This is a genomic window from Citrobacter sp. CtB7.12 (genome assembly GCF_001297795.1).
Taxonomy (GTDB): Bacteria; Pseudomonadota; Gammaproteobacteria; order Enterobacterales; family Enterobacteriaceae; genus Citrobacter_A; species Citrobacter_A amalonaticus.
On the sequence record NZ_LIFT01000008.1, the window covers coordinates 1 to 197,160 of the forward strand.

Annotated in this window: 170 protein-coding genes, 2 rRNA genes and 2 pseudogenes; 81 read left to right on the forward strand and 93 right to left on the reverse strand. The window is 53.5% G+C overall.

Annotated elements, in window-relative coordinates:
- From AOY24_RS11900 to AOY24_RS11920, 5 genes are all read left to right on the forward strand, one after another.
- A partial coding sequence (locus tag AOY24_RS11900) for a transposase (protein ID WP_152967199.1) occupies nt 1-343 on the forward strand: 343 nt, incomplete at its 5' end.
- Nucleotides 344-738: 395 nt separating this feature from the next.
- Nucleotides 739-3,711: a type I restriction endonuclease subunit R gene (locus AOY24_RS11905; protein ID WP_054176686.1), complete on the forward strand. Its 2,973-nt coding sequence runs from the start codon at nt 739-741 to the stop codon at nt 3,709-3,711.
- A gap of 7 nt (nt 3,712-3,718) precedes the next feature.
- The gene (locus AOY24_RS25270) at nt 3,719-4,945 is read left to right on the forward strand and encodes a restriction endonuclease subunit S (RefSeq protein ID WP_235507526.1); all 1,227 of its coding nucleotides are present in this window, start codon (nt 3,719-3,721) and stop codon (nt 4,943-4,945) included.
- Nucleotides 4,942-6,141 carry an AAA family ATPase gene (locus AOY24_RS11915; RefSeq protein ID WP_054176688.1) on the forward strand — a complete coding sequence of 400 codons (1,200 nt, stop codon included), beginning with the start codon at nt 4,942-4,944 and terminating at the stop codon, nt 6,139-6,141. Before AOY24_RS25270 ends, AOY24_RS11915 begins: the two co-directional genes overlap by 4 nt.
- Nucleotides 6,138-7,754, forward strand: coding sequence for a type I restriction-modification system subunit M (locus tag AOY24_RS11920; RefSeq protein ID WP_054176689.1), 1,617 nt, complete (start codon nt 6,138-6,140; stop codon nt 7,752-7,754). Before AOY24_RS11915 ends, AOY24_RS11920 begins: the two co-directional genes overlap by 4 nt.
- Nucleotides 7,755-7,871: 117 nt before the next feature.
- On the opposite strand, the gene AOY24_RS11925 is transcribed toward AOY24_RS11920, so the two are convergent.
- A complete protein-coding gene (locus tag AOY24_RS11925; RefSeq protein WP_054176690.1) occupies nt 7,872-9,014 on the reverse strand; it encodes a Fic family protein in 1,143 nt (380 codons plus the stop codon).
- 1,673 nt (nt 9,015-10,687) lie between these two features.
- Between AOY24_RS11925 and AOY24_RS11935 the strand changes: the two genes are divergently transcribed.
- The 6 genes from AOY24_RS11935 to AOY24_RS11960 all read left to right on the forward strand — a co-directional run bounded on the left by AOY24_RS11935 (nt 10,688) and on the right by AOY24_RS11960 (nt 16,767).
- On the forward strand, nt 10,688-11,227 hold the full coding sequence (locus tag AOY24_RS11935; RefSeq protein WP_044268420.1) for a fimbrial protein: 540 nt from the start codon (nt 10,688-10,690) through the stop codon (nt 11,225-11,227).
- A gap of 74 nt (nt 11,228-11,301) precedes the next feature.
- Nucleotides 11,302-11,985 carry a molecular chaperone gene (locus tag AOY24_RS11940; RefSeq protein WP_054176692.1) on the forward strand — a complete coding sequence of 228 codons (684 nt, stop codon included), beginning with the start codon at nt 11,302-11,304 and terminating at the stop codon, nt 11,983-11,985.
- A 44-nt stretch (nt 11,986-12,029) separates the two neighbouring features.
- Complete coding sequence (locus AOY24_RS11945; RefSeq protein WP_090050311.1) at nt 12,030-14,510, forward strand: fimbria/pilus outer membrane usher protein; 2,481 nt, start codon at nt 12,030-12,032, stop codon at nt 14,508-14,510.
- Between the two features lie 7 nt (nt 14,511-14,517).
- Nucleotides 14,518-15,510: a hypothetical protein gene (locus AOY24_RS11950; protein WP_152967200.1), complete on the forward strand. Its 993-nt coding sequence runs from the start codon at nt 14,518-14,520 to the stop codon at nt 15,508-15,510.
- 10 nt (nt 15,511-15,520) lie between these two features.
- Nucleotides 15,521-16,015, forward strand: coding sequence for a fimbrial protein (locus AOY24_RS11955; protein ID WP_044268433.1), 495 nt, complete (start codon nt 15,521-15,523; stop codon nt 16,013-16,015).
- A 137-nt stretch (nt 16,016-16,152) separates the two neighbouring features.
- Nucleotides 16,153-16,767 (forward strand): helix-turn-helix domain-containing protein, encoded by a 615-nt coding sequence (locus AOY24_RS11960; RefSeq protein ID WP_044268435.1) that lies wholly within the window; start codon nt 16,153-16,155, stop codon nt 16,765-16,767.
- Nucleotides 16,768-17,246: 479 nt separating this feature from the next.
- Here the strand turns inward: AOY24_RS11960 and AOY24_RS24555 are convergent, their stop codons facing one another.
- Together AOY24_RS24555 and AOY24_RS11970 are read right to left on the reverse strand one after the other, a co-directional pair.
- Complete coding sequence (locus tag AOY24_RS24555; RefSeq protein WP_125339196.1) at nt 17,247-17,597, reverse strand: DUF1778 domain-containing protein; 351 nt, start codon at nt 17,595-17,597, stop codon at nt 17,247-17,249.
- Between the two features lie 559 nt (nt 17,598-18,156).
- Entirely contained in the window at nt 18,157-18,522 is a 366-nt protein-coding gene (locus tag AOY24_RS11970) for a FaeA/PapI family transcriptional regulator (protein WP_044257268.1), read from the reverse strand.
- 168 nt (nt 18,523-18,690) lie between these two features.
- Here AOY24_RS11970 and AOY24_RS11975 point away from each other — a divergent pair, with 168 nt between their 5' ends.
- The 3 genes from AOY24_RS11975 to AOY24_RS11985 are packed head-to-tail and all read left to right on the forward strand — an operon-like array spanning nt 18,691 to nt 21,103.
- On the forward strand, nt 18,691-19,419 hold the full coding sequence (locus tag AOY24_RS11975) for a winged helix-turn-helix domain-containing protein (RefSeq protein ID WP_044268438.1): 729 nt from the start codon (nt 18,691-18,693) through the stop codon (nt 19,417-19,419).
- Nucleotides 19,412-19,879 carry a FidL-like protein gene (locus AOY24_RS11980; RefSeq protein ID WP_044257272.1) on the forward strand — a complete coding sequence of 156 codons (468 nt, stop codon included), beginning with the start codon at nt 19,412-19,414 and terminating at the stop codon, nt 19,877-19,879. The genes AOY24_RS11975 and AOY24_RS11980 overlap by 8 nt, the downstream gene beginning before the upstream one ends.
- Before the next feature lie 39 nt (nt 19,880-19,918).
- Nucleotides 19,919-21,103, forward strand: coding sequence for an HD-GYP domain-containing protein (locus tag AOY24_RS11985; protein WP_229745345.1), 1,185 nt, complete (start codon nt 19,919-19,921; stop codon nt 21,101-21,103).
- Between the two features lie 33 nt (nt 21,104-21,136).
- Here AOY24_RS11985 and AOY24_RS11990 read toward each other — a convergent pair whose 3' ends face one another.
- The 26 genes from AOY24_RS11990 to AOY24_RS12115 all read right to left on the reverse strand — a co-directional run bounded on the left by AOY24_RS11990 (nt 21,137) and on the right by AOY24_RS12115 (nt 46,588).
- Nucleotides 21,137-21,874, reverse strand: a complete 738-nt coding sequence (locus AOY24_RS11990; RefSeq protein WP_054176694.1) for an SDR family NAD(P)-dependent oxidoreductase — start codon at nt 21,872-21,874, stop codon at nt 21,137-21,139.
- 1 nt (nt 21,875) lies between these two features.
- Nucleotides 21,876-22,127 (reverse strand): acyl carrier protein, encoded by a 252-nt coding sequence (locus tag AOY24_RS11995; protein WP_044268444.1) that lies wholly within the window; start codon nt 22,125-22,127, stop codon nt 21,876-21,878.
- On the reverse strand, nt 22,114-22,920 hold the full coding sequence (locus AOY24_RS12000) for a MaoC/PaaZ C-terminal domain-containing protein (protein WP_054176695.1): 807 nt from the start codon (nt 22,918-22,920) through the stop codon (nt 22,114-22,116). Before AOY24_RS12000 ends, AOY24_RS11995 begins: the two co-directional genes overlap by 14 nt.
- Complete coding sequence (locus tag AOY24_RS12005) at nt 22,917-24,170, reverse strand: beta-ketoacyl synthase (protein ID WP_044257281.1); 1,254 nt, start codon at nt 24,168-24,170, stop codon at nt 22,917-22,919. The genes AOY24_RS12000 and AOY24_RS12005 overlap by 4 nt, the downstream gene beginning before the upstream one ends.
- Entirely contained in the window at nt 24,157-25,536 is a 1,380-nt protein-coding gene (locus AOY24_RS12010; RefSeq protein WP_054176696.1) for a TolC family protein, read from the reverse strand. Before AOY24_RS12010 ends, AOY24_RS12005 begins: the two co-directional genes overlap by 14 nt.
- Nucleotides 25,533-27,464: an ATP-binding cassette domain-containing protein gene (locus AOY24_RS12015; protein WP_054176697.1), complete on the reverse strand. Its 1,932-nt coding sequence runs from the start codon at nt 27,462-27,464 to the stop codon at nt 25,533-25,535. The genes AOY24_RS12010 and AOY24_RS12015 overlap by 4 nt, the downstream gene beginning before the upstream one ends.
- 3 nt (nt 27,465-27,467) lie before the next feature.
- Entirely contained in the window at nt 27,468-28,619 is a 1,152-nt protein-coding gene (locus tag AOY24_RS12020; protein WP_052443905.1) for an efflux RND transporter periplasmic adaptor subunit, read from the reverse strand.
- Nucleotides 28,616-30,724, reverse strand: coding sequence for a peptidase domain-containing ABC transporter (locus tag AOY24_RS12025; protein ID WP_054176698.1), 2,109 nt, complete (start codon nt 30,722-30,724; stop codon nt 28,616-28,618). The genes AOY24_RS12020 and AOY24_RS12025 overlap by 4 nt, the downstream gene beginning before the upstream one ends.
- An 8-nt stretch (nt 30,725-30,732) precedes the next feature.
- Entirely contained in the window at nt 30,733-31,683 is a 951-nt protein-coding gene (locus AOY24_RS12030; RefSeq protein ID WP_054176699.1) for an ABC transporter, read from the reverse strand.
- 5 nt (nt 31,684-31,688) lie between these two features.
- The gene (locus AOY24_RS12035) at nt 31,689-32,360 is read right to left on the reverse strand and encodes a DsbA family protein (RefSeq protein ID WP_044257291.1); all 672 of its coding nucleotides are present in this window, start codon (nt 32,358-32,360) and stop codon (nt 31,689-31,691) included.
- A 63-nt stretch (nt 32,361-32,423) separates the two neighbouring features.
- Nucleotides 32,424-32,621: a DUF4762 family protein gene (locus AOY24_RS12040; protein WP_044257294.1), complete on the reverse strand. Its 198-nt coding sequence runs from the start codon at nt 32,619-32,621 to the stop codon at nt 32,424-32,426.
- Between the two features lie 82 nt (nt 32,622-32,703).
- A complete protein-coding gene (locus AOY24_RS12045) occupies nt 32,704-33,372 on the reverse strand; it encodes a transcriptional regulator (RefSeq protein ID WP_054176700.1) in 669 nt (222 codons plus the stop codon).
- Between the two features lie 23 nt (nt 33,373-33,395).
- Nucleotides 33,396-33,944: a fimbrial protein gene (locus tag AOY24_RS12050; protein WP_054176701.1), complete on the reverse strand. Its 549-nt coding sequence runs from the start codon at nt 33,942-33,944 to the stop codon at nt 33,396-33,398.
- A gap of 9 nt (nt 33,945-33,953) precedes the next feature.
- The gene (locus AOY24_RS12055; protein ID WP_044257299.1) at nt 33,954-35,009 is read right to left on the reverse strand and encodes a fimbrial protein; all 1,056 of its coding nucleotides are present in this window, start codon (nt 35,007-35,009) and stop codon (nt 33,954-33,956) included.
- Complete coding sequence (locus AOY24_RS12060; RefSeq protein WP_052517371.1) at nt 35,009-35,632, reverse strand: fimbrial protein; 624 nt, start codon at nt 35,630-35,632, stop codon at nt 35,009-35,011. Before AOY24_RS12060 ends, AOY24_RS12055 begins: the two co-directional genes overlap by 1 nt.
- 17 nt (nt 35,633-35,649) lie before the next feature.
- Complete coding sequence (locus AOY24_RS12065; RefSeq protein ID WP_044264050.1) at nt 35,650-36,393, reverse strand: molecular chaperone; 744 nt, start codon at nt 36,391-36,393, stop codon at nt 35,650-35,652.
- 42 nt (nt 36,394-36,435) lie between these two features.
- Nucleotides 36,436-38,910, reverse strand: coding sequence for a fimbria/pilus outer membrane usher protein (locus AOY24_RS12070; RefSeq protein ID WP_044257386.1), 2,475 nt, complete (start codon nt 38,908-38,910; stop codon nt 36,436-36,438).
- Between the two features lie 63 nt (nt 38,911-38,973).
- Complete coding sequence (locus tag AOY24_RS12075) at nt 38,974-39,522, reverse strand: fimbrial protein (protein WP_052443907.1); 549 nt, start codon at nt 39,520-39,522, stop codon at nt 38,974-38,976.
- A gap of 68 nt (nt 39,523-39,590) precedes the next feature.
- Nucleotides 39,591-40,121 carry a fimbrial protein gene (locus AOY24_RS12080; RefSeq protein ID WP_042999110.1) on the reverse strand — a complete coding sequence of 177 codons (531 nt, stop codon included), beginning with the start codon at nt 40,119-40,121 and terminating at the stop codon, nt 39,591-39,593.
- Between the two features lie 423 nt (nt 40,122-40,544).
- Nucleotides 40,545-41,021, reverse strand: coding sequence for a type II toxin-antitoxin system YhaV family toxin (locus AOY24_RS12085; RefSeq protein ID WP_044327726.1), 477 nt, complete (start codon nt 41,019-41,021; stop codon nt 40,545-40,547).
- Nucleotides 41,022-41,025: 4 nt separating this feature from the next.
- Nucleotides 41,026-41,361, reverse strand: coding sequence for a type II toxin-antitoxin system PrlF family antitoxin (locus AOY24_RS12090; RefSeq protein WP_042999108.1), 336 nt, complete (start codon nt 41,359-41,361; stop codon nt 41,026-41,028).
- 214 nt (nt 41,362-41,575) lie between these two features.
- Nucleotides 41,576-42,112 (reverse strand): ferredoxin-type protein NapF, encoded by a 537-nt coding sequence (napF, locus tag AOY24_RS12095; RefSeq protein ID WP_042999107.1) that lies wholly within the window; start codon nt 42,110-42,112, stop codon nt 41,576-41,578.
- Nucleotides 42,109-42,705, reverse strand: coding sequence for a molecular chaperone (locus AOY24_RS12100; protein WP_054176702.1), 597 nt, complete (start codon nt 42,703-42,705; stop codon nt 42,109-42,111). The genes napF and AOY24_RS12100 overlap by 4 nt, the downstream gene beginning before the upstream one ends.
- Nucleotides 42,706-42,749: 44 nt before the next feature.
- Entirely contained in the window at nt 42,750-43,523 is a 774-nt protein-coding gene (locus AOY24_RS12105) for a DmsC/YnfH family molybdoenzyme membrane anchor subunit (RefSeq protein ID WP_054176703.1), read from the reverse strand.
- Entirely contained in the window at nt 43,516-44,142 is a 627-nt protein-coding gene (locus tag AOY24_RS12110) for a DMSO/selenate family reductase complex B subunit (RefSeq protein WP_042999104.1), read from the reverse strand. The genes AOY24_RS12105 and AOY24_RS12110 overlap by 8 nt, the downstream gene beginning before the upstream one ends.
- Before the next feature lie 13 nt (nt 44,143-44,155).
- On the reverse strand, nt 44,156-46,588 hold the full coding sequence (locus tag AOY24_RS12115; RefSeq protein WP_054176704.1) for a DMSO/selenate family reductase complex A subunit: 2,433 nt from the start codon (nt 46,586-46,588) through the stop codon (nt 44,156-44,158).
- 478 nt (nt 46,589-47,066) lie between these two features.
- Here AOY24_RS12115 and AOY24_RS12120 point away from each other — a divergent pair, with 478 nt between their 5' ends.
- The 12 genes from AOY24_RS12120 (at nt 47,067) to pmrB (ending at nt 63,523) form a co-directional block, all read left to right on the forward strand.
- Nucleotides 47,067-48,017 (forward strand): nickel/cobalt transporter, encoded by a 951-nt coding sequence (locus tag AOY24_RS12120; RefSeq protein ID WP_054176705.1) that lies wholly within the window; start codon nt 47,067-47,069, stop codon nt 48,015-48,017.
- Nucleotides 48,018-48,138: 121 nt separating this feature from the next.
- The gene (locus AOY24_RS12125) at nt 48,139-49,770 is read left to right on the forward strand and encodes a sensor histidine kinase (RefSeq protein ID WP_044264069.1); all 1,632 of its coding nucleotides are present in this window, start codon (nt 48,139-48,141) and stop codon (nt 49,768-49,770) included.
- Nucleotides 49,767-50,486, forward strand: a complete 720-nt coding sequence (gene dcuR / locus AOY24_RS12130; protein ID WP_042999101.1) for a two-component system response regulator DcuR — start codon at nt 49,767-49,769, stop codon at nt 50,484-50,486. Before AOY24_RS12125 ends, dcuR begins: the two co-directional genes overlap by 4 nt.
- Before the next feature lie 635 nt (nt 50,487-51,121).
- Nucleotides 51,122-52,462 (forward strand): anaerobic C4-dicarboxylate transporter DcuB, encoded by a 1,341-nt coding sequence (gene dcuB, locus AOY24_RS12135; protein WP_042999100.1) that lies wholly within the window; start codon nt 51,122-51,124, stop codon nt 52,460-52,462.
- A gap of 76 nt (nt 52,463-52,538) precedes the next feature.
- The gene (gene fumB, locus AOY24_RS12140; RefSeq protein ID WP_042999099.1) at nt 52,539-54,185 is read left to right on the forward strand and encodes a class I fumarate hydratase; all 1,647 of its coding nucleotides are present in this window, start codon (nt 52,539-52,541) and stop codon (nt 54,183-54,185) included.
- Nucleotides 54,186-54,329: 144 nt separating this feature from the next.
- Nucleotides 54,330-54,965 (forward strand): DUF2238 domain-containing protein, encoded by a 636-nt coding sequence (locus tag AOY24_RS12145; protein WP_042999098.1) that lies wholly within the window; start codon nt 54,330-54,332, stop codon nt 54,963-54,965.
- Between the two features lie 230 nt (nt 54,966-55,195).
- Complete coding sequence (adiA, locus tag AOY24_RS12150; RefSeq protein WP_152967201.1) at nt 55,196-57,463, forward strand: arginine decarboxylase; 2,268 nt, start codon at nt 55,196-55,198, stop codon at nt 57,461-57,463.
- Between the two features lie 333 nt (nt 57,464-57,796).
- Nucleotides 57,797-58,558: an AraC family transcriptional regulator gene (locus tag AOY24_RS12155; RefSeq protein ID WP_042999096.1), complete on the forward strand. Its 762-nt coding sequence runs from the start codon at nt 57,797-57,799 to the stop codon at nt 58,556-58,558.
- Nucleotides 58,559-58,686: 128 nt separating this feature from the next.
- Nucleotides 58,687-60,024 (forward strand): arginine/agmatine antiporter, encoded by a 1,338-nt coding sequence (adiC, locus tag AOY24_RS12160; RefSeq protein WP_042999095.1) that lies wholly within the window; start codon nt 58,687-58,689, stop codon nt 60,022-60,024.
- Nucleotides 60,025-60,122: 98 nt separating this feature from the next.
- On the forward strand, nt 60,123-61,766 hold the full coding sequence (eptA, locus tag AOY24_RS12165) for a phosphoethanolamine transferase EptA (protein WP_054176707.1): 1,644 nt from the start codon (nt 60,123-60,125) through the stop codon (nt 61,764-61,766).
- The gene (basR, locus tag AOY24_RS12170) at nt 61,763-62,437 is read left to right on the forward strand and encodes a two-component system response regulator BasR (protein ID WP_042999093.1); all 675 of its coding nucleotides are present in this window, start codon (nt 61,763-61,765) and stop codon (nt 62,435-62,437) included. Before eptA ends, basR begins: the two co-directional genes overlap by 4 nt.
- Nucleotides 62,438-63,523 carry a two-component system sensor histidine kinase PmrB gene (gene pmrB, locus AOY24_RS12175; RefSeq protein ID WP_042999092.1) on the forward strand — a complete coding sequence of 362 codons (1,086 nt, stop codon included), beginning with the start codon at nt 62,438-62,440 and terminating at the stop codon, nt 63,521-63,523. It abuts the gene before it with no gap.
- On the opposite strand, the gene pmrR is transcribed toward pmrB, so the two are convergent.
- Both pmrR and proP read right to left on the reverse strand, forming a co-directional pair.
- Complete coding sequence (gene pmrR, locus AOY24_RS12180) at nt 63,520-63,609, reverse strand: LpxT activity modulator PmrR (RefSeq protein ID WP_042999091.1); 90 nt, start codon at nt 63,607-63,609, stop codon at nt 63,520-63,522. The genes pmrB and pmrR overlap by 4 nt on opposite strands.
- 60 nt (nt 63,610-63,669) lie before the next feature.
- Entirely contained in the window at nt 63,670-65,172 is a 1,503-nt protein-coding gene (gene proP, locus AOY24_RS12185; RefSeq protein ID WP_042321219.1) for a glycine betaine/L-proline transporter ProP, read from the reverse strand.
- A 701-nt stretch (nt 65,173-65,873) separates the two neighbouring features.
- Between proP and kdgT the strand changes: the two genes are divergently transcribed.
- On the forward strand, nt 65,874-66,872 hold the full coding sequence (gene kdgT / locus AOY24_RS12190; RefSeq protein WP_042999090.1) for a 2-keto-3-deoxygluconate transporter: 999 nt from the start codon (nt 65,874-65,876) through the stop codon (nt 66,870-66,872).
- Nucleotides 66,873-66,889: 17 nt separating this feature from the next.
- Here kdgT and AOY24_RS12195 read toward each other — a convergent pair whose 3' ends face one another.
- Nucleotides 66,890-67,780, reverse strand: a complete 891-nt coding sequence (locus AOY24_RS12195; protein ID WP_054176708.1) for a diguanylate cyclase regulator RdcB family protein — start codon at nt 67,778-67,780, stop codon at nt 66,890-66,892.
- Nucleotides 67,777-70,131, reverse strand: a complete 2,355-nt coding sequence (crfC, locus tag AOY24_RS12200; RefSeq protein ID WP_042999088.1) for a clamp-binding protein CrfC — start codon at nt 70,129-70,131, stop codon at nt 67,777-67,779. The genes AOY24_RS12195 and crfC overlap by 4 nt, the downstream gene beginning before the upstream one ends.
- A 528-nt stretch (nt 70,132-70,659) precedes the next feature.
- Between crfC and AOY24_RS12205 the strand changes: the two genes are divergently transcribed.
- The 16 genes from AOY24_RS12205 (at nt 70,660) to phnP (ending at nt 82,618) form a co-directional block, all read left to right on the forward strand.
- Entirely contained in the window at nt 70,660-70,995 is a 336-nt protein-coding gene (locus AOY24_RS12205) for a zinc ribbon domain-containing protein YjdM (RefSeq protein WP_042999087.1), read from the forward strand.
- 81 nt (nt 70,996-71,076) lie between these two features.
- Nucleotides 71,077-71,523: a VOC family metalloprotein YjdN gene (yjdN, locus tag AOY24_RS12210; protein WP_054176709.1), complete on the forward strand. Its 447-nt coding sequence runs from the start codon at nt 71,077-71,079 to the stop codon at nt 71,521-71,523.
- A 132-nt stretch (nt 71,524-71,655) separates the two neighbouring features.
- A complete protein-coding gene (gene phnC, locus AOY24_RS12215) occupies nt 71,656-72,444 on the forward strand; it encodes a phosphonate ABC transporter ATP-binding protein (RefSeq protein ID WP_054176710.1) in 789 nt (262 codons plus the stop codon).
- Between the two features lie 148 nt (nt 72,445-72,592).
- Entirely contained in the window at nt 72,593-73,609 is a 1,017-nt protein-coding gene (gene phnD / locus AOY24_RS12220) for a phosphonate ABC transporter substrate-binding protein (RefSeq protein WP_042999084.1), read from the forward strand.
- A 97-nt stretch (nt 73,610-73,706) separates the two neighbouring features.
- Complete coding sequence (phnE, locus tag AOY24_RS12225) at nt 73,707-74,486, forward strand: phosphonate ABC transporter, permease protein PhnE (RefSeq protein ID WP_042999083.1); 780 nt, start codon at nt 73,707-73,709, stop codon at nt 74,484-74,486.
- A gap of 20 nt (nt 74,487-74,506) precedes the next feature.
- Nucleotides 74,507-75,232: a phosphonate metabolism transcriptional regulator PhnF gene (gene phnF, locus AOY24_RS12230; protein ID WP_044257327.1), complete on the forward strand. Its 726-nt coding sequence runs from the start codon at nt 74,507-74,509 to the stop codon at nt 75,230-75,232.
- Nucleotides 75,233-75,685 carry a phosphonate C-P lyase system protein PhnG gene (gene phnG / locus AOY24_RS12235; protein ID WP_042999081.1) on the forward strand — a complete coding sequence of 151 codons (453 nt, stop codon included), beginning with the start codon at nt 75,233-75,235 and terminating at the stop codon, nt 75,683-75,685.
- Nucleotides 75,682-76,266, forward strand: coding sequence for a phosphonate C-P lyase system protein PhnH (gene phnH, locus AOY24_RS12240; RefSeq protein WP_042999080.1), 585 nt, complete (start codon nt 75,682-75,684; stop codon nt 76,264-76,266). The genes phnG and phnH overlap by 4 nt, the downstream gene beginning before the upstream one ends.
- The gene (locus tag AOY24_RS12245; RefSeq protein WP_054176711.1) at nt 76,266-77,333 is read left to right on the forward strand and encodes a carbon-phosphorus lyase complex subunit PhnI; all 1,068 of its coding nucleotides are present in this window, start codon (nt 76,266-76,268) and stop codon (nt 77,331-77,333) included. The genes phnH and AOY24_RS12245 overlap by 1 nt, the downstream gene beginning before the upstream one ends.
- Nucleotides 77,334-77,379: 46 nt before the next feature.
- Nucleotides 77,380-78,171 (forward strand): alpha-D-ribose 1-methylphosphonate 5-phosphate C-P-lyase PhnJ, encoded by a 792-nt coding sequence (gene phnJ / locus AOY24_RS12250; RefSeq protein WP_230324168.1) that lies wholly within the window; start codon nt 77,380-77,382, stop codon nt 78,169-78,171.
- Nucleotides 78,168-78,926: a phosphonate C-P lyase system protein PhnK gene (gene phnK / locus AOY24_RS12255; protein ID WP_054176712.1), complete on the forward strand. Its 759-nt coding sequence runs from the start codon at nt 78,168-78,170 to the stop codon at nt 78,924-78,926. The genes phnJ and phnK overlap by 4 nt, the downstream gene beginning before the upstream one ends.
- A 72-nt stretch (nt 78,927-78,998) precedes the next feature.
- The gene (gene phnL, locus AOY24_RS12260) at nt 78,999-79,685 is read left to right on the forward strand and encodes a phosphonate C-P lyase system protein PhnL (protein ID WP_054176713.1); all 687 of its coding nucleotides are present in this window, start codon (nt 78,999-79,001) and stop codon (nt 79,683-79,685) included.
- Nucleotides 79,682-80,818 carry an alpha-D-ribose 1-methylphosphonate 5-triphosphate diphosphatase gene (gene phnM / locus AOY24_RS12265; RefSeq protein ID WP_054176714.1) on the forward strand — a complete coding sequence of 379 codons (1,137 nt, stop codon included), beginning with the start codon at nt 79,682-79,684 and terminating at the stop codon, nt 80,816-80,818. The genes phnL and phnM overlap by 4 nt, the downstream gene beginning before the upstream one ends.
- A gap of 2 nt (nt 80,819-80,820) precedes the next feature.
- Nucleotides 80,821-81,375 (forward strand): ribose 1,5-bisphosphokinase, encoded by a 555-nt coding sequence (phnN, locus tag AOY24_RS12270; RefSeq protein WP_042999074.1) that lies wholly within the window; start codon nt 80,821-80,823, stop codon nt 81,373-81,375.
- On the forward strand, nt 81,362-81,796 hold the full coding sequence (gene phnO, locus AOY24_RS12275) for an aminoalkylphosphonate N-acetyltransferase (RefSeq protein WP_054176715.1): 435 nt from the start codon (nt 81,362-81,364) through the stop codon (nt 81,794-81,796). Before phnN ends, phnO begins: the two co-directional genes overlap by 14 nt.
- Before the next feature lie 63 nt (nt 81,797-81,859).
- Complete coding sequence (gene phnP, locus AOY24_RS12280; RefSeq protein WP_054176716.1) at nt 81,860-82,618, forward strand: phosphonate metabolism protein PhnP; 759 nt, start codon at nt 81,860-81,862, stop codon at nt 82,616-82,618.
- On the opposite strand, the gene yjdP is transcribed toward phnP, so the two are convergent.
- On the reverse strand, nt 82,615-82,950 hold the full coding sequence (gene yjdP, locus AOY24_RS12285; RefSeq protein ID WP_042999071.1) for a DDRRRQL repeat protein YjdP: 336 nt from the start codon (nt 82,948-82,950) through the stop codon (nt 82,615-82,617). The genes phnP and yjdP overlap by 4 nt on opposite strands.
- 277 nt (nt 82,951-83,227) lie before the next feature.
- On the opposite strand from yjdP, the gene fdhF reads away from it, so the two are divergent.
- Both fdhF and yjcO read left to right on the forward strand, forming a co-directional pair.
- Nucleotides 83,228-85,375 carry a formate dehydrogenase subunit alpha gene (gene fdhF, locus AOY24_RS12295; RefSeq protein WP_080721659.1) on the forward strand — a complete coding sequence of 716 codons (2,148 nt, stop codon included), beginning with the start codon at nt 83,228-83,230 and terminating at the stop codon, nt 85,373-85,375.
- A gap of 103 nt (nt 85,376-85,478) precedes the next feature.
- Complete coding sequence (gene yjcO, locus AOY24_RS12300; protein ID WP_042999069.1) at nt 85,479-86,168, forward strand: Sel1 family TPR-like repeat protein YjcO; 690 nt, start codon at nt 85,479-85,481, stop codon at nt 86,166-86,168.
- Nucleotides 86,169-86,265: 97 nt separating this feature from the next.
- Here yjcO and gltP read toward each other — a convergent pair whose 3' ends face one another.
- The 8 genes and pseudogenes from gltP to nrfA form a co-directional block, all read right to left on the reverse strand.
- Entirely contained in the window at nt 86,266-87,576 is a 1,311-nt protein-coding gene (gene gltP / locus AOY24_RS12305) for a glutamate/aspartate:proton symporter GltP (RefSeq protein ID WP_042999068.1), read from the reverse strand.
- Nucleotides 87,577-87,973: 397 nt separating this feature from the next.
- Nucleotides 87,974-88,582 (reverse strand): heme lyase NrfEFG subunit NrfG, encoded by a 609-nt coding sequence (gene nrfG, locus AOY24_RS12310; protein WP_054176717.1) that lies wholly within the window; start codon nt 88,580-88,582, stop codon nt 87,974-87,976.
- Complete coding sequence (gene nrfF / locus AOY24_RS25650) at nt 88,569-89,033, reverse strand: heme lyase NrfEFG subunit NrfF (protein ID WP_369700154.1); 465 nt, start codon at nt 89,031-89,033, stop codon at nt 88,569-88,571. The genes nrfG and nrfF overlap by 14 nt, the downstream gene beginning before the upstream one ends.
- Nucleotides 89,015-90,786 (reverse strand): annotated as a pseudogene (locus AOY24_RS12320) (heme lyase CcmF/NrfE family subunit); the annotation flags it as partial. The gene nrfF and the pseudogene AOY24_RS12320, both read right to left, overlap by 19 nt.
- Nucleotides 90,787-90,812: 26 nt before the next feature.
- Nucleotides 90,813-91,769, reverse strand: a complete 957-nt coding sequence (gene nrfD, locus AOY24_RS12325) for a cytochrome c nitrite reductase subunit NrfD (protein WP_042999064.1) — start codon at nt 91,767-91,769, stop codon at nt 90,813-90,815.
- Nucleotides 91,766-92,437, reverse strand: coding sequence for a cytochrome c nitrite reductase Fe-S protein (gene nrfC, locus AOY24_RS12330; RefSeq protein ID WP_042999063.1), 672 nt, complete (start codon nt 92,435-92,437; stop codon nt 91,766-91,768). Before nrfC ends, nrfD begins: the two co-directional genes overlap by 4 nt.
- Complete coding sequence (gene nrfB, locus AOY24_RS12335) at nt 92,434-92,997, reverse strand: cytochrome c nitrite reductase pentaheme subunit (protein WP_042999062.1); 564 nt, start codon at nt 92,995-92,997, stop codon at nt 92,434-92,436. Before nrfB ends, nrfC begins: the two co-directional genes overlap by 4 nt.
- A gap of 44 nt (nt 92,998-93,041) precedes the next feature.
- Nucleotides 93,042-94,478, reverse strand: coding sequence for an ammonia-forming nitrite reductase cytochrome c552 subunit (gene nrfA, locus AOY24_RS12340; RefSeq protein ID WP_042999061.1), 1,437 nt, complete (start codon nt 94,476-94,478; stop codon nt 93,042-93,044).
- Between the two features lie 431 nt (nt 94,479-94,909).
- Between nrfA and acs the strand changes: the two genes are divergently transcribed.
- The 3 genes from acs to actP all read left to right on the forward strand — a co-directional run bounded on the left by acs (nt 94,910) and on the right by actP (nt 99,064).
- Entirely contained in the window at nt 94,910-96,868 is a 1,959-nt protein-coding gene (gene acs / locus AOY24_RS12345; protein WP_054176719.1) for an acetate--CoA ligase, read from the forward strand.
- Nucleotides 96,869-97,103: 235 nt separating this feature from the next.
- Complete coding sequence (locus AOY24_RS12350; protein ID WP_042999058.1) at nt 97,104-97,418, forward strand: DUF485 domain-containing protein; 315 nt, start codon at nt 97,104-97,106, stop codon at nt 97,416-97,418.
- On the forward strand, nt 97,415-99,064 hold the full coding sequence (actP, locus tag AOY24_RS12355; protein WP_044326718.1) for a cation/acetate symporter ActP: 1,650 nt from the start codon (nt 97,415-97,417) through the stop codon (nt 99,062-99,064). The genes AOY24_RS12350 and actP overlap by 4 nt, the downstream gene beginning before the upstream one ends.
- A gap of 42 nt (nt 99,065-99,106) precedes the next feature.
- Here the strand turns inward: actP and AOY24_RS12360 are convergent, their stop codons facing one another.
- Nucleotides 99,107-99,796 carry an LrgB family protein gene (locus tag AOY24_RS12360; RefSeq protein ID WP_044257358.1) on the reverse strand — a complete coding sequence of 230 codons (690 nt, stop codon included), beginning with the start codon at nt 99,794-99,796 and terminating at the stop codon, nt 99,107-99,109.
- Complete coding sequence (locus AOY24_RS12365) at nt 99,789-100,199, reverse strand: CidA/LrgA family protein (protein ID WP_042999055.1); 411 nt, start codon at nt 100,197-100,199, stop codon at nt 99,789-99,791. Before AOY24_RS12365 ends, AOY24_RS12360 begins: the two co-directional genes overlap by 8 nt.
- Nucleotides 100,200-100,302: 103 nt before the next feature.
- Here AOY24_RS12365 and AOY24_RS12370 point away from each other — a divergent pair, with 103 nt between their 5' ends.
- On the forward strand, nt 100,303-101,205 hold the full coding sequence (locus AOY24_RS12370) for a LysR family transcriptional regulator (RefSeq protein WP_054176720.1): 903 nt from the start codon (nt 100,303-100,305) through the stop codon (nt 101,203-101,205).
- Between the two features lie 369 nt (nt 101,206-101,574).
- Here AOY24_RS12370 and mgtU read toward each other — a convergent pair whose 3' ends face one another.
- The 4 genes from mgtU to AOY24_RS12380 form a co-directional block, all read right to left on the reverse strand.
- Nucleotides 101,575-101,661, reverse strand: coding sequence for a magnesium transporter protection protein MgtU (gene mgtU, locus AOY24_RS25545; protein ID WP_252997361.1), 87 nt, complete (start codon nt 101,659-101,661; stop codon nt 101,575-101,577).
- Nucleotides 101,662-101,673: 12 nt separating this feature from the next.
- Nucleotides 101,674-101,766, reverse strand: coding sequence for a protein MgtR (mgtR, locus tag AOY24_RS24945; RefSeq protein WP_094030729.1), 93 nt, complete (start codon nt 101,764-101,766; stop codon nt 101,674-101,676).
- An 18-nt stretch (nt 101,767-101,784) separates the two neighbouring features.
- Nucleotides 101,785-104,517: a magnesium-translocating P-type ATPase gene (mgtA, locus tag AOY24_RS12375; RefSeq protein ID WP_042999053.1), complete on the reverse strand. Its 2,733-nt coding sequence runs from the start codon at nt 104,515-104,517 to the stop codon at nt 101,785-101,787.
- Nucleotides 104,518-104,672: 155 nt separating this feature from the next.
- Nucleotides 104,673-105,368: an MgtC family protein gene (locus tag AOY24_RS12380; protein ID WP_042999052.1), complete on the reverse strand. Its 696-nt coding sequence runs from the start codon at nt 105,366-105,368 to the stop codon at nt 104,673-104,675.
- 107 nt (nt 105,369-105,475) lie between these two features.
- Between AOY24_RS12380 and AOY24_RS25185 the strand changes: the two genes are divergently transcribed.
- A complete protein-coding gene (locus AOY24_RS25185) occupies nt 105,476-105,613 on the forward strand; it encodes a hypothetical protein (protein ID WP_154294380.1) in 138 nt (45 codons plus the stop codon).
- Between the two features lie 491 nt (nt 105,614-106,104).
- Here AOY24_RS25185 and AOY24_RS12385 read toward each other — a convergent pair whose 3' ends face one another.
- From AOY24_RS12385 to soxR, 4 genes are all read right to left on the reverse strand, one after another.
- A complete protein-coding gene (locus AOY24_RS12385) occupies nt 106,105-107,751 on the reverse strand; it encodes a Na+/H+ antiporter (RefSeq protein WP_042999051.1) in 1,647 nt (548 codons plus the stop codon).
- 149 nt (nt 107,752-107,900) lie between these two features.
- The gene (gene ghxP / locus AOY24_RS12390) at nt 107,901-109,250 is read right to left on the reverse strand and encodes a guanine/hypoxanthine transporter GhxP (RefSeq protein ID WP_042321123.1); all 1,350 of its coding nucleotides are present in this window, start codon (nt 109,248-109,250) and stop codon (nt 107,901-107,903) included.
- Nucleotides 109,251-109,596: 346 nt separating this feature from the next.
- Nucleotides 109,597-110,265, reverse strand: a complete 669-nt coding sequence (locus AOY24_RS12395) for a glutathione S-transferase family protein (protein WP_054176721.1) — start codon at nt 110,263-110,265, stop codon at nt 109,597-109,599.
- Between the two features lie 254 nt (nt 110,266-110,519).
- A complete protein-coding gene (soxR, locus tag AOY24_RS12400) occupies nt 110,520-110,984 on the reverse strand; it encodes a redox-sensitive transcriptional activator SoxR (protein WP_042321119.1) in 465 nt (154 codons plus the stop codon).
- Nucleotides 110,985-111,070: 86 nt separating this feature from the next.
- On the opposite strand from soxR, the gene soxS reads away from it, so the two are divergent.
- On the forward strand, nt 111,071-111,394 hold the full coding sequence (gene soxS / locus AOY24_RS12405) for a superoxide response transcriptional regulator SoxS (RefSeq protein ID WP_042321117.1): 324 nt from the start codon (nt 111,071-111,073) through the stop codon (nt 111,392-111,394).
- Between the two features lie 2 nt (nt 111,395-111,396).
- Here soxS and AOY24_RS12410 read toward each other — a convergent pair whose 3' ends face one another.
- Nucleotides 111,397-112,983, reverse strand: a complete 1,587-nt coding sequence (locus tag AOY24_RS12410; RefSeq protein ID WP_042999049.1) for an EAL domain-containing protein — start codon at nt 112,981-112,983, stop codon at nt 111,397-111,399.
- A 596-nt stretch (nt 112,984-113,579) separates the two neighbouring features.
- On the opposite strand from AOY24_RS12410, the gene AOY24_RS12415 reads away from it, so the two are divergent.
- Together AOY24_RS12415 and AOY24_RS12420 are read left to right on the forward strand one after the other, a co-directional pair.
- The gene (locus AOY24_RS12415) at nt 113,580-113,861 is read left to right on the forward strand and encodes a YjcB family protein (protein ID WP_042999048.1); all 282 of its coding nucleotides are present in this window, start codon (nt 113,580-113,582) and stop codon (nt 113,859-113,861) included.
- A gap of 549 nt (nt 113,862-114,410) precedes the next feature.
- Complete coding sequence (locus AOY24_RS12420; RefSeq protein ID WP_369815269.1) at nt 114,411-117,128, forward strand: cation-transporting P-type ATPase; 2,718 nt, start codon at nt 114,411-114,413, stop codon at nt 117,126-117,128.
- Between the two features lie 65 nt (nt 117,129-117,193).
- Here the strand turns inward: AOY24_RS12420 and AOY24_RS12425 are convergent, their stop codons facing one another.
- The 3 genes and pseudogenes from AOY24_RS12425 to ssb1 all read right to left on the reverse strand — a co-directional run bounded on the left by AOY24_RS12425 (nt 117,194) and on the right by ssb1 (nt 118,909).
- Nucleotides 117,194-117,625 carry a universal stress protein gene (locus AOY24_RS12425; protein WP_042999046.1) on the reverse strand — a complete coding sequence of 144 codons (432 nt, stop codon included), beginning with the start codon at nt 117,623-117,625 and terminating at the stop codon, nt 117,194-117,196.
- 287 nt (nt 117,626-117,912) lie between these two features.
- A pseudogene (gene tnpA / locus AOY24_RS12430) lies at nt 117,913-118,212 on the reverse strand (IS200/IS605 family transposase); the annotation flags it as partial.
- Nucleotides 118,213-118,381: 169 nt separating this feature from the next.
- Nucleotides 118,382-118,909, reverse strand: a complete 528-nt coding sequence (ssb1, locus tag AOY24_RS12435) for a single-stranded DNA-binding protein SSB1 (protein WP_042999045.1) — start codon at nt 118,907-118,909, stop codon at nt 118,382-118,384.
- Between the two features lie 252 nt (nt 118,910-119,161).
- Here ssb1 and uvrA point away from each other — a divergent pair, with 252 nt between their 5' ends.
- Complete coding sequence (uvrA, locus tag AOY24_RS12440) at nt 119,162-121,984, forward strand: excinuclease ABC subunit UvrA (protein ID WP_042999044.1); 2,823 nt, start codon at nt 119,162-119,164, stop codon at nt 121,982-121,984.
- A gap of 41 nt (nt 121,985-122,025) precedes the next feature.
- On the opposite strand, the gene AOY24_RS12445 is transcribed toward uvrA, so the two are convergent.
- From AOY24_RS12445 to dnaB, 5 genes are all read right to left on the reverse strand, one after another.
- On the reverse strand, nt 122,026-122,382 hold the full coding sequence (locus AOY24_RS12445) for an MmcQ/YjbR family DNA-binding protein (RefSeq protein WP_042999043.1): 357 nt from the start codon (nt 122,380-122,382) through the stop codon (nt 122,026-122,028).
- A gap of 126 nt (nt 122,383-122,508) precedes the next feature.
- On the reverse strand, nt 122,509-123,222 hold the full coding sequence (gene aphA / locus AOY24_RS12450; RefSeq protein WP_042999042.1) for an acid phosphatase AphA: 714 nt from the start codon (nt 123,220-123,222) through the stop codon (nt 122,509-122,511).
- Nucleotides 123,223-123,395: 173 nt separating this feature from the next.
- On the reverse strand, nt 123,396-124,589 hold the full coding sequence (gene tyrB, locus AOY24_RS12455) for an aromatic amino acid transaminase (RefSeq protein WP_054176723.1): 1,194 nt from the start codon (nt 124,587-124,589) through the stop codon (nt 123,396-123,398).
- Nucleotides 124,590-124,719: 130 nt separating this feature from the next.
- Nucleotides 124,720-125,799 (reverse strand): alanine racemase, encoded by a 1,080-nt coding sequence (gene alr / locus AOY24_RS12460; RefSeq protein WP_054176724.1) that lies wholly within the window; start codon nt 125,797-125,799, stop codon nt 124,720-124,722.
- Nucleotides 125,800-125,894: 95 nt separating this feature from the next.
- Nucleotides 125,895-127,310: a replicative DNA helicase gene (gene dnaB, locus AOY24_RS12465; RefSeq protein ID WP_042321088.1), complete on the reverse strand. Its 1,416-nt coding sequence runs from the start codon at nt 127,308-127,310 to the stop codon at nt 125,895-125,897.
- 64 nt (nt 127,311-127,374) lie between these two features.
- Here dnaB and AOY24_RS12470 point away from each other — a divergent pair, with 64 nt between their 5' ends.
- On the forward strand, nt 127,375-128,358 hold the full coding sequence (locus AOY24_RS12470) for a quinone oxidoreductase (RefSeq protein ID WP_054176725.1): 984 nt from the start codon (nt 127,375-127,377) through the stop codon (nt 128,356-128,358).
- A gap of 179 nt (nt 128,359-128,537) precedes the next feature.
- Here AOY24_RS12470 and pspG read toward each other — a convergent pair whose 3' ends face one another.
- The 3 genes from pspG to traF all read right to left on the reverse strand — a co-directional run bounded on the left by pspG (nt 128,538) and on the right by traF (nt 131,304).
- Nucleotides 128,538-128,780 (reverse strand): envelope stress response protein PspG, encoded by a 243-nt coding sequence (gene pspG / locus AOY24_RS12475; protein WP_044257370.1) that lies wholly within the window; start codon nt 128,778-128,780, stop codon nt 128,538-128,540.
- Between the two features lie 133 nt (nt 128,781-128,913).
- Nucleotides 128,914-129,909: a tRNA dihydrouridine(20/20a) synthase DusA gene (dusA, locus tag AOY24_RS12480; protein ID WP_044264121.1), complete on the reverse strand. Its 996-nt coding sequence runs from the start codon at nt 129,907-129,909 to the stop codon at nt 128,914-128,916.
- Between the two features lie 84 nt (nt 129,910-129,993).
- A complete protein-coding gene (traF, locus tag AOY24_RS12485; RefSeq protein ID WP_054176726.1) occupies nt 129,994-131,304 on the reverse strand; it encodes a conjugal transfer protein TraF in 1,311 nt (436 codons plus the stop codon).
- 281 nt (nt 131,305-131,585) lie between these two features.
- Between traF and zur the strand changes: the two genes are divergently transcribed.
- Complete coding sequence (gene zur, locus AOY24_RS12490) at nt 131,586-132,101, forward strand: zinc uptake transcriptional repressor Zur (RefSeq protein ID WP_042321076.1); 516 nt, start codon at nt 131,586-131,588, stop codon at nt 132,099-132,101.
- A 77-nt stretch (nt 132,102-132,178) separates the two neighbouring features.
- Here zur and AOY24_RS12495 read toward each other — a convergent pair whose 3' ends face one another.
- The 4 genes from AOY24_RS12495 to AOY24_RS12510 form a co-directional block, all read right to left on the reverse strand.
- Complete coding sequence (locus AOY24_RS12495; RefSeq protein ID WP_043001802.1) at nt 132,179-132,388, reverse strand: CsbD family protein; 210 nt, start codon at nt 132,386-132,388, stop codon at nt 132,179-132,181.
- A 130-nt stretch (nt 132,389-132,518) separates the two neighbouring features.
- Nucleotides 132,519-133,844 (reverse strand): MATE family efflux transporter DinF, encoded by a 1,326-nt coding sequence (gene dinF, locus AOY24_RS12500; RefSeq protein ID WP_054176727.1) that lies wholly within the window; start codon nt 133,842-133,844, stop codon nt 132,519-132,521.
- An 85-nt stretch (nt 133,845-133,929) separates the two neighbouring features.
- Entirely contained in the window at nt 133,930-134,538 is a 609-nt protein-coding gene (lexA, locus tag AOY24_RS12505) for a transcriptional repressor LexA (protein ID WP_042321072.1), read from the reverse strand.
- Nucleotides 134,539-134,660: 122 nt separating this feature from the next.
- Nucleotides 134,661-135,029 (reverse strand): diacylglycerol kinase, encoded by a 369-nt coding sequence (locus tag AOY24_RS12510; RefSeq protein WP_042999034.1) that lies wholly within the window; start codon nt 135,027-135,029, stop codon nt 134,661-134,663.
- Between the two features lie 170 nt (nt 135,030-135,199).
- Here AOY24_RS12510 and plsB point away from each other — a divergent pair, with 170 nt between their 5' ends.
- Nucleotides 135,200-137,620, forward strand: a complete 2,421-nt coding sequence (gene plsB, locus AOY24_RS12515; RefSeq protein ID WP_042999033.1) for a glycerol-3-phosphate 1-O-acyltransferase PlsB — start codon at nt 135,200-135,202, stop codon at nt 137,618-137,620.
- 130 nt (nt 137,621-137,750) lie between these two features.
- On the opposite strand, the gene ubiA is transcribed toward plsB, so the two are convergent.
- The 5 genes from ubiA to malK form a co-directional block, all read right to left on the reverse strand.
- Nucleotides 137,751-138,623: a 4-hydroxybenzoate octaprenyltransferase gene (ubiA, locus tag AOY24_RS12520; RefSeq protein ID WP_044253361.1), complete on the reverse strand. Its 873-nt coding sequence runs from the start codon at nt 138,621-138,623 to the stop codon at nt 137,751-137,753.
- Between the two features lie 12 nt (nt 138,624-138,635).
- Nucleotides 138,636-139,133, reverse strand: coding sequence for a chorismate lyase (gene ubiC / locus AOY24_RS12525; RefSeq protein ID WP_042999031.1), 498 nt, complete (start codon nt 139,131-139,133; stop codon nt 138,636-138,638).
- 178 nt (nt 139,134-139,311) lie between these two features.
- Nucleotides 139,312-140,256 carry a maltose operon protein MalM gene (gene malM / locus AOY24_RS12530; RefSeq protein WP_054176728.1) on the reverse strand — a complete coding sequence of 315 codons (945 nt, stop codon included), beginning with the start codon at nt 140,254-140,256 and terminating at the stop codon, nt 139,312-139,314.
- A gap of 107 nt (nt 140,257-140,363) precedes the next feature.
- On the reverse strand, nt 140,364-141,689 hold the full coding sequence (locus tag AOY24_RS12535; protein WP_042999029.1) for a maltoporin: 1,326 nt from the start codon (nt 141,687-141,689) through the stop codon (nt 140,364-140,366).
- Between the two features lie 74 nt (nt 141,690-141,763).
- Nucleotides 141,764-142,873, reverse strand: coding sequence for a maltose/maltodextrin ABC transporter ATP-binding protein MalK (gene malK / locus AOY24_RS12540; RefSeq protein ID WP_042321056.1), 1,110 nt, complete (start codon nt 142,871-142,873; stop codon nt 141,764-141,766).
- A 369-nt stretch (nt 142,874-143,242) separates the two neighbouring features.
- Between malK and malE the strand changes: the two genes are divergently transcribed.
- The 3 genes from malE to malG all read left to right on the forward strand — a co-directional run bounded on the left by malE (nt 143,243) and on the right by malG (nt 147,051).
- Nucleotides 143,243-144,433, forward strand: a complete 1,191-nt coding sequence (gene malE / locus AOY24_RS12545) for a maltose/maltodextrin ABC transporter substrate-binding protein MalE (protein WP_042999028.1) — start codon at nt 143,243-143,245, stop codon at nt 144,431-144,433.
- Nucleotides 144,434-144,512: 79 nt separating this feature from the next.
- A complete protein-coding gene (gene malF, locus AOY24_RS12550; protein WP_044253367.1) occupies nt 144,513-146,057 on the forward strand; it encodes a maltose ABC transporter permease MalF in 1,545 nt (514 codons plus the stop codon).
- A 103-nt stretch (nt 146,058-146,160) separates the two neighbouring features.
- Nucleotides 146,161-147,051 (forward strand): maltose ABC transporter permease MalG, encoded by an 891-nt coding sequence (gene malG / locus AOY24_RS12555; RefSeq protein WP_044253369.1) that lies wholly within the window; start codon nt 146,161-146,163, stop codon nt 147,049-147,051.
- A gap of 92 nt (nt 147,052-147,143) precedes the next feature.
- Here the strand turns inward: malG and psiE are convergent, their stop codons facing one another.
- Nucleotides 147,144-147,554, reverse strand: coding sequence for a phosphate-starvation-inducible protein PsiE (psiE, locus tag AOY24_RS12560; RefSeq protein ID WP_042999025.1), 411 nt, complete (start codon nt 147,552-147,554; stop codon nt 147,144-147,146).
- Nucleotides 147,555-147,694: 140 nt separating this feature from the next.
- Here psiE and AOY24_RS12565 point away from each other — a divergent pair, with 140 nt between their 5' ends.
- Nucleotides 147,695-148,204: a GNAT family N-acetyltransferase gene (locus AOY24_RS12565; protein WP_054176729.1), complete on the forward strand. Its 510-nt coding sequence runs from the start codon at nt 147,695-147,697 to the stop codon at nt 148,202-148,204.
- 10 nt (nt 148,205-148,214) lie between these two features.
- Nucleotides 148,215-148,679: an acyltransferase gene (locus AOY24_RS12570; RefSeq protein ID WP_044264141.1), complete on the forward strand. Its 465-nt coding sequence runs from the start codon at nt 148,215-148,217 to the stop codon at nt 148,677-148,679.
- A gap of 12 nt (nt 148,680-148,691) precedes the next feature.
- Here the strand turns inward: AOY24_RS12570 and AOY24_RS12575 are convergent, their stop codons facing one another.
- The 5 genes from AOY24_RS12575 to pgi form a co-directional block, all read right to left on the reverse strand.
- Nucleotides 148,692-150,788, reverse strand: a complete 2,097-nt coding sequence (locus AOY24_RS12575) for a YjbH domain-containing protein (protein WP_044253375.1) — start codon at nt 150,786-150,788, stop codon at nt 148,692-148,694.
- Nucleotides 150,788-151,525, reverse strand: coding sequence for a capsule biosynthesis GfcC D2 domain-containing protein (locus AOY24_RS12580; RefSeq protein ID WP_044264146.1), 738 nt, complete (start codon nt 151,523-151,525; stop codon nt 150,788-150,790). The genes AOY24_RS12575 and AOY24_RS12580 overlap by 1 nt, the downstream gene beginning before the upstream one ends.
- Nucleotides 151,522-152,160, reverse strand: a complete 639-nt coding sequence (locus AOY24_RS12585) for a YjbF family lipoprotein (protein ID WP_042999020.1) — start codon at nt 152,158-152,160, stop codon at nt 151,522-151,524. The genes AOY24_RS12580 and AOY24_RS12585 overlap by 4 nt, the downstream gene beginning before the upstream one ends.
- A gap of 63 nt (nt 152,161-152,223) precedes the next feature.
- Complete coding sequence (yjbE, locus tag AOY24_RS12590; RefSeq protein ID WP_042321038.1) at nt 152,224-152,466, reverse strand: exopolysaccharide production protein YjbE; 243 nt, start codon at nt 152,464-152,466, stop codon at nt 152,224-152,226.
- A 404-nt stretch (nt 152,467-152,870) separates the two neighbouring features.
- Entirely contained in the window at nt 152,871-154,517 is a 1,647-nt protein-coding gene (gene pgi / locus AOY24_RS12595; RefSeq protein WP_042999019.1) for a glucose-6-phosphate isomerase, read from the reverse strand.
- A 293-nt stretch (nt 154,518-154,810) separates the two neighbouring features.
- Here pgi and lysC point away from each other — a divergent pair, with 293 nt between their 5' ends.
- Nucleotides 154,811-156,160 (forward strand): lysine-sensitive aspartokinase 3, encoded by a 1,350-nt coding sequence (lysC, locus tag AOY24_RS12600; protein ID WP_044326841.1) that lies wholly within the window; start codon nt 154,811-154,813, stop codon nt 156,158-156,160.
- Nucleotides 156,161-156,257: 97 nt separating this feature from the next.
- Here the strand turns inward: lysC and AOY24_RS12605 are convergent, their stop codons facing one another.
- Genes AOY24_RS12605 through AOY24_RS12615 form a run of 3 tightly spaced genes read right to left on the reverse strand, consistent with a single transcriptional unit; the run spans nt 156,258 to nt 159,409 of the window.
- On the reverse strand, nt 156,258-157,043 hold the full coding sequence (locus AOY24_RS12605; RefSeq protein WP_042999017.1) for a nucleotidyltransferase domain-containing protein: 786 nt from the start codon (nt 157,041-157,043) through the stop codon (nt 156,258-156,260).
- Nucleotides 157,044-157,049: 6 nt separating this feature from the next.
- Complete coding sequence (locus AOY24_RS12610; protein ID WP_042999016.1) at nt 157,050-158,276, reverse strand: RtcB family protein; 1,227 nt, start codon at nt 158,274-158,276, stop codon at nt 157,050-157,052.
- A gap of 5 nt (nt 158,277-158,281) precedes the next feature.
- Complete coding sequence (locus AOY24_RS12615; RefSeq protein ID WP_054176730.1) at nt 158,282-159,409, reverse strand: slipin family protein; 1,128 nt, start codon at nt 159,407-159,409, stop codon at nt 158,282-158,284.
- A 451-nt stretch (nt 159,410-159,860) separates the two neighbouring features.
- Here AOY24_RS12615 and rtcR point away from each other — a divergent pair, with 451 nt between their 5' ends.
- The 7 genes from rtcR to AOY24_RS12650 all read left to right on the forward strand — a co-directional run bounded on the left by rtcR (nt 159,861) and on the right by AOY24_RS12650 (nt 167,155).
- Complete coding sequence (gene rtcR / locus AOY24_RS12620) at nt 159,861-161,441, forward strand: RNA repair transcriptional activator RtcR (protein WP_054176731.1); 1,581 nt, start codon at nt 159,861-159,863, stop codon at nt 161,439-161,441.
- A 111-nt stretch (nt 161,442-161,552) separates the two neighbouring features.
- Nucleotides 161,553-162,491, forward strand: a complete 939-nt coding sequence (gene panS, locus AOY24_RS12625; RefSeq protein WP_044265250.1) for a ketopantoate/pantoate/pantothenate transporter PanS — start codon at nt 161,553-161,555, stop codon at nt 162,489-162,491.
- A 247-nt stretch (nt 162,492-162,738) separates the two neighbouring features.
- Nucleotides 162,739-164,325: a PTS sugar transporter gene (locus AOY24_RS12630; RefSeq protein ID WP_042999012.1), complete on the forward strand. Its 1,587-nt coding sequence runs from the start codon at nt 162,739-162,741 to the stop codon at nt 164,323-164,325.
- A gap of 27 nt (nt 164,326-164,352) precedes the next feature.
- Nucleotides 164,353-165,195, forward strand: a complete 843-nt coding sequence (locus AOY24_RS12635; RefSeq protein ID WP_044253395.1) for a histidine biosynthesis protein — start codon at nt 164,353-164,355, stop codon at nt 165,193-165,195.
- A 15-nt stretch (nt 165,196-165,210) separates the two neighbouring features.
- A complete protein-coding gene (locus AOY24_RS12640) occupies nt 165,211-166,074 on the forward strand; it encodes a Cof-type HAD-IIB family hydrolase (protein ID WP_054176732.1) in 864 nt (287 codons plus the stop codon).
- Nucleotides 166,061-166,819 (forward strand): DeoR/GlpR family DNA-binding transcription regulator, encoded by a 759-nt coding sequence (locus AOY24_RS12645; RefSeq protein ID WP_044328549.1) that lies wholly within the window; start codon nt 166,061-166,063, stop codon nt 166,817-166,819. The genes AOY24_RS12640 and AOY24_RS12645 overlap by 14 nt, the downstream gene beginning before the upstream one ends.
- A gap of 63 nt (nt 166,820-166,882) precedes the next feature.
- The gene (locus AOY24_RS12650; protein ID WP_042321003.1) at nt 166,883-167,155 is read left to right on the forward strand and encodes a DUF3811 domain-containing protein; all 273 of its coding nucleotides are present in this window, start codon (nt 166,883-166,885) and stop codon (nt 167,153-167,155) included.
- Here AOY24_RS12650 and rluF read toward each other — a convergent pair.
- Nucleotides 167,152-168,027: a 23S rRNA pseudouridine(2604) synthase RluF gene (rluF, locus tag AOY24_RS12655; protein WP_054176733.1), complete on the reverse strand. Its 876-nt coding sequence runs from the start codon at nt 168,025-168,027 to the stop codon at nt 167,152-167,154. The two genes, AOY24_RS12650 and rluF, sit on opposite strands and share 4 nt — an antisense overlap.
- Before the next feature lie 552 nt (nt 168,028-168,579).
- Between rluF and AOY24_RS12660 the strand changes: the two genes are divergently transcribed.
- The 8 genes from AOY24_RS12660 (at nt 168,580) to AOY24_RS12695 (ending at nt 175,299) form a co-directional block, all read left to right on the forward strand.
- Nucleotides 168,580-169,527, forward strand: a complete 948-nt coding sequence (locus AOY24_RS12660; RefSeq protein WP_044268586.1) for a sugar-binding transcriptional regulator — start codon at nt 168,580-168,582, stop codon at nt 169,525-169,527.
- Between the two features lie 70 nt (nt 169,528-169,597).
- The gene (locus AOY24_RS12665) at nt 169,598-170,404 is read left to right on the forward strand and encodes an SDR family oxidoreductase (RefSeq protein ID WP_054176734.1); all 807 of its coding nucleotides are present in this window, start codon (nt 169,598-169,600) and stop codon (nt 170,402-170,404) included.
- Nucleotides 170,405-170,413: 9 nt separating this feature from the next.
- Entirely contained in the window at nt 170,414-170,821 is a 408-nt protein-coding gene (locus tag AOY24_RS12670) for a mannose/fructose/sorbose PTS transporter subunit IIA (protein WP_054176735.1), read from the forward strand.
- Nucleotides 170,821-171,315 carry a mannose/fructose/sorbose PTS transporter subunit IIB gene (locus AOY24_RS12675; protein ID WP_042999004.1) on the forward strand — a complete coding sequence of 165 codons (495 nt, stop codon included), beginning with the start codon at nt 170,821-170,823 and terminating at the stop codon, nt 171,313-171,315. The genes AOY24_RS12670 and AOY24_RS12675 overlap by 1 nt, the downstream gene beginning before the upstream one ends.
- A 262-nt stretch (nt 171,316-171,577) precedes the next feature.
- Nucleotides 171,578-172,375 carry a PTS mannose/fructose/sorbose transporter subunit IIC gene (locus AOY24_RS12680; protein WP_042999003.1) on the forward strand — a complete coding sequence of 266 codons (798 nt, stop codon included), beginning with the start codon at nt 171,578-171,580 and terminating at the stop codon, nt 172,373-172,375.
- A gap of 11 nt (nt 172,376-172,386) precedes the next feature.
- Nucleotides 172,387-173,211: a PTS system mannose/fructose/sorbose family transporter subunit IID gene (locus AOY24_RS12685; RefSeq protein WP_054176736.1), complete on the forward strand. Its 825-nt coding sequence runs from the start codon at nt 172,387-172,389 to the stop codon at nt 173,209-173,211.
- Nucleotides 173,212-173,264: 53 nt separating this feature from the next.
- On the forward strand, nt 173,265-174,485 hold the full coding sequence (gene sorE / locus AOY24_RS12690) for an L-sorbose 1-phosphate reductase (RefSeq protein ID WP_044253408.1): 1,221 nt from the start codon (nt 173,265-173,267) through the stop codon (nt 174,483-174,485).
- A 1-nt stretch (nt 174,486) separates the two neighbouring features.
- Nucleotides 174,487-175,299 (forward strand): shikimate 5-dehydrogenase, encoded by an 813-nt coding sequence (locus AOY24_RS12695; RefSeq protein ID WP_054176737.1) that lies wholly within the window; start codon nt 174,487-174,489, stop codon nt 175,297-175,299.
- Between the two features lie 63 nt (nt 175,300-175,362).
- Here the strand turns inward: AOY24_RS12695 and AOY24_RS12700 are convergent, their stop codons facing one another.
- Nucleotides 175,363-178,053: an autotransporter outer membrane beta-barrel domain-containing protein gene (locus AOY24_RS12700; protein ID WP_235507527.1), complete on the reverse strand. Its 2,691-nt coding sequence runs from the start codon at nt 178,051-178,053 to the stop codon at nt 175,363-175,365.
- Between the two features lie 272 nt (nt 178,054-178,325).
- Nucleotides 178,326-178,871 (reverse strand): hypothetical protein, encoded by a 546-nt coding sequence (locus AOY24_RS12705; RefSeq protein ID WP_042998998.1) that lies wholly within the window; start codon nt 178,869-178,871, stop codon nt 178,326-178,328.
- 812 nt (nt 178,872-179,683) lie between these two features.
- Between AOY24_RS12705 and pepE the strand changes: the two genes are divergently transcribed.
- Nucleotides 179,684-180,373: a dipeptidase PepE gene (pepE, locus tag AOY24_RS12710; protein ID WP_054176739.1), complete on the forward strand. Its 690-nt coding sequence runs from the start codon at nt 179,684-179,686 to the stop codon at nt 180,371-180,373.
- Between the two features lie 93 nt (nt 180,374-180,466).
- Here pepE and AOY24_RS12715 read toward each other — a convergent pair whose 3' ends face one another.
- Nucleotides 180,467-182,098: a Na/Pi cotransporter family protein gene (locus AOY24_RS12715; RefSeq protein ID WP_042998996.1), complete on the reverse strand. Its 1,632-nt coding sequence runs from the start codon at nt 182,096-182,098 to the stop codon at nt 180,467-180,469.
- A 263-nt stretch (nt 182,099-182,361) separates the two neighbouring features.
- A complete protein-coding gene (metH, locus tag AOY24_RS12720) occupies nt 182,362-186,045 on the reverse strand; it encodes a methionine synthase (protein ID WP_054176740.1) in 3,684 nt (1,227 codons plus the stop codon).
- A gap of 193 nt (nt 186,046-186,238) precedes the next feature.
- Here metH and iclR point away from each other — a divergent pair, with 193 nt between their 5' ends.
- A complete protein-coding gene (gene iclR, locus AOY24_RS12725) occupies nt 186,239-187,063 on the forward strand; it encodes a glyoxylate bypass operon transcriptional repressor IclR (RefSeq protein ID WP_042320966.1) in 825 nt (274 codons plus the stop codon).
- Between the two features lie 51 nt (nt 187,064-187,114).
- Here iclR and aceK read toward each other — a convergent pair whose 3' ends face one another.
- The 4 genes from aceK to metA all read right to left on the reverse strand — a co-directional run bounded on the left by aceK (nt 187,115) and on the right by metA (nt 193,250).
- The gene (aceK, locus tag AOY24_RS12730; RefSeq protein WP_054176741.1) at nt 187,115-188,887 is read right to left on the reverse strand and encodes a bifunctional isocitrate dehydrogenase kinase/phosphatase; all 1,773 of its coding nucleotides are present in this window, start codon (nt 188,885-188,887) and stop codon (nt 187,115-187,117) included.
- Nucleotides 188,888-188,989: 102 nt separating this feature from the next.
- Nucleotides 188,990-190,294, reverse strand: a complete 1,305-nt coding sequence (gene aceA, locus AOY24_RS12735) for an isocitrate lyase (protein WP_043001801.1) — start codon at nt 190,292-190,294, stop codon at nt 188,990-188,992.
- Nucleotides 190,295-190,451: 157 nt separating this feature from the next.
- Nucleotides 190,452-192,053: a malate synthase A gene (gene aceB, locus AOY24_RS12740; RefSeq protein WP_042998992.1), complete on the reverse strand. Its 1,602-nt coding sequence runs from the start codon at nt 192,051-192,053 to the stop codon at nt 190,452-190,454.
- A 267-nt stretch (nt 192,054-192,320) separates the two neighbouring features.
- The gene (gene metA / locus AOY24_RS12745; protein WP_042998991.1) at nt 192,321-193,250 is read right to left on the reverse strand and encodes a homoserine O-succinyltransferase; all 930 of its coding nucleotides are present in this window, start codon (nt 193,248-193,250) and stop codon (nt 192,321-192,323) included.
- 156 nt (nt 193,251-193,406) lie between these two features.
- Between metA and AOY24_RS12750 the strand changes: the two genes are divergently transcribed.
- Nucleotides 193,407-193,856, forward strand: coding sequence for an acetyltransferase (locus tag AOY24_RS12750; protein WP_042998990.1), 450 nt, complete (start codon nt 193,407-193,409; stop codon nt 193,854-193,856).
- A gap of 164 nt (nt 193,857-194,020) precedes the next feature.
- Here AOY24_RS12750 and rrf read toward each other — a convergent pair.
- Nucleotides 194,021-194,136 (reverse strand): 5S ribosomal RNA (gene rrf / locus AOY24_RS12755).
- A 97-nt stretch (nt 194,137-194,233) separates the two neighbouring features.
- Nucleotides 194,234-197,140: ribosomal RNA gene (locus AOY24_RS12760) — 23S ribosomal RNA — on the reverse strand.
- Nucleotides 197,141-197,160 lie beyond the last annotated feature (20 nt).

The window sequence follows — 197,160 nt, forward strand, 5'->3', positions numbered from 1 at the left end:
GTGCCCGGAAAGTTCAGCGTTGGGTAAAGCGATCGCCTACGTGCTAAAACGGCGGGAGAGCCTCAGTCGGTTCCTGGAAGATGGCTCGTTGCCGCTGGACAACAATCGCTGTGAACGGGCCATCAGACCGGTGGTGATGGGACACACCAACTGGTTGTTCGCCGGTTCGGTTGCAGCAGGTGAGCGTGCAGCCAGAATCATGAGCTTGCTGGAAACCGCGAAAATGAATGGCCTTGACCCGCATGCCTGGCTGACGGACGTTCTGCATCGCCTGCCATCGTGGCATGAAGACAGGCTGCACGAGTTACTGCCGCTCCCGGAGTATCACTTCACAGAAAACTGAGTGCGGGTGCACTCCGCCCCCTCAGGTATAGCTTCAGTATGGCCTTCATCTCCATGTTCAACGGATACAATCCCTGCCTGGCTCCTGACCTAAATACGTTCTCAGTGGAACTCCGGGGTAAGTTCAGCTATCTGAAAAACTGACTCATTTACCCGTCAACGCCGGACACCGGGATAATGCAGGCACGATCATAATCAGACGTCAATATGAGATCACCGGAAGCATACGGTGCTTGTAAACGATACCGCGATTGAAGTACAACGGCAAGCCGTTAAGCGGATTAATCACTTTTATCCAGTAACCAGGCCGCTTATACTGTTTTCTTTACTCATGACCCTGATATTGCCAAAAATACAGGGAATTATGCAGAGCGTTGCGCCTATCAGGTTTGCCCCATGACAACAACAGAAAAGCAGATCGAACAGGATTTGATCGGCAAACTGACCGATCTGAAATATGTCCACCGTACCGATATCCGCGACAAAGCCTCGCTGGAACAGAACTTTCGCGCAAAGTTCGAGGAACTGAACCGTGTGCATCTGACCGACGGTGAATTTTCCCGCCTGCTGGAACAAACCGTCAGTCAGGACATCTTCACCGCCGCGACCCGGCTGCGCCAGCATAACAGCCTTGAACGCGACGACGGCACGCCATTGCACTACACGCTGGTCAATATCAAAGACTGGTGCAAAAACACCTTTGAATGCGTCAATCAGCTACGGATAAATACCGACAACAGCCACCACAGCTACGACGTGCTGCTGTTGATCAACGGTATTCCGGTGGTGCAGATTGAGCTAAAAGCACTGGCGATCAGCCCGCGCCGCGCCATGCAGCAGATTGTCGATTATAAAAACGATCCCGGTAACGGCTATAACCGCACCCTTCTCTGCTTCCTGCAACTGTTTATCGTCAGTAACCGCAGCGATACGTGGTATTTCGCCAATAACAACGATCGCCACTTCAGCTTTGACGCAGACGAGCGTTTTCTGCCGCTTTACCAGCTTGCCGATGAGAGCAACCGCAAGATCACCCAGCTTGACGCCTTTGCCGACAGATTCCTCGCCAAATGTACGCTGGGCGAAACCATCAGTCGCTACATGGTGCTGGTTGCCAGCGAACAAAAACTGCTGATGATGCGGCCTTATCAGATTTACGCCGTGCGGGCGATTGTCGACTGCATTCACCAGCGCCGGGGCAACGGCTATATCTGGCACACCACCGGCAGCGGCAAAACGCTGACCTCCTTTAAGGCTTCGACGCTGCTGAAAGATAACCCGGACATTGAAAAATGCCTGTTTGTCGTTGACCGTAAGGATCTCGACAGACAGACCCGCGAGGAGTTCAACAAGTTTCAGGCCGGGTGCGTGGAGGAAAACACCAATACCGAAGCGCTGGTTCGCCGCCTGCTGTCCGACGATTACGCGGATAAGGTGATCGTCACCACCATCCAGAAGCTCGGGTTGGCGCTGGACGGCAACAATAAGCGCAATTACAAGGCGCGGCTGGAATCGTTGCGCAATAAACGGATGGTGTTTATTTTCGACGAATGCCACCGCTCCCAGTTTGGCGACAACCATCAGGCGATTAAAGAATTCTTCCCCAACGCCCAGTTGTTTGGTTTTACCGGTACGCCCATCTTCCCGGAGAATGGCACGTATAAGCAGATTGACGGGCAGGAAAAATCCATTGTCACCACACAGGACGTGTTCCAGAAGCAGCTTCACGCCTATACCATCACCCACGCGATAGAAGATCGCAACGTGTTGCGCTTCCACATCGAGTATTACAAAGCGGAAGGTAAAAGTCGGCTGAAGCCCGGTGAAACGATGGCACAGGAGGCCGTGGTCAGGGCAATTCTGGATAAGCACGATGCGGCCACCGCCGGGCGAAAATTCAACGCGATCCTGGCGACGGCATCGATCAATCATGCCATTGAGTATCACCGTCTGTTTCAGGAGATTCAGGCACTGCGGGTAGCAGAAGACAGCTCGTTCACTCCACTGAATATCGCCTGCGTGTTCTCGCCGCCTGCCGAGGGTAATAAAGACGTACAGCAAATTCAGGAAGATTTGCCGCAGGAAAAAGCGGATAACGAAGAAGCGCCGGAAGAGAAAAAAGCGGCGCTGAAGGCGATCATTGCCGACTATAACACCAGCTACGGCATGAATTACGATATTAATAACTTCGATCTGTACTATCAGGACGTGCAGACGCGCATCAAGGCGCAGCAGTACCCGAATCAGGATTATCCCCACGCGCAGAAGATCGATGTGGTGATTGTGGTCGATATGCTGCTGACTGGTTTCGATTCCAAATTTCTCAATACGCTGTATGTCGATAAAAACCTGAAACATCACGGCCTGATTCAGGCGTTTTCCCGCACCAATCGCGTGCTGAACGATACCAAACCTTACGGTAAGGTGATGGATTTCCGCGAGCAGCAGGATGCGGTTAACGATGCTATCGCGCTGTTTTCCGGCGAGAAGAAGGAACATGCCAAAGAGATCTGGCTGGTCGATGCCGCGCCGGTAGTGATCGGCAAACTGGAGCAGGCGGTTGCTACGCTGGACAGCTTTATGAGCTCACAGGGACTGCCCTGCGCACCGGAAGAAGTGGCTAATCTGAAAGGGGACGAGGCCCGCAGTCAGTTTATTAACCTGTTCAAAGAGGTACAGCGGCTGAAAACCCAGCTCGATCAGTACACCGATCTGACGCCGGAGAATGTCGCCAGTATTGAACACGTGTTGCCGGAAGATACGTTACGCGCCTTCCGTGGCGTCTATCTGGACACCGCCCAGCGGCTGAAGGCACAGCAGGAGAAAAATGATGTCTCCATCGCCCGCGAGGTGCAGGAGCTGGACTTTGAGTTTGTGCTGTTTGCCTCGGCGGTGATCGATTACGACTACATTATGGGACTGCTGGCCCGTTACACCCAGAGCAAGCCCGACAAGCAGAAGATGACCCGCGAGCAGTTGATCGGCCTGATTTGCGCTGACGCCAAGTTTGTTGATGAGCGTGAAGAGATCACCGCCTATATCGATACGCTGAAGGCCGGTGAAGGGTTAAGTGAGGAAGAGATACGTCAGGGTTACGAGAATTTTAAAGCACAGAAGTTTACCCATGAACTGGCGGCAGTGGCAGAGCAACACGGGCTGGACAGCGCCGCGTTGCAGGCGTTCGTTGACGGAATTATGCAGCGGATGATTTTTGACGGCGAACAGTTGAGTGATTTGCTGGCTCCGCTGGATTTAGGCTGGAAGGCGAGAACGCAGAAGAGCCTTGAACTGATGGAAGATTTAGCGCCATTGCTGCATAAGTTGGCGCAGGGTAGAGAGATTTCGGGGCTAGCAGCGTATGAGCAGTGAGATGAAGATGAAAAAGGGTTATGTGCCAGAGCTACGGTTTCCTGAGTTTCAGAATGATGTGGGATGGGGTATTGCAACCGTTGGCTCTAAGGCAATAAAAGTTGGTAGTGGTATCACGCCAAAGGGTGGCGATAAAAACTATAAAAAATCAGGTCGTCCTTTTATTCGTAGCCAGAATATTGGCTGGGGGCACTTGATCCTTGATGATGTTGCTTTTATTGATGACGACACTCACTCGACGTTCTCTTCCACTGAAATCAAGGCTAATGATGTTCTGTTAAACATTACCGGCGCTTCTATTGGAAGAAGTACCGTTGCTGATAACAGTATTCAGGGCGGGAATGTAAACCAGCATGTCTGTATTATCCGCACCAAAAAATCCGAACTAAAACCCTATTTCCTTAACCAGTATCTTCTATCTTCTGATGGTCAAAAGCAGATAGACAGTTTTCAGGCTGGCGGAAACAGACAAGGGCTTAACTTTTCTCAAATACGTTCTTTTTCTTTTTTGTTGCCCTCTGTAAAAGAACAACAAAAAATTGCTGATTGTCTTTCTTCGCTTGATAACGTTATTTCATTACAAACGCAGAAAATTGATGTGCTACAACAGTATAAAAAAGGACTGATGCAGAAACTGTTTCCGGCTGAAGAGGAGATGGTGCCGGAGTTACGGTTTAGTGGGGTAAGCGATATAACTGCCTGGAATGAGGCAAATTTAAGTTCTATTTGTTATATGAAAGCCGGGAAGTTTATATCCGCTTCTGAAGTAAACACTCAATTTTCTGAAGAGTTGTATCCTTGCTATGGAGGAAATGGACTGCGCGGATTTACAAAATCGTTTTCACATAGCGGAAGTTTTTCTCTTATTGGTCGTCAAGGTGCATTATGTGGAAATGTCACTTTTGCCGAGGGTGAATTTTATGCGACAGAACATGCTGTTGTAGTTACAACTAAAAAGAAAATCAGCAATAAATGGCTTTTCTATTGTTTAAACTATTTAGATTTAAACCAGTATGCAACTGGTCAAGCCCAGCCGGGACTATCGGTTAATTTTCTGGAAAAAATAGCGGTCAATTATCCTGTAGAAGAAAAAGAACAAAAAAAAATCGCGGATATCCTTTCTTCTATTGATGAGTTAATCGCCGCCCAAACCCAAAAACTGGCTGCCCTAAAAACTCACAAAACTGGCTTGATGCAGCAGCTTTTCCCTTCAATGGATGAGGTTAATGCATGAGCGACAAACCTAAAATCTACAGTTACAAAACTATGGATCGTATTGTTACTCGTCTACGCGACGACCTGAAAAATACCGACTTTGTGCTGCTTTATGCCTATAACGGCACCGGCAAAACGCGACTGTCGATGGCCTTTAAAGACAAGGGAAAAAAGAAAACCCGTCGCCCGGCTAACGTTAACGACCACGTGATGCAGCCGCTGGTCATTGAAGAGGTGCAGGCCGATACCCTGTATTTCAACGCCTATACCGAAGACCTGTTCTATTGGGACAACGACTTGAACGGCGATACCGAGCGCGTGTTGCGCATCAATTCTGAGTCAAAATTCTTTGCCGGGCTGCGGGAACTGGCGCTGGAAGATAAGATTTTTGCTTATCTGGAACGCTACGCGAATTTTAATTTTCGCATCGATTATGAACAGTGGACCGTTACCTTCTATCGTGCTGATGCGACACACATTAAGGTGTCGCGCGGCGAAGAAAACATTTTTATCTGGTGCATCTATCTGGCGATTTGTGAACTGGTGATCGACGGCGACGAAGCAGGTCCGTATAGCTGGGTAAAATACCTGTATATCGACGATCCGATCTCCTCGCTGGATGACAATAACGCCATTGCCGTCGCCAGCGATCTGGCGAACCTGCTCCGTCGCGGAAGAGGTAAGCTGAAAACGGTGATCTCTTCACACCACGGCCTGTTTTTCAACGTGATGTGTAACGAGCTAAAAAAAACCAAACCCAAAACCTACTTCTTTTATTGTGAAAAAAGCGCAGGCACCTATTCGCTGCGTGCAACTGACGATACGCCGTTCTTTCACCACGTCGCCATGTTGAGTGAGTTACAGCAGGCGGTTGCGAGCAATAAAATCTATACGCATCATTTCAACATGCTGCGCAGCATTCTGGAAAAAACGTCAACCTTCTTTGGCTATAGCGATTTCTCTGACTGCATCCACGGCATAGAGGATGAAGTGCTGTACTCCCGCGCCCTTAACCTGTTAAGCCACGGTAAGCATTCGACCTACGAGCCCAGAGAGATGGTCGACGATAACCGAACCTTATTTAAAAATATCCTGAGCGCGTTTCTGGCAAAATATCAATTTGCGCTGCCGGAACTGCTGGCTGAAAAACCGCAGCCGCCTGCCGCACAACCGGAAATGCCCGTTGAACTTATTGAACCCGTGGATCAAGCATGACTGAACAAGACCAAAAACAGCTGGGCGACACGCTCTGGAACATCGCCGACACGCTGCGCGGCGCGATGAACGCCGATGACTTCCGCGATTATATGCTGTCGTTCCTGTTCCTGCGCTACCTGTCAGATAACTACGAAGCTGCCGCCAAAAAAGAGCTGGGGGCAGATTACCCGACGCCTGCACCTGTAAATAAAGAAGAGATCGCTGTACCGCTCAGCCACTGGTATCAGAGCAATCCCACAGATGTGAAAGAGTTCGAAGCGATGATGCGTCGCAGGGTACATTACGTTATTGAACCGAAATACCTCTGGGGCAGCATCGCTGAAATGGCCCGCACGCAGAATAAAGAATTACTGCGCACGCTTGATGCCGGTTTTGGCTATATTGAAACACAGTCTTTTGAAAGTACCTTTCAGGGTCTGTTCTCCGAGATTAACCTGACGTCCGACAAACTCGGTAAAACATACGAAGAACGGAATAACCGACTGTGCATTATTATTGGCGCAATCGCTAAAGGGATCGCGAAGTTTTCTACCAGCAGCGATATTCTGGGTGATGCCTACGAATATCTGATCGGCCAGTTTGCCGCCGGTTCCGGTAAAAAAGCGGGCGAATTCTACACGCCGCAGCAAATTTCCAGCATCCTGTCCGATATCGTTACGCTCGACAGTCAGGATCCAACCACGGGCAAGAAAAAACGCCTGGATAAAGTGTTCGACTTTGCCTGCGGCTCCGGCTCGCTGCTGCTTAACGTGCGCAATAAACTTGGCGCTCACGGTATCGGCAAGATTTACGGGCAGGAAAAGAACATCACCACCTACAACCTTGCGCGCATGAACATGCTGCTGCATGGCGTGAAGGATTCCGAGTTTGAGATTTTCCACGGCGATTCTCTTCTGAACGACTGGCCGATGCTCAAAGAGGCCAATCCGGCCAAAAAGATGCATTTTGATGCGGTGGTGGCTAACCCGCCCTTTAGCTATCGCTGGGAACCGAACGAAGTCATGGGCGAGGATTTCCGTTTCAAAAATTACGGACTTGCTCCCAAATCCGCCGCCGATTTCGCCTTCCTGTTGCACGGTTTCCATTTTCTCGCCCCGGAAGGCACGATGGCGATCGTCCTGCCGCACGGCGTTCTGTTTCGCGGCGGCGCAGAAGAGCGCATCCGGCGGAAACTGCTGGAAGACGGCAATATCGATACGGTGATTGGCCTGCCCGCCAACCTGTTTTTCTCAACCGGTATTCCGGTGTGTATTCTGGTGCTAAAAAAGTGCAAAAAGCCGGATGACGTGCTGTTTATCAACGCCAGTGAATACTTCGAGAAAGGTAAGCGACAGAACCGCCTGAATAAAGAGCATATCAGCAAGATTGTCGATACTTACCAGTTCCGCAAAGAGGAGGAACGCTATTCCCGCCGCGTGCCGCTGGAGGAAATAAAGGCTAATGACTACAACCTGAATATTTCCCGCTATATCAGCACCGCCGTGCCGGAGGAAAAAATCGATCTGGCGGCAGTCAATAGCCAGCTCGTAGAGTTAGAGCAGGAAATAGCTAAAGCGCGGGATACGCATAACGCCTTTCTCAAAGAGCTTGGCCTACCTCCGTTGCCCTGATATATGCCAATAAAACTGCCTCTGCGCTGACAGAGGCGGTTTGCCAATGGTTTATATTTTATCGCTAAAGTCGATTTTAAAACGACGTTAATACGAAAAGATAAACCAGATTGAGGATCACAAATCAGGAATAAACCCTTCTTCCCGCAGAACCTTAATCACCCCACGAATCAGATACGAGTTAGAAAACTTCGCCGTATAAGTACGCGCCCCTTCTTCTACTGGCTGGAGCAGTCCCCGTTCAATCAGCTTACCAAGCTGATAAGTCACCTGCGTCGGCTTCAGGTCAGGTAAAACGGCACGTAGATCGCCCGCTTTTATCGTCCCCAATTCAACAGAACGTTTCAGAACCTTCGATTCCAGCGAATTTATCAGCCCCCTCTCCGACGAAAAGTCGATAGCCGGATACAGGACCTTTTCGCTCAGGAAAGCGTGGTTTGTCAGTTGATCGACTTTCTTCAGTTCGGAGGAGATCCCCGCAAGCACATATAAACACCACTCTTCCAGCCCCTGCTCTGTTCCCTTATCGGCTAACGAAAGCATGGCGTAATAGCGTTCACGATCGTTACAGAATACCGCTGTCGGATTGAGAACCCGGCCACCTGCCTGAACATTAAAGCCATATTTGATAAGCAACGCGTAGGTCAGCAATCTGACGGTTCTGCCATTACCGTTGCCAAAAGGATGTATCCAGCCAAAGCGATGATGCACCAGAGCAATCTTCATCAGATCGTACTTTGGCTTATCGGCATGGTTAATAAAAGCGGTCAGTTCCGCCATATAATCAGGAACGCGGATGTGGTCCGGTGGTAAATGGTCAGACTGAGCAATGCTGACGTTATGTTGCCGATATGCGCCGGGCGTTCTGTCGCCTTCCTGTTGAAGTCCGGCGACCGCCAGACTATGCAACTCGCGGATAAAATATTCCGTTATGTCATCGCCATCATTCAGATATTCGTCAATGAACTCCATCGCCGCTTCAATGTTGTTAATTTCTTTAAGCTGGTCCGTCGAACTCTGCGTTCCTTCCACCTTGCTTTCAACATAGTCGGCAAGCGTGGTGTGGTTTCCCTCAATTCTTGCAGAGCCAAGACTCTCCAGCATGTGGAATACGGCCTTTAACTGCGCAAACAGGATCGGATGAACGTCGGTTTCCAGCCGTAGATGCCGGAGGATCTCCAGTTCCGTCAGCGTGTCGACCAGAGGGGAGTCAAAGCTGGGGTTCAGAAGTGAGAGTTCAAAGTGATTAAATTGAGCCATGATGTTTAGTTATCTCAACTACTGCATGATGGTATCTCAAAAGTATAGCAAAAATACCAATAGAATCTATCAATTAGAAAACATACCAATTTTAATTATCTCAAAAAATGTTGTTCCAACATATCAAATGTATGTTTGGAGGATGTTTAATGCGAAGGGGGATGGAGCTTTGCCTGCGTAATGCAGCATGGATTATTTAGCGCCGCTATGTGTGGAGTTCAGAGCGTTATATGTGGACCTTAAACTGTTATGTGTGGAGTTAGGTCCACACATAACGAAGCCCCCATTCGCAAAATGACGATTTTGCGTGACAGTCATCACAAAAGTAAAGCGATTTTTTATGGGGGCCTTAGTGGGGGCGCTGTTTACAAGAAATACCAACAAAACCAAAGACAAACAGCATGTTAATCGTGGATATGATTCCGAGTCCGGGCACCACTATTCTTAAGGCCTCGCTGAAAAGCGGGGCTTTTTTCTTTTCTGGCTACGGTAGATTTCTGGTCGTTGCAACACGTTATTTGTTTGCTGGATTTCACGCCATTTCTGCAAATGTTCTTTGCTGTCAAAGACATCCATACTCTCTGATAAGCCTGTAAACAAACCCGCTTTAGTTCCATGCATTTTTTGAATTCCCGGCCAAATCCTGCGCGAGCGCTATACGCTGACAGCGCAATAACGACTGGTTTTGCAGGTCGGGGGTTATAATAAATCGCTGAGTGATGACGATATTAATATTACTTTTCTTTGTGGCTTTTTTATACCATCTTGAGCTATAGAGTAATGTCGGGTGAAAATCGTAATCAAAAGATCTATCATGGGGAAAACGCAATAAAAAGAATAATGACCCATCCAGATTATCTGGACGCATATAAAGTTATATTTTGTTCTGCACTAACTCAAAATCAAACAGGATTAATGTAATAACTATACGTAAATTCAGATTATGACATTCAAGATTCTGTTTGAATATCATACCAATAAGATGCTTTTCTGGCTGAACTTCATGTTCCAACTCTCCAACTCATTGATAATAAAAGTCAGACTAATTTCCTGAAAGTGTGTTCGCTGGCGACAATATGTCCTATAACGCCCAGTATATATGTATTGTAGAGATAGTTTCTCTGAAATGAGAAAAAGCAGACCTGACAGTAATAACTGGGCGCTTCATTTTTTCCACACCATTTTTCGGACAGTTTCAGTCTACTGTCTGTAGCGACTTGCAGCAGCCATTGTAGCACACAATAAAACAAAAGTTTACTAAATAACCGATTTGCAGTGACGAACGTACAGTTTTCTGTAAGTAACCAAAGACTTCGCAAATAAAAATTAATACATCACATTTATGCGTTAGTATGGCTTAAGTATTGGTTGCTTAGAGACAAAAAACCTCGCTAACGAGGGGGGATTGCCCCTGTTGGTGCGGATTGCAGTTCGGTGCAATGACCATTGATGCATTGTTCAATGATATGATTTTATTGCGATTAGTCCTTTTTAGTATACGAAAAACCAATAAATAAAGTCCTATATAGGAGTAAAGAGACTAATTAGGACACATTTACTGTTCGGATTATAGCCACATCGAATTAATATTACTCCAGCTAACCTTCTGGGCTCAGTAAGGTGGTTTTAAAGGTTAATAAAAGACATGCGTCTAAGGATAGAAGGATTTAAAAATGAGTAATAAATTTTTTGCTGTTGCGGTTATGAGTATGTCCGTTGTTATGGGGATGTCTACAGCTCAGGCTAACAACGATGGTACTGTTAATTTTACCGGCGAAATTATAGGTACAGCCTGTACGGTTGATATCGGCGCAAATAACACAATGAATGTTGATCTCGGTAAAGTGAGTAAAACTGTTTTTACCGGAACGGGTACATACGCTTCAGCGACTGAGTTTGACTTAAAAGTGAAGGACTGTCCTGCAACTGGTATAAATGGCATTACCGTTAAGTTTGATGGTACTGCGTACGCTGGCGATAATAGTGTTCTTGCTCTTACCGAGGAAGACGGCGTTGCAACAGGCATTGCGATTGAGCTGTTAGATAAGAGTAAAAAAGCCGTTCCACTGTTTACCGATAGCGATTCATACGCTTTAGAGGCGGGTAAAACTGAGCTTACCATGCCGATGTATGCTCGTTATAAGCAGGTGGCCGCAGCTGTTACTGCCGGTCCGGCAAACTCCAGTGTTCAATTTACTCTTAACTACAACTAATTGGTGGAGTATTGACTAATTAGCACGTGGAGTAATTTTCACGTGCTATTTATAATATTATATAAGATATCATTATGAATCGTTCAATTATCTCTATCATAGCTATTTTAGGTGGCTATTTCCTGGCTTCCTCTGCTCATGCTGGGGTTGTTATAGGCGGTACTCGTATCATTTATGATGCGACAAAAAAAGATGCGTCCATTACTGTATCCAATCCTGACAATCATCCTTATTTGATTCAGACCTGGGTGGATAATGTAGAGAATGTCACAAAGGAAGTACCTTTTATTGTCACACCGCCCCTGTATCGACTGAATGCTGGCAAGAAAAGCATGATACGGATTGTCTATACAGAAAGTTCCTTGCCTGAAAATCAGGAATCAATGTTTTATTTCAATGTAAAAGCAATACCTTCATCATCGGAAACGTCCAGTAATGTGTTACAGGTTGTTGTTAAAAGTAAAATGAAATTGATTTACCGACCCAAAAAATTAAAAGGTATAGAGCCTGAAAGTTTTGCTGAAAATCTGCAATGGAATATCAGTGGGAATCAATTAAATGTAAAAAATCCATCTCCATTTTATATGAACTTTGGAGAGATTAAGCTCAATGGTAGCGCGATCAAATCAGCATCATATGTTGCACCAAACTCTAGCGCAAACTTTACGCTTCCTGGTCCAATGAAAAATGGCGCTATATCGTTTAAATTAATAAATGATTATGGCGGCCTGAGTAAAGAATTTAATTCCAAAATATAATAATGGACTATCTAATGAACTGCTTGCAAGGATCTAGCCCTCGAATGAAGAGGTTGGCATTGTTGGTTGCCTTAGTATCATTAGGTTATCCATTTAATGTTTTGCCTCGCGACCACTTCAATTCTGCGCTATTAGAAAATAATAGACCAGAGATCAAAGGGGTTGATTTGTCATCATTTGAAAATGGAATGCAACGCGCAGGGAAGTATCGCGTTGATATCATTTTGAATAATGATTTCTTTGCCTCAAAAGATATTAATTTTTCCAATGGCGAAGACGGGGAACTAACACCTTGCCTGAGCATGGACTTTCTAAAAAATTTAGGTGTCCTTGTCGCAAATTTTCCAGAACTAAAAGAAACTGATGGTTGTGTAAATTTTAAGGTCATATCTCAAGCTTCAGCTAACTATGATTTATCAAGCCAGGAATTGCAGTTGAGTATTCCTCAGGCTGCATTGTCTCAAAAGGTTCGCGGATTTGTAGACCCCTCATTATGGGATGAAGGTATTCCTGCCTTTTTATTGAATTACAGTATTTCTGGCGATGAGACGAAAAATGATGCCGGTGGCACAACGAACAGTCAGTATGCACGCATTCTGCCTGGAATAAATATCGGCCCATGGCGTTTCAGAAATTACAGTTCTATAAATCATGATGATGTCAATGGGACTCAGGTTGATAGCGTTTATACCTATGTTCAGCGTGATATAAAGTTTCTTAGTAGCCAATTGACGATGGGTGATAGCAACACCCCATCTGATATATTTGATAGTGTCGCATTTCGCGGGACGCAATTGGCAACAGATGAAGATATGAAACCTGATTCCTTGCGTGGATATGCCCCCGTTGTGCGTGGCATCGCGAAAAGTAATGCTCAGGTTATGATCAAGCAAAATGGATACATTATTTATCAAAGTTATGTTCCTGCGGGATCATTTGAAATTAACGATCTCTATCCGACAGGACAGGGGGGCGATCTGACTGTGACAGTGAAAGAGCAGGACGGGAGCACACAGGAATTTGTTGTTCCTTATGCATCTTTGCCCCTGTTGCAACGTGAAAAAAGCTTGAAATACAGTGTTACCGCTGGACAATACCGTCCATCTAATTCTGATGTAGAAAAAACACCGTTCGTGCAAGGGACTGCAATTTATGGTTTGCCGTGGGGAATAACTATATACGGTGGTGTGCAGAATGCGAAATATTATAATTCTCTTGCAATCGGCCTTGGGCGTAATTTAGGAATCATTGGTGCTATTTCAGTAGATGTTATTGCTGCAAAATCAGAACTAAATGACTCACGTAGTGAATCCGGACGCTCATTCCGTGTGCGTTACAGTAAGGATTTTGTCGATACAGGCACCAACTTTGCCATTGCCGGTTACCGCTACTCGACGGAAGGTTTTTATAATTTGCAAGAAGTGCTTGAATCATATGGCAATGAAGATGCAATGCCGAATCGCCGCCGTGACCGAGCTGAAATCAGCTTAACACAATCCTTGGGAGAGAATCTCGGCAGTATAACAGGCAACGCGGTACAAGAAAAATACTGGAATAATGATGAAAAACTTAAATCATATTCATTCAGTTATAATAATTCATTCTCAGGCGTTACTTATTCTATAGTCTATAGTTTAAACAAAAATACTACAGCCAATAACGGCGACGGAACGACGTATAACGAAAACTCATTGATGCTCAATGTTAATATCCCGTTGTCAAGATTTTTGCCTGATACATGGGCAAGTTATAACTTAAATAACAGCGAGCATGGTGGCGCGACACAGACTATAGGTCTTAGCGGTTCTGCACTGGAAGAAAATAACCTTACCTGGAATATGCAACAAACAAAAGACCGGGAAAGTTATTCTGGAAGCTTCATGGCCGATTACAGAGGCGCGTTGGCGGAAACAAATCTGGGTTATAACTATAGCCCGGACTCACAGCAAATAAATTACGGTATATCGGGTGGTGTGGTAATCCACAGTGGCGGTGTGACTTTATCTCAACCGCTGGGTGAAACTATTGCTATTGTTGAAGCGAAAGGAGCTAAGGGTGCTGGTATTTATAATCAGGCCGGTTCTGGAATTGATCGGTTTGGTTATGCGGTAATGAATAGCCTTAGTCCATATCGTAAAAATGATATTTCTCTCGATCCAGGCACTTTTTCGGATAATGTTGAAGTTGAAGATAATGGTGTTACCGTCACGCCAACCAAAGGTGCTGTTGTCAAAGCCAGGTTTAATTCTCATTATGGCTATAAGGCATTAGTAACTTTGAAAAATGGCTCAGGGTATGTGCCATTTGGCGCAATGGTAAATTTAGTCGGGGGCGATAATTCCGATGAACAGAGTTTTATTGTTGGGGATCTTGGGCAGGTTTATATCAGTGGTTTGAAAAGCGAAAAAGGAAGTTTGTTAGTGAGATGGGGCAATGATGCAAACAATAACTGCAAGTCTCATTACAATCTGGTCGGTCAACCTTCCGCCGGAAATATGTACAAGACAACTGCAACGTGTGAGTAATAACTACATGAATAATTTCAAATATTATCGACTACTACTTATCGTTTTCTCGTTCTTATTGCTGATAATGTCCAGAGAGGCTTTGGCCATTAAATGTGTCGATGCGGAAACACAGAGTCAGACTGCAACCCAGGCGGTAGGGTCTGTGGCGATACCTAAAACTGACCCTGATGGTAGTATGGCATGGCGTTCACCACTCTTTCATTTACAAATTCAATGCTGGTCAGATAACGGCGATAAAAATGAAGATGTCTATTTATACACTAACCCACTAAAATCGGCTGTCGGCACAGGTATACAGCTGGGGGTCGTGGTAAATGGCCAGGATTTTGACGATATAAGCCAGGGAAGCAAGTGGCATATACCGGGCTGGATGGTGAGCTGCCCGGGCGGTGGCACGTCATCTGAATGTAAAGCCAACCACAGTAGCTTTTATACAATCGATTATTATGTCAAGGTCAGGAAAAAGGGATCTGCATCAGGAACCTATCAGGGGAGTGATACATTCGCTGTTTTTCAGCTTGATGGCGTCGGTGGCTTGAACGTCAATGGTAACTATCGTTTTCAAATCACAGGATTGAAAAAAATTCGCTTTATAGGCTGCAGTGCAAATATAAATGTCACGCCAACAATTATCGATTTCGGTAATATCCTTTTGCCCGATACGACCTCGCCGGATCAATTTAAAGATAAAAAAGATTTTTCAATCACCGTTTCGCGTAGTTGTAACGACCCATTCAATCTGACGGCCCTTTATACCACCACTGAGGAAACTGATGGTGACAAAGTGAGATTTAATGGGATGTATCTGAAAATTTTTGATAAAACTCGCAACGGTTATGTCAATTTCTCTGATATGTTTCAATTGGTTGACTTTGCAAATCTGACTAATGTGCTCAGTGTTACGTTACCCTTTTCAGTAGAGCTTTATTTTGATGGCAGTGTACTTACGCCAGGGGAATATAGCCCAACTGTGACGGTATCAGTTTTTTATAACTAGCGGGAGCTATATGTTTATTTATAAATATTTGGTTGCTTTGCTGCTGCTGTGTTCTGCATACGTATATGCAGTAGGCTCATTCAACCTTAATTTCCATGTCAGGTTATATCAGAACGGTTGCACTGTTATTGGTGATAAAGATATCTATGTTGACTTTAGCGAAGTCGATGTGAAGCAGGTAAACTCAACACCTGCCCAGGAATTTAGTATCGATCTGAATTGTAATGTAGGGATGCCGAGTGTTTCCCTACAATTCGCTGGCGAAGCCGCAGGCACGAATAACCAATATATAAAAAACAATGGGACAGCTGCAAATGTCGCGGTAGAAATAAGAAGCAAAACTGATGATACTTTGATCAGTAACGGGCGTGTTTTAAGCCAGGTCGTTGATCCCGATACAGGCAGAGCATCGTTTCCGATGAAAGCAAAGATTGTACCTTTAGACGGGACGCTCAAATCAGGCACTCTGTCAGCGGTCGTTGAGTTTACCATTTTATATCCTTGATTAAAATATGCAAACCCGAATGCCTCTTGTCATATCAGCCAAGCGATAACGATGGAATCTTTTTTTTTATTACACTAAACTTGATATGAAAACATGGGAACCATGTTTATGACGCTATGTTTTTGACTGGAGTAAACATGAATACTTCGCCCGCTAATAATAACTATTCAAACCCACTTTTTGAGTTGATGATACGTCATGGTGAAAAGCGGTTGTATAATCGGGCACAGTTTGTTGTTGATGCAACGAATGATAAGAATATCTATTACGTCACCGAAGGAACCATCAATGTGTTTCGAAAAGGAGATAACATTGTTGTCGGAGTGATAAATGCCCCTTTCATGTTTGGTTTTGCTCTGATGTTTAACCCCATTGATATCGTTATTAAAGGGAGTGGGAAAACAGTAGCCTATGTGCTACCTAATGACAAAGTTCGAGCACTAATTAGTGAGCTTAATTTGTGGGAGTCTGTTGCTGAACTGCTTTCAAGACGTATTGGCTATTACTCTTATAGGGACAAATCCATACTAGGAAAAGATGCTTATGAACTCATCAGCAAACAACTACAGGAATTAATCAAGTACACGTTAGAACAGCGGGTTGGAATTGTAACGTCGACATTTATCATCGACCGCACTGGGCTGTCTCGCAGTCGAGTAATGTATATCCTCAAGCAGTTGAAAGCCGGTGGATATATAAAAATAATAAAGGGAGTGTTACTCGAAGTTAACTCTCTACCGAAGAAATTCTAGATATTTATCGTATTAAACGGAATGATCATGTGCAATGACTATTTCGATAAACTATTCAAACATCTGACCATTACAAATAAACCTTCTAATAAACGCACTGCGCACGATGTCACACTTTTGAAAAACGATAAACTTTTCACTGAATTTCTGGGTAATAACTTCAATGGGTGTAATGGACTCTCTCAGTATACGTCATAAACTTGTATCCCACAGATCCTAATAGTTTCTTCTACATGAATCACCTGCAATCCGGCATTACCCTCCAACGTTGGCCCGATTCCCAGAGAACGCAGAGATTGATCTCCCCTAACCCTTGCCAATACCACAACAGGGATCGTATCGATCGCATTACGGCGAAAGCGGCCAGATGGATGTTCGTCATCACCACGCTTGAGGCCAGCGAGTGGTAAACCATTACCTTCGAATCGCCGACGCAACAAATCAAAGTACGGGAGGCGCCGGTAACCTGATTTTCTCATTCACAGCAATTTCAACCGATTATCTATAAAATCCACACCGCAGCAGAACGGAGTACAAATATTACCGACGTGAGGCGGATCAGGTGCCTGATCCAGGCGAGTGCGAAATGCCTGATCGGTCTGCGGATCAGCCGTAATGATACGCTTCTCGATCAGCGCTTCTCCGACAGCAGTGCGGATTGCTTCCGGGATAAAATCAGTCTGGTTTTTGCCGCACACCTGCTCAGCGAGTTTTAATGCGCAGATTAAGGATTTCGTGTATCCCCGACAGACCGTCCGCGCCCGACAGGGTGTTGTCCTCCTCTGTAGCGATGGGCATAAAGTATTAAGCACGCGTAATGCTGATCTCATTAAGATAGAGATGCGATGATACCGTTTAATTTCGTGCCAGCTACCGAACGGTCTCACCTAAGCAACCAATCTCATGGTTAATACAGAGGTGATTGTCACCTTCCGTTTTATTTCAGGACAGAACAAAAAAAAACAAAAGAGAATATATCTACAACGGTATGCGCGGTTCCTCGTGAAAAAAAATGCTAACCATGATCGCTAGTGTGTACAAACTCATCAGGACACAGGCCGGATACCAGTAGAGTCAGATGCAATAATCTCTGGCAGGATATAAAGATCATTAACGAGAAATAGTTGCCCATTGAAACCAGATTTCAAGGGCAACTGATAAGCAAACCACTCAAAAATGTAATGCGGCTTAAAAAGTGCTTAGTGCTACGCTTGTACTTACTGGTAAATACGGATCAAGCGTCCACTCTGCACAAGTATAAACAAAATGGACAAAAGGCAATAGTGACAGCATGCGAACATTAATATTTTATTGGGATTTTTCCTAATGGTTCGCGAGATTATAACCAGTATTTTTCATATTATCAGGGCTATCTAATTGACTTTTCACTCATTGTTGCAAATGAAAATACCCCTTGTTAGAATGCCAATCAATATCTGTAGAGTCCTTTGACAAAAACCACTGATGGTGCTTTTGCATTTTATTTCTTATAACCTGGCCATATTTCTCCAGCGGAAGAAGTAAGTGTCTGACTTTATAAATTGAAATGCCACACAGATCGGCAAGTTCTCTGGTCGACAGGCCCTGAGTACTGTGATCTTTTAATAGATTGAGAATAAAAAATTGTTCCGGCCCCCTGATCATCGGCAGGTCACTTATTCCCATTTCCGCCGCTAACATCTGCAGATTGTCATGAGGTACGTTGTAGCCTGGATGTGCTGTACCCGGGTTATATGAACGCAGCGAGAGTTTCATTGCAGACTCCTGGATTTTGAAGGTGTTAGCAGTATGCGTTCACCTGATTCAACCAGCAACATTAGCTTGAAATGAACGCAAATACAGGATTTTTATCTAATATTCATGTCGTTTTATTGAGAGAAGACTGTATGTTAGAGGAAAGCAGGGTCTAGGGTGGAGATGAACATGAGGTTCGACATTGAGGGATTTATCACTTTTGACACAGAGGATGCGTCTCTCGTTAACCTGTTGACTGGGGATTGCGTTGAATTATCCCAAACCTCTACACGCTTGTTGGCTGAATTGCTCAATCATCAAGGCGATATCCTTTCGAGAAATGAAATCTTTCAGTCTGTTTTTGATAAATATGGCGCCAGAGCGTCAAATAGTAATCTAAATCAATATATCTCCACATTGCGCAGAAACCTGAGCGATCTGGGTATCGCAAAAGAAATCATTGTCACGGTTCCTCGTATTGGTTTCAAAATAGCGGAAGATGCCATTATCAATAACGATCGTGAGTATCGAACGCCATTCCTTGAAGAAAAGGAGCCGGAGGCTCCGCCAGTTGAACCACAGAAACGCTGTCTTAAGCGCTTTACCCGCATTATCGCTCTGGCAATTGCCTTCCTTCTGCTCATAATAAATCCAGGTTCATTCAGAGCCGACACCGATATACAAAAACTGGTTGAGGGTCAGTGCGTCATTTTTATGCCCTCCTCACTCTCATTACGAGAGGTGACAAAGAGCTTTGATTTTGTCCCACAACCATTCGATTGCTCAGAGCAAAAGGAGTTGTACGTTTACAAGCAACAGGTACAAGGAGACCTGGGTGATATTGTGCAATTGTTACTCATTAAATGTGATAAAGACAGCTGCATGAGTTTTTATTACAGAGAAAAAAATAATGCCTAAACAAGCCATTTTTCTTTTGATCGGTGTCGGCCTGTTATTGATCGGCGCGGTTTACTGTTTTACCCGGCCCCCGGTTTTCTCATGCGAGTCACAGTTTTCTGTTATCCAGAGTATCAACAGCGACAACATTCGCGCCGAAGGGCTAATTTTTGTCCACATGACGGATGATCAACTTCTTATCAATATTGACGGACTGCTCACACATAATGAAAAAAAGTATTTAATCTCGCGCACGCTCAAAATGAAATATGAAACATACAATGCCAATGCGCATCTGTATAAGATAATGAGTGTCAAAACCATACATGATAATACTGATAATGTTGATGATGAGATTGCTAATAGTTTGTTGTTTGGCAAAGGCCCTGACGACAAAATAATTTTCCTAAAAAAAGTCAATAATAATGTCATACTATTTGGTAACCACGTATTCCCGCAATATGGTTGCAAACGAGATTAATTAGCGTGGTTTTCTTTAACGAAGCACAGCGAAAGTTAAATGTCTCATTATATGAATATAAAATTAATAGAATCACTGGCTTGCATCTCAAAAATAATAGACATGATTAACCCCAGGCTTAACCTGCATCATGTCAGAACGGCATTCATCGCCTGGCACCTGGCCAGGGAATCGCGATTCACACCTGCACAGTGCAGGAAAACGCTGCTGGCGGCCCTGCTTCATGATATTGGAGGACTGAACGAGGAATCGCGCCTTCAACCCCTCAGCTATTACGATAATGAACTCAATAACCATGCGGCCGTCGGTGCTGAATTACTGGCGAGCGTTCCTTTACTGAATCCGTTAAGTTCGATTGTTCGCTATCACCACACCCACTGGGACAATGGAAAAGGCGACTACGTTAACGGTGAAAAAGTGCCCAGAGAGAGCCATGTCGTTTATCTGGCGGATCGTCTGGATGTTTTAATCGCCCTTTACCGTGCTAGCGATATATTATCGGCAAAAGAGGAAATTATTAATATCATTGTTGGCGGCGAACATATTTTATATAACCCCGAATTTATCAATGCTTTCAGAAAAGTAGCAAATTGCGAACACTTCTGGTTAAAAATTAAATCCACAGAGTTCGACGATTATATCCAGGACATCCCCCGCATCCATAACGACTCCATCTCTTTGCATAACTTTCGCGATATCGCCAACATGCTGGCGTTTATTATTGATGGGTTCAGCCAGAACGGCGTCCAGCACTCCCTGGTTGTCGGCCGTATCTCCGGTTACCTGGCTCGAGAAATGGGAATCCCCCCGGTCCAGTGCCTGAAAATCGAAATAGGTGGCTTGTTGCATAATCTGACGTCTCTGGCGCTGTGCGCCGCTCCGGCACATACCGGGGAAGATAATGCTATCTGGGGTGAACTCTATCCAATTGAAGCCATTCGGGATATTGCCCGCTGGTGTCAAATTCAAAAGACAGGGGTTGCACAAGCCACCCATCCTCTTGAAGTGAGGATTCTGAAGGCCAGCATCTGGCTGGCGTCGTTGCTGCAGGGCGTCACGCTGTCATCGGAATTTAAAGTACGCGTCGGGGAAACTGCAGAAATCGCCCCTGAACTGGCGGACATTGTGCGGCAAAATAGCGAGGTTTTACTGCAAATTTTTCAGGAGTCGGTCAAAGAGCGACGCGCCCTGGTCCAGAGAATTAACCAGCTAGGCCTGACCTGAACCGCGAGATGCTATTCTCGCGGTTCTTGCTTATCAGGCGGACAAACCACCATCCAGCACCAGCGTCTGACCGGTAAGATAGCTACTCCCTTCCCCGGTCAGAAACGCAACCGCGCGGGCGACGTCCTGCGTGCGTCCGAGGCGACGCAGAGGAATATTCTGCCGCATGGTTTTCAATCGGGCTTCCGGAATAGCCTGAACCATCTCACCTTCAATCAACCCCGGAGCCAGACAATTCACCCGAATGCCAAAACGCCCCACTTCTCGCGCCAGCGAATGCGTCAGGCCAATCATCGCCGCCTTGCTGGCGGCATAGGCCGTCTGTCCGCTGTTGCCTTTTATGGCCGTCACGGATGACATAAACACAATCGAGCCACTGCCCTGGGTCATCATGGCGGGCAGCAGGATGCGATTCCAGTTCACCACCGCGACCAGATTGTTTCCCAGCACCTCCTGCCAGTCTCGCGCGTTCTGATGGATGTGCAGCGCGTCATTGGTCATACCGGCGTTATGGATGATAGCGGCAGGCGCGCCATGCGCCTCGAGCAGAAACATGGCTAACTGCTCGACGCTGGCTTCATCGCTGCCGTCGCAGCGAATGCCCTTCACCCAGGTCGACGTACTCTGGCTTTGCGCGATGTCCAGCGTGCGGGCGATCCCGGCCTCGTTGCGACCGGTAAAGACAATGTTCCATTCAGGCAACAGGTGACTCACCAGCGCCTGGCCGATTCCCCGACTGCCGCCGGTGATGAGCATCCATTTCTTTGCCATATCAACCTGCCATTTCCTGCGCAATACGCTGGCTGAGTTCGCGAAGCGTCATGGTTGGATTTTTCATAAACATTTCAGGGTTGAGCGTGACGTTAAATTCACGCTTCGCCAGTACCATCAGTTCAACGTAGTCGAGGCTGTCCAGCTCCAGTTCAGGCAGCGTCGTCTCTGGTGTCAGCGCCTCCGGCGCCAGGTCTTTGGCGTCACAGATCATTTCACTGATTTTGTCGTAGATCATTTCATGCTGGCTCATTTGATTTTCCTTTTGTCAGCGCGCCGACTTTAAGCGTTACGGCATTGCTAATGTAGTGATGTTGATAACAGGTTCGCGCGGCGATTCGCACCACCACCGCGCCATTCGCAAGGTCGCCAACCACCAGGGCCGGCAAGGTGTCGATCTCTAGATGTTCCGGTAGCGACTCTGCTCGCCAGGGGGCCAGCAGATGACTGTCAAAAATGACTTCCTGATGGGTCTGTACAACAGGAAAGTGAGAAAACAGCGCATCCAGCGTCCGACACGTCGGCAGTATGTCGGCAATCGCCTGCTGGCGTAACAGCGCGGTATCCTGGAGAAGATGACGAAACAACAGGGCGTCGAGAAAATGCCATTGCTGAGCGTCGGGCAACAGCGGCAGAAACGTCCGGTGCAGCGCGGCCAGCGCCGACGAATCCAGAACCCGTTGGCTTTCGCCATCGACGAGTGACAGGTGGTTCTCCGGCGTGATCTGGCAAGAAAGGCAGGTCTCTTCGGCAGAAAACTCCCGCACCGACGCCGCAACCCGCTTAGTCGCATCGCGCGTCAGTCGATAGGCGGTATCCCGCCACAGCGGTCGACGCAGACGCACGGTACATTTCAGAAACGGGGCGTCGTCGACCGGCGGACTGATAAACCGCTTTACGTCCAGCAAGGCGCGCATGCCATGTACGCTGAGTCCGCTTCCGCCCCGCGCTTTCACCCACGCCTCGTCAAAGTGTACCGGGTTGTAATCGCCCGAAAACGCGGCCCAGCGCCGGGCATCCTGTTGACCATAATGAAGCGGCATCATACGTGCTTCTCCAGAATCAACGCCGCATTCGCGCCACCAAAGCCGAAGCTCAGGTTTAGCGTGCGACGGACATTGCCCGCACGATGGCCCTCAACCACATAATCCAGATCGCAGCATTCATCCGCTTGCTGGAAATTGGCCGTCGCGGGAATGATGCCGTTGGCGATAGCTTGCAGACAGACAATGCTCTCGAAGGTGCCCGCCGCGGAAATTAAGTGCCCGGAGTACGATTTCGTACTGGAAACCGGAATGGACCACACCGCGTCCCCCAGCGCCATTTTTAGCGACTGCGTTTCATTGATATCGTTCAGCGGCGTCGAGGTACCGTGCGCGTTGATGTAGTCGAGTTGCTCCGGTTCCAGCTCCGCCTGTTGCAGCGCATGGGTGATGGTTTGCACGCGGGCAAGACAGTCTTCCGCCGGCGAGGTGAAATCCCAGGCGTCAGAGAAGTTGGCGTAGCCGGTAATCTCGCCGAGGATCGTCGCGCCGCGTGCCAGTGCCCCTTCGCGCTCTTCCAGACACAGCACCGCCGCCCCTTCCGATAACACAAAACCGCTACGATGGGCGCTGAACGGACAGCTGGCGCGCTGCGGATCCGACGCCTCCTTACTCAGTGCGCCCAGCACGTCAATGTTCCACACCGCGCAGTGGCTGGTGAGAGATTCTCCGGCGCCGGCCAGCATCATCTTTGCCCTGCCGCTGCGGATCACCTCGTAAGCGTCGCCAATAGCGATCGTCCCCGTCGCGCAGGCGGCAACCACCGTATTCTGGTAACCATTGAGTCCCCAGAACTGGCTGCATGCTGCGGTGGTGACGCTGGGCATCGAGTAAAAACAGTTAAACGGTGAAGCGACGCCCGCGGCCGCAAACTCACTTTGTGCGTCGTAGCTTTCGTCCAGTCCTCCCCAGCCGGTTCCCATGATCACGCCGCAGTCGAGCGTGCAGTAGTATTCCTGCGGCGGCCTGACGCCAAAGGCCATCGTCATAGCCTGACGTGCCGCGCCAACGGTCAGCCGGGCAAAGCGTGGCAGCCGACGACGAATCACTGCAGGAACACCTGCCAGGCTCGGCTCGTTATCCACCAGCCCGAGAAAATGGGTGTTGATATTCTGCGCCGTTTTATCGACGTAGCGATAGCCCAGACGGTTATCCATCATCGCCTGCCAGCTCTCATCAGCCGTCGCGCCAAGTGGGGTCACGGCGCCATACCCGGTAACGACGACCCGCTTAAATTCATTATTCGGCTTCATGTTGCATCATCCTGTATTGCGTTTCGCCACCCCCTTGCGCCAGCCAGAGCTGCAACGTGGCGTAGAGGTAGTCGTATTGGGTTTGTGCGAGGGCGTTCTCTAACGTCAACAGATCGTCCTGCGCGTTCAACAACGTCTGAAAATCCACGGCGCCCGCGCGATAGCGGCTTTCCGTCAGGGTTAAACGCCGCTGACTGAGGATCAGCGACTGGTGAAGTCGTGCGCGCTGTTCATCAGCACTCAGGCGGTTTTCCATCGCCTCATCCACTTCGGCGAGCGCGGCGTAGGCCGTCGAGCGAAAGGCGATTGCCGCCTGTTTAACCGCAAGATCCGCTTGCTTCACGGTGAGTTGTTGGGTGTTCCACTGGATAAACGGCAGCGCCAGCGTGCCGCCAATCGTGCGGATCGGATCGCTGAACCATTGGCTGAAGATCTGACTGCCGGTATTCAGTGAGGCATCAAGCGAAAGTGCGGGATAAAACTGCAGCCTTGAGGCGTCGTAACCCGCAAGAGCCGCGCGCAGACGCGACTCCGCAGCCTGAATGTCCGGCCGTTGCGCAATCACCCGTAGCGGTGTTTTTTGCGCAATCGGCACCTGCTGGTTTGCATCCAGCGCGGGCGCTTCATCGGCATGCTGTTCTGCCGGTCTGTTGAGCAACAGCGCCAGCGCATTGCGCGTATTCTGACGTTGCTGAACCAGCGTTCGCCACTGATTCTCTCGTTCCAGCAGGGCCTGCTGCGCCTGCAACACATCGAGCTGGCCGACCTTCCCGGCGTTAAACCATGACGTCACCTGCTGCACGGTCTGTTGCGAAATCGCCAGACCGTCACGCTGATTGCGAATCTGCTGGTTATACAGTGCGATACGCCAGTACAACTGGGCGGTGGTGCCCATCGTGGTGAGTACCGTCGCATGATAATCCTGCTCGCTCGCCACCGCTTCCCACTCGCTTTGCTCACGGGCCCGCGCCAGTTTTCCCCACAGATCCAGTTCCCAGCCGATGGTGATGCCGCTGCTGTAGTTTTCCTGCGCGGATGTTCCCCGGCGTGTGTTTTTGCTGTTACTGGCAGAACCGCTGACCGCCACATCGGGGGTCATATTGGTGTCAGTTAACCCTGCCGCCACACGCGCCTGTTGCACGGTGATGGCCGCCGCCGCGAGATCGTTATTGCTTTCCAGCACCTGTTCAATCACCCGCGACAGTCGGGGATCGCCAAAACGTTGCCAGCCGTATTCCGACACCGTGTCGGTAGCAGGCCCCCATTGGGTGGGCAAAGACAACAGCGGACGCTGGTAGTCGCTGCGGGTCAGTGAGCCACAACCCGCGAGCAATAAAAGTGCGAGCAACACAAGCAGTCTTTTCATTCGCGAGCCAGCGCCTCGGTTGGGTTGAGGCGAGCCGCCCTGCGCGCCGGAAAATAGCCAAACGTCAGGCCGATCAGGGCAGAAAACCCACAGGCCATCAGCACCGGAAACGCAGTGAACACCATTGAGAACGCATCGGTCGCAAGGGCGAAAAGATGCCCCGCCACCCACGAACCGAACACGCCCAACAGGCCGCCGAGGGCGCAGATCATCACGGCCTCAATCAGAAACTGGTTCATGATGTCCGAGGGACGCGCCCCCACCGACAAGCGGATGCCGATTTCATGCGTCCGCTCTGTCACCGACACCAGCATGATGTTCATCACTCCGACGCCGCCCACCAGCAGGGAGATCGCCGCAATGGCGGTAATCAACAACGACATCGAGTCAGAGGTCTTTTGCAACGCATTCGCCAGCTGATCGTCGGTCTGGATAAAAAAGTCCTTCCGGCCATGTTCCCGCAGCAGATGACGTTCCGCCCGCAGCGCCGCCTCATGCGGTTCCAGCCGCGGTTGAAAACGCAGAATCAACGATTCCAGCGGCTTTTCGCCGGTGAGTCGCTGCTGTAATGACGTATGCGGAACCCAGGCGGTCATAAACCCGCCCACCACTTTCGGGCCGGGTCGTGTCGCCACGCCGATCACCCGCCACGGCGCGCCGCCAATCTGGACTATCTCGTCAAGCGGATTTTCGCCACCGGGAAACAGCGTATCGCGCCCGGTCTCATCGAGAATCAACAGCGGTTCGCCTTCCGCGACGTCGCGTGCGGTAAAGCCATTTCCCTGCACAAAGCGCAGCCCTTGCAGGGCAAAAAAGTCCTGTGACACGCCGGAGAGCATCATGGAGGAGTCGAGCCCTTTGCGAACCGCGAGCGTTGTGCTGCTGACCACCGGCGAGACGCCCATGATCCACGGCAACGCCTGTAAACTGCGCACATCGTCCATCGACAATGCGCGCTCCATATCCGGGCGCTTGCTGCCCCACCCTGTGCCGGGATGGATCTCCAGCGTGGTACTTCCCAGTTTGCCAATCTCGCTCATGATCGCCTGCCGTGCGCCTTCGCCTACCGCCATCGAAGACACCACCGACGCAATGCCGATGATGATCCCCAACATGGAGAGAAACGCGCGCATCCGGTGTCCGAGCAGCGAACGCCAGGCCATGCGGACCGCTTCATGAAGACGGCGGCCCAGCGAGGCGCGTCCGTTATCCTGCTCCGGCAGCGTAATCGGCCGACGAACGGCGGCGTGCTGAACGTCGCGAATAATTCGCCCGTCGCTGATCTCAATCATTCGCTGCGCCTGCCGGGCAACGTCGCGGTCGTGGGTGACGATGATGACCGTGTGCCCAGCCGCATGCAGCTGATGCAGCACGTCCATTAGCGCCTTGCCGCTGACGCTATCGAGTGCGCCGGTGGGCTCATCCGCGAGGATGATATGCGCACCGTTGATCAGCGCCCGGCAGATGCTCACGCGCTGCTGTTGCCCCCCCGAAAGCTGGGCGGGGCGGTGCTGGAGTCGGTTTTCCAGGCCAAGCTGACGTGCAAGACGCTGGGTGCGTGCATTGCGCTCTTGCGCTGACATCGCTGTGTACAGCGCGGGAATGGCGATGTTCTCTTCCGCCGTCAGATACGGCATCAGGTGATAGCGCTGAAATATAAACCCCAGATAACGACTGCGCAGATCGGCCAGGTGCAGGCTGTCGGCATCATGTACCGGCGTTCCGTTGATCAACACCTCGCCGGAAGAAGGTTTGTCCAGGCAACCGATGATGTTCATCAGCGTGGACTTCCCCGAACCCGAAGCGCCCACAATCGCCACCATCTCACCGCTGTGGAGGGTCAGTGAAATGTCGCTCAGCACCGCAAGCGTCTCGCTTCCCGCGCGGAATGTCCGGCAAACCTGGCGTAAGACGATAATCGGTTCCATCCGCTATCCTCGCACCGTGTCCTGCGCCAGCACCACGCGATCGCCGACCTGCAATCCCTCCAGCACTTCGGCGTATTGCCGGTCATTTATCCCAATGCGGATGGTGCGGGTGCGCGTTTTCCCGTTTTCAACGGTCGTGATGGTGTAACGCTCGGTATCCAGCGCCTGCCCGAGCGCCGCGACCGGCACGCGCAATACGTTTTTTGCTTCGGCAATCTGAATAAAGACCTGCGCCGTCATTGACGTTTTGAGCTCGCGCTCAGCGTTAGGCACTTCAAAGGTACCGGTGTAGTACACCGCCATCGCCTGTTGATTACCGCCCATGCCGTTCTCGCCGGGCGCTTCCAGCGCTTCCTGCGGCGCAGGCTGCACGAAGCCCATCGTACTGACGTAGCGTTTATCCGGATTGGCGATGACATAAAAGCGCAGCGGCTGACCGGGACGGATTTTTTGCACGTCGGCTTCGGAGATACGCGTTTGCACCTGCATGGTGTCGAGGTTCGCCAGCACCAGAATGGTCGGCGCCGTTTGCGAGGAGACGATGGTCTGCCCTTCCCGGGTGACGATACCCAGCACTTCGCCGTCGATGGGCGCCACAATGCGGGTATAGCTGAGATTGGCCTGCGCCGTTTTCACCGCCATCTCCGCCTGCACAATCTGCGCATCGCTCACGTCAATTTGCTGCACCTGCGCATCGTATTGCGCCTTCGCCTGCTCGTATTCACTGCGCACGGCAGAGCCGTCACGCAGCATCATGCGCTGGCGGTTCAGTTCCTGGCGATAACGTAACAGCGTCGCCTGCGCCGACAGCTTTTGCGCTTTAGCGCTGGCCAGTTGCGCGCGCGTGTTGTTGAGATCCGACTCCTGCAACGTGGGGTCAATTTCCGCCAGCAGTTGTCCTTTTTGCACCTTCTCGCCCTGGCGCACATACAGCTTGCGCAATTGTCCGTTGACCTGCGCACCAACGTTAACCTGCACCGCCGGTTTCAGAACCCCCGTCACCAGCACCACCTTTTCGATATCGCCCGTGCCAATGGTCTCCAGCGGTAAACTCTCCTGCGGCGAGGTCGAAGCCAGCGACGCCCAGGTGACACCGATCGCAACGGCCAGCGCTACTGCACCGCCGATCAGCAGCCAACGCGATTTCGGCGTCATACGTTGACCTCCAGCGGGCTGAGCGTGCCGTCGTTCAGTTGATAAACCCGCTGGAACCGCGACAGAATCGCGTCGCTGTGGGTGACCACAATCAGTGACTTACCGGCTTTCTGGCAATGAGCGTGAATCGTCTCCATGACAATGGCCGCGGTGTCGTCGTCAAGATTGGCGGTCGGTTCGTCAAGCAACAACACCGGACGCGAACTGTACAGCGCGCGCGCCAGCAATAACCGCTGACGCTGGCCGAGCGACAGCGCCGCATGGCTTTCGCGGATCAGGGCGTCGATACCGCCCGGTAATCCGCGTACCACCTCACCCAGCGCGAGGGATTCCAGCAATGCCTCAATCTGCCCACGGTCGCGTTCGCGGTAGTGCGCGTCGAACAACGTAATGTTTTCGCGAACCGAGGCGTTAAACAGAATATCCTCCTGACTTTGCAGGCAGACAAACTGCGCCAGTTGTTGCGAAGGGAGTGCCGTGTCTGCGGCATAACAGCCCCCCGCCTGCGGAGAAAACAGGCCGGCAATCAGACGGAGTAAAGTGCTCTTACCCGCACCAGATTCACCGACAATTGCAATCTGATCGCCCGCGCGTAGCGACAGCGAAACCGACGACAGCACCGGCCTGGCGGGATCGTAGCCATAGCACAACGACGCAAACGTCAGATCCGGCGCGGTATCGGTGGGAAGTTGCATCGCAAACGAAGCGGGCTTCGCCTCGTCTCGTGGCGCAAACAGCGCATGGGCGCGGGTGTCGATCACGTTCAATTGCGATTTCTGAATGATGGCGTAGAAGATCCGCGTGACGTAGGAGGTGAATATTTGCCGCAGGAAGCTATAGGCAAAAAAATCGCCCAGCGAGATCAGTTTGCTGTGCACCATCGGCAGAACCACCAGCATAAACACCACCATCTCCAGGCTTCCGGTGAGCTGATACAGCCCCTCTTTCACCTGCTGATAGACCTTCTGGCGTTGCAGACACGAAAACAGATCGCGACTGAAACCGGCGAATTGTCCCTGGCGCTGCCCTTCCAGTCCGGCGGTTTTGACGGTCAAAATGCCCTGAATAGTCTCCATGAAAAAATCATTCAGGGTGGCGCTTTTCAGCTGCAATTGCTGGGTGAACCAGCGGTCTCGGATCACCGCCCAGACGCTGATGATCCCCATTACCGTGACGCCGACGGCGGAGATCGCCGCCAGCACGGGCGCAATCCAGAACATGATCGCCAGCGCGATCGTACAGATCACCCAGTCGGAGCGCAGGCCATTATCCAGCTCAATCTTTTGCAACAGGCCAATCTGCCAGGCCGTGAAGCGGCTGAAGATCTCCCCCGGCGCCCGTTTTTCGAAAAAACGCAGTGGGTTGTGGAGCAGGCGGGAAAACCCCACACCGCTGTGAATCAGCACAAAGCGTTTGATAAAGCGTTCGCTAATCACCCGCACGCCCAGCGCCATCAGTGAGGAGGCGACAAACGCCAGGATAAACCAGCCGTAGGGAAAGTCGCTGCTGGCCACGCTGGAGAAGGCCTGGTTGATGGCGTTGCTCACCATCGTCGGCATCAGAAATAGCGTCAGCGAGACGAGGAAGGTCAGCAGCATCAGCCGATAGATCCCCGGCACCGCCGCAGTTTCCTGCATGCTCATCGCCCGCGGCGCGCTCTGCGCGGTTGTCGACAACGGCAAATCAGGGTCTGCGGCAACGGCCTGCTCAGGTTCGACAATCAGGGCATAGCCGCTGATCTCCTGCTTAAGCGCGGCAAACGGTAACCACTGCTCACCAATCGCCGGGTTCATCACGCACACGTGGTTGCCTTTGCGCCAGGCCAGCAGGACATAGTGACTTGCACCATAATGCAAAATGGCCGGCAGCGGCAGGTCGCTCAGCTCATCGTGCTCAAACAGAACCGGCGTCGTCGCAATACCCAGCCGCGCCAGAATGCTCATCAGCGTATCCAGTGAGGTTCCGTGGTCAGAGGCCGGAAACCACTCGCGCAATGTTGCCAGCGAAACAGGCTGCCCCTGCGTCTGTGCCAGCATTGCCACGCACGCCAGGCCGCACTCGTTGGTCTCTTCCTGAAAGATCAGATTCGGGATCGTGGTCGTCATTTTTATCATCAGTGATTAATAAAGAAGAGAGAATGGCTGTGCCAAAGGAGCCACTCCTGCGGATATTCGCGCAGCGTGGATTCAATAATGTCAGGCAGTTCGCGGGCGACATTCTGACTGCTCACCGGCGGACGAATATGAATGTGCAGACCGTTGTGGTAGCTGAGGTGATAAAACACCACCTGCGCCGTAATCACTCCGGAAAGGCGCACCACGCCATTGTGTAACTTCGCGCTGCGGCCGAATAAACGACACGGCAGTTTCGCCGCCAGCGCCCCTTCGGCCTGTAGGGTGTAGTCCGGCGAGATATCGGGAAAAATAATCATGTTCTGCCGTCCGGTAGCGACATCGGTGATGAGCTCCATCAGGCTGCCGGCCAGCGTTTTGTTCTGCTGATGGATGGAGCAATAGGAGAGGTCGATACCGCCCAGGGCACGGGCCTGCGCGTTGTAGAGTTCGGCGCTGGAAGAGACCACCACGCAGGCTTTACCCGGCGTGACGCAGGCACCGACCATCGCCGCCAGCACGTCCGACACCGTATGTAACGGCGCCAGAATGTAAGGAATGTTCTGCTGATGCAGCGGTGCGACTACGGCATCAAGTTCTGCCGCACAGGCACGGATCTGCTGGAGTAGCGCCGGGTTTTGTCCCCATGTTGCGGCCTCTTCCAGCAGGCGGCGACGCACCGCGATCCAGGCCGCGTTCACCCGGCCGGTTTGCCCGATCAGGCAGCGGGTGTTTTCGTTTGCCACCGCATTGCGTAAGCGATAAGAGCGCCCCAGCAACCGCAGCGCGCAGAGTCCTTTCGCCACGGTCAGTAATGCGGGCAGCGGTAGATAACGCACCATTTTTCGCAACAGAATCAGTGTTCCCTGAGAAAAATTACGCTTCGCGTCATACAGCCAACCCGCACTGTTTTTAAAACTAAATACGCTCCAGATAATAAAAAATCTGACCACCGCGGTTATTTATCCTCTTTCAGCAATTGCAGCATGCGCTGCGCAAATTGAGGAAATTCACTGTCCTGGGCGACCACGTAGCGTTTATTGATAATAAACATCGGCGTCGCGTTAATATCATAATGCGCGGTAATGGCCGCCATCGTGCTGAGACGGTTTTTAACCGCATCGCTCTGACGCAGAGTATTAAATTTATCCACATCAATATTGTTTTTGACCAGCCAGGCATTCAATGCCTTCTCATCGGTGAGGTCGACATTACGGGTAATAACGGCGTTATAGGCGCTGTCGCGAACGTTCTTTTCAATCCCCATCTCTTCCAGCGTGGCGAAAATCGGCGCGTAAGCAGCAAGACCGCTGTCTTCACTGGTAATATGAATCGCGGTAAATACACTACCCGGCGGCAGGGTCCGGGAAAACTCCGCCAGATTTTCTTCGTTAGCCGCACAATAATGGCAACCGTAAGACATCACCTCGATAATACTGCGCGCGTCTTTAATCGGACTCTGAGCAATTTGTTCTGTGCTGACTTCACGAAAAGCCTGTGTTTGTGAGTTATCCGTTGCAAAGGTATTAAAGACAAAAATGTGATAACAAAGCACCGTCATCAACGAAGAGATGACGATCAAACACAGCGAATAGCTGATAATAGTGATGCGTTTAAATTGGGTCGCCATAGTATTCTCGCAGCGGAAAAGATAAACCTGGAGGCGCGGGTACCTCCAGGTCATAGCCAATGATTAGCGGTTCGGAACCCCACCACACTTGCTGGCGTTCGCATCTTTCATTGACGTGGTCGTACCGTGCTTATCCGTGCAGGTTGTCAGTTCCTTACAGGAGGTCACACCACCAATAGTGACGTTCTGATACGTGGTTTCGCAGGTTTTACAGGTTCCGCCCACCACGTTTGCCACTTCGATCGCAGTTAATTTTTTCATCTCTGTTTTCCTTACTTAGGGTTTAATGGGGTGCAATCACTTGCACCGATCGCTCGGCAAATACCACTGCCGAAAAGACAGTTCACGGGTCACACGGCATAATTCCCTTGAACACCGTGAATAACGCAATGTTGTTTCTAATATTCAGTCGTTTCATTAAGTGCCGTTTGATATAGCTCAGGCGTCGGACATCAATATTCACTTCACCGGAAATTTGCGACAGCGATTTCCCTTTGAATATCTCTTCCATTAGCCACCATTCATTGCCGGAAATCGTATAATTCATTTCCCGGTGGTGCAGTCTTCTGCGGGTGTAATTCACTAATGAATAGCTAAAGCAGCATCCCTGGCGTCGTTGGTCCAATAATTCCTGAAAAAAAGGGGTGATATTGGCGAGATTCTCGCTTTTCAATAACCAGTGCGCGTTTGGCAACAGCGCATACAACGTGAAAAACAGCGGCATGTTGTGCTCGCTTAATAAAATGATCAGATTCTTGTTTTCACGCTGATAGAAATTATTCATGAGCTGCAGCGCGCGAATCCGCTCACGCGGCAGGCTGTCCAAATCGCAGAGGATCCACAGGCAGCAGTCATCATTCACGCGAGTCTGTAACTGCTTAATCAATTGCGTGTAATCATCCGTTAAGGAATATAAAACATCCGTTTTCTCCGCAAGCAAACTGGCAATCACTGTTTTGATTCCTTGCGAAAAAAAGAGATCTTTGTTGTAAAGAAAACACTGATACACCATGCCTCAATATCCTTTTGATGACGCTACTGATAGTTCAATGTGTAATTCGCTGTGGCGGTAAAAGGTCCGGTGGTAAGGGTGCCGTTTGCTAAGGCATCCGGTTCAGCCTCCACAAATGCCTGGAAGTTAAGCCGTAAAGTGGTGTCGCTGATCGCGGCCGGACGGGTCGCCACATTCAGGCGCACAGGCGTATCGTCTTCCTCCAGAAGACCGATCCCCACGCCACCCGCATTGCCCGGTGATGTGGCGCTGATCGCCAGTCGGTCCGCCAGATTGCCATTGGCAATACCGCTGAACGTCACCGTCACGGAATCAAAGACGCTCGGCGTGCAATCCTCTAATTTGATCGTGAACGGAACCGGCACTGTTTTTCCGTTGATATACAGTGATTTGGTCGATACTTTCCCGAAATCGACTGGCACCCGCTCTGAATCAGGCGCAATGCTGCACGGGTAGGCCATCACCACGCCGGTAAAACTGAGATCGCCACCCAGCAACTCCCCCAGCGCCCACACCGGGGCCGGAGCGAGCGTCGTCAATAAACCGGCAAAGACCATTGTTATGCGATGCATATTCCCTCCTTACTGGAATTCAGCCACAACCGTTGCAGATGCATGGAACTCACCTTCCGGAATGACGGAGGTGGTATATTTCGCCACCGGCGCGGCAGTCAGGTTCCAGTCGCCTTCGTTATTGGCAAACCCCGGCACGTTATAGAAGGTGTTGGGCGCCACCGGGTTGCCCTGACGATCGCGCAGCGCAATGCCCAGCTCGGAACGATCCGTTGTCCCCTGCGTACTCAGGTATTTACCATCGTCAAACGCAGGATTAGCCTGCTGGATCCCCAATTTGATATTCAGTGCCCCCTGGGCAAAACTGCCGCCCTCGCACTTCACATGAATCGGTACGTTTTTGCTGTAATTGATGCCATTCAGTCGGCTACCGATCCCCGGTATGTTGCCGAAGTCAACGACGATCGGCGTCCCCTGATTGACGATACATTTATCCGGCACGGTGATGACACCGGAAGCGATGGTGATGCGGGAAAGCGGCGTTTGCCCCATTGCGCCCGGCCCCAGGCGACCAAAGAGTTTTGCAATCTCAGATCCTTGCAGGTTCACCCCGTTGATAATCGGTTTGGTGATCATAAAGGTCACTTTCCCCTTTGCACCGGAGGTAAACTGGTTGTCAAGGATCGTGCTGGGCGGGTTACAGTAGTTCTGATTGGCGTCGTTTGAGATGTTATCAAACGGTACTGTTTTATAATCTTGCAGATTCCCGCCGATGTAGATCTCAATTTTAACGTCCATATAGTCATTCAGTTTGAGGTAACCCGGCGTCATTCCGGACTGCGTCAACGTCGCCTGAGACATGTAATACACCGGCTGATCCACCATTGACTGTGTACAGTACGCACGCCCCTGGAACATCCCTGCCAGATTAAACTCGTCAGTAATGGTCGCCCCTGCCTGGTTGGAGGTAATATCATGATTGCTGATATTAATCAGATAGTCATAGGTCCCATTCACCGGTTCAATTTCACCGTCCAGTGCGGACCACGCCGCGCCCGGTAAGCCGAGCGTGCTGAGTGCCAGTAAGACCGGCCATTTGCGGCGGAACAGGCCTGACAGTTTCATTACAAGTACTCCATCTTCAGGCGGACCAGGCTGCTAAAGTCACCCGCGCTCACATGCAACCCCGTGGATTCCAGCGCCGCCATAAAATTCAGTTCACTATCACCAGAGTTCACCAGCCAGGGCGCATGGGTCTGCCCGACATCCAGCGCATTCCCGTTTTTATCGAGCAGGCGCACGCCGGCTCCCTGGGTCGTACCGCTGGTGCGTAATAGCTGGCCGTTATTAAGATCGGATTCACCAACGAACGTCAGTTGCACCGCTTGCTCCCCGGTGCTGTAGGCACGCCAGTCATTCCCGGTGGTTCTGGACGCCAGACTCCCTCGCGACTGCGACGCCCCTTTCAGGCAGTCCTTCAGATACAATTTGAAGCGTACCGGCTCGCTGCGATCGCCCGCCTGGCGAAAATTCTGCGCGCTGATCTCGCCCATCTCGACATCCTGAATACGCCCTTGTGTCATCAGCACACAGGGAGAGGCAAACACGGTGCCGTGAAACCGGACAATGCCGCTATCTTCGCTGACATGTTCCTGAGCGCTATGCTGTGGCTGCGCGGGCACATCCGCCCCGCACTGAAACGCCACGCCCATCGCAAGGAGGGCCACCGTGAATAAAGGATTTTGCATTGTCAGGTTCCTCCTGGTTAGCCCTGCTGCGCCGGTGGAAGCGCTTTGCAGGTGTTGCCATCGCAACGAAACTTCAGCTCCGGGTGTCCGCCATAGTCGTTCACGTACATCATGGAAAACTGGCTGACATTTCCGTCCGTTACCGCAAACTGCTGGCTCGATTTGGGCGCGATCATGATCCCGGGGAATTGGGTGATCTTCTGTCCGGCCCCTTTGGACAACCCAAGGATCGTGACGTAGTAAGGCGTTGGATTCTGTACCGTCATCTGGTTGCCGTTTTTCTGGAACACCACCTGGTCCTGCCAGATTTCACTCCGGGTCTTCGGGATCACCGCCGCCGGGCGGTAAAACAGCTTGATGCGCGACTGCATGGCCAGTTGCAGCGTATTCGGTTTATCCGGCTTCGGCGGGATCTCCCGGACGTTGAGGTAGAACAGGCTTTCTCTGTCCTGCGGCAGCTTTTCGATCCCGGCGGTTTTGGTGACGCGCGCGATCCCTTTCTGCCCTCCGTTGATTCGCTGTAGCGGCGGTAACACAATCAGCGGCGAGGTAATCTTGTTGCCCTTTTCATCCTCGACCCACGACTGGGCGAGGAAGGGAATATCCGGGCTGGTATTGGACAGATTGGCGCTCGATGAGGCCTCTTTCTCCGTAATAATGACGCGGGTCCGATCCAGAGAGACCCCCGCCTGCGCGTAGCCGCCAATCATGCTCAGCGCCCACGCCGCCATCAGATATCCGCTATGTCTTTTCTTGCTCATTTTTGGCCTTTTATTACAGTGAGATAACTCGTTCTGTCGGGATTAACGACACGGCAGAAGCGTGTTCGCCGATCCGTTGTTTGCGCCTGGCGGGATCGTCACCTGACATTGCTGTTTACCGCCCCACATCACGTTCAGCGTTTCGTTCGCATTGACCCCCGCAAGCCAGGCTTGCCCGTCTTCCAGCACCATCGCGACGCTTACGCCATCGGTGTTGTAAATTTCCGCGCCGAATGGCGGGACGCTGCCATCCGTGAGGCGTAGCGTCCCCATCATCTTCATCCCCTTCGCCATACCGAAGGCCTGATAGCCAATCGCGCCTTCCGTCAGGGTTGTCGTGCTGATGGCTTTTGACGGTTCGATGTCGCTGTCCATCGCATCCACGTCCACGCGGGTGTCAAAACTGTTGTAGCTCACCACATCCGGCACCACGGCAATGCCATAGCCGTTAGTCCGCGACTTCTTGCCGTTAAGCGGCACGCCGCCAATGCCATTGGTATCCACCATAACGCGCGCCGTGTTGATCGTTGCGCCGCTGTTATGCATCGCGGCACCGTGGCGGGTTGCCGTGAAGCCACCGCGCAGTGTCGTGCTCAGCGCCATATACTGGCTCTGCTGATAACTGGCATTGGTATTGATTTCCGCCAGTTGCGAACGATGCTGGTAATAACCGTCAACGCTGGCGTTACCGCTCTGGCTGGCACCGGCACGAATACGCCACAAGTTGTTGTAATCACTGTTGTCGGTGTAGGACGCCATCGGACTGGTTTTGCCGTTGTTGGTCTGGATATCCAGACCCGCCCATTTGTTGTCGCCAATCGGCACCGACAGCGAGAAGGAGATCGAATCGTCTTTGCGCCCTTTGTAATCGGTACGGTAAGCGGAAAGGTTGGCGGTGATACCGTTGATGTCGCCAATGCGGAAGGCGCGCCCCACCGACATGCCGTAACGATCCTGGCTACGCTTATCCCAGTAGTTCTGGTGCGTCCAGGTCAGGAAGACGGTCGTCGCCTTCCCTGCTTCGCCAGCCCAGAAGGTTTTATTCCCGGTGATGGTATAGAGCTCTTTTTCGCGCCCGATGTGGTCGTATCCCTGATAGCGTTCATCGAGATACTGCGCCATTGTGCGGAAGTCTTCCTGCGAGAAGCGGTAGCCCGCAAAGGTAATGGAGCTGTTGTATTCGTCGAAGGTTTTTGCGTAGCTCAGCTTGTAAGAGGTTCCTTTCAGCCGGTTGCCGTCTGGCTCACGGCTCCACGACTCGGTGGCGTCAATGGAAATAGCGCCAAACGCATAGAGATCGCGCCCGATACCCAACGACGCCGCGGTGTACTCTTCACCTGAAGACTGTAAGCCGCCATACAGCGACCACGCGTTACTGACCCCCCATGAGAAATCGCCGGAAAGGAACGTTGGGCCCTGCATTTTATGGTTGTAACGGGACGGCGTACCGCCTGAGATGTTGTAACGAACGTAGCCCGGACGCGTGAGATACGGAATATTGGCGGTGTTCACCTGGAAAGTGGAGACCGAGCCGTCCTGTTCTTCGACGCGTACATCGAGCGTGCCACGCACTGAACTGCGCAAATCCTGAATGTTGAACGGCCCGGCGGGTACGGTCGTTTCATAGATGACGCGCCCACTCTGGCTGACGGTCACTTTGGCGTTGGTACGGGCGATACCATGAATTTCAGGGGCATAGCCCTGTAACGCCGGTGGCAGCATCCGCTCATCGCTGGCAAGGTTGACCCCGGTAAAACGCACGGTATCGAAAACCTGCGAATTCAGGTAGATCTCACCCAGCGTCAGTTTCGCCGCCATCATCGGCAAAGGACGGTAGGCGTAGATCTGATTCCAGTCGAAATCGAATTGATGGTTCTGGCTGTAATAGCTGGTCTGATATTCACCGCGCACACGCCAGCCGCCGATGTTCGCGCCCGCCTGGCCATAGCCTGAAACCGCGCTGTAGTTTTCCTGGCCGTTGAACTGGCGGGTGAGTTGCCCGTTGAGGCTGTAGTCAAACAGAAGACCCGCGATCCCTTCATCCCAGCGCTCAGGCGGCGTCCAGTTCGGATCGTTATACTTCATCCACGCCTGCGGCACGGTAATTTCAAGCACGCCGGCATAGTTGCTTAATTTCGCCCCTGGCAGACTTTGCAGGGAATAGCAGTTCTCATAGAGCTGGGTGACCTGCGCGCGGGCCTCATCTTTCAGCGCCAGTTTGTCCAGCAGGTCGCCGCTGATGCACGGCAACGTGCGCTTGCCTTCAGGAGCCTCGATATAACGAATTTTCTCCTGACCGACCGGCTGACCGTTAATACGGATATCCAACAAATAATCACCAGGCGTGACATAGTTGTCGGTTGCAAAACGCGACAGATCAATCTGCGTGCGCTCCGCTGCATCCAGGACATCGGTATTAAACTCAACGCTCTCCTCAGCACTGGTTGTCGCTGCATAGCAGCTATTCATTACCAGAAGAGCAATCATCGTTATAGGGGTTTTTATTTTTACCGACATGATTTTCATCCCGAATAAATCCGTTAAAAACGTCCTGCTTCCTGCCAGGTTATTGTTATGCTGTTAGTGGTAATCCATAAAAAACTGCGCAACGGCAGTAAACTCGCCCGCTTTTATATATTTTTGAACCGGTACCAGCGATGCGGAAAATTTTAAAACGTTATCGGTCTCGCTCAGTTCATATTCCTGAGAGGGTTGACCCAGCGTTAATATTTCACCCTGACTGTCACGTAGACGAATACCAAAGCCATCAGCGTCACCACTGACTAATAATGTGGTGGGATCGGATGCCGCCGCATTGCCCATAAAAGTGACCGAAGCATAAGGATAAAGTGAACCATCGTTGCCTCGTTTCACCACGGAACATCCTGTCAGGCGTATCAACACTGGCCGCGTAATATTGCCTTCATCATTACGATTAATCAGGCTGGCAGAAACATTACCAAACTCAACCTCTATATCCCGACTGTTCGGGTCAAGGCTGCATGCCGCCTCAATCAGTTCACCGCTCATGGCTAATTTACCCGGCGTGACGGTGGATGCTGAAACCGAAGCCGACCCGACCAGAGCGCAAAAATAGACGGCAATGAGGAGCGTATTGTTTATTTTCACTTTGTCCCTCCCTGGTCTACGGTGGAGAAAGTGCGGGAACACGCCCCGCACTCATCACTTCAGGTCAATTACTGGTACGCAATCTCGAAGTTCACGGTGGACTGGAAGGAACCAGCAGCCACGGTTGCGCTTGCGCTTTCTGCTTTCACATAGGCCACAAACGGAATGGTGTTGGTGCCATTAACCAGCTGGACAGGTGTTGTTGCAGTGCCCCACACCACATCCTGGCTGGCGCTGTCACGCAGGCCGATACCCGCACCAGACGCGGTGCCGGAAGTAAAGGCCGCCAGAGTGGCGTCAGTTGGGTTGGTGCTGGTCGGGGTGTAAGTCACTTCTGCAGTTTGCGCTACCGTGATGTCGCAGTGCTGCAGTTCGATGTTCTGGTGTACGTTTCCGGCGCGAGCACCGTTAGCCAGTGCAGAAACAGGAATCTGACCAAAATCAACGGTCACCGGGCTTGAACCTGGTGCCAGACCACAGGCGGTATTTACCAGTTCACCCTGGAATTCAATCACACCGTTCGTTGTGTCAGCTAAAACAGACATAGAACCCAGAGCGGCGCTGAACGCAACAGCCATAGCAACTTTATTCATTTTCATAACAATTTCCTGTTTGTACCAATATCCTGAGAAATAAAGAGTCATCACGTCGCATTCGTTATTTCGTCCTGCTGTAATCAACTCTTGGTTTTGTTCTGGAAATGTCCTGGCAATAATTAAAAATGCAATAATATTAATTACCACCACTCCTTTGAACTGATGAAAATGCTACCAAATCAAAATTTCCACACAAAGCACTACATTTGCTGTGGGATAGATACGCATTGTTAACTCGCAGGGAAAGGAAAGGTGGATTTATATCTCGCGAAGTGGTGTGATAAATCCGAAATACATGACGGGTTTTAGCGGATATAGAATTCAAAAGCGGAGAAGAGATTAGGATAATTCCCGATAATACCGGAAATAAAATAATGATTCAGTAAATTATTGGAATAGTTAAGGTGAAAGTATCAACAGTAGAGCTCAAAGATGTTCCTTCCCGTCGTTTTGACAAGCCTGAAGCAAACTTAGCCAGTCGTCGGGTGGATTCCCCTCATCGAGCATTTTCCCGAAAATCTTATAGGCATCGGTCTTGCTGCCGTAGGTGCGCAATGACCCTTCATCATTCACCCATGCGATGACAATGATCTTACTCTCGAGACTATAACGGAAAAATAAGCGATACCGTTCCACACCAAACTTCGCTCTCGACCAGTCTGTATAAGCTTTCCCTATACTGTCGCCAGGCCGGTAAACAGAAGCTCGGGGTTCGTGGGTAATGTTGGCAATGGATTTCAATAAATGCGCCAGCACCTTGGTCTCTTTCTTCTTCTGGAAAACAATGGGATCTGGAAACCTGTGCTTAAGGTCTTCAACACGTGCGACCAGCGCGTTGTATTGATCGATAAAACAGGGATGAGCGTAGATCGTCCACCCGTTCAGCCATGTGGGAAAATCCATTTTTTCAGTCTTCGTCGCTGATTTCATCATCAAGATTGACGTCGATACCATCAACCAGTTCATAGCCACGGGATAAATCCAGCTTCTTCAGCGTTTGTGGGTTATTCGCCACATCCTGTGATAAGAAGTCCAGGAATGATCGCATCACACCGTCCTCCGTTGCTTCACTGTATTTTGAAAGCAGTACTTCACCCGTGGAAAGCAATGTGTAATGAATACGATCACCACTGCGAAGATGTAAAGCGTCCCTGATCGACGCAGGGATAGTCGTTTGATGTCGTTCCGTCAATTTAGAATCCGCTTCAATGGCAATGTCTTCAGATCGAACATAGGCGAACATATTTATCCCTTTGAGTTACTGTGTACAAATTTTAAACGCATTGTAGGCTCGCCAGAAAAACAATGCAAACGCATTGCAATGTAGTTGCATTGTTAGCAAAGAACTCACGGAGCTGAACGTTACACTCAGAAACTCGCAATGACAAAGGATTCAAAGCCTATAAAGGAGGAAAAGATCAAAACGGGAAGCCGTCTCGCAAATTCGGGCGGAAGGATTATTTCAGACTGACGGCATCAACATGACACTGTACCCGGCATTCACCGCAGCCGGTACAACGCTCGCTGTCCAGCACAGGGATCCCCGTCGCGCCGAGGGTACAGGCCAGTTCGGGGCATGCCTCAACACACTGGTTACACGAGCGCACTGGATTAACGCAGGCAGCGCTGAACGTTGGCCGCAGGCCTGTATCAAAACGCGCCTGTACGCACAGCGCGTCACTCGGGCATGCGGCAATGCACGCCCCACAGCCATCGCAACTGGCATAATCAATAGCCAGTTGCGGGTAGCCGTCTTCGTGACGGGTCAGAATCCCCATCGGGCATGCATCGATACACTGGTTGCATCGGGTACATTGCGCGATGAACTGCGCATCAGGCACGGCTCCCGGCGGCAACGAATGCGCAAGTTGAGGCACCGATACCCCCTCCGGCGCAGTGTGCTTTGCCGCACTGACAAACGCGCGAAATAGCCCACGCCGACTGACGTGCCGATGCGTCATCAGCGCCTGATAATATTTCTCTGACTTGTTCATCCGAAGTACAGCCGTTTCACCGCAGGTTGTAGCGCGCGTTGCTGCTCCATCTCCTGCAGATAACACGCCGTTACGGCGGCAAGACGCGCATAGAACGGGCTCACCGCGCTGTCCTGCACGCGTTCCAGATAGCGATATCCCCACGGCAGCAGATGCACCGCGAATAATTGATTTACCGCCGCGTCTTTACCGGCCTCCAGCAGCGCACTACTGGCTAACAGCATCAGGCCAAACTGATCTTCGGGTTCGCTCTGGCGCGAGTCAAATGCCATTCCCTGCGACTGTAAAAACGCGCGGTATTCCGCGGTGGTATCGCCCATCAGCAGATTATCGCGCTCCAGCCAGACGGAACCCCATGGCGGCGCGGGCATATCCCCTTGCCCTTCGAACAGCACGGAAAATTGCCACGCCAGTTCTTCATCATCCGGCAGCGGCCAGTCAGCACACAGCCTGGCAATCTGCACCGGATCGCGCCACGGATACAGATCGGGCATCATGGGCAGACTGTCGAACAGCGCTTTCACCTCCGGTCGTCCGGGAGAGTAATAAAACAGTGCACCGAGGATCCTCGGTAATACAGCATCGGGGGTCATCTCTGGCTCCTCCTGAAAACAGAGCGGCCGAAGCCGCTCACAGGTTACATCGGTAACGTCCACAGATTGTAGAACGCAATCCTGCCCACTAGCTCAGCCACGATGACGACCACGGCGGTCATCGCCAGAACCGTGACACTGGACTTCAACCGCGCCCAGGTCACCACCCCAACAATGCCTAGCGCCAGCAGCGCCGCTTGTGCGGTAAACCAACTGGTTTGCGCCGCCGTTAACGCGTCGTCCGCACTCATCAGCGTCGACACATACCCCGGTCGCAGGCAGAAACTTACGAGTATCGCCAGTACGCTCATCAACAGGCCCAGACGCAGCCCGAACAGCCCGGCCAGAATGCCGCCGCCAATCAGCGGCGTCAGCACCATCATCACCGTCGTATACGAGGTGCGCCAGGTAACCACCGTCGGCAACTGGTAGATTTGCGGGATCGCCAGAATAAAGACCACGCCCACCACCGCCGCCAGCCATACCAGCGCTTTACACAGCGCAGTCGCGCCACGGTTAAGCAGCAGACCGAGAGAACCCAGCCCGCCAAGCGTGGCAAACACTGCCGACAGTACAATTTCGTTGCTCATCGGCGAATGACCCACGCGCAGCAGCATATTCAGCGCACGCAGCGGTTGTCCGACGTGGATTACCCCCAGCAGCACCCCAACCCCAAACAGACACATGACACAGAACAGGCCGATAGCCATCCGTCGCGCCTCGATCTGCCCCAGGGTGCCGCCAATCAGCAGCAGAATAAATGCCCCCACTGCGCTTTGGGTAAAGACGGTAAAAAAGACCAGCGGTAACTCATGCATGGCGCACCTCCCCCATGTTCATAATGGCCCCTTCCTTATCGCCCGTAGGTTTGGCCTTCGGATGCGGCTTAATGATGAGGTTAGGATGGGTAAACGACGCGGCGGGTAGCGGCGCAATTTCGTTCTCGCTACCGTATTTCGCGCGCAGTTCATCGATTGGGCCGAAATCCAGCGCTCGCTGTGGGCAAGAATCCACACAGATGGGGCGCAGATTCTGCTCCAGTCGGTCGAGACAGCCGTCGCATTTGCGCATGACTTTGGCCTTAGCATCAAACTGCGGCGCGCCATACGGGCAGCGCATCTCGCAATAGCGGCAGCCCACGCAGATACTGTCATCGACCAGCACCAGACCGTCTTCTTCACGCTTGTGCATCGCGCCGGTCGGGCAGCCTGATACGCAGACTGGCTCATCACAGTGGTTACAGGCGATAGAGAGGTAGTAGGTAAAGGTGTCGTTGTGCCAGCTTTCTCCTTCTTTCACCCAGCTTCCGCCGCCGTATTCATAGACCCGGCGGAATTTCGGGCCGACGTCCAGATCTTTATTATCCTTACAGCTGACCTGGCAGGTTTTACAGCCTGAGCAGCGCGAGGAGTCAACATAAAAGCCATACTGTTTCATTGCGGATCACTCCTTAAGCGCGTTTGATTTCAACCAGGTTGGTATGCTGCGGGTTCCCTTTCGCCAACGGCGACGGCAGATGACTGGTCAGGGTATTGATGCACCCGCCAACGTCCACACCGTTGCTATCCAGACGGGTCCACGCCCCCTGTGGCATCGCCACCACACCCGGCAGAATCCGCTGGGTCACCTTGCAGGGAATCGCCACCACGCCGCGATCGTTGAACACATGCACCAGATCGCCAGAGTTCAACTGGCGTGCGCTGGCATCTATTGGGTTGATCCACACTTCATCCGGTACCGCTTCATGCAGCATCAACACGTTGGTATAGGTTGAGTGGGTATGGCCTTTGGTGTGAAAACCGCTTAACTGCAGCGGATACTTCGCGGTCAGCGCTTTGTTCAGATGCGACTCTGTCACCGCGCAGAACTCCGGTACCGCCGGGATGCGATCGCCTTCCGGCAGCGTCCACGCTTTCGCGAGATCGGCCAGCGCCTGCGAGTAGATCTCAATCTTGCCGGACGGCGTGGTCAGCGGATTGGCCACGGCATCGGCACGGAAATCAGCAAACGCCAGGCTCTGTTTGTCGGTTGCGATGCGCTGGTCAACGACCCCCATCTCTTTCGCCACCGACCATTCCGGCAGGTACGGACGTTTCTCGCGGATCTGCTGATAGTGCATTTCTGCCCACTGCGCCTGTGTCCGCCCTTCGGTGTACTGCTCACGCAGCCCCAGATGCCCGGCGATATCAGCACAAATATCGTAGGTGCTACGTACTTCCCACATCGGCGTGACCGTTTTCTGCAAGGCGATCATGTAGTTGTGAGACCCCGTGGCATAGGAGCTGTCCACCAGATCTTCCGCTTCGAGATAGCTGGTTTCCGGCAGCAGGAGATCGGCGTACTTCGCGCTCGGCGTCATGTGGTTTTCAATGACGATAATGGTTTCGCACAAACTTTCATCCGCGAGAATTTTGCGCGTGCGGTTGGTTTCACCGTGCTGATTCAGCAGCGTGTTACCGGCCTGGTTGAAGAACAGCTTGATGCCGATTTTCAGTTTATCCGCCCCCTTCACCCCCATCGTGGTGGCCGTCATCATTTCCGGGCGTTGAATCGCATCCGTCCACAGATAGCACGGAATGGAGGTCTTGATCGGGTTGGTCAAAATCGGTAACAGCGGTACGCCATAAGGGGTGCCATAAGGCCAGTTACCGTTATTGGTACCCGGCAGGCCAAAGTGACCCGTCAGTGCGGGTAACGTCTGAATGGCGCGCACGGTTTGCTCGCCGTTAGCGTGACGCTGCGGCCCCCAGCCCTGACAAATGTAACAGGCACGAGCCGAAGCGATTTCGCGCGCCAGTTGGCGAATGCGCGTTGCCGGAAGCCCCGTGATCTCCGCCGCCCATTCCGGCGTTTTAGCGATACCGTCATCACCTTTACCGATCACGTAGTCTTTATAGCTGGCATTCGGCGCAGCGCCTTCAGGCAGCGTGCTGCTGTCATAGCCCACGCAGTACTTATTCACCTCGGCTTCATTGATCAACTGTTCGGTAATCAACGTATGGGCGATACCAGCCACCAACGCGGCATCGGTCGTCGGGCGAATCGGCAGCCACTCGGCATGCTCGGTAACTACCGAGTCGGTATAACGCGGATCGATAATAATCACCCGCGCTTTCGAGGCTTCCAGCGCACGACGTAACTCTTCCACCTGTCCGCCGCCAGACATGCGCGTTTCAGACAAATTCAGACCAAACAGCACCACCAGATCGGAATGCGCAATTTGCGTAAAGTGACTTCCGACATACACGCCGTGAGTATAGGGCGTTGCGGTGGCAATTTGCGCCGTGGAATAGGTGTTATGATAATTTAAATAGCCGCCGGTAAGATTTAGCAGACGTTTCCAGGCAGGCGTGCCCTGGGTATGATAATAAGCGCCCGACTGATAATTATAATAAATTGCCTCACGGCCATATTTTTCCGTCACGCGTTTTAATTCTGCAGCGATAAATGCTGTCGCTTCATCCCAGGAAATACGTTTGAATTTCCCTTCGCCACGTTTACCTACGCGTTTCATCGGATATTTAATCCGGTCCGGACTATATACCCGCCAGCGACTGGAACGACCGCGCAAACACGGACGAATCTGATGTTCGCCAAATACCGCGTCGTCTTTTGCATCCTCCGGTTCAATACGCACGATGCGGTCATCTTTAACGATCACTTTCAGCGGGCAACGGCTGCCACAGTTGACCAGGCAGGCACTGTGGCGAACGGTTTCGCCATTGCCGCCTTGCGCAGGAGCGTCGGTCGTTTCAGCCTGCGCGGTGGTAGAGAAAGGCAACGTAATCGCGTTACTGAGTGCAACAGCGGCACCTATTTTTGCGGTACCTGTCACCGCATCCCGTCGGGACAGCGTTGTGTTTAGCCACTTTTTTATTTCCATCTTTTTTTCTCACATTGCATCCATAGTTATTATTAATAAGTAATCATATAGGGCTAAACACGGCTGATGGTTGATTATGATCAAACGCGCTTTTATGGAAAAATAAAGTGGTAAAACCATGACACTCTTATCATTTTTTATCTGATAAAAAGCAGTGATTTAACTGAAGATGACATTTTTGTAAACATATAAGAGATAAAAACAGAACAACAGCATAATCATTGTATAGTTAATTATATTGCGCTTATATATTCCGTCAGGCAAGCGCAACAAAATTCTTATTTTTGGAACGTATGCCAAAAAGAGTATTCCTGGTCAAAATGAATATTCCTGGCGTTCAGGAACATATTACTTTTTATGCTAATTTAGCAATAATATGATTTTTTGTTATACAAAAAGAAGAAAGCCTTCTGCGTGAACTGAGTTCTTACCGTAAACGGGCTATACTGTTTCATCATCCCCATAGCCAGACTGAATCATGATCGTATCCGGACGCCATCCCTCTCTGCGCCTGTCGCTGGCAGGACTCCTGACGCTGACACTGTTTGGGATCGGCTATACCCTGCATCTGCACTGGGGGGCGTTTATTCAGTGGTGTCTGGCGACGCAAATCACCCTGCATCGCTATCTGGTGATGTATCTGCTGCAGTTGAATAATCATCAGTACAGCGGCGGTTTCTGGTTACTGACGGGGGCGTTTCTGTACGGCGTACTGCATGCCATCGGACCGGGACACGGAAAGTTCATCGTGACGACCTATCTGAGTACCAATAAGGAAAGCCTGCTGGCTGCTCGGGTCGTGCCTTTTATTGGCAGCCTGATGCAAGGAGTCAGTGCGATCCTGTTTGTGTTTATCCTCGCGATTGGCTTTAACCTGGCAGCCGGCGATTTAAGCACCAGCCGATGGTACGTTGAAAAAATCAGCGCTGCGCTGATCGCCGGATTCGGCGCGTTTCTCATTTATCAGGCACTTAAATCCATACGCCCGATAACCTTCACCCGATTTACTCCCTTGCATAGCCATGACGAGAAGTGCGGCTGCGGACATCAAGGCGTCGGGCAGACGCTGGTGGACGGTAACTGGAAAACCCGGCTGGGGGTGATTCTCGCCATCGGCGCCCGACCATGCAGCGGGGCAATCATGATCCTGCTGTTTTCCAATGCTCTCGGTATCGTCACCTGGGGCATTGCAGCGGTGATGACCATGTCCTTTGGCACTGCGCTGTCGATCATGGGACTGTCTCTGGCGGTACGTTATGCCCGAAATCAGACACTCACATGGTTCGGTACAGGACATCCCGCTCTGAAATGGCTTGCGCCTGCAGCGAAAATAGTCGGCGGTGTGGTGCTGATCCTGTTTGCCACAATTCTGTTCTTAACGGTGATCCCGATTAGCGCCAACGGCGATTATATTGCCGCAGGTTGCTGATCCGACCTGCGTAATAATGATCCGATAATGGGACACCTGCCCCAGTGAATTTCCCTGCCACCTTTGAATTACGCGTCCCAATAGGGATAATATCCACACGAACTGTGAACCCGGGACCACCATGAGACACTCCCTGCCTTGTCGCAAGCTACGTGAACGGCCGATGAAACTCGGTACGACGGTGATACTGATGGTCAGCGCCGTGTTGTTTTCTGTCTTGCTGGTCGTCCATCTGTTCTACTTCTCACAAATCAGCCACATGACGCGTGATGCGCTGGCAGACAAAGCGCTGGCCGTTGCCCGGACGCTGGCAGACTCGCCGGAGATCCGTGCGGGGTTGATGAAAAAACCCGAGGATAGCGGGATTCAGGCGATTGCCGAAGCGGTGCGCAAGCGAAACGATATGCTGTTCATTGTTGTCACCGACATGAAAAGCCTGCGTTATTCTCATCCGGAAGCCCAACGCATCGGGCAACCATTTAAGGGCGACGATATTTTGCTGGCGCTGGATGGCAAAGAGAATATCGCCATCAACCGGGGCTTTCTCGCCCAGGCGCTGCGCGTTTTCACCCCCATTTATGACGACAATCACCACCAGATTGGGGTGGTGGCAATCGGCCTGGAACTGAGTCGGGTGACCGAACAGATTAACGACAGTCGCGGCAGCATCCTCTGGTCCGTACTTTTTGGCGTGCTGGTTGGCCTGCTGGGAACATGGGTGCTGGTGAAAGTGCTCAAACGCATCCTGTTTGGCCTGGAACCGTATGAAATTTCTACCCTGTTTGAACAGCGCCAGGCGATGCTGCAATCAATCAAAGAGGGGGTCATCGCCGTTGACGACAAAGGCGAAGTGACGTTAATCAACGAGGCCGCCCAGGAGTTGCTGGATTACCGTAAGTCACAGGATGACCCCCAGTTTTCCACGCTCAGCCATGCATGGTCGCAGGTGGTGGATCTCAGCGAAGTGCTGCGCGACGGTACGTCGCACCGCGACGAAGAGATCAACATCAAAGATCGGTTGCTGCTCATTAATACCGTCCCGGTTCGCAGCGACGGCAAGATTATTGGCGCGATCTCCACCTTCAGGGACAAAACGGAAGTTCGCCAGTTGATGCAGCGACTGGATGGCATGGTGAACTATGCCGACTCACTCCGTGAACGATCCCACGAATTCATGAATAAATTACATGTGATTCTGGGATTGTTACATCTGAAGAGTTATAAGCAGCTTGAAGACTATATTATTAAGACGGCAAACAACTATCAGGAAGAGATCGGCTCACTGTTAGGCAAAATTAGATCGCCGGTCATTGCTGGCTTTTTACTTAGTAAGATTAATCGCACATCCGATTCAGGGCACAAACTGGTGATTAGCCATGACAGCCAGGTACCGGACAGCGGCAATGAAGATCAAATTGCGGTATTGATTACCGCGCTCGGAAATCTGATTGAAAACGCGATCGACGCGTTAGCACAGCAGTCAGGAGGTGAGATCAGCGTCTCCTTATACTATCGCAATGGTTGGCTACATTGTGAAGTCAGTGACGATGGTCCCGGCATTGAACCGCACCGCCTTGACGCTATTTTTGATAAAGGCGTCTCGTCTAAAGGAACTGAACGCGGCGTTGGTTTAGCGCTTGTTAAACAACAAGTTGAAAGTCTTGGTGGCAATATTTTTGTGGAATCCGAACCTGGCGTTTTCACACAATTTTTTGTACAAATACCCTGGGATGGGGAGAGGGCCAGCACATGATCAATGTCTTTATTATCGATGACGACGCCATGGTCGCGGAGTTAAATCGCCGCTATGTCGCACAGATCCCCGGTTTTCAGTGCTGCGGAACCGCCTCAACGCTGGAAAAAGCCAAAGAGGTTATTTTTAATAGCGATGTTCAGATTGACCTGATTCTGCTGGATATTTACATGCAGAAAGAGAACGGGCTGGACCTGCTCCCGCTTCTGCATGCCGCCGGCTGCAAAAGCGATGTCATTGTCATCTCTTCTGCCGCCGATGCCATGACGATCAAGGATTCGTTGCACTACGGCGTTGTAGATTACTTAATCAAGCCGTTTCAGGCCTCACGCTTTGAGGAAGCCCTCACCAGCTGGCTGCAAAAGAAAAGGGACATGGATAAGCACCAGTATTATGAGCAGTCAGAGCTGGACCAACTGATTCACGGCAATGCGTCCAGTGAGCAGGACACCCGCCGCCTGCCGAAAGGGTTGACGCCGCAGACGCTGCGCACGCTGTGTCAGTGGATCGATGCACATCAAGATTATGAGTTTTCAACCGATGAACTGGCAAATGCGGTGAATATCTCTCGCGTCTCCTGCCGCAAATATCTTATCTGGCTGGTCAACTGTCATATTCTGGTTACCAGCATCCATTATGGCGTTACGGGCAGGCCGGTTTACCGTTACCGTATTCAGGCAGAACATTATTCTTTACTTAAGCAATATTGTCAGTAGAAGATAAATCTTAACCTTGCATTATTTCGTTATATATTGGTAACAATTATTACAATAATGAAAAAATAAAAAGGTTAAGGTTACTTCCTGCAAATTCAGAAATTGTGCCAGATCAAATATAATTGCATCATTCCACATTTTTCAATGCGTTATTATTATCCGACACGCCATTGTTTTTAATTTCAAAAACGCTAACAAAAGTTAATAAAGTATTATCCCCTGCGCAGAGTGTGTATTTTTAATCACAAAGGAGTAGTCTGGAAATAACCGGACGGATTAACAAAAACGATAAACGGTAGCAACGGAGCTCATGCTACATCTTAAGGATAAGCACACTCTGTGAGCAGATGATATGTTCATGTTTTTCATAAAGATACAAAAAATAGCCCGAACCTGCCTCTGCTCTTCTTTTTCAACACTGCCCATCGCCAGAGAGTCGTGCTCTCTGAAAACAGCCTGAAAAAAACGATAAGAGTTTTCCTGTCCTTAGGAATAACGTTATTCGATGTTTAAAAACTAATCGCACTTTCAGACGAAACGAATATTAGCCAGGCTCTGCGCCCATTACACAAAAAACAGAACATGGCTGTGATCCATTTATCAAAATTGACTGGTTTTATCGCGAGGGTAAATAAATGCTATTTAGTATACAACTTCTCATAATATTAATATGTTTGTTTTATGGTGCCAGAAAGGGCGGTATCGCGCTGGGTTTGTTAGGCGGTATCGGCCTGGTCATTCTGGTGTTCGTTTTCCACCTCCAGCCGGGTAAACCACCGGTTGACGTCATGCTGGTGATCATCGCCGTGGTCGCGGCCTCAGCAACGCTACAGGCCTCAGGCGGTCTGGATGTGATGTTGCAGATCGCAGAGAAACTGCTGCGCCGCAACCCGAAATATGTCTCTATCGTTGCCCCGTTTGTGACCTGTACCCTGACTATCCTGTGCGGTACCGGCCACGTGGTCTACACGATTCTGCCCATCATTTACGACGTGGCGATTAAAAATAACATCCGCCCGGAACGTCCGATGGCCGCCAGCTCCATCGGCGCACAAATGGGGATCATTGCAAGTCCGGTATCGGTGGCGGTGGTTTCTCTGGTTGCCATGCTGGGTAATGTGACGTTTGAAGGCAAACACCTCGAATTCCTCGACCTGCTGGCGATCACTATCCCGTCCACGCTGATTGGTATTCTGGCTATCGGTATTTTCAGCTGGTTCCGTGGTAAAGATCTGGATAAAGATGAAGACTTCCAGAAATTCATCTCCGTACCGGAAAACCATCACTACGTGTATGGCGATACCGCTACGCTGCTGGACAAAAAACTGCCGAAAAGCAACTGGCTGGCGATGTGGATCTTCCTTGCCGCCATTGCTGTCGTCGCTATCCTGGGTGCCTTCTCTGAACTTCGCCCTTCATTCGGTGGCAAAGCGCTGTCGATGGTGCTGGTTATCCAGATGTTCATGCTGCTGACCGGCGCGTTGATTATTATCCTGACCAAAACCAATCCCGCTTCAATCTCTAAAAACGAAGTCTTCCGTTCAGGTATGATCGCGATTGTGGCGGTGTACGGTATCGCCTGGATGGCGGAAACCATGTTCGGCGCGCACATGACAGAAATCGAAGGTGTGCTGGGTAACATGGTGAAAGAGTATCCGTGGGCCTATGCGATTGTTCTGCTGCTGGTGTCTAAATTCGTTAACTCTCAAGCAGCGGCGCTGGCGGCTATCGTTCCGGTCGCGCTGGCGATTGGCGTTGACCCAGCCTACATCGTGGCGTCTGCCCCGGCGTGCTACGGCTACTACATTCTGCCGACCTATCCGAGCGATCTGGCCGCCATTCAGTTCGACCGTTCAGGAACCACCCGCATTGGTCGCTTCGTCATCAACCACAGCTTTATTCTCCCGGGTTTGATTGGCGTGAGCGTCTCCTGCGTCTTTGGCTGGATCTTTGCTGCCATGTACGGATTCCTGTAAAGGTCTCCCGCGTGCCGTCCGTCACCGGGCGGCACGTCACTTATGATATTAAAAGAAATCAATAGGCTGGAAGCACATGTCAAATAAAGCGTTCTTCTATCAGGCACCTTTCCCGATGGGGAAAGACGAAACAGAGTACTACCTGCTCACTTCCGATTATGTCAGCGTGAGTGAGTTTGAAGGTGAGTCCATACTGAAGGTTGAGCCGCAAGCCCTGACGCTGCTGGCGCAACAAGCCTTTCACGATGCCTCCTTCATGCTCCGCCCCGAACATCAGCAACAAGTCGCCTCCATTCTTCATGACCCCGAAGCCAGCGAAAACGATAAATACGTTGCCCTGCAATTCCTGAGAAACTCTGAAATCGCCGCCAAAGGCATTCTGCCGACCTGTCAGGATACCGGCACGGCCATTATCATGGGGAAAAAAGGCCAGCGTGTCTGGACTGGTGGCGGTGATGAAGCGGCGCTGTCAAAAGGGGTGTACAACACCTATATCGAAGACAATCTGCGCTATTCGCAAAACGCCGCGCTGGATATGTACAAAGAGGTGAATACCGGTACCAACCTGCCGGCACAGATCGACCTCTACACCGTCGATGGTGATGAGTATAAATTCCTGTGCGTAGCGAAAGGCGGCGGTTCCGCCAACAAAACTTACCTGTACCAGGAAACCAAAGCGCTGCTCACCCCGGGCAAGCTGAAAAACTTCCTCGTTGAGAAGATGCGGACGCTGGGAACAGCAGCCTGCCCGCCGTACCATATCGCCTTTGTGATTGGCGGCACTTCTGCAGAAAGCACGCTAAAAACCGTGAAGCTCGCCAGCACGCATTACTACGATGCGCTGCCGACCGAAGGCAACGAGCATGGTCAGGCGTTCCGTGATACACAACTGGAACAGGAACTGCTGGAAGAGGCACAAAAACTCGGTCTTGGCGCGCAGTTTGGCGGTAAATATTTCGCCCACGATATCCGCGTGATCCGCCTGCCGCGTCACGGTGCCTCCTGTCCGGTCGGCATGGGCGTTTCCTGCTCGGCGGATCGTAACATCAAAGCCAAAATCAACCGCGAAGGGATTTGGATCGAAAAACTGGAGCACAACCCAGGCCAGTACATCCCGGAAGCGTTGCGTCAGGCCGGTGAAGGCGAAGTGGTGAAAGTTGACCTCAACCGCCCGATGAAAGAGATCCTGGCACAGCTTTCGCAGTACCCGGTTTCCACCCGTCTGTCGCTGACCGGAACCATTATCGTCGGTCGTGATATTGCGCATGCGAAGCTGAAAGAACGTATCGACTCTGGCGAAGGGTTGCCGCAGTACATTAAAGATCACCCGATCTACTACGCCGGTCCGGCAAAAACACCGGCGGGCTATCCGTCAGGCTCATTAGGACCGACCACCGCAGGCCGAATGGACTCCTATGTTGATCTCCTGCAATCGCACGGCGGCAGCATGATCATGCTGGCAAAAGGCAATCGCAGCCAACAGGTGACCGATGCCTGCCATAAACACGGCGGCTTCTATCTGGGCAGCATTGGCGGCCCGGCAGCGGTCCTGGCGCAACAGAGTATCAAGCATCTGGAATGCGTTGAGTATCCGGAACTGGGTATGGAAGCGATCTGGAAAATTGAAGTGGAAGATTTCCCGGCGTTCATCCTGGTCGATGACAAAGGCAATGATTTCTTCCAGCAGATAGTGAACAAGCAGTGCGCTAACTGCACGAAATAACCTCTTCGGCCCGGCACCGGACTGCTCTCAACGTTTGAAGGCAGTCCGGTGATCCCCCCGGGCCACCTTTTCCCGTCATGGCTGGCATTGAATTTTCGACCACTTCGGTGAATAGTAGCCTTTTCCATCACTTGCGAAATCACCATGATCCGCACATTAAACCCCACCCTGCTGAATATCGGCGCACTGATCCTGACGCTTATCCTGATCTACACTGGCTTCTCGGCAGGTGAGAAAACCACCTGGCTGATGGAAGTTACGCCGGTCATTATTGTGATACCGCTGCTGCTGACAACCGCAAAGCGCTACCCGCTCACTCCTCTGCTTTATACCCTGATTTTTTTCCACGCCATCATCCTGATGGTGGGCGGTATGTACACCTATGCCAAAGTCCCTGTGGGCTTTGAAGTGCAGGAGTGGCTGGGCTTAAGCCGAAATCCGTATGACAAACTCGGCCATTTCTTCCAGGGCCTGGTTCCGGCACTGGTGGCGCGCGAAATTCTGCTACGCACAAAGAGTGTTCGCAGCGGTAAGATGCTGGCATTTCTGGTTTGCTGCGTGGCGCTGGCGATTAGTGCCACCTATGAGTTAATTGAATGGTGGGCCGCGCTGGCGATGGGACAGGGCGCGGACGATTTCCTTGGCACGCAGGGCGACCCGTGGGATACCCAGTCAGACATGTTCTGCGCGTTGCTGGGTTCATTGACTACGGTAACGTTGCTGGCGGGAGTGCATAGCCGTCAGTTGCAGCGCTATGGATTAACGCCCCCCGACGCATAACGTATTTATCTGCCGGAGGCATACACAGGCTCCGGCGATATCACTATCAGCTCAAAAAATAATTCAGCTGTCGATAAACCATCGCCAAAAACGGCTGGCAAATCACTTTAATCCATTGTTTATAAACAATTATTGATGGATCCCCGTCGTTTCGCGCCCTCTTTACACCTTTTTTAGTCAGGATAATACTTGCCCGCATCACAGATTCCTCCACAACCGGGTAAGAGATGATGAAAGTATTAATTGTTGAAAGTGAATTTCTGCATCAGGACACCTGGGTTGGCAAGGCCGTGGAACGTCTGGCAGACGCCTTAAGTCGGCAAAATGTTACCGTCATTAAGTCCACGTCTTTCGACGACGGCTACGCCATCCTGTCGGCAAACGAAGCCATTGATTGCCTGATGTTCAGCTATCAAATGGAACAGCCTGATGAACATCAAAATGTCAGAGAACTGATCGGTAAGCTTCATGAGCGCCAGCAAAATGTGCCGGTCTTTCTGTTAGGTGACAGAGAGAAAGCCACCGCCTCGCTGGACCGCGATATGCTGGAGCTTGTCGATGAGTTCGCCTGGATCCTCGAAGACACCGCTGACTTTATCGCGGGGCGCGCGGTCGCCGCCATGACCCGTTATCGTCAGCAACTGCTGCCGCCGCTGTTTAGTGCGCTGATGAAATATAGCGATATCCACGAATACTCCTGGGCTGCACCGGGCCACCAGGGTGGTGTGGGTTTTACCAAAACGCCTGCCGGCCGCTTCTATCATGATTATTACGGCGAAAACCTGTTCCGCAGCGACATGGGGATTGAACGTGCTTCGCTGGGTTCTCTGCTCGATCACACCGGGGCCTTTGGCGAAAGCGAAAAATATGCTGCACGGGTCTTTGGCGCAGACCGTTCCTGGTCCGTCGTGGTCGGGACATCCGGCTCCAACCGTACCATTATGCAGGCCTGTATGACCGATAACGATGTGGTGGTGCTGGACCGTAACTGCCATAAATCGATTGAACAGGGGTTGATCCTGACCGGGGCGAAACCGGTGTATATGGTGCCCAGCCGTAACCGCTACGGCATCATTGGCCCTATCTACCCACAGGAAATGCAGCCGGAAACCTTACAGAAAAAAATCAGCGAAAGCCCGCTGACCAAAGAGAAGACAGGACAAAAACCGTCTTATAGCGTGGTGACCAACTGTACCTACGATGGTGTCTGCTATAACGCGAAATCCGCACAGGCGTTACTGGCGCAAGCTACCGACCGCATTCACTTCGACGAAGCCTGGTACGGCTACGCCCGCTTTAACCCGATTTACGCCGACCACTATGCGATGCGCGGTGAACCGGGCGATCACAGTGGTCCTACCGTTTTTGCCACCCACTCTACGCACAAACTGCTGAACGCCCTCTCTCAGGCGTCTTACATCCATGTGCGTGAAGGTCGCGGCGCGGTGAATTTTTCCCGCTTCAATCAGGCGTACATGATGCATGCCACCACCTCGCCGTTGTATGCCATCTGCGCATCCAACGATGTGGCGGTGTCCATGATGGACGGCAACAGCGGCCTGTCGCTGACTCAGGAAGTGATCGACGAAGCCATCGACTTCCGCCAGGCCATGGCGCGTCTGTATAAAGAGTTCAGCGCCGACGGCGACTGGTTCTTCAAGCCGTGGAACAAAGAAGTGGTCACCGATCCGCAGACCGGGAAAACATTCGATTTTGCTGACGCACCGGCGAAACTGCTGGCAACAGACCAGAACTGCTGGGTGATGCGTCCGGGCGAATCCTGGCACGGCTTTAAAGACTTACCCGATAACTGGAGCATGCTTGACCCGATCAAGGTCAGCATTCTCGCACCGGGGATGGGTGACGACGGCGAACTGGAAGAGACGGGGGTGCCTGCCGCGCTGGTCACCGCCTGGCTTGGACATCACGGAATCGTGCCAACCCGCACCACCGATTTCCAGATCATGTTCCTGTTCTCGATGGGCATCACCCGTGGGAAATGGGGAACCCTGATTAACACCCTGTGCTCATTTAAACATCACTACGATGCCAACACCCCACTGGCGCAGGTCATGCCGGAACTGGTCGACGAACACCCTGAAACCTACGCCAATATGGGCATTCACGACTTGGGCGATCGGATGTTCGCCTGGCTGCGGGAAAACAACCCAGGCGCGAAACTCAACGCCGCCTATTCCGGCCTGCCGGTTGCCGCAATGACGCCGCGTGAAGCCTATAACGCTATCGTTAACGACAACATCGAAATGGTGGCCATTGATAAACTGCCGGGTCGCATTGCAGCAAACTCGGTGATCCCTTATCCGCCGGGAATTCCGATGCTGCTTTCCGGAGAGAACTTCGGTGATGAAAACAGTCCGCAGGTGGGCTATCTCCGCGCCCTGCAATCCTGGGATCACCACTTCCCTGGTTTCGAACATGAAACCGAAGGCACTGAAATCATTGATGGCGTCTATCACGTAATGTGCGTGAAAGCGTAAATCAATTCCGACGACTGCGTCATGACATGGCCACCCTGACGCAGCCTGGTTTAGGCCGTAGGGTTATGACGAGCGTTTCCTGAGTATTGCTGAGAAAAACTACCATTGTCATACCTTTTTGCGCGGGTGCTCCCCGCGCTTTTTTTATCCCTTATGCATGGTTTCCACCGCGTAAAAGTTTCTGTACATAGCAATTATCTGTCGCCTATTGTATTTCCAGACAAAACCATTATTTTAATGCGGACTTCATTCGTCATACAAATCGAAATATCTGCTTTATCTCTCCCCTTTGGCGAGAAAGGATATTTTATGTTCATATTCGGGAGTTAGGGTATGAGAATTTTCAGCAATAATCCTTGCATTGTCGTGTTAACCGAAAAAGACGTTTGGCTACGAGTAAACGGTAAAGAGGCTATCAATTTAAAAGCGAATCATATGGCACTCATCGCCTGTGAAAACAATATCATCGATATCTCATCGATTAATAACGCACTGGTCGCACATATTAGCCGAGATATAATTAAAGATTATCTTCGCTTTTTAAATAAAGATCTTTCAAATATTCCACTCTGGCAACGGAGTTCCTCACCGGTATTAACCGCTGAATGTGTGACCCCCGATGTCTTCCGGGTGGCAGCACAACACAGCATTGCGCATACCGACAGCCCTGGCGAAGAAGAACGTACACGCTGCCTGTTGTTCGCCGTGTTATCCCGCTTTCTCGACAGTAAGAAGTTTTTGTCCCTGCTGATGTTTATGTTGCGAAACCGCGTCAGCGACAGCGTTTACCATATTATCGAGAGTGACATTCATAAAGCGTGGAATCTTAATCAGGTCGCCCGTTGTCTGTGTCTGAGTCCGAGTTTGTTAAAGAAGAAACTCAAAAGCGAAAATACCAGCTACAGTCAAATCATCACCACTTGCCGCATGCGCTACGCCGTTAATCAACTTCTGATGGATGGCAAGAATATATCCCAGGTCTCCGAACTGTGTGGTTATAACAGTACATCTTACTTTATCTCTGTGTTCAAAGAGTATTATGGCATGACCCCGCTACATTATGTCAGCCAGTTTAAAGACCGTACGGCAGCGTGATTTTTGAGCATTTTGTAATGAGCTACGATAATATCAGCATTAGCGATAACCCACGTCGCACATAATTCAACCGACACCTGAAGGCGTATTATGAGACATCATTTATTGTTCCCTTCAGGAGATTAATTATGTCCTCGGATGCTGATGCTCACAAAGTGGGCTTAATCCCCGTCACCTTAATGGTGTCGGGGAATATCATGGGTTCAGGGGTTTTCCTGCTCCCTGCGAACCTGGCCGCCACCGGCGGGATTGCAATCTACGGATGGTTAGTCACGATTATCGGCGCGCTGGCGCTGTCGATGGTCTACGCAAAAATGTCGTCCTTAGATCCCAGTCCCGGCGGTTCTTACGCGTATGCTCGTCGTTGCTTTGGGCCGTTCCTCGGTTACCAGACCAACGTGCTGTACTGGCTGGCCTGCTGGATCGGTAACATCGCGATGGTGGTTATCGGCGTCGGTTACCTGAGCTACTTCTTCCCCATTCTGAAAGATCCGCTGGTGCTGACCCTGACCTGCGTCGTGGTGCTGTGGATCTTCGTTCTGCTCAATATTGTCGGTCCGAAAATGATCACCCGCGTTCAGGCCGTCGCCACCGTGCTGGCGCTGGTCCCCATCGTCGGTATCGCGGTGTTTGGCTGGTTCTGGTTCCGTGGCGAAACCTACATGGCGGCCTGGAACGTGAGCGGCATGAACACCTTCGGCGCGATTCAGAGCACCCTTAACGTCACCCTGTGGTCATTCATCGGGGTCGAGAGCGCCTCGGTAGCGGCAGGGGTGGTCAAAAACCCGAAACGCAATGTGCCGATTGCCACCATTGGCGGGGTGCTGATCGCGGCTGTGTGCTACGTGCTCTCCACCACCGCCATCATGGGGATGATCCCTAACGCCGCGCTGCGCGTCTCCGCTTCACCGTTCGGTGATGCGGCACGTATGGCGCTGGGTAACACCGCCGGCGCGATTGTCTCCTTCTGCGCGGCAGCAGGCTGTTTAGGTTCGCTGGGCGGCTGGACGCTGCTGGCCGGACAGACTGCAAAAGCCGCCGCCGATGACGGTCTGTTCCCACCGATTTTTGCCCGTGTAAATAAGGCGGGCACACCGGTTGCCGGGCTGATTATTGTCGGGATTCTGATGACTATCTTCCAGTTCAGCAGTATGTCGCCGAACGCCGCGAAAGAGTTTGGTCTCGTCTCTTCAGTGTCCGTCATCTTTACGCTGGTGCCCTATTTGTACACCTGTGCCGCGCTGCTGCTGCTCGGTCACGGACACTTCGGCAAAGCGCGTCCGCTCTATCTGCTGGTAACCTTTGTGGCCTTTATTTACTGCATCTGGGCAGTGGTGGGGTCCGGCGCGAAAGAGGTGATGTGGTCATTCGTGACCCTGATGATCATCACCGCGCTGTACGCCCTGAACTACAACCGGATCCACAAAAACCCCTTCCCACTGGATGCGCCGGTTAACCGCAGTTAATCCCCTCTTTTACACGATGAAGCCAACCTTAAGTTCTTAAGGTTGGCTTAACTTTACTTTGCGAGGATCTGCGCTAATTAGTCTACGGAAGCTCCACCATGTTAAAGCGCATTGTCAAAAGACCTCTTCTCAGCCTGCTGGCCTGGTTACTACTGGTTTCATTCTATTTGTCTGTTTGTCTGAACATCGCGTTCTACAAACAGGTTGTGCAGGATCTGCCGCTGGATTCCCTGCGTAACGTGCTGGTCTTCTTGTCGATGCCAGTGGTGGCGTTCAGCGTCATGAATATTGTCCTGACGCTGGCCTCTTTCCTGTGGCTGAACCGCCTGCTGGCCTGCCTGTTTATTCTGATGTCCGCGTCAGCGCAGTATTTCATCATGACTTACGGCATCATCATTGACCGCTCAATGATTGCCAATATGGTGGATACGACGCCTGCCGAAACGTTCGCCCTGATGACGCCGCGAATGGTGCTCACGCTCGGTCTTAGCGGCATTGTGGCGGCCATCGTTGCCTGCTGGATTAAAATCAAACCGACCACGCCTGTCCTGCGCAGCGTGCTGTATCGCGCTGCCAACGTGCTGGTATCCGTGTTATTGATCGTGCTGGTGGCGGCCTTTTTCTATAAAGATTACGCCTCACTGTTTCGCAACAATAAAGAACTGGTCAAAGCTCTCAGCCCGTCTAACGGCATTGTCGCCAGCTGGTCATGGTACTCCCATCAGCGCCTCGCGCACCTGCCGCTGGTACGCATCGGGGAAGACGCCCATCGTAATCCGGTGATGCAGCAAGAGAAGCGCAAAAATCTGACTATCCTGATCGTCGGTGAAACCTCACGTGGCGAAAACTACTCGCTCGGCGGCTACTCCCGCGAAACCAATCCGCTATTGGCAAAAGATAATGTGGTTTACTTCCCGCGCACCACGTCGTGTGGTACCGCCACGGCGGTCTCTGTACCATGCATGTTCTCTAACATGCCGCGTAAGCATTACGACGAAGAGCTGGCGCAGCATCAGGAAGGGATGCTCGATATTATCCAGCGCGCGGGCGTTAACGTACTGTGGAATGACAACGATGGCGGCTGTAAAGGCGCCTGCGACCGCGTGCCACATCAGAATATGACGGCGTTAAACCTGAAAGGGGAATGCATCGACGGCGAATGCTATGACGAAGTTCTGTTCCACGGTCTGGAAGAGTACATCAACAACCTGCAAGGTGACGGGGTGATTGTACTGCATACCATCGGCAGCCACGGCCCGACCTACTACAACCGCTACCCGCCGCAGTTCAGGAAATTTACCCCAACCTGCGATACCAATGAAATCCAGACCTGTTCACAGGAACAATTAGTGAACACGTACGATAATACCGTGCTGTATGTCGACTATATTGTTGATAAAACAATTAATCTTCTGAAAGCGCATCAGGATAAATTTACCACCAGCCTGGTGTATCTTTCCGACCACGGCGAGTCGCTGGGTGAAAACGGCGTTTATCTGCACGGCCTGCCGTATGCCATTGCGCCAGACTCCCAGAAGCATGTGCCGATGCTGCTGTGGCTGTCAGAGGATTATCAGCAGCGCTATCAGGTTGATGCCAGTTGCCTGCAAAAACAGGCGCGTACTCAGGATTACTCGCAGGACAATCTTTTCTCGACCATGCTGGGACTGACCGGCGTACAGACCACGCAATATCAGGCCGCAGATGATATTCTGCAGCCCTGCAGGAGAACCACGCAATGAAAATACTGATTGTTGAAGACGATACGCTGCTTTTGCAGGGCCTGATTCTGGCGGCACAAACCGAAGGGTACGCCTGCGATGGCGTGTCGACCGCCCGTGCGGCTGAGCAATGTCTGGAAACCGGTCATTACAGTCTGGTGGTGCTGGACCTCGGCCTGCCTGACGAAGATGGCCTGCATTTCCTTGCTCGCATCCGGCAGAAAAAATATACCCTGCCGGTGCTGATCCTTACTGCGCGGGACACGCTCGGCGATAAGATTTCCGGGCTGGACGTCGGGGCCGACGATTATCTGGTGAAACCTTTTGCGCTGGAAGAGCTGCACGCCCGGATCCGCGCGCTGCTGCGTCGTCACAATAACCAGGGCGAGAGTGAACTGGTCGTCGGCAACCTGACGCTGAACATGGGCCGTCGACAGGTGTGGAAAGAGGGAGAGGAGTTAATTCTTACCCCTAAAGAGTACGCGTTGCTGTCGCGTCTGATGCTGAAATCGGGAAGCCCGGTGCACCGGGAAATTCTCTATAACGACATCTATAACTGGGATAACGAACCGTCCACCAATACCCTGGAAGTGCATATCCATAACCTGCGCGATAAAGTGGGCAAATCCCGTATTCGTACCGTGCGCGGCTTTGGCTACATGCTGGTGGCGACCGCGACTGAGGAAAGCTAATTGAATCTGAAGCGTTTTCTACGCCAGCCCATGACCCTGCGTCGGCGGCTGATGATCACCATCGGCATGATTTTGCTGGTTTTCCAGCTCATCAGCACCTTCTGGCTCTGGCATGAAAGCACTGAGCAGATCCAGCTGTTTGAACAGGCGCTGCGGGATAACCGCAATAACGATCGCCACATCATGCATGAAATCCGCGAGGCGGTCGCCAGTCTGATCGTCCCCAGCCTGTTTATGGTGGGGTTAACGCTGTTCATCTGCTATCAGGCCGTTCGCCGCATTACCCGTCCGCTCGCCAACCTGCAACACGAATTAGAAACCCGCACGGCGGATAATCTCTCCCCTATCGACATTCACAGCTCAACGGTCGAAATTGAAGCGGTCGTTTCGGCGCTCAACCAGTTGGTCAATCGACTGACCACGACCATCGAAAACGAGCGTCTGTTTACCGCCGACGTGGCGCACGAACTGCGAACACCGCTATCGGGCGTCCGTTTGCATCTGGAACTGCTGTCAAAAGCGCATCACGTGGATGTCGCGCCGCTGCTGGGTCGTCTTGATCAAATGATGGACAGCGTCTCGCAGCTTTTACAACTCGCCCGCGTGGGTCAGTCTTTTTCATCGGGAAATTATCAGCATGTCAGATTGCTGGAAGATGTGATCCTGCCGTCTTACGATGAGCTGAGCACGATGCTGGAACAGCGCGAACAGACACTCCTGCTGCCTGACAGTCAGGACGATGCGGCTGTTCAGGGCGACGCGACGCTGCTGCGGATGCTGCTGCGTAATCTGGTGGAAAATGCCCATCGCTACAGTCCGGAAGGCACCACCATCGCCATTACGCTGAACGTTGATGACGAAGCAACAATGACAATGGCGGTAGAAGATGAAGGACCGGGGATCGATGAAAGCAAGTGCGGCGAACTCAGCAAAGCCTTCGTCCGCATGGACAGCCGTTACGGTGGAATCGGTCTGGGGTTAAGCATCGTCAGCCGCATTACGCAGCTGCACCACGGGCAGTTTTTCCTGCAAAATCGCAGTGGAACCACCGGAACCCGCGCCTCGGTGCTGTTGAAGAAGGTTTAGTAGGTTGAGACCCAAATGTACAGGAAGCTACTGACAATCAGTACGCTGAATACGGTCGTGACACTTTCATAAATACGCTGTTTCATCACACTCTCCTCCAGGGTATGGAAGAGAGTGTGCCAGTCAGAGATTAAGCAAACCTTAATTTACTCGTCAATTCGCGGATGCTGCTGCACCAGGCGCGTACGCTTCGCCTGCAGGTCCGCAATCTCCTGATCGATATCCTCAATTTTCTGCTCGATATTATCGTAGTGTTCACCGAGAATTTCTTTCGCTTCCTGAATATCCGAGGCGGCGGGCGTTGCCCCTTTCAGCGGCTGATTCGCGGTCTCTTTCATGGTGATACCGGTAATGAAACCAATCACCGCAATCACCATCAGGTAGTAAGCAGGCATCATCAGATTCTGCGAGCTTTCCACCAGCCAGGCCGCCAGCGTTGGCGTCAGACCGGCAATCAGTACCGAAATATTAAATGCCGCCGCCAGCGCACTGTAACGAATATGTGTCGGGAACATGGCTGGCAGTGAAGACGCCATGACCCCGGTGAAGCAGTTGAGGATCACCGCCAGCATCAGCAGACCGGCAAAAATCAGGCCGATAATATTACTGTTAATCAGAATAAAGGCCGGGATTGCCAGGGCAAACAGCGCGATGCTACCCATGATCACGAATGGACGACGACCAAAACGGTCACTCAGTAGTCCCATCACCGGCTGGACAAACAGCATCCCGATCATAATGGCGATGATAATCAGCACGCCGTGATCTTCAGAGTAATGCAGGTTATGCGACAGATAGCTCGGCATATAGGTCAACAGCATGTAGTAGGTGACGTTGGTAGCAATCACCAGGCCAATACAGGCCAACAGGCTGCGCCAGTGCTTAGTGGCGATCTCTTTAAAGGACACTTTTGGTCCGTCCTGCAAGCCTTCGCGGTCGCCCTGTTCCAGCTTATCGACGTGCTGCTGGAACGCCGGGGTCTCTTCCAGTGCATGACGCAGATAGAGTCCGATAATCCCTAACGGCAGGGCGATAAAGAACGGAATACGCCAGCCCCATTCCAGGAAGTTCTCTTCTCCGACCACCGTCGAGATCAGGACGACCACACCCGCCCCCAGCACGAACCCGGCAATGGAGCCGAAGTCCAGCCAGCTTCCCATAAAGCCGCGTTTACGGTCCGGGGAATATTCGGCCACAAAAATAGACGCGCCGGTGTACTCACCGCCGACGGAGAAGCCCTGCGCCATCTTACACAGCAGCAGCAGGATGGGTGCCCAAATGCCTATCGAGGCGTAGGACGGTATCAGACCGATACAGAAGGTACTGATCGACATAATCACGATGGTGATGGCAAGAATCTTCTGGCGACCATATTTATCGCCGAGCATACCGAAGAACAAACCACCGAGCGGACGAATCAGAAAGGGAACAGAGAAAGTAGCAAGGGCGGCAATCATCTGCACGCTGGGGTCAGCCCCCGGGAAGAACACTTTACCTAATGCGTAAGCAACAAAACCATAAACCCCAAAATCAAACCACTCCATCGCATTACCCAACGAAGCAGCGGTAATCGCCTTTCGCAATTTACCGTCATCGATAATCGTGACATCACGAAGCGTAATCGGTTTTACTTTTTTCCTTTTCAGCATAGCTGTCCTCGTAGACTAAGCCCTGTCTCGCGGCATATCGACTGCACTGGCGCACTGGGCGCAACGTCACCGTCGAGCGCGGGGTTGCTCAGACGCAACTCCTGTAACAAGCGTAGCAGGTTTACTTACACGGACTGGTTAAGGTCTGTACAACCGAACCTGTTGACGCCTGATTTGGGCGGTTAATGAGCTATCTACCCTACCAGTGTTTAAAATTGTGATCAACTTCACATATATGTTTAGGTTTCGTCAACGGAGGTAAATAAGGTGATCCTGAGTCTCTTTTTTTAAAGCACAGAGTTGTTCTTTTTTACGTTTTCGACCTCTATTTTGTTGTGCTTGCTTCATAAAAAGTCACTGCAGTTATTATTATTCTGCCAGGCAATTCCCTCTCATTTTTCACAACTTCTTTACGGTAATTTTAAATATTCAGATCGCGCGGGAATGTTTACATTGATTATGTGACAAAGATAACTAAAACAGCGTTTCGTTTTGATTGAATCAACATTCCAATGAATGCAAGATAATAGTCGTTGCAATACCACCGGGAAGCGAAAAACGCCGATACACGGTGCAATCGCTACGTAGAACATAAAGAGAATGTAGGTTTCCCTGCCTTCTTTTCAGATACAACCTTCTGAATTTTAATATTTTTTTGCCACCTTACCCGTATGTTCCACGGGCAAGAAGTGAGGACATTTATGAGAATTAAAGCCACCATTGAACGCATCCCTGGTGGGATGATGTTGATTCCATTGCTGCTGGGTGCGGTTGTAAATACCCTGGCACCGAATACCGGTGCTTATTTTGGTTCCTTTACAAAAGGCATGATTACCGGCACGGTACCGATTCTTGCTGTGTGGTTCTTCTGTATTGGTGCATCAATTGATTTACGCGCAACCGGTACGGTTCTGCGTAAATCCGGCACGCTGGTCATTACCAAAATTGCCGTAGCGTGGGTAGTGGCAATGATTGCCGCCTCGTTTATTCCGGATACCGGTATTCAGACCGGTTTCTTTGCCGGTCTTTCCGTACTGGCGATTGTTTCCGCGATGGATATGACCAACGGCGGTCTGTATGCCAGCCTGATGAACCAGTACGGTACGAAAGAAGAGTCCGGCGCATTCGTTCTGATGTCGCTGGAATCCGGTCCGCTGATGACAATGGTGATTCTGGGCGCTGCGGGTCTGGGCTCCTTTGAACCGCATCACTTTATCGGCGCAGTACTGCCGTTCCTGATCGGCTTCACGCTGGGCAACCTTGACCACGATCTGCGTGCGTTCTTCAGCAAAGCAACGCCGGTACTGATTCCGTTCTTCGGTTTTGCGCTGGGTAACACCATTAACCTGGGTGTGATTGTTGATACCGGTCTGTTGGGCATCCTGCTGGGTGTGGCGGTCATTGTCATCACCGGTATTCCACTGATTATTGCGGACCGTGTGATCGGTGGTGGTAATGGTACTGCAGGTGTCGCGGCGTCCTCTGCGGCAGGTGCCGCCGTTGCCAACCCGGTGATCATCGCGCAAATCAACCCGGCGTTTGAACCGGTTGCCGCCTCCGCGACGGCGCTGGTCGCTGCCAGCGTAGTGGTCACGGCGATTCTGGTGCCGATTATTACCGCGCTCTACGCCAAACGCTTCGCCAGGCTACCGGCTCCTGCTGGTGTGGAAGAAACGACAGCGGAATCCGCACACCACTAATCATCAGCCCTCTCCTCTCAAAACCTGAGGGGAGAGGGTGGAAACACCTCTTCAACCATCGCATCCACCAGTCGCTTTGCCGAACAGAGTCGCGGCATACCCAACGCAACCGGCTGCCAGCGCTGCGTCACAGACCAGCACACCGGATGTTTATCCGCCTCACACCAGTCTCCCAACCAACTCAGCATGTCGCTGTACTCAACTGAACCGGCGGTCGCGGTGGTACTCAACCACTGATGATAATAGTGACGCGTCGTCGGTGCGGCATTGATACTGTGGGCCAGATAGTTTGTCGCCATCGCCCGGAGATTATCTTTCAGCATCGCCGCCACGTCAGGATTCGCCAGACGACAGGCATCGCCAAACGGTCCCCAACGCAACTCTTCGAGCGCAATAAAACACCGCCCCGGCAGCGACCATCCTTCATACGCCCCCGCCAGCCATCGGGTAAATACCTGTTCACTGTGTTCCCCGGCCTGAACCGTGAGACCACGCTGGCTCAGCGCCTTCTCCTTCCAGGCACTGCGCTGGCTAAACCACTCGCTGAGGGTGGTAAGTTGCTGAACCAGTCCTGGGACGGACGGTCCGCGAGAGAGATCCGTCTGTTGAAGGACCTGCAGTCGCGCAGCGATCCGCGTCAGCGCCAGATGCCCCGGATCGAGCATACCCGCCAGCTTTTCCACCAGCTTCAGGCGCATCATCAGATGCTCGCTGAACATCCCGGCCATCGCCCACGCCCGCAACTGCGTCTGGGACAGAATCTCCTGCGTCAGGCGCTCGCGAAACTGCTGCTGTTGCAATGTGCCGTCAGCCCGTTTCGGTTCTTCTCCCTGAACCAGATCGACCATAAACTTCGGGTGGATACACTCCAGCGTCCGTCCGGGGCCTTCCAGTAACGCGTTTGTCATGTGTGTTCGGCCACAAAAAGGGTTTGAATGTCGTCACGGAGCAGGCGAGAGTCTTCATAAATCCAGGCGGTGGTGGCAATACTGTGCTGCAACTGCTGACTCAGACTCTGAACAGCTGATTCATTCTGCTGACGAACCAGCAAACTCTCGCGCAGGCTCTCCTGTAATCCCGCCAGGCACAATGAGAAATCGGCAAAAAACGTTGCCATACCTGCCGTAACTGAAACATCGACCTGCGCGGCTAAAGCTTTACGAATTTGTTGGCAGAAGTGGCTGACGTACTCCGCCAGACTCTGATGCAGCGCATTAATATCAATCAGATAGCGTGTCTTCGCTTCGACATAATCATTCCAGCCCCAGTTCGGCTGATTCAGCCAACGAGAGAAGGTTTCACGCACCCCGCTCACGCGAGGTTCGTCACTTTCGACGCGGTCCTGCTGGGCAATCGCCTCGCTGAATAACTGGCGCGTCGTGAAGTTAAACATGGAGGCGTGAAAGGCCGGAAAGCTGATTCGGGGGCGAAATCCCGCATGACTCAACTCCTCTTTCACCCGCATTTCGATAGGGCGCATCGCCTCATTCAGTGACCGGCTGAGCGTGGCTTCCAGTTGTTCAAAACGCATCGCCAGGTCGCGGCTGATGTTTTCCTGCGCCGCCAGCAGGACGCCCTCACAGGTGGAACGTAGTTTACTGAGGATCACCTGCGCCTGCGCTTCGTCATGCAGCACCAACACCTCTCCGTCAAGCTCCGCCTGCGGCAGCGGCGACCAGCTATCGCCACACGACAGTTTCAGGATCTGTTCACGGCTGAAAAAGGTCCCGATGTTGCGCAAGATCGTGGCCTGCTGCTGGTTGAGAAAGTCGTTGGCCGACGTCAGCGCCAGCCCGACCTCATGGCGGATCTCGTCGCTGACGCTGTCCTGGCTCACTTTCAGTTGCTGCATGTCCGCTTCCAGACGCATGATATTTTGCTGCAGCGTGTCAAAGGCCACCGTCAGACAGTGATAGCGGAAATCCAGATATTCGCGGGCGCTGTGGGCGTAATTCAGCAATTTATGCGAGGCGGAACGCAGCGCATACAGCGATGCATTGGCATAGGCGGCATGAATTAAGGTCTGAATCGGCTGTTCAAACAACGAATCTTCCCACAGCAAATCCGCCGCATGACGCAGGTGTTCGATATCATCCAGATCGGCGCTTCGCCAGCGCCGACCGAGCGCGGCTTCAGCAAAGTCCTGTACCCAGCGCTGCTCTTCGTGATCCGGGAGATGACCGTGGTTTGCCAGCTCATGGCGTGCCCGATTGGCCAGATAACCCCACATCGAGGAGACCGGATAAATCTGCGCCGGGTTAATACAACCCTTCATCAGGGTACCGGAAATCAACGCCCTCACCTGTTCTTCATCATCGCTGTTGCGATCTTTCTGGTCGAATTTATTCACCAACGCATACAACGGCACCGATTTTCCTACTGCGGCAATGGCCTGACGCACCTCTTCATCGGAAATCGATTTCAACTGCGTATAGTCCATCACCGCCAGAACGGCGGAGGCGCGAGCCAGTTGCTCATTGAGCATTTTTTGCAGATGCGGCTGCCCGGCTTCATTTGGCCCGGGTGTGTCCAGTAACGTCAGTTGACCCGGATAGTTCTCCAGCCCCGCCAGGTGCACAAACTCCACCTCAATCACCGGAATATGTTCAATCGCCGCATAGGCAGAAAAGGGAAAATCGACCTCCAGCGCTTTCGACAGGCGCACCAAATCGTTAAGGCTTTTCAGGCAGTGAAAGATCGGCTGTGCACCAAGATAATGGCGCTCAAACGCTTCCCCTCTTTCGATACGCTGCATGAGGCCGTTCATGTCTTTATCAATTTCCAGCACCTGCGTCAGATTCTGCCGATCGCAGGCGCGCATGCTCTCTTGCAGTGTCTTCATCAGCGCATCGATGGGCGCAACGTGGGAAAAATGCAGCACCGGTTCTTTCTGACCAGGCGTATGGCGAATGAGTGTCGGCAGCGCGGTCATTGGACGGTTGCGATTGGGCAGCACCTCCGTGCCGACAATGGCATTGATCGTTGTCGATTTTCCCGCTTTCATGGTGCCGACGATCGCCAGCACCATTTCCAGTCGCGAGATTTTTCGCAACTCATTGTTCAGCGTGGCCTGCTGGGCCTCGACACCCCGGGTACTGAAATGCATGGGCTGAACGTTGAGATCGTCCTCACTTTTTAATGATGAAGTGCTCTCCAGAGTGGCCGTTGGCATTTTTTTTACGGTCTTAAGATGCTCTAAAGAGAGCATCAGCAAGCGTTCCGCTTCCTGGCTCAATTCATATATTGTCTGTGTGTACATAAAAAATGTTTCCTTAACGCAAATTTTTATTTCTTTTATTTAGCCGTTTCGTTTATTAGTGAATTCTCGGCTTTAATAATTACGTATGGAAAAAAGAATTTATTAATTAATCTATTGATATCAATGAATTTATTATTTTAATTGCTTTTTTTTGAATAACACTCAGTGGCATAAGAAAGTAAAAAATCGTAGTTCAGATTTATAAAAACCCAGGCCAATTTTGGTTAATTTTACCTACCAGAAATAAGGGGCAAGGTGAGGTAAACGAACCCTAAGTAAAACTCGCTGAGCCAATTAGTTAGAATATTTCTCGTCACCTTATCTCAAATAACAAACGGTAGCAATTTCCCTTAAAAATAATAGCGCTTTTTTTCTGTCTGGCAGACAGGTTAGGTCACAGTACGGTATTTACCTTAAAAACAGAGTAGTCCCGACAACGTTAAGGATTTTGTGTATAATTGCGTCCTTTTTCGGCAATCTGCCATTTTTTGGGCGCTTTTGCCCTTGCTGACTTTTGAGGAAATCGACATGTCATTACCCCACTGCCCACAATGCAACTCCGAATACACTTACGAAGATAACGGCATGTACATCTGCCCGGAATGCGCCCATGAATGGAACGATGCAGAACCAGCGCATGACAGCGACGAACTGATCGTTAAAGATGCCAACGGCAATCTGCTGGCTGACGGCGACAGCGTCACCGTCGTGAAAGATCTGAAAGTCAAAGGCAGCTCTTCAATGCTGAAAATCGGCACGAAAGTAAAAAACATTCGTCTGGTGGAAGGCGACCACAACATCGATTGCAAAATTGATGGCTTTGGTCCGATGAAGCTGAAATCAGAATTCGTGAAAAAGAACTGATGTAAATTGCCCGGTGGCGCTTCGCTTACCGGGCCTGCGATAACTACACTTAACTGGCTTCTCTTACCTGAGGTAAAGATTATGTCGTTAAGTCCCTACATCTCTTTTGCCGGAAACTGTGCCGACGCCATCGCGTACTATCAAAAGACGCTGGGTGCAGAACTCCTTTATAAAATCAGCTTCGGTGAAATGCCCAAACCGGCGCAGGACAGCGAAGAGGGTTGCCCGTCCGGAATGACATTCCCCGATACCGCTATCGCTCATGCCAACGTGCGCATTGCCGATAGCGACATCATGATGAGCGATAGCATTCCCACAGGAAACGCTCACTATTCAGGTTTCACGCTGGTCCTCGACACGCAAAATGTCAACGAAGGGAAGCAATGGTTTGACAATCTCGCCGCAGAGGGTCAAATCGAAATGGACTGGCAAGAAACCTTCTGGGCGCATGGCTTTGGCAAAGTCAGCGATCGCTACGGCGTACCGTGGATGATCAACGTCGTCAAACAGCCCCAGCCAACCGAGTAACCTCACGGGAGGCATGCCTCCCGTTCTGTCATCAAACTCACCTTAACTCTTCATCGGCAGGTAACGTCCCCTTAACCCAAACGTCATATTGATCCGCCACGATAGGGCCACTTTTTTTAGAGAGGCCGCATCATGGAAACGATCATTCGCGTCGAAAAACTCTCCAAAACGTTCAATCAGCATCAGGCGCTGCATGCGGTTGATCTGAACATCTGTACCGGTGAAATGGTCGCTCTGCTGGGGCCGTCGGGTTCCGGCAAATCCACCCTTTTACGTCATCTGAGCGGTTTGATTACCGGCGATAAATCAGCAGGTAGCCGCGTCGAACTCCTCGGTCGCACCGTTCAACACGAAGGTCGACTGGCGCGCGATATCCGCAAAAGCCGCGCGCATACCGGTTACATCTTCCAACAATTCAATCTGGTGAATCGCCTGACGGTGCTGGAGAACGTGCTGATTGGCGCACTCGGCAGCACGCCGTTCTGGCGCACCTGTTTTAGCTGGTTTAGCGCAGCGCAGAAACAGCGCGCGCTCCAGGCACTGACCCGCGTCGGGATGGCGCACTTTGCGTACCAGCGCGTCTCTACGCTCTCCGGCGGTCAGCAGCAGCGCGTGGCCATTGCCCGGGCGCTGATGCAACAGGCCAAAGTGATCCTCGCCGACGAGCCGATTGCCTCACTGGACCCGGAATCCGCGCGCATCGTGATGGACACCCTGCGCGACATCAACCAGACCGACGGTATTACCGTCGTCGTCACGCTGCATCAGGTGGATTACGCCCTGCGCTACTGCGAACGGATTGTCGCGTTGCGTCAGGGACACGTTTTCTACGACGGCAGCAGCCAGCTCTTTGATAACGAAAGATTTGACCATCTCTACCGCAGCATGAACCGCGTCGAACAGAACGCGCAGGCTGCTTAATTCAAAAAGACCAGGCGTTATTGGCGCAGACAGACTGAAGGCGGCCAGCGCGGAAAAACGGAGCGTACACGTAGTACGTGAGGATGTTGAGCACTGCCCGAACTCAGGCTGGCAAGTGAAATAGCCTGGAACAACGTGAGGATAAAACATGAATTACAAGGCCGTTGCCGCGCTGGCGTTTACCAGCATGTTCAGCGTCAGTACTCTGCTCAGTCCCGCCTTTGCCGAAGAGCAGGAAAAAGCGCTGAACTTTGGCATTATTTCGACCGAATCACAGCAAAACCTGAAACCCCAATGGGACCCGTTCCTGAAGGATATGGAGAAGAAACTGGGCGTGAAAGTGAACGCTTTCTTCGCGCCGGACTACGCCGGGATCATCCAGGGTATGCGCTTTAATAAAGTCGACATCGCCTGGTACGGCAACCTGTCAGCAATGGAAGCCGTGGATCGCGCCAACGGCCAGGTCTTTGCCCAGACCGTCGCCGCCGATGGATCGCCGGGTTACTGGAGCGTGCTGATCGTCAACAAGGACAGTCCGATCAACAACCTCGACGATCTGATCGCCAAACGCAAAGATCTCACCTTTGGTAATGGCGATCCTAACTCTACCTCCGGCTATCTCGTCCCTGGCTATTACGTCTTCGCGAAAAACAATATCGCCGCCAGCGACTTCAAACGCACCGTCAACGCCGGCCATGAAACTAACGCCCTTGCGGTCGCCAACAAGCAGGTGGATGTCGCCACCAACAACACCGAGAACCTCGATAAGCTGAAAACGTCCGCGCCGGACAAGCTGAAAGCGCTGAAGGTTATCTGGAAGTCGCCGCTGATCCCAGGCGATCCGATCGTCTGGCGTAAGAACCTCTCTGAAGCCACCAAGGACAAGGTGTACGACTTCTTCATGAACTACGGCAAAACGCCGGAAGAAAAAACCGTACTGGAACGCCTGGGTTGGGCGCCGTTCCGCGCCTCCAGCGACCTGCAACTGGTGCCGATTCGCCAGCTCGCCCTGTTTAAAGAGATGCAGGGTGTGAAGGACAACAAAGGACTGAACGCTGAAGAGAAGACCAGCAAATCGTCTGCGATTAAAGCGCAACTGGACGATCTTGACCGTCTGACCGCGGCGCTGAGCGCCATGACCAGCGTCACCAAAGCGGTGCAGTAAACCTGACGCCCGCTGGCGCTTCGCTTACCGGACCTACAAACGTAGGCCGGATAAGGCGGAGCCGCCTTCCGCCAATAACGTACGCACGGAGCTAAACATGCAAACCATCACCGTTGCCCCGCCAAAGCGCAGTTGGTTCTCGCTCGTCAGTTGGGCCATTCTGCTCGCCGTGCTGGTCGTGTCGTGGAAAGGTGCCGAAATGGCCCCGCTCACGCTGATTCAGGATTCCGCCAACATGGCGACGTTTGCCGCCGACTTCTTTCCGCCGGACTTTAGCCAGTGGCAGGACTACCTCGGCGAAATGGCGGTGACCCTGCAAATCGCCGTCTGGGGAACCGCGCTGGCCGTGATCCTCTCCATTCCTTTCGGCCTGATGTGCGCCGACAACCTCGTGCCCTGGTGGATCTACCAGCCGATGCGCCGTCTGATGGATGCCTGCCGCGCCATTAACGAAATGGTGTTTGCGATGCTATTTGTGGTCGCTGTCGGCCTCGGTCCGTTTGCGGGCGTCATGGCGCTGTTTATCCATACCACCGGCGTGCTCTCCAAGCTGCTGTCCGAAGCGGTGGAAGCCATTGAACCCGGTCCGGTTGAAGGCATTCGCGCCACTGGCGCTAACAAAATTGAAGAAATTCTTTACGGTGTACTGCCCCAGGTGATGCCGCTGCTGATCTCCTACTCGCTGTACCGCTTTGAATCCAACGTCCGTTCAGCAACTGTCGTCGGGATGGTGGGCGCAGGCGGCATTGGCGTCACGTTGTGGGAGGCAATTCGCGGTTTCCAGTTCCAGCAAACCTGCGCCCTGATGGTGTTAATCATTGTGACCGTCAGCCTGCTGGATTTTCTCTCCCAGCGTTTACGTAAGCACTTTATCTGATTAGCGAGGCATTAATTGCTATGCACTTGTCTACACATCCGACCAGTTATCCGACGCGTTATCAGGAGATTGCCGCGAGACTTGAGCAGGAGCTACGTCAACATTACCGCTGCGGCGACTATCTGCCCGCCGAGCATCAGCTTGCCGCGCGTTATGAGGTTAATCGCCACACCCTGCGCCGCGCCATCGATCAGTTGGTGGAACGCGGCTGGGTCCAGCGTCGTCAGGGCGTCGGCGTACTGGTGCTGATGCGCCCGTTCGATTATCCGCTTAACGCCCAGGCACGCTTCAGTCAGAACCTGTTGGATCAGGGAAGTCATCCCACCAGCGAAAAACGGCTGGCGGTACTGCGCCCGGCCTCCCGTCACGTTGCCGATGCGCTCAGCGTGCAGGAAGGCGATAACGTCATCCACTTGCGCACCTTGCGGCGGGTAAACGGCATCGCCCTGTGTCTGATTGACCATTACTTTTCCGACCTGACCCTCTGGCCGCTGCTGCAGGGTTTTAACCACGGCTCGCTGCACGACTATTTGCGCGAACAGTCCGGCCTGACGCTCAAGCGCACCCAGACGCGCATCAGCGCCCGGCGTGCGCAGGCGAAAGAGAGCAAGGTGCTGGAAATCCCCAACATGGCGCCGCTGCTCTGCGTGCGCACCCTGAACCACCGTGAAGGCGAGGAACGTGCGATGGAGTATTCCGTCAGCCTGACCCGCGCCGACATGATCGAATTCACTATGGAGCACTGAATGCATTTCGATACCGCCACCCGCCAGCGCTGGATGCGCGCGCTGGCTTACAGCAAGGCCGATGCCCTGAATGCGCGACTCCAGGCGTTAACGCTGGCACCGGAATATGAACTGATTCGCCCCCCGGAATGCGGACTGATGCAAATTCAGGCGCGCATGGGCGGCACCGGCAACCGTTTCTTTGCCGGAGACACCACGCTGACCCGCGCGGTGGTTCGCCTGAAAAGCGGCACGCTGGGTTACAGCTACCTGCTGGGACGCAACAAACGCCACGCCGAGCAGTGCGCCGTTATCGACGCTTTACTGCAGGAACAGACACATTTCCAGAACCTGATGGAAACCTTAATTAGCCCGCTGGAAGCAGAACGCGATGCGGAAATCACCGCCCGTCGCGCCGAAGTCAACGCCAGCCGGGTCGACTTCTTTACGCTGGTGCGCGGAGATAACGAATGACCCTACAGACCGCCTTTACCCTGCCCGTCCAGGACGCCCAACAAAGCTTTCGCCGTCTGCTGAAAGCAATGAGCGAACCGGGGGTGATTGTAGCCTTACATCAATTGAAACACGGCTGGCAGCCGTTGAATCTGGCGACCACCAGCGTCCTGCTGACGTTAGTCGACGGCGATACGCCGGTGTGGCTGTCGCCTGCGATGAATAACGACATCGCCAGCCAGAACCTGCGTTTTCACACCAATGCTCCGATGGTCGAACAACCCCAACTGGCGGCCTATGCCGTAGCCGACGAGCGCATCAGCAGCGAACAGCTTAATGCGCTTTCTGCCGGTTCTGCGGTCGCGCCAGAAAACAGCGCCACGCTCATCGTACAGGTTTCCAGTCTGAGCGGTGGGCGGATGTTACGCCTGACCGGGGCTGGTATCGCCGAAGAGCGAATGATCGCACCGCAGTTACCAGACTGCCTGATCCACGAACTCACCGAACGTCCGCATCCGTTCCCGCTGGGCGTTGACCTCATCCTTACCTGCGGCGAACGGCTGCTGGCTATCCCGAGAACCACCCATGTGGAGGTGTGCTGATGTACGTAGCCGTCAAAGGGGGCGAGAAGGCGATAGCCAACGCCCATGCGTTACAGGAGCAGCGACGCCGGGGCGACGATACCGTTGCCGAACTGAGCGTGGCGCAGATCGAACAGCAGATGAATCTGGCTGTTGATCGCGTCATGACCGAAGGCGGTATTGCCGATCGCGAACTGGCGGCGCTGGCGCTCAAGCAGGCCAGCGGCGATAACGTCGAAGCCATCTTTCTGCTGCGCGCTTACCGCACCACGCTGGCAAAGCTGGCGGTAAGCGAACCGCTGAACAGTGGGGAAATGCGCCTGGAACGCCGTATCTCAGCAGTCTATAAGGATATTCCGGGCGGACAGCTGTTAGGACCAACCTACGACTACACCCATCGTCTGCTCGATTTTACGCTGCTGGCGAATGGCGAAACGCCGCCGCTGCGGACTGCAGAAAGTACGCAGGACGCCGCCCCGCACGTCTTTTCGCTGCTGGCGAATCAAGGGCTGGCGAAGCCCGAAGAAGATAACGGCGCCACGCCGGATGACATCACCCGCACGCCGCCGGTTTACCCCTGCTCCCGTGCGTCACGCCTGCAACAGCTGATGCGCGGCGATGAGGGCTATCTGCTGGCGCTGGCCTACTCCACCCAACGCGGCTATGGGCGCAATCACCCCTTCGCAGCCGAAATCCGTAGTGGCTACGTTGCGCTGGAAACGGTACCGGAAGAGCTGGGATTTGCGGTCAACGTCGGCGAACTGCTGATGACCGAATGTGAAATGGTCAACGGCTTTGTCGCCCCGGACAACGATGCGCCTCACTTTACCCGCGGCTACGGACTGGTGTTCGGCATGAGCGAACGCAAAGCGATGGCAATGGCGCTGGTGGACAGAGCCCTACAGGCACCCGACTACGATGAAACGGTCACAGGACCGGCGCAGGACGAAGAGTTCGTGCTGGCGCACGCGGATAACGTCGAGGCGGCGGGTTTTGTTTCGCACCTCAAGCTCCCCCACTACGTCGATTTCCAGGCCGAGCTGGAACTGCTCAAACGCCTGCAACAGGAGGCCGCCCGTGACCACTAACCTCTTCGGCTACAACTTTGCTTATCTGGATGAGCAAACCAAACGCATGATCCGTCGCGCGATCCTCAAAGCGGTGGCGATCCCCGGCTATCAGGTGCCATTCGGTGGCCGCGAAATGCCGATGCCTTACGGCTGGGGAACCGGTGGGATCCAGATTACCGCCAGCGTGATTGGTGAACCGGACGTGCTGAAGGTTATCGATCAGGGCGCAGATGACACCACCAACGCGGTATCGATCCGCAACTTCTTCAAACGCGTCACCGGAGTCAATACCACCGAGCGCACGGAAGACGCCACGTTAATCCAGACCCGTCACCGGATCCCGGAAACGCCGCTGACGGAAGATCAGATCCTGATCTTCCAGGTGCCGATCCCTGAACCGCTGCGTTTTATCGAACCTCGCGAAACGGAAACCCGCACTATGCATGCGCTGGAGGAGTACGGGATCATGCAGGTGAAGCTGTATGAAGATATCGCCCGCTTTGGCCATATCGCCACCACTTACGCCTACCCGGTGAAAGTCAACGGACGCTATGTGATGGACCCGTCGCCGATCCCGAAATTCGACAACCCGAAGATGGACATGATGCCCGCCCTTCAGTTATTTGGCGCGGGACGCGAAAAACGCATCTATGCCGTACCGCCGTATACCCGCGTGGAAAGTCTCGATTTCGACGATCATCCGTTCACCGTACAGACCTGGGATGAGCCCTGCGCCATCTGCGGTTCAACGCACAGTTATCTTGATGAAGTGGTGCTCGATGACACCGGCAAACGCATGTTTGTCTGCTCCGACACCGACTACTGCCGCCAACAGAGCGAGGCACTCAGCCAATGACGCAACCGTTGCTTTCGGTTAATAACCTGACCCATCTCTACGCGCCGGGCAAAGGCTTCAGCGATGTCTCCTTTGACCTGTGGCCTGGCGAAGTGCTGGGCATTGTCGGGGAGTCCGGTTCCGGCAAAACCACCCTGCTGAAATCCCTCTCCTCGCGCCTGACGCCGCAGTCGGGCGAGATTCAGTACCAGAACCGTTCACTGTACACCATGAGCGAAGCCGACCGCCGCCGCCTGTTGCGCACTGAATGGGGCGTGGTACATCAGCACCCTCTGGATGGCCTGCGTCGTCAGGTCTCGGCGGGCGGTAATATCGGCGAACGCCTGATGGCGACCGGCGCACGCCACTATGGCGAGATCCGCGCCACCGCCCAGCGCTGGCTGGAGGAGGTCGAAATTCCGGCCTCTCGTATCGACGATCTACCGACCACCTTTTCCGGCGGCATGCAGCAGCGTCTGCAGATCGCCCGCAACCTCGTCACTCACCCGAAGCTGGTATTTATGGATGAGCCGACCGGCGGTCTCGACGTCTCTGTCCAGGCGAAACTGTTGGATCTGCTGCGCGGGCTGGTGGTGGAACTGGATCTGGCGGTGGTGATTGTCACTCACGATTTAGGCGTGGCGCGCCTGTTGGCAGACCGTCTGCTGGTGATGAAACAGGGTCAGGTGGTGGAAAGTGGATTAACCGACCGCGTGCTCGACGATCCACATCATCCGTATACCCAGTTGCTGGTGTCGTCCGTATTGCAGAACTGATTTTTTGTTTTGCCGGATGGCGGCTACGCCTTATCCGGCAATCGAATGCACAAATGCTTAAAGAGGCTAAAAATGAACGCGATCCGCGTTGAAAACGTCAGTAAAACCTTTGTGCTCCACCAGCAAAACGGCGTGCGCCTGCCGGTGCTGCAAAATGCCTCGCTGGAAGTCAAAAACGGTGAATGTGTCGTTCTACATGGCCATTCCGGCAGCGGAAAATCGACGCTGCTGCGTTCGCTGTATGCCAATTATCTGCCCGACGAGGGGCATATTCACATTCGCCATCACGACGAATGGGTGGATCTGGTGCACGCTCCGGCGCGCAAAGTGCGGGAAGTCCGCCGCGCCACGATCGGTTGGGTGAGCCAGTTTCTGCGGGTGATCCCACGGATCTCCGCGCTGGACGTAGTAATGCAGCCGCTGCTGGATCTCGGCGTACCGCGCGAGGCGTGCGCCGCTAAAGCCGCAAGCCTGTTGACCCGTCTGAACGTGCCGGAACGCTTGTGGCACCTCGCCCCATCAACCTTTTCCGGCGGTGAACAACAGCGCGTGAACATCGCGCGCGGATTTATCGTCGATTATCCGATTCTGTTACTCGACGAACCGACCGCGTCGCTGGATGCCAGAAACAGTGCCGCCGTGGTGGCGCTGATTGAAGAGGCGAAAGCGCGCGGTGCGGCCATTGTCGGCATTTTTCACGATCAAACTGTGCGCGACCGCGTAGCGGATCGTTTGCACCTGATGGGAACAACACCATGATTATCAATAATGTAAAGCTGGTGCTGGAAGATGAAGTGGTGCAGGGATCGCTGGAAATGCAGAATGGCGTGATTCGCGCGTTTGCGCAAAGTCAGAGCCGTCTTCCGCAAGCGCTGGACGGAGAAGGCGGCTGGCTGCTGCCGGGGCTGATTGAGTTGCACACCGATAATCTCGACAAATTCTTTACCCCACGGCCGAAAGTGGACTGGCCCGCGCATTCCGCAATGAGCAGCCACGACGCGCTGATGGTCGCCAGCGGTATCACCACCGTGCTGGACGCGGTGGCGATTGGCGATGTCCGCGACGGCGGCGATCGTCTGGAAAACCTGGAGAAAATGATCAACGCCGTGGAGGAGACGCAAAAGCGTGGGGTGAACCGCGCCGAGCATCGCCTGCATCTGCGCTGCGAACTGCCGCACCACGCCACGCTGCCGCTGTTCGAGAAGCTGATCAGCCGCGAACCGGTCACGCTGGTTTCGCTGATGGATCACTCGCCGGGCCAGCGTCAGTTCGCCAACCGCGAGAAGTATCGTGAATATTATCAGGGTAAATATTCGCTGACCGATGAACAAATGACGCGTTACGAAGAGGAACAACTGGCCCTGGCGGCTCGCTGGTCGCAGCCCAACCGGACTGCCATCGCGCAACTGTGCCGCGAGCGCAACATTGCACTGGCAAGCCATGATGACGCCACCTCCGGGCATGTGCAGGAATCCCACCAGCTTGGCAGCGTGATCGCCGAATTTCCCACCACGTTCGAAGCCGCAGAAGCCTCACGCCAGCATGGCATGAACGTACTGATGGGCGCACCGAACATTGTGCGCGGTGGCTCTCATTCCGGCAACGTCGCGGCGCACACGCTGGCAGAATTGGGGTTGCTGGATATCCTCTCGTCAGATTACTACCCCGCCAGCCTGCTGGATGCCGCGTTTCGCGTCGCAGACGACGCGGCTAACCGTTTCACCCTGCCGCAGGCGATCCGCCTGGTGACCGCCAACCCGGCGCGGGCGCTCAGTCTCCGCGATCGCGGCGTGATCGCCGAAGGTAAGCGCGCCGATCTGGTACTGGCGCACCGTAAAGGCGATCACATCCACATTGACCACGTCTGGCGCCAGGGAAAGAGGGTGTTCTGAGTATGGGAAAACTGATCTGGCTGATGGGGCCGTCCGGCTCCGGGAAGGACAGTTTGCTGACCGCACTCCGTCAGCAAGAACATGCGCAACTCCTGGTGGCGCACCGTTATATTACTCGCGCGGCGAATGCCGGGAACGAAAATCATGTCGCCCTGAGCGAGCAAGAGTTTTTCACCCGCGCCGGGCATAACCTGCTGGCGCTAAGCTGGCATGCTAACGGCTTTTATTATGGCGTCGGCGTGGAGATCGATCTCTGGCTTAACGGCGGCTTCGACGTGGTGGTCAACGGCTCACGCGCGCATCTACCCCAGGCGCAGGCGCGCTACGGCACGGCGCTGCTCCCGGTCTGCTTGCAGGTCTCCCCTACGATTTTGCGCCAGCGCTTACAGGCGCGCGGGAGGGAAAGCGAACCCGAGATTGCCGCGCGTCTCGAACGCGCCGCCCGCTACGCCCCGTTTGGCTGCCATACGCTCAATAACGACGGCAGTTTGCACCAGTCCGTCGATTCGCTGTTAACGTTAATGGGACGCAAGGAGCCACGCCATGTCTGCCTGTGAACTTCGTCGCGCCACCGGACAAGACACCGAGGCCGTGTACGCGCTCATCTGCGAACTGAAGCAAGCCCAGTTTGATTACCCGACCTTTTGCGCCGGATTCACCGCCAATTTGCAGGATGACCGACTGCGTTATCAGCTGGCGCTGCTTGAGGGCCAGGCGGTTGGACTCATTGGCCTGCATCTGCAGTATCATTTACACCACGCCAACTGGATTGGCGAGATTCAGGAACTGGTGGTGATGCCGCAGGCGCGGGGTCTGAAAATCGGTAGCCAATTACTGGCATGGGCAGAACAGGAAGCCCGCGAGGCAGGCGCAGAGATGACAGAGCTGTCCACCAGCGTGAAGCGTCATGACGCCCACCGTTTTTATCAGCGCGAAGGCTACGAACAAAGTCATTTTCGCTTCACAAAAGCATTGTGAGGTACGTAGGCCGGATAAGCCGCTCGCGTCGCCATCCGGCACGATACGACAAGGGGAATCACGATGAGTCTGAGCATCACGCTAAGCGGCACCGGCGGTGCGCAAGGGGTACCCGTGTTTGGCTGCGATTGTGCAGCCTGTCGCCGCGCACGCCTGCAGGAACCGTATCGCCGACGTCCGTGTAGCGGCGTGATCAAATTCAACGATACGGTGACGCTGCTGGATGCGGGCATACCGCACCTGATGGACGACTGGCCGGCGGGCAGCTTTCGACAGTTTTTACTCACCCATTATCATATGGATCACGTACAGGGATTGTTTCCGCTACGCTGGGGCGTCGGGGCGTCCATCCCGGTGTACGGCCCGCCGGACGAACAGGGGTGCGACGATCTGTTTAAGCATCCCGGCATTCTCGACTTTAGCCACACCGTCGAGCCGTTTGTGGTGTTTGAGTTACAAGGATTGCAGGTCACACCGCTACCGCTGAATCACTCAAAGCTGACGTTGGGTTATCTTCTGGAGACAGCGCACAGCCGCGTGGCATGGCTGTCTGACACCGCCGGACTGCCCGATAAAACGCTCACCTTTCTGCTCAACAATCAGCCACAAGTTATCGTCATCGACTGTAGCCATCCGCCACGTCCCCAACCGCCGCGCAATCACTGTGATTTAAATACGGTCATTGCGCTTAATGAAGTGATTCGCTGCCCGCAGGTGATCCTCACGCATATCAGCCACGCGTTCGATGTCTGGCTGATGGATAACCCGCTCCCGGACGGATTTGAAGCAGGCTATGACGGGATGCAGGTTATGGTCGATTAACGCCCGTAATCCTCTTCCATTCGGCTTTCTTCATCTTCCAGTTGGCGGCGTTCACGATCGAGCTGGCGCTGACGTTCATCAAGCTGCCGTCTGCGATCCTCAAACTGACGCCGGCGATCATCATATTGTCTGCGGCGATCGTCGCTCATTTCGTTCTGCCACCTGTCGTCGCGCGAATCCTCGTAATCCCGCCCGCTATCGCTGTCAGGCTTATAAGCATCGTTGATCGCCTGCTGAATGTTGCCGATAGCATCATCAATGATATCGGCCTGTGCCGGCACGGTAGCCAGCGACAGCAGGCTGAATAAAAAGAGTGTCAGGGTGCGTTTCATAGAACCAGCCTCAAAAGGGGACGGTTTCTACGTTAGTTATCGCCCTGTGCGACGAGTAGCGGAGGAATCTCAATTTCGTATCGGGTTCCGTTACAGCCTCCGTCGGCACAACGCCAAATCGTCACGTCAAATATGACGACAGCCTGTTTTTCGTCAGGGTTTTGTCCAAAAATTATCCGTAATATCAGGGAAAGCCCCCAATTAAAATGTGGCATAAAAGATGCATACTCAGGTCGACAAGCGTGTATGCGCGATTTGATTAACTGGAGCGAGACCGATGAAAAAAGTCGTCACGGTTTGCCCGTATTGCGCATCAGGTTGCAAGATAAACCTGGTGGTCAATAACGGCAAAATCGTCCGGGCTGAGGCGGCGCAGGGGAAAACCAATCAGGGTACTCTGTGTCTGAAGGGCTATTACGGCTGGGATTTTATTAACGATACCCAGATCCTGACCCCGCGCCTGAAAACGCCTATGATTCGTCGCCAGCGTGGCGGCAAACTGGAATCAGTTTCCTGGGATGAAGCGCTGAATTATGTCGCCGAACGCCTGAGCGCCATCAAAGCGAAATACGGCCCTGATGCCATCCAGACGACCGGCTCGTCGCGCGGCACCGGGAATGAAACCAACTACATCATGCAAAAATTTGCGCGCGCCGTTATTGGTACCAATAACGTTGACTGCTGCGCTCGCGTCTGACACGGCCCATCGGTTGCAGGTCTGCACCAGTCGGTCGGTAACGGCGCAATGAGCAATGCCATTAACGAAATTGATAACACCGATTTAGTGTTTATCTTCGGTTACAACCCGGCGGATTCCCACCCGATTGTGGCGAATCACGTGATTAACGCTAAACGTAACGGGGCGAAAATTATCGTCTGCGATCCGCGCAAAATTGAAACCGCGCGCATTGCCGACATGCACATCGCTCTGCGAAACGGCTCGAATATCGCACTGTTGAACGCGATGGGCCATGTCATTATTGAAGAAAATCTGTACGACCAGGCGTTTGTCGCCTCCCGTACGGAAGGTTTTGAAGAGTACCGCAAGATTGTCGAAGGCTATACGCCGGAGTCCGTCGAGGAGATAACCGGCATTAGCGCGAGTGAAATTCGTCAGGCCGCGCGGATGTATGCCGGTGCGAAAAGCGCGACCATCCTGTGGGGCATGGGCGTCACCCAGTTCTATCAGGGTGTAGAAACCGTGCGTTCACTGACCAGCCTCGCGATGCTGACCGGCAACCTCGGTAAGCCCAGCGTGGGCGTTAACCCGGTACGTGGCCAGAACAACGTTCAGGGCGCGTGCGATATGGGTGCGCTGCCGGATACCTATCCGGGCTATCAGTATGTGAAAGATCCGGCTAACCGCGAGAAATTCGCCAAAGCCTGGGGCGTGGACAGCCTGCCTGCGCACACTGGCTATCGCATCAGCGAGCTGCCGCACCGTGCGGCGCATGGCGAAGTGCGTGCGGCGTACATTATGGGCGAAGATCCGTTGCAAACGGATGCGGAACTCTCCGCAGTGCGCAAAGGCTTTGAGGATCTGGAACTGGTCATTGTACAGGACATCTTTATGACCAAAACCGCATCGGCGGCAGATGTCATTTTACCGTCGACGTCGTGGGGCGAGCATGAAGGGGTCTTTACCGCTGCTGACCGTGGTTTCCAGCGCTTCTTTAAAGCCGTTGAGCCGAAGTGGGATCTGAAAACCGACTGGCAAATCATCAGTGAGATCGCCACCCGGATGGGGTATCCGATGCACTACAACAACACCCAGGAGATCTGGGATGAGTTGCGTCATCTGTGCCCGGATTTCTACGGGGCGACTTACGAGAAGATGGGCGAACTGGGCTACATCCAGTGGCCTTGCCGCGACACGTCAGACGCCGATCAGGGGACCTCATACCTCTTTAAAGAGAAGTTTGATACCCCGAACGGCATGGCACAGTTCTTCACCTGCGACTGGGTTGCGCCGATCGATAAACTCACCGACGAGTACCCGATGGTACTGTCGACGGTGCGTGAAGTCGGCCACTACTCCTGTCGTTCGATGACCGGAAACTGTGCGGCTCTGGCCGCGCTGGCCGACGAACCGGGCTATGCGCAAATCAACGCGGCCGATGCGGCGCGTCTGGGCATTGAAGATGAAGCACTGGTGTGGGTTCACTCACGTAAAGGCAAAATTATCACCCGCGCGCAGGTCAGCGAGCGCCCGAACAAAGGGGCTATCTATATGACCTACCAGTGGTGGATTGGTGCCTGTAACGAGCTGGTGACCGAGAACTTAAGCCCGATTACCAAAACGCCAGAGTACAAGTATTGCGCCGTGCGCGTGGAGCCGATTGCCAATCAGTCCGCCGCCGAGCAGTACGTGATTGATGAATACAACAAGCTGAAGGCTCGCCTGCGCGAAACCGCAATGGGCTAACCACAACGTTGATGCATCTCAACAGCCTCCACCCTGGAGGCTGTTTTTTTATCCATACGATCTCTTTATACTGTCCCTTCCGTACCCTAATTAAAACTTAATAATGAAACCACTTCTTGCATTGATGTTATTGATGACATTCTTTGCCCGTGCTGCCGATCCTGAGCCTGGAAGCCAGTATTTGCAGGCCGCAGAGGCAGGTGACAAACGCGCGCAATATTACCTTGCTGACAGCTGGTTTAGCTTCGGCGATTTAAGCAAAGCCGAATACTGGGCACAGAAATCCGCCGACAATGGCGATGCGGACGCCTGTGCGCTGCTGGCGCAGATTAAAATCACTAATCCGGTCAGTCTGGATTACCCGGAAGCAAAAATGCTGGCGGAGAAGGCCGCCCGGGCGGGCAGTAAAGCGGGCGAAATTACGCTGGCACGCATTCTGGTGAATACGCAGGCCGGTAAAACCGATTACCCCAAAGCCATCTCCCTGCTGCAAAACGCCTCTGAAAATCTGGAGAGTGATGTGGCCGTAGATGCACAAATGCTGCTCGGTTTGATTTACGCCAACGGTGTCGGGATTCAGGCTGATGATGATAAAGCGACCTGGTACTTCAAACGCAGTTCCGCCATCTCTCGCACCGGGTATTCCGAATACTGGGCGGGAATGATGTTTCTGAACGGCGAACAGGGCTTTATTGAGAAGAATAAACAGAAGGCGCTGCACTGGTTGAATCTGAGCTGTACCGAAGGTTTCGATACTGGCTGCGAAGAGTTTGACCGATTAACGAACGGCTGACTCAGATTACCTGATGGCGCTTTGCTTATCAGGCCTACAAGCGATGTTGACTCGTAGGCCGGATAAGGCACAGCGCCATCCGGCAGACCGTTTACCGTTACTGGGCAGTCTTATCGAATTTCCCCAGTACTTCGCGCTCATACGCCAGCGCTTTTTTGCGATCAAACTTGTGTTCCCATTTGGCAATCACCAGTACCGCCAGCGCATTCCCCACCACGTTCAGCGCCGTACGCGCCATGTCGAGAATACGGTCGACCCCGGCGATAAAGGCCAGGCCTTCCAGCGGGATGCCCACGCTACCAAGCGTTGCCAGCAGTACCACGAAGGAGACGCCCGGCACACCAGCAATCCCTTTCGATGTCACCATCAGCGTCAGCACCAGCACGATTTCCTGCCACAGCGACAGGTCGATACCGTACAACTGCGCGATGAAGATCGCCGCAATACTCTGGTACAGGGTCGAGCCATCGAGGTTAAACGAGTAGCCGGTCGGCACCACAAAACTGGTGATCGAGGCTGGCGCACCGTAGGCTTCCATCTTCTCGATAATTCGCGGCAGCACGCTTTCAGAGCTGGCGGTGGAGTACGCCAGAATCAATTCATCTTTCAGAATGCGGATCAGGATCCAGATACTCAGTCCGCAAATACGCGCGACGATACCCAGCACCACCAGCGCGAAGAACAGGATCGCGAAGTGAACCAACAGCACCAGCTTCGCCAACGGCCACAGCGAGGCAAAACCGAAGTTCGCCACGGTCACGGCGATCAGCGCGAATACCCCGACGGGTGCATAGCGCATGACCATGTGCGTCACTTTAAACATGGTTTCGGAAATGGAGCGGAACACCGTCACCAGCGGCTCACGATGTGTTGCCGGTAGCGAGGAAAGCCCCAGACCAAACAGCACCGAGAAGAAGATGATTGGCAGCATGTCGCCTTTCGCCATCGAAGCAACGATGTTTGTCGGGACCAGCGACAGAATGGTGCCCATCAGGCCATGCGCGTGGCTCTGCACCTCTGCCGTCGTGTTCTGGTATTTCGAAATGTCCACGGTCGCCAGTTGCGACATATCAATGCCGGAACCCGGCTGGAAGACGTTCGCCAGCGTAATCCCGAGGATAATGGCAATCGTCGTGATCACTTCGAAATAGAGAATGGTTTTCGCGCCGATACGTCCCAGTTGTTTCGCATCGCCGACACCGGCAATCCCGACAATCAGCGTGGAGATCACAATCGGCACGACGATCATTTTAATCAGATGGATAAAGATATCCCCTGCCGGAGAGAGCAGGTTTGCAATCAGCCACTCGCGGCTGTCGCTGTGATAATGCAGATAACTGCCGAGTAAAATGCCCAGCACCATGGCAATCAGGATCTGCCAGGCCAGACTGAGTTTAAAACTTTTCATAACGACGAACTTCCTCAATGGAACGCCACTCCTGTTCATCGCGCAGGAATGGATACATACTGAAAGGGTATGAATTGTGTTGCGTTGGTTAGTAGAGTTTTTTAACGCTATACCCTAAATAGTCCGAGTTGCAGGAAGCCAACACACCTGCAGCTTGAAGTATGACGGGTGTATAATCAGTACCATTTGCAGGGCATCTTGCGCAACCCTTTAAGAACAGGGCTTTTCGCTGAAATATTGCATAATAACGCGAATTTATCGGGTTTATATTGCATAACTATTTGTTATGGAAAGATTTTTAAATCTGCGTTTTTGAATTATAACCGTCATGAATTATTTTGGCGGAGAGGTTCATTTGCCTGTTTTTTAAACAGATAAATCGCGTAAAATCACAAATCTATTTCTGTCGGTTCTGTAATAACTTTGCCATATTTATCGAGTCTATCAGCTGCGCACGATTCACCCGCGGCGAATTCAAATCCAGGACTTTTTGCCACTGCAAAATCGCCTGTTTGTAATCCGCCTGCATAAATGCATCCGACGCCAGTAGCATCAGCGCAGTCACTTCCCCGGCATCCAGTGCCAGCGCCTTATCAATCATCTCGCGGGTCGCCGGCGTCATGTGCTGCCCGGCCTGGTAGTAGAGCACGGTCGCCAGCGCCGAATAGATCTCCGCATTCTCTCCACGGTTACGCAGCGCCTGATCATAAGCCAGCAGCGCATTATCGTAATCATTGCGCCACAGATAATACTCGCCGAGGAGCGCCCACTTTTCGCTGTCCTGGGGGTTGGCGCGAATCTGTTTTTGCAGGGCTATCAGTTGGGCCTCCGGCGTCGCGGTTTCTGCAAATTCATGCAGCGGATCGGCCAGTCGTCGTTGTTCGTCTCGCACGGCCTGCCATTTCGGCGACAGCAGATAGCCGCACAGACAGACGATGACCATCAGCACTGCCGCCAGAGTCAGTCGTCTGACAGGCATCGGGCGTGACGGTTCAGGTTGTCTCATCGTTGCCCCCTTTTCGCCTGCTGACGCGCCACAAAATCCCTCCAACCAGCAGCAACAGCAGGCACGGCAATGCCCACAGCAGCAGCGTCTGCCCGGTGAGCGGCGGGTTATAGCGGACAAAATCACCGTACCGCGCGGTCATCCAGGCGGTGATTTCAGCTTCATCTTTCCCTTCTGCCACCATCGTATAGACCTGGTGGCGCATGCTGACCGCAACCGGTGCATTGGATTCCAGCAAGTTTTGATTCTGGCACTGCGGACAGCGAAGCTGGCTGGCAATCGACAACGCCTTTTCCTGCTGCTGTGGGTTCTCAAAAGCCCAGGTATCAACCACCTGAGCGTGAGCGGAAAAGGAGATAACCAGCAGTAAGATAAACGCAATGATGGTGCCTGATGACGCTGCGCTTATCAGGCCTGCGCCGTGCTTAAACCATGCGCCGCCATCCGGCAATCCCCCCGACAAAAACCGCGGTTCATTACGCATCGCGCTTTCTCCCACGCCAGCCGCTGAGCAGCGCCCCGGCAATCATCAACAGCCCCCCGCCCCAAATCCAGCGCACGCCGCTTTGCACATACAGGCGCAGGGCATACCGCTCCTCGCCCGTTTTTTCACCCATCACCGCATACCAGTCATGAAGCAGATCCCAGTGAATGCCAGGTTCCATCATTTGCTGGCGACGGGCGGAATAAAAACGCCGCTCGGGCGTCAGGCTACCTATTCGTTTCTCGCCCTGCCACAGCGTAATAAGCGCCTTTTCGGTGGTGTAGTTCCCTTTCGCGGCCAGATCCAGCCGTTCAAAGCGGAAGGTGTAACCCGCCAGTTCAACCTGCTGACCTGGGCTCAGGTTAAGGCTTACCTCCTGACGACTGCCGCTGGAGAAGAGGATCCCCGCGGCAAAAACCAGCACACCTGCGTGCGCCAGCAGCGCCGGAAGCTGGCGGTGTACGGCCCTCTTCCGGCTTCTGACCATCGCTGTCACGATCACCACCAACATCAGCAAGCCAAACGGCAAGGTGGCGCGGTTAAAATAGGGCGCGCCAACGGAGAGTCGTCCCCAGCCCAGCAGGCCATAAATCATCGGGTAGAGCGTGCCAATCAGTACGATCAGCAGCACCGCGCAAAAGAGCAGCAGCGCTGCCAGAATCAGCATTTCGCGTGACCAGCCGCTCAGACGAACGGCCTGTTGGTTAGCCCGCGCGCGCCAGCCGTACAAGCCGAGCGCGGCCAGACTCAGAATGGCAAAGAGGGCAAACAGCGGCACGGCGCGCACATTATCCAGCGCAAAAGCGTGTACAGAAACGAGAATACCGGAACGGACAATCAGCGTGCCCAGCAAAGAGAGGATGAGCGTGACAATGGCCAGCAGTAGCGACCAGTGGCGAAAAATGCCGCGTTCACGCGATACATACAGGCTGTGCAGCAGCGCACTGGCAGAAAGCCAGGGTAATAAAGACGCGTTTTCCACCGGGTCCCAGAACCACCAGCCGCCCCACCCCAGTTCGCAATAGGCCCACCATGAACCGAGAATGATGCCAAGCGTCAGCGCACACCAACCGGGCAGCGCCCAGCGCCAGCACACCCAGGCGGTCAACGTCGTGAAATCACCGCGCAGCAACGACGCCAGCGCCACTCCGGCAGCGACCATCAGGCCGCCGTACCCCAGATACAGCAATGGCGGATGCAGGATCAGCCCCAGATGTTGCAGCATCGGGTTGAGATCGCGCCCTTCTATCGCTGGCGGAAAGATACGGACAAACGGATCGGACCAGAACACCACAAACAGCAGCAGCAATGCGGTGATCGCCGAGAGTACGCCGAGTGTGAACGGAAACAGAGGATCAGATTCGCGGCGATAGCGCCAGGCAAACAGCGCGCTCCAGCCGGACAGAAATAACACCCACAGCAGCAGAGATCCTTCGTGACCGCCCCACACCGCCGCCAGCTTGAGTCCCCACGACAACAGGCTGTGACTATGTTGGGCCACATAGATAACGGAGAAATCGCTGGTCAGAAAGCAGAACACCAGAATCAAGAAGGCGAGCAGCAGGCACGCAAATTGCGCCCAGACGCCCACGCTCGCCAGACGCATTACGCTCTGCCAGCGCTGGCGTTCACCTGCCAGTACGGCAAGCGGGGTCAATACGTTGACCCCGAGGCTGAATAACAGTGCCAGAAAACCGGCTTCAGGAAGGAGTACGTCCAGAAATCACCTTTCCCTCACAGCCATGCTTATGCAACCGTGAGCTGTCCAGCATAAAGAATGAAAAAGCGCAGTAACAGCACGCCCGTCAGGCTGGCACCACAGACCGCCAGCACACCATGAAACGTCGAACCGCGGTTGGCCCAGGGTTTCAGTAACATGGGAACGATCAGTCCCAGCCCCGCGACGCCGAGCCAGAACCACCAGGTCCAGAAGCCACCACCCAGTGCCGCCGACAGCGCGCGCATTTTGCCGTCATCGCCCAGAGCCAGCCCCACAAAGAAGGCGGCCAGCAGGAAGATCTCCAGCCACACCACCGGGGTTTCCACACGGTGAATAAAATGCGCCTCGGTACTGTGCGGATTACCACGCTGACGTAATGCCATCGCAATCAGCGCCACCGCCGCACCAGAGGAGATCCCGGAAAACAGGAACAGCACCGGCAGGATCGGGTTATTCAGGAACGGATACGATTTCAGCACCGAAAGCAGGAAACCGGTGTAGGCGCCCAGCAGCACCGCCAGTACCAACATTAGCGTTTCGAGTCCACGGTTGAACGGCGTTAACAGCGTCAACACTTTCTGCACCAGTCCAAGACGGGGGAACCAACGCTGTTGCAGAGCCATCACCTCTTTTTGAAAGATGATGGCCAGCCACAGAATCAGCACCACCATATAAAGCTGGAATAGCAGAACCCCCATCGACATCACCGACGTAAAGCTATAGTGGAACATCAGTTTCCAGAAGGTCCAGGGACGCGTCAGGTGGAAGATCAGAATCAGCAGGCCGAGAATAATCGCCCCCGGCCCCACGACCAGCGTGGTGCGCAGCAGCGTACTGTCCGCTCCACCCGCCTCCGGATGGTAACGGCGCAGCAGGATTGACAGCGTCACCAGTCCGGCAGAGATGCCGATCAGAAACAGATAGATGGCGATGGGCCAGTCCCACACCAGCGATTCAAAGTGGAAAGCAGATGCGTTTGTCATTGGCTCACCTCCCCATATTTAAAGGGAACGCGGTAGACCTTCGGTTTGGTACCCAGCGCCAGCTTGTAGCGATAGGTGGTTTTCTGCCGCAGCAGCCGGGAAATATCGCTGTCAGGATCGTCCAGATTACCAAACGTCAGCGCCTTCGTCGGGCAAGACTCGACGCAGGCAGGCAGTTTGCCCGCTTTCAGATTGGTTTTACGGCAAAAATCGCATTTATCCGCTGTTTTCGTGACCGGATGGATAAAGCGCACGCGGTACGGACACGCGGCGATGCAGTACTGACAGCCGACGCAGAGATCCGGGTTCACATCCACGATGCCATTCGCGGCATCGCGATACGACGCCCCGGTCGGGCAGACGTCAACGCACGGCGCGTGATCGCAGTGCTGGCACGAATGGCGGAAGAAGCGGTACTTCACATCCGGAAACGTGCCCAGCGGTTCGCTGCGAATGATGGTCAGTCGCGACACGCCTTCCGGCACGTTGTTGACTTCCCGACAGGCATCCATACAGGCGGTACAGCCGATGCATAATGATTCATCATGCACCATGCCGTATCGCACGCCGTTGATATTCAACGTTTTCGCCACCACGCGTCCTGCAGTACCGCTGACGGCCACCAGCGCGCCGACGCCGGTGATGAACTGGCGACGAGAGCAACTCATGGATGCTCCTTAAGCAAGGGCACAGACGCCGGATTAAAGTTCGGGTTGTTACGCTGATCGCTGTGGCAATCGACGCAAATCTTAACTCGTCCTTTATCGCTTAACGTCTGCATCGTGTCTTGCTTCGGATGCAGCGAATGACAACTGGCGCAGGCCACTTTAGTCACGTGGACATCGTGCGGCCAGAACGCTTTTTGCAACTGTTCAGGCAAGTGGCAGGACAGACAAACGCTGTTCTGCTGCTCCACGTTATACATCGGCTCGTTAAAGCGCATCACATCCTTCGCCCCTTCACGGTGCTGAGGCGATGGCTTGCCATGACAGTTAGTACAGGTGACCGGCAGTTTATTGTTCGGATTGGTTACGGACGCATGCTTACCATGCATCCCTTCGGTATCCGGCTTGTGACAGTCCAGACACGCGGCATCCGGGCTACGCTGTGGCGTCACCTCCCAGCGTTCCGATTCCTGCGGCGTTGGCGTGGCGGTTATTCCACTCAGGCTCCATAACAGACCTGACGCCAGCACCCCAGCAGTTAATAACGAACGTAATACGCTCATATTCACTCCGTTGAGTTATCCGCCCCTTGCGAGGCGGAATGGGGTTATTGGCTTAACAAACCGTTTTTACGCGCCTGTTCTTCCCACTGCGGGATCACCGTTTTGATAAAGTCCTGTTTATCGGCGTTAATCTGCTGCATGTTCAGACCAATGGCCGCCTGGGCTTTCTCTTTGGTGGAGATATCCGGAATTGCGATTTCATGGGTGATGCCTTTGGTTGCCAACAGACGCGCCAGCTTAGTCCGCGCATCGGCGGCTTTGTCCATCGCGATACCTAACATCCGCAGACCTTCTTCCGGGGCGTGCATATGGATACCGTGAGAGGCAATGGCCAGATCCCAGCGCCACTGCGCGTGACGGATATCGCTCAGAATCGGCTTCATTTCCGCTTCCGTTGCTCCCGCATCCCAGGCCGCTTTCGCTTCGAAGTGCGCACGAACCAGTTGATCTTCAACTTTGATTTTCAGCCCATTGATTGCCTTCTTACGCTCAGCGACCACGTTTTGCAGAGAGGCTTTGTCCTGGGTATGGCAGTTCGCACAGGTTTGCGGGAAGTTGTCGAACGGATTGCCAATCTTATGATCGGTATAGAGTTTTCCTTCGGCGTTCTGCACTTTCGGCATATGACAGTCAATACAGGTCACATTGTTTTTGCCGTGAATACCCACGCTCCAGGTTTCATATTCCGGATGCTGTGCTTTCAGCATCGGCGCTTTTGACAGCGAGTTGGTCCAGTCAGAGAAGGTAATGGCGTCATAGTATTTCTCCATGTCTTCGACTTTCATGCCGTCATCCCACGGGAACTTCACGGCTTTGTCTTTGCCGTCAAAATAATATTCAACGTGGCATTGCCCGCAAACCATCGACTGCTGGTCGAAACGACCGGCTTTATCGAATGGCTTACCGATGGTCTCCATCGCACGTTCCGCATACGGACGAGACAACGTCAGCTCAGGTTTACCTTTCGCAAAGTCAGGTGACGCCGTGTTATGGCAGTCGCCGCAGCCCAGGTTATTCACGATTTCCGGGCCGCCGCGCGCCCATTTGCCGTGGAAGTAGCCATCTTCACCGTCTTTCTGGATCAAACGCGCCACGTCCGGGCTTTTACAGCTCCAGCAGGCCATCGGCAATGGACCGTCTTCAGCGTTTTTTGGGGCACCGGTACGTAAGGTTTCACGCACGTCGGTCACCGCATAGGCGTGCCCACGCGGTTTGTTGTAATCACGGGAGAACGGATATCCCGCCCACAAGATCACCAGACGGGGATCTTCCGCTAACGCGTCTTCACGTTTTGATTGCTCTGAAGTCGCTTTCCATGAGAGGTATTGATCGGGATGCTGAGGGGCGAAGACTTCATTCTTCGCTTCAACGGTAACTGATTTTGCGGGTTCGGGCGTTTGCTCAGCATAAACCGCAGAAATGAAAAACAGCGGTACGATCAGGCTGAAGAAACGACGTGCGCGTAGTGTAATCCTTGCCATAGAGGTCTCATCCAGATTGCGCCATTGCGTTCAATGACGGTTCTTTTTTATTCTATCCATGACGATAACCACACACACCGCCATGACATTGCCCTAATCTAGATGTAACAAAAAACCACACTCAAAATGTTGTCTTTAATCAATTGTAAGTGTATGTAAAATACCACTTTAGAGTTAGTCAAGCCGTTTTTTCTCTACTCCTTTCCTCTTTTTCGACCTCGATCACCGTTCGTGAATAATTAACATAACCCTCTGTAACGGAAAGATTTTACCAACTTTTGTTGGTTTCCTTCAAAAAACGTATTGCCGTTAATTTGCACAATTCCTGTATTGCGTGATCTGTCGCGCAAAAGCTAAACAAAACTGTCAAAGCCCCTACATTTAACGTTTGTGAGACATATTATTAACATCCTACAAGGAGAACAAAAGCCATGAGCCAAATTCACAAACACGCTATTCCCGCAAACATTGCGGATCGTTGCCTGATAAATCCGGAGCAGTACGAAGCGAAGTATCAACAATCTATTAACGAGCCAGATACCTTCTGGGGCGAGCAGGGAAAAATTCTCGACTGGATCACGCCGTACCAGAAAGTGAAGAACACCTCTTTCGCGCCGGGCAATGTCTCCATTAAATGGTATGAGGACGGCACGCTGAACCTGGCGGCCAACTGTCTCGACCGCCACCTGCAGGAAAATGGCGAACGCACCGCCATCATCTGGGAAGGCGATGACGCCTCGCAGAGCAAACATATTAGCTATCGCGAACTGCATCGCGATGTCTGCCGTTTCGCCAATACGCTGCAGGATCTGGGGATTAAAAAAGGCGATGTGGTGGCGATCTATATGCCAATGGTGCCAGAGGCCGCCGTCGCGATGCTGGCCTGCGCCCGCATTGGTGCCATACATTCGGTGATCTTCGGCGGTTTCTCGCCGGAAGCGGTCGCCGGTCGCATCATTGATTCCAGTTCGAAGCTGGTGATTACCGCTGATGAAGGCGTGCGCGCTGGTCGCAGCATTCCGCTGAAGAAAAACGTCGACGATGCGCTGAAAAATCCGAACGTGAAAACCATCGAGCATGTGGTTGTACTCAAGCGCACCGGCGGCAACATCGAGTGGCAGGAAGGTCGCGACCTGTGGTGGAGCGATCTGATTGAAAAAGCCAGCCCTGAGCATCAACCCGCAGAGATGAACGCCGAAGATCCGCTGTTCATCCTCTATACCTCGGGCTCCACCGGTAAACCGAAGGGCGTGTTGCACACCACCGGCGGCTATCTGGTATATGCCGCAACGACCTTTAAATATGTGTTTGATTACCATCCGGGCGATATCTACTGGTGCACCGCCGATGTGGGTTGGGTTACCGGACATAGCTACCTGCTGTATGGGCCGCTGGCCTGCGGCGCTACCACGCTGATGTTTGAAGGCGTGCCGAACTGGCCGACGCCGGCGCGCATGAGCCAGGTGGTGGATAAGCATAAGGTCAATATTCTCTACACCGCGCCGACGGCGATCCGCGCCCTGATGGCGGAAGGCGATAAGGCGATTGAGAGCACTGACCGCTCATCGCTGCGCATTCTGGGATCGGTTGGCGAGCCGATCAACCCGGAAGCGTGGGAGTGGTACTGGAAAAAGATCGGTAACGAAAAATGCCCGGTGGTGGATACCTGGTGGCAGACCGAAACCGGTGGCTTCATGATCACCCCGCTGCCGGGCGCAACCGAACTGAAAGCGGGTTCCGCTACCCGCCCGTTCTTCGGCGTGCAGCCGGCGCTGGTGGATAACGAAGGCCATCCGCAGGAAGGGGCCACCGAAGGCAACCTGGTGATCACCGACTCCTGGCCTGGACAGGCGCGTACGCTGTTCGGCGATCATGAACGCTTTGAGCAAACCTACTTCTCAACCTTTAAAAACATGTACTTCAGCGGCGATGGCGCGCGTCGTGACGAAGACGGTTACTACTGGATCACCGGGCGCGTTGACGACGTGCTGAACGTCTCCGGTCACCGTCTGGGCACGGCGGAAATTGAATCCGCGCTGGTGGCGCATCCGAAGATTGCCGAAGCGGCGGTGGTCGGCATTCCGCATAACATCAAGGGCCAGGCGATTTATGCCTATGTGACGCTGAATCACGGCGAAGAGCCGTCGCCTGAACTGTACGCCGACGTGCGCAACTGGGTACGTAAAGAGATTGGCCCGCTGGCGACGCCAGACGTGCTGCACTGGACCGACTCACTGCCAAAAACCCGTTCCGGCAAAATCATGCGCCGTATTTTGCGCAAGATCGCGGCGGGCGATACCAGCAATCTGGGCGATACCTCGACGCTCGCCGATCCTGGCGTGGTAGAGAAGCTGCTCGAAGAGAAGCAGGCCATCGCGATGCCATCATAATAAAAAGATGCCGGATGGCGTTGCGCTGATCCGGCCTACGCCCCTACAAGTTCTGACCCTACCCTCTCTTCATTGGGAGGGGAAATATAAAAACCTCCCCAAAGGATTTCGTGCCACAGGAAGGCGGCAAGCGAGCACAACCCCGGTCACATCGTTCACTATGTGACTGGGGTGGGCAAGTGCGGCCAACGCATCTGTGGCATGAAAGACTCAGGGGGCCTCTGGAGACTCTGTGATGAATGACACCATTTATCAGCGGATAGAAGACAGTGCGCGTTTCAGGGAATTAGTTGAAAAAAGGCAACGGTTTGCCACGATACTGTCGATCATCATGCTGGTGGTCTATATCAGCTTTATTCTACTGATTGCTTTTGCGCCTGGCTGGCTGGGAACCCCGCTTCATGAGGGAACCAGCGTCACCCGGGGTATTCCGATTGGCGTGGGGGTGATTCTGATCTCTTTCGTTCTGACCGGCATCTACATCTGGCGAGCGAACGGCGAATTTGACCGTCTGAACAAGGCAGTACTGCACGAGGTTAACGCATTATGAAGAGAGTCCTGACGGCGCTTGCCGCCACACTACCCTTCGCGGCCAACGCGGCGGATGCCATTAGCGGTGCAGTACAACGCCAGCCAACCAACTGGCAGGCGATTGTCATGTTTCTGATTTTCGTTGTGTTTACGCTGGGTATTACGTACTGGGCCTCTAAACGCGTACGTTCACGCAGCGACTACTATACGGCGGGCGGAAATATCACCGGCTTCCAGAACGGACTGGCGATTGCGGGCGATTACATGTCGGCGGCGTCGTTCCTCGGGATCTCCGCACTGGTGTTTACCTCCGGCTATGACGGGTTGATCTACTCGCTGGGCTTCCTCGTCGGCTGGCCGATCATCCTGTTCCTGATCGCCGAGCGTCTGCGTAACCTCGGTCGCTATACCTTTGCCGATGTGGCCTCTTATCGCCTGAAGCAAGGCCCGATCCGTATTCTGTCGGCCTGCGGTTCGCTGGTGGTGGTTGCCCTTTATCTGATTGCACAGATGGTCGGTGCGGGCAAACTGATTGAACTGCTGTTCGGCCTGAACTACCACATTGCGGTGGTGCTGGTCGGCGTGCTGATGATGATGTACGTGCTGTTCGGCGGCATGCTGGCAACCACGTGGGTGCAGATCATCAAAGCCGTGCTGCTACTGTTCGGCGCCAGCTTTATGGCCTTTATGGTGATGAAGCACGTCGGCTTTAGCTTCAATAACCTGTTCACCGAAGCGATGGCGGTTCACCCGAAAGGCTCTGCGATTATGAGCCCAGGCGGGTTGGTGAAAGACCCAATCTCCGCGCTCTCACTGGGGCTCGGCCTGATGTTTGGTACGGCAGGCCTGCCGCACATCCTGATGCGTTTCTTCACGGTCAGCGATGCCCGCGAAGCGCGTAAGAGCGTGTTCTATGCCACCGGTTTTATGGGTTATTTCTACATCCTGACCTTCATCATCGGCTTTGGCGCCATCATGCTGGTCGGTGCCAATCCGGCGTATAAAGACGCGGCGGGCGCGTTGATTGGCGGGAACAACATGGCGGCGGTACATCTGGCGAATGCGGTGGGCGGTAACCTGTTCCTCGGCTTTATTTCCGCCGTGGCGTTCGCCACCATTCTGGCGGTCGTCGCTGGTCTGACGCTGGCGGGTGCATCTGCGGTTTCTCACGATCTGTATGCGAACGTGTTCCGTAAAGGGGCGACCGAACGTGAAGAGTTGCGGGTGTCGAAAATCACCGTACTGGTGCTGGGCGTGATTGCGATTATTCTCGGCGTGCTGTTCGAGAATCAGAACATCGCTTTCATGGTGGGTCTGGCGTTTGCTATCGCCGCGAGCTGCAACTTCCCGATCATCCTGCTTTCCATGTACTGGTCGAAGCTGACCACACGTGGCGCGATGATGGGCGGCTGGTTGGGTCTGCTGACGGCCGTCGTGCTGATGGTTCTTGGCCCCACCATTTGGGTACAAATCCTCGGCCACGAAAAAGCTATCTTCCCGTATGAATACCCGGCGCTGTTCTCCATTACCGTGGCATTCCTGGGGATCTGGTTCTTCTCTGCCACGGATAACTCGGCAGAAGGGAATCGCGAGCGTGAGCAGTTCCGTGCTCAGTTTATCCGTTCCCAGACGGGCTTCGGCGTCGAACAAGGCCGCGCCCACTAATCGACACGCTTTTCCCCGGTCACGCTGACCGGGGATCCATTCTCAGAACATCAGCCTTGCCACCAGCGGGGCGACCAGCACCATCACCACACCGGAAAGCATCATCACCAGGCTGGCAACCACGCCCTCCTGCTGGCCAAGCTCATACGAGCGCGCCGTTCCCGCGCCGTGCGACGCCGCGCCAAATCCTGCGCCTTTCGCCATCCCTTCACGAATCGACAGACGTAAAAACAGCGCATCCCCGACCGCCATGCCAAAGACGCCGGTTACCACCACGAACAGCGCCACTAAATCCGGCTGCCCACCCAATGGTTCAGCCGCCGCAAGGGCAAACGGCGTGGTCACCGAACGCACCGCCAGGCTGCGCTGAATTTCGTCCGGCAGGGTAAATAAGCGCGCCAGCCAGACGGAACTGGTCACCGCGACCACCGTTGCCGTCACCACGCCTGCGGTCAGTGACATCCAGTGACGTTTGATGATGGCGAAATTGTCGTAAACCGGCACGGCAAAGGCGATCGTTGCCGGGCCAAGCAGCCACAACAGCCAATGGGATTCACCGATATAGCTTTGCCAGGAGATATGCCCCAACACCAGCATCAACACCAGCAGCGCGGGCGTGAGGACCAGCGGCATCAACGGCAGCTTACGAAAACGACGGTACAGACGTTTATTGGCGAAATAGATAACCAGCGTAATCGCCAGGCAGAGCACGCTGAGCTGGAGATTAGTCACGGTTTAACCTGCTTATCTCATAGCGATAGACCTTATCCACCACCCATGCCGTGGCACCGAGCACCATTAGCGTACTGATCGCAATGACCGAAAAAATCCGCCAGCCGTCCACCAGCAGCAGATGGGCATAGTTCACCACCGCCACGACCGCCGGAACAAAAAACAGCAGCATCTCCGCCAGTAGCCAGCGCGCCCCGGCGCGAACCCAGCTCAGCGGCAGGATGCGACAGACAATCAGCGCCAGCATCAACACCATCCCCACCAGATTGGCCGGTAACGGCAGATGCAGCCAGGAGACAAGATATTGCGCAACGATAAACAAACCTGCATACAGCAGTACCTGAACCGGAACCTGAAGTCGTTGCAAAACGGCAGGCGTAACGCGGCTTATCGCCACAGCCATGAGGGAACATCCTGAAAAATAATAGGGAACGCCAGTATAGAGAGACCCCGCCGATGACTGAAATGAATTAAAATCATTACAGGCATAGTCGGAAGGAATACTCATGGATATCAGAACGCTGCGTTATTTTGTTGAAGTGGTGCGCCAACAGAGCTTCACCCGCGCAGCAGAGAAGCTCTTTGTCACCCAACCGACCATCAGCAAGATGTTGAAAAATCTGGAAGATGAACTGAACTGTACGCTTCTGATCCGCGACGGCCGCAAGCTATTGCTCACCGATACCGGTCGCGTGGTGTTTGAACGCGGGCTGGCGATTCTGGCCGAGTTTCGTCAACTGGAAGCCGAACTGGGCGACATCAACCATCTCAACAAAGGGCTGCTACGCCTTGGCATTCCGCCGATGGTCGGCATGCTGATGGCCGGACCGATCGGCCTGTTTCGCCAGCGTTACCCCGGCGTAGAGCTCAAGGTTTCCGAGTTTGGCGGGTTAACGGTGCAGCAGGCGGTGATGAATGGTGAACTGGACGTTGCGATGACCGCGCTACCCGTGGAAGAAGAAAGTGGTCTGGCGACGTTACCCATATTCAGCCACCCCCTGTGCGTACTGGTGCCACGTTCCGGTCAGTGGACCACCTGCCAGTCCGTATCGCCAGAAGCGCTGGCCGAGCATCCGCTGTTAATCTACAACGAAGATTTCGCCCTGAGCCGCCAGTTAATGCAGTTGTTCAGTGAGCATGACGTCAAGCCGCGTATCGCGGTACGCAGCGGACAGTGGGACTTTCTTGCGGCGATGGTGCAGGCGGGCGTGGGGATTGCCATTCTGCCGGAGCCCATCTGCGAACGGCTGGACAAAAATACGCTGCGCTGGATCCCGCTGGAAAGCGAGTTGCGCTGGCAGTTGGGGATGATTTGGCGCGAAGGGGTGTATCTCTCACACAGCGCCAAAGCGTGGTTATCGTGCTGCGAAGGTTTTTGGGCGGAGCAAGTGCCCTCAGTTGCCCGTTAAGCATCGCGCCATCGGTGGCCTGTGCGATATCGATTTGCGCAGAAGTGATGGTTTACCGCCATGCGGTGACAGATCTGAATGTTCAGGGAATGAAAACCCATGCGCGCAAGATCGGTCTGATGAGGTATATCCCGGCCTGACGCAGGTAAGATCCGCCTGCTATTCGCTGAATAGTACAAAAAACTGCCTTAAAATGCCGAAATGACCATCCTCTCGTAGTGCCGGTTTGTCTGCTGGCGTACCAATAAAAAATGGTCAAATTTCAACCACCACATTCCATGGCTGAAAAAATTCAATTTCCTGTACGTGAACAGTAGGCCGGGCATGACGTTAGCCGCTGCCCGGCAAACAGGCGAGACAAAAAGCCCCTTATCTAATCCAGATTGTCAGCAAAATAATGATGAATGCGATAATCACCACCCGGATAAAGACTTTATCCAGCGATCCTCTGCGCATCGCGCCCCCCTTTCAGAACAAGATTTGCCAGATTGCTAACAGCAGCACCAGCAGCCCCATCAGGAAAAATATCAGCGCGACGATAGTGTCCGGAGAACGGTTCATCTCAGCGCCTCCTTATCATCAGAACCACTGACCGAAACGTTTGATATAGAAACGCTTCATGCCCTGCGCCACCAGGCAATAGCTGAGCAGCGTCGCGACCAGCCACGGGAAGTAGCTTAGCGGCAGCGGCTCCAGCCCGACCATCGCTCCCACTGGCGAGAACGGAACGTAGATCCCGATCGCCATAATCACCGCGGTAGTGAGTAGCACCGGCAGCGTTGCCCGACTCTGAATAAACGGAATTTTCTGCGTTCTCAGCATATGCACGACCAGCGTTTGCGACAGCAGCCCTTCAATAAACCACCCGGACTGGAACAGCGCCTGGGCTTCGACGTTATTCGCCGCAAACACGTACCACATCAGCGCGAAGGTGGTGATATCAAAAATAGACGACGTCGGTCCAATCCACAGCATAAAACGGCCGATGTTCTTCGCATCCCACTTGCGCGGTTTGCGCAAAAATTCGTTGTCCATTTTGTCCCACGGCAGCGAGAGCTGAGAGAGATCGTACATCAGGTTCTGTATCAGCAGATGAATCGCCAGCATCGGCAGGAACGGAATAAACGCGCTGGCCACCAGTACCGAAAAGACGTTGCCGAAGTTAGAACTGGCGGTCATATTCAGATATTTAATGATGTTGCCGAAGGTCTCACGGCCTTTGATCACCCCTTCTTCCAGCACCATCAGATCCTTTTCCAGCAGGATGATATCCGATGCCTCTTTGGCGATATCTGCCGCGCTGTCGACCGAAATGCCTACATCCGCATCGCGCAGGGCCGGCGCATCATTGATGCCGTCGCCGAGAAAACCGACGGTGTGCCCGTTTTTCTGCAGCATTTTCAGGATGCGCGACTTCTGCAGCGGCGTCAGTTTGGCGAATACCGCGCGCTTTTCTACTTCGCGCTCCAGTTCATTATCCGTCATCGCTTCAATCTGGGCCCCGGTCAGGATGCCGTGGGCATCAATGCCCACTTCCAGGCAAATACGCGCCGTAACCACCGGATTATCGCCGGTCAGGACTTTCACCGCCACGCCGTTGTCGCGCAGCGCGGCAATGGCTTTTCCCGCGCTCTCTTTCGGCGGATCGAGGAAAGTCAACATCCCTTCAACCGTCAGTCCCTGCTCATCGGCGGTGCACAGCGGCGTGGTCAGAGCGGAGTCATCCAGCTTGCGAGTTGCGACCAGCAGCACGCGGAAGCCCTGGGCGTTATAATCCTTCGTTTTGGCTAACAGCAGATCGCGTCGGGTTTCATCCAGCGCCACAACGTTATCGCCTTCACGAAGATGCGTGGCGACCATCAGCATCTCTTCGACAGCGCCTTTGCAGATCAGACTTTTGTCACCGTGGCGAACATCTTCCACCGAAACCGATACCCGACGGCGTACAAAATCAAACGGCAGTTCATCCAGTTTGACAAAACGCTCTTTGGTCGCTGACGCAATCCTGCCCTCGCCAAAGCGCAGCACCGCCCGGTCCATCAGGTTGCGCGCCCCGCTCTGGCTACTGCTATTCAGCCAGGCCAGCGTCAGCACCCGGTCGCTCTCATGACCGCTGACATCAAGGTGATGCTCAAGAATGATATTGTCCTGAGTCAGCGTGCCGGTTTTATCGGTACACAGCACGTCCATCGCGCCAAAGTTCTGAATGGCATTCAGTCGCTTGACGATCACTTTGCGCCGCGACATGGCGATAGCGCCTTTCGCCAGGTTAGAGCTGACGATCATCGGCAGCATTTCCGGCGTCAGGCCAACCGCTACCGCCAGGGCAAACAGCGAGGCCTCAACCCAGTCACCTTTGCTGAAGCCGTTAATCAGCAGCACAATCGGTACCATCACCAGCATAAAGCGAATCAACAGCCAGCTGACGCTGTTTACCCCGCGGTCGAACGCCGTCTGGGTACGCGTGCCAACGATGGATTTCGCCAGCGAGCCAAACCAGGTACGGTTTCCGGTGGCCACCACCACCGCCTGCGCCCTGCCGCTGGTCACGTTAGTGCCCATCAGACAGATGTTGCCCATCTCCAGCAGGCTTTTATTTTTGTTCGGCTCAGGAAGCCTGTCACACCCTTTGCCGGAAACGCTGGCCAGAACATCATACTTCTCAACCGGCAGCGACTCGCCGCTGAGTATCGACTGACTAACAAACAGGTCCCGGGACTCCAGCAAACGGACGTCCGCCGGAACCAGATCCCCTGCTGCCAGGAAGATGATGTCACCGGGCACCAGCTCCTCAATGGCAATCTCCTCCTGCACCGACCCCAGATTCCCGGGACCGCGACGCAGCACGGTAGCCGTGGTGCGGACCATGGATTTCAGCGCCTGCGCCGCTTTGTTGGTACGAAACTCCTGCCAGAAACGCAATAACCCGCTCAGGCTAACCATCGTGACGATAATGATGATCCCGGTCAGATCGGTCTCTTCGCCGTTACGCAGCGGTAGCCAGTAATCGGTCACGAAGCTGACGGCGGCCAGCGCCATCAGGACATAGATAAACGGGTTATTGAATGCCTGCAAAAGCTGGATCAATGCTGGCGGCGCCTGCTCATGCGCCACTTCATTGCGGCCATATTCATCCAGTCGTTCAAGGGCATCTTCGTTGGTGAGCCCGTGGCGACTGCTGTTTAACCGCGCCAGCGTATGATCCGGGCTGTTAAATGCCTCGGTTTCAATGGCGAAGCTTTTTTTATGCTGCTTATCATTTTCTGACGCAGACCGGTTTATTTTCCGGTTTACTATTTTCATGTCAGTCATGATTAATCCTCAAATTTAAGACGTCGTTATCCCTGCATAAATGATTTATGCATAATTCATTTTTACGTTATTAAACGCTTATTACTTTAATTGCCTGGGAATATTCATCATTCCCTCCTTAGACAAATGATTGTCGGTGTAGAATAGCCGCGAGGTTAACTCCCCTCGACACACCAGCGGACTGACGTAATGTTTTCGTCCCCGCCAACTCTTGACATAATAAGGTCTCGCGCTTTGCGGCAGTCAGTATTACCCACCAGTTCGATGCGAATTTCTTTATGCCCTTGTTCTTTTGCTGCTGTTGACACCAGTCCCTGAAGGCTGAGCGTCATCTCTTTACTGATATTAAGCAATAGCTGACGAATCGCGTTTTCATATTCGCTTTGACAGACAATATTCAGAACGTAGCATTTCTCTTCTTCTGTCGCGCCGGGGATCTGATTAATTCTCTGCGCCGCTTCGCGCAGTAGAATATTGGCGCAGAGGATTATCAGCGTTGCCGCCGCCGCTTGCCAGAACTGGCCCAGTCCACACAGCACGCCAATCGCCGCAGAGCACCACAAGGTTGCAGCGGTATTCAGGCCGCGCACGTTCATGCCTTCACGCATGATGACGCCGGCACCGAGAAAACCAATTCCGGAAACCACCTGCGCGGCAATACGTCCAGGGCTGTCCGGAGAGGTTGAAATGGAGCTCAGAATAAAAACCGCCGCGCCGGTGGCGACCAGCGCGTTAGTGCGCAGGCCGGCCATACGCTGACGCCACTGTCTTTCAGCGCCAATCAGCGCACCCAATAGCATCGCAGCGAGTAAATTTGCGATATAAGGAAACATCAACATAGCTTCCTCCATTTATGTTGGAAGAATTAACTACGTGCTTTATTAAGCACACGACGAATTGTCGCCGGAAAGGCGATTAACGTCGCGTTGACGGTGGAGGGAATAATGTATTTTTAAACATGAACATGACGATTATCCTCGCAGCCATGCTGCGTTATTCTTTATGGGATGCAATCGTCTGGATGAGGAGATTGCTGCCCGCCGGTAGGCAAGCAGCGCAGAAAAAATTACGTCAGCTTGCCTTTATGTTTAAATAAGGGTGACTGTCCAACATATTTCTCCTGTGTGAATTTGTGCTCATTATAATCATTCAATTATTCGAGTAAAGTTAAAATCTCGCTTTAGTGACGATTTGTTTAGAATGACCTTAATGCGCAAAGCCCACCCCGGCGTGAACCGGGGTTAATTCACTAATCAAAGACGTCATTAATTATCGACGTCACGATCGCCGCAATCAGCACCTAATCCTGCCCTACCATGCACCAATCATAGCGGGATAGAACTAAGCAGCCTGAAGGCTGCAAATTTAAAATCTGCCGTCTCCCGGTCCTGTTGTTGCCATACACTACGCGGGATACGCATGACCTGACTACTTTTCTACAGACTGAAAATCAGTATGGCTCAGAATGACGTCGTTTCGCTCACCAGGCGATTCCAGGACATATCCGTCAGGGATTCGACGGTCCGCTGAATCTGCCGCCCGGGTCGATGCCCGGTAAGCGTAGCGCCACCGGGCAACATGACGGTGTTACTGATTTTCGATCAGTAACGCTTCCAGCAGGTCGAGATCGTGCAGCAGTTTTTGCAGCGTTTCATTGCTGATTTCACGCGTGGCGCGCAGGTGATACAGCTCCGCCCGCTCTGAACGCAGCGCCGCGAGACGGAAGCGGCGTTCCAGATTCTCTTCCTGGAGCGAACTCTCAACATCGTTACGCCCGTCGGCACGACGCCGCAGGTTACCGATGACGCGGGAACTCACCTCGGTCAGCAGCTGATTATCAATGTTCTCTTCGGTATCCGCCGCCAGACGCTCTTCCATCTTCTGAATGGCGACAATCGCCACCTCCGCCGTCGCCGCGCGGGCAATCCGCTCCTCTTTCAGTTGCTGAGAATGATCGGCCACTTCCAGATGTTGCAGCAGAATCGGCAGCATAATCACGCCGACAAACAGCGAGAACAGAATCACCCCAGCGGCCAGGAAGACCAGTTCGTAGCGCGCCGGGAAGACGTTGCCATCTGGCAGCAGCAGCGGGATAGACAGGACACCCGCGAGGGTGATAGCCCCGCGAACGCCCGCAAAGGAGGCGATCAAAATTTCCCGTGTCGTCCAGGAGCCAAACTCCATCGGTTTCTTTTTCAGGAAACGCATGCTGAAGTTTTTCATCGTCCACAGCCAGCCGAAACGCACCAGCATCAGCGCCACATAAATCAGAATGATATCGGTAAATAGCATCCAGATTTCCACGTTCGGATCGGCCTCCGCTGCCACCAGCGACGACTCGAGAATGCCCGGCAGTTGCAGGCCCAACAGCAAAAAGACCATGCCGTTAAACACAAACTCAAGCATCGCCCAGGTGCTGTTGGCGCGCAGACGCATCGCCAGCGGCGCACGGCGCATCACCCCGGAGCGGGTGATGGTCATCCCGGCGGCGACCGCCGCGAGGATCCCGGAGACGCCGATATGTTCTGCGATCAGGTACGATGCGAACGGCAGCAGGAACAGCAGGACGATTTGCGTCGCTGGCTCATCGCCGCCCCAGCGGCTGAGAAAGCGCAGCGAGCGACCGTACAGCCAACTGACCACAAAGCCCGCGAGGATACCGCCGATCGCCACCTTAAAGAACTCCACCGTCGCGCCGCCGACGGTAAACACCATCGTGCCCATCGCCACCGCAACGGCAAATTTCAAAGATACCAGACCGGAGGCGTCATTCATCAGCGCCTCACCTTGCAGGATACCCATGATTTTCTTCGGGATCCGCCCTTCACCGACAATACCGGAAAGCGCAACCGCATCGGTTGGCGACAGCACGGCAGCCAGCGCAAAGGCCGGAATCAACGGAATGCCCGGCACCAGCCAGTAAATCAGAAAACCAATCCCGACCACGGTGACCAGCACCAGCGCCAGCGCCAGACCGAAAATCTCTCGCCCATGTTCAAGAAATTCTCGCGTTGGCGTCTTCCAGCCATCCGCAAACAGCAGCGGCGGGATAAACAGGACCAGAAACAGTTCGGGGTCAAATTCTACGTGCAGACCAAACGTGGGCCACGCCAACAGCGCGCCAATAGCAATCTGCATGAGGGGTAAGGGGAGCTGGAAGGGCAATACGCGCGTAAATACCCCGGACAGCGAGACCACAAGGGTCATGATGAGTATTGTGAAGAAGATTTCCATGCGTTCCCTGTTTGCGATGTTTCTTATGTGTTTGAGAGGCGTCGTGCCTCAATTTTACCTTTCTCAGAGTATCGCAAAAGACAACGAGTGTGTGCTGAAAATAAAAACGGGCGGCAAACGCCACCCGTTTTTCGGAATCACTTTCGGAATCAAATGGCCCAGCCACCGGCATAGAACGCCACCAGCGCCACGGCGATCACTACGGTGCCGATGTTCAGCTTGCGCCATTCACCCGACACCACACGGCCAATCACCAGCGTGGCAAAACCAATCATGATGCCGGTCACGATGTTACAAGTCAGTACAATGAATACCGCCGTCACCAGACCCGCCATCGCATCGACAAAGTCAGCGAAATCGATTTTCGCCACGTTGCTCAGCATCAGCAGACCGACGTACATCAGCGCAGGCGCCGTGGCATACACCGGAACGAGGTAAGAGAGCGGGGAAAGGAACAAGATCAGCAGGAACAGCACGCCAACGGTAATGGCGGTCAGGCCAGTTTTACCCCCCGCCGCCGTACCGGCTGCCGACTCAATGTAGACTGCTGCCGGCGCCGCACCCACCAGACCGGAGAACACGCTGCTCAGGGAGTCTGTGGTCAGTGCTTTACCGCCGTCAATAATCTGCCCGTCTTTATCCAGCAGATTCGCCTGACCCGCCACGGCACGGATGGTGCCGGTGGCATCAAACACAGCGGTCATTACCAGCGCCAGAACGCTTGGCAGAACAACCGGGTTCAGCGCGCCCATGATATCCAGGCTGCCAATCAGTGATTTACCGGTTTCATCGCTCAGCGACGGCATGGCAAAAATGCCGGAGAATTTCACCGCCGGATCGAAAATCAGACCAACGACAGAAATGCCGATAATAGTCAGCAGAATGCCGCCCGGCACTTTCAGTTTCTCCAGACCGATAATTACCGCCAGACCCACCAGCGACATAATCACCGGGAAAGTAGCGAAGTGACCAAGCGCTACGGGCAGGCCATCCAGCGGGTTCTTGATAACCAGACCCACGCCGTTCGCCGCAATCAGCAGTAAAAACAGGCCAATACCGATGCCGGTACCGTGCGCGATGCCCTGCGGTAAATTGCGCAGGATCCAGCTACGGATCCCGGTGGCGGAGATAATGGTAAACAGCACCCCCATCAGGAATACCGCACCCAGTGCGACCGGAACGCTAATCTGCTGGCCCAGTACCAGACTGAACGCGGTGAAGGCGGTCAGCGAGATGGCGCAACCAATCGCCAGCGGCAGGTTGGCCCACAACCCCATGACAATAGAGCCCAGACCGGCTACCAGACAGGTCGCGACGAACACCGCCGCGGGCGGGAATCCGGCTTTACCCAGCATGCCAGGCACGACGATAACGGAGTACACCATCGCCAGAAACGTTGTTAAACCTGCCACCACTTCCTGACGGACAGTGCTTCCACGTTGTGAAATTTTAAACCAGGCGTCGAGCGAACCGCCGGTACGCGCTGAAGGCGTAGACATAGAAAACATCCCCTGAGAGTTTATTATTCGTTCTTATGCGTGGTGGACAATCCACTGCCAGCGCAACGTCAACTCCCTGTGCTCTGATCGCGACAAAGAGGGGTGTCGCAAAAAGCAAACGTTTAGCTCCGCGCATAAAAAAACGGGTTGTAAAAAAAGCAAACGATTATCCAGCGATCATACGAGGATTTTCAACTGAACTTTGCCGCTTTTTACTCATTTCTTGCACTAACGCTGAAGAAATCACCAACTGATGCGCAAACGTTATCGTCAATGCGCAATCCGGCAACATAGTTAGCCGGATCGCGTCGCAAATGCAGGAGGCAAGACGGTTAAAAAACCGCCATCAACCACCGGGAATGGCAAAAGGTCCTCCCTGCTGAATGGCACGTTGCCAGGCAGGACGCATTTCCACGCGTTTTTTCCACGCGCTGATATGGGGAAGATCGGCAATACCACCGCGCGCCAGTAGCGCAAAAAGAGGAAAACTCATCTGGATATCCGCCATGCTGAGATGGTCTCCGGCAAACCACGGACGCTCAGCGAGGTGCGCGTCAATAAAGCGCGCGTGGGTTTCCAGTTGCGGATTGAGATACGCTTTTTGTACGCCCTGCCCCAGCGCGCCGCCCAGCGTGCGCAAACCAAAAGGCATCGGCGGTTTCCCCAGACTGGTGAAGACCAGCTTCATTAACAGCAACGGCATCAGCGAACCCTCGGCGTAATGCAACCAGAAGCGATACTGGAGAACGGATTGTGCATCAGCCGGTTTAAACTTCCCTTCGCTGTCATAGGTGTCCTGCAAATAGTCGAGAATCGCCCCTGACTCCGCGAGGATCGCGCCGTTATCTTCCACTACGGGGGATTTCCCCAGCGGATGAATTTTCTTCAGTGCCGGCGGAGCGAGCATGTTCTTTTCACGCTGGTAACGCACAATCTGGTAAGGCAGCGATAGCTCCTCCAGCGCCCAGAGAATGCGCTGTGAGCGGGACTGGTTTAAATGATGCACCGTCAGCATGATGTTCTCCCGTCATTTCCTCATACTCACTCTAGTAAATTATGGGAGATGGCGAAAAAAATTCGCCTAAAAAGTCGCCAGATACACTGGCAAACGGGATAACGCGGCTTACACTTACAGTATCAACACAAACCGGAACCTCCACCACGTGCTCGAATGAGGGGTGTTGACGTCGGGGGAAACCCTCCCGTGAACCAGCGGGATAGAGAGAAAGACAAAGACCGGAAAACAAACTAAAGCGCCCTTGCGGCGCTTTAGTTTTGTTCATCTTCCAGCAGACGCGCGCCCGTACCCTCTTCGCCCAGTCGATCTCCGGGGTTACGTAACGGACAGTCTTTGCGCGACAAGCAGCCACAGCCGATGCAACCATCCAGCTCATCACGCAGCGCCACCAGCGTATGAATGCGACGGTCCAGCTCTTCGCGCCATTGCGAGGAGAGTTGCTTCCACTCTTTAGCGCTGAGGGTATGACCTTCCGGCAGCACGCCCAGCGCTTCACTGATAGTCGCCAGTGGGATACCGATCCGCTGAGCAATCTTGATAATCGCGACATAACGCAACACGTCACGCCGGTATCTGCGCTGATTGCCGCTGTTGCGGATACTGCTGATAAGCCCCTTACTTTCATAGAAATGCAATGCGGACACCGCCACGCCGCTACGCTTTGCCACTTCGCCCGGCGTGAGCATCGCTTTTATACGCGGTAATTTCTTTTCCATAAATCGCTTTACCTCAAGTTAACTTGAGGAATTATACTCGCCCGCAGACAAATAGACGAATCGAACACTGAGAAGGAGGCAGCAATATGTCCCATCAGCAAATTATTCAGACCCTTATTGAATGGATTGATGAACATATCGACCAACCGCTGAACATTGATGTGGTCGCGAAAAAATCAGGTTATTCAAAGTGGTATTTACAGAGGATGTTCCGCACAGTAATGCGCCAGACGTTGGGTGACTATATCCGTCAGCGCCGACTGCTGTTGGCCGCCGTTGAGCTGCGCAACACCGAGCGACCGATATTCGATATTGCGATGGATTTAGGTTATGTGTCGCAACAGACATTTTCCCGCGTGTTTCGCCGGGAATTTGATCGCACCCCCAGCGACTACCGCCACCGCCTGTAGTATTACTGCCCGCGCTGCATCAGGAGTGCGGGCGGTTGTTGCAGCCAGTGAATGAAGTCCTGCGGCGGCAGCGCCTTCGCAAAGTGCCACCCCTGACAGTACTGCACCCCGCGTTTAAGCAGCCAGCTCACCTGATCCGCCGTCTCCACGCCTTCTGCGATGGTTTTCAGACGCAGGCTTTGCGCCATCTCAATGATATGTTCCGCAATCAGATGGCTGGTACTGTTGGTGGTCAGCGTATCGATAAAGGACTTGTCGATCTTAAGAATATCAACGTTCAGGGAATAGAGGTTGTGCAGGTTAGAGTAGCCGGTGCCGAAATCATCAATCGCCACTTCATAGCCTGCCTGACGAAATGCCTGGATCACCGGCGTGGTTTTCGGCACATCGATAAATCCTCGCTCGGTCACTTCGACTTTTATTTGTTGCGCAAGCACGCCATGTTCGCGCGCTTTATCCGCGATCATGGCAATCAATCGTGAAGAGTGGAAATCTGATGCGGAAAGGTTGATAGAGATATACAACTGTGGGTTTGCAGCCAGAAACGTCCCCATATCACTGAACACTTCTTCCACCACGTAGTCGGTAATCTGCGCGATCATCCCCTCTTTTTCCGCCAGCGGGATAAACTCCGCCGGACTCATCACCTGATCTTTACAACCCGGCCAGCGCAGCAGCGCTTCCGCCCCCACGCATTTCTCGTTTTTGATATCAATGATCGGCTGATAGTGCAGGCAAAGCTGACGCTGTTTAAGCGCGCGCTGGAGCATGCGCCGCGGCGAGTAGTATTGCCGACGCGCCCGAGACCAGAACATTAATAGCAAAATACTGCTGATGACCGCCAACGGAAGCGCGATCAGCAATTGCTGATACAGATTCTGATAAAACCGCTGCATCGAGGTCGACACAATGACCGCTATGGGGCGTTTATCCGATTGGACGACGGTATAAAAACGGTCGTCCTGCCGGAATACAGACTGATTACGCTGGACCAGTGGCAACAGTTGAGCCGCCCAGGCCTGTTCGCTAAGGGAGAAAAAGGTGTTGGTTACCGTGTCATAGACCCCCCAGGCCAGCTCGGGGTCTTCGGACATCACTTCGCTATATGACAATGGATTGATCACGGCAACATAGTTTCCACGTTGCATATACGTCATTTTATAACCGGTGAAAAAAGGCGTATCGCGAAAGTAATAAATAGCGATATTGGGTTTTCGTTTATAGTTTGCCGTTGGCATAATATAGGGCGCTGACGGTGCCATTACCGTTGAGCATAAAAAACGATCGCCTTGCGCATAAATTAACTCGTTGATATACAGGCGCCCTCGGATAATATTCAACATTCGTTGTTGATGCGCCGGCGTACACGCTTGTCCCTGATACTGTTCAGCGGCATCGCGGGCTAAGTCTGCCTGTAAAACGACCAGTTCTGTTTTATCTAAAGCAAGATGAGCAAAAATGCTCAGTTGCTTACTGGTTTGGGACGTTGCTTGCAGGTGGGCAAACCATAGCGCCAGCATCACGGGGAGCAAAACCACCATGATTATCCCGAGGAACCTCAGCACCTTGCGTCGCACCCGATGATTCATTTCCGCCCTATATCCCTGCATTTCATATGCCTGTTATCATCAAGACAGGATGCTAAATTACACAGGTGGTTACGTTGCATGAATCTATCAATATTAGCAACAGACTTTTATTAGCAAAAGTCTGATATTGCAGGATGGTGATAATATTCGACCATAAAGCAAACCCGCAGTGACGATTAATTTTATTAAGGGTAATCCATTCAGCGAAAGGAGTCGTGTTTTATGAAAGTTTTGTTGGCTCATTCTCAAAATGAAATTAAGTTAAATTTCTTCGTCTGCTTATTTTTTGACAATACAAACAAGGTAAAGCCATTGCCTCTTTATTACGTCACGCTTTTCGGTTGCACCACGGTGAAAGTGTGTCGATCATTGAATCAATAACCATGTTTTTATTAAGGTTATAAAGCAGGCAAAAAAGAAGTCGACAGGCTGGCGAATGGTCGCCTAACCGTGATATAGTTCACAAATATTATGAAACAAAAACAATGTTTCATTCGGTGTTGATGTGAATGCCCATCGATAGCCAGAGTGCGCCACGCCTCCCGTGAAAACGCCGCGCTGTCCAGGGCACCTGCTATTCTCAGAGGAAATATTTCATGGCTACCCTAACCACTGGCGTGGTTCTTCTCCGCTGGCAGCTGCTGAGCGCTGTGCTCATGTTTCTCGCCAGCACATTGAATATTCGCTTTCGTCGCTCAGATTACATTGGTCTGGCAGTGATCAGCAGTGGGCTCGGGGTTGTCGCCGCCTGTTGGTTTGCGACGGGATTACTCGGCATCACCCTGATGGATCTCTCCGCCATCTGGAACAACATTGAATCCGTGATGGTTGAAGTAATGAGCCAGACGCCGCCGGAATGGCCGATGGTATTGACCTGATTTCACCTAAGCCTCCCTGACGGAGGCTTTTTTATTGTTTCCAGATAATCCCGTCGGTGTTTGTTGTGGACACACTCGATTCCCCTTCGATTTCAGCAAGCCCGCCTCGATTATTCGCTTATATGGCGCGGCCCGTTTATTCGGCAGGCTGCGCTTCATAATATATTTCCCCGTTGTCTCTGATTTCCCTAATGTCATTATTTTTCAGGATTTAAAAGTTATGTAAGGAAGACTGTTTTTATTATTCTCATCCCAGATATTTTACAAAGAAATAGGTTGAAATACCGCTAATTGCCGCCACAGCGATTGCAAACATAATCAATAAAATCAATCTCTTGGCATTGTATATTCCAAACATAAACACCTCCTTTCCTAAATTTACACTTCCATTTACCCTCATAAAAAACAAGGGAAAATATCATCTTCACTCAAAGATAAAATAATATTTACCGAAATACCATTGATTAATATCAAACATCTTAAGGCATTATTCAAATAGTATGCGCGTGTTTCAAAATATTAAAATTTTATTCTTTGAGGAAATTTACTTTGACCAGAATGCCGAACAGCAATCGTCTCCATTCTGCGCCATGCGCTGGAAAAAAGCCGTACCAGCTAACCATTGAGGAGGTTCTGAAAAATCAGCAGAGCCAACCTTCCGGGCTGACTCACAATGAGGCCAGCGCACGTCTTGCCAGAGATGGCCTTAACGCACTACCGGAAAAAGCGGGTAAACCCGCCTGGCTACGCTTTCTGGCCCATTTTCACGATGTTCTGATCTACGTCCTGATCGCCGCAGCGGCCCTCACCGCCGTAATGGGGCACTGGGTGGATACAGCCGTCATCCTCGGCGTCGCGGTGATCAACGCCCTGATTGGCCATATTCAGGAAAACAACGCGGAAAAATCGCTGAAAAGCATCCGCAACATGCTCTCTGCATCCGCTGTTGTGGTCCGTAACGGACAACATGAGACGGTCGCGACGACCGATCTGGTCGTCGGCGATATCGTGGTACTGCGTGCGGGTGACCGCATCCCCGCCGATCTTCGTGTCATGGAAGCCCATAACCTGCGGGTTGAAGAGGCTATCCTGACCGGTGAATCCACCGTTGTGGACAAAACGGCAGAGGCGCTGACTGGCGAACTGCCGCTGGGCGATCGCAAAAACCTGCTGTTCTCTGGCACCACCATCAGCGCCGGGGCGGGGCTTGGCGTGGTAATCGCCACCGGCGAGGCGACGGAACTGGGCCATATCAACCAGATGATGACGGAGATCGAAAAGCACCGTACGCCGCTACTGGTGCAGATGGATAAACTCGGTAAAGCGATTTTCGCCCTTATTCTCGCCATGATGCTCGGGCTGTTTATTTTCAGTCTGCTGCTGCGCGATATGCCGATGGGTGAACTGCTGCTTTCGTTAATTAGCCTGGCTGTCGCGGCCGTTCCGGAAGGTTTACCGGCGATTATCTCGATCATCCTGTCGCTGGGCGTACAGACCATGGCCCGCAAACGCGCCATCATCCGCAAACTGCCTACTGTTGAAACGTTGGGTGCCATGTCGGTGATTTGTTCCGACAAAACCGGCACGCTGACCATGAACGAGATGACGGTTAAAGCCATCATCACGGCGGATAAAAATTATCGCGTGCAGGGCAACAGCTACGAACCAACGGGCGAGATCCACGTCGAGGAAAACGACGCGCAGGCAGAGATTGCGCCTGGCAGCCTGCTTGAAAGCTATCTGCGTACTATTGATCTGTGCAACGACAGCCAGTTGATTCGCAATGAACAGGGGCACTGGGGAATTACCGGCGGACCAACGGAAGGGGCGCTGAAAGTGCTGGCCGCCAAGGCCATGCTGCCTGCCGTCGAGAGCGAACTGCGCAGTAAAATCCCGTTCGATTCCCAGTACAAATATATGGCGACGCACTATCGCATCGGCAACGACGAGCGCGTACTGGTGACCGGGGCACCGGATGTGCTGTTTAAACTCTGCCGGTTGCAACAAACCGCGAACGGCACGGAAGCCTTTACCCAGCCGCACTGGGAGGCCGAAATCGCCCGCTATGCCAAAGAAGGTTTGCGGATGGTGGCTGCCGCCTGGAAGCCTGCGCGTGCTGATGCCGATGCGCTGACCCATGACTGTCTGAGTGAGGGGCTCATTTTCCTCGGCATCGCCGGGATGATGGATCCGCCGCGCCCGGAAGCCATTGCGGCGATCGGTGCCTGCCAGCAAGCCGGGATCCGCGTCAAAATGATCACCGGCGATCACCCGCAAACCGCCATGAGCATTGGCGGCATGTTGGGTATCCATAACAGCACACATGCGGTGACGGGCTATGAACTCGAGCAGATGGATGAGGCTGAACTTGCCGAAGCGGCCGTCACCTACGATATCTTTGCCCGTACCAGCCCGGAGCATAAGCTGCGTCTGGTAAAAGCCCTGCAAGAAAAAGGTGAGATCGTCGGCATGACCGGGGATGGTGTCAACGACGCGCCGGCGCTAAAGCAGGCCGATGTAGGCATCGCGATGGGTATTAAAGGTACCGAAGTGACGAAAGAGGCCGCCGACATGGTGCTGACGGATGATAACTTCGCGACCATTGCCAGCGCGGTACAGGAAGGGCGCCGCGTCTACGACAACCTGAAGAAAACCATCCTGTTTATCATGCCCACTAACCTGGCGCAGGGTCTGCTGATCATCGTCGCGCTGCTGGCGGGTAATCTGATCCCGCTGACGCCAGTGCTGATCCTGTGGATGAACATGGCAACCTCCGCCACGCTGTCATTCGGTCTGGCGTTTGAAGCCGGTGAGCGCAACATCATGCGCCGCCCACCGCGCCAGAGTAATGAGAACGTGATGGATGGCTTTGCTATCTGGCGCGTAGGGTTTGTCGGTACGCTAATTGCCGCCTGTGCCTTTATGCTGGAAGCCTGGCTGCAGCCGCGCGGTCACAGCCCGGAATTCATCCGCACCGTCCTGTTGCAAACGCTGGTGACAGCGCAGTGGGTGTACATGCTCAACTGCCGCGTTTCCGATGGCTTCTCGCTGGGTCGCGGTCTGCTGATGAATAAAGGCATCTGGCTGGTCAGCGGTATTCTGTTACTGCTGCAGTTGGCGATTATCTACGTGCCGTTCCTGCAGATGTTGTTTGGTACTGAAGCTCTGCCGCTGCGCTACTGGGGAATTACCTTTGCCATCGGCATCGCGCTGTTCTTCATTGTTGAGATTGAGAAACCCCTCACCCGCAAATACCGCCGGAACTAACCGGCGGTATCCGGCAATAAAAAGGCCTCCCAAAACCGGAGGCCTTTTTCGTCTACGATGACGGATTAACGAACAACCATTACCGGCACCTTTGCGTAACGCAAAATATTAGCGGCTGCCGAGCCCAGCAGATGGGTGGCAATCCCCGGTTTGCGTGAGCCGATAATAATCATTTCGGCATTATGCGCCGCTGCCGCGTCATTCACCTCATCGCGAATATTGCCGTGTCGGACTTCAAAGCGAATCCTCTCCAGCGGCGTTTTGAATTTTCTCGCCAGCGCGAGCATTTTCTCTTGCGCATCGTTGGTCATGTACTCTTCGTACTTTTTGATATCCGAAGCAAAGCCGCGCATTGGCGACGCCTGCAGCTTAGGGAAAACGTGCAGCAGATGTAGCACGCCCTCTTCTTTATTGAGCATGTGATCGGCCCAGGCAATCGCTTTGTCAGAAAGGTCCATCGCCAGAATATCAACCGGCATTAAAATGGATTTGTTCATTCTAATTTCCTTATGTTCGCTGACAGGCTGATCGTGTTTCCCTGAAAAGCCCGGCAAGGTTCAGTCTTCATGGGTGAAAGTTGCGAACGCAGGATAACCGATAATAGCCATCACGATTTGATCACAGTCAGCTTATTTATCTTCCTGATAACTCTGTAGATTTATTTACGTAGCGTGAGAAAAACTGACAAAAAAATATCCTCCGGCATAGCCGGAGTTTTTTCTGATGCGCCGATAAGGCTCTGTTACTAGCCGCGCCCTAACAGGCGCATACGATCTGACATTTGCATCAGACTACTTTTCCCTTTCAGATACGCCATAAAGCCGTATACGCTCATTTTTGGTGGGATCTCCACAAGCATATGGATATGATCTGCACAGCATTCCGCTTCCAGGATTCGTACGTTTTTCCACTCACACAGCTTTCTTAAGATGCTGTCTACCGCCCTGCGTTTCTCTCCGTAGAACGCTTGTCTTCGGTATTTTGGCGCAAAAACTATATGATATTTACAGTTCCATCGGGTGTGCGCTAAGCTCTTTTCGTCCCTCTTGGGATCCCCTTTTGATTTCTTGTTTAACTTTTGCAGTTGCCAGACCGCAAGGGGTTTTAACAAATCAAAAGGGGTTTTAATAACTGTCTCAAAATTGAAAGCTTTCCGGAACCTCCAGCCTGGCTGGGGTTTTATGCGTACAAAAAAGCCCCGTCAGAAACGGGGCTTTTCTATTTTTATTTAGCACAGCGCTAAACTGGCTTGATCAGAACGGGATATCGTCGTCGAAATCCATTGGTGGTTCATTAGACGGTGCTGCCGGGGCAGACTGCTGCTGCGGGCGAGACTGCGCGCCGCCGCTGAACTGGTTGCCACCCTGTGGCTGCTGAGGTTGACCCCAACCACCCTGTTGCTGCTGACCGCCTGCCGGTGCGCCACCACCCTGACGACCACCCAGCATCTGCATGGTACCGCCAACGTTCACCACCACTTCCGTGGTGTACTTCTCGACGCCGGACTGATCGGTCCATTTACGGGTACGCAACTGACCTTCAATGTAAACCTGAGAACCTTTACGCAGATATTCACTGGCCACTTCTGCCAGTTTGCCGAACAGCACAACGCGGTGCCATTCCGTCTGCTCTTTCATTTCACCGGTCTGCTTGTCACGCCAGGATTCGGAAGTAGCCAGCGTGATGTTGGCAACTGCGCCACCATTCGGCATGTAGCGTACTTCCGGGTCCTGGCCCAGATTACCCACGAGAATAACCTTATTTACGCCTCTGCTGGCCATGATCGAGTCTCCTGAAAACGTTTCTTAATAAGTGTAAACGCGCGATTGTAGCATTACCAATAGCGAATTTACTATGTTGCGACGCGGATTCCGCGAAACAACCTCAGCCGGACATTGTTACACAAGACTCTGCGTTTTGCATTCCAATACTGTATATTCATTCAGGCTTTATTGTGTCATAATTAACCGTTTGTGATCGCCGGCGGCACCCTGCTGCGCCAGGCAAAAAAGCGTTTAATCCGGGAAAGGTGAATGGATAAGATCGAAGTTCGGGGCGCCCGCACCCATAATCTCAAAAACATCAACCTCGTCATCCCCCGCGACAAACTGATTGTCGTGACCGGGCTGTCGGGGTCAGGCAAATCCTCGCTCGCTTTCGACACCTTGTATGCCGAAGGGCAGCGTCGTTACGTTGAATCCCTTTCCGCCTATGCGCGTCAGTTTCTGTCGCTGATGGAAAAACCGGATGTCGACCACATTGAGGGGCTGTCGCCCGCCATCTCAATTGAACAGAAATCGACGTCCCATAACCCGCGCTCGACGGTCGGCACCATTACCGAAATCCACGACTATTTGCGTCTGCTGTTTGCCCGCGTTGGCGAACCGCGCTGTCCGGATCACGATGTCCCGCTGGCGGCGCAGACCGTCAGTCAGATGGTGGATAACGTCCTGTCGCAGCCGGAAGGCAAACGCCTGATGCTGCTGGCACCGGTGATTAAAGAGCGCAAGGGCGAGCACACCAAAACGCTGGAAAATCTGGCAAGCCAGGGTTATATCCGCGCCCGTATTGATGGCGAAGTGTGTGACCTTTCCGATCCGCCGAAGCTGGAACTGCAGAAGAAACACACTATTGAGGTGGTGATCGATCGTTTCAAAGTGCGTGACGATCTCAGCACCCGTCTGGCAGAGTCGTTTGAGACCGCGCTGGAGCTGTCCGGCGGGACGGCGGTGGTTGCCGATATGGACGACGAAAAAGCAGAAGAACTGCTCTTTTCCGCCAACTTCGCCTGCCCAATCTGCGGTTACAGCATGCGCGAACTGGAACCGCGCCTGTTCTCCTTTAACAACCCGGCGGGCGCCTGCCCGACCTGCGATGGGCTCGGCGTACAGCAATATTTCGACCCCGATCGCGTGATCCAGAACCCTGAGCTGTCGCTAGCGGGCGGGGCCATTCGCGGTTGGGATCGCCGGAACTTCTATTACTTCCAGATGCTGAAATCGCTGGCAGAACACTACAAGTTTGACGTTGAAGCCCCGTGGGCCAGCCTGAGCGCAAACGTACACAAAGTGGTGCTGTACGGTTCTGGTAAAGAGAGTATTGAATTCAAATACATGAACGATCGTGGCGATACCTCCGTGCGTCGCCATCCGTTTGAAGGCGTACTGCACAACATGGAACGCCGCTATAAAGAGACGGAATCCAGCGCCGTTCGTGAAGAGTTAGCCAAGTTCATCAGCAACCGTCCGTGCGCCAGTTGTGAAGGAACCCGTCTTAAGCGCGAAGCGCGCCACGTCTTCGTTGAAAATACACCGCTACCGACCATTTCCGACATGAGCATCGGACATGCGATGGACTTCTTCAACAATCTCAAACTCGCCGGTCAGCGGGCGAAGATTGCAGAGAAAATCCTCAAAGAGATTGGCGACCGCCTCAAGTTCCTGGTCAACGTTGGCCTCAACTATCTGACGCTGTCCCGTTCTGCGGAAACGCTCTCCGGCGGCGAAGCCCAGCGTATTCGACTGGCAAGTCAGATTGGCGCCGGTCTGGTCGGCGTGATGTACGTGCTGGATGAGCCGTCCATCGGCCTTCACCAGCGCGATAACGAACGTCTGCTGGGGACGCTGATCCACCTGCGCAATCTCGGCAATACCGTAATTGTGGTGGAGCACGATGAAGATGCGATTCGCGCCGCCGACCACGTGATTGATATCGGTCCGGGTGCCGGCGTCCACGGCGGCGAAGTGGTTGCCGAAGGTCCGCTGGAAGCGATTATGGCGGTGCCGGAGTCCCTGACCGGCCAGTACATGAGCGGCAAACGCAAGATTGAAGTGCCGAAACAGCGCGTTCCCGCAAACCCGGAGAAAGTGCTGAAACTGACCGGCGCGCGCGGCAACAACCTGAAAGACGTGACGTTAACGCTGCCGGTCGGCCTGTTCACCTGCATCACCGGCGTGTCCGGTTCCGGTAAGTCGACCCTGATTAACGATACGCTGTTCCCGATTGCACAGCGCCAGTTGAACGGTGCGACGATCGCCGAACCGGCGCCGTACCGCGATGTGCAGGGGCTGGAACATTTCGATAAGGTCATCGACATCGATCAGAGCCCGATTGGACGCACACCGCGTTCCAACCCGGCAACGTACACGGGCGTGTTTACGCCAGTACGTGAGCTGTTTGCTGGCGTACCGGAATCACGTTCACGCGGCTATACGCCGGGGCGTTTCAGTTTTAACGTTCGCGGCGGGCGTTGCGAAGCCTGTCAGGGCGATGGCGTAATTAAAGTCGAAATGCACTTCCTGCCAGATATTTACGTGCCGTGCGACCAGTGCAAAGGCAAGCGCTATAACCGCGAAACGCTGGAGATTAAGTACAAGGGCAAAACCATCCACGAAGTGCTGGATATGACTATCGAAGAAGCACGTGAATTCTTTGATGCCGTCCCGGCGCTGGCACGTAAGCTGCAAACCCTGATGGATGTCGGTTTGACCTACATTCGTCTCGGCCAGTCGGCGACAACGCTCTCCGGCGGTGAAGCCCAGCGTGTGAAGCTGGCGCGCGAACTGTCGAAACGCGGCACCGGCCAGACGCTCTATATTCTGGATGAACCGACTACGGGTCTGCATTTTGCCGATATCCAACAATTGCTGGACGTGCTCCATCAGTTACGCGATCAGGGCAATACCATCGTAGTGATTGAGCACAACCTGGACGTCATCAAAACGGCGGACTGGATCGTGGATCTCGGTCCAGAAGGCGGTAGCGGCGGTGGGGAAATCCTCGTCTCCGGTACGCCGGAAACCGTGGCGGAATGTGAAGCCTCACACACGGCCCGCTTCCTGAAACCGATGCTGTAAAAGACAAAACGCCGTTCATCTTTCACACTGAACGGCGTTTTTTACGGCTGTACCAGCAGCTTGCGTTTCTCTTCCGGCAGCGTATTCACCGCCTGTTGGTACGAAGCATCCACCAGATAATAAATTTGTGAATCCGGCAGCGAGCCGTCGAGGTAGACGGTGCTCCAGTGTGCCTTATTGAGATGTCGGCTCGGACGCACATCACTGTGCTGCTGGCGTAACAATTCCGCCAGTTCGGGGCTGGTTTTCAGAGATACCGCCGGGCGACCTTCCACCTCTTTCACCATGGCAAAGAGCACATCTTCAACTTTGATTTGTGTGGCTTTCCAGTCACTGTGCACACTCTGCTCCGCGCCGATTTTCGCCATGCAGTATTGCAGTAACTCCGAATTGGTCATCGTTAATCCCCTCGCAAGCGTAATACTCCACTGAAATGTCATCTATTCAGTGTGCAGCAAGACAGCAAAAGGTAAAAGCTGGCAGATCAATTTTGTTTAAAAAAACAGCAGACGCTCAGCCGCCGGTTAATACTCCGAATTTACGATCACCTCTTCACCATACGCACCAGCCTGCGGCAACGGTCTGTAGGTCGAGTTTGAGGCGCGCAGAATACGGATCCCACGGATGCCCGCATCACGCGCGGCGGTAATGTCGTTATCCGAGTCGCCATAGAACATGCGGATATTTTTATCCTGCAGCCACTGCGTTTTGGTGTTCTGACCCGGCTTGTCTCCGGCAAAAATCACCGGATTCATATTTGCCGCCGGAATGTGGAAGTTATCTGCCAGCGTTTTCGATACGGTCTCGGTTTTGGTCGGCGAACGACCGGTGATAAAAAAGATGCTGTCGCCACGACGGACGTGCATGTCGATCAACTGACGCGCGACCTCTTTTGGAATACTGAACTCATCCCAGCCGTTGTTCATTTTCTCCCAGAATGCCGGGTTCTTCAGATACGCCTCGCTGTCCGGGGACCAGGTTTTCTTTCCACGCCAGAAACCAGGACTGGAAAACAGCACAGTATCATCAATATCAAAACCGACGGCCATTGGCGGACGACCGGTCAGCGTGTTTTCGATCTGCGCCACGGAAACCCAGTGAACAGGAGCTTGTTCCGCGAGTTTCGCAACGTTAGTACCGGGATTTAATGGGGAAGGTGAAGAAGCCAGCGCGCTGGCAGGATGGTTCAACGTGAAAAGTAAGCAGATGGCGCTCAACGCCAGTGTGATCTTTCGCATATTTTTCCCTTTGAAGTCATTTAGTTATGATTTTATTAGTACGACTATTCGACAAACTCTCTGACCATAACCCCAGCGGCAGATGAAAGGAAGGATTTTCTGCGGTTTAACCCTGGAAAAAGAGGAGGATCACATATAGAAGGAAAAGGCCGGTTCAACCGGCCTGAGAGGAATTACATGACCGCAGCAAAGGCCTTCGCTACACGCTGCACATTCGCCACGTTCAGACCGGCCACGCACATACGCCCGCTGGCGATCAGATAGACGCCAAACTCGTCGCGCAGGCGATCGACCTGAGCCGCGCTTAGCCCGGTGTAGCTGAACATGCCGCGCTGTTGCAGCAAATAGTCGAAATTACGGCCCGGAATGGTGGCGGTTAGCACGTTCACCAGCTCCTGACGCATGGCCAGAATACGGGTTCGCATTGCCTCAACTTCCGCCAGCCAACTGGCTTTCAGCGCGTCATCGCCGAGCACCGTCGCGACCACCTGCGCCCCAAAGTTCGGCGGGCTGGAGTAATTACGACGTACGGTCGCCTTCAGTTGCCCCAGTACGCGGCCTGCGGTGGAGGCATCTTCACAGACGACAGAAAGCCCACCGACACGCTCGCCGTACAGAGAGAAGATTTTCGAGAATGAGTTGCTCACCAGAGCAGGCAGCCCGGCGCTGGCAATCGCGCGAATAGCATAAGCATCATCATCCATACCAGCGCCAAAGCCCTGATAAGCAATGTCGAGGAACGGGATCAGATCGCCCGCTTTCAGGATCTCAATCACCGCATCCCATTGCGCGTGCGTTAAATCCGCACCCGTCGGGTTATGGCAGCAAGGATGCAACAGGACGATACTGCGCGCAGGCAGCGTTTTCAGGGTCTCCAGCAGATCGTTGAAACGCACGCCGTTGGTGGCATTGTCGTACCAGGGATAGGTGCTGACGGTAAATCCAGCCCCTTCAAAAATCGCGATATGGTTTTCCCACGTCGGATCGCTGACCCACACGCCGGAATCCGGGAAATAGCGCTTGAGGAAATCGGCACCCACTTTCAGCGCGCCAGAGCCGCCCAATGTCTGGATCGTCGCCACACGCTGCTGCTGGAGAACCGGATGATCAGCCCCAAACAGCAATGGCGCGATAGTATGACGATAGGTATTCAACCCTTCCATCGGCAGATACAGCGAAGCGCCGTGCGGCTGCGCGTTAAGACGCGCTTCGGCTTCCGCCACCGCTTTCAACTGCGGGATAATCCCGTCTTCGTTGTAATACAGACCGATACTCAGATTCACTTTGTCACTACGCGGATCTTCTTTGAACCGCTCCATGAGCGACAGAATCGGGTCGCCGGCGTAGGCGTCAACTTTTTGAAACACGCGATGGTTCTCCAGGTTTACAGGCAGGGGTTAAGACACAATAAACCGGATGGAGAGGAAGATCGAGCGCCTGGTGGGAATATTGCCGGATAAGGCGTTTACACCGCCATCCGGCACTCCACACGCCCGCTTAATCGATATACTTCATTGCCACCCGTGAAGTCAGGCGGGTAATCAGCTCGTAAGCACTGACTTTAGTCATCGCCGCAATGCGTTCCACCGGGAGTCCCTCTCCCCATAAAATCACCGGGTCACCGGCCAGGTCTGTCGCCTGCGGCCCGAGATCAACGCAAATCATGTCCATCGCTACGCGACCCACAATCGGTACTTCGCGACCGTTCACCAACACCGGCGTACCGGATGGCGCAGCGCGCGGATAACCATCGCCATAGCCCATCGCCACGACGCCAAGACGTGTATCACGTTCGCTGATCCATGTTCCGCCATAGCCTACCGGCTCGCCCGCTTTATGCTCGCGCACGGCAATCAGGCTGGAAGTCAGCGACATGACCGGCTGGCAGCCAAAATCGGCCCCTGTGGACTGGTTTTCCAGCGGCGACACGCCGTAGAGAATAATGCCAGGACGAACCCAGTCAAAATGCGACTGCGGCCAGAGTAAAATCCCGCCGGAGGCGGCAATCGAGCGTTGACCCGCTTTGCCTTCACAAAAGGTATTGAACACATCAAGCTGCCGTTCGGTCGCTCCACATTCCGGCTCGTCCGCACGGGCAAAATGGCTGACGATATTAACTGGTTGGCGCACGTTTTTACATTGCGTCAGGCGCTGCCAGAAGGCGTCCGCTTCTTCAGGAAGCACGCCCAGACGATGCATGCCGGTGTCGAGTTTCATCCACACGGTCACCGGTTCATCCAGTTCGGCGGCTTCCAGCGCGGCCAGTTGTTCCTGGTTATGGACCGCCGTATGCAGGTGTTGTGCGGAAATGGTGGGCAGATCGGATGCCTCAAAAAAGCCTTCCAGCAGCAGGATGGGTTGCGTGATCCCCCCTGCTCGCAGACGTAAAGCTTCTTCGAGACGCGCCACACCAAAAGCGTCAGCATCGGGGAGCGTTCGCGCGGTCTCTAACAGACCGTGTCCGTAAGCGTTCGCTTTCACGACCGCAACCAGCTTGCTGGCAGGCGCCAGTTCACGCAGACGTTGCAGGTTGTGTCGCAGAGCGCGGCGGTTAATAACTACAGTTGCCGCTTGCATTGTCATTCCTTGCCTTAATAAAGAAATAATCTTCTCAATCATTTGCGTCACAGCAAGACGGTCAACGCCGCTGCGGCACAAAGGATGACGAGGATTTACTCGTCGTCGTACTGCGGTCCCGCATAATTATCGAAGCGCGACCATTGTCCGTTAAAGGTCAGTCGCACCGTCCCGATGGGGCCGTTACGCTGCTTACCAATGATGATTTCCGCAATCCCTTTCAGGTCGCTGTTCTCGTGATAAACCTCGTCACGATAGATAAACATGATCAAGTCGGCATCCTGTTCAATGGAGCCGGATTCACGCAGGTCGGAGTTGACCGGGCGCTTATCAGCACGTTGTTCCAGCGAGCGGTTAAGCTGCGACAGCGCCACGACCGGCACATGCAGTTCTTTTGCCAGCGCTTTCAGCGAGCGGGAAATTTCAGCAATCTCCAGCGTACGGTTGTCGGACAGCGACGGCACGCGCATCAATTGCAGGTAGTCGATCATAATCAGCCCGATACCGCCATGTTCGCGAGCGATACGGCGCGCGCGGGAGCGCACTTCCGTTGGCGTCAGACCGGAGGAGTCATCAATATAGATGTTACGTTTTTCCAGCAGAATGCCCATCGTGCCGGAAATGCGCGCCCAGTCCTCATCGTCCAGTTGGCCGGTACGAATACGGGTCTGATCCACGCGGGACAGCGAGGCCAGAGAACGCATCATAATCTGTTCAGAGGGCATCTCAAGACTGAAGATAAGAACCGGTTTATCCTGCAACATCGCCGCATTTTCGACGAGGTTCATCGCAAATGTGGTTTTACCCATTGACGGACGCGCCGCGACGATTATCAGATCCGAAGGCTGCAGGCCTGCGGTCTTTTTGTTGAGATCGTCATAGCCGGTGTTAACCCCCGTCACCCCGTCGTGCGGTTGCTGGAACAGTTGTTCGATACGCGCAACGGTCGCGTCGAGCACATCGGCAATGTTTTTCGGGCCTTCGTCTTTATTGGCGCGGCTTTCCGCGATTTTAAAGACGCGGGACTCGGCGAGATCGAGGAGATCCTCACTGGTGCGCCCCTGCGGATCAAAACCCGCATCCGCAATTTCATGGGCGACGGCAATCATGTCGCGCACCACCGCACGTTCGCGAACAATATCCGCATAGGCGCTGATGTTCGCGGCACTTGGCGTATTTTTGGAGAGTTCAGCCAGATACGCAAAACCGCCGACGCTGTCCAGTTGCCCTTGTCGCTCCAGCGATTCCGCAAGCGTAATCAGGTCTATCGGACTGCCGGTTTCCTGCAACCGCCCCATTTCTGTGAAGATGTGACGATGTGGACGGGTATAAAAATCTTCCGCTACCACGCGCTCGGCGACATCGTCCCAGCGCTCGTTATCCAGCATTAAACCGCCCAACACCGACTGTTCCGCTTCAATCGAGTGCGGCGGTACTTTCAGTCCGGCAACCTGTGGGTCGCGATCACGGACATCAGTCTGTTGTTTGTTGAAGGGTTTATTTCCTGCCATAGTGAATGGAGTTACCGAGATAAAAGTGAGTTGACGCTAATCTTCCGATGATACTGGAGAAATCATGGCAACACGAATTGAATTTCACAAGCATGGTGGCCCTGACGTGCTTCAGGCCGTGGACTTTACCCCTGCCGATCCCGCAGCGAACGAAATCCAGGTCGAAAACAAAGCGATCGGCATTAACTTTATTGATACCTATATCCGCAGTGGGCTCTATCCGCCCCCCGCGCTGCCCAGCGGTTTAGGGACCGAAGCAGCGGGCGTCGTCAGCAAAGTCGGCAGCGACGTCCGTCATATTAAAGCAGGCGATCGCGTGGTGTATGCGCAGTCCGCACTCGGCGCCTACAGTTCGGTCCACAACGTACCGGCCGATAAAGCCGCTATCCTGCCTGACGCCATCTCTTACGAGCAGGCTGCCGCTTCTTTCCTGAAGGGACTAACCGTTTTTTATCTGCTGCGCAAAACTTACGAAATCAAGCCCGACGAACCGTTCCTGTTCCATGCGGCCGCTGGCGGCGTAGGGCTGATTGCCTGTCAGTGGGCGAAAGCGCTGGGCGCGAAACTGATTGGCACCGTCGGCAGCGCGCAAAAGGCGCAGCGAGCGCTGGATGCCGGCGCATGGCAGGTGATTAACTATCGCGAAGAGAACATTGTCGAGCGGGTTAAAGAGATAACCGGCGGCAAAAAAGTCCGCGTGGTATATGACTCGGTCGGTAAGGATACCTGGGAAGCCTCACTGGACTGTCTGCAGCGTCGGGGGCTGATGGTCAGTTTTGGCAACGCGTCAGGCCCGGTGACCGGCGTGAACCTGGGGATTCTGAATCAGAAAGGTTCGCTATACGCCACGCGCCCTTCTCTTCAGGGCTACATCACCAACGCGGAAGAGTTGACCGAAGCCAGTAACGAACTGTTTTCGCTGATCGCCAGCGGCGTGATCAAAGTGGATGTGCCAGACCGTCAGAAATATCCACTGAAAGAGGCACGGCGCGCGCATGAAGTGCTGGAGAGTCGGGCAACGCAGGGTTCGAGTTTGCTGATCCCTTGATTCCCTTGCTCCTGAAAGAAATTGGGCTTCCCATTGGGAAGCCCTTTCTTTTTTAGTTCGGCTGTATGTAGGGTACAGCTCGATGAATCCGTTAGTCGCGCAATACTGACAGATTTGGTAGTCAATTCCTATTTGGTTCTGACGCCAAAGTTACAGGTTGTGACGCATCCCTCACATCTTTAGTAACGCCAACGGTTATTGCGCTGATATTGTGGGATTTTTGGCGACTTAATCGCTTTAATCACCCACACCACCGCAACAGCCAACAGCAGCCACGGCAAGAGTTTGATCATCAGTGCAAACATGCCGCCAAGGAACATCACGAAGGCGGCAACAACCAGCGCGGCCAGAATGCCCAATAGCGAGACGCCGGTGACCATCAGCATGATAAAGAAGCCAAGCACAAAAAGTAGTTCCAGCATGATGCTCTCCCATAATGAATTCCTGCCCAGACCATTACAAAAATCATGCCAAGCTTAATTTCTTGATTTTTCAGCAAAACGCCCCGCAAAACTTTGCAGGGCGTGGTGAAATTGACTACTTTTTAGTGAAAATCTAACGCTTATCGGCCACCAGCTTCAGCGCATGCTCCAGCACATTAACATCGGCACCGGCTTTATGGGCGTTTTCGCTCAGGTAGCGACGCCACTGGCGCGCCCCCGGGATCCCCTGAAACAGCCCCAGCATGTGGCGCGTAATATGACCAAGATACGTGCCCTTGCTCAGTTCACGTTCGATATAAGGATACATGGCCCGCACCACCGTAACCGGATCGGCATCAGCAGTTGAGGAGCCAAATATTTCGCGATCGACAGCGGCCAGAATGCCAGGGTTCTGATAGGCTTCGCGCCCGACCATCACGCCGTCCATATGTTCAAGATGCGCCTTCGCCTGTTCCAGCGACGTAATGCCGCCATTAATGGACATCGTCAGCTGCGGGAAATCGCGTTTCAGTTGATATACACGCGGATAATCCAGCGGCGGGATTTCACGGTTTTCCTTCGGACTTAACCCGGAGAGCCAGGCCTTACGGGCGTGGATGATGAACATCTCGCACTCACCGCGGCCAGACACCGTATTGATAAAATCGCAAAGAAATTCATAGCTATCCTGATCGTCAATACCAATGCGGGTTTTGACGGTCACCGGAATCGACACCACGTCACGCATCGCCTTCACGCAGTCTGCCACCAATTGTGCATTGCCCATCAGACAGGCGCCAAACATGCCATTTTGTACACGATCGGACGGACAGCCGACGTTGAGGTTGATCTCGTCGTAGCCGCGCGCTTCAGCCAGCTTCGCGCAGTGCGCCAACGCTGCCGGCTCGCTGCCGCCTAGCTGCAGAGCGACCGGATGCTCTTCTTCGCTGTATGCCAGATAATCTCCTTTGCCATGAATAATCGCCCCCGTCGTCACCATCTCGGTATAGAGCAGCGTCTGGCGAGACAATAAGCGCAGGAAGTAGCGGCAGTGTCTGTCCGTCCAGTCGAGCATAGGCGCGATGGAAAAACGGTGAGCGGGAAAGGCAGATTGTGATTCTGGTGACATGGTGTTTTTTTGAGCATCCTGTAAATTGGGGGCGCTACTATAGCACAGGCAAAACCGGAGACGTAATGTCTCCGGTTATCCCCATCAGAACGTCACGCTGACCTGCGCGCCTGCGCCCCAGGTTTCGTCCTCGCCATACAGTCCCATCAAGTCAAGATGTACGCGGTTGAACGGGGCAAACCCGACGCCGCCGGTAAAGACGTTGCTGTCGTTATCTTTCACGTCAGCACGATAACCGGCACGCACGGCCAGCCAGTCGAGCGGCCGGACTTCAGCACCAACACCGACATACTGTGAGTTTTCCTCGCTTTTGAAACCTTTGGTTTCGGTCAAATCACCGTCTGCACTCAGCGTCAGCAGCTCGTTTTGCCACGACACACCGGCGGTGACCAGCGGGCGAATCTGGTACGTGTCTTTGTAGTTTCGCGTTTCACCCGTCATGCCGTGGGTGATAGTGATCGATTTGGTATCCAGATCGCGTGAAATGAGGTTCTGCCCGCTTATCCCCACCGTCCAGTGTTCACCAAAGTCCGCCGCAATCCCGGCGTCGACGTTAAAACCAGTGTCATCATTACGATAACGACTACTGTTCCAGTCGCTGCTGTCGTAGTTATAGATAGAGGTGGTGTAATTGTAGAGCCAGGTTTTTTGCAGTTTTGGCGTAACGCCAATCGACACCGGCACATCGCCGAACGTAAACTGTCGGGCAACGGCGATACCATAATCTGAAACAATTGCCGCGCGTCCCGATGCCGTCGAGTTGAGGTGTTTGGTTATCTCATCTGAGCCTTCAATCGCCGCCTTCCCGGCTTCAACGAGCGCATAGGTATCGCTGCCCTCAATCCGGCGCAGATAGTCAATATCATCCTGATCAATGGATGAACTGACCCGTCCATGCGCATAGCCCTTCGCCACGAAAGCCAGGGAAAGCGTCTCATTGGGAATGCTCACCGCCAGTCCCGCCCCTGCATTGGCGCGTGCCGTTTTCCCTTTCAGGTATTCGAGTTCATCGGCAAGATCGCGTGCCGCGCCCTGAAACTGATTCAACACGCCGCGCGGGTTGAGCAAAACTTCCTGCGGCGTCAGATTATCAACCACCTCATCGTAGTAATCGATTTTGTCGCTGATCTCATCAATTTCATCCTGAAGATTATCTTTGTCGGTGATTTGTGCACCGACCGCCGGAAGAATCACGGTAACGCTGTCTTCAGGCTTCGCTTTCGCCAGCAACGCCGGGTTAATGAGAACCCCGCTACCATAATTTGCCGACGCCACTCCCGTTCCGCCCATCGCGTCGTTACGCGCTTCCGCCCAGGTATTCGCCGCGTTCGCCTGTTGGGAAACCAGGAACGAGACCGCAATTGCCACCACCGAAAAATTAAAATTTTTATTCACAGTAAACCTATTTTATTTGCAGGTGAAATAATGCCTCAGCCAGTATCAACGCGGCTGAGTAGGACTATTGCTGTGATAAAATGGGTGAAGATGACGCTATTCGCTCCATGCAGAACTTGCTGGAATGTTTTTATTATGTGGCAGACATCAATATGTATAGAAGAGAATGCGAAACAGGGAAAGATTAGCAGGCGATTTATCGTGCCGGCCTGGATCTCGGCGTTTCTCCCATAACATGATAAAGTGAGGGTTTTCTTACTTCACGCGATCCGAGGTGCCCAATGGAAAAGACCACAACGCAAGAGTTGCTGGCGCAAGCTGAAAAACTGTGCGCGCAACGCAATGTGCGCCTGACCCCACAGCGCCTCGAGGTGTTGCGTCTGATGAGCCTTCAGGAAGGCGCAATTAGCGCTTACGATCTGCTCGACCTGCTGCGAGAATCAGAACCGCAGGCCAAGCCGCCAACGGTTTATCGCGCACTTGATTTTCTGCTTGAACAAGGGTTTGTGCATAAGGTTGAATCCACCAACAGCTACGTGCTGTGTTACCTGTTCGATCAGCCAACTCATACTTCCGCGATGTTTATCTGCGACCGCTGTGGTGCGGTGAAAGAAGAGTGTGCGGAGGGCGTGGAAGACATTATGCATACGCTGGCGGCGAAGATGGGGTTTGCCCTGCGCCACAATGTGATTGAAGCACACGGATTATGCTCAGCCTGCGTGGAAGTGGAAGCCTGCCGTCACCCTGGCGAGTGTCAGCACGATCATTCGATTCAGGTTAAAAAGAAACCCCGTTAAGGAAGTGGGCGGCATGCTATGCCGCCCGAAGCAAACAGAGGGGCTTACATCCATGTACTCACGGGTATGAGGGTAGCTTACCAGCGATAGTCGTTGCGTTTTTCCCAGCTATCGACCTCTTTCTCCGCCTGGTCTTTCTCGTAACCATAACGTTCCTGAATCTTACCGACCAGTTGATCACGCTTACCTTCAATGACTGTCATATCGTCATCGGTCAGTTTGCCCCACTGCTCTTTCACTTTACCTTTAAATTGTTTCCAGTTACCGCCGGCTTCGTCTTTATTCATCATAAAGTCCTCTTTATTAGGCTGTGAATAGTGAGAGTAAACCGCCCAACTGCGTTCGTTTTCTGCTGGACGTGAGATTAAGTGTAGTCAGAGATTCTGGGTTCAATTCACTATTCAGAATCTTTAACCATCACGAAGCCGAAAACCAGGTCCCATTCCGCCAGTGGCGCCGCCAGATCCAGGCTAATGACAGTCCGCGCAGCGCCAGGAAAACCGCCAGCGCCAGCCACAAACTGTGATTCCCCAATACGGGGAGCGCCAGCAGGGTCAGCGCAAACCCGGCAGCCGCGACCGCCATACTGTTACGCATTTCAGCCGCCCGCGTTGCACCGATAAACATACCATCCAGCAGATAGCACCAGACGCCGACCAACGGCAAAATCACTTGCCAGAGCAGATAGCGATCGGCCAGTTGCTGGATTTGCGGAAGTGATGTCAGCAGCGCGACGATCTGTTCGCCCGCGAGCAGATAAACCACTGAGAACAGCAGTGCGACAATACCTGACTGACGGCACGCCGCGCGCCAGACCTCCAGCAACTGACTGCCATCGCGGGCGCCATAGGCCTGACCGGAATGCGCCTCCACGGCGTAGGCAAAGCCATCCAGCGCATAGGCCGTAAACGTCAGCAACGTCATCAACACGGCGTTAACGGCGATGATATCGCTACCCAGTCTGGCCCCCAGCACGGTAATGGCACCAAAACAGAGTTGCAGCAGCAGCGAACGCAGCATGATGTCGCGATTAAGCGCCAGAAGGCGACGAAAGTTTCCGCGCCAGGCCTGCCTGAGCATGACGAGAGAGACGCCCCGCAAGTGCAAGACCTTACGCACCATCAACAAACCGATCAGCAACGTCGCATATTCCGCAATCACCGTCGCCAGTGCGGCCCCCTGCACGTTCATATGCAGCCCCATTACCAGCCAGAGGTCGAGCACAATGTTCAGGATATTGCCGACAATCAGCAGGATCACCGGCGCACGCGCGTATTGCACGCCCAGTAACCAACCGAGCAGAACCAGATTCGCCAGTGACGCCGGCGCGCTCAGCCAGCGAATGGCCAGGAATCGCCTCGCCTGTTCCAGCACCGCTTCGCTGCCGCCAACAATGTGTAGCGCCAGGTCGATAATCGGCGTGCGGAAGATAGCAATCAATGTCCCTGCGCCCAAAGCCAGGATCAGAGGTTGCACCAGAGCCCTCGCCAGCGCCTGAGGATTTTTCGCGCCGAATGCCTGCGCCGTCAGCCCGGTAGTGCTCATCCGTAAGAAGAGCAGTAGCATAAACAGAAAGCTGGTTGCGGTTGCGCCTACTGCCACACCGCCGAGATAGACGGGGCTGTCCAGGTGACCAATGACCGCCGTATCCACCAGTCCCAGCAGCGGAACGGTGATATTGGAGAAAATCATCGGTAAGGCGAGGCGCCAGAGTGCTTTGTCAGCAGAAGCAAAAAAAGGCATGGAGACGAGCCTGAGAAGAGGTCATAACGAGAGTGGTGAGAGTGCCGGATAACGACGTAAACGCCTTATCCGGCCTACAGGAGTACTACAGCCATTCACCATTACGGATGACGCCAACGGCCAGTCCTTCGATGGTAAAATTCTGTTCGCGAAGGTCAACCAGGATTGGTTTAAATTCGCTGTTTTCGGGCAGCAGTTCAACTTTATTGCCCTGTTTTTTTAGGCGCTTGACCGTCACTTCATCGTCGATACGCGCTACAACCACCTGACCGTTACGCACGTCCTGGGTTTTGTGTACCGCCAGCAGATCGCCATCCATAATGCCGATGTCTTTCATCGACATTCCGCTGACGCGCAGCAGGAAATCGGCGTTCGGCTTAAACAAAGACGGATCGACCTGATAATGGCCTTCAATGTGCTGCTGCGCCAGCAGCGGCTCGCCCGCCGCAACGCGACCGATGAGCGGTAACCCTTCCTCTTCTTCCTGCAGCAGTCGAATGCCGCGAGAAGCACCGGAGACGATTTCAATCGCCCCTTTACGTGCCAGCGCCTTCAGGTGTTCTTCAGCCGCGTTTGGGGAACGGAACCCCAAACGCTGTGCGATCTCCGCACGCGTCGGTGGCATACCTGTCTGGCTGATGTGATCCCGAATGAGATCAAACACCTCTTGTTGCCTGGCCGTTAACGCTTTCATTCCGCCCCCTGGGTGTATATACAGTTATGCTGTGAGTATATACAGCTAAAGGTGATTTTGGAACCACAAACTACACATTCGACAGCAGATTTAGCCGGTTATGGAATCAGGGTCGAAAAACGTTAGCGAAAATGTGGCCACAACAGGAGTCCCCAGGTGATCAGCGCCACAATGATAGAAAGCAGTACCGCCGCCGACCCCATATCTTTTGCGCGACCAGAAAGTTCGTGATAATCAGAGCCGATACGGTCCACTACCGCCTCAATGGCGCTGTTCAGGATTTCAACAATCATGACCAGCATGACAGAGCCTATCAGCAGAACGCGCGTAATGGCATCCACGTCCAGCCAGCAGGCGATAGCCACGGCCAGCAGCGCCGCCACGCTTTCCTGACGGAACGCGGCCTCGTTAATCCACGCGGCGCGAAAACCTTTCCAGGAATAGCCTGCAGCTTTGATAATTCGGGTGAATCCAGTGGTATTATTAGCCATTAAAAGAACCTTTTTGCATTATTGGCGTCAATGACATTGTCTTGTTAACTCATGTAATTCGAGTTAGGGCAACGCGGCGCGAAGTATGACGGGATAGACCAGAAATTCACATGACTTTCTGATATCCTTGCAACGCAATTGCATTATTAACCAGAGGCTTTACATCGTTTATGTCCGGCTGGCCACGAATTTACTACAAAATCCTGAATTTACCATTAAGTGTACTGGTAAAAAGCAAGTCTATTCCGGCAGATCCTGCCCCGGAATTGGGACTCGATACCTCTCGCCCAATTATGTACGTTTTACCGTACAACTCCAAAGCAGACTTGCTGACGCTGCGCGCGCAATGTCTGGCGCACGATCTCCCCGACCCGTTAGAACCGCTGGAGATCGATGGCACACAGTTGCCGCGCTATGTGTTCATTCACGGCGGACCGCGTGTCTTCACCTATTACACGCCGAAAGAAGAATCCATCAAGCTGTTCCATAACTATCTCGACCTGCATCGCAGCAATCCGGATCTGGATGTGCAAATGGTGCCGGTGTCGGTGATGTTTGGACGTTCTCCGGGTCGTGAAAAGGGCGAGGTTAACCCGCCGCTGCGCATGCTTAACGGCATTCAGAAATTCTTTGCCGTCTCCTGGCTTGGCCGCGACAGCTTTGTCCGCTTCTCGCCTTCCGTCTCTCTGCGCCGAATGGCCGATGAGCACGGCACGGATAAAACCATTGCGCAGAAACTGGCTCGCGTGGCGCGTATGCACTTCGCCCGTCAGCGCCTTGCCGCGGTGGGGCCGCGTTTACCTGCGCGTCAGGATCTCTTCAACAAGCTGCTGGCCTCCAAAGCGATTGCCCGCGCGGTAGAAGACGAAGCGCGCAGCAAGAAAATCTCCCATGAAAAGGCGCAGCAAAACGCCATTGCGCTGATGGAAGAGATCGCCGCCAACTTCTCTTACGAGATGATTCGCCTGACCGACCGTATTCTGGGCTTCACCTGGAACCGGCTGTATCAGGGGATTAACGTTCACAACGCAGAACGCGTTCGCCAACTGGCGCACGACGGGCACGAAATTGTTTATGTTCCCTGCCACCGCAGCCACATGGACTACCTGCTGCTCTCCTACGTGCTCTATCACCAGGGGCTGGTGCCGCCGCACATCGCTGCAGGTATCAACCTGAACTTCTGGCCGGCAGGCCCGATCTTCCGCCGCCTGGGCGCGTTCTTTATTCGTCGTACCTTTAAGGGCAATAAGCTCTATTCCACGGTTTTCCGTGAGTATCTGGGCGAACTGTTCAGCCGCGGCTACTCGGTTGAATACTTTGTCGAAGGTGGTCGTTCCCGTACCGGCCGTTTGCTGGACCCAAAAACCGGCACGCTGTCGATGACCATCCAGGCGATGCTGCGCGGCGGCACCCGTCCGATCACTCTGGTGCCGATTTACATCGGTTACGAGCACGTGATGGAAGTGGGAACCTATGCCAAAGAGCTGCGCGGCGCGACCAAAGAGAAAGAGAGCCTGCCGCAGATGCTGCGTGGCCTGAGCAAGCTGCGTAATCTCGGTCAGGGCTACGTCAACTTTGGCGAGCCAATGCCATTGATGACCTACCTGAATCACCACGTGCCGGAGTGGCGCGAGTCTATCGATCCGATCGAAGCCGTGCGTCCAGCCTGGCTGACGCCGACGGTAAACGGGATTGCGGCGGAGCTGATGGTGCGTATTAACAATGCGGGTGCGGCGAACGCCATGAACCTGTGCTGCACCGCGCTATTAGCGTCTCGCCAGCGTTCGCTGACCCGCGAACAATTGACCGAGCAGCTCAACTGTTACCTGGATCTGATGCGCAACGTGCCGTATTCCTCTGATTCGACCGTGCCGTCTGTCAACGCCAGCGATCTTATCGATCACGCGTTGCAGATGAACAAATTCGAAGTCGAGAAGGATACCATTGGCGATATCATCATTCTGCCGCGCGAGCAGGCGGTGCTGATGACCTACTATCGCAATAACATCGCGCATATGCTGGTGCTACCGTCACTGATGGCGGCGATCGTCACCCAGCATCGTCATATTTCCCGCGAAGCGTTGCTGCAACACGTTGACGTGCTCTACCCGATGCTGAAAGCCGAGCTGTTCCTGCGCTGGGAGCGCGATGAGCTGGCAGACGTGATTGACGCGCTGACGGCTGAAATGCAGCGTCAGGGGCTGATTACCGTTCAGGATGATGAACTGCATATCAATCCGGCTCATTCCCGTACGCTGCAACTGCTGGCCGCGGGTGCGCGCGAAACGCTGCAGCGTTATGCCATCACCTTCTGGCTGCTGAGCGCTAACCCGTCGATCAACCGCGGGACGCTGGAGAAAGAAAGCCGCACCGTGGCGCAGCGTCTGTCCGTGCTGCACGGTATTAACGCGCCGGAATTCTTCGACAAGGCGGTGTTCAGCTCACTGGTGCTGACCCTGCGTGACGAGGGTTACATCAGCGATACCGGCGATGCGGAGCCGGGCGAAACGATGAAGGTGTATCAGATGTTGGCGGAACTCATCACGTCGGATGTACGCCTCACCATCGAGAGCGCGACGCAGAGCGAGTAAAGAAAAAGCCGGTCAAGATGACCGGCTTTTTTATGTTAGATTGCCGGATGGCGGCGTTCCGCCTGATCCGGCCTACATCGGCTTACGGTTTGGTAGGCCCGATAAGCGCAGCGCCAGCGGGCAAGATGCTTTATAAGTGCCAGTAGCTCATTGCCAGACCGATAAACAACACCAGCCCGACGTAGTTATTGTTCATGAATGCTTTAAAGCAGGCCTCGCGTTCGCGGTTGGCAATCAGTTTCTGTTGATAAACAAACAGCGCGCCCGCGACCAGCACAGACCAGTAATAACCCAGCCCCAGACCGTTCAGCCAGCCAATCAGCGCCATCAGCGCCAGCACCGCCACCTGCAAGATACCGATAATCAGCTTGTCATGTTCGCCAAACAGAATGGCCGTCGATTTAATGCCGATTTTCAGATCGTCATCGCGGTCAACCATCGCGTACTGCGTGTCGTAGGCCACCGCCCACAAGATATTGGCCAGGAACATCAGCCAGCAGCTCAAGGGTACCGACTCACTCACCGCCGCGAAGGCCATCGGGATCGACCAGCCAAACGCCGCCCCCAGCACCACCTGCGGCAGGTGGGTGTAGCGCTTCATAAACGGATAGACCCACGCCAGCGCCAGTGCTGCAACCGACAGCAATATGGTCATGGTGTTGAGCGTTAATACCAACAGAAAAGCGAGCAGTACCAGCACCACAAACAGCGTCCGGGCCTCTTTCTCCGTCACTGCGCCGCTAGGTAATGGGCGGTTCGCCGTGCGTTTTACGTGTCCGTCAAATTTTCGATCGGCATAGTCATTAACCACGCATCCGGCGGCACGCATCAGCCAGACCCCGGCGACAAACACCGCCAGGATCCACCCTTGAGGGACGCCAGGGGTCGCTACCCACAGAGCCCACAGCGTCGGCCAGAGCAGCAGTAAGGCGCCGATGGGCTTATCCGTACGCATCAAGCGGTGAAACGCCAGCAGCTTATTTTGCGTCAGACTCCACTCCATTTTATTTTCCTCTTAGTACAACGGCGATGCAGGTAAAAACAGTTCGGTCAGCATTAGCGGCTTACCGCTCAGTCGCAGGCGGGAACGACGTCCCCACAGCCCGGCATCACAACCAATCTCAATAAAATCTCGGGTCAACGTCGATGATGTAAACAGATAACGCCCCAGCGGGGTTTTGCCTAAGTGTTGTAAGGCCAGTTCGGGGCCGGACAGCGTGGATTCAGGCACCACGGTGCGTCCAGCCAGCCAGGGTTCATCATCGGCACAGAGCAGGATTTCACGCAGCCAGTAGCGGGATTCTTTTGGCAGTCGCGTCAGCTCTTCCACCACCTCATTTTGACCGACAAATCCCTCCCTGATCAGGGTCACCGTGACCCGTTTTCCCTGTTGTTCAAAACGTTTTGTCATGGAATCTTCCAGTAGCAGCCAGTCGAGCTGTTCTGGATCCAGGGCGGGAATCTCTTCAAAATAGCGCAGCGCACGCAGTTGCGTTAACGCGGGGTGTGACATGCCTGACTCTCCGTTTCATAACTGAAAGGCATTGTATCGCAGAAAAGCGCTTACGGAAGATGGAAACATAATTAAGTGATCTGTTACGCAACAGAAACGTAACAAGTCGCAGGAAATGCTAAAAAAAGGTGCGCCAGTTGACGCACCAGTTGTTGCAAATCAGCAATGTGGGGAGAAATTACCCCTTGCCTTTTACACTGCTGATAAAGGTGGAACGGGCAGAAGTTGATCCCAGACGTTCAGCTTCATCAAGCAGTTTCAGCGCTTTATCAACGTCACCTTTCGCGACGGCGTCTTTAATCGCTTTGTTAAAGTAGCTTTCGGTGTCGTTCAACATCGGCTCGCTTTTCTTCGCGGGCGCAGGTGCAACCACCGGCGCGGCAGCAGATGCAGCATAGGTCGGTGCAGGTGCGGCGGTATTGCCTACCGTCACCGGACCCGGGCCGGAAGAACCAAACAATGGCCCCACCAGCACGCTGGAACTGCTGCTGGTTTTCACTTTCAGCTTCAGCAGACCGTCGGTGGTATGACGGGCAATCGGATCCGGAATATCCGGCACCGAGTTACCCACGCCTTTGGCGTAGGCTTTCGCTGGATCGAGCAGTTTGGTGGTCTGCTGAAGATCTTTCTCGGTCGTAAAGACCAGAACATAAAGCTTCTGCTGGCCCAGCGCTGGCGTCAGGCGCATCACCCCTTCCAGACGATCCGCGCTCATCACGCCCGGTTCCTGGTAGGTGAAATAGCTGCTGGGGAAGAACGCAGAAGGCGTCATGTTCTGATCGAGAATCAGGACGTTGGGCGCGAAGACACTGGTTTGTTTGTTCACTTCGCTGGTGAGCGTTATGTTTAGCTCCCCGATGTTCGCCGGTACGCTGTAAGCGGCAACCGGACCGGAGATGCCCGCGACATCAAGACGCTGACCGCCGGTCGAAAGCTGTGTGGTTTGCGTGTTGGACTGGTCAACCGGCGTCCAGGTTAACTGCTGGAGTGCCGCCGTCGGAATCGTCGGTGCGGCGCTGGTATTCTGTGGAACGTAATTCACGTCAGCCAGGCTGATGCCCGGCGCACTGGCAACTAACCCTGCGGATAAACAAAGGGCGACGAGACTTTTCTTCATTTTCATTGTTATCACCTCAGAAAGCGTGGGTTCAGCGGTGGCCAGGCAATAGCGCGCTAAACCGCGAGAAACAGAGGGGCTTACGCCCCTCGCTACGTCAGGTTAGTGCCGGATTACCACCAGATTTCCATCTGAGCACCGAAGGACCACTCATCGTTGTCGCCACGGCTGTAGGTGCGCGCGCTGGTATCGCTGTAGGCAATGCCGTTGTCGTAACCCCATTTCTCATCCCACTTCGCGTAGGTCGCGAAGACACGGATAGCCGGGCGGGACCAGATGCTGTCGCCAGCCTGCCACTGTTGCGCCAGGGTAATTTTGTACTGGTTGTTGGTGTCGTCGGTACGCTGAGACTTCACGTTGTCGTAGCCGATTTCCATCAGGGTGCTCATGATCGGTGTCCATTTGAACATCGGACGCACACCGACGGTGTACCAGGTTGAACCGTTGTTATCGTCACGGTCGATATCCTGATACATACCGACGTACATCAGGTCCCAACGGTCGCCCAGAGAGATAGCACCGTGGTCGAGGATACGCACCAGACTACCGTTGTTGTTGATTTCGTTGTTAACGACGCCAATTTCCGTATCTGGGTTGTAGTTGTTACCCGTGAAGGAGCCCTGCGGGATCCCTTTACCCTGAGTCGTCATTGCGTCGGTAGCGTACTGAACGACAAACTTGTTGTAGCCTTTCAGCATGCTTTGCGTGTGTTCAGCGGTGAACATCCAGCCGTCTTTAGTGGCACCGTCGGCATAGCTGTAACCGTCAGTTTTGTTCGCACGACCGTAGTCAACACCCAGTTCCAGCACGCCGTCCGGGTTCGTTTCCAGACCGGCTAAACGCACGTCGAAAACGTCGTTCGCCGTGTCTTTGTAACGGTCATAGATATCATTGCTGCTGAAGATGTAAGAGCCGCCGGCTTCCTGAGAACGGGTGGCGGCCAGAGACAGTTTACCGAAGCCCAGATCGATATTTTCGATACCGGCGCCAGGACCTGAAATATCCCAGTAGTAGAAGTCGATCATGTGAACGTCATGACGCTGATAGAAGCGCTTACCTGCCCAGATGGTGGAGCCAGGCAGCCAGTCGATCAGGTTTTTACCCTGTACGTTCGCTTCACGGAATGCCGGGTCGGTGGCTTCCCAGTCATTCTGCTGTGCCACGGAGTAGGCAACGTTGGTGTCAAAATAGAAGCTCTTATCGCCCTCTTTCCAGACTTCCTGGCCCAGTTTAAGTTCCGCGTACGTTTCACATTCGTTGCCAAGACGGTATTTACTTTGAGCACCGGTTGCCTGGAAACATTGTTGTTCGCCGCCACTACCCGTCCAGCCGATACCGGAACGAGCATAACCATGGAAATCCACTGCCATTGCCTGAACAGACATAATGCCTGCTGCGACGGCAACCGCCAGGGGGAGTTTGCGCAGAGTAATCATCATTCTATCTCCTGAGATCATTGCTTTTCTTTGCACGCTTCACCGTAGGGTTTTGCGCTTTTTTTTAATGGGACACCTTAAACACCGGGCTCTTTATGCAACCGACGACATGCGGTGCCATCTTCACGGAACAGATGACAACGCTCTGGCGGCAGGCCAATAGCGAATGTGGCGCCCTCTTCTACCAACACCACGTCGTTCTGGCGGTACACCAGGTTTTGACGAATGGCGGGGATCTGAATATGAATCTGTGTTTCGTGACCAAGCTGTTCGACGACCTGAACCTCGCCTTCCAGCGTGACATCGGCGATATCACTGGGCAGCAGATGCTCCGGACGAATACCTAACGACATATTTACGCCGACCTGCACATCACGGCTGTCGACCGGTAGCCAGACGTGCTGACGGTTCGGCAGTTCCACTTGCACCTGGTCGATGGCGGTTGCGGTGACTTTCACCGGCAGGAAGTTCATCTTCGGTGAACCAATAAAGCCTGCGACGAAGCGGTCTGCCGGGTAGTGATATAGTTCCAGCGGCTTGCCAATCTGCGCGACGCGACCGGCATCCAGCACCACGATTTTGTCGGCCAGCGTCATCGCTTCGACCTGATCGTGGGTGACGTAGATCATCGTGCGACCCAGGCGTTTATGCAGACGGGAGATTTCGATACGCATCTGCACGCGCAGCGCGGCATCAAGGTTGGAGAGGGGTTCATCGAGCAGGAACACACGCGGTTCCGCCACCAACGTACGGCCAATCGCCACGCGCTGGCGCTGTCCCCCAGAAAGGGCTTTCGGTTTACGCTCCAGCAGATGCGCCAGTTGCAGCACTTCGGCAACCTGGTTCACACGCTGATTCATTACTTCTTTTTTCGCGCCCGCCAGTTTCAGGCCAAACGACATATTTTCGGCAACGGATAAATGGGGGTAGAGCGCGTAGGACTGGAAGACCATCCCGACGCCACGTTCCGCAGGGGGGATATCGTTCATGCGGGTTTCCCCAATATAGAGGTCTCCGCTGGTAATCGTTTCAAGTCCGGCAATCATACGGAGCAGGGTCGATTTGCCGCAGCCTGACGGTCCAACAAACACCACGAATTCCCCTTCGTGAATGTCGAGATTGATATCTTTCGATACCACCACATCACCCCAGGCTTTCGTTACATTTCGCAGCTGTACGCTCGCCATGCCTTCTCCCTTCGTTACAACCTGTCATTGACAGCAACATTCATGATGGCCCGACTATGCGGGATTCACTGCGAGCGTGAATCCTCCACCCCCCAGCTTTTTTATGGGGGAGGAGTCGGGAGGATGAGGGAAGGAAGTCTGAGACCCTGGCCGGGGGACATCGCGTAATTTCGTGATGTTCCCCGCAAAAATGAGTCTGTTTTTATGTGCGCCAGTACGCATTACTCATATTTCTGCAACACAGATCACATAAAGAGCGGGTGGGGCGTAGGGGTAAGGAGGATGGAAAGAGGATGTCAAATAAGGAGACTGAGTCACGTTGAACCACTGAAGTCTTACCACGAGCACATCACCAAAAGGATGGCAGATATGAAGATCAAGACTGGCGCACGCGTTTTCGCATTGTCCGCCCTCGCAGCAATGATGATTTCCGCACCGGCTCTGGCCAAAATTGAAGAAGGTAAACTGGTTATCTGGATTAACGGCGACAAAGGCTATAACGGCCTGGCCGAAGTGGGTAAAAAATTCGAGAAAGACACCGGTATCAAAGTGACCATCGAGCACCCGGACAAGCTGGAAGAGAAATTCCCGCAGGTCGCGGCAACCGGTGACGGTCCGGACATCATTTTCTGGGCGCACGATCGTTTTGGCGGTTACGCACAGTCTGGCCTGCTGGCTGAAATCACGCCGGATAAAGCGTTCCAGGACAAACTCTATCCGTTCACCTGGGATGCCGTGCGTTACAACGGCAAACTGATCGCCTATCCGATCGCGGTTGAAGCGCTGTCGCTGATTTACAACAAAGACCTGGTGGCAAACCCGCCGAAGACCTGGGAAGAAATTCCGGCACTGGATAAAGAGCTGAAGGCGAAAGGTAAGAGCGCGCTGATGTTCAACCTGCAAGAGCCGTACTTCACCTGGCCGCTGATTGCTGCCGACGGCGGTTACGCATTCAAGTTTGAAAACGGCACGTACGACGTGAAAGACGTGGGCGTCGACAGCGCAGGCGCGAAAGCGGGTCTGGGCTTCCTGGTTGACCTCATCAAGAATAAACACATGAACGCCGACACCGACTACTCCATCGCCGAAGCGGCCTTTAACAAAGGCGATACGGCGATGACCATCAACGGTCCGTGGGCATGGACGAACATCGATAAGAGCAAAGTGAACTACGGCGTCACCCTGCTGCCAACCTTCAAAGGCAAACCGTCTAAACCGTTCGTCGGCGTGCTGAGTGCCGGTATTAACGCCGCCAGCCCGAATAAAGAACTGGCAAAAGAGTTCCTGGAAAACTACCTGCTGACCGATCAGGGTCTGGAAGAAGTGAACAAGGACAAACCGCTGGGCGCCGTGGCGCTGAAATCCTATCAGGATCAATTAGCGAAAGACCCACGTATCGCCGCCACCATGGATAACGCCCAGAAAGGCGAAATCATGCCGAACATCCCACAGATGTCTGCGTTCTGGTACGCGGTTCGTACGGCGGTCATCAACGCCGCCAGCGGTCGTCAGACCGTTGACGCAGCACTGAAAGACGCGCAGGGCCGTATCACCAAGTAATGCTGTCGATGTGCCTGATGGCGCTGCGCTTATCAGGCACATTCACGACAAGATTTCACCGTTGTAGAGGAAGATCCCCATGGATGTCATTAAAAAGAAACATTGGTGGCAAAGCGACACGCTGAAATGGTCAGTGATAGGTCTGCTGGGCCTGCTGGTGGGTTACCTTGTTGTTTTAATGTATGCACAGGGGGAGTACCTGTTCGCCATCATGACGCTGATTTTAAGCTCTGCTGGCCTGTACATTTTTGCCAACCGTAAGACCTACGCCTGGCGCTACGTTTACCCTGGCATGGCAGGTATGGGACTGTTTGTCCTGTTTCCGCTGATTTGCACCATCGCCATTGCCTTTACCAACTACAGCAGCACCAACCAGCTCACTTTCGAACGCGCCCAAGAGGTGCTGATGGACCGCTCTTATCAGGCGGGTAAATCCTTTAACTTCGGGCTATATCCTGCCGGTGAAGAGTGGCAACTGGCTCTCACCGACGGCGAAACCGGAAAGAATTACCTCTCCGACGCTTTTAAATTTGGTGGCGAGCAAAAGCTGGCACTGAAAGAGACAGACGCCCTGCCGACCGGTGAACGCGCAACGCTGCGCATCATCACCCAGAATCGCCAGGCGCTGAATCAGATTACCGCCGTGATGCCCGATGGCAGTAAAGTGATCATGAGCTCGCTGCGCCAGTTCTCCGGTACTCAGCCGCTGTACACCCTCGCTGATGACGGCATGTTGACCAACAACCAGAGCGGCGTGAAATACCGTCCCAATAACGACATCGGCTATTACCAGTCCATCAATGCGGACGGCAACTGGGGTGATGAGAAGCTGAGTCCAGGCTACACCGTGACCATCGGCTGGGATAACTTTACCCGCGTCTTTACGGACGAAGGGATCCAGAAGCCATTCTTCGCCATCTTCGTGTGGACGGTGGTTTTCTCAGTGCTGACCGTGATTCTGACCGTCGCCGTGGGGATGGTGCTGGCGTGTCTGGTGCAGTGGGAATCGCTGAAAGGTAAGGCCATTTACCGCGTCCTGCTGATCCTGCCGTACGCTGTGCCGTCGTTTATCTCAATTCTGATTTTCAAAGGGCTGTTCAACCAGAGCTTTGGTGAAATCAACATGATGCTGAGCGCGCTGTTTGGCATCAAACCAGCGTGGTTCAGCGATCCGACCACTGCCCGTTCGATGATTATTATCGTCAACACCTGGCTCGGTTATCCGTACATGATGATCCTGTGCATGGGCTTGCTGAAAGCGATTCCGGACGACCTGTACGAAGCCTCGGCAATGGATGGCGCAGGCCCGTTCCAGAACTTCTTTAAGATTACGCTCCCGCTGCTGATCAAGCCGCTGACGCCGCTGATGATCGCCAGCTTCGCCTTTAACTTTAACAACTTCGTGCTGATTCAACTGTTAACCAACGGCGGTCCGGATCGCCTCGGAACGACCACGCCAGCCGGGTATACCGACCTGTTAGTGAGCTACACCTATCGCATCGCCTTTGAAGGCGGCGGCGGTCAGGACTTTGGTCTGGCGGCGGCAATCGCCACGCTGATCTTCCTGCTGGTCGGCGCCCTGGCGATTGTGAACCTGAAAGCCACACGCATGAAATTTGATTAATCAGCATCACCAGGCGTCATTGGCGCCGCCAGTCTGGATGCTGCCAGCATTCAGAATGGCAAGTGAAATAGCCTGGAGCGGTATTAAGGAGTGAAGAAAAATTATGGCTATGGTCCAACCGAAATCTCAAAAGTTGCGCCTCTTTATCACGCACCTGCTGCTGCTGATATTTATCGCGGCGATCATGTTCCCGCTGCTGATGGTTATCGCCATCTCGCTGCGTGAAGGTAACTTTGCGACCGGGAGCCTGATCCCGGAAAAAATCTCCTGGGAGCACTGGCGGCTGGCGCTGGGCTTTAGCGTTGAACACGCTGATGGCCGCGTCACGCCGCCCCCCTTCCCGGTACTGTTATGGCTGTGGAACTCGGTGAAAATCGCCGGGATCACCGCAATGGGTATCGTGGCGCTGTCCACTACCTGTGCCTACGCTTTTGCCCGTATGCGCTTCCCTGGCAAAGCCACGCTGCTCAAAGGAATGCTGATTTTCCAGATGTTCCCGGCGGTGCTGTCGCTGGTCGCGTTGTACGCGTTGTTCGATCGCCTCGGTCAGTACATTCCGTTTATCGGTCTGAACACCCACGGCGGGGTGATCTTCGCCTATCTCGGCGGTATCGCACTGCATGTGTGGACCATCAAAGGCTATTTCGAAACCATCGACGGCTCGCTGGAAGAAGCGGCCGCACTGGATGGAGCAACCCCGTGGCAGGCGTTCCGTCTGGTGTTGCTGCCGCTGTCGGTGCCCATTCTGGCGGTGGTCTTTATTCTGTCGTTCATTGCCGCCATCACCGAAGTACCGGTTGCCTCACTGTTGCTACGTGATGTGAACAGCTACACCCTGGCGGTCGGGATGCAGCAGTACCTCAACCCACAAAACTATCTGTGGGGCGATTTTGCCGCTGCCGCCGTGCTGTCCGCGATTCCAATCACTCTGGTCTTCCTGCTGGCGCAGCGCTGGCTGGTCAACGGCCTGACGGCGGGCGGAGTCAAAGGCTAAGTTTCATCGAAGTACCTGTAATGCCACTGCACCCTCAACTTGTTTTATCCAACTTGTGACTGTAATTCGGCGCTCCACGGAGCGCCCTTTTTTTACTCGCGCTTCAGGCGTTTCGAATTACACATCCAGAGGGTGATCACCAGCAGCAGGATCGCCGCCGAATAGATCAACACGTCCATTGGCGATTTGTGATCGACGATGATCAGCCGGACAATCGCGGTGATCCCGATATAGATGAAATAGCGCAGCGGAAAGTGAAAGCCTGACTGAAAGTACTTCACAATCAGCGCGATAAATTCGAAATAGAGAAAGTAGACAACCAGCCCTTCCACCAGCTCATACTTGCTGGCTTGCTCAGGCGCGAAAAGCACATCAGCCAGATGCAGTGTCTCTTTGCCGAGGAATACGACCAGGATCAGGCCCAGACTCAACAGCCCAAGGTTCAACACGGTCTGTAGGATCGTAGAGATAAACTCCACGCGCGGACGAGATAGTGACGTCATAACAGCACCTCTTTCTCAGTGGTGAGGTTCCTGTATAACGCAAAAATGTGACGGAGATCTATATTTTTTGTTTATGTTTTGTGCAATCAGAAAAGGGTGTGACAATCCATTCAACCCTAACATTCTGAAAGGAAGGCGAAATGCTTCGGTTTCAAATGGCAATACGCGACGATGCCAGCCTGTTGAGCACAATGGGATATACCAGCTATCGTCATCATTTTGCCCATCTGTGGAAAAACGATGACGAACTGGCGGCGTATCTTGAGCAGGAATATTCTCTGCCCGCCATCGCCAGAAGTCTCGCAGAAGCGGGCACCTTCTGGTTGATCGCTTTTACTGACGTCCCGATTGGTTTTGCGAAGTATTCGTTACATCAGGCCCTTGAGCCACAAGACCCGCCGGGGACATTGCTGCATAAGATCTACCTTCTGCCGGGCGAAACTGGCAAACAGTACGGTGAACAGCTTTTTGCCGAAGTGGTCCGTCAGGCCAAAGCGCAAGGGGAAACACGGATCTGGCTGGAGGTACTGGCGGATAACCCCCGGGCACGTCAGTTCTATGAACAACAGGGAATGACCTTTGTGAAAGACACTTTTTTTTCCACCACGTCGCAGACCACTACGCTTCACGTTATGGGAAAACCGCTCTGAGAGACCCAAAATGGCAACGACTCATCAGTCCACCCTCCGCAATGTCACCTGTGGTGAAAATGTAGTGATTTATGAACCCGCCAATCTGTACGACTGCCGGCTTGGTGACAACGTTTTTGTCGGCCCCTTTGTCGAAATTCAGGGAAATACGCAGATTGGCGCAGAGACAAAAATCCAGTCGCATACCTTCATTTGCGAATATGTCACCATCGGTTCCCGCTGCTTTATCGGCCACGGCGTCATGTTCGCTAACGATATGTTTCGGGAAGGAAAACCCAATGCCGACCGCAGCAGTTGGGGACGAATTACTCTTGGTGACGATGTCTCCATTGGTAGCGGCGCGACAATACTGGCGGTCAGTATCTGCGATGGCGTAGTTATCGGTGCGGGTAGCGTGGTGACCAAATCAATCACCGAAAAAGGCGTATATGCAGGTAATCCAGCCAGATTATTACGCCGTCTTCCGGCTGGATAAAACCACGTTAACTCAGCGGAAATTCACACTTTTATCGCTGGTCATGTCATAGAGCTGGAATTTACGTCCGAGCTGCTGACCCCCATCACGCGTCAGCGGCGTCCAGCCGATGGCCGCACGACTGCGGGTCGGGCCGGAAGAGAAGAGATCCAGCGGAATCGACACGTAGACGCCTTTGGTGAAATCCCCTTCGCCATACTCATCCGGCGAGACGTTGGTAAGCGTGGCGTAACCACCCACCACCACGCCGCTGTCAAAGCGTTTAGAGATATCCAGCGTGCCGCCTTTATCCCCCGCCAGATACTGACCGATGCTTGCTTTCACCAGCACGTCCTGGGCGAATGACGGCGTCCAGTAGGCCGTCAAGTGTCCGGTCTTCACGCTGTAGTCGGTGAATTTCATCATGTCCTGCGCGCTGCGCCAGTCACGCTGTTTCACGTAGTTTGCATCCAGACCAAACGCCCAGTTGCTGTCGACCGGACGGTACAGCACTTCTGCCCCCGCCCCGCCATACATGGTTTCAAGATAACCCCCGTAGACCTGACCATAGAAACCATTACCCAAGTACTGGAAATAGTTAGCTTGCAGGTTGTTCACATAAACGTCGTTCTGCACATATTCACGCACGCGGGTACGCACACGCGGCAGCTTCGAATCGTTCGGCGGATTGGTGTAGTTGAATTTATCGTAGTTATTGGCGAGATTGCCAAACAAGCTTCCGGTGGTCAGCAGGTGATCGGTCACCCACAGATCCGCCGTCGCCATCACACCCAACTGGTACATGTAGAAGTTTTCCGGTCCGCCCACGGACTGGTTCAGCACCGGATCGAGGTGGAAGTCGAAGCGCGACTTGTCGATATACCAGCCCTGCTCAGTGCGTTCCGGCACTATCGGCTCAAGGCGTTGTTGCGCCAGCGGCGTTTCCTGTCCCAGCGGTTCGCCTTCCAGATGGCGTTTCAGGCTGCTGACGTCCGTTTCGGTGGTGACCTGCGGCAGGTTGAGACGGTTTTCCGTCACGCGGATCGTGCGGATCCCCTCTGGCAAATCGTTCATCACGATCCGATTCGCCCGTTCAATACCTTCACGCGAGTCGCGGTATTTCACCTGCTCGCCGGTCACGTACAGCGTGTCGCCTTTCACCTGAATCTGCGGATCTGCCAGTCCGGCGTTGTATTTCAGCAGCGTCAACTGATTCGCCACCACTGAGTGTTGCAGGATCGCGTCCTGCGGTTGCGGCTGGTATTTCGGCCGCGCGTTATCGTTATACGATGGGCGTAAGTCGTTGAAATTAGTCCGCAGCGTTACCCCAAACATAAAGGTGTTACCACGTTCATAGCTGAGGTTAACGTCGGCCCAATCGGTGACGCGGTAAATGGCGCCGACGTTAAACTTGCTTTTCTGTTCCAGCTTGCCCGCAAAATCCTGCTGGTAGTTATTGCCCTCATATTCCAGCTTCAGCCGCAGGGGCTGCCACGGCGTCTGGTACTCAACGCCGCCAAACAACGATGCCGGGCCGTGGAACATCTGGCTGCCATCAATGGAGCCAGCTTGTTTATAGCGGTTATCGCGGTAGCAATATTTATCGCTGTACGAACAGAGCGGGTTACTGACGTTGCCGCTGGTTCCCAGATATCCCCAGCCGAGGCCGAGTGAGAAATCAAACGGTCCCCAGGCTTTGTTCGCCACGAGGTATTCCGCATCAAACAGGCCAGTCCCGCCGATATCTCGCGCACCGACCGACACCTGCGGCATCCAGTAGCTCTCTTCCCACAGGCGTAACTTCAGATCGAACGCTTTATCTTTGTAGGTTTGATCGCCGGAAAACGATTCGACGCTGCTGTACTTTTTGGTCCGCACATCGGTGTAGCGCAGCGTGGTTTCCAGCCAGGGGAAAAGCTGTACGGAGGCGGAGTAGTAACGGTACTGATCGTTATCACGATAGTTGAGGCTCAACTCCCCTTCACGCGCCATGCGCGCGGTTGGGGTCTGTAATAATCCCACGCCGCCAAAATCCGACTGAGAGGGTCCAATCGGCGCCGGATACGTTTCGGCATGGCAGGCTGCGCTGATGCCCAGCGCCAGTAAGCTGAGCAGATATGTTTTTTTCATTATTCAGGTATCCGCTGCGTCAGGGTATGAAGAATGTCAGCGTTCAGCGCTTCCGGTTCGCTGCTCCAGAGAGAATCATCCAGCCCGACAACAATGATGCTGCCAGGCATCGGTTCAACGTGACGCTTATTCCAGTACGCCACCGGCACCTTCTGCGTTCGGCCATCGGGATAAACAAGCCACGCATAGCTGCGATCCGCGCCGCTGAGCCGGTCTTGTCCATCGAGATAGCTGACGACGTCGCGTCCGGGCATAAACGGCTGCTTACCGGGACGGCTTATCAGGCCAAAGAGCGTGACGTCCGTCGGCTGCCCGCCGACCCACAGCGTGTAGTTGCCCTGCAACGGCGGATTGCCGCGTTCGCTGACCCGCACGATGTCCGGATCGAGATTCACCAGCTGTCGACCCGTCACCTTCAGCGCCTGAACTTGCTGGCGCAACGCGTTAATGGCGGCGGCATCGTCCCCGCTTGCGTTGGCGCTTAACGCCGCCAGGTGCGCCAGCAGCGCCTGCTGTTGGCCCTGCGCTTTCACGGTCGCTTTCTCTTCAGCGATCACCGCGCCAGGCCACCAGCTGTTCGCCAGTCTGGGCTGTCCCACCAGATCGATAAGATGATCAGCGCCGGTAAGCGTTTTCGGCTCTGTGCTACCGGCGCTAAAGACCTTAACGGTCCCCGCAGCAAAAACAGATGACGCGCTCAGACTGAAGATCAGCGCTGCAAGAGTCCGTTTCATCATGATTTTGCCGCCTTAATCAGCGTGGTTTTCACCGGGAAGAAGTTCGCGCCCAGATACTGCTCCGACTGGCGAATTTGCCCTTCGTTATCGATCCAGTAACGGTTATGCCAGCGCGCTTGATCGGTCGTGACAGTTTCGTCCAGCACGCGAACCGGCGTCTCTTCGCTACCGACTTTTACCGTGTCGTTGCCATCCCATGTAAAGACGGAGCGCGCGGTGGCATAGCGCACCTGCTTGTATTCCGTCCAGCCCATCGTGCGGGTCCAGGTGGCACCGTCGACGATCTGATTCGGTTTACTCAGCGGGTCATCTGCGAGGTTATTCACATCGATAAGGTTGTCGCCGCCAAGCAACGTTTTCACCAGACGACCATGCTGGGTCACGAGAGTGGCCTGATCCTGCGTCACCCATTTCTGCTGCCCGTTCTCTGCGAAAGCGAGCACCACAAACAGCTGCGGCCCGCCGTTGAGCTGCATGTACTGGCTGGCGTAGGGCATGTTTTGGATATCATCGTCCGTTAGCTGGACGCCGGGCGTGCCAAACAGACTGTCCCACAGTGAGTTGCCCAGCTGCTTTGTGGTGGCTGAGCAGGCCTGTAACAGCAGGCAAAGTAATATGAGCGCAGGTCGCTTCACGACTCTTCTCCAGAGGGGCAAAATAACCACACCGAAGTGTGGTTAGAGTTAAACGTACCGGTGTTACTGGGTACTGGTGGTGGTTGTGGTGGTGGTCCCGGTATTGGAACCGTCACCGCCGCCGGTTGCCGCCAGAGCGACACCCACCGCCGAACTTACGGTGCTCACGCTGGATGCCGAGGAGCTACCCGCCGACACCGACGTTGCTGCCGAACCTGCTGCTTCACCCACCTGAACGGGGGCTGCATAGACAGAACTCGCCGCAAGCGCAGATATGGCAAAAATGCCATACAGAACTTTTTTCATAACAATTTCCCTTCATTGAATGAATGGAGATTTGCCCAAAAGCGTTTCGGGCGGGATCGAGTATACACAACTAAAGCATGCGAATTACGGTAGGGGGAAATAGCGGAATGGTTTTAGGATAATTGGACTTTTGTTGAATTATTTACTTTAATTAAAATAACAATAAACATTAAAAACAACGAGTTATCATTAAAACCTGACATCTGAACGATCCGTATTATCCTAAAATAACACGGCGTTATTTTCCGGTTATTTATTATTTTAGGATTATACCCAATATAGAACGGTGGAGAACAACACGGACAACCGGAATTATCTTATAAAAAAAGCCGATAATAATATCGGCTGATTTCATTATTAATTTGCCGGATAAGGCATTCGCCGCCATCCGGCACGCTGGCAGATTAACGCCAGGCTTTATAACGGTTAATCAATCCGTTAGTCGAGCTGTCGTGGCTTTCGATCGCCTTATCATCTTTCAGCTCCGGCAGAATACGGTTTGCCAGCTGTTTACCCAGCTCAACGCCCCACTGGTCGAAGGTAAAGATGTTCAGGATGATGCCCTGTGTAAAGATTTTGTGCTCATACAGGGCGATCAGCGCCCCCAGGCTGAACGGGGTGATTTCACGCAGCAGGATGGAGTTAGTCGGGCGGTTGCCCTCAAACACTTTGAACGGTACCACGTGTTCCAGCGTGGCCGGATCTTTACCCTGGTCACGGTATTCCTGCTCCACCACTTCGCGGGATTTCCCGAACGCCAGCGCTTCAGTCTGGGCGAAGAAGTTAGACAGCAGCTTCGGATGGTGATCGGACAGCGGGTTATGGGTAATCGCCGGGGCGATAAAGTCACAAGGCACCATTTTGGTTCCCTGATGAATCAACTGGTAGAACGCGTGCTGACCGTTGGTTCCCGGCTCACCCCAGATGATCGGACCCGTCTGGTAATCCACCGGGTTGCCGTTACGGTCAACATATTTCCCGTTGGACTCCATATTGCCCTGCTGGAAGTAGGCCGCGAAACGGTGCATATACTGGTCGTACGGCAGGATGGCTTCGGTTTCAGCACCGAAGAAATTGTTGTACCAGATGCCGATCAGCGCCAGCAGCACCGGCAGGTTGCTCTCCAGAGGCGTGGTCGAGAAGTGCTTATCCATCGCATGCGCGCCGGACAGCAGTTGCACAAAGTTGTCGTAGCCGACAGACAGGATGATCGACAGACCAATCGCTGACCACAGAGAATAACGACCGCCCACCCAGTCCCAGAACTCGAACATGTTGGCGGTATCAATACCGAACTCACCAACCGCTTTCGCATTGGTAGACAGTGCAGCGAAGTGTTTCGCAACGTGTTTTTCATCACCGGCGGTTTTCAGGAACCAGTCACGCGCGCTGTGGGCGTTGGTCATGGTTTCCTGCGTGGTGAAGGTCTTGGACGCCACGAGGAACAGGGTAGTTTCCGGATTCACTTTCTTCAGCACTTCGGCGATATGGGTACCGTCGACGTTAGAAACAAAGTGCATATTCAGGTGATTTTTGTATGGGCGCAGCGCTTCGGTCACCATGAACGGGCCGAGGTCGGAGCCGCCAATACCGATGTTGACCACGTCGGTGATCGCTTTACCGGTATAACCTTTCCACTGACCCGAAATAATGGCTTCGGAGAAAGATTTCATCTTCTCCAGCACCGCGTTGACTTCCGGCATCACATCTTTGCCGTCAACCATAATCGGGGTATTGCTACGGTTACGCAACGCCACATGCAACACGGCACGATCTTCCGTACGGTTGATTTTCTCGCCGGAGAACATGGACTTGATGGCGCCCGCCAGATCGGTCTCTTTCGCCAGATCCTGCAGTTTCGCCAGCGTCTCTTCGGTGATGCGGTTTTTGGAGTAATCCACCAGCATCAGATCGTCAAACGTTGCGGAGAATTTGCTGAAGCGATCGTTATCCTTCGCGAACAAATCCGCGAGGGTAACGTCCTTCATGTCGTCAAAGTGTTTTTGTAGTGCCTGCCAGGCAGAGGTCTGCGTTGGATTGATGTTTTTCATTAGCAATACTCTTCTGATTTGAGAATTGTGACTGAGATCGATTGTAACGCCAGTCACAGAAAAGTGTGATTGTTTTAGTGCCGTTGCCCTGGCTTCGGTCAAATACAGTGAAAAAACAGCGTTGTTATAAGTACGGTTACTCAGCCACTTGCCAGCATGAAAAATCCGCATAATCCCGGCGTTGACAGTGTCGTCTGCACATTTTATTTATAAATACGGTATTTGCGCCTGCACCGGTTTCTGTTCTGCCTTTGTGCCCAGGTCGCTTTCTCACTCCCTGACACGAGGTTGTTATGACAGAAATCGTTGTTTCCAAATTTGGCGGTACCAGCGTCGCTGATTTTGATGCCATGAACCGCAGCGCCGACGTGGTGCTTTCCGATGCAAACGTGCGCGTAGTGGTGCTCTCAGCTTCTGCTGGCATCACCAATCTGCTGGTGGCGCTGGCAGAAGGACTGGAACCACAGGCTCGCTTTGAGAAGCTCGACGCCATCCGAAAAATTCAGTTCGATATCCTGGAGCGTCTGCGTTATCCCAACGTCATTCGTGAAGAGATTGAACGCCTGCTGGAAAATATCACCACGCTGGCGGAAGCGGCCTCATTAGCCACCTCCCCGGCACTGACGGATGAACTGGTCAGCCACGGCGAACTGATGTCCACCCTGCTGTTTGTTGAGATCCTGCGTGAGCGTAATGTGCAGGCGCAGTGGTTTGATGTGCGTAAAGTGATGCGAACCAACGATCGCTTTGGCCGTGCCGAACCTGACGTAGCGGCGCTGGCGGAGCTGGCAACATTGCAACTGGCCCCGCGTCTGAGCGAAGGGCTGGTGATCACGCAAGGGTTCATCGGCAGCGAAGGCAAAGGGCGTACCACCACACTCGGACGCGGCGGCAGCGACTACACAGCCGCCCTGTTGGCCGAAGCGCTACATGCGGCGCGTGTCGATATCTGGACGGATGTTCCGGGCATCTATACCACCGATCCTCGCGTGGTGCCTGCCGCCCAGCGTATCGATGAAATCGCCTTTGAAGAGGCGGCGGAAATGGCCACCTTCGGCGCGAAAGTGCTGCATCCGGCTACCCTGCTGCCGGCGGTGCGCAGCGATATCCCGGTCTTCGTTGGCTCCAGTAAAGATCCGAAAGCGGGCGGCACGCTGGTTTGTAACAAAACGCAGAATCCACCGCTGTTCCGCGCGCTGGCGCTGCGTCGTAAGCAGACGCTGCTGACCCTGCACAGCCTGAATATGCTGCACTCGCGCGGTTTCCTGGCTGAAGTGTTCGGCATTCTGGCGCGCCATAATATCTCCGTAGATTTGATCACCACCTCTGAAGTGAGCGTGGCGCTGACGCTGGACACCACCGGTTCCACCTCCACCGGCGATACGCTGCTGACGCAGTCGCTGCTAATGGAACTGTCGGCCTTGTGTCGGGTGGAAGTGGAAGAAGGTCTCGCGCTGGTCGCGTTGATTGGTAACGATCTGTCGAAAGCCTGCGGTGTCGGCAAAGAGGTGTTCGGCGTACTGGAACCGTTCAATATCCGCATGATTTGCTATGGCGCTTCCAGCCATAACCTCTGTTTCCTGGTGCCTGGCACCGAAGCAGAACAGGTGGTACAGAAACTGCACCATAATTTGTTTGAGTGAGACAGGCCTGAATGCCGGATGGCGATGAAACGCCTTATCCGGCCTGGAGGCCAGCCGGTGTCGGCCCGATAAGCGTGAGCATCATCGGGCAACACAGTCATGACATCACCGTCTCGTAAAGCAGTCGATCCAGTGCCTTCACGTCGCCTTCGCGGCTATCCGGTAACGTTGGCGGGATTTCGCCTCGCGCCAGTTCGGCGTGGATAAACGCATGCAGAAGCGGACGACGCGGACCATACTCCGCCTCCCCAGCCCGCTGTTTGCGCACCAGCAGTTCATCTATTTCCTGACGTAACGGCGCATCCAGATCGCTTCCCGCCAGCAGTTCGGCAAACCGCATGGGCGGAACGCCTTTTCCTGCTTCAACCCAACGCACCGCCAACAGCGGACGCAGGACGTAGAAGTACTTTTTCAGACGCACCGTTTCCCCCTGCAAGTAGCCGCGAAAGTTTTTTCGCGCCATCGAGTAGTAGTGCCAGCGCGCACGAAGCGGAGAAAACCACTGCGGTATCATCGCTTTAAGCGCACTGACCGTAGCATCATCCTGCTGATAAACCACCGGGGAATCCAGCCACTCGATCAGCGTTGGGTTAGCGCCCTTCAGCAGACCCAGCGCTTTACGCCACTCCCAGCCGCACACATCCAGCTCATCGTCGATTGGCAGCTCGATGACGTCACGCGGCGCATCAACCCGCAAATACCACTCCGGCGGATGAACATACAAAAACCGCACATCGTAATCGCTATCCGTCGAGGCAAATCCCCAGCCACGACTCCCCGATTCGCAGGCATACAGCACCCTGACGCCGTAGCGGGTTTCTATCTCTTTGAGCTGCCGCATGACCCGTTCGCACATTGCGGCACTCACTGCATTTTTGGTCATCTTCTTTTATCCTTTTACACACACCACCTGTCGTAGCGTATGCACAATTTCTACCAGCGAAGACTGCGCCGCCATCACGGCATCAATGTCTTTGTAGGCCAGCGGAATTTCATCAATCACCTCGCTGTCTTTACGGCATTCAACGTGGGCCGTCGCGCGGATCTGATCCGCTACGGTAAAGCGTTTTTTAGCCGCCGTTCGGCTCATGGTTCTTCCCGCACCATGACTGCATGAACAAAAGCTCTCTTCATTTCCCAACCCGCGCACAATGAAACTTTTCGCCCCCATCGATCCGGGGATGATCCCCATCTGGCCTTTTTGTGCGGAAACGGCACCTTTACGCGTTACCAGCACCTCTTCACCAAAATGACGCTCTTTTTGCACGTAGTTATGGTGGCAATTCACTGCTTCTTGTTGCGTGATAAACGGTTTACTCACGCTACGCGACAGCGCGGCCAGCACGCGGGACATCATGACCTCCCGGTTTTGTCGGGCAAAATCCTGCGCCCATTCCACCGCTTCAATGTAGTCGTTGTAGTGCCGACTCCCTTCCTGGAAATACGCCAGGTTTCGGTCAGGCAAATTCGCGATATGTTGTTGCATATCCTGCTGCGCCAGCGTGATAAAGACGTTGCCGATGGCATTCCCCACACCACGCGAACCACTGTGCAACATCACCCAGACGCGCTGCTGCTCATCCAGACACACTTCAATGAAGTGATTACCGGTTCCCAACGTTCCGAGATGCTTATAGTTATTGGTTTTCAGCAGCGAGGGATACTTGTCAGTCAGGCGCGTAAAGCGCGGTGCCAATGTCCCCCAGTGAGTACTCACCTCCTCTGGCGGCGTGTCCCACGCCCCTTTATCGCGACGGGATCGCGTATTGGTTCGCCCGTGGGGAACGGCCTGCTCAATCGCGCTCCGCAACCCGCTGAGGTTATCCGGCAGATCGCCAGCCAGCAGCGAGGTACGTACCGCAATCATCCCACAGCCGATGTCCACCCCCACTGCTGCCGGAATAATCGCTCCTTTGGTCGGGATCACGCTGCCAATCGTTGACCCTTTCCCCAGATGCACATCCGGCATGACCGCCAGGTGTTTAAAAATAAATGGCATCTTCGCCGTGTTCAGCAGTTGCTGGCGTGCCTCGGGTTCCACCGGGACGCCGTGCGTCCACATTTTCACCGGCGCCGCGTTCTGCGACGTCAACAGCGCATAGTCGTGATGTGCCATGTTTCTTATCCTTTAATGTTCACTAAGCCGTGCAGAACCTGGTCCAGGCCACCGAATACCGAGATTTTATCGATACGCTCTGCCACTCTTTCGAGGGTTTCCAGCTCTTTTAAACGCAAAGCCACCGGGTTGTTTTCCATCACTTTCGCCGTATTCAACAACGAGCGCGTCGCTGCCGTTTCTTCACGACGGCGGATCACATTGGCCTGGGCCGATTTTTCCGCTTCAACCAGACGGGACAGAATCGTTTTCATATCCCCCGGCAACACAATATCCTTCACACCCAGCGACGCCACGTCGATACCATATGGCGCCATCCGGTCTTTCACCTGCGCGCTGACCACCTCATCAATTACCTGTTTATCTTCCAGCAACTCATCGAGCGTGCGCGTCCCGACGGCCTCACGCAGCGCGAACTGCAGTTCGCGGTACAGATGATCGAGCGGTTTAGTGAGCTGTGCAAACGCCTGCAACACATCGCGGTAACGCCAGTTCGCCGCGAGGTTCAGGCGCAGATTGACCTTATCTTTGGTCAAAATTTCCTGACCGCCTACTTCCAGCACCTGCAAACGGGTATCCACCACTTCGGCGTCAACCAGATGATTCACTTTCCAGTACGCCGTCAGACCCGGCGGCAGCAGTGCCTGCGTCTCGCCATCAATTTTCAACACTCCGGCGTGCCAGGCAGGAACCTGTACGGTAAGCATCGCTTCACGACCTTTTACCGCGCCGCTACGTCGCGGTTGCAGAACCGCATTCATGACCTCAGCAGGCACCTGAACCTGACGCGTATCCATCCGTACCAGTTTCAACGCCTCGTCGGCCCGCCAGTACAAACGGCGCGTTGACGGAGGCAGGATCTCCTGCAACACCTCATTCATGTATAACGCGCCCGCTTCGCTGTCGTTAAGATCAACGGCCAGGGCATAACGTGATACCCAGTCTGGCTGAAAGCGGCGTAAATAATTCGCCAGCGCTTCCGGCACTTCGCTGCCGTCCAGATTAACCACCAGCACCTCTGGCGTGTTGAACCACGGCAGACGGTGTTCACCCGCCTCCAGAACCTGATAGTAGTCGCCGTTTTTGGCTAACAGACCTAATTGCCCTTTACGGATCGTGATTTTCTTCGTCATTTTTCTTTTTTCCTTATCAAGTCAGGTGCGGGTGCGGAGGCGAGGCCACAGGGGAATTCCCTTTTGCCTGCGGCGCGGCATCGTGACCGGCGACCTGTTTTGGGGCCTGTTAACTGCGCAGTGCCCGTTTTTATTTCTTTGATTAACAACCAGTTTCATTGGGAGAATGAATCGGGAATCGAACCCATTGTTCAGGTGTCATCGGTTGACGGAACACCTCCGGAATACAGCCTCAGCCGTTCCTGATGTGCCGGCGGGGTTTAACCCCCTGCGTTTTCAACGTGTTGACGAGAGGGTTATTGCCAGAAGCGTGCCAGAACGAAAAAAAAACGAAATTATTTTTTAGTTAATTGATTAGTAAGGAATTAATCTTCACCATCAAAAATGATGATTGCAGACGTCTCGCCTGTTTTTTATCCTTACCTATCGAACTTTATCTTTTGGGATAAGCATGAAAAAGCGACGGGTGGTGATTGGTGTACTGGGCACGGTGCTGGATAAACGCGGCAAACGGGCAAACCGGTTAAAGAAATGGCGGCCCACGGTCGGACTGTGCCAACAGCCGGATTTCCCGATCGATCGGCTGGAGCTTATCCACCAGCCACGCGATGCCGGGATGTGTCAGCAGTTAGCGGAAGATATTAGCCTGCTCTCTCCACATACTGAGGTTCGTCCACATGCCATCCCCATTACCGATCCCTGGGATTTCGAAGAGGTCTACGCCGCGTTCCTCGACTTTGCTACTCATTACACTTTCGATACCGAGAATGAAGAGTATCTGGTGCACATCACTACCGGCACTCATGTGGCGCAAATTTGCTGGTTCCTGCTGACGGAAGCCCGCTATCTGCCCGCCAGCCTTCTGCAAACCGGACCCGCACCGAAGGGCGCTCCGCAGGAGGATGTTGCCGTTGGCACCTGCTCGGTGATCGATCTTGATCTAAGCCGCTATGCCACACTCACCAGTCGCTTTCAGCGTGAGCAGCAACAATCGATCTCCTTCCTCAAAGGCGGTATCGAGACGCGCAATGCCACGTTCAATAAACTGATTGACCGTATTGAGCGCGTTGCCTTGCGCTCTGGCGATCCTATCCTGCTCACTGGCCCCACCGGTGCGGGGAAATCCTTCCTCGCAAAACGGATTTTTCAGCTTCGTCAGTCACGGCATCTGGTGGGTGGAAAACTGGTGGCAGTGAACTGCGCGACGCTGCGCGGCGATAACGCCATGTCGACGCTGTTTGGTCATGTGAAAGGTGCGTTTACGGGCGCACTGTCGTCACGAACGGGACTGTTACGTGAAGCCGACGGCGGGGTGCTGTTTCTGGATGAGATCGCGGAACTGGGGCTGGATGAACAGGCCATGCTACTGAAAGCGATCGAGGAGAAAACCTTCTTCCCGTTTGGCTCAGATAAAGAGGTGTACAGCGATTTCCAGTTGATAGCCGGAACCCATCGCGATATGCCGCAGTGGGTCGCCGAAGGGCGTTTTCGCGAAGATCTCTACGCACGGATAAACATGTGGCGCTTTGCCCTGCCCGGCCTTGCACAGCGGCGTGAAGACATCGCCCCTAACGTGGAGTATGAGCTGCAACGCTTCTCCCGCAGCCGACAGAATCAGATTCGTTTTGATAAGGAGGCGCGTGAACGCTATCTGGCGTTTGCCTGTTCACCTCAGGCGCAGTGGCGCGGCAATTTCCGCGAACTGAGTTCCTCCGTCGCGCGAATGGCGACGCTGGCCGAGCAAGGACGTATCACGCAGGCCCTTGTCGACGAAGAGATTGCGCTTTTGCAGGAGAGCTGGGGAGAGGCGCCGTCGCAACCGGAACTGGAGATGGAACTCGACCTCTTTGACCGCCGCCAACTGGAAACCGTGCTTGAGGTCTGTCGTCGCAGCGCATCGTTGTCCGAAGCCGGACGTGAACTCTTCGCCGTCTCACGACAAAAGAAAGCCAATCCCAACGATGCCGACCGTCTGCGTAAGTACCTGGCTCGGTTTGGTCTGAGCTGGGAAAATCTCAAAGTCAGAACATAAGCATAATTTGTTTGAATAATACCTCTTCACACGATACACAATAATGATGGTTGGGCTCGATCCCAACCCGTTAATAACAAGCAAACACAACATACGTGCAAGGAAAACAACATGCTCGCCACTCTCACCAGGCTGTTCCCGTTATGGGCGCTGCTGCTCTCTGCTATTGCGTATTACACGCCATCCACCTTTACGCCTGTCGGCCCGTGGGTGACGACATTGTTGATGCTGATTATGTTCGGCATGGGCGTCCACCTGAAAGTGGATGATTTTAAACGTGTGCTCTCACGCCCGGCACCGGTTGCGGCGGGAATTTTCCTGCACTATCTGGTGATGCCGCTGGCGGCCTGGGTACTGGCGATGGCATTTAACATGCCGCCGGAACTCTCCGCCGGGATGGTGCTGGTCGGAAGCGTCGCCAGCGGCACGGCATCTAACGTCATGATCTATCTGGCGAAAGGCGATGTCGCACTCTCGGTAACGATCTCTTCCGTCTCCACTCTGGTGGGCGTGGTCGCCACACCACTGCTGACGCGTCTGTATGTCGATGCGCACATTCAGGTGGATGTGATGGGGATGCTGCTCAGCATCCTGCAAATTGTGGTGATCCCAATTGCGCTGGGCCTGGTGATCCATCATCTGTTCCCGCGCGTCGTGAAGGCAGTTGAACCTTACCTGCCCGCCTTTTCGATGGTCTGCATTCTGGCGATCATCAGCGCAGTGGTTGCCGGTTCCGCCGCGCATATCGCGTCCGTCGGCTTCGTGGTGATTATCGCGGTGATCCTGCACAACACCATCGGCCTGCTCGGCGGTTACTGGGGCGGGCGCTTGTTTGGCTTTGACGAGTCAACCTGCCGCACGCTGGCGATCGAGGTGGGAATGCAAAACTCCGGTCTCGCCGCCGCGCTGGGTAAAATCTACTTCGGCCCGCTCGCGGCCCTCCCCGGCGCACTGTTCTCGGTCTGGCACAACCTTTCCGGCTCTCTGCTGGCGGGGTACTGGTCCGGTAAACCGATTGATGAACAGCAGAGTGCTGTCAAAGAAAATTGATCCCCTGCGAATGGGGGATTTCCCCCATTCCTTGCCTTCCTTGTTTGAACCTCATCACAAAACAACAAACATCAACACAAAACAAAAATATAATTAATACCTTTATTTTCAATTAATTATTATAAATTTATTATTTTATAGAGAGCTGGATTCGTTCTTTTAATGTTGCTTTATTTTGTTTTGCTTGGGAATATGATTCCACTACAACACAGATAACCCCCTACCCTATCTTTTCTTTGAGGCCGCTATGAAAAAAATTGCGATTATTGGAAGCAGTGGAGGCAACCTCTACAACCTGGGTGGCGCTGAGCCAGAGAAGTTACTCCAGGAGATTTATCAGCAGTGTGAAGCCGCGGGTGTCACCGTCGCTGCCGTGCAGTTCATTGCAGCAGAGGCGTCGATGGATGTCGCCAAACCTGACACCCCAGCAGCCGTCTATGCCTTAACCACAGAAAACAACACAAAACCACAACGTATCTTCCAGGGCAAACTCTCCGAGGTGAATGCCTCCGTCGTTGAGAGCGATCGCCAGATAGCCGGGATGATCCGCAGCGGTGAGATCGACGGTATCGTAGTGATGAGCGCCGATCCGGTAAAAGCTAACCAGGCCGTTTTTGATGCCGCCGTAGAAATGAAAACCCCGATTGTCGGCACCGGCGGCACCTCGATGGCGCTGGTCGCCGCAAAGGGCGCCAATGTGGTCGCCACCTCAGGCACCACGGGGACCACCAGCCGCACTCGCGCGGTCTCTTTCGTCGCCTCGCTGTGTAAATACTGGGGTATCAAATACAAACCCCAGTTGGGCAGCGCGTCGCCTGCACAAGGCGGTTCCGGAAAGAGTCTGCTTAAGCGCTTTAACATCCGCAGCATCATGATCCCGGCGCTGCCAGGCTTTATCGCGATGGCGATCGTACTCGCCCTGAGCCACATCCCCGGACTGGAAAAACTCAACGATATCTTTGAAATCCTGCTGAAGGGTCTGCCGGTGCTGGTTGCCGTGCTGGCGGCAAAACAGATCTCCGAACTCGATGAAGTCTCCATTGTGGCCGGGGTCGTCGCCGGGGTGCTTTCCGTTGAAGGCGGCCTGATCGGGGGGATTATCGGCGGTCTGATGGCCGGGATTTTTGTGCGCTGGTTGTTTGAGCTGTGCCTGAACTGGCGTTTCCCGATGACCACCGTCAACATCGTTGCTGGCGGGATTTCGGGTCTGGCTGCTGGCCTGATCATGCATTATCTGCTGAGTCCCCTGGCGCTCTCCGCCGGTAACTACATCAAGCTGGCTATCGAAAGCACGCTGGCATTCAGTCCGATTCTTGCCGGGCTGCTGGCCGGTCTGGTGATCTGGCCCGCGATTCTGGGTGGTGTCTATCACGCGGTCATTCTACCGCTGGTGCTGCTGGAGATGGAGAAATCCGGCGTCAGCTTCCTCGGCGCTGTGGATATGGTGGGTCTGGTGATGGTTGCTGCCGGCATCAACCTGGCTAACGTCATCGCACCACGCGAAAAAAGCGAAGCGGCCGTCGCCACACCAGGCCTGCTTATCAACCTGGGCTTCGGAACGTTTGTGGAATCCGCCTACCCCTTCATGTTCGCCAACAAAATCGTCTTTGGTTCCGCCATCTTTTGGGCCGGAATGGGCGGCATGATGCTCGGCTTCTTTAACGTCAAAGGGGTGGCCTACGTCCCGGCGTTCGCCTCACCGTTCTTATCCAGCAACGCATTACAGATGGCGATTGTGATGGTCACTGTCATGGCAATGACCTGTATCACCACCATCATTGCGAACCGTTTTAAGGCTGTCGTACAGAGTGAATCTGTGGCGTCTGCCCGTTAATAAATGCACCAACACCAGAGGTACACCATGTTTAAAGGCGATATGAATAAAAAACGCGCCAAAGCGTTACAGAAAGTGAAAGATGCCATCGCGCTGCACGGCGGGCAAACCATCCTCAGCACGGGGATCACCGGCGACGATGCGCGCCTGGCAAAAGCGGTCTGTGAGGCAGGCGTGAAACTGCTCGAGCCGAACCATCCTGCGCTGGCGCTGGCGCGCGGACACAAAGGGGTGAGTAACATGCACGCGGCGGAGCAAATCCGCCACGAAATCACCAACGGTCAGATGGCAGAAGCTGTGCACGGCGTGCGTAATGTGGTCCCGGACGACATCTTCATCACCGTGGGCATTGCGGGCGGGTTTACCGAAACGCTGCCCGTCCCGCTCAGCGAAACAGAGATTCTGGAGATTGCCCGCGCCGGAGCTGACGGTTTACATACCCATAAATCAGACTGGGACGACCTGCAGGACATCGTCAACCTCGCCCATCAGTATGGCCTGACCGTGGATGCCTACATTGGTCATCCGGATGATTTGCATACCTTCGGTATTCCGGCACGCACCCCGGAAGAGGTCGCCAGCGTAGCGAAACGTATGCAGGAGATTGGCGTCGATATGATCGGCCTGATGACCGGCATGAGCTATGAAGGCGTGGCGGCAGGCGATATCCCGCAGATGATTAAAGACCGTCTTCGGGCGCTGGTTGGCGCGGTGGACGTCCCGACGCTGGCGGAAGGAGGCATTAACCTCGCCAATGCCAAAGCGTTTAAGGACACCGGGGTTAATATCCTGGTCGTCGGTACGGCAATCGACAATATGGTCTGCAATGCCGCCAAAGAGGCCGTGACCCCGTTTATCGCTCATGCCTAACGACAGAGAACAATAATGCTACTGGTTACCGATCTGGATGGAACATTGCTGACGTCGCAGAAAACTATCACGCCACGCACACGTCAGGCGCTGGTTGACTTTCGTCAGCGCAGCGGTCTGCTGGCCGCCTGTTCCGCCAGACCGGTCTCCTCAATGGCGCGCCTGTTACAACAGCAGCAGGTTGAGACACTGTTTGACTGGTGCGCAGGCTTCAACGGTGGACAGATCCTTGAGCTGGCGTCGCAGCGCATTCTGCATTCTGCGGCCCTTACCCGGATGGATCTCAGAGAGATTGACCGCCATATTTCGCTGTCCCGTTATCCTCACCATTTTTTTACTGCCCAGGCGATTTATCACCGCGACGATCGCCTTATCGCCCCGTGGACATCCTATGAGGCCAGTTTATTTGCGTTACCGCTTATTAGCGCCGCACCAGGGAATATCTTTAATCGTCGCGATATATTTAAAATTACGCTGGTCGCAGAACACGCCAGGATCGACGATCTCTGTCGGGAAATAAGTCGTCAGTTACCCAATGACTATAAGGCGACAATCACCGGTGGGAATTATATTGATATTCAACGTAGCGAAATAAATAAAGGCTATGCGCTAAATGAAATCGCCCGCCAATTAAATCTGCCAACCACTGAGATTGCCGCCATTGGCGATCAACAGAATGACATCAGCATGTTCGCCGTTGCCGGGTTCGGCATCGCAATGGGCAACGCGCCAGATAGCGTGAAACATCAGGCGCGGTATGTAACCACCACCAATGATGATGAGGGTATCGTCTGCGCGCTGGAGTGGTTGCGTTGCTCTGCGCATCCAGTTACCATGCGGCAAAGTTCGACCCTGGCGGAAAATAATGAACCCGATTAAAAGAAGAAAGCATATTCTTGATGAATTAAACAAGTTCGGTGAAGTGACCGTTATTAAATTATCAGAAACGCTGAACGTGACCTCGGAAACCATTCGCCGCGATCTCTCTTTGCTGGAGTCTGAAGGTCAAATCACCAAAATTCACGGTGGCGCGGTCAAAAAACAGGTTGTTCAGGAAGATGCATTTGGCGCGAGAATTGATGCCCATCGCGAAGAAAAAATGGCGATTGGCAAAGTGGCGGCGGGAATGGTCAGCGAGCGCGATACGCTATTTATTGATTCCTGTACCACGAATCTTATTCTTGCCGAACACTTACCCCCTCTCGCGTTTTCCGTTATTACCAATTCCGCCTTAATTGCCGATAAAATAAAAGAGCATAATCTCCAGGCGCGAGTCTATGTCTTAGGCGGTGAATACGATTACCATTTCCGCGCCAATCTGGGCGTCTCTGTGTGCCAGCAGATTAATGCGATTCACGCTGATATTTGCTTTATCGGTGCGGGTGGCATTTCGCCGCAGCATGGTGTACTCGTGAAGAGCTTTGACGAGGCATACGTTGCCAAAGCGATGATTGCGATGAGTAAAAAATCCGTGATTCTCGCTGACCATACTAAATTTGGTCAGGACGGCGTGATGTGTATCGCGACTCTCAAAGAGATCGATTACGTCATTACGGATAAGGGATTTAAAACAACGGGTTATACACAACAGGATTTCGCCGGAAAACTGCGTATTGCTGACTGAGCGCTATCCGCCCGAGGCGTATTGCCGTACACTGAAATCACCAGGCAGACAGAGGGCACCCGTATGGCACTCCCCCGCATTACCCAAAAAGAGATGACCGAGCGCGAACAGCGCGAACTGAAAACGTTGCTGGATCGCGCCCGTATCGCGCATGGTCGTCAATTGACCAACGCAGAGACTAACAGCGTGAAGAAAGAGTACATTGATAAGCTGATGGTCTTGCGCGAAGCCGAGGCAAAAAAAGCCCGCCAGTTGAAGAAAAAGCAGGCTTATAAACCGGATGCTGAAGCCTCTTTTTCCTGGTCTGCGAATACGCCAACGCGCGGCAGACGTTAACGTCCTTTCTTCTTACGCCCTGGCGAGGTAAAGCGTTTGCCGTTTGCCGCCGGGCGCGCTTTCTCTTTGTTCGCCGTCTTTTCGATTTTCACCACCGGACGCTTGATTCCCGCGGTTTTCGGCTTCGCTTTCGCCTTCGGTTTCGCTTCTGAAGAAGAGTTTTCGATAAGCTTAAACAGCGTAATTAGCTCATCATCCGTCAGGTCACGCCATTCTCCCAGTGGCAGACCGGACAGGCCAACGTTCATGATGCGCGTGCGTTCAAGCTTCACCACTTCATAACCGAAATGTTCGCACATGCGGCGGATCTGACGGTTCAGCCCCTGAATCAGGGTAATCCGGAATACAAACGGCGCCTCTTTCTTCACCTTACATTTTTTGGTGACAGTACCCAGAATCGGCACGCCGGCACTCATCCCACGAATAAACTCATCCGTAACCGGTTTGTCGACCGTGACCAGATACTCTTTTTCATGATCGTTACCGGCACGCAGGATCTTATTCACCAGATCGCCGTGGTTGGTCAGGAAGATCAGTCCCTGGGAATCTTTATCCAGACGGCCAATCGGGAATACGCGCTTGCTGTGGTTAACGAAATCAACAATATTGTCGCGCTCGCTGTCTTCGGTGGTGCTCACGATCCCCACCGGCTTGTTCAGCGCGATAAAGACCAGATCTTCCGCTTCACGCGGCTCAATCAACCGACCATTCACCTTCACGACGTCGCCAGGCATCACCTGGTCGCCAATGGTGGCGCGTTTGCCATTAATGAAGACATTCCCTTGCTCAATGAAGCGATCCGCTTCGCGGCGCGAGCAGATTCCGCTTTCACTAATGTATTTGTTGAGTCGTGTTGATGAGTCGGGCAGCATAATTTCTCCGTTGTACACTTCATCCTTCAGGCTGTCTCTGCGTTGGCTGCCAGATTACTCGTCTCATCCATGAGACTCGCCCTGACGGGCCGTCGCTTCGCAACGTTCAAATCTGTTCCTGACAGATTTGTCACTCACCCCAGTCACATCGTTATCTATGCTCCTGAGGATTCGCTCCCTTGCCGCCTTGATACATCCTGAATGCTTTGCGTAATAAATGCGGAATATACCCTACCTTGCTGGCGATAAAAAATAATCGTGCAAAATGGCCTCAGCGCTATTTGTGATCCGCCACACCTTTCGACACAAAAGTGTCTCCGATCTTTACGTGCAATTTTGTTGAATGAAAATTAACAGAATCAAGACATTAGGATTATGTGCACATCTGTGCCAACAACGAGCGCTCCGCACATCATATGTGCAACATTAATCGCCAGCTCATGACGCACAAAGAAGAGAAAATCGCTTTGAACTCCCCCTTTTATGAGGTTATATCAGATCAAGAGGGCAGATTGGTGATTTGCACAAATGTGCAGGAGTCTACAAATGGCGATGGAAAACAGTGATGATATCCGCCTGATCGTAAAAATAGCGCAGCTCTATTACGAACAGGATATGACACAAGCGCAGATCGCCCGTGAACTGGGGATTTATCGCACCACCATTAGCCGCCTGCTGAAACGCGGTCGTGAACAGGGCATCGTCACTATCGCCATCAACTACGATTACAACGAAAACCTGTGGCTGGAACAGCAGCTTAAACAACGATTCGGCCTCAAAGAAGCGGTGGTGATCACCTGCGACAACGAGCAGGAAGAGGAACAACTTGCCATGATGGGCGTGCACGGCGCGCAGTTGCTGGAACGTTTACTGGAACCCGGCGACATCATTGGTTTTTCCTGGGGACGCGCAGTACGCGCACTGGTCGAAGGGTTGTCGCCAGCCAGCCAGTCACGCCAGCTGATCTGCGTGCCGATTATCGGCGGGCCATCCGGGAAGCTCGAGAGCCGCTATCACGTCAATACGCTGACCTACGGCGCGGCGGCAAAGCTGAAAGGCGAATCACATCTGGCTGATTTTCCGGCACTGCTGGAAAATCCATTGATTCGCAACGGTATTATGCAGTCCCAGCACTTTAATTCGATTTCTGCCTACTGGGACAATCTGGATGTTGCGCTGGTAGGGATCGGCTCTCCGGCAATTCGCGACGGTGCAAACTGGCATGCCTTTTACGGCAGCGAAGAGAGTGACGACCTGCATGCCCGGCAGGTTGCCGGAGACATTTGCTCGCGCTTTTACGATATTAACGGCGTGACGGTGGAGACCACGATGAGCGAAAAAACGCTCTCCATCGAAACCAACAAATTAAAGCAAGCGCGTTATTCCATCGGCATCGCAATGGGTGAAGAAAAGCTTAGCGGCATTCTCGGCGCATTACGTGGAAACTATATTAATGCGCTGGTCACTAATAGCCATACCGCTGAATTATTGTTGAAGTAAATATAAACATCTTGATCCTGACGTAATTTATTTTATGCAGGATCCCCTTCTCTGAATTTGGGAGTTAATTATGCAAACGTGGTTAAATCTACAGGATAAAGTCATTATTGTAACCGGCGGCGCATCCGGAATTGGCTTAGCCATTGTCGAAGAATTATTATCACAAGGCGCGAATGTCCAGATGGCGGATATTCATGGCGGCGAAGCAAAGCATGAAGGTAATAACGACTATCACTTCTGGCCGACAGATATTTCCAGCGCCAAAGAGGTTAATCACACCGTGGATGAAATCATCCAGCGCTTTGGTCGTATTGACGGTCTGGTCAATAACGCTGGCGTTAACTTTCCCCGCCTGTTGGTCGATGAAAAAGCGCCTGCAGGAAAGTATGAATTAAACGAAGCCGCGTTTGAAAAAATGGTCAATATCAACCAGAAAGGCGTGTTTTTAATGTCACAGTCAGTGGCGCGCCAGATGGTGAAACAGCGTAACGGCGTTATCGTCAACGTCTCTTCGGAAAGCGGGCTGGAAGGGTCAGAAGGCCAGAGCTGCTATGCCGCAACGAAGGCGGCGCTGAATAGCTTCACCCGTTCCTGGTCAAAAGAGCTGGGTAAACACGGCATTCGCGTGGTCGGCATTGCTCCCGGGATTCTGGAAAAAACGGGACTGCGCACGCCGGAATATGAAGAAGCGCTGGCCTGGACCCGCAATATCACCGTTGATCAGCTGCGTGAAGGCTATAGCAAGAACGCGATTCCGATTGGCCGTTCGGGACGCCTGAGCGAAGTTGCTGATTTCGTTTGTTATCTTCTGTCTGAACGTGCAAGCTACATTACCGGAGTAACCACTAACATTGCGGGCGGAAAAACGCGCGGCTAAGGAGGCGTTATGGTCCATGCAATCTTCTGTGCTCACGGCAAACTAGCCTGCGCCATGCTGGAATCGGTGCACATGGTCTACGGTGACGCCAACGTTGAGGCGGTCGCCTTTGTCCCCGGCGAGAACGCCAGCGACATCGTCACAAAGCTGGAAAAGTTAGTGAGTGCTCACACTGATAGCGAATGGCTGATTGCCGTAGACCTGCAGTGCGGCAGTCCGTGGAACGCCGCGGCAACGCTGGCGATGCGCAATCCGGCCATCCGGGTGATCAGCGGCCTTTCCCTGCCGCTGGCGCTGGAACTGGTAGATAACCAGAGCAGTATGAATGTGGATGAATTGTGCGAACACCTGACGACCATTGCACAACAAACCTGCGTGGTCTGGCAGCATCTGGAAACGACCGAAGAGGATTTCTGATGAATATTACCCTTGCCCGTATTGATGACCGCTTGATCCACGGTCAGGTCACCACCGTCTGGTCGAAGGTGGCGAATGCCCAGCGGATTATTATCTGTAATGACGACGTTTATAATGATGAAGTGCGCCGGACATTATTACGCCAGGCCGCCCCACCGGGAATGAAGGTCAACGTGGTGAATATCGAAAAAGCCGTCGCGGTTTATCATAATCCACAGTATCAGGACGAGACTGTATTTTATTTATTTACCCGCCCACAGGATGCGCTGGCGATGGTCAAACAGGGCGTAAAAATTGCCACCTTAAATATTGGCGGCATGGCCTGGCGACCGGGTAAAAAACAATTAACCAAAGCCGTATCCTTAGATGACGATGATATTAATGCGTTTCGCGAACTGGATAAATTTGGCGTCACCCTGGATTTACGCGTGGTCGCCTCCGATCCCTCCATTAATATTCTCGAAAAAATAAAAGAACAGTCGTTCGCGGAATAAATAAAAGCGCCTGTATTTATTACACAGTCATTCTGGAAGCATCACGGCGGCAAATGAGTGAATCCACAGGAACATAAATAACGATGTGACTGGGGGTGAGTCACAAATCTGTCGGGAACAGATTTGAACGTTGCGAAGCGACGGCCCGTCAGGGCGAGTCTCATGGATGAGACGAGTCATTCAGCCAACAAAGAGGCAGCCTGAAGGACGACGTGTAAATGCGTTAACAGGCAGGGATGTTCACATTTTAAGGTGACCTATTATGGAAATCAGTACCCTACAAATTATCGCCATATTTATATTTTCCTGTATTGCCGGAATGGGCAGCGTGCTGGATGAATTTCAGACCCACCGCCCGCTCATTGCCTGTACGGTTATCGGCCTGATCCTCGGTGATTTAAAAACCGGGGTGATGCTCGGCGGAACGCTGGAGCTGATCGCGCTTGGCTGGATGAACGTTGGTGCCGCGCAATCTCCGGACTCCGCGCTCGCCAGTATTATCTCCGCCATTCTGGTTATCGTCGGGCAACAGAGCATCGCGACCGGTATCGCTATCGCGCTGCCGGTCGCGGCGGCAGGCCAGGTCCTGACCGTCTTCGCCCGGACTATCACCGTGGTGTTCCAGCATGCGGCGGATAAGGCCGCAGAAGATGCGCGTTTTCGCACCATCGACATCCTCCATGTCTCTGCGCTGGGCGTCCAGGCGTTACGCGTCGCCATTCCGGCGTTAATTGTCTCGTTGTTTGTCAGTGCAGATATGGTCAGCAATATGCTCAACGCCATCCCGGAATTCGTCACTCGCGGCCTGCAGATTGCCGGTGGCTTTATCGTGGTGGTCGGTTACGCCATGGTGCTGCGCATGATGGGCGTGAAGTACCTGATGCCCTTCTTCTTCCTCGGTTTTATCGCCGGTGGTTACCTCGACCTGAGTCTGCTGGCCTTTGGCGGCGTCGGCGCGATTATTGCGCTGGTCTATATCCAGTTGAACCCACAGTGGCGTAAGGCCGAACCGCAGACGCAGACCTCCTCCTCCACCGCTCTTGACCAGCTTGATGACTAACGGAGCCCATCATGGAACAGAAAAAACTGACCAAATCTGACCTGTTTAGCATGTTTGTTCGCTCCAACCTGCAGCAGGCGTCTTTCAACTTTGAACGTATTCATGGGCTGGGTTTTTGCTACGACATGATCCCCGCCATCAAGCGCCTGTACCCGCTGAAAGAAGATCAGGTGGCGGCACTCAAGCGTCATCTGGTGTTCTTCAACACCACGCCCGCGGTGTGCGGCCCGGTGATTGGCGTTACCGCCGCGATGGAAGAGGCGCGAGCGAACGGGGCGGAAATCGATGATGGCGCGATCAACGGCATCAAAGTCGGTTTGATGGGGCCGTTGGCGGGCGTTGGCGACCCGTTAGTCTGGGGCACGTTGCGACCGATCACCGCCGCGCTCGGCGCGTCGCTGGCGTTGTCCGGCAACGTGCTCGGCCCGCTGCTGTTCTTCTTTATTTTCAACGCAGTCCGTCTGGCGATGAAATGGTACGGCCTGCAAATTGGCTTCAACAAAGGGGTCAACATCGTCAGTGACATGGGCGGCAACCTGCTGCAAAAACTGACCGAAGGCGCATCGATTCTCGGCCTGTTTGTGATGGGGGTGCTGGTCACCAAGTGGACCAGCATCAACGTGCCACTGGTGGTATCGCAAACCCCCGGCGCGGACGGCGGCACCGTCACGATGACCGTGCAGAACATCCTCGATCAGCTCTGCCCCGGCCTGCTGGCGCTGGGCCTGACGATGCTGATGGTCCGTTTGCTCAACAAGAAAATTAACCCGGTATGGCTGATCTTCGCCCTGTTTGGCCTGGGGATTATGGGTAAGGCACTGGGCTTCCTGTCCTGATTTTTTCGCCCCGGTGGTCAGCCGGGGCTATCGCTCAACATGAGGTGGAATATATGTTAACAACAGCTCTGCGCCTTTATGGCAAACGCGACCTGCGCCTGGAAACGTTCGAACTTCCAGAGATGCAGGACGATGAAATTCTGGCTACCGTGGTCACCGACAGCCTGTGCCTCTCTTCCTGGAAAGAGGCTAATCAGGGTGAGGATCATAAAAAGGTGCCGGACGATGTAGCGACCCACCCAATCATCATCGGCCACGAGTTCTGCGGCGATATTATCGCCGTGGGGAAAAAGTGGCAGCACAAGTTCCAGCCCGGCCAGCGCTATGTGATTCAGGCGAACCTGCAACTGGCGGATCGCCCGGATTGCCCCGGTTACTCCTTCCCGTGGGTAGGCGGCGAAGCCACACACGTCGTGATCCCCAATGTGGTGATGGAACAGGACTGCCTGCTGGCTTACGAAGGCGAAACGTACTTTGAAGGATCGCTGGTCGAGCCGCTCTCCTGCGTGATCGGCGCATTCAACGCCAACTATCACCTGCAGGAAGGCACCTATAACCACAACATGGGGATTCGTCCACAGGGTCGCACGCTGATCCTCGGCGGGACGGGGCCAATGGGGCTGCTGGCGATCGACTACGCGCTGCATGGCCCGATCAACCCGGCGTTACTGGTGGTGACCGATACTAACCACGACAAGCTGAGCTATGCCCGTAAACACTATCCTTCTGAACCACAAACGTTGATCCACTACCTGCACGCACAGGATGCCGCTTACGACACGCTGATGGCGCTGACCGGCGGCCACGGTTTTGATGATATTTTTGTCTTCGTGCCGAACGAACAACTGGTCACCCTGGCCTCTTCCCTGCTCGCACCCGACGGTTGTATGAACTTCTTTGCCGGCCCGCAGGACAAGCAGTTCAGCGCCCCAATCAACTTCTACGATGTGCATTACGCCTTCACTCACTACGTGGGCACCTCGGGTGGGAACACTGACGATATGCGCACGGCGGTTAAACTGATTGAAGAGAAGAAAGTGCAGGCCGCCAAAGTGGTCACGCACATTCTTGGGCTGAATGCCGCAGGAGAAACCACGCTGGAGCTGCCGAAAGTGGGCGGCGGTAAAAAGCTGGTCTATACCGGGAAAGCGTTACCGCTAACCGCTCTCAGCCAGATTGACGATCCCGCGCTGTGCGCTATTCTGGAACGCCATCACGGGATTTGGTCTAAGGAAGCCGAACAGTATTTACTGTCGCACGCCGAGGAGATTTAACATGATTAACCGCGACACCCAGTTGTGCATGTCGCTTGCCGGTCGGCCCGGCAACTTTGGTACCCGCTTTCACAACTATCTGTATGAAAAGCTGGGTTTAAATTTCATCTACAAGGCGTTTACCACCCAGGATATTGAAGCGGCGGTGAAAGGGGTTCGCGCGTTAGGCATTCGTGGCTGCGCGGTATCGATGCCGTTTAAAGAGAGTTGTATGCCGTTTCTCGACGCGGTCGATCCATCGGCAAAAGTCATTGATTCCGTCAATACCATCGTCAATGACGGCGGCAGACTGACAGGCTACAACACCGATTATATGGCGGTAAAAAGCCTGATTGCCAGCCACCAGCTCGACACCACTGCGCGGGTGATGATTCGCGGCAGCGGCGGGATGGGCAAAGCGGTGATTGCCGCCTTTCGCGACGCCGGTTTTCGCGATGTGATCGTCGCCGCTCGTAACCGGGACAGCGGTCCGGCGTTGGCGAAACAGTATGGCTTTCAGTGGCAGCCGCTGCCGGAAGGCATTGCCTGCGACATTCTGGTCAATGTCACGCCCGTCGGCATGGCCGGAGGTAAAGAGAGCGAAGAGCTGGCGTACAGCGAAGCCATGGTCGCCAGCGCCAGCGTGGTGTTCGATGTCGTTGCCCTGCCGCCGGATACCCCGGTGATCAAACTGGCGCAGAAGCTGGGTAAAAAGACCATCAGCGGCGCAGAAGTAATTGCGTTGCAGGCCGTTGAGCAGTTCGCAATGTACACCGGCGTACGCCCGGATGACGCGCTGATTAGTGAAGCCGCTGAATTTGCCCGGGCGGGGTAACATGTGCAAATAACCCTCCTCTGATGACGCTGAGGAGGGTTATTAAACGCGTAATCACAACGTTCAGAAACTGTAGCGGATACCCAGTTGACCACTATAAGGCGTCTCGATATGTTGCCCTTTTTCGTAGCTGACTTCTCCCCATGCGGACCACCGATCGCTTAGTTTCGCGGTCATCCCCAGGCCATATTTGCCGCTTGTCCCTGACAGGTCATTTTTGAACTTCTCAGTGTGGTTAATGACGACGTCGTTGTTCTTCATAAACTCATGACGAACGGCCACTCTCGCATACGGCTGTAACAGTGTCCCATCTACCAGCGTCACATTCTTACCGAAGGTTAACCCGGTTTCCCCTTTTAACGATCGCGCAGCATCCGCTTTAACCGACATGCCACTGTCGAGTTTGTAGTGAGTCTGGTCGCCAATAAACCATGATGCCTGGAGATAGGGTTCAACAAACCACGTCTCAAGCGCAATATGCTTACCGATCTCGACTGAAACCCCGCCGCCAACGGTATTATCTTTCGCATGGGTGCGTCCGCCGTTGAAGTAGGGGTTGTTCTCCGTACGGAAATAGTTGGCTTTCAACACACCATCGATGTAATAACCGCTGTTGTGTAACCAGGTCGTGTACAGTCCAATGCCGTAACTGTCCGCTTTGCCATTGGTACTGGATGAGTCGAGATCCGCACGCGTATAGGAAGCCATACTGCCCATAATCAGTGCGCTATTTTCTAAATCAAAACGCTTATCACCACCGAGCATCACACCGTTCACATCCTGACGGTAAGCCACGTGCTCTGTGGAAACGCGGTAGCGGCTACTGATGTATTTGCCCCATGCACCCTCTTCGTAGTCACGCATCTGACGAATTTCACCGAGACGGGTTCGCAGCGTTGACAACTCAGCGTCCCACAAAGTGGGTGTCACATTCGCCATGGCAATAACCGCTTTCGCGCTTTCTGATAAATCCGGCTTAACTCCCGGTTCAGGATTCGGTTCAGGCGAAGGTCCCGGACCCGGCTCAGGATCCGGGCCTGGCTCAGGTTCTGGCGTATTCGCCTGCGGTGACAAATACCAGTTATCCTTATCGCTATCGGCGCCATGCACCAGATAGTATTTGTACGCACCAAGATCGACGCTGCCGTTGGTCATCGCAAAGGTGTCTGCCCCGCTCCCATTCGCATAAATTAAGTGATAAGGAGTAGCCGCTCGACTGCGTAACTCACTTCCGGAATCATGCACCGTGACCTTAAATTGCCCCGTCACGGCATCGGAAACGTTCAGAAAATCCCCAATCCCGCCGGACAGATTGGTGTTCATAACGAAAGTCCCGGTCCCCTCCAGCGTGGTGAGTTCAAGACGGTTAAACTGTCCCGCGTCGCGTCCCTCTGGCGCACTAAAATTGACCACACCATTATGCGTTAAGGCTTTAATCGTCGTGACGGATTCCGCAGTATCCGCGTTGTGTTTTAAGTACAGAACGGAAGAAGGGCCTTGTAAGTCCACCGACGCGGCCCAGGCGCCCTTACCCAGATTCCCCGTCCAGTCGTGTACACTTCCCCCTTCCATAGTCAGTGAACCGTCTTCTACCGTCAGTGTCCCCGTTGAATAGCCTCCATAGGCAATCAGGCTGCTCCCGCCATTGCGAAGCGTTGTGTTCGAGATATGCCCCAGCGCAAGCACTTCCTGACGGCCGCCATCGATAACCGTATTACTGGCTTCACCGTACCAGGCAAGTTGCTGAAGGCCGCCCGCATGAACGGTCGTATTTGTCGCGTTAGCGCGAATGCCACCGGTCCATCCAGATTGCTCCACCCAGCTTCCCCCAACCCAGCCACCTTTCTGACCATTGACAAGTTGAGTGCCATAGACCTGTGTGCCATCGGCATTGCCGGTTTGAATACGTTGCAAACCACCGGCATGGATGGTGGCGTCCTTCGCCTGCTGCCCGTTGACACGAACGTTGGAATTACTGTCGGAAACCCAGTCTCCATCGCTCCATTGACCGTCTACGCCGGTAATCACCTGCGTGCCATAGACCTGCGCATTTTCTGAAATACCCGAGGTTATCGTTTGTCGCGCACCGGCATAAACGGTGGTATTGAGGTCCGCAACGAACTCTTCGCCTTTACCGCTAAACACCTGCTGGAAGGCGCCGTTATACAGGTACGTATCCAAAGCCAGACCGCTGGCAAGCTGATAGCTGTTGGCGCCGATGTGCGAGTTTTTCGCGGTCCCGTTATAAATGATTTGCTGGCCGCCATTTTGCACAATGGTATCTTCAGCCAACGCCGTACTGGTGACTGAGAGCACCTGAATACCGCCATCGATGAGATTCGCCTGAGCATAAGCACGGCCTCCAACAGTCTGTCGACCACCGGCTTTCACCACGGTGTCATACGCCTGTGAATCACCATTCATCGTCAGGGCACCGTTATTCTCAACCAGCGTATGGAAGGCTTTCCCGTCGCCATTAAGTTGCAATACACCTGTTTCAATATTCCCTTTACTATTGGTGTATTCCCCTTTCACCGTGGTATTCACGGCTTCAGAACCGGCGGCATCGTATATACCGTCACCGATATTAAGCTGCACAGAATTCAACGTATTGTTATAACTATACGACTCATTTAATAACGTCACGACCTGTTTAGAAAAAGCAGGATTAATCAGCGTAATTTCTTGGTTAGCAATATATTTTTTATCTTTGATGGAAAAAGTGGAATAGCCTTTCTCCCAGGTTTCTTTCACCCAACCCCAGTGATTCGTATAATCCGAATTCGATAATAAGTCGTCCGGCATCGTGGTAGTTTGCACGGGTGGATAAGGTGTGGGAAGCATTTCCGCCGCAGTCAGTGGGTACGCGGTTAAACATAACGCGGGGAAAAAAGCATGGTAAAAAACGCGTTTCATATCTACATCCATAGTTAATAAGATCCCTATTAAACGGGCAGTTCTATCTTGCTTATAAATATTCCACTGGACGCTGAGGCATCAGAAATATTCATACTGGACAATGATGATTAATTCGAAATAAGGAGATGTTCGAGTTTTCGTACTTTAAATTTCCGCGCGACTGTAGTCTTCCATCCCTGTAAGGTGGAATACGCGCGGCAGTGTTTCTCTTGTAAATAGCCCATACTTCCCCCTTCAAGATAATGCCGCAGAAGTAAAACGTCTCTTGAAGAGAGTAAACAGGCAGGCCCCGGGAAGGACCAGACGATCTGCCGCCCGGTCGCGACAGTATCCAGACCGCGAATAACATCATGAACAGAGCAACGCGATTCGAAGATTGCGCTGACGGCGTGACATTTCAGGTGCCAGAAAAAAGCCAGCGGCATGAGTCGTTGGGTTGAAATAATAATCAACTGATAACCACTCTTGCTCAATTGAGAGAACGATCGAAAAAAAAGCTTTAAGGTATAACTATTAAGATTAATAAACAGATAGTCTGAGCCGGAATGAGAATTAGTCACTTTTCTGGCCAGCGCAGAGATACCCGTGGAAAAATAAACATCATTTTCAGGCCAACTGGCAATATGGCTCTTCTTTACATATTCCTTTGTCATACAGATGATGCTCCCTATATCCTGGACAGCCTGTTTTTTATTTTCAGGGGGTATTTATTATCCGGCGAGGTTATTTATTCTGACGATGTCCGGCACACCCACTCTGCTGCTGTCGGTATAATATTGATTCAAACAGAATAGTACATGAGCAATATTGATTGTCAAACCTGATCGATAAAACAAAATCAATAGTTAAAGACTATCACTTGAAAGATATCGATCGTTGTAATCGATCTTTTTTTCGGAATTTACCTTACTGTTTGTAAGTAAAACAAAAAGATACATAAATTTTAATTTTTGGTAAAAATCCTATATTTCAGTGAGTTACAATGATTTTTCCATTCGAACTGAAATGTTTAGTTACATAATAATGAAAATAGCGACACTGTTGTTGATCAGAGGACAGACGCCAATGCTTCAGCATGGGCCAGAAACCTCATAGTGCTTATCGCAATACGCTTAAGCCTGTTCGGGATAAATCCAGGGCAATGCCGCAATGTTGCTGTTTTAAATTAGTAACCGTCAAAATTTAAAAATCCCCTTCTCACTTTTCATAAAGAGTGAATAAACATCTCAACTACGATAAATTCAATCACGCCTGGTTTATTGTATTATCAATGCGTTACATGTTCATACTGGCAGAGTGAGAAATATCTTCATTCGCTTTAATACGCACATCGTGCATTTTTCATCATTGAGTCAGTGGTCCTTTCTACACCCCCTTCCAACATCGTGAGCCATGTCAGTAAGGCGCTACACTGTCAGTGGTAGCATGACCGCGTTTTGTCATTTACTGATTACAGGGAGAAAGAATGGAACTGCTTTTATTGAGTAACTCGACACTGCCGGGTAAAGGCTGGATGGAGCATGCGCTGCCGCTGATTGCGGAGCAACTGGAGGGGCGCCGTTCGGCAGTATTTATCCCCTTTGCAGGCGTCACACAAACCTGGGATGAATACACAGAAAAAACGGCTGCAATCTTCGCCCCGATGGGCGTCAAGGTGGTGGGTATTCACACCGTGACTGATCCGGTGGCGGCCATTGAAAATGCGGAAGTGGTGATTGTCGGCGGCGGCAATACTTTTCAGTTACTGAAAGAGAGCCGCGAGCGCGGGTTGCTGGCACCGATTGTTGACGTGGTTAAACGCGGTGCGCTGTACATTGGCTGGAGTGCGGGTGCCAACCTCGCCTGCAAGACCATCCGCACCACCAACGACATGCCGATTGTTGATCCGCAAGGTTTTGATGCGCTGGGCCTGTTCCCGTTGCAGATTAACCCGCATTTCACTAACGCGCTGCCGGAAGGACACAAAGGCGAAACGCGTGAACAGCGTATTCGCGAGCTGCTGGTTGTCGCGCCTGAACTGACGGTGATCGGTCTGCCGGAAGGCAACTGGATTAAAGTGAGTAGGGGTCAGGCGGTGCTTGGCGGTCCGAACACCACCTACGTGTTCGAAGCCGGTAAAGACGCCGTTGCCGTTGAGGCAGGTCACTGCTTTTAACCGACGTTGTCGGATGGCAGCGTAAATGCTTTATCCGGCCTGCAATGAGCGCAATTGGTAGGCCGGATAAGCGCTATCCGGCCTTACCGCCTGTTAGTAATCATCCCGCTCGTCATCTTCGTCCGGCTGTTCCAGCACGCTGTAAGCCACGGAACAGAACAACGAGTTCAGACGTTGCATATCCCCCAATAATCCCAGGTGCAGGGAGCTGGTCTCGATACTTTGTACGTTCTGCTGATGCAGACGATCAACGTGCGCATGCGAGTAACGGCGATTCAGTATGCGGAAACGATGCTTGCTACGGCGCAACCGCCGGGCACTGGTCACGTCGCCGGAGAAGAAGACCGACATCGCCAGTTGCAGGTTGCTGAGCAACTGGTCGTACAGCGCATCCAGCTCTTTTAACCCCTCAATAGAAAACGCCCGCCGCGCCGCCAGCGATTTATCAGCAATCTCGCTCCCCATGCGCTCCACAATATCCGACGCCTGTTCAAGGTTAAGCGACATCTCGATGATCTCCGCCCAGCGCCGCGACTCCTCTTCCGCCAGTTCCTCTTTCGGCATCCGCGCCAAATAGAGTTTGATGGCAGTGTAGAGCACGTTGATGTCATCCGCGATTTTGCGCAGCTCCTTCTCTTCGCGCGGCTCGCCATGCATCACCTTCTTCAGCCCTTCCATCATCTGTTCCATCGCATCGCCGATGCGCAGCGCCTCACGGGCGGCATTGGCGAGCGCAAGGGTCGGCGTATCCAGCGCGCTAACGTCCAGATGCTTTGGCTTGAGATGCGCATCCAGCTCAGGCTCGTCGCGGATGATGCGCTTACAGAAGCGCGCCATCGGCTCGGCAAAAGGAATCATTGCCAGGCAGCGGACCAGGTTGTAGAAAACATGGAAATAGATCACCAGCTCGGATTTCGCCAGCGGCAATTCATCCATCAGATTCGCCAGCGGATGGACAAATGGCAGAATAATCAGGCTGCCCACCAGCTTAAACAACAGACTGCCAAGCGCCACGCGACGAGCCGCGGCATTAGCCGCGCTGTTGTTGAGCATCGCCAGCAGGCCGGAACCGAGGTTGGCGCCAATCACCAGACACAGCGCCACCGGGAAGGAGATGATCCCCGCCGCGGTCAGGGTGGCCGTGAGCAGTACCGCCGCCAGGCTGGAATAACTGATGATCGCGAACATCGCGCCAATGAGCGCATCCAGCATGATATCGCCGGTCAGCGAGGCAAAAATGACCTGTACGCCGTTGGCCTGGGTTATAGGGGTGACGGCCTGGACAATCAGTTCCAGCGCCAGCAGGATCAGGCCAAGGCCGATCCCCACGCGCCCCAGTTGTCCGGCGCGTGACTGTTTACGGCCGAGGAAGAAGATCACGCCGATAAAAATCAGCAGCGGCGAGAGCCACGATAAATCGAAGGTGAGGATACGCGCCATCAGCGCGGTCCCTACGTCTGCACCAAGCACAATCACCAGCGCAGGCGTCAGTGCGACCAGATCCTGAGCAACAAACGAGGTTACCAGCATGGTGGTGGCATTACTGCTCTGCACCAGCGCAGTGACGCCAATTCCCGCGCAGAAGGCGAGCGGTTTCTTTTCGACGCTACGGCTAAGCACGGTTCGCAGGCGGGCGCCGAACACACGCATCACGCCAGTACGCACAATATGGGTACCCCAGACCAGCAGGGCGACAGCAGAAAGCAGGTGGAGCAGGGTTAGCACGGAATCAGGTACTCCTTATCATTTACACTTTATCCTTCAAGCTGCCTCTTTGTTGGCTGCGCCTGCTCACTCCAGTCACTTACTTCAGTAAGCTCCTGGAGATTCCCAGGCTTGCCGCCTCGACGCAACTTGAATGATTGCGTGTAAAAATATAACCAGAGAGGTCATCGCCTTCTTCCAGTATAAGGGTTTAAACGCAAGAAAGAGACAGGGTGCCCGACAAGCACCCTGTTAGTTGTAAGGAAAGATGACAGTTTCGTGAATCAGTCGGCGTCGTAGCCCAGGTTAGGGGCCAGCCAGCGCTCAACGTCAGAAACACTCATCCCTTTACGGAACGCGTAGTCTTCCACCTGATCGCGCTGAATCTGTGCAACCGCGTAATACTTGCTGTCCGGATGGCTGAAGTACCAGCCGGAAACCGATGCGCCAGGCCACATGGCGAAGGATTCGGTAAGCTTCATGCCGGTGTGCTTTTCCACTTCCAGCAACTGCCAGATGGTGCCTTTCTCGGTATGCTCCGGACAGGCCGGGTACCCCGGCGCCGGACGAATTCCCTGGTAGTTTTCGCGAATCAGCTCTTCATTGCTGAGATTTTCGTTCGGCGCATAGCCCCAGTAGACCTTACGCACGCGCTCATGCAGGTATTCCGCGAAGGCTTCCGCCAGACGGTCGGCAAGCGCTTTCACCATGATCTTGTTGTAATCATCGTGCTGCGCTTCAAACGCATCCGCCAGCGCGTCCTCCTCCAGACCACCGGTCACCGCAAAAGCACCGATGTAGTCCGCTTTGCCGGTCAGCTTCGGCGCCACGAAGTCAGACAGACAGTAGTTAGCAAAGCCCACTTTTTCAGTCTGTTGACGCAGATGATGGCTGACCGTCAGCACGTGCGTTCGCGTTTCGTCACGATAGATTTCGATGTCATCACCCACGCGGTTTGCCGGGAACAGCCCCACCACACCGCGCGGATTCAGCGCCTTCTCTGCGCTCAGTTTATCCAGCATGTCGTTGGCATCTTTAAACAGGCGCTTCGCCTCTTCACCTACCACTTCATCTTCCAGAATGCGCGGATACTTCCCGGCCAGCGACCAGGTCATAAAGAACGGCGTCCAGTCGATGTAGTTACGCAGCGTTTCGATGCTGGCTTCGACCTCCTGCACACCCAGACGGTGCGCCACTGGCGGGGTATAGCTTTCCCAGTCAAACGCCAGATCGTTATCCCGCGCGGCGGCGAGCGTCACCGGCGGCGTGCGCGGTTTCTTACGCCCATGCTGGATGCGCACGGTTTCATACTCTTTACGGGTACGGGCGACAAAGTCATCGCGCTGGGTATCAGAAAGCAACGCGGCGACCACGCCGACGGTGCGCGAAGCGTTCTGCACATACACCGTAGGGCCGCTGTAGTTCTGCTCGATTTTCACCGCCGTGTGCGCTTTTGAGGTCGTCGCGCCGCCAATCAGCAGCGGTATGGTGAAGCCCTGACGCTCCATCTCTTTCGCCACGTTGACCATTTCGTCCAGCGACGGGGTAATCAACCCGGAAAGGCCTATCAGATCCGCATTCACCTCTTTGGCGGTTCGGAGAATTTTCTCCGCCGGCACCATCACGCCAAGATCGACGATTTCGTAGTTGTTACATTGCAGGACCACGCCAACGATATTTTTGCCGATATCGTGGACATCGCCCTTCACGGTGGCGATGACCATTTTGCCATTGCTGGAGCCTTTCTCTTTACTGGCTTCGATAAACGGTTCGAGATACGCCACCGCCTGTTTCATTACGCGGGCGGATTTCACCACCTGCGGCAGGAACATTTTTCCTTCGCCGAACAGGTCGCCGACGACGTTCATCCCGTCCATCAGCGGCCCTTCAATCACCTCAATCGGGCGGGCCGCCTGCTGACGCGCCTCTTCGGTGTCCTGCTCGATAAACTCGGTGATGCCTTTAACCAGCGAGTATTCGAGGCGCTTTTTCACTTCCCAGGTGCGCCACTCCGCCAGTTGCGCGTTGGCCGCCTCATCACTTTTGCTACCGCGATATCTCTCCGCCAGCTCCAGCAATCGTTCGGTGCCGTCATCACGCCGATTGAGGATCACATCCTCCACCGCATCGCGCAGCTCGGCAGGGAGATCGTCGTAAATCGCCAGTTGCCCGGCGTTGACAATCCCCATGTCCATACCGTTACGAATGGCATAGTAGAGGAACACCGCGTGAATGGCTTCGCGCACCGGATCGTTGCCACGGAACGAGAATGACACGTTGGACACGCCGCCGGAGATCAACGCATGCGGCAGCTCGCGTTTGATGTCTTCACAGGCACCGATAAAGTCCTGCGCGTAGTTGTTGTGCTCATCGATCCCGGTTGCTACTGCGAAAATATTCGGATCGAAAATGATGTCTTCCGGCGGGAAGCCCACTTCCTCGGTGAGGATCCTGTACGCCCGGCGGCAAATCTCGATTTTACGCGCACGCGTATCCGCCTGGCCCTGCTCATCAAAGGCCATCACCACCACCGCCGCACCGTAGCGGCGCAGCAGCTTCGCATGATGGATAAAGGTTTCAACCCCCTCTTTCATTGAGATGGAGTTAACGATGCCTTTCCCCTGGATGCACTTCAGCCCTTTCTCAATGACGTCCCATTTTGAGGAGTCAATCATGATCGGCACACGAGCAATGTCAGGCTCACCGGCGATCAGGTTGAGAAAGCGCACCATCGCCGCTTCGGCGTCGAGCATCCCCTCATCCATGTTGATATCAATAATCTGTGCGCCGCTTTCTACCTGCTGACGGGCAACGTCCAGCGCTTCGCTGTATTTTTCTTCTTTGATCAGGCGCTTAAATTTGGCGGAGCCGGTAACGTTGGTACGCTCACCGACGTTTACAAACAGGCTGTCGTCGCCAATATTCAGCGGTTCGAGACCGGATAAGCGGCAGGCCACCGGGATCTCCGGCAACGGGCGCGGTGCCAGTCCCTCGACCGCCCTGCTCATTGCCGCGATGTGTTCCGGTGTGGTGCCGCAGCAGCCGCCAACGATATTCAGGAAGCCCGCTTCGGCCCATTCGCGGATCTGTTTTGCCATCGTATCGGCATCGAGATCGTATTCACCGAAAGCGTTGGGCAGCCCGGCGTTCGGATGTGCAGTCACGTAACATTCAGCAATGCGAGACAGTTCCTGCACATACTGACGCAGTTCATCCGGCCCCAGCGCGCAGTTGAGGCCGAAAGTGAGAGGTTCAGCATGGCGCAGGGAGTTGTAAAACGCCTCTGTCGTTTGCCCGGAAAGGGTACGTCCAGAAGCATCGGTGATGGTGCCGGAAATCATGATCGGCAGGTCGATGCCCAGCGCTTCCAGCTCTTCTTTCACCGCAAAAATCGCCGCTTTCGCGTTCAGCGTATCAAAGACGGTTTCGATCAAAATCAGGTCACTGCCACCTTCCACCAGCGCTTTGGTGGATTCGCGGTAAGCAGCCACCAGTTGATCAAAGGTGATATTACGAAATGCCGGGTCATTCACATCCGGCGAGATCGATGCGGTCCGGTTGGTTGGGCCGAGAACGCCCGCAACATAGCGCGGTTTTTCCGGGGTACGGGCAGTCCACTCATCGGCACAGGCACGCGCCAGTTTCGCGGCGGCAAAGTTGATCTCCGCCGACAGGGATTCCATCTGGTAATCCGCCATCGCGATGGGGGTGGAGTTAAACGTGTTGGTTTCAATGATGTCCGCGCCCGCGTCAAAGTACGCGTTATGAATCGCGGCGATCACCTCTGGCTTACTCAGCACCAGCAGGTCATTGTTGCCTTTCAGGTCGCACGGCCAGTCGGCAAAGCGTTCACCACGGAAATCCTCTTCACTCAGACGATAGCTCTGGATCATCGTGCCCATGCCGCCGTCCAGCACCAGAATACGTTCATTTAACTGCGCACGCAGTTGTTCAACTTTGCTGCTCACACTTGCTCCCGACAACGCTTAACCAGACCGAAAAAGTCAACAAAACATAGTGGCATAAACAGGGCTGACGGAAAAGCCAACAACGGGCAACATGAGACATGTTCAGCTTCACTCATCCGATCAGTACAAGACTTCTTGCATTATAATTGAATAAAACGAAAATGATTTCCACGATACAGAAAAGGAATGCGCTATGGTTGCACCCGTTCCCGCCAAACGCGGCAGAAAACCCGCCGCGACGACCGCCCCCGCTGCCGGACAGGTTCAGTCGCTGACCCGTGGCCTGAAACTGCTGGAATGGATCGCGGAATCCAACGGCAGCGTGGCATTGACCGAGCTGGCACAGCAGGCTGGCCTGCCGAACTCCACGACTCATCGCTTACTGACCACTATGCAGCAGCAGGGCTTTGTGCGTCAGGTGGGTGACCTTGGACACTGGGCGATAGGCGCGCATGCGTTTATCGTCGGCAGCAGCTTTTTACAGAGCCGCAATTTGCTGGCGATCGTCCACCCTATTCTGCGCAAACTGATGGAAGATTCCGGCGAAACGGTGAATCTGGCGGTGCTGGATCAAAGTGATCATCAGGCAATTATCATTGACCAGGTACAGTGTACCCAACTGATGCGTATGTCCGCGCCGATTGGCGGTAAGCTGCCGATGCACGCCTCTGGCGCAGGCAAAGCGTTTTTAGCACAACTGAGCGAAGAACAGGTGACCCAGCTGCTGCACCGCAAAGGGCTGCATGCATACACCCACGCGACGCTGGTCTCCCCGGTTCATCTGAAGGACGACCTCGCCCAGACCCGCAAGCGCGGTTATTCCTTTGATGATGAGGAACATGCGCTCGGTCTGCGTTGTGTCGCGTCGTGCATTTATGACGAACACCGCGAGCCGTTCGCGGCAATCTCTATCTCTGGCCCGATTTCGCGCATCACGGACGACCGCGTGACCGAGTTTGGCGCGATGGTGATCAAGGCGGCGAAAGAGGTGACGCTGGCATACGGCGGGATTCGTTAAACAAAATCCTCCTCAGGAGCATTTTCGGCAAGCCTGATAAGCGTCGTGCCATCAGGCAGGTCGGCGCACATTGCCGGATGGCGGCGCAAGCGCCCGGTCGGTTTCATAACGCACGCTGAATCGCTGGCGACGGCGATATGCGTAAACATCTTCAACATGCCCTTCCCGAATGCGCGTCTGTAATGCGCGCCAGTAATCGGCACGAAACAGATCGGCGTGCATCTCCTCAAACAGCGGTCCGATGCGTGGGTCGGCGCATAACCAGTGGCGAAACTCCTCAGGAAACACATCGCCAGGGGATACGCTATACCAGGGCTCGGCACTCATCTCATCTTCCGGGTAGCGCGGCGGCGGGATGTCCCGGAAATTCACTTCCGTCATGTAGCAGATTTCATCGTAATCGTAGAACACCACGCGACCATGACGGGTGACGCCAAAGTTTTTGAACAGCATGTCGCCGGGGAAAATATTGGCGGCGGCAAGCTGGCGAATCGCGTTGCCGTACTCCTCAATCGCATCCCGCAGTTGCTGACCTTCGACCTGCTCAAGCCAGATATTGAGCGGCACCATCCGCCGCTCAATATAGAGATGACGGATGACAATCTGCTCACCAAGATCGGTTATCTTTTCCGGCACTTCCTCAAGTAACAGCGCCATCAATGCCGGATCGATCTGACGTTTATCCAGCACGAAATTTTCGAACTCCTGGGTATCTGCCATGCGTCCCACGCGATCGTGCTCTTTCACCAGTTGATAGCAGGCGCGAACGTGGGCGGCAGACATCTCTTTTTGCGGCGCGAACTTATCTTTAATAATTTTAAAAACCCGGTCGAACCCCGGCAGCGTAAAGACCAGCATCACCATGCCACGTATGCCCGGCGCTTCAATGAACTGCTCATCGCAGCTGCGCAGATACAACAAATACTCGCGATAGCTCTCGGTCTTCGCATGTTTCTGACAGCCAATCGCCATGTATAACTCAGCGGTGGTTTTTCCTGGCAGGATCTCGCGCAACCATTCCACCAGCGCGGCGGGCAGCGGCGCGTACACCATAAAATAGGAACGAGCGAAACCGAACACGATACTGGCTTCTGCCGTGGTGGTCAGGCAGGTATCCACAAACAGTTCACCTTCATCGGTGCGATGAATCGGCAGCAAAAAGGGCAACGTGCCAGATGGCGTGATGAGTTTGCCGACCAGCCATGCGGCTTTATTGCGATAAAACAGCTCGTTAGCCACCTGTAGATGGCACTGCTGCAACGTCTCCTCACCAAAGGTTTCACGCAGATGTGCAATGATATAGCGAATATCGCGCCCTTTGTTCTGCCAGGGCAGGCGCAACGGCAGATCGCTGAGAATGCGGGTGAGCAGCGGTTCCCAACCGCTATCCGGGAAGAAATCTTTTGCCAGCGGACGCGGGATCGTCCGGAAACGACGTTCCGGCTGGGAGCTAAAAATAAAGAGCCGCTCGGGAGTGAGCGAGCGGTGGTCAAATAACCGACAATATACGGAGTTAAAAAAGCTCTCCGCAATCTCGAAGCGCGGGTAATCCGGCAGGAGCCCCGTGTAATGCTCTTTTACACGCAGCAAAAATGCGGCGTCGGTACTTTTGCCGCCAGTGATGCAGCGCAGTTGTTCCACCACCAGACCCACGTGGTGATCGTAGAGGTGAATACGGCTTTTCATCGCCTGCTGCACGGCATGCCAGTCAGCCTGTTCAAAGCGCTGTTGCGCGCCGGAGGTCACTTCCAGAAATCGACCATACTGGGCGTCGAAACCTTGCAAAATCGTCTGAGCAATCAGTAACTCCAGGCCACGCGTCATCGCTTCTCCTCATCCGGCACAACGTCATGCCGGATAGCGCGTCTGCTTATCCGGCCTACATCCCTTCGTAGGCCCGGTAAGCGCAGCGCCACCGGGCATTAATCAAAACTGTGATTCTTCGGTCGAGCCGGTCAGCGCGGTCACCGAGGAAGTGCCGCCCTGAATGATGGTGGTGACTTTATCAAAGTAGCCTGTCCCTACTTCCTGCTGATGGGACACGAAGGTGTAACCGTCTTTAGCCGCCGCAAATTCCGGCTGCTGAACCTTCTCAACATAGTGGCGCATGCCTTCACCCTGCGCGTAGGAGTGCGCAAGGTCGAACATGTTGAACCACATGCTGTGAATACCTGCCAGGGTAATGAACTGGTATTTGTAACCCATATCGGACAACTGCTGCTGGAAGCTGGCGATGGTCTTATCGTCCAGATTCTTCTGCCAGTTGAACGACGGCGAACAGTTATAGGCCAGCAGTTTGCCTGGGAATTTCGCATGAATCGCATCGGCAAAACGCTTCGCCAGTTCCAGATCCGGCGTCGAGGTTTCACACCACACCAGATCGGCATACGGGGCGTAGGCCAGGCCACGGCTGATCGCCTGCTCAATGCCGGCATGCGTACGGAAGAATCCTTCACTGGTGCGCTCGCCGGTAATAAATTCGCTGTCGTATGGGTCACAGTCGGAGGTGATCAGATCCGCCGCATCCGCATCGGTACGCGCAATCACCAGCGTCGGGACGCCCATAACGTCTGCCGCCAGACGCGCAGCCACCAGTTTCTGAATCGCTTCCTGAGTTGGCACCAGCACTTTGCCGCCCATATGACCACATTTCTTCACCGAGGCCAGTTGATCTTCGAAGTGAACAGCCGCTGCACCGGCCTCAATCATCGACTTCATCAGCTCAAACGCATTCAGTACACCGCCAAACCCGGCTTCCGCATCGGCGACGATTGGCAGGAAGTAATCCACATAGCGCGGATCGTTGGGCTCAATACCGCTGGACCACTGGATCTGATCCGCACGGCGAAAGGTGTTGTTGATCCGATCCACCACTGCCGGAACAGAATTCGCCGGGTAGAGCGATTGATCCGGGTACATACTGGACGCCAGGTTGGCATCCGCCGCAACCTGCCACCCCGACAGATACACCGCTTCGATACCCGCTTTCGCCTGCTGTAACGCCTGACCACCGGTCAGCGCGCCAAGGCTGTTGATGTAACCTTTTTTCGATTCGCCGTGCAGCAGACGCCACATTTTGGCTGCGCCCAGCTGCGCCAGCGTGCATTCCGGGTTAACCGAGCCGCGTAATTTCACCACTTCCTCCGCGCTGTACGGGCGACGGATGCCTTCCCAGCGCGGTTGTGTCCATTCTTTCTGTAACGCTTCGATCTGTTGGGTACGGGTTTTCATGTGCAGATGCTCCATATTATTCTCCTGGCTTCCCAGGCGTTATTGGTGAAGGCAGTTTGGTCACGGGAAGCCGCGCAAAAACCGGAGCGTACTTATCGTACGTGAGGATTTTGAGCACGGCCCGGGGCCAAAATGGCGAACAAAATAGCCTGGGCATTTACGCCAGCAGGCGGTAGCCTGGCAATGTCAGGAAATCGATTAATTCGTCAGAAGTGGTGATTTGCTCCATCAGGCGCGCGGCATCATCAAATCGGCCGCTGCTGTAACGGTGTTCACCCAGTTCGTCCTGGATGACCCGCATCTCTTCAGCCAACATCTGGCGGAACAGCGCCTTAGTGACCGGTTTGCCGTTGCTCAGGGTTTTCTCGTGATGGATCCACTGCCAGATTGACGTACGGGAGATTTCCGCTGTCGCCGCATCTTCCATCAGGCCATAAATCGGCACGCAGCCGTTGCCGGAGATCCACGCTTCGATGTACTGCACCGCAACGCGAATATTGGCGCGCATCCCCTCTTCCGTACGCTCGCCTTCACATGGCGCCAGCAATTGTTCTGCGGTAATCGGCGCGTCTTCATCACGGGTCACAAACAGCTGGTTTTTGTTCTCGCCGAGCACCTCGTTGAAGACTGCCATCGCGGTATCCGCCAGTCCCGGATGCGCAATCCACGTGCCGTCGTGGCCGTTATTGGCTTCCAGCGCTTTATCCGCTTTCACCTTGCTGAGTACCTGATTATTGCGTTCAGCGTCTTTGCTCGGGATGAATGCCGCCATACCGCCCATCGCGAAGGCACCACGTTTGTGACAGGTTTTAATCAGCAGACGCGAATAGGCGCTAAGGAAAGGCTTATCCATCGTCACCACCTGGCGGTCCGGCAGAACGCGATCCGGATGATTCTTCAGCGTTTTGATATAGCTGAAGATGTAATCCCAACGACCACAGTTCAGCCCGACAATATGGTCACGCAGCGCGTGCAGGATCTCGTCCATCTGGAACACGGCCGGCAGGGTTTCAATCAGCAGCGTAGCTTTAATCGTACCGCGCGACAGATTGAAACGATCTTCGGTATAGCTGAAGACTTCACTCCACCAGGCCGCTTCCTGCCAGGCCTGCGTTTTCGGCAGGTAGAAATAGGGACCGCTGCCTTTGGCCAGCAACGCTTTGTAGTTATGGAAGAAATAGAGGGCAAAATCGAACAGGCTGCCGGGGATCGCTTCACCGCGCCAGGTCACATGTTTTTCCGGCAGGTGCAGACCACGCACACGGCAAATCAGTAATGCCGGATTGGGCTTCAACTGATAGATTTTGCCAGCTTCATTGGTGTAGCTGATGGTGCCGTTTACCGCGTCACGCAGGTTGATATGCCCGTCGATCACTTTGCTCCATTCCGGTGCCAGCGAATCTTCGAAATCGGCCATAAAAACCTTCACATTCGCGTTCAACGCATTGATGACCATCTTGCGTTCAACCGGTCCGGTGATTTCGACCCGACGATCCTGTAAATCCTCCGGAATGCCGCGAATCTTCCAGTCTCCGTTTCTAATGGAAACAGTTTCCGAAATAAAATCAGGCAATATACCGTTGTCGATATCCCGCTGCTGCTGAATACGAGCCGCGAGCAGCTTATTGCGCTTCGTCGTAAAGCGCGCCACCAGTTCAGTGAGAAATTCGACCGCTTCATCGGTCAGGATCTGCTTCTCTGGCTCACCATGGGGCCTGGTAAAGATCAATTCATCGGTAGTCGTTGCCTGTTGATTCATTCTGTAACTCCTCGTCATTGATAACAAAGCATTCCCAATGCGAACGAAGGATCGTTGTGCGCTTTTCGTTCAGCACAACTAAGACTACTCATTTAAATTTCAAAATCAAAAACAATTTCCATTTTTAATTTAATTATCAATTAACCTGTTGATAACAATAAAAATAAAGTTTAATCACAAGTTGAAGTGCATTTCGGAAATAAAAAGGCACCCGAAGGTGCCTGATTCACTATGCTGAAACGCTTTAGGATCGTCAGCGACAGACGATTAATCCAGCGTTGGATTCATGTGACGCAGATCATATGGTGTGATCTGGTAGACGTAATAGTTGAGCCAGTTGATGAACAGCAAATTACCGTGGCTTCGCCAGGTAGCGCGAGGTTTGTTTTGGGGATCGTTTTGCGGGAAATAATTGTAGGGAACGTCGGGGTTTAATCCGGCTTCTACATCGCGGAAATATTCGCTACCTAATGTGTTGGCATCATATTCCGGATGGCCCGTGACAAACGCAATGCGTTTATCTTTGCTGGCAAAAAGATAGGCATCACCATTCTCAGTCTCGGCGAGGATCTCAAGATCGGTGTAGTCACGGATCAACACTGACGGGAAATCAGCATAGCGTGAATGCGGGGCCAGGAACGAATCATCAAAACCCCGCGTCAGCAGTGCATGAGGGTGAAGAATATGATGCTCATAAACGCCAGAAAGCTTATCAGTGCGGGTCTGTTTCGGAATACCGTAGAGGATATTAAGCGCTGCCTGGACCGCCCAACAGACAAACAGCGTTGAGGTGACATGATCTTTCGCCCACTCCAGCACTTGTTTGATCTGTGGCCAGTAGGCAACATCATTGAACTCTACCAGACCCAGCGGCGCGCCGGTGACGATCAAGCCATCGAAGTTCTGATCGCAGATATCCTCAAAGTTACAGTAGAAGTTGTTCAGATGCTCTGCTGGCGTATTACGCGACTCACGTGCATCAATGCGCAGTAACTGTACATCCACCTGCAACGGAGAGTTCGACAGCAGCCGCAAAAACTGATTTTCCGTTTCGATTTTCTTCGGCATCAGGTTGAGGATGAGTACCTTTAGCGGACGAATTTCCTGACCTGAAGCACGGGAAGTCGTCATAACAAAGACGTTTTCCTCACGTAAGAAATTGACGGCGGGTAGCTCGTCCTGCACACGAATCGGCATAACCTGATAACCTCACTACATACGTTTAAACGTTTAGACATCCAGATAGCTGAAGATACTCAGAAATCACGCCAATGTCGAGCCTGCATGTTAAAGGTGAGAAAGTTTCACGACGACGGATACGTTAGAATATAAGCATAACGAAAAGGAGAGAATATGGTTATTAACATACGCCGATCGCGGCATGATGAAGGGAACAAACTGATTGCAATCTGGTGCCGTTCGGTCGACGCCACGCATGATTTTCTGTCTAAAGAGTACCGCATCAAGCTGGAGGAGCTGGTCCGCTCGTTTTTACCCGAAGCCCCTTTATGGGTTGCCGCTAATGAGCAGGATGAGCCCGTCGCGTTTATGTTGCTCACTGGAGAGCATATGGATGCGCTGTTTGTTGATCCCGATATTCGGGGCTGTGGCGTGGGTAAACTGTTGATTGAGCATGCGCTTTCGCTAGCGCCCGCGTTGACCACTAACGTGAACGAGCAGAATGAACAAGCTGTTGGATTCTATAAGAAGATGGGATTCAGGGTGACGGGGCGCGCAGAGGTCGACGATCTTGGGCAGCCATATCCGTTATTGCATTTGCGTTACCACAAAGCCTCGTCCTGACAGCAGGCCGGATAAGGCAAAGCCGCCATCCGGCAGTGGTGCGGTCTGCCTGAGGCGCTGCGCCTGTCAGGCCTACAGGCCAGATAAGGCAAAGCCACACTCCAAATTTGCAGGCAGAAACGCAAAGAGCCCATCCGTCAGGATGGGCTCTTCACTTGTTTGATGCCTGGCAGTTCCCTACTCTCGCATGGGGAGACCCCACACTACCATCGGCGCTACGGCGTTTCACTTCTGAGTTCGGCATGGGGTCAGGTGGGACCACCGCGCTACAGCCGCCAGGCAAATTCTGTTTATTAACCCGCCTTTCGCCGGTTAATCTAATCTGTAATCACGCTGAAAATTTTCTCTCAATTCCGCCAAAACAGCTTCGGCGTTGTAAGGTTAAGCCTCACGGTTCATTAGTACCGGTTAGCTCAACGCATCGCTGCGCTTACACACCCGGCCTATCAACGTCGTCGTCTTCAACGTTCCTTCAGGACCCTTAAAGGGTCAGGGAGAACTCATCTCGGGGCAAGTTTCGTGCTTAGATGCTTTCAGCACTTATCTCTTCCGCATTTAGCTACCGGGCAGTGCCATTGGCATGACAACCCGAACACCAGTGATGCGTCCACTCCGGTCCTCTCGTACTAGGAGCAGCCCCCCTCAATTCTCCAGCGCCCACGGCAGATAGGGACCGAACTGTCTCACGACGTTCTAAACCCAGCTCGCGTACCACTTTAAATGGCGAACAGCCATACCCTTGGGACCTACTTCAGCCCCAGGATGTGATGAGCCGACATCGAGGTGCCAAACACCGCCGTCGATATGAACTCTTGGGCGGTATCAGCCTGTTATCCCCGGAGTACCTTTTATCCGTTGAGCGATGGCCCTTCCATTCAGAACCACCGGATCACTAAGACCTGCTTTCGCACCTGCTCGCGCCGTCACGCTCGCAGTCAAGCTAGCTTATGCCTTTGCACTAACCTCCTGATGTCCGACCAGGATTAGCTAACCTTCGTGCTCCTCCGTTACTCTTTAGGAGGAGACCGCCCCAGTCAAACTACCCACCAGACACTGTCCGCAACCCGGATTACGGGCCCACGTTAGAACACCAGCCATTAAAGGGTGGTATTTCAAGGATGGCTCCACACGAACTGGCGTCCGCGCTTCAAAGCCTCCCACCTATCCTACACATCAAGGACCAGTGTTCAGTGTCAAGCTATAGTAAAGGTTCACGGGGTCTTTCCGTCTTGCCGCGGGTACACTGCATCTTCACAGCGAGTTCAATTTCACTGAGTCTCGGGTGGAGACAGCCTGGCCATCATTACGCCATTCGTGCAGGTCGGAACTTACCCGACAAGGAATTTCGCTACCTTAGGACCGTTATAGTTACGGCCGCCGTTTACCGGGGCTTCGATCAAGAGCTTCTCCTTACGGATAACCCCATCAATTAACCTTCCGGCACCGGGCAGGCGTCACACCGTATACGTCCACTTTCGTGTTTGCACAGTGCTGTGTTTTTAATAAACAGTTGCAGCCAGCTGGTATCTTCGACTGATTTCAGCTCCACGAGTAAATCGCTTCACCTACATATCAGCGTGCCTTCTCCCGAAGTTACGGCACCATTTTGCCTAGTTCCTTCACCCGAGTTCTCTCAAGCGCCTTGGTATTCTCTACCTGACCACCTGTGTCGGTTTGGGGTACGATCTGATGTTACCTGATGCTTAGAGGCTTTTCCTGGAAGCAGGGCATTTGTCACTTCAGCACCGTAGTGCCTCGTCATCACGCCTCAGTGTTAAAGTGAACCGGATTTACCTGGAACACACACCTACACGCTTAAACCGGGACAACCGTCGCCCGGCCAACATAGCCTTCTCCGTCCCCCCTTCGCAGTAACACCTGGTACAGGAATATTAACCTGTTTCCCATCGACTACGCCTTTCGGCCTCGCCTTAGGGGTCGACTCACCCTGCCCCGATTAACGTTGGACAGGAACCCTTGGTCTTCCGGCGAGCGGGCTTTTCACCCGCTTTATCGTTACTTATGTCAGCATTCGCACTTCTGATACCTCCAGCATGCCTCACAGCACACCTTCACAGGCTTACAGAACGCTCCCCTACCCAACAACACTTAGTGTCGCTGCCGCAGCTTCGGTGCATGGTTTAGCCCCGTTACATCTTCCGCGCAGGCCGACTCGACCAGTGAGCTATTACGCTTTCTTTAAATGATGGCTGCTTCTAAGCCAACATCCTGGCTGTCTGAGCCTTCCCACATCGTTTCCCACTTAACCATGACTTTGGGACCTTAGCTGGCGGTCTGGGTTGTTTCCCTCTTCACGACGGACGTTAGCACCCGCCGTGTGTCTCCCGTGATAACATTCTCCGGTATTCGCAGTTTGCATCGGGTTGGTAAGCCGGGATGGCCCCCTAGCCGAAACAGTGCTCTACCCCCGGAGATGAATTCACGAGGCGCTACCTAAATAGCTTTCGGGGAGAACCAGCTATCTCCCGGTTTGATTGGCCTTTCACCCCCAGCCACAAGTCATCCGCTAATTTTTCAACATTAGTCGGTTCGGTCCTCCAGTTAGTGTTACCCAACCTTCAACCTGCCCATGGCTAGATCACCGGGTTTCGGGTCTATACCCTGCAACTTAACGCCCAGTTAAGACTCGGTTTCCCTTCGGCTCCCCTATTCGGTTAACCTTGCTACAGAATATAAGTCGCTGACCCATTATACAAAAGGTACGCAGTCACCCCATTAAAGAGGCTCCCACTGCTTGTACGTACACGGTTTCAGGTTCTTTTTCACTCCCCTCGCCGGGGTTCTTTTCGCCTTTCCCTCACGGTACTGGTTCACTATCGGTCAGTCAGGAGTATTTAGCCTTGGAGGATGGTCCCCCCATATTCAGACAGGATACCACGTGTCCCGCCCTACTCATCGAGCTCACAGCACATGCAATTTTGTGTACGGGGCTGTCACCCTGTATCGCCGGCCTTTCCAGACCGTTCCACTACCACACATGCTGATTCAGGCTCTGGGCTGCTCCCCGTTCGCTCGCCGCTACTGGGGGAATCTCGGTTGATTTCTTTTCCTCGGGGTACTTAGATGTTTCAGTTCCCCCGGTTCGCCTCGTTAACCTATGGATTCAGTTAACGATAGTGCAACGAATTGCACTGGGTTTCCCCATTCGGACATCGCCGGTTATAACGGTTCATATCACCTTACCGACGCTTTTCGCAGATTAGCACGTCCTTCATCGCCTCTGACTGCCAGGGCATCCACCGTGTACGCTTAGTCGCTTAACCTCACAACCCGAAGATGTTTC

What these genes read in the sequence shown, in the direction of transcription:
- AOY24_RS12685 (WP_054176736.1), top strand. Translation starts at nt 172,387, where the DNA reads ATGGAACAGAAAAAACTGACCAAATCTGACCTGTTTAGCATGTTTGTT.
- phnF (WP_044257327.1), top strand. Translation starts at nt 74,507, where the DNA reads ATGCACTTGTCTACACATCCGACCAGTTATCCGACGCGTTATCAGGAG.
- AOY24_RS12145 (WP_042999098.1), top strand. Translation starts at nt 54,330, where the DNA reads ATGATCCGCACATTAAACCCCACCCTGCTGAATATCGGCGCACTGATC.
- yjdN (WP_054176709.1), top strand. Translation starts at nt 71,077, where the DNA reads ATGTCGTTAAGTCCCTACATCTCTTTTGCCGGAAACTGTGCCGACGCC.
- AOY24_RS12425 (WP_042999046.1), bottom strand. Translation starts at nt 117,625, where the DNA reads ATGAACAAATCCATTTTAATGCCGGTTGATATTCTGGCGATGGACCTT.
- AOY24_RS11945 (WP_090050311.1), top strand. Translation starts at nt 12,030, where the DNA reads ATGAAGAGGTTGGCATTGTTGGTTGCCTTAGTATCATTAGGTTATCCA.
- nrfD (WP_042999064.1), bottom strand. Translation starts at nt 91,769, where the DNA reads ATGACAAACGCATCTGCTTTCCACTTTGAATCGCTGGTGTGGGACTGG.
- AOY24_RS12470 (WP_054176725.1), top strand. Translation starts at nt 127,375, where the DNA reads ATGGCAACACGAATTGAATTTCACAAGCATGGTGGCCCTGACGTGCTT.
- psiE (WP_042999025.1), bottom strand. Translation starts at nt 147,554, where the DNA reads ATGACGTCACTATCTCGTCCGCGCGTGGAGTTTATCTCTACGATCCTA.
- phnK (WP_054176712.1), top strand. Translation starts at nt 78,168, where the DNA reads ATGACGCAACCGTTGCTTTCGGTTAATAACCTGACCCATCTCTACGCG.
- ubiC (WP_042999031.1), bottom strand. Translation starts at nt 139,133, where the DNA reads ATGTCACACCCCGCGTTAACGCAACTGCGTGCGCTGCGCTATTTTGAA.
- dinF (WP_054176727.1), bottom strand. Translation starts at nt 133,844, where the DNA reads ATGCCTTTTTTTGCTTCTGCTGACAAAGCACTCTGGCGCCTCGCCTTA.
- AOY24_RS12070 (WP_044257386.1), bottom strand. Translation starts at nt 38,910, where the DNA reads ATGTCGGTAAAAATAAAAACCCCTATAACGATGATTGCTCTTCTGGTA.
- AOY24_RS12365 (WP_042999055.1), bottom strand. Translation starts at nt 100,199, where the DNA reads ATGGCTGTGGCGATAAGCCGCGTTACGCCTGCCGTTTTGCAACGACTT.
- AOY24_RS12640 (WP_054176732.1), top strand. Translation starts at nt 165,211, where the DNA reads ATGCTACTGGTTACCGATCTGGATGGAACATTGCTGACGTCGCAGAAA.
- AOY24_RS12445 (WP_042999043.1), bottom strand. Translation starts at nt 122,382, where the DNA reads ATGACCAATTCGGAGTTACTGCAATACTGCATGGCGAAAATCGGCGCG.
- AOY24_RS12575 (WP_044253375.1), bottom strand. Translation starts at nt 150,788, where the DNA reads ATGAAAAAAACATATCTGCTCAGCTTACTGGCGCTGGGCATCAGCGCA.
- nrfB (WP_042999062.1), bottom strand. Translation starts at nt 92,997, where the DNA reads ATGAGCGTATTACGTTCGTTATTAACTGCTGGGGTGCTGGCGTCAGGT.
- nrfC (WP_042999063.1), bottom strand. Translation starts at nt 92,437, where the DNA reads ATGAGTTGCTCTCGTCGCCAGTTCATCACCGGCGTCGGCGCGCTGGTG.
- sorE (WP_044253408.1), top strand. Translation starts at nt 173,265, where the DNA reads ATGTTAACAACAGCTCTGCGCCTTTATGGCAAACGCGACCTGCGCCTG.
- AOY24_RS12680 (WP_042999003.1), top strand. Translation starts at nt 171,578, where the DNA reads ATGGAAATCAGTACCCTACAAATTATCGCCATATTTATATTTTCCTGT.
- AOY24_RS12090 (WP_042999108.1), bottom strand. Translation starts at nt 41,361, where the DNA reads ATGTTCGCCTATGTTCGATCTGAAGACATTGCCATTGAAGCGGATTCT.
- aceA (WP_043001801.1), bottom strand. Translation starts at nt 190,294, where the DNA reads ATGAAAACCCGTACCCAACAGATCGAAGCGTTACAGAAAGAATGGACA.
- pspG (WP_044257370.1), bottom strand. Translation starts at nt 128,780, where the DNA reads ATGCTGGAACTACTTTTTGTGCTTGGCTTCTTTATCATGCTGATGGTC.
- AOY24_RS11990 (WP_054176694.1), bottom strand. Translation starts at nt 21,874, where the DNA reads ATGGCAAAGAAATGGATGCTCATCACCGGCGGCAGTCGGGGAATCGGC.
- phnC (WP_054176710.1), top strand. Translation starts at nt 71,656, where the DNA reads ATGGAAACGATCATTCGCGTCGAAAAACTCTCCAAAACGTTCAATCAG.
- alr (WP_054176724.1), bottom strand. Translation starts at nt 125,799, where the DNA reads ATGCAAGCGGCAACTGTAGTTATTAACCGCCGCGCTCTGCGACACAAC.
- aceB (WP_042998992.1), bottom strand. Translation starts at nt 192,053, where the DNA reads ATGAATCAACAGGCAACGACTACCGATGAATTGATCTTTACCAGGCCC.
- adiA (WP_152967201.1), top strand. Translation starts at nt 55,196, where the DNA reads ATGAAAGTATTAATTGTTGAAAGTGAATTTCTGCATCAGGACACCTGG.
- AOY24_RS12020 (WP_052443905.1), bottom strand. Translation starts at nt 28,619, where the DNA reads ATGACGCCGAAATCGCGTTGGCTGCTGATCGGCGGTGCAGTAGCGCTG.
- AOY24_RS12205 (WP_042999087.1), top strand. Translation starts at nt 70,660, where the DNA reads ATGTCATTACCCCACTGCCCACAATGCAACTCCGAATACACTTACGAA.
- AOY24_RS11940 (WP_054176692.1), top strand. Translation starts at nt 11,302, where the DNA reads ATGAATCGTTCAATTATCTCTATCATAGCTATTTTAGGTGGCTATTTC.
- gltP (WP_042999068.1), bottom strand. Translation starts at nt 87,576, where the DNA reads ATGAAAAGTTTTAAACTCAGTCTGGCCTGGCAGATCCTGATTGCCATG.
- mgtR (WP_094030729.1), bottom strand. Translation starts at nt 101,766, where the DNA reads ATGAACCGTTCTCCGGACACTATCGTCGCGCTGATATTTTTCCTGATG.
- lexA (WP_042321072.1), bottom strand. Translation starts at nt 134,538, where the DNA reads ATGAAAGCGTTAACGGCCAGGCAACAAGAGGTGTTTGATCTCATTCGG.
- soxS (WP_042321117.1), top strand. Translation starts at nt 111,071, where the DNA reads ATGTCCCATCAGCAAATTATTCAGACCCTTATTGAATGGATTGATGAA.
- AOY24_RS12495 (WP_043001802.1), bottom strand. Translation starts at nt 132,388, where the DNA reads ATGAATAAAGACGAAGCCGGCGGTAACTGGAAACAATTTAAAGGTAAA.
- ssb1 (WP_042999045.1), bottom strand. Translation starts at nt 118,909, where the DNA reads ATGGCCAGCAGAGGCGTAAATAAGGTTATTCTCGTGGGTAATCTGGGC.
- AOY24_RS12675 (WP_042999004.1), top strand. Translation starts at nt 170,821, where the DNA reads ATGAATATTACCCTTGCCCGTATTGATGACCGCTTGATCCACGGTCAG.
- fumB (WP_042999099.1), top strand. Translation starts at nt 52,539, where the DNA reads ATGTCAAATAAAGCGTTCTTCTATCAGGCACCTTTCCCGATGGGGAAA.
- AOY24_RS25270 (WP_235507526.1), top strand. Translation starts at nt 3,719, where the DNA reads ATGAAAAAGGGTTATGTGCCAGAGCTACGGTTTCCTGAGTTTCAGAAT.
- lysC (WP_044326841.1), top strand. Translation starts at nt 154,811, where the DNA reads ATGACAGAAATCGTTGTTTCCAAATTTGGCGGTACCAGCGTCGCTGAT.
- AOY24_RS12040 (WP_044257294.1), bottom strand. Translation starts at nt 32,621, where the DNA reads ATGAAAAAATTAACTGCGATCGAAGTGGCAAACGTGGTGGGCGGAACC.
- AOY24_RS11920 (WP_054176689.1), top strand. Translation starts at nt 6,138, where the DNA reads ATGACTGAACAAGACCAAAAACAGCTGGGCGACACGCTCTGGAACATC.
- AOY24_RS12025 (WP_054176698.1), bottom strand. Translation starts at nt 30,724, where the DNA reads ATGACGACCACGATCCCGAATCTGATCTTTCAGGAAGAGACCAACGAG.
- AOY24_RS12395 (WP_054176721.1), bottom strand. Translation starts at nt 110,265, where the DNA reads ATGCTGACGGTGCATCATTTAAACCAGTCCCGCTCACAGCGCATTCTC.
- AOY24_RS12605 (WP_042999017.1), bottom strand. Translation starts at nt 157,043, where the DNA reads ATGACCAAAAATGCAGTGAGTGCCGCAATGTGCGAACGGGTCATGCGG.
- phnM (WP_054176714.1), top strand. Translation starts at nt 79,682, where the DNA reads ATGATTATCAATAATGTAAAGCTGGTGCTGGAAGATGAAGTGGTGCAG.
- actP (WP_044326718.1), top strand. Translation starts at nt 97,415, where the DNA reads ATGAAGAGAGTCCTGACGGCGCTTGCCGCCACACTACCCTTCGCGGCC.
- AOY24_RS12615 (WP_054176730.1), bottom strand. Translation starts at nt 159,409, where the DNA reads ATGACGAAGAAAATCACGATCCGTAAAGGGCAATTAGGTCTGTTAGCC.
- crfC (WP_042999088.1), bottom strand. Translation starts at nt 70,131, where the DNA reads ATGTACACACAGACAATATATGAATTGAGCCAGGAAGCGGAACGCTTG.
- malK (WP_042321056.1), bottom strand. Translation starts at nt 142,873, where the DNA reads ATGGCGAGCGTACAGCTGCGAAATGTAACGAAAGCCTGGGGTGATGTG.
- AOY24_RS12750 (WP_042998990.1), top strand. Translation starts at nt 193,407, where the DNA reads ATGGTTATTAACATACGCCGATCGCGGCATGATGAAGGGAACAAACTG.
- AOY24_RS12565 (WP_054176729.1), top strand. Translation starts at nt 147,695, where the DNA reads ATGCTTCGGTTTCAAATGGCAATACGCGACGATGCCAGCCTGTTGAGC.
- soxR (WP_042321119.1), bottom strand. Translation starts at nt 110,984, where the DNA reads ATGGAAAAGAAATTACCGCGTATAAAAGCGATGCTCACGCCGGGCGAA.
- phnO (WP_054176715.1), top strand. Translation starts at nt 81,362, where the DNA reads ATGTCTGCCTGTGAACTTCGTCGCGCCACCGGACAAGACACCGAGGCC.
- AOY24_RS12510 (WP_042999034.1), bottom strand. Translation starts at nt 135,029, where the DNA reads ATGGCTAATAATACCACTGGATTCACCCGAATTATCAAAGCTGCAGGC.
- dcuR (WP_042999101.1), top strand. Translation starts at nt 49,767, where the DNA reads ATGATCAATGTCTTTATTATCGATGACGACGCCATGGTCGCGGAGTTA.
- nrfG (WP_054176717.1), bottom strand. Translation starts at nt 88,582, where the DNA reads ATGAGACAACCTGAACCGTCACGCCCGATGCCTGTCAGACGACTGACT.
- AOY24_RS11970 (WP_044257268.1), bottom strand. Translation starts at nt 18,522, where the DNA reads ATGAAACTCTCGCTGCGTTCATATAACCCGGGTACAGCACATCCAGGC.
- yjbE (WP_042321038.1), bottom strand. Translation starts at nt 152,466, where the DNA reads ATGAAAAAAGTTCTGTATGGCATTTTTGCCATATCTGCGCTTGCGGCG.
- AOY24_RS12050 (WP_054176701.1), bottom strand. Translation starts at nt 33,944, where the DNA reads ATGCATCGCATAACAATGGTCTTTGCCGGTTTATTGACGACGCTCGCT.
- AOY24_RS12645 (WP_044328549.1), top strand. Translation starts at nt 166,061, where the DNA reads ATGAACCCGATTAAAAGAAGAAAGCATATTCTTGATGAATTAAACAAG.
- basR (WP_042999093.1), top strand. Translation starts at nt 61,763, where the DNA reads ATGAAAATACTGATTGTTGAAGACGATACGCTGCTTTTGCAGGGCCTG.
- iclR (WP_042320966.1), top strand. Translation starts at nt 186,239, where the DNA reads ATGGTTGCACCCGTTCCCGCCAAACGCGGCAGAAAACCCGCCGCGACG.
- AOY24_RS12010 (WP_054176696.1), bottom strand. Translation starts at nt 25,536, where the DNA reads ATGAAAAGACTGCTTGTGTTGCTCGCACTTTTATTGCTCGCGGGTTGT.
- AOY24_RS25185 (WP_154294380.1), top strand. Translation starts at nt 105,476, where the DNA reads ATGAACATGACGATTATCCTCGCAGCCATGCTGCGTTATTCTTTATGG.
- phnG (WP_042999081.1), top strand. Translation starts at nt 75,233, where the DNA reads ATGCATTTCGATACCGCCACCCGCCAGCGCTGGATGCGCGCGCTGGCT.
- metA (WP_042998991.1), bottom strand. Translation starts at nt 193,250, where the DNA reads ATGCCGATTCGTGTGCAGGACGAGCTACCCGCCGTCAATTTCTTACGT.
- eptA (WP_054176707.1), top strand. Translation starts at nt 60,123, where the DNA reads ATGTTAAAGCGCATTGTCAAAAGACCTCTTCTCAGCCTGCTGGCCTGG.
- aceK (WP_054176741.1), bottom strand. Translation starts at nt 188,887, where the DNA reads ATGACGCGTGGCCTGGAGTTACTGATTGCTCAGACGATTTTGCAAGGT.
- napF (WP_042999107.1), bottom strand. Translation starts at nt 42,112, where the DNA reads ATGAACAAGTCAGAGAAATATTATCAGGCGCTGATGACGCATCGGCAC.
- AOY24_RS12410 (WP_042999049.1), bottom strand. Translation starts at nt 112,983, where the DNA reads ATGAATCATCGGGTGCGACGCAAGGTGCTGAGGTTCCTCGGGATAATC.
- AOY24_RS12385 (WP_042999051.1), bottom strand. Translation starts at nt 107,751, where the DNA reads ATGGAAATCTTCTTCACAATACTCATCATGACCCTTGTGGTCTCGCTG.
- AOY24_RS12005 (WP_044257281.1), bottom strand. Translation starts at nt 24,170, where the DNA reads ATGAAGCCGAATAATGAATTTAAGCGGGTCGTCGTTACCGGGTATGGC.
- pgi (WP_042999019.1), bottom strand. Translation starts at nt 154,517, where the DNA reads ATGAAAAACATCAATCCAACGCAGACCTCTGCCTGGCAGGCACTACAA.
- zur (WP_042321076.1), top strand. Translation starts at nt 131,586, where the DNA reads ATGGAAAAGACCACAACGCAAGAGTTGCTGGCGCAAGCTGAAAAACTG.
- AOY24_RS12660 (WP_044268586.1), top strand. Translation starts at nt 168,580, where the DNA reads ATGGAAAACAGTGATGATATCCGCCTGATCGTAAAAATAGCGCAGCTC.
- malG (WP_044253369.1), top strand. Translation starts at nt 146,161, where the DNA reads ATGGCTATGGTCCAACCGAAATCTCAAAAGTTGCGCCTCTTTATCACG.
- AOY24_RS12110 (WP_042999104.1), bottom strand. Translation starts at nt 44,142, where the DNA reads ATGAAACAGTATGGCTTTTATGTTGACTCCTCGCGCTGCTCAGGCTGT.
- AOY24_RS12245 (WP_054176711.1), top strand. Translation starts at nt 76,266, where the DNA reads ATGTACGTAGCCGTCAAAGGGGGCGAGAAGGCGATAGCCAACGCCCAT.
- AOY24_RS12635 (WP_044253395.1), top strand. Translation starts at nt 164,353, where the DNA reads ATGTTTAAAGGCGATATGAATAAAAAACGCGCCAAAGCGTTACAGAAA.
- mgtA (WP_042999053.1), bottom strand. Translation starts at nt 104,517, where the DNA reads ATGACTGACATGAAAATAGTAAACCGGAAAATAAACCGGTCTGCGTCA.
- kdgT (WP_042999090.1), top strand. Translation starts at nt 65,874, where the DNA reads ATGAGAATTAAAGCCACCATTGAACGCATCCCTGGTGGGATGATGTTG.
- AOY24_RS12195 (WP_054176708.1), bottom strand. Translation starts at nt 67,780, where the DNA reads ATGACAAACGCGTTACTGGAAGGCCCCGGACGGACGCTGGAGTGTATC.
- pmrR (WP_042999091.1), bottom strand. Translation starts at nt 63,609, where the DNA reads ATGAAACAGCGTATTTATGAAAGTGTCACGACCGTATTCAGCGTACTG.
- AOY24_RS11935 (WP_044268420.1), top strand. Translation starts at nt 10,688, where the DNA reads ATGAGTAATAAATTTTTTGCTGTTGCGGTTATGAGTATGTCCGTTGTT.
- AOY24_RS12105 (WP_054176703.1), bottom strand. Translation starts at nt 43,523, where the DNA reads ATGCATGAGTTACCGCTGGTCTTTTTTACCGTCTTTACCCAAAGCGCA.
- AOY24_RS12580 (WP_044264146.1), bottom strand. Translation starts at nt 151,525, where the DNA reads ATGATGAAACGGACTCTTGCAGCGCTGATCTTCAGTCTGAGCGCGTCA.
- AOY24_RS12120 (WP_054176705.1), top strand. Translation starts at nt 47,067, where the DNA reads ATGATCGTATCCGGACGCCATCCCTCTCTGCGCCTGTCGCTGGCAGGA.
- AOY24_RS12045 (WP_054176700.1), bottom strand. Translation starts at nt 33,372, where the DNA reads ATGGTGTATCAGTGTTTTCTTTACAACAAAGATCTCTTTTTTTCGCAA.
- rluF (WP_054176733.1), bottom strand. Translation starts at nt 168,027, where the DNA reads ATGCTGCCCGACTCATCAACACGACTCAACAAATACATTAGTGAAAGC.
- AOY24_RS12060 (WP_052517371.1), bottom strand. Translation starts at nt 35,632, where the DNA reads ATGCAAAATCCTTTATTCACGGTGGCCCTCCTTGCGATGGGCGTGGCG.
- AOY24_RS12570 (WP_044264141.1), top strand. Translation starts at nt 148,215, where the DNA reads ATGGCAACGACTCATCAGTCCACCCTCCGCAATGTCACCTGTGGTGAA.
- rtcR (WP_054176731.1), top strand. Translation starts at nt 159,861, where the DNA reads ATGAAAAAGCGACGGGTGGTGATTGGTGTACTGGGCACGGTGCTGGAT.
- AOY24_RS12670 (WP_054176735.1), top strand. Translation starts at nt 170,414, where the DNA reads ATGGTCCATGCAATCTTCTGTGCTCACGGCAAACTAGCCTGCGCCATG.
- pepE (WP_054176739.1), top strand. Translation starts at nt 179,684, where the DNA reads ATGGAACTGCTTTTATTGAGTAACTCGACACTGCCGGGTAAAGGCTGG.
- panS (WP_044265250.1), top strand. Translation starts at nt 161,553, where the DNA reads ATGCTCGCCACTCTCACCAGGCTGTTCCCGTTATGGGCGCTGCTGCTC.
- malE (WP_042999028.1), top strand. Translation starts at nt 143,243, where the DNA reads ATGAAGATCAAGACTGGCGCACGCGTTTTCGCATTGTCCGCCCTCGCA.
- AOY24_RS12705 (WP_042998998.1), bottom strand. Translation starts at nt 178,871, where the DNA reads ATGACAAAGGAATATGTAAAGAAGAGCCATATTGCCAGTTGGCCTGAA.
- AOY24_RS12370 (WP_054176720.1), top strand. Translation starts at nt 100,303, where the DNA reads ATGGATATCAGAACGCTGCGTTATTTTGTTGAAGTGGTGCGCCAACAG.
- AOY24_RS12015 (WP_054176697.1), bottom strand. Translation starts at nt 27,464, where the DNA reads ATGGAACCGATTATCGTCTTACGCCAGGTTTGCCGGACATTCCGCGCG.
- AOY24_RS24555 (WP_125339196.1), bottom strand. Translation starts at nt 17,597, where the DNA reads ATGAGATCAGCATTACGCGTGCTTAATACTTTATGCCCATCGCTACAG.
- adiC (WP_042999095.1), top strand. Translation starts at nt 58,687, where the DNA reads ATGTCCTCGGATGCTGATGCTCACAAAGTGGGCTTAATCCCCGTCACC.
- yjcO (WP_042999069.1), top strand. Translation starts at nt 85,479, where the DNA reads ATGAAACCACTTCTTGCATTGATGTTATTGATGACATTCTTTGCCCGT.
- uvrA (WP_042999044.1), top strand. Translation starts at nt 119,162, where the DNA reads ATGGATAAGATCGAAGTTCGGGGCGCCCGCACCCATAATCTCAAAAAC.
- phnE (WP_042999083.1), top strand. Translation starts at nt 73,707, where the DNA reads ATGCAAACCATCACCGTTGCCCCGCCAAAGCGCAGTTGGTTCTCGCTC.
- AOY24_RS12125 (WP_044264069.1), top strand. Translation starts at nt 48,139, where the DNA reads ATGAGACACTCCCTGCCTTGTCGCAAGCTACGTGAACGGCCGATGAAA.
- phnH (WP_042999080.1), top strand. Translation starts at nt 75,682, where the DNA reads ATGACCCTACAGACCGCCTTTACCCTGCCCGTCCAGGACGCCCAACAA.
- AOY24_RS12350 (WP_042999058.1), top strand. Translation starts at nt 97,104, where the DNA reads ATGAATGACACCATTTATCAGCGGATAGAAGACAGTGCGCGTTTCAGG.
- acs (WP_054176719.1), top strand. Translation starts at nt 94,910, where the DNA reads ATGAGCCAAATTCACAAACACGCTATTCCCGCAAACATTGCGGATCGT.
- AOY24_RS12035 (WP_044257291.1), bottom strand. Translation starts at nt 32,360, where the DNA reads ATGGCGACCCAATTTAAACGCATCACTATTATCAGCTATTCGCTGTGT.
- proP (WP_042321219.1), bottom strand. Translation starts at nt 65,172, where the DNA reads ATGCTGAAAAGGAAAAAAGTAAAACCGATTACGCTTCGTGATGTCACG.
- AOY24_RS11905 (WP_054176686.1), top strand. Translation starts at nt 739, where the DNA reads ATGACAACAACAGAAAAGCAGATCGAACAGGATTTGATCGGCAAACTG.
- AOY24_RS12415 (WP_042999048.1), top strand. Translation starts at nt 113,580, where the DNA reads ATGGCTACCCTAACCACTGGCGTGGTTCTTCTCCGCTGGCAGCTGCTG.
- AOY24_RS12065 (WP_044264050.1), bottom strand. Translation starts at nt 36,393, where the DNA reads ATGAGCAAGAAAAGACATAGCGGATATCTGATGGCGGCGTGGGCGCTG.
- ghxP (WP_042321123.1), bottom strand. Translation starts at nt 109,250, where the DNA reads ATGTCTACGCCTTCAGCGCGTACCGGCGGTTCGCTCGACGCCTGGTTT.
- dusA (WP_044264121.1), bottom strand. Translation starts at nt 129,909, where the DNA reads ATGTCACCAGAATCACAATCTGCCTTTCCCGCTCACCGTTTTTCCATC.
- AOY24_RS12000 (WP_054176695.1), bottom strand. Translation starts at nt 22,920, where the DNA reads ATGATGCCGCTTCATTATGGTCAACAGGATGCCCGGCGCTGGGCCGCG.
- dnaB (WP_042321088.1), bottom strand. Translation starts at nt 127,310, where the DNA reads ATGGCAGGAAATAAACCCTTCAACAAACAACAGACTGATGTCCGTGAT.
- AOY24_RS11975 (WP_044268438.1), top strand. Translation starts at nt 18,691, where the DNA reads ATGAGGTTCGACATTGAGGGATTTATCACTTTTGACACAGAGGATGCG.
- AOY24_RS11915 (WP_054176688.1), top strand. Translation starts at nt 4,942, where the DNA reads ATGAGCGACAAACCTAAAATCTACAGTTACAAAACTATGGATCGTATT.
- phnL (WP_054176713.1), top strand. Translation starts at nt 78,999, where the DNA reads ATGAACGCGATCCGCGTTGAAAACGTCAGTAAAACCTTTGTGCTCCAC.
- AOY24_RS11995 (WP_044268444.1), bottom strand. Translation starts at nt 22,127, where the DNA reads ATGAGCCAGCATGAAATGATCTACGACAAAATCAGTGAAATGATCTGT.
- yjdP (WP_042999071.1), bottom strand. Translation starts at nt 82,950, where the DNA reads ATGAAACGCACCCTGACACTCTTTTTATTCAGCCTGCTGTCGCTGGCT.
- AOY24_RS12665 (WP_054176734.1), top strand. Translation starts at nt 169,598, where the DNA reads ATGCAAACGTGGTTAAATCTACAGGATAAAGTCATTATTGTAACCGGC.
- AOY24_RS12695 (WP_054176737.1), top strand. Translation starts at nt 174,487, where the DNA reads ATGATTAACCGCGACACCCAGTTGTGCATGTCGCTTGCCGGTCGGCCC.
- AOY24_RS12380 (WP_042999052.1), bottom strand. Translation starts at nt 105,368, where the DNA reads ATGGAGGAAGCTATGTTGATGTTTCCTTATATCGCAAATTTACTCGCT.
- AOY24_RS12080 (WP_042999110.1), bottom strand. Translation starts at nt 40,121, where the DNA reads ATGAAAATGAATAAAGTTGCTATGGCTGTTGCGTTCAGCGCCGCTCTG.
- phnN (WP_042999074.1), top strand. Translation starts at nt 80,821, where the DNA reads ATGGGAAAACTGATCTGGCTGATGGGGCCGTCCGGCTCCGGGAAGGAC.
- dcuB (WP_042999100.1), top strand. Translation starts at nt 51,122, where the DNA reads ATGCTATTTAGTATACAACTTCTCATAATATTAATATGTTTGTTTTAT.
- phnP (WP_054176716.1), top strand. Translation starts at nt 81,860, where the DNA reads ATGAGTCTGAGCATCACGCTAAGCGGCACCGGCGGTGCGCAAGGGGTA.
- malF (WP_044253367.1), top strand. Translation starts at nt 144,513, where the DNA reads ATGGATGTCATTAAAAAGAAACATTGGTGGCAAAGCGACACGCTGAAA.
- AOY24_RS12535 (WP_042999029.1), bottom strand. Translation starts at nt 141,689, where the DNA reads ATGATGATTACTCTGCGCAAACTCCCCCTGGCGGTTGCCGTCGCAGCA.
- aphA (WP_042999042.1), bottom strand. Translation starts at nt 123,222, where the DNA reads ATGCGAAAGATCACACTGGCGTTGAGCGCCATCTGCTTACTTTTCACG.
- AOY24_RS12650 (WP_042321003.1), top strand. Translation starts at nt 166,883, where the DNA reads ATGGCACTCCCCCGCATTACCCAAAAAGAGATGACCGAGCGCGAACAG.
- AOY24_RS12155 (WP_042999096.1), top strand. Translation starts at nt 57,797, where the DNA reads ATGAGAATTTTCAGCAATAATCCTTGCATTGTCGTGTTAACCGAAAAA.
- AOY24_RS11960 (WP_044268435.1), top strand. Translation starts at nt 16,153, where the DNA reads ATGAATACTTCGCCCGCTAATAATAACTATTCAAACCCACTTTTTGAG.
- AOY24_RS11955 (WP_044268433.1), top strand. Translation starts at nt 15,521, where the DNA reads ATGTTTATTTATAAATATTTGGTTGCTTTGCTGCTGCTGTGTTCTGCA.
- AOY24_RS12100 (WP_054176702.1), bottom strand. Translation starts at nt 42,705, where the DNA reads ATGACCCCCGATGCTGTATTACCGAGGATCCTCGGTGCACTGTTTTAT.
- AOY24_RS12610 (WP_042999016.1), bottom strand. Translation starts at nt 158,276, where the DNA reads ATGGCACATCACGACTATGCGCTGTTGACGTCGCAGAACGCGGCGCCG.
- AOY24_RS12630 (WP_042999012.1), top strand. Translation starts at nt 162,739, where the DNA reads ATGAAAAAAATTGCGATTATTGGAAGCAGTGGAGGCAACCTCTACAAC.
- ubiA (WP_044253361.1), bottom strand. Translation starts at nt 138,623, where the DNA reads ATGGAGTGGAGTCTGACGCAAAATAAGCTGCTGGCGTTTCACCGCTTG.
- AOY24_RS11925 (WP_054176690.1), bottom strand. Translation starts at nt 9,014, where the DNA reads ATGGCTCAATTTAATCACTTTGAACTCTCACTTCTGAACCCCAGCTTT.
- phnJ (WP_230324168.1), top strand. Translation starts at nt 77,380, where the DNA reads ATGATCCGTCGCGCGATCCTCAAAGCGGTGGCGATCCCCGGCTATCAG.
- AOY24_RS11985 (WP_229745345.1), top strand. Translation starts at nt 19,919, where the DNA reads ATGTCTCATTATATGAATATAAAATTAATAGAATCACTGGCTTGCATC.
- AOY24_RS11980 (WP_044257272.1), top strand. Translation starts at nt 19,412, where the DNA reads ATGCCTAAACAAGCCATTTTTCTTTTGATCGGTGTCGGCCTGTTATTG.
- AOY24_RS12085 (WP_044327726.1), bottom strand. Translation starts at nt 41,021, where the DNA reads ATGGATTTTCCCACATGGCTGAACGGGTGGACGATCTACGCTCATCCC.
- nrfA (WP_042999061.1), bottom strand. Translation starts at nt 94,478, where the DNA reads ATGGCAAGGATTACACTACGCGCACGTCGTTTCTTCAGCCTGATCGTA.
- AOY24_RS12055 (WP_044257299.1), bottom strand. Translation starts at nt 35,009, where the DNA reads ATGAAACTGTCAGGCCTGTTCCGCCGCAAATGGCCGGTCTTACTGGCA.
- phnD (WP_042999084.1), top strand. Translation starts at nt 72,593, where the DNA reads ATGAATTACAAGGCCGTTGCCGCGCTGGCGTTTACCAGCATGTTCAGC.
- AOY24_RS12115 (WP_054176704.1), bottom strand. Translation starts at nt 46,588, where the DNA reads ATGGAAATAAAAAAGTGGCTAAACACAACGCTGTCCCGACGGGATGCG.
- AOY24_RS11950 (WP_152967200.1), top strand. Translation starts at nt 14,518, where the DNA reads ATGAATAATTTCAAATATTATCGACTACTACTTATCGTTTTCTCGTTC.
- plsB (WP_042999033.1), top strand. Translation starts at nt 135,200, where the DNA reads ATGTCCGGCTGGCCACGAATTTACTACAAAATCCTGAATTTACCATTA.
- mgtU (WP_252997361.1), bottom strand. Translation starts at nt 101,661, where the DNA reads ATGCGCAGAGGATCGCTGGATAAAGTCTTTATCCGGGTGGTGATTATC.
- malM (WP_054176728.1), bottom strand. Translation starts at nt 140,256, where the DNA reads ATGAAAATGAAGAAAAGTCTCGTCGCCCTTTGTTTATCCGCAGGGTTA.